Origin of the sequence: Streptococcus oralis (assembly GCF_024399415.1) — a bacterium.
Taxonomy (GTDB): domain Bacteria; phylum Bacillota; class Bacilli; order Lactobacillales; family Streptococcaceae; genus Streptococcus; species Streptococcus oralis_CS.
The window spans coordinates 1,358,215-1,588,900 of record NZ_CP029257.1; the positions used below are offsets into that span (position 1 = coordinate 1,358,215).

A 230,686-nucleotide genomic window follows, 5' to 3' on the forward strand; every position below is an offset into this window, starting at 1 on the left:
TTGAAGGATCCTCCTTCATTGGAGCATCTGTCAACAATACGACAAACTTTTTATTTTTAGGTGACTTAGACCAGTCGTAGGTTGAAACAATTTGTGTAAGAGTAGGTGTAGATGTTTCAGGGAAGTCTCCACCATGTGCAAGCTTAATGCCTGCTAAGGCTTTTTCAAGCTCAGCTGGGTCAGAGGTAAAATAAGATTCATTAAATTTTGTTAAAATTGTACCCTCATCTGCTAATCCACCTATACGTCCATATACTTCATCACTAAAGGTAGCTAATCCAAAACGTGCTGCTACTCCATCTTTAGCAAGATTTCTTGCAAACTCATTGATATTGTTACGGACAGTGTCAATAGTTCGAGACATAGATGCTGAACGGTCAACAACAAAAACGATATCGGCAGAGTTAGATTTTGAAATCGTTCTTGTCGCTTTCTTGATTTCGACTGTAGTTGTTTTATCAACACGTTCATATTGGGTATAAGAATTTCCATCTTCATCTTTCCCACTCACTGTACTCTCAGTTGTTTCAGTCTTTGGAGCAGGAAGTTCTTCACTTTTTACAGGTGCCACTTCTGTCTTTGTGACTTCGACTGTTGCAGTTTCTTCATGAATCTTTTGATCACCTTCTTGGCGTTCTTTCACGTCAATAGGTGAAACCTTCTTAGAAACATCAACAAGTTCTCCAGGTTTTGCATCTGATTGGTTAACGACTGGTTTCGCCTCATCAGCTTTAATTTCTGCTACAGCAGCTTCGACTGCCGATTTATTTGCTTCGGTTTTCTTTACTGTTTCAGCTGAAGTAGATGCCGGTTGTGTTGTTTCATCTGCAGACACTTGTCCGACCTGAGCAAAAGCAAACAAAATTGCTACAGAAGCCAACCCAACTTTCATTTTACGGAATGAAAAACGTTGTTGTTTCATAAATGATTTATCCATAGAAGTCCCCTTTTCTTTTCACGGATCAAATGATATAATCCGATTGTTTTATAGTATGATAACACAATTTTGTATAGTTTTCAATTTTTTTCCTTACGATTTCAATAAAATATTGCTCTAAAGAATGTTTTAAAGCAATTACTGTTTTATAAATCAAATTATTTAAAATATATAATTATTATCTCCTTTGAATATTTCCGGAAATAAAAACTCAGTAGAATCAGGTGATTCTACTGAGTTCTTAAAATGTTTGGCGTTTGGCTTTTCGCTCTGCACGGCCACGTGCACGATTTTCAGCACGCTTGGTTTTGCGACGTTTTTCATCCACCGCCCATTGAATCTTCTTCTTATAGCCTGGTTTGACTTTTTTCTTTTTCTTTTTGACCAAGCCAATCATTTCGATATCAAGCTTATCCTGCTTCTTTTCACGATTGGCACGACGATCACGGTCATAGGTATCTTGAAACTCTCCGTCTTTGACCATCTTAGGAGTAAACTTGATTCCTAATTTCTCCAACTCACGGATATCCGAGTCATCACTAGGCTGGTAAAGGGTAATCGCTGTACCAGGCAGTCCGTTGCGTCCAGTACGTCCAACACGGTGAACAAAGAAAGACAAGTCTTGCGGAATGGCATCATTGATAACATGGCTGACCCCTTCAATGTCAATTCCACGCGCTGCCAAGTCTGTTGCAACAATGTACTCAAAATCCAGATTTTTCACCTGATTCATGATCCGTTTGCGTTCACGAGGAGCAATATCTCCATGAATCTTTGCCACCTTCAAGCCTTGAGCAGTCAAGTAAGAATGCAATTCATCAGCACGCGTTTTTGTGTTAACAAAAATCATAGCTAAATAAGGCTGCATCAACTGAGTCAGTTGGTAAATCTGAGCATTCTTATCACGGCCCTTGGTCGAAATCAACCAGTTATCAATGGTATCTGAGATGACTGTCTTAGTCTTAATTTTTTCCATGACAGGATTTGACAAGTATTTCTTCAAGAACGGTTGCAATTTTTGTGGAATAGTTGCTGAAAAGACCATGAATTGCAAGTCTTTTGGAAGGCTTCCTGCAATCTTATCAACGGTTTCCAAGAATCCCATATCCAAGGTCATATCGGCTTCATCAATTACAAAGGTCTTGGCCTTGTGAATAGCCAAATCACCAGATTTGACCAAGTCATAGATACGACCTGGCGTTCCGATAACGATATGAGGCTGGTTGCTGGCAAGTTTTTCAATCTGACGCGCCTTATCCGTACCACCCACATAATTCACCACACGAACTTCGACATCTGAGTGAGCTGCAATCTGACGAGCTGCTTGGTAGATTTGAGTGGCCAACTCACGACTTGGTGCAGTAATGACCGCTTGCACACTATCGCTAGTTTCATCTAATTGTTGGAAAATTGGTAATAAGAAAGTATGAGTCTTTCCTGAACCTGTTTTCGACTCGCCCACCAAGTCACGACCTGCCAGTACAATAGGGATTAATTTTTCTTGCACCTCTGTAGGAGTTGCAAATTTCAACTCCTCCAAGGCTTCTACTATATAATTTTTAAATTGAAATTTCTTAAATGACATACTATCCTCGATTCTATCCTTTCAATTATACCACATTTTGTCCTATTGCAGTAGTCCCATTTGAGTCTCAGTCCTGTAGTAAAGATCCAAGTAACTTAAAAGGTTGGAACCTCTGATTCCAACCTCTTTCATTATTTCCAGGTCAATACAGCATTCAAACCATAATGATCACTGACTTGTGGACTATTCTGCCCATCAAAAACTACTTGTAAACTCTCTACTTCTAACTCTTTGGTCGTAAAGACGTAGTCGATTCGTAGTGGTTCAGTATTGCCTTTCCAACCATCAATTTCTGGTGGTACTGTATAGCTACCACTTCTTTCTTTTGCAACTTCAAACGCGTCTTGTAATCCTAATGGGCTAGCTAAAATCGCTTGATAGCCTTCCTGACCAGCTGGATTATTAAAATCACCCGCTAAAATTAGAGGTTTCTTCAACTCTTTTAGTACAGCCTCAAATCGTGCCCATTCTTCTTGGAAACCTTTATCCCACCAAGAGAGATGAACACTTGCAAGAGCAAGTTCCTTGCCTTCAACCTCTGTCTCAGCCAAGGCAACACGGCGAGTATGATAGTCTGTTGGATCATCTACATCCGAAACTAAAATTTCTCTGGCTTTAATCGGTGTCTTAGATAAGATAGCTACTCCTTCATGGTAGCGGTCATAGCCAATATGATTGTAAGCCCAAGTCCAGTAGTAGTTTTTCCCTTTCTCAGACAATTTTTCAACCAAAAGTCTAACATAGTGATCCTGATGAATGGGTTCTGCTGATGGTAAAGCTTGATAGTGATTGTTAACCTCTACCTCCGGCGAAGTCATTTCTTGATTAATTTCTTGAAAACAAATCAAATCATAATCTTTGTCAAGAATATCTTGGAGCAAGATTTGGAATTTTTCCTCTGCTTCCTTCTCCATCCAACTGTGGGTATTGAGTGTTAGAAATTTCATGCATTTCTCCTAAAACAAGAGGTTGGAAAACAGCTTCCAACCCCAAGTATATTACAATTCTACTTTAGCAACTGCTGTTTTGGCTGCAAGAGAACCTGTTTGTTCTAATTTAACTGATTTGAGGACATCACCATTTGTGAAGACAACCACTGTTGATGTTTTGCGTCCTGCTTCTCGAATAGCATCCAAGTCAGCTGTGACAAGAAGATCACCAGCAGCTACTTTTTGTCCTTCAGAGACATGAACAGTAAATGGTTTTCCTTCAAGACTTACTGTATCCAAACCAATATGAACAAGCACTTCAAGACCTGAGTCAGTGACAAGACCAAGAGCGTGTTTTGTTGGGAAGATACTTGATACAGTACCAGTAACTGGAGATACAATGTTACCATTTGCTGGTTCTACTGCAAATCCATCACCCATCATTTTTTGAGCAAAAACTGGATCTTCCACTTGTTCCAAAGCAACAACTTGACCGTCAGCTACTGAGTAAACTTCTTCAGTTACACCTTTGTAGTGTACAGTATTTTGTTGGTTTTCTGTCATTTGGCTTGGAAGAGTTTCAGGAATAATTTCACCTGAGTCAAGAATATCTTGGATATCAGATTTCAATACGTCAGCTTTTGGTCCGTAGATAGCTTGGACACCTTGTCCTTTCATGACAAGACCCATAGCTCCTTCTGCTTTCCATTGTTCCTCAGTACCAACGCGATCTGCATCTTTAACAGTTACACGAAGACGAGTCATACATGCATCCACATCTACGATATTTGCACGACCACCAAGAAGGTTAATGATATTTACGGCTTGAGAAGCTGCTGCAACTTTTGGAGTTCCAGGAGTTGCTTCTTCTGATGCTCCTTCAGATGTTTCGTAGTTTCCGTTACGTCCTGGAGTTGCGTAGTTGAATTTCTTAATCATGAAGTTGGCAATGAAGTACATGATAACCGCAAAGAGAACAGTTACCCAGATAAAGTTAACGATATCCATACCAATACCAGCATTAATTGCCAATGGTGTACGAGTCAAGAATTCAATTGAACCGAATGAGTGGACACGAAGGTGAACAATATCTGCCATAGCAAAGGCAGCACCTTGAACTAGTGAGTATACAAGGTAAAGAGGTGTTGCGATGAACATGAACATGTACTCGATTGGTTCAGTAACCCCTGTCAAGAATGTTGCAAGAGCTGTCGCAATCATCATACCCTTGTATTGGTGTTTCTTGTCAGCATCAACATTGCGGTAGATAGCAACGATGACACCCATCAAGATACCAAATGAACCGATCATTTGTCCAACTTTGAAACGAGCTGGAGTGACTGTTGTAAGAAGGTGTTGGTATTGGTCAGCATTTGAACCTTTAAGGTTAACAAGGTCAGTTACCCATGCAAGCCAAAGTGGATCTTGACCAAATACTTGTGTTCCTTTTGCTGCACCAGTTAACACTTCGTATGTTCCACCAAGAGCTGTGTAGTTCATTGGGATTGTCAACATGTGGTGAAGACCGAATGGCAAGAGCAAACGTTCCAAAGTACCATACAAGAATGGTGCAAGGACTGGAGCAGTTTCTTGTGAGTTGGCAATCCAAATACCAAAGTTGTTGATACCTGTTTGAACTACTGGCCAAAAGGCAGCAAGTAGAATTGCAGCAATAGTTGAACGAAGAATAACGACGAATGGTACGAAACGTTTACCATTGAAGAATGAAAGGGCATCAGGAAGTTTACGGAAGTTGTAGTATTTGTTATAAGCTGTTGCCCCAACAAAACCAGAGATAATCCCTACGAAAACCCCCATGTTAAGCGCTGGTGCCTCAAGAACGCTGATAAAGTAGTCAGCAACCTTGATTGAACCACCAAAGAAGGTAGTAACCATTGCTTCAGGGTTTTTCAACATATCACCTGTAACACCGAAGATAGTACCTGTAATACGGTTAATCAAGATAAAGGCAAGTCCGGCTGCAAATGCACCACCTGCACGTTCTTTTGCCCAGCTTCCCCCAATAGCAAGGGCGAACAAGATATGAAGGTTACCGATAACCCCCCAACCAATTTGCTCAAGGATTCCACCTGTAATCACTAGAGGAGCAAGGTTTGGGTCGATCATCACGATTGATTTACCGATTGAGATCATCAATCCCGCCGCTGGCATAACGGCGATAACCACCATTAAAGCCTTACCGAATTTTTGCCAAAATTCGAAAGACAAGACATTTTTGAATGTAGCTTTCATCATTCAAATCTCCTTTATTTTATTTAGGCAAACGTTTTACGAAAACGTTTGCATTTGGTTATGTATTAATTATACCACTTTTATTTTTTTTGTAAAGGCTTTTATAAAAAAATTGTCTATTTTTTTTAATTTTTAAAAAGGAAAAAGAGAAGTTTACGAAAACTTCTCTTTTAAAAATGTATTATTTTTCTGATTTGTTCTGCAATTTGCATTTAAATCCAACTAGATCTTCAAGAATCGACGCATCGAAATCCCTGAACCAATTGAACCAATGAAAATTCCAATTATAAATAATAGGACTGTCATCAGAGGAATAAACACATCTGGTGTAATCATTGACAAGTTTTGACCTACCAAGGATTTATTGACAGATTGATAAACCATATTGTAAACAAAGAATACAAGGACTGAAGGAATCGCTGCACCAAGCAAGCCAATAAAAGCACCTTCTAGCAAGAATGGACCACGGATATAGCCATTTTTCGCTCCTACAAGACGCATGATCTGAATCTCACGACTACGTGAAATAATAGTGATACGAATGGTATTGGAAATGAGGAAGACTGCGATAAAAATCAAGAGCCCTGCAATAACCAATCCCCAAACACGGATAAAGGAAGCTAGTTCAAAAAGTCTTTGAGTGTTGGCTCCACCATCTTGAACCTCTGATACTCCCTCAATTTTTTTAGCTTCTTCAGCTACCGTTTTAACATCACTCGGAGAATTTGTATCAACGACATAAGCATCATAGAGAGGGTTTGCATCCCCTTCAAAGACCTTCCAATCGTCACCCATTGTTTCCGTTAGTTTTTCGTACTGTTCTTCTTTACTTGAGAAGGTAACACTTTTAACAGCAGGCATAGCTTTCAAAGCATCATAGACCTTGTGGTAGTCATTATTGGTAACTGTCTGACCTTCTTTTTCAATCGTTTCACTGTTATCAGCTACATCCTTACGAATGTAAACCATGACCCGAACGTTGTTTTCAATGTCGGTAGCCAGTTTTGCTGTATTAAAAATTACAGATGCAAACAGGGCAACGAGTGTTAAGGTAATCATAACCGAACTCACTGCTGCTACTGTCATCCAGCCATTTCGTTTTAAACTTTTTAATGATTCAAATAAATGGCGAAAAAATCTACTAATCATCGTATCCATATTCTCCTTTAGCTTCGTCACGAACGACACGGCCATTTTCAATGGCAATGACACGGTGGCGCAAGGTATTTACAATCTGGCTATTGTGAGTTGCCATCAAGACAGTAGTACCTTGGAGATTGATGCGTTCCAACAGATTCATAATTTCCCATGAATTATCTGGGTCCAAGTTTCCCGTTGGTTCATCGGCAATCAATACTTTAGGATTGTTGACAATCGCACGCGCAATCGCAATCCGTTGCTGCTCTCCACCTGAGAGTTCATTAGGGAAAGAGCGAACCTTATGTTTCAAACCAACCAGGTCCAATACTTCCATAACACGTTTTTTGATGTTGCGACGGCTCTCACCGATTACTTCCATTGCATAGGCAATATTCTCATAAACAGTCTTCTTAGGCAAGAGTTTGTAATCCTGAAAGACTACCCCAACACTACGACGTAGCAGTGGGACATCTTTCTTCTTAATTTTAACTAAATTAAAGCCTGCAACTGTTAGGCTTCCTTTTTCGATCTTTACTTCTCGGTATAAAGCTCGAATAAAGGTTGACTTACCTGCCCCAGAAGGTCCTACGATATAGGCAAACTCTCCTGGTTCAATGGTAACAGATACTCCACGCAGGGCAGTCGTTCCATTGTCATACTTTTTGACAACATCTCTCATTTCAATGATTGACATATGAGTTCCTTTCTATCTTAGCTGATTCGCCACTTGAGGTAGGCATCGATAAAACCATCAAGGTCTCCATCCATCACCTTATCTACCTGAGCAACTTCAAAGCTTGTACGGTGATCTTTTACCATAGTATAAGGCGTGAAAACATATGAACGGATTTGACTTCCCCATGTGATTTCTTTTTTCTCACCTTTAAGGGAATCGACTTCCGCAGCTTTCTTTTCTTGCTCCATTTGATAGAGCTTAGCCTGCAACATCTTCATGGCACGATCTCTATTTCCATACTGGGTACGATCGACCGTTGATTGGACGACAGTTCCCGTAGGAATGTGTGTCAAACGCACACCTGTTGACACCTTATTGACGTTTTGTCCTCCAGCACCACCTGAACGGAAGGTATCCATTTTGATATCATCTTCACGAATCTCCACTTCGATGGTATCATCCAACTCAGGCATAACCTCTACGGATGTAAATGATGTATGGCGACGTTTGGCAGAATCAAATGGCGAAATACGGACCAAACGGTGAACACCCATTTCCGACTTGAGGAGACCATAAGCATTGGGTCCTTCAAAAGACAAGGTCACAGACTTGATACCTGCTTCATCCCCAGCCTGGTAGTCCAAGACTTCTACTTTAAAGCCTTTGGCATTTCCATAACGAGTATACATACGAAGCAACATATCCCCCCAGTCCTGAGCCTCAGTACCACCAGATCCTGGATGGATTTCCAAGATTGCATTATTATGGTCATAAGGTTCTGACAAGAGAAGGGTCATCTCGTAGCTGGTCATCATCTTATCCAGTTCTGTCAACTGTTCAACAAGTTCATCATGGACTGACTCGTCTTCTGCTAAAAAGTCCAATAAAATCTCAACTTCATCCTGCAACTCTTCCATTTTACGGAAGGTGTTGTAGGTGTTTTTTAATTCATTTAATTCTTGCGACGTTTTTTGGGCCGCGATATTATCGTTCCAAAAATCAGGTTCTGTCATCTTGTTTTCCAAAATGGCAATCTCTTCCTCTAAGCCTTCGAGGTCAAAGAGACCCCCTAAAAGAAGCTAATTTTTCACGATTTGCGTCAATTTTTTGACGAATTTCTGAAATGTCCATAGATACTCCTTTTCATATCGTTTTATTATACCATAATCTCTTATTTCTTTCCATATTTTGCTTTTCACCGCTTTTGATAGCAGAAGAAAAGAGGCTCTAAAGCCTCTTGTTTAAAGGACTTTGGCAGAGGTATGAGTAATCTCCTCCACTTGAATTCCTTCTTTTTCAAACTTATCCTTTAACGAAATCAAATCGATTTTTCCATCAATTTGAACTTCGATGACGACCTTGCCATCCTTACGTGGAATGTTAACAGTATGGGAAATATTTAAATCCTCTTCTACAATTAAAGCTACAATTTTTCCCAGTACTCCGACTTCATTTTCTGTAATGAAACGAACACGAATCCCCTCTTCTCCGTACCCAGCGATTTCCAAGAAAGCCTGAAAAACATCGCGGTCTGTAATGACGCCGTAGACCTGATGATTGTCTACGACTGGTAATATCCCAATTTTATTTTTCAGCATCAGGTAGGTCGCATCTTCTAAACTAGCATAGCCAGAAACCGTCACGACATCTCGAATCATTACATCTTTTACTTTGGTTTTATTCAGAAGATAATTCATCTCATAGATAGAGAGACTGGTCGCTTTAGATGGGCTGGCTTCCGCAATGGTTCCTTCTGTTACCAATCCGACTAATTGATCGTTTTCGATAACAGGTAAACGGTGCAAACCTTGCTCGCGCATCAAATCTGCTGCGTGTGCTACAGTCGTATCTGGACTGATATAAACTACCTTACGGGTCATGAAATCTTTAACTACCATGAGACTTCTCCTTCAATATTGCTACTTTTATTATACACTTTCTTAGAAAATCTATCAAACGCTTTCATCTCTTTTTCAAGATTTTGAATAATCTGAGAAGTTTGCATAAAATGCCAGTATAAATTAAAAGGGAACCGAAGTCCCCTCTCTTCTTAAATCGTAATAGTGTCTCGATCTTTTATCATATAACGTTTCAATGGGCTAAGACTAGCTAGCCAGTATAGTAGACCACCGAATAGCGCAGTAAAACCACTACCCGTTGTGATTAAAAAGATTGGACTTTGAATTTGTGCAGTTACAGGGTTGTAAACAAATAGTACCGCTACCAATAAGGAGATAAATACGCAAGACAAGCCAACTAAGTTAAATCCTTTAGTAAATTCGTAGGCGTCATGCCCTTCAAGGAAATAGGCTGAACGCAAGTCGAGTTTTCGTTTTCTTAAGATAAAATAATCGACAACAATCATACCAATAATTGGCCCCTGAATATAGGCGGCTAGGGAGATGAAGGATCCGAAATACTCTTCTACTCCTCCCCAGATAGTGAGTAGACTCACGTAAACCATGGCAATCCAAACCATTAGTTTATAGCTTACTTTGGGCATCCCACTTTTGACAATCATACAGTTCACGTATGATCCTGTCCCCTGGGTTCCAATATTGGCAAAGGCTACTAGTAGTAGACTTAAGAGGGCAAAGGCCGGGGTGCTTAGAGTTGATAGCATGGTTGTTGGATCACTTTCATAAACACCTGTTTTGACAAACATGGCTAGAGCCATGACTCCACCTGTCGCAACGAAGAATGGAGCCACAACTCCGTATGATAAGGCTGTAGCCCAATAACCACTGCGTTCTGATTTTGCTAAACGCGGTAACACCAATGCCTGTGTAGACCAAGAAAAGGCAAAGGCAACATTTCCTTCTCCAGAGAGCATGAAGCGTTCTAATGGCGTCAAATCTCCTTGAGTGGCTGGTTGGATATTCATAATATCCGTTATAGGAACGGCGACAAAGCAGATTCCAACGATAATCAGACCGACAATCAATAAGGCGATAACCAAAAAGCGATTGGTCCATTTAATCACTTCCGGGCCTCCAAGAGCAATGAGAGTCCCAAGAAGAACACAGAGGGTACCAAGAATAGGCGCCCATATTCCCTTGTCCAAACCAAGACCAAAATTATTTGCCAAATGGATCATGGAACTGGCAAAAAGATTGGCCGCAACAGCATACCATCCAAAGTTAGCCAAGCTAATAATGGTTGATAACAGGGCTACACCTCTTTTTCCTAGAACAGCTCTCAACCAAATCCACAAATCAATTCCATACTTAACCGCAAACAAAATAGGGAGACATTCAATAAAAACCCAGATAATGTTAAAGCTAAAAATATTTATCAACATTTGATTAAAGGTCAAATATTGAGCTACATAAGCCCCTTGGGTATAACACCAAGTAGCAATGGCAAAACCACTTGTCGATAGAAAGAGATCCCAGAAAGAATACTGACGATCCTTATTGGTCATGGGAACAATTCCGGTTATGGTTTCTTGTTGGATATAGTCATTCATTTTAGACATGTTATTGAATTCCTCCCGTCATTGCTAAGATAATCAAAATAAGGTTGATTAGGACTATGGAGATGATTAAAATGAAATCACTTTTTAGGAAGGGTTGAACAAACTCGTAGTTTGGCGACTCCATTTCTTCCAATCTTCTCTTTGTTTCAGTTGCTACTAATTCTTCAATTTCAGATGTCGTTTTCATCTTAGTTTTCCTCCAAATACAAATCAAGAGCTAGTTGTCCATATTGTTTGGTATAGCGATACCAGATGTAGAGAAATTCACCAACTGGTTTTCCGACACTCTCCTGGAACAAAGCCCATAAGAACCAATAATATGAGGTTACTGCTACATAAGCCAAATAGTGACGTTTGGTTTTCTTATCTGGTACTTCTTGCAAATACAATTCCAGTACTTTTTCAGCATCCTCTACGGTATAATTGGAACACGCGATAAAGGTGCCCAAATCTCCTGCTGGCTCTCCCATTCCAGAATATTCCCAATCAATCAAGCTCATTTCGCCTGCTTCATTCAACAAGAAATTAGGACTATAGGAATCTCCATGACAAAGGACAACCTGTTTGAGATCATTCTGTAAATAACTTTTGAGAAGTGAAACAGTTTCATCCAATTCCTCGAGGCCATCAAATTCAAATCGATTTCTAGCCTTCAATTTTTCTCTAAAATCATCGATTCCTTCAAATTGGTCAAAGGAATGTTCCGTTTTTTCTCCAGATTGGTGTAACCGTCTCAAGAGGTCCATTGCTTGTGCCACATCATCCCAATTATCATAATCCAGTTGCTTAGCATTGGGAATAAATTCTGAAATTTTCCAGCCCTCATCCTTGTTCATGGCTACGAAGGTACGGTCAATCTTTAATTTTGCAGCAATTTCCATAGAAGCTGCTTCACTAGCTCGGTCGATATAATTTTCCGTTCCCCTGCCCGGATGACGGTAAACATATCTTTTTCCTAGACAGTCAAATGAAAATGATGTGTTGGTTAACCCATCTTTTAGAGGTTTGATATTGACAATATCTGAAGCCACACACTTTAATGTCTTACAGATATTATCGATAATAGCTGAGTCTGCATTTACCAAATAACGTTCATCAAATTGACGGAGTTCATCTAGTGAATCAAATTCTTTAACAATATCCGCTGAATAGTGACGAGCTTCTAAAAGGAGTTCCTTGACATGCCGACTATAATAATCCTCCCAAAGCTGTTCCCGATAAGGTTCGTGCTTAAACTCGGTTTCTAAAATTTCCTTGAATTTCTCGCTAAATGCACGGTCAAAATAAACGTGCCCCACCATGGCCCAAGTATTTTCTCCACCAATTTGGATATCAATGATGGTGTGATTCGAATCCTCTATAGCACAATATTCGTCCGTTTGACCTTCTGCAAATATCGTCGAGTAGTAACCTCTATAAATATATTGCTCAAAAGGATTTTCCACAAAATAATTATCTGATGAACAAATATACGTGTTGGAAAGTTGATCTTTAACCAACATAAGAGACGAACAGTTATTGTATTTGTAGTAATCATTATTCACTACAATTTTTACACCAAACTTCTCTGCAAGATAGAACATTTTTTCTTGAAGATAGCCTACAATAACGGTTATATCTTCTATTCCTGCTTCTTGCAGCTGTCTGATTTCCCTCTCTATCAAGCGTTCCCCCTTGACTTGAAGTAATCCTTTGGGAATCTCATAAGACAAAGGAGCAAAACGACTACTCATGCCAGCAGCCATTATAATGGCATTTTTTACTCGATAGGGTTCTAAAACTTTCTGGCCTAGTTCAGTTAAGTGAAGTTCCTCATCAACCCACTTCTCTTCTTTCAGTTTTTTCAATAATGTGTTAACTGTCCCTAAAGATAGGTCTAACTCTTCAGCTAACTGTCTCTGAGTAAAGGTCTTTTCTTTATGTATCAACATAAAACGCAAAAGTTTAAATTGTTTTTCTGTTAGCATTCTTAGTCCTCCTGTTCAATTTTTTCTTACTCATATTATAATATGAACAAAAAGGACTGTCAATTCAAATAGGGAAACAATGAGTAAAAATTAAGGCCTTCTTCCCTTTCCTCAAAAACATATAAATAAAAGAGCTCCTTATTCTGGAGCCCTGAAATATTTTATATTTTTGATAAGTAGTCGTATTAGGTGTCGCTTGGCTGCAATCCTTATCCGCCGACTAAAAAGGTCTCCCAGACCTTTTTAGCCACCTAGATATGCTTTTCTGACTTCATCTGATGCTGCGAGTTCTTTTCCTGTTCCTGATAGGACAATCTTTCCTGTTTCAAGTACATAACCACGGTCAGAAATAGCAAGGGCCTTGTTAGCGTTCTGTTCAATTAGGAGAACCGTTGTTCCTTGCTTCTGAATATCTTGAATGATATCAAAAATTTCTTGGATAAAGATTGGGGCAAGTCCCATTGACGGCTCATCCAAGAGAAGGAGCTTAGGTGTAGACATGAGAGCGCGTCCCATAGCCAGCATCTGCTGTTCACCACCTGAAAGAGTTGCCGCATCTTGGTTTTTGCGTTCTTCCAGACGAGGGAAACGTGAAAAGACTTTTTTCAAGTTGGCTTGATTTTCTTCACGATTTTTCTTTAAAAAGGCTCCCATTTCCAAGTTTTCCATAACAGTCAAGCCTGGGAAAACATGGCGTCCCTCAGGAACTTGTGAAAGGCCACCTGCCACGATTTTTTGAGCTGGCAACTTTTGAATTTCTTTTCCTAAAAACTGAATTTTACCAGCACTTGGACGAACCAAACCTGAAAGGGTACGAAGAATGGTTGTTTTACCAGCACCATTGGCACCGATAAGAGAAACAACTTCACCTTCATTAACCTCGAAACTTACATCACGAACTGCTTGGATCATACCGTAATGCACAGAGAGGTTTTCAACTTTTAACATAGACATTAGGCTTCACCTCCTAGATAAGCTTCAATAACGCGTTTGTTGTTCTTGATCTCATCCGGAGTCCCATGAGCAATCAACCGACCATATTCAAGAACATAGATACGCTCAGTGACTTCCATAACCAAATTCATATCATGTTCGATAAGCATGATGGTAATTTTAAATTCATCTTTGATACGACGGATCAATTCTGTCAATTCAGCTGTTTCTTGTGGATTCATACCAGCTGCAGGTTCATCCAAAAAGAGAATTTTGGGTTCAGTTGCCAGAGCACGAACGATTTCTAATCGACGTTGTTGACCATAGGCCAGATTCTTGGCAAGAGTATTTGCGTCACCATCCAAATCAAAAATCTTCAGCAAGTCCAAAGCTTTGCTTTTTAATTCTTCCTCATTCTTATAAAAAGCTGGTAGGCGTAGGAAGCTCGCAAGGACATGTTGTTTATGATGATTGCTAAATGCAATCAAAACATTTTCCAAAACTGTCAAGTCCTTGAACAAACGAATATTTTGGAAAGTACGACTGAGACCAAGTGAGGCAATCTTATAGGGAGTTTTCCCATTTAGGAGGTGACCATCTAGTGTCACAGTACCTTCGCTCGGTTCATAAACACCGGTCAAGAGATTGAAAAGGGTCGTTTTACCAGCCCCGTTTGGTCCAATCAGACCAACCAATTCTCCCTCATTCAATTCAAGAGTGACATCTCCAACAGCTGTTAGACCGCCAAAATGTTTGGTTAACTGTTTAACTTCAAGTAGTGCCATTAGTTTTGTCCCTCCTTCTTCGATTTTTTAAAGAAACGTGATAGACTTAATTCCCATGTCCCAAGAAGTCCACCTGGTCTGAAAATCATGACCAATACAAGAGCCAAAGCGTAGATAATCATACGTACGCTTGCTACATCCTGAAGGAGCATATTTAAAATTCCTAAAACAATCGCTGAAACGATGGTACCAGTAATGGATCCAAGTCCACCAAATACAACGATAATCAACACGTTGATGGAATTAATAAAGGTGTAATCTTTTGGGACAACAGATCCGATAAAACCAGCCTGAAGTGAACCAGCAATACTTGCTGTAATGGCTCCAAAGACAAAAGCGATAATCTTGATCTTTGTGGTGTTTACCCCAACAGACTCTGCAGCAATCTCATCCTCACGAACAGATAGAGTAGAGCGTCCAATTGGACTACGTAAGAAATTGAGAGTTGCAATAGTTGTAATCACTACAAAAAGATAAACCATTTGCCAGTTGGTAAAGTTTGGAATACCCAAGATACCAGCAGCACCGTTGGTCAAACTGCCACCATTAATGATAAAGATACGAATGATTTCTGAAACACCTAGTGTCGCAACAGCCAGGTAGTCACCCTTTAAACGAAGCGTTGGAATCCCAACGAGCAAAGCGACTGCACCAGAAATCAAGGCACCCAAGACCATTGCTCCAAAGAAGGCACCATAGGTTGGTGATTTTGAACCAATAATCGCTGCTGCATAAGCCCCAATCGCCATAAAACCTGCATGACCAAGTGAGAATTGTCCTGAAAAACCAACGATTAAGTTCAAACCTACTGCAAGGATGATATTAATCCCAATTTGTTCTAAAATTTGGACATGGAATAGATTGAGAACACCAGCAGAAACCAGTACAGTAATCAATCCATAACCCGCTAACAGAAGGAATAACCAGAGAGTATTTACTTTAAGATTTGTCTTCATTGTTTACACCTTCTCTTTCACATTCTTACCAAGGATACCTGCAGGTCGAACAATCAGAATCAAAAGCAAGATTCCATACACGATAGCATCACGGAAATCAGACATACCAAAGGCAGTAGCAAATGTTTCCAACAAGCCAATCACAAATCCTCCTAGAGCTGCACCAGGAATAATCCCGATACCACCGAGTACGGCCGCAACGAATGATTTTAGACCTGGAGTCACACCCATCAAAGGTTCAAGAGAGTTGTAGTAAAGGGCAATGAGGACTCCTGCTGCACCAGCAAGGGCTGAACCCAAAGCAAAGGTAAAGCTGATTGTACGATTTACATTAATTCCCATCAATTGAGCTGCGTCACTATCAACTGATACCGCACGCATGGCTTTCCCCATTTTTGTTTTTTGGACGATCAATTGCAATAAAACCATCAAGAGTACAGAAACTGCTAAAATCATCAATTGAACATTTGTCAAGCTAATTGGTCCCAAGTCAAAGCGAACTGTTTCAATTGCTTGAGGGAAGGCACGAGTATTGGCGCCTACTAGATAAACCATTCCGTATTCCAGTAGGAAAGACACTCCGATGGCAGTAATCAATACAGCAATACGTGTAGAGTGTCGTAAAGGACGGTAGGCAAGAAACTCAATCACAACACCAAGTAGTGCGGTCCCTGCCATTGAAATAATTAAAGCTAAAAAGAAATCCATTTGGAAAGAATTAATCAAAAAGTAACCAATAAAGGCACCCATCATGTATATATCGCCATGGGCGAAGTTGATGAGTTTGATAATTCCATAAACCATGGTATAACCCAGAGCCAAAAGTGCATAAACACTACCCAGAATTAGACCATTCACAAGTTGTTGGAGCATAGCATTCACTCTTTTCTATCGTTATTTTTTAGAAAATTTCATTATTTTCACAAGTTCATAAACACCGAAACAGGGAGTGAGTCAAAGGCTCATTCCCCATTTCAATTACTATTCTAATGTTATGGTTTTACAACTTCTGCTTCTTCAACTTTACCATTGTTCATGGTCATCATGTAAGCAGTTTTCACTGTATTGTGGTCAGCATCAAAGCTTGTTTGACCAGTGACACCATCAAAATCTTTGGTTTTAGCAAGGTTGTCCTTGATCTCACCTGAGTTTTTAGCACCTTTTGCAGCATTTGCTACTAAGTAAACTGAGTCATAGGCCAAAGCTGAGAATGTTGAAGGCTCTTCGTTGTATTTAGCACGGTATGCTTCAAGGAAAGCTTTAGCTTTTGCAGAAACATCAACAGTAGTTGAGAATCCAGAGATGAAGTAAATGTTTGATGCTCTTTCAGCAGTTGCTTGTTGAACAAATTCTTCACCGTTAAATCCATCACCACCAATGATTGGTTTATCAATTCCCATACCACGAGCTTGGTTTACAATTTTACCAGCTTCTGTGTAGTAACCTGGAACTACGATAGCGTCAAACTCTTTCCCTTTCATTTTAGTAAGGGCTGCTTGGAAGTCAGTATCACCTGCTACAAACGTTTCATCTGCTACAATCTCACCCTTGTAGGCTTCGCGGAATGATTTAGCAATACCTTTTGCATAGTCACTAGCGTTGTCAGTATAAAGAACAACCTTCTTAGCATTCAATTTGTTTGTTACATAGTTAGAAATAATCTTCCCTTGGAAGCTATCTTGAAATGTTCCGATAAATAGGTAATCTTGACCTTTAGTCAAACCGTCTTGAGTAGCACTTGGTGAAATCAATGGCACTCCAGCTTTAGTAGCGTTAGCTACAGCTGCAGCAGTTGCACCAGATGTCGCAGGTCCTACAATAGCTGCTACTTTTGATTGGGTAACAAGGTTTGTTGTAACAGAAGCTGATTCAGCAGTTTCAGACTTGTTGTCTTTGTCTACAACTTCGATTTGTTTTCCATCAATTCCACCTGCAGCGTTGATTTCGTCTACAGCAAGTTGGGCACCTTTTTGTTCAGCTGTACCGTAAGCTGCCACAGCACCTGTCTCTTCAAAGTTAAAACCGATTTTAATTGTTTTTTCGTCTACTGGATTTCCAGTTGTGTTTGACGCTCCTGACTTGACCTCTCCACATGCAGCAAGAAGAGCCACACTAGCAAGAGCCACAAAAGATAGGGCAAATTTTTTCTTCATTTTTAATCTCCTTATAGTTGTTTCAAAAATTGTATGTTAAGAATATACCGAATTATCAGAAAATTGTCAATGTATTTGTTTAACTTTTTTAAATGATAACGTTTTCTTCGGTTCGATAGAGATTCCCAACGAAGGGAGTTTCTAGCTCTTGAATATGGCAACGTCTAATTTTCTTGATATATCTTTCCTTACCTAATCTCTCAACTAAGTCATCTAACTCCTCAGTTGGAACATAGAGCTGCAAGTAACGATGTTTTTTGGAATGGTAACAGATATCACCGTATTCCTGAAGTTTTTTTGCATCTCGATTATAGTAGAGATAGATGATTAATCCTGATCGATTTGTTTTTTCAAACATGAGGAATCCTCTTTCTAAGAAATCTTCTCCTATTATATCAAAAAAAGCAAACTCCGTCGAGTTTGCTTTCTAGGTTGCTTAGCTTAACGAATTATTGGCCATGATTTCATCAATAAAGCCATATTCAAGTGTTTCTTGGGCACTCATCCAGTAATCACGTTCCGCATCTGCATGAATTTGCTCGACTGATTTACCAGAGTTATCTGCAAGGATTTGCTCCAAAGTCTTACGAGTTTTGAGCAAGTGCTCTGCAGCGATTGCCATATCGGTTTGTTGGGTACCACCACCTGTTCCACCCATTGGTTGGTGAATCATGTACTCTGCATTTGGAAGCATGAAACGTTTGCCTTTTGCACCACTTGATGCGATGACAGTACCCATAGATGCAGCCATCCCCATAACGATAGTTTGGACATCTGCCTTGATAAAGTTCATGGTATCAACGATTGCCAAACCAGCTGAAACAGAGCCCCCAGGTGTATTGACATAAAGGTAAATATCTTTTGTGCTGTCTTGGGCATCCAAGAAAAGTAATTGGGCGATAACGGAGTTGGCCATGTTGTCTTCAACTGGACCTGTTAGCATGATGATGCGGTCTTTCAGAAGACGAGAGTAAATATCATAGGAACGTTCTCCACGGCTTGTTTGTTCAATAACTACAGGAATCATTCATTTCTCCTTTTATGTTTTATGTTGAATTTTCTTAGTCTTACGACTCAATACAGAATTATTATATCTTTTTGGTCAAAAAAGGTCAAATTTTTGCTCTATTCTCTAAACAGAAACAAAAACTCAACCTCCTTTCAAGTCAAAAACGAACTTCTAATTTCAGTATTTACTTGCTATCTTATTTGGTACCGAACAAGCGGTCTCCAGCATCTCCAAGACCTGGAACGATATAACCGTGTTCGTTCAAGCGTTCATCCAAGGCTGCTGTAAAAATTTCTACATCTGGGTGAGCTTCTTGAAGAGCTTTCACTCCTTCTGGAGCAGATACTAGGCAGACAAACTTGATATTTGATGCGCCACGTTTTTTAAGGGAGTCAACAGCCAAGATAGCTGAACCACCCGTTGCCAACATTGGATCCACTACAAAGATTTGACGTTGGTCAATATCCTCAGGCAATTTCACCAAGTATTCAACTGGTTGAAGGGTTTCTTCATCACGGTACATACCGATATGACCAACTTTGGCTGCTGGAACCAAGCTCAAGAGGCCATCTACCATCCCGATACCTGCGCGCAAGATTGGGACAATCGCCAATTTTTTCCCAGCCAATTGTTTTTGAACGGTCTTTGTGATAGGTGTTTCGATTTCCACATCTTCAAGTGGAAGATCACGAAGTACTTCATATCCCATCAACATTGCAATCTCATCAACTAGCTCACGAAAAGCTTTTGTAGAAGTATCTGTACGTCGCAAGATTGACAATTTGTGTTGAATGAGTGGATGATTAATGACTTCAATTTTTCCCATTTTCTGAGTTCCTTCTTTCAATTTATTCTTCTTATTATATCAAAAAACGGTTTAAAAAGCTTTCTAAACCATTTATTTTTATTAATTTTTAAATCAAATCTGCCTCTTGAAGAGCTGTCTGAACAGTCTCTAATGGTAAATGGGTTAACTCGGTGCCTTTTTCTTGATAAAGGTACTGGGCATAGTCATCCATTCGGTACTGGTTGATATAAACCACGCGCTTGCAACCAACTTGTAGCAGTTGTTTGGTGCAGTTCAGACACGGGAAATGGGTCACATAGGCTGTAAATCCTCTGGGAACCCCTCGTTCGGCTCCTTGCAAGATAGCATTAACCTCGGCGTGGAGGGTTCGAACACAGTGACCTTCAATGACCAGACATTCGTGGTCAATACAGTGCTCCGTTCCTGATACGGAACCATTGTAGCCTGTTGAAATGACCTTATTGTCCTTGACTAGGACAGCTCCCACCTTGGCACGTTTACAGGTCGAACGATTGGCAATCAGTAAAGCCTGGGCTGCAAAGTACTCATCCCAAGCCAGTCTTTTTTCTGTCATAAGTCTTCTCCTTTTCCTCTATTTTTTGAAAAATGGCAAGCGTAAATCTGCAATCTTTTCAGCCGGAACCTTCATGCCATCTTTGATCCATTTGAGCAGAACCGATACGATGGCAGAACTCCAAAAGGAATGAAGGTAGCTGCTAACGCCTTTTGACTTTCCGTGGTATTTTTCTAGAAATTCCTGCATGGCTTGGACAAAAATCTTTTCCAAATGGTAGTCCAGAGCAAGTTGGATAACTTTGGCTTCTTTCTTGGCTGCGCGGAAAAGGTGTACCCAGACTAGATAAAGGTCTGTTTTAACATCGTAGTGGCTCAACTGTTCCATAATGTTATGGACACTGCGTTTAAAGACGCTTTCCAAAATCTCTTCTTTGGAGTCATAGTTACGATAGAAGGCGGCACGAGAGACGCCCGCCCGTTTGACCAGCTCCGAAATGCTGATCTTAGCCAAGTCTTTTTTCTCTAGAAGTTGCAAAAGAGCCGTCTCGATTGCTTCTCTGGTTAAAAAATTGGATTCTTGATTTGATTTTCTGAGATTTTCAAGAGATTTTTCAGATATTTTACGTTCAGACATAACAATTTCTTTCTACTTGTGACAACAGAGAGGTGGTACTTTTGTTTCAAGGGCTTTCATGATATAATTGTAAAAAAAGACAGAACCTTTGTCAATGTATAAGTGACAAAGATGGAGAATTTCTATGACTTGGAAGATTGTAGCTGACTCTGGTTGTGATTATCGTCAACTAGCAACTCCTGCTATTGATACGGAATTTGTTAGTGTTCCTTTAACCATTCAAGTAGCTGATCAGGTCTTTATCGATGATGCCAATCTTGACATTGACCACATGATGGAAACCATGTATGCGACTTCTGAGGCTTCAAAATCAGCTTGTCCTAGCCCTGATGATTACTTGCGTGCATTTGAAGGTGCTAAGCATATCTTTGTCGTTACCATCACTGGTGCTCTTTCTGGTAGCCATAACAGTGCACAGCTCGCTAAAAATATCTACCTTGAAGAACATCCTGACACTCAGATTCATGTGATTGATACATTGTCTGCAGGTGGGGAAGTTGACTTGATTGTCGAGAAAATCAATAGTTTGATTGATCAAGGACTTTCTTATGAGGAAATTGTTGAAGCTATCACAGCCTACCAAGAAAAAACGAAGTTGCTCTTTGTCCTTGCTAAAGTCGATAACTTGGTCAAAAATGGTCGTTTGAGTAAGCTTATCGGTACTGTCGTTGGCCTTCTCAACATCCGTATGGTTGGGGAAGCAAGTGAAACTGGAACCCTAGAACTGCTCCAAAAAGCTCGTGGACCCAAAAAATCCCTTCAAGCAGCCTATGAAGAACTCATCAAGGCTGGTTATGCTGGTGGCCGTATCGTCATGGCTCATCGCAGCAATGATAAATTCTGTCAGCAATTGTCAGAACGCTTGCTGGAAACCTTCCCGCAAGCTGAAATTAAGATTCTTCCAACATCTGGTCTCTGCAGTTTCTATGCAGAAGATGGCGGTTTGTTGATGGGATATGAAATTAACTAAGATTATGAGCAACAAGAGATGCCAAGCATCTCTTGTTTTTTTGTGGTACAATAGAGCTATGAAACATTTTGATACTATTGTCATCGGTGGGGGACCTGCTGGTATGATGGCTACCATTTCCAGTAGTTTTTATGGACAGAAAACCCTCCTCATCGAAAAAAATCGGAAACTTGGAAAAAAATTAGCTGGGACTGGTGGGGGACGTTGCAATGTGACTAACAACGGAACTCTAGATGACCTACTAGCTGGAATCCCTGGGAACGGACGCTTTCTTTACAGTGTCTTTTCCCAGTTTGATAACCACGATATCATCAACTTTTTCACGGAAAACGGTGTTAAACTAAAGGTTGAGGACCACGGCCGTGTCTTTCCTTCTAGCGACAAATCTCGGACCATTATCGAAGCCTTGGAGAAGAAAATCATTGAACTTGGCGGGCAAATTGCTACTCAAACAGAGATTGTTTCGGTTAAAAAGATAGACGACCAGTTCGTCCTCAAGTCCGCAGACCAAAGCTTCACTTGTGATAAACTCATTGTCACAACTGGTGGAAAATCCTATCCTTCGACTGGTTCGACTGGTTTTGGACATGAGATCGCCCGTCATTTTAAACACTCCATTACTGAGCTTGAGGCTGCTGAGAGTCCTTTGTTGACTGATTTTCCACACAAAGCGCTTCAAGGGATTTCACTAGACGATGTGACCTTAAGATATGGTAAGCATGTCATCACTCATGATCTACTCTTTACCCACTTTGGTTTGTCCGGCCCTGCTGCCCTACGTATGTCCAGCTTTGTCAAGGGCGGCGAAGTTCTCTCACTGGATGTCTTACCTCAACTTTCTGAGAAGGACTTGGCTGCATTTCTAGAAGAAAATCGGGAAAAATCCTTGAAAAATGCTTTAAAAACTTTACTTCCAGAACGCTTGGCAGAATTTTTGGTGCAAGGCTATCCTGACAAAGTCAAACAACTGACTGAAAAGGAACGCGAACAACTTCTCCAGTCCATCAAAACCCTCAAAATCCCTGTGACTGGCAAAATGTCTCTTGCCAAGTCCTTTGTCACCAAAGGCGGTGTCAGTCTTAAGGAAATCAATCCTAAAACCCTGGAAAGTAAGCTCGTTCCTGGTCTCCACTTTGCTGGCGAAGTCATGGATATAAATGCCCACACGGGTGGCTTTAACATCACTTCTGCCCTCTGCACCGGCTGGGTGGCAGGAAGTCTGCATTATGATTAAATATTAAAGGATGGAAAAAATGAACAGATGGGAGTCAGTCGAATTTGTCAACATGTGTATGATTCAAAACGGAGACAAGGTTCTGGTTCAAGATCGAGTTAATCCTGACTGGCCTGGTATTACTTTTCCTGGCGGTCATGTTGAACGTGGCGAATCCTTTGTCGATGCTGTCATTCGTGAAGTGAAAGAAGAAACTGGTCTGACCATTTCCAAATCCCAACTCTGTGGTATCAAAAACTGGTACGATGACAAGGATTATCGTTATGTAGTCCTCTTTTACAAAACAGAACACTTTACTGGTGAACTCCAGTCTTCAGACGAAGGGAAAGTTTGGTGGGAGAACTTTGAAAATCTTTCTCATCTAAAACTTGCTACTGATGATATGTCTGATATGCTTCGTGTTTTTTTAGAAGAGAATCTCAGTGAATTCTTTTACTATAAAGACGGTGACGACTGGCTTTATGATTTGAAGTAAAAAATAGGCTAGGAAATTCCTAGCCTATTTATTCTGCATTTGTCTGGACGTAAGCCGATATGACATCTGATGTGTATTGAGCTGTACCAGATCCAAACTTGTCAATGTTTTCCTTAAACTCTGGGTTGTAGACGTAGCCTTTGCCGATATGACCGAATACCTCAATAGAGCAGTCAAATCCATAAGTACGAATAGCTTGCAAGAGTTTAGCTGCTTCTTCTTGGTTTTCGACCGCTGTTGCAGCTAGCCCATTTTTAAGATTATGAGCCAAAACTTGAAAAACTTGGTTAAAGGCAGCCGTAGCCTCATCTTCTCTACCACTTTGGCGCTCGAGAGCCTGGCCCATGACTTCTTGACCATATTTCTCTACCGCTTCTTGGTGGTATTTTTGATTGTCTTGATAGCTAAATCCAGTGAATTTTTCCTCAATGGTCATTTTTCTTTCTCCTTTTTGTTCTTGAATGGTTTTTTGCAAGGTGGAAATCAAGGTATCCAGATGTTGCCTTTCTCGAGTTAGATAATCCAACTGCCTAGTCAAATGGGGCAATAAATCTGTTCTTTCTTCCTTTAACAGCTCTGCTATTTTTTCTAAAGAAAAGCCTAGATATTTGTAGTACAGAATGACCTGAAGTCGTTCCAAATCCTCCTGACTATAGGTTCGATAGCCGTTTTCCGACTTTAAGGGAACCAAGAGCCCTATCTTATCGTAGTGATGCAGAGTCTTAACAGAGACACCTGAAAGCTGCGCAGCTTCTTTTATATGGTACATGATTTCCTCCTTACAAGGATAGTATAACCCCTCCCCTTAGGTCAGAGTCAAGCGTTTTTGCGAAAAATTTTTAACTTTTTGAGAAAGGTGTGAAAACTTGAAAATGGTTTTCTTGACAGACCTTTGAAAACATGATAGGATAGTCAAGTCTATCAATCAAACAGAAGGCTCATAGAGAGCCATTGAGAGAGGGCTATTTGACAACTCAAGTAGCCTTTTCTTATTTTAAAAAAGAGATTGGAGTTTCAACTATGTCAGAAAAATCGCAATGGGGCTCGAAACTAGGCTTTATCCTAGCATCTGCTGGTTCAGCTATCGGACTTGGAGCCGTTTGGAAGTTCCCCTACATGACTGCTGCTAATGGCGGTGGGGGCTTTTTACTAGTCTTTCTCATTTCCACTATTTTAATCGGTTTCCCGCTCCTGCTGGCTGAGTTTGCCCTTGGCCGTAGCGCTGGCGTTTCCGCTATCAAAACCTTTGGAAAACTAGGCAAGAATAACAAGTACAACTTTATCGGTTGGATTGGTGCCTTTGCCCTCTTTATCCTCCTCTCCTTTTACAGTGTCATCGGAGGATGGATTCTAGTCTATCTGAGTATTGAGTTTGGGAAATTGTTCCAACTTGGCGGAACGGGTGATTATGCTCAGTTATTTACTTCAATCATTTCAAATCCAGCCATTGCCCTTGGCGCACAAGCTGCCTTTATCTTGTTGAATATCTTTATTGTATCACGTGGAGTTCAAAAAGGGATTGAAAGAGCCTCAAAGGTCATGATGCCCCTGCTCTTTATCATTTTTGTCGTGATCATCGGGCGCTCGCTCAGCTTGCCAAATGCCATGGAAGGGGGTCTCTACTTTCTCAAACCAGACTTTTCAAAACTAACTAGCGCTGGTCTCCTATATGCTCTGGGACAATCTTTCTTTGCCCTCTCACTAGGGGTGACAGCCATGCTGACCTATGCTTCCTACTTGGACAAGAAAACCAATCTGGTCCAGTCAGGTATTTCCATCGTAGCCATGAACATCTCTGTATCCATCATGGCGGGACTAGCCATTTTCCCAGCCATGTCGGCCTTCAATATTCAGTCTGAAGGGGGACCAAGCCTGCTCTTTATCGTCTTACCTCAACTCTTTGACAAGATGCCTTTTGGAACCATTTTCTACATCCTTTTCCTCTTGCTCTTCCTCTTTGCGACGGTCACTTCTTCTGTCGTGATGCTGGAAATCAATGTGGGCAATATCACCAACCAGGACAACAGCAAACGTGCTAAATGGAGCGCTATTTTAGGAATCTTGACCTTTATCTTTGGAATTCCTTCAGCCCTTTCTTACGGTATTATGGCGGATGTTCACATCTTTGGGAAGACCTTCTTTGACGCTATGGACTTCTTGGTTTCCAATCTCCTCATGCCATTTGGAGCCCTCTGCCTTTCTCTCTTTACAGGCTACATCTTTAAGAAGGCTCTTGCTAAGGAGGAACTCCATCTTGATGAAAGAGCATGGAAACAAGGACTTTTCCAAGTCTGGCTCTTCCTTCTTCGTTTCATCATTCCTATTATCATCATTGTGGTTTTTATCGCCCAATTTATGTAATCAAAAAGGACTTGAGTAGTAAACTCAGGCCCTTTCTTTTTTTATGGATGGCTAACAATCAATTCCAAACCTTGCCCTTCCAAGGTCCAAGCTTCAACATCACTTGGTAGGATAAAGTGGCTGCCTTTTTGGATTGGATAGTTTTTCCCATCAACATTCAGTTGACCCTGACCAGCTAAGACGCTCAACAGGCTGTAGTCAGCTGTCTTTTCGAAGTCAACTTTGCCAGTGATTTCCCACTTGTAAACTGCGAAGAAATCATTGGATACAAGGAGAGTGGAACGTAGATCATCTGCTTTGATAGTTACAGGACGGCTATTGGCAGGCTCTCCAATGTTTAAAACATCGATGGATTTTTCAAGGTGAAGTTCACGCAAGTTGCCCTTGTCGTCCTTGCGGTCAAAGTCATAAACACGGTAGGTGGTATCGCTAGACTGCTGGGTTTCAAGAATCAAGATACCCGCCCCGATAGCGTGCATGGTTCCGCTTGGTACATAGAAGAAATCTCCAGCTTTAACTGGAACTTTTGTCAGCAAGGTATCCCAGTTCTTGTCCTCGATTTGCTGGCGGAGTTCTTCTTTTGATTTGGCATTGTGGCCATAGATAATCTCTGAACCTTCGTCTGCTGCGATGATGTACCAACACTCTGTTTTCCCTAACTCGCCTTCGTGCTCTAGTCCATAGGTATCGTCTGGGTGAACTTGGACACTGAGCCAGTCGTTGGCATCGAGAATCTTGGTCAACAGTGGAAACACAGGTTCTGGACGGTTACCAAACAATTCACGGTGTTCCGCATACAAAGTAGCTAGGTCTGTTCCCTCAAAACGCCCATTAGCGACCTTTGAAACTCCATTTGGGTGGGCTGAAATAGCCCAGTATTCTCCGATTTTTTCACTTGGAATGTCGTAGCCAAACTCATCACGTAGCTTGGTTCCACCCCAGATTTTTTCTTGCATAACTGATTGTAAAAATAATGGTTCTGACATCTTGATCTCCTGTCTATTTTTCTCACTTCATTATAGCAAAAAGCCAGGTCTAATTGAACTCTTTTTCACATCTTATAAAGTAGGGAGAAGATTTTATAAAAATAGTGAACAAATGTGCTCTACTTAATACTTGCACCATTGCTGGCAATGACATCCTTGTACCAGTAGAAGGATTTCTTCTTGCTCCGTTTGAGACTTCCTTGACCTGCATTATCACGATCCACATAGATAAAACCATAACGCTTGTTCATTTCGCCTGTTCCAGCAGAAACCAGATCTATACAACCCCAAGTCGTATAACCAAGCAATTCAACGCCATCTTGGTAAATAGCATCTCGCATAGCCTTGATGTGGGCTTCTAGATAAGCAATCCGATAGTCATCTGCTACGTATCCATTTTCATCTGGCGTGTCCATAGCACCGAGGCCATTTTCTACGATGAACATAGGCTTTTGATAACGATCCCAGATAGCATTGAGGGTGATACGAAGCCCCAGTGGGTCAATCTGCCAACCCCATTCAGAGGATTCTAGATAAGGATTTTTGATAGAGGCAAAGACATTTCCAGCGGTCAGATTCGTCACTTCTGGATCGCCTGAGGCCACTCGACTCGCATAGTAAGAGAAGGAAACAAAATCAACAGTGTGATTCTTCAACAAATCCAAATCCTCTGCCGTCATTTCAATTTCTATCCCCTCACGCTCCCACTGTTTCTTGGCATAGTTTGGGTATTCCCCACGCGCTTGGACGTCAATGAAGAAGTAACTCTTACGGTCTTCCTCCATAGCTGCCCAGTAGTCTCTCGGATGGGCAGTGTTGGGATAGTATTGTCCTGCTGCCAACATACATCCCACCTTGTTTTCTGGATCAATTTCGTGAGCAATTTTAGTCGCCATAGCCGAGGCTACCAGCTCATGGTGGGCTGCTTGGTATTTGATCTGTTCTTGATTTTCTCCTTCTTCAAAACAAATCCCAGCTCCTAAAAAGGGGGCATGCAGAATCATATTGATTTCGTTGAAGGTGAGCCAGTACTTGACCAAGCCCTTGTAACGGGTAAAGAGGGTGTGACAGAGATTTGCGTAAAAGTCCAACATACGACGATTGCGCCAACCACCGTACTCCCTAATTAAGTGCATGGGGCAATCGAAATGCGTGATGGTCACCAGTGGTTCAATTCCATACTTGTGGCATTCCTTAAATAAATCCTCATAAAAAGCTAGACCAACTTCATTTGGCTCTGCTTCGTCACCTTGAGGAAAAATCCGAGTCCAAGCAATGGAAAGTCGATAGGTTTTAAATCCCATTTCTGCAAAAAGCGCAATATCTTCCTTGTAATGATGGTACATATCAATGGCTTCCTTTGCTGGGTAAAAATAGCCCTCCTCAAACGAAAACATCTTTTTCTGACCTGTAATAATAGCCTCACGGTCTGGACCAATCGGTACCACATCCACATTAGCAAGACCACGGCCATCTTGATTATAAGCACCCTCACATTGATTAGCTGCCGTAGCACCACCCCAGAGGAATCCTTCTGGAAATTGTAGTATTTCTGTCATCACTTTACCTCGATTGATTTATTACTTCTATTATACTAAAAAGGAGGCAAAAAGTTTGGAACCCTCTGGATAATAATAGCACTAAACTTACTTTTATATATACGAAAAAAAGACTGAAACCAGTCTTCTTTTTAAATCAAAGCTGTGATAGCCGTTACTAGGCCAAAAACGATACCTGGTGCATTAGCAGCCGCAAGTGGAATATCTCTTTCTTTCTTGAAAAGACCGTAGTAAACCCAGAGACTACAGTTGATGGCTGCAACCAAGGGCTGGATAAAGTTCCCTTTTTGACCAGCCAGGTTGTTCATAATTTGTGGGAAGTAAGACACATACATCATAACAGACATAAAGGTCGCTACCCAACCTAAAATTTTCATTTGTTTTTCAGACATTTTCAAAACCTCTTTCATTTTTACTGAATCTTATTTTAAAATATTCTTTCAAAACAATCAAGTCTTTAAAACTTTTGTTATAAAGATATAAACTATCACAATCTTGTTATAAGAAAGAGGGAACAGAAAAAAGACCGAATTGCTCCGTTCTGTTTACTCAATCAAATATTAGAAAATGAATACTCCTTTTCAATGAATCGATTGATTGATGGTAAATAAGCCGTTAGAAATTATTGACAGTATCGAAATTTTCTAGTAAAATGAATTTTGTTAATACCTAAATGGTGTGTAGTTTTCTATCAACATAGTCAGGAGAAAAGGAACTTATGCTAAAAAAATTTAATGAATTGTCACTGAAAGATAAGGCTTATCTAATTGGCGGTTTGAGCTTATTAGTCATTGTGATCTCATTTGGTCTACTCAATCGTCAAACAGTAACTGTCAGTCTTGTCTTTACACAACTATCTGCTCCCTTGATTTTGGTGATTTTTACTTGTCTAGTAATCGGGATCATTGCTGGTAGTGCTATTGGTATTAGCTATCACCATAACAAGACTCAAGATCTGAGAAGCCGCATTGCTGAAGCAGAAGCGACTATCAATATAAAAGACAGGGAGCTTGTCCAGTACGAGGAACAGGTGCAACAATTAAAACAGGAAGCCAAACAATAAGTGTAGAAATCATAACCACCCGTGAAAACGGGTGGTTTTTTGTCTCGCACCTAACGGAGCGAGACGGACTGAAAGTCGCATAAATACAAAAAAGATCGAATTGCTCCGATCTTTTTAAGTTTCACTCCAAGAATGTTTAGATAAAAAATTTGATAATAGAATTACCTACTTCATACGATAAAAATCAATCACTAGACCAGCAGGCCCTTTAACTAATAAGGACTCTGTTCCCCAATCCGTTTCACAAAGACCGTGTAAAATCTCGACACCGATCTCTTTTAACCGTTGGTAATTCTGATTTAGATCCTCAATCTCAATATGAAGAATGATTCCTGACTGAAAATCTTCCAAAGGAATCAAATGATTTTGGGACAACATCAGACAGTGACTGCCAATCGTAAACTGAGCAAAACTGTCATCAACATAATCGGACTTTTTATCCAAAATACGCTCCAAGTCAGCACAGACTTGTGGAACATCTGAAACGATAATATCTAATTGATTTAAATTCATTTACTATACTCCATAAAAAGACCGGATTGCTCCGATCTTTTTAAGTTCCACGAAGGAATTATTTAATTGCGCGTGATTGCAAACCTTCTTCTTCCAAGAAGAGACGGAATGGTACGAGTTCTTCTGCTTCGTATTTTTCCTTGAAGGCTTTGATTGCTTCTTCTGAGTGAAGTTTTGGATCCAATTCAAGTACTTCTACTGGAAGTGGACGGTGTTGAGAGATGCGAGCATCGATAACAACAGTTTTACCTTCTTTGCTCAATTTAACAGCTTCTGCAACAACTGCATCGATGTCTTCGATACGGTCAACTGTAAATCCAACAGCTCCTTGAGCTTCAGCGATTTTCGCATAGTCAGCATTAGGGAAGTCACAACCAAACAAGTGTTTGTTTGTGTCTTCGTATTTGTCCTTGATGAAGGCATATTTACCATTTGAGAAGACAACGTTGATAACTGGAAGGTCGTATTGAACGTTTGTGATAACGTCTGGGTAGCACATGTTGAATGCACCGTCACCCATGATGTTCCATACTTGGCGATCAGGATTGTCTTTCTTAGCAGCGATACCACCAGGAAGGGCAATACCCATTGTCGCAAAGAGTGGAGATGTACGCCACATGTTCTTAGGTGTCATGTGAAGGTGACGAGTAGATGTTTGAGTAGTGTCACCTACGTCGATTGAGTAGATAGCGTCTTGGTCAGCATGTTTGTTGATTGCATTGTAAACTTGATACAATTGCAATTCACCCTCGGTTTTACCTTCGAGTTTGTTCATGTAATCACGCCAGTTTTGGTTGTTCTTCACGTTTGCACGCCACCATGGAGTAGACTCAACTGGGTTTACTTTATCAAGGATAGCTTTCGCTGCTTGACCTGCGTCACCAAGGATAGAAGCGTCAAGGGCATGACGTTTACCAAGTTTGTAAGGGTCGATATCGACTTGGATGAATTTTTCAGTGTTCTTGAAGGCTTCGTAAACTTCAGCAAATGGGAAGTTTGAACCAAGGAAAAGAACTGTGTCTGCTTCAAAGACTACTTCGTTGGCTGGTTTCCAACCAACACGGTAAGCAGAACCTGTCAAACCTTCGTAGTTCCATTCAAAGGCTTCAAAGTTTTTACCAGTTGTGATGATTGGTGCTTTGATTTTACGTGACAATTCAGTAATGACTTCACCAGCTTTAACACCACCGTAACCAGCGTAGATAACTGGGCGTTCAGCATTGTTCAAGATTTCAACTGCTTTGTCAATTTCAACTTCGTTCAAAGCAGGAGCGATGAATGAACGTTCGTATGAACCTGAACCATAGTATGAGTTTTCGTCGATTTCTTGGAAACCGAAGTTTACTGGAATTTCAACAACAGCTGGACCTTTTTTAGAAACTGCAGCACGGCAAGCTTCGTCAATTACTTTTGGTAATTGCTCAGCGTAAGCGACACGTTTGTTGTAGACAGCGATACCGTTGTACATTGGGTTTTGGTTCAATTCTTGGAAGGCATCCATGTTGAGTTCGTTAACAGGACGTGATCCAAGGATAGCAAGGAATGGAGTGTTATCCATAGCTGCATCGTAAACACCGTTAATCAAGTGAGTCGCACCTGGACCACCTGAACCTACTGCAACCCCGATTGAGCCGCCGAATTTAGCTTGCATGACCGCAGCAAGAGCACCTGTTTCTTCGTGGCGAACTTGCAAGAAGCGGATATCTTTGTCTTCAGCCAAAGCGTCCATCAATGAGCTGAGTGTTCCTGATGGGATACCGTAGATTGTGTCTACGCCCCATGTTTTCAATACGTTGAGCATTGCTGCAGATGCAGTAATTTTCCCTTGAGTCATAATGATAACTCTCCTTCAAATATTTTTAAAACTTGATAAATCCGTTTTCATATACTAATTGGAAACGTTTCAGCAAATTTTTACTCTACTACTTTACCACATTTGTTTTGGGTCTCCTAAGAATGTGCTCAGAAGTTTTTATTCTCTATTACAGTACAGTTTGAAAACGTTTTATGTAACTGTTTTATAATAATATTCAATAAAAATCAAAGAGCGAACTAGGAAGCTAGCCGCAGGGTACTCAATACACTGTTTTGAGGTTGCAGATAGAGCTGACGTGGTTTGAAGAGATTTTCGAAGAGTATAAAAAGCGAGCAAGCTCGCTTTTAGTCTATTTTACTAAAGTTTAGCATGAGTGAACTGGTTAAAACAGATACAGAACTAAAGGCCATAGCTAGACCTGCCAGTTCTGGATTGAGAACGAGACCAATTCCTGAAAAGACTCCTGCTGCAATCGGAATTCCGGCGACATTGTAGATAAAGGCCCAGAAAAGATTGAGCAGAATTCGATTAAAGGTTTTCTTACTCATATCAAGGGCACGAACAACTCCTAAGAGGTTATTAGTTGTCAACACCAAATCTGCTGACTCGATGGCAATATCTGTTCCAGCTCCCATAGCAATTCCCACATCCGCTACACTGAGGGCAGGAGCGTCATTGATACCATCCCCAACAAAGGCTACTTTTCCAGCTGATTGTAGTTTATGGATTTCATGGGCTTTTTCTTCTGGCAATACACCTGAAATGACCTCTTCAATGCCAATCTGATCTGCAATGGCACGCGCCACACCAGCATTATCCCCTGTCAGCATGACTGTTTTAAGACCTCGTTTTTTCAACTGACTGATGGCAAGTTTAGCATTTTCCTTAGGAATATCTTGTAGTGCAAGCAAGCCTTTGATTTCATTGTCAACAGCCAAGAACACAACTGTCTTAGCTTCTTTTTCCAGTTCTTCAAGTTTTTCCTGATAAGCATTAGAAATATCCATGCCATCTAGCATTTTAGCATTTCCAAGTAAGACTTGTTTCCCATTGATTTGCCCTGAGACACCTTTTCCGTGCAAGGCTTGGAAATTTTCAACAGTTTGAATCTCAAGTCCAGCTTCACTCGCTCGCTTGACAATGGCCTCAGCCAGTGGGTGTTGGGAAGCTTCTTCCAAGGAGGCTGCCAATCCAAGCACTTCTACTTCGTCGCCGATAATATCTGTTACCACAGGTTTCCCTTCTGTCAAAGTCCCTGTTTTATCAAAGACGAGAGTTTGGACTTTCTGGATTTCCTGTAAGACTGTTCCATTTTTTAGGAGAACCCCCATCTTGGCACTGCGACCTGTCCCCACCATAAGGGCCGTTGGTGTTGCAAGTCCCAAGGCACAAGGGCAGGCGATAATCAACACTGCCACCCCATAAAGGAGAGAGGTCACAAAGCTAGCCTCAAGCAAGACAAACCAAACCCAAAAAGTCAGAATCGCTAAAATGACAACTGCAGGAACAAAAATCCCTGAAATTTTATCCGTCAAATCCTGAATCGGTGCACGGCTGGTTTGAGCTTTCTTCACAAAGTCCACAATCTGTGCCAAGACAGTCTCTGAACCAACTTTTTCTGCTTTAAAAATAAGAGTGCCACTATTATTGATGGTAGAGCCAATCACAGTATCTCCAACTGTTTTGTCTACTGGCAGACTCTCACCTGTCACCATGGATTCGTCAATACTGGAGACGCCTTCGACTACAACACCATCAACCGCAATCTTTTCACCGGGACGCACTCGAATCAGGTCACCTACCTTGACTTGTTCCAAAGGAACTTGAACATAGCGATCATCACGCAAGACTTCTGCTGTTTTAGCTTGCAAATCAAGTAATTTCTCCACAGCTTGGGAAGTGTTTTTTCGCATTTTCTCCTCAAAAACTGCCCCTAAAAGAACGAAGAAGAGGATAAATCCAGCACTTTCAAAGTAAACAGGGAGCCCAGCAAAGAGAGCAACCAGACTATAAAGATAGGCTACCAGAGTTCCCAGTGCCACTAAGGTATCCATGTTGGCATTATGTTTTTTAAAGCTGGCCCAAGCACTCTGAATATAAGGACCACCTGCTACCAGCATAATAGGCGTTGTGGCTAAAAAGGTGCCCCAATGCATGACTGGATGACTAATAGTCCCTGTCAACATCCCGATCATGAGGAAAACAAGAGGCAGGGTAAAGATACTAGTAATCCAAAAACGCTGTAAAAGGGATAGAGATTTTCGCGTCTTCTCAACTACGGTATAGCTCCCCTTTTGCATCTTCATGCCACATGAAAATTCATGTTGACCTAATTCTTGAGGTGTAAAACGAATTGTCTTCTCCTCGTCTACACCGATTGGTTCTAGAATCCCTTCTTCTTCAAAAAGAATTTCCTTATAACAGTTTGAAGGGGTGGCACGATGAAAGGTAATCTCAGCGGGAATCCCTTTTTGAAGCTGAATGTGGGCTGGATGATAGCCTTTTTCAGCTCGGATACGGATTTTTTGAATGCCATTTTCTAGGCTTGCTTTCACAATTTCTGTCATAGTCTCCTCCTACTCTACAATCATCTTGCCGTGCATCATGTTCATACCACATGCAAAGCCAAACTCTCCAGTCTGCTCAGGTGTGATTTCCACTACATACTCTTCACCCATAGGAAGATCCGCATGCACACCAAAATCTGGAAAGACGATCTGATCTAGACAGGGTGAAGGGTCCTTGCGGTCAAAGACAATGCGGGCTGGCACTGATTTTTTAAGAATAATCAACTCAGGCGTATAGCCCCCCATGACTTCCACTCGGATCTCTTGGTAACCCTTTTTTTGCTGGGCCTTTTGTCCAGATTTTTCAGGCTTTTTGAAAAACCAAAACAAGATAAACGCGATAAGGGCAATACAAATAATGGTTACAATACTATTTAACATGACGTCTCCTTTACATACAATTACATCTTACTTCTGTTACAGCGCTTGATTTCTTCTTAGAAATCACAGCTTCTAAGTCTTCCAAGTCAGCCAAAGTGAAATCACATTCCACAATCAAATCAGCCAACAAGTTCTTAATCCTACGAGAACAAACCTTGTCTTTGATATCTTGGACAAGCAAGTCTCGACTCTGGTCCAGAGTTAAAAGGGCTGAATAGACAAAGAACTTGCCTTCTTTTTTCCTTGACAGACACTCTTTCTCAACCAAACGAGCCAAAAGAGTTTGAATGGTCGACTTGGACCAGTCGAACCGCTCCGCCAGAACCCTGATCAAATCCGTACTGGTCTGCTCTCCTTGCATCCAAATAATCTTCATGACCTGCCATTCTGCATCTGAAATCTGCATAATCACACCTCCTAAATCTACATTTGTCGATTACAGTTATTAGTATACTCTCAAAATCTACATTTGTCAACTATAATTTTTATTATTTTTTCGAAAAATAAAATTCTAATCCTGTAACGAGAGATTTGCAGTCAAATTTCACTATATAAACTATAAAAATATGCTATACTGTAGAAAAAAGAAAACAACCACTAGGGGTGCGTAAAGCTGAGATTAACGACTGTTATATCCCTTTGACTCAATCTAGGTAATGCTAGCTGATGGAAGTGGAAATGATAATGAGGACTAGCTAGTCTTCTATTGCTTTCCTCAAACAGACTAGCTTGTTCTTGAGAATACAAACTTCAGTTGGTTGGGAGGTTTTAGATGACTTATTTACCCGTTGCTCTAACCATTGCAGGAACTGACCCTAGTGGCGGTGCTGGCATTATGGCTGATTTGAAGTCATTCCAAGCGAGAGATGTCTATGGAATGGCCGTTGTCACCAGCCTTGTCGCTCAAAATACCAGAGGTGTTCAATTAATCGAGCACGTCTCCAACCAAATGCTGGAAGCTCAATTGGAGAGTGTCTTTTCGGATATCAAACCTCAGGCTGTGAAAACTGGTATGTTGGCAACTACTGAGATCATGGAGATCATCCAACCCTACCTTAAAAAGCTGGACTGTCCCTATGTGCTGGACCCTGTTATGGTCGCTACGAGTGGGGACACCCTGATTGATACCAGTGCGAGAAGCTTCCTAAAAACAAACCTACTTCCCCTTGCAACCATTATCACTCCCAATCTTCCTGAAGCAGAAGAGATTGTTGGTTTTTTAATCCATGATCCAGAAGACATGCAGCGTGCTGGTCGCCTGATTTTAAAAGAATTTGGTCCTCAGTCTGTAGTTATCAAAGGTGGTCATCTTGAAGGTGGTGCCAAGGATTTCCTCTTTACCAAGGAGGAACAATTTGTCTGGGAAAGTCCACGAATTCAAACCTGTCACACCCATGGTACTGGATGTACTTTTGCTGCAGTGATTACGGCTGAACTAGCCAAGGGGAAGACCCTTTATCAGGCAGTCGATAAGGCCAAGGCCTTTATCACAAAAGCCATCCAAGACGCCCCTCAACTCGGTCATGGTTCTGGCCCAGTCAACCATACAAGTTTTAAAGATTAAGAAAAACTCTCTAGTTCCCACTTTAAGGGAATTAGAGAGTTTTTGATTAGGAAATCATGTCATCCAGCTTTGTTAAAAATGCTTGCGTTTTTGCCTCTATATCTTCTGCCTGCATCAAATCACGAACAACGGCTACTCCAGCTATACCTGTTTCAGCAAGTTGGTCAATATTCTCTGACGTCAAGCCTCCAATAGCAACTACTGGAATGGCGACCATTTGGCAAATGGTTTTCAAGGTTGAAATCAAGGTGATAGGTGCATTTTCTTTGGTAGTTGTCGGGAAAATAGCTCCTGTCCCCAAGTAATCTGCACCCGATGTTTCTGCTTCAAGAGCTCTTTTTACTGTTTTAGCAGTGACACCGAGGATTTTTTCAGGACCCAATACTTGGCGGGCAACCGAAACTGGTAGTTCATCGTCGCCAATATGCAAACCTGCAGCATCGACTGCAAGACAGATATCCAACCGATCATCGATAATCAAGGGCACCTGATAGGCGTCTGTTATTTCCTTGACTTGTTTTGCCAGCTGATAGTATTGGTTGGTGGTGAGATTTTTTTCTCGTAATTGAATGATGGTAACACCTGAACGGCAGGCCGTCTCAACTTTTTCAAGAAAGCTTTCCAAGGAATCTTGGTAGCGATTGGTTACTAGATACAGTCTAAATGCTTCTCTATTCATAAAAGTCTCCTTTGATGGCTTTTAGCCAGTTTTCATCTCTTTTTAGGAGAGAGAGTTGATTGAGAACTTGGTAACGAAAACCTTCCAATCCCATTCCTTGAACAAGAATTCTCTCAGCAGCGATATTGAGATAAGAAACTGCTAGGCAGGAAGCTTCAAAGGCAGTCTTTCCTTGGCTGAGAAAAACGGTTGTCAAGGCTCCAATCAGGTCTCCTGTCCCTGTTATCCAGTCCAATTCTGCACAGCCATTCCTCAATACAGCAACTTGATTTTCTGAAACGATGAGGTCCTTGGGGCCAGTGACTAAAAATGACATACCAGGATAAAGCTGACACCAGTCTTTCAAGACTTGGAGCAAATCCTCAGTTTCTTGATCTTTAGCACTCGCATCGACCCCAACTCCGTGGTGTTTTAAACCAACAAGACTTCGGATTTCCGACATATTTCCTTTAAGGACCGTGGGATTGTATTCTAAAAGATCTGTGACTAGGTCCTTACGAATGGATGAAGCTGCTACGCCAACCGCATCTACTACCATTGGGAGGCCAGCTTGAGCTGCATAAGTAGCTGCCATGCGGATTGCTTTCTCCTTCTCAGCTGACAAATGCCCCAGATTGATAAAGAGAGCTTGGCTTTGTTTGGTAAAATCAAGAACCTCACGGGGATCATCTGCCATGACAGGTTTAGATCCCAGAGCCAAAATTCCATTGGCCAGCATCTCACAGGAAATCTCATTGGTGATGCAGTGAATTAAGGAGCTGGAGGTTAGAGGAAAGGGATTTGTAAATTCCTGCATCAGTCTATCCTTTCTCCAAAGAAATATCCCTGCACTTTTTTAAAGAATTCCTGCTTGATTAAAAATCGAAAGGCAAGAAAAGCTATGGCTGTACCAATCAAGGTTGCTCCAAAAAATCTAGGAGTGTAGATAAACCAGCTAAGCTTGGCCGCAGATCCTGTAAAGAGAACCATGACAGGATAGGAAACAATGGAACCGATAATCCCTGTTCCCAAGATTTCTCCTAGAGCAGAATAGCGAAATTTCCGACCATACTTATAAAAGAGACCTGCAAGGAGGGCTCCAAAAGTAGCTCCTGTTAGGGCCAAAGGGGGAATACCTTGAGTCGTCATACGGATAAAGGCTGTGACTGTAGCCATGACCAAGGCATAAACAGGTCCCATCAAAATCCCTGCAAGAATGTTGACTACACTGGACATTGGTGCCATTCCTTCAATTCGAAAGATGGGTGTAAGTACTACGTCAAGAGCAATCATCATGGATAAAATGGTTAATTTGTGAACTTGTAGTTGGTGGTTTCTCATTTTCTATTTCTTCTCTTTTTCTAAGGATTGCAAATCACTCGTCCAGGTTTGATGTTGGTAAGCCATCTCCCAAAACTTAGCTTCCATGTGGACACTTCGGTGGAAGGCCTCTAGCATTTTTTGTTTGTCTGTCTCGTCACTTTCGCGATAGAGCTGATTGACCAGGGCTTCTTCCTCTTTAATCTGCTGTTCTAACTCATCGGTGATATAGGTTTCAATCCACTGTTGATAAAGAGGATTCGGGGATGGTTTGCGATTAAGTGCCTTGCCCAAATCATGGTATAACCAAGGACATGGAAGCAAACTAGCAAAAGCAATGCCCAAGTTTGGCTCTGCAAACTGGCGATAAATATGAGAAATGTAATGATAACAGGTTGGAGCGATTGGATGTTGCTCCATTTCCTGGTCGCTGATTCCTAATTCCATGAAAAATTGTTGGCGGATAAACAACTCACCCTCCACTAGACTCTGGGCATTTTGTTTCAAGAGTCTTTTCATCTCTTGGTTTGAAGTCTTATCAGCCAAGAGGTGATAGGCTTCTGAAAAAGACTTCAGGTAGTAGGCATCCTGAATCAGGTAATAGCGGAAAATAGAAGGTTCTAAATTCCCCTCTTGTAACTGTAAAACAAAGGGGTGATGAAAGGAAGCCTGCCAAGCTTCCTTGGATAATTCCATCGCAATATCTGTAAATTCCATAATAACTCCTTTATAGAAATAGGCTGGTTTGAAGCAATAAAAAGAAAAGTAGGTAGATCAATTTTGTCCTCTGAGAAATATAAAAAGTCCGATAACTATTCTCCACCTGTGCATGCTCGTCATATCCATGCGCAGATAGAGCTCTCAGGTAAAGATGGCGCCACCTAAAGACTGTCATCAGAACCTTACTGTAAATCAGGGGAGACCAAACATGCAATTTTTGACCACGCAATAAGCAAGCTTCCTTGAGGGACTTGATTTCTTGTTGAATGAGGGGAAAGGCATTGAATACCACAATTAAGGCATAGGCCCAAGACCGTGATAACCCCTTTTGAGCCAAGTACAAGAGAAGCTCTTTTAAGGAAATACTGGAAACAAAGACAAGACCGATACAAACCGTCACAAAGGCCCTCGTTCCAAGTATCACTGCCTGCGAAGCATCCCCATGTAACTGTACTGCCCAGTAATTGGCAAAAGATGGTAAAATGGCGAGCACAAGCATCCAAGCCAACAATTTAAATCGACGGTAGTAGAGCATGAAGAGAATGCAAAATGCGACTACTGAAAGATTAAGAGCAATCGAAGGAATGAAAGATGTTTCCAAGGATAAAATTAGAAAGAAGAGACCGATTATCGGTGTCTGGGTTGCTACTTTGACCATACTACTTCACCTCCCCTTGAGTATTGATACTCCGAGATGTGAGAGGTTTGCTGATGGTCACGTCTTTAATATGACGGAGACCCTCACTAGTCATCTCAATCCAATAATCGACCACAGAAATCAAGGGATCTAAACGATGGCTAATGATCAAAAAACTTCTCCCTTGATTTCTGTCCTCCAGAATCCACTGACAAAAATAGGCGCAGGCTCTATTATCTAAACCAGCAAAAGGTTCATCTAGTAAAATCACAGAAGCCTTGCTGGTCAAGATGGTCAAGAGCTGAAGAATCTTTTGTTGGCCACCACTTAATTGATAGGGACTCTTATCAAGCGCCTGCTCCAGATCAAAATATCGTAAAGCTTGTAGAATCCGCTGATTTCTTTCCGAGTCTGAGCTATCTAATTGAAGTTCCTCTCTCAGACTGACTCGGATAAATTGCTTCTCAGATTCCTGAACGACACCCGTCAGGTCACGATACAGACTCTTTTTCTTTTTTAGGACCGAACCCTTCCAAGTAATGCGCCCTCTATACTTTTGAAATTGAAGAATGGAACGAAAGAGGGTTGATTTCCCAACACCATTATCACCTAGGATACAGGAAATTCCTTGGTAAAACGTGAAATCAGCAATCGAAAAGAGGGGACGATTACCCAGCTCACAAGTCACACGATCCATATGGAATAGTTCTAGGCTAGAAGCAACTTCCTTTGAAGCAACCTGTGTCATCTCAGAGGTAGGGATTTGAAACACTTCCCTCAGTTGCCCGTCTCTTAGCTCCACCATATGGTCAATGTAGGCTCCATAGTCTGATAAATCATGGTCACACAGGATGACTGTCTTCCCATTAGAGGCCAATTCCTTTAGAATCTCTAGGATCTCTATCCTACTTTTGCGGTCAATAGAAGCAAAGGGCTCATCCAAGAGATAGACCCTAGGATTCATGGCAAATAGAACAGCCAGCGCAGCCTTTTGCTTTTCCCCACCTGATAAGTGATGGATGGGACGGTGCAAGATTGCCTCGCAGCGACATTGCTGGACCACCTCGGCTATTTTAGAATCAATCTCCTGAACGGGATGGCCGATATTCTCCAAAGTAAAAATCAGCTCCTCAAACAAGTTCTCCATGGTAAATTGATGATTGGGATTTTGAAAGAGAATGCCAACCGTCTGGACACGTTCGACGATAGAAAGCTGACTGACCTGGTTTCCATCTATCAGGACTTGACCACTATAGGGCAAGGAAGTGACCTGGGCAATGATTTGAAAGAGACTGGATTTTCCTGAACCACTGCTCCCAACTAACAAGGTAAAAGCTTGCGCGTGAAAAGTAAAATCAATCGGCTCCGAAAAGATTGGGGACTGAATCTCCCGTAGTTCCAGCCCCATCTACGCCTTGCCTCCAGCCGCAAACTGATGATAGAGTTTGACAATGGCACGAACCAAGATGGCACAGAAGAAAAAGACGGAAATAAAACGCACCACAAGCAAGGAAAGGACAAAAGGAAGGGAAAAGGCGTAGTAACCTAACTTAATGTATTCATAGACAAAGCTAAAAAGCGTAATCCCAATACTATTAGCAGTTAGAGAGAGCCAACTTTCATAGCGATTCTTGGTTACGAGAAAACCAAATTCACTTCCCAAGCCTTGAACCAAGCCAGACAAAAGAGCGCCTAGGCCGAATTGGCTACCATAAAGGACTTCAGCAAGCGCAGCGAGCACTTCTCCAATCGTTGCACTTCCGATTCTTGGAACAAAGATAGCCGCAATGGGCGCAGCCATACACCAGAGACCAAAGAGGATTTCATTGGCAAAGGCCTGCAAACCAAGAGGGGCCAAGATTAGGGTGAGGATATCAAATAGATAACCCGAACCCACAAAAACGCCACCAAAAAAGATAGACAAGAAAGCAAGCAAGATAACATCTTTTAACTGCCATTTTTTCAACATAAAAAACTCCTTTTTTAAAGAAAAGTGGGGCATTCAAGGAGAGCTACCGAAAGGCTCGTCGTCAGGCCTATCCTCTTTTGATAAACAAAAAAACTCCAATTACAAACGAGAATTAGAGTTTAGCTTACAAGATTAGACAGTTCTTTTCGACATACGAAAAAAACCTTTTCACATTTCCCTTCGCCAGTATTAACTGTATCAGGTTCAATGGGTATCATCTCAGCCTAAAGCACCCCAAATGTCTTTATTATTTAATTACTGGACCAGTATAGCAAAAAATGAAAGCCCTAGCAAGATATTTGACTGGAAAATATATTTATATAGTTTGTTTGTTCATTCTTTTAATTTACATAAAAGTATTGAATCTGTCCTATAATTCATAACCGATATCAAAAAAGGCTAATTCCAAAGCAACTGCTTGATTCCAGCGTTGCTGAAGTTCTGTCAAATCTTCTCGATTTTTCCCGACACGATTAAGTTCATCAACTAGAAATTGAACCCACTCTGCAAAGAAAGGACCTCTATGTAGATTAATCCATTCCGAATGAATATAGGCTTCAGGTAGTGCCAAATCTTTAGAACCCCAGTCTAAATAGAGACCTTCTGCAATGACCAGCATGACCAAAAGATGAGCATAGTCTGATGAAGCCACAGCAGAATACATTAGCTCCTGAAACGCTTTTGTTACAGGGTGCAAGTTCACTTCTAGATAGTCATTCTCTGCTACCTTTAACTCTTTGAAAGCCTTTTGGAAATAACCATCTTCATCTGCTTCAAGAAAGCCTAGTTGCTTGGCAAAACGAAGTTTGGATTCAAGCTGGTCTGCGTGAGCTACACAGGCACCCAGCATGGATAAGAAGGCATCAAAGAAATGATAATCTTGAATCAGGTAGTCTTTTAAGACCTTATTCTCAATTGTCCCCGCAAAAAGTTCCTTAACAAAACGATGATTGATTGCAGCCTGCCAATCCTTCTGACTGCTTTTTAATAATTCTCCAACGGTCAAACCCGGCTGAAATGCATAGTCTTGTGTTTCCATATTTATTTTTCCTCTCTTTACTCGTTCGTAATCAATAAAATATCAAGAGATACCAAGCAAAATCGTAATTCCACTTGATACTTTTAAAGAACATCGAGGGCATTTGCAGAGAGCTACCTAAAAAAGCCTATCCTCTTTTGATAAACAAAAAAACTCCAATTACAAACGAGAATTAGAGTTCACCTTACAAGATTAGACAGTCCATTTCGACATACGAAAAAAACCTTTTCACATTTCCCTTCGCCAGTATTAACTGTATCAGGTTCAATGGGTATCATCTCAGCCTAAGGCACCCCAAATGTCTTTATTATTTTATTACTGGACCAGTATAGCAAAAAATGAAAGCCCTAGCAAGATATTTGACCGAAAAATATATTTATATAGTTTCTAATAACGATTTAATCTTTCTATACACGAAGAAAAACCTCCACATAAGGTGGAGGCCGTCTTCTTTATCAATACAATTTTAAGTCACGAGGGTCAACTGGGAAGGTTGGATTGTATGGGTTGTGACGGAGTTTGAAGTGTTTGACATCCTCAATAGTCTGAGTTCCAGATAACTGCATGACTGTCTTCAATTCTGCATTCAAGTGCTCAAAGACTTGACGCACACCAACACTACCGCCGAGAGCCAAGCCATAGATAACAGGGCGCCCAATAGCTACCAAGTCTGCTCCTGAAGCCAAGGCTTTAAAGACGTGCTGACCACGACGAACACCAGAGTCAAAGACAATTGGCACACGTTTATCAACTGCTTCAGCCACTTCTTGAAGTGAGTCAAAGGATGCTGGTCCACCGTCGACTTGGCGACCACCGTGGTTGGTTACCCAGATACCTGAAGCTCCCGCAGCAAGCGAACGTTCAACGTCCTCACGGCATTGTGGTCCCTTGACATACACAGGAAGTCCTGAGTATGTAGCGATAAATTCGACATCGCGTGGAGACAAGCGTTGTTTAGCTGACTTGTAAACAAAGTCCATTGATTTTCCAGCACCTTCTGGCAGGTATTCCTCAACAATTGGCATACCAACGGGGAAGACAAAACCATTGCGCTTGTCGACCTCACGATTGCCCCCTACAGTTGCATCTGCCGTCAAGACAATCGCTTTGTAGCCTTCAGCCTTCACACGGTCCATGATATGGCGGTTGATACCGTCATCCTTACTAAAGTAAAATTGGAACCAATGAGGTGTCCCTTGAAGAGCTTCCGTAATTTCTGGAAGGTCAACGGTAGAGTAAGAGCTGGTTGTATAAAGAGAACCAAATTCATGCACACCACGCGCAGTAGCTACTTCCCCCTGCTCATTTGCCAATTTATGAGCCGCAACAGGCGCCATAATAATTGGTGAAGATAATTTTTCACCTGCAAATTCAATCTCTGTACTTGGATTTTCAACATCACAAAGCGTATGAGGAACGATCAGTTTGTGGTTAAAGGCACGGATGTTCTCGCGTAAAGTGAAAGTATCCTCTGCTCCACTAGCGATATAACCAAAGGCAGCTTTAGGAATGACTTGTTGCGCCATTGGCTCCAAATCATAAGTGTTAATAAAATCTACAGGTCCTTCTGCATTGCTTGTTTTATATGACATAAAGTGTCCTCCTTATTAAGTAAGCGTTTACTTTAACTTACATAAACTATCTTACCTCTTTTTCAGAATCCTTTCAAAAATTTTGTCTGGAAATTTCAAATCACAGACATGATAAATATTTTCTATCATTGTGATAAAAAATTCATATTATCCAAACATGTCCTTTAGTGCTACAATAGCTATATTATTCCTAGATGGGAGGTTCTATTTTGGATTGGTCCATTGTTGAACAATATTTACCACTCTATCAAAAGGCATTCTTTCTGACCTTACATATCGCAGTTTGGGGAATTTTGGGTTCTTTTCTTGTAGGTCTAATCGTTAGTGTCATTCGTCATTATCGCGTTCCTATCTTTTCACAGTTAGCAACAGCCTACATCGAATTGTCACGAAACACGCCCCTTTTGATTCAGCTCTTCTTCCTCTACTTCGGGCTTCCCCGAATAGGGATTGTTCTTTCTTCAGAAGTCTGTGCAACAGTTGGGCTCATCTTTTTAGGTGGCTCCTACATGGCTGAATCTTTCAGAAGCGGACTGGAAGCAGTCAGTCAAACCCAGCACGAGATTGGTCTAGCCATTGGTCTAACGCCTGTACAGGTCTTTCGCTATGTGGTTCTTCCGCAAGCGACTGCGGTAGCCCTACCGTCCTTTAGTGCCAATGTCATTTTCCTCATCAAGGAAACCTCTGTTTTCTCTGCAGTAGCCTTAGCCGATCTCATGTACGTCGCCAAGGACTTGATTGGACTCTATTATGAGACAGACATTGCACTGGCCATGTTGGTAGTTGCTTACCTGATCATGCTGTTACCCATCTCTCTAGTCTTTAGCTGGATAGAAAGGAGGCTCCGCCATGCAGGATTCGGGAATGCAAGTACTCTTTCAGGGAAATAATCTCCTGCGAATCTTACAAGGGCTGGGTGTCACGATTGGAATTTCCATTCTCTCCGTCCTTCTATCAATGATTTTCGGAACAGTCATGGGAATCATCATGACCTCCCATTCTAGAGTTATTCGTTTTTTAACACGCTTTTATCTGGAATTTATCCGTATCATGCCCCAGCTGGTACTACTTTTCATCGTTTATTTCGGCTTAGCTCGAAACTTTAATATCAACATCTCAGGCGAGACTTCGGCCATTATCGTTTTTACTCTCTGGGGAACAGCTGAAATGGGGGACTTGGTTCGTGGGGCAATCACTTCTCTCCCTAAACATCAGTTTGAAAGCGGACAGGCTCTGGGCTTAACTAACTTGCAACTTTACTATCACATTATCATTCCACAGGTCTTGAGAAGACTACTACCACAAGCCATCAACCTTGTCACTCGGATGATCAAAACGACTTCCTTAGTTGTCTTGATTGGGGTTGTGGAAGTGACCAAGGTTGGGCAACAAATCATCGATAGCAATCGCTTGACCATCCCAACCGCTTCCTTTTGGATTTATGGAACCATTCTGGTCCTGTATTTCGCAGTCTGTTTTCCTATTTCCAAACTATCCACTCACTTAGAAAAACATTGGAGGGACTAAATGTCTGAAACTATTTTAGAAATCAAGGACTTAAAAAAATCCTTTGGAGACAATCCCATCCTCCAAGGCCTTTCTCTAGATATCAAAAAGGGGGAAGTCGTCGTCATTCTAGGACCATCTGGTTGCGGGAAAAGTACACTTCTCCGCTGCCTCAATGGCTTAGAAACCATACAGGCTGGGGATATTCTTCTGGACGGCCAGTCCATTATTAGCAACCAGAAAAACTTTCATCTGGTTCGCCAAAAGATTGGCATGGTCTTTCAAAGTTATGAACTCTTTCCTCACCTAGATGTCCTTCAAAACCTCATCCTAGGCCCTATCAAAGCTCAGGGACGAGACAAGAAAGAAGTAACAGCGGAAGCTTTGCAACTACTGGAACGTGTGGGTTTGCTTGATAAAAAAGACAGTTTTGCTCGCCAATTATCTGGTGGACAGAAACAACGAGTGGCGATTGTCCGTGCCCTTCTCATGCATCCAGAAATTATCCTCTTTGACGAAGTGACGGCTTCGCTGGATCCTGAAATGGTGCGTGAAGTTCTGGAACTCATCAATGACTTGGCTCAAGAAGGGCGCACCATGATTCTGGTAACCCACGAAATGCAGTTTGCCCAAGCTATTGCAGATCGGATAATCTTTCTCGACCAAGGGAAAATTGCTGAAGAAGGAACGGCTCAGGAATTCTTCACCAATCCACAAACCAAACGAGCACAGGAATTTTTAAACGTCTTTGACTTTAGCCAGTTCGGCTCATATCTATAAAGGAGATTTTTATGAAACTACTCAAACCAATTCTAACTGTTTTTGCTCTAGCATTTGCGCTTATCTTTGTCACAGCTTGTAGCTCAGGTGGAAGCTCTGATGCTTCATCAGGAAAAACAACTGCCAAGGCCCGCACTATCGACGAAATCAAAAAAAGCGGTGAGCTTCGAATCGCCGTATTTGGAGACAAAAAGCCATTTGGTTATGTTGACAACGACGGTTCCTACCAAGGCTACGATATTGAACTTGGGAACCAACTGGCACAAGACCTTGGTGTGAAAGTTAAATACGTTTCCGTCGATGCTGCCAACCGTGCTGAATACTTGATTTCAAACAAGGTGGATATCACCCTTGCCAACTTCACAGTTACTGACGAACGTAAGAAACAAGTTGACTTTGCCCTTCCTTACATGAAAGTATCACTCGGTGTTGTGTCACCAAAAGATAAAGTCATCAAAGACGTTAAAGAATTAGAAGGCAAAACCTTGATTGTTACGAAAGGAACGACTGCTGAAACTTATTTTGAGAAAAATCACCCAGAAGTAAAACTCCAAAAATACGACCAATATAGCGACGCCTACCAAGCCCTTCTTGACGGACGTGGTGATGCCTTCTCTACTGACAATACGGAAGTCCTAGCGTGGGCTCTCGAAAATAAAGGATTTGAAGTAGGAATTACTTCCCTCGGTGACCCAGATACCATCGCACCAGCAGTTCAAAAGGGTAATCAAGAACTTCTTGACTACATCAACCAAGAAATCGAAAAACTTGGTAAAGAAAACTTCTTCCACAAGGCTTATGAAAAGACACTTCACCCAACCTACGGTGATGCTGCTAATGCAGATGATCTAGTTGTTGAAGGTGGAAAAGTCGACTAATACTCTTCGAAAATAAACAGAAATCAGGTAATCCTAGTGACTACCTGATTTTCTATGTTTTAAGCGTTTTGCCAATTTTCTTGGTCTTCTTTAAAGCGTTTTAGGAGAGCAAGTCCTTCTGGCGTAATGTAACCTTCTTCTTGGGCTAGGTGGATGAGTTCGCTGTAGTTAGAAAGCGTCACAAGTTTGACACCAGCATCCGCAAAATTCTTATCAGCTTTTGGCAATTGATAACTGAAAATCGCTACAACTCCAAGCACATCTGCTCCTTCGCGTTTAGCTGCTGCTACGGCTTCAAGAACAGACCCACCCGTTGAAATGAGATCTTCAACAATAACCATCTTTTGCCCCTGAGCTATGCGACCTTCGATTTGGTTGCCTGCTCCATGGTCTTTTGGTTTGCTGCGGATGTAGGCAAAAGGCAAGTTCATCTTGTCAGCGATGATAGCTCCGTGTGGAATTCCTGCTGTCGCAGTTCCTGCAATCACTTCTACCTCTGGAAAGGCTGTCTTGATAGCATCTACAAAACCATTTTCAATCAAGGTTCTAGTTTCTGGGTAAGCCAGAGTCACGCGGTTGTCAGTATAAATCGGCGATTTGATACCAGATGCCCAAGTAAAAGGCTCTTCTGGTTTAAGGTAAACTGCCTGAATTTTCAAGAGGTGGCTAGCAATATCTTTAGCAAGTGTCATAGTATTCTCCTTTTATTTTTATAATCTATTTCTTTAATTTCTGTCTTGGTTCCATTCATCCTTGATAGCATGATAAGCTGCAACAGGATTCTCAGCTTGGGTAATAGGACGTCCCACTACGATATAGTCACTACCGATTTTATAAGCATCCGCTGGCGTCATGACACGTTTTTGGTCTCCAACCGCAGCTCCAGCTGGACGAATTCCTGGTGTCAAACAGATAAAATCTGGATTGGTAGCCTGCTTGATGAGTTGCACTTCCTGAGCCGAGCAAACGACACCATCCAAGCCTGCTTCAGCTGTCTTTTTAGCATAGTGAATCACAGACTCTTGCAGGCTGGTTTGGATATTTTGAAAATCCTGCATCTGGCTTTCCGACGTTGATGTAAGCTGGGTCACAGCAATCAATTTGGCTTGTGTCCCAAGACCTTCACGTGCAGCCTTCATCATCTCCACACCACCAGCAGCATGAACATTGGTCATGTCTACACCAAGCTGAGATAAGACCTTCATGGCAGATTTAACTGTATTGGGAATGTCATGTAGCTTGAGGTCCAAAAAGACACTATGCCCCAGTGACTTCAAATAACGGACAACTTCTGGACCTTCCGCATAATAAAGCTCCATCCCTACTTTTAGATAAAGACTTTCTTCTGCCGGGAAAAGAGATAAAAATTCCTTGACCGCCTCAAAACTAGGAAAATCAAGAGCAATAACTGGACGATATTCGCGCATACCTTTCTCCTTTTACCTTTAAGAGCAAGAGAGTATGGTCAAAAATAAACCACGAAAAAAGGAACCTGCCAACAGCAAGGTTCCACGAAAAATGGGTAGAGTCCACCCTTTCACCGTCTAACCTTAGCTGCCTCTCTGGACTGCTTTAAAGGTTTTTTTCTATTCTATTATTTATAGTAGGACTTGTCAAGCAAAAACTCGAAACTGGACTTCTATACCATTCAAAATCAAGAGGAAAAGTTAGTCTAACGACTCTGTGATTGCTGGCTCGTTTGGCTTTGATTTCCCTGTTCTTCTTGTTTTTCCTTTTCTTCTTCCTGTTTTTTCTTCTCAGCTTCCTTGGCCTCTTGTTTGGCTTTTTCCTCAGCTTCTTCTATCAATTTATCCGCTATGGTATAGCTGTATACTCCAGCTTCCATATCGACTACACTCGGTTCTGTCAATTGTGGCTTGATTTTGCTGTAATAAGGCAATTTTTTGCTCAATTCTGATAGGGGAACCAAAATCTCATCTGTATCCAGCATGGTAATTTTTAAAAGATCTGCTGTTGCCTTGCTCGGCGCTAATTCGATTTTCTGGATTTGACTCTTGATATCCTCACTGATAGTAGATAATCCTGTGATCAGCTCTTTCACCTGCTGCTCATCGTTAAAGGTAACTGTCAGATAAGTCTCAGGCAAGTTTAAGCGATCAACAGGAGTTGACTCTACTGTACCACTAGAAAGAATAGGATAATGTTCTTCACCAGACACATAATAACCGACAATATCAAATTCCTTAACCTCAATCGTAAAGTTAGCCGGAAATTGATAGTCAATCTTCGCTGATTCTATCCAATGATTGGACTTGATTCGCTCAGCGTATGTTTCCTTATCCAACAATAGAGCTAAGGTATAGTCGCTATCTTGAATTCCAGAAGCCTGTTTGATGTCATCCGCCTGCGTGTTACTATTTCCCTTAACCTCGATATTTTTGATGGTCGAAAGTGGAGTCAATAGATAGACTGAAAGAAGGAGGACCAGAACACTGGGAACCAAGATACTCACAGCTCGCCAAATATGAACAGGTGCAATTTTAGGCTTGGCTGGTTTCTCTGGTTTCTCTGGTTTTTCTTTTTTCTTCTTCTCTTTTTCCTCTTTGACTTTCCGGTCATCCTTTTGAGATTTTTCTTCTTTTTCGGATGGTTCCTTGCTTGGACTTGAGGCTTCCTCATCTGACTCACTCGATGATTTCTTGGATTCCTCCAATAGTTTCGAGTTGGCTTCCTTACGAGCTTGTTTTTCCTTTTCCTTCTCTTCAGCTAGGGCAGCTTCTTCCTCAGCCTTCTTCTTCAGGTATTCCTGGTTTCGTTTCTGCCATTCAGACAATTCTTGCTTCTGGTTTGATTCTTTTTTCTTATCCTTTGACATTGATATTCCTTATGATAGGTCTTTTCTTAGTAGATCGTAAAAATCTGCAAGAGATTTCAATTCAGTCGAAGCTTTCATGCTAGCTTGGTACTGATCCTTATGACTAAGCAAGTGACTGAGTTTCTCCTCCAAGCTTTTCAAGGTCAAGTCACTTTCTTGAAGTTCTTCTGCATAGCCTTTCTTAACAAAGTAGGCAGCATTTTCAATCTGGTCTCCTCGACTTGCTTCACGACCCAATGGTACGATGAGATGGAGTTTCGCCATGGCCAAGAGCTCGAAAATCGTATTGGCACCGCCACGCGTCACTACCACATCTGCCATCTCCATCATGGGTTGATAGAGATCTGTCACATAATCAACACGAAAGAGATTTTGACTCAACTCATTGAGGCTGGAATCTCCAGTGAGATTGATAATATTGTAGCGTTCGGTCAGTTCTTGCTTATGATCTGTCACTAATTGGTTAAAAACACGAGCTCCTGCAGAACCACCAACAAATAATACCGTTGGCAATTTAGGATTAAAGTGGGTTTGGATATCCACCAATTCATCTGGTTCAGGAGTTTTTTGGTCTGAAACCTTGGTCACAGCACCCACATGCTCGACTTTTGCGAGACCAGCAGCTTGCTCAAAGGTTGAATACATCTTGGTCGCAAATTTATAGGCAATTTTATTGGCCAAGCCCATAGACAGGTCCGATTCGTGAATAAAGACAGGCACTCCTGACACTCGCGCTGCGATAACCGGCGGTACAGAGACAAATCCCCCCTTTGAAAAAAGAGCCTGTGGACGCAGTCGTAACATGATAAAGAGGGATTGGACAATTCCCCAGCCAACTTTGAAGACGTCCAGCATATTTTGCCAAGAGAAATAGCGACGCAACTTCCCAGTCGCAATAGAGTGGAAGGTCACATTCAAACCTGACTTGAGGATTTCTTGGTGTTCGATCCCGTGTTTATCACCAATATAGTGAACTTCCCAGCCGTCTTCGATGAACTTGGGCATTAACAAAAGGTTGAGGGTGACATGTCCAACCGTCCCCCCACCTGTAAAGACAATTTTCTTCATATTATTCCTTTAACTCCGCTACTGTGTCGATGAAAAGATCTCCACGTACTTCAAAGTTAGCATACATATCCCAGCTAGCATTGGCAGGACTGAGGAGAACCACATCTCCTTGAGTCGCGAGCTCATAAGCCTTGTGGGTCGCATCAGCAATATCTGTCGCATCTACATAAGCCACACTAGCCTTATCCGCTGCCCGTTTGACACGTTCTGCAGACTGACCGAGGATAACCATCTTCTTGAGCCCAGTAATATCTGGCACCAATTCGTCAAACTCATTGCCACGGTCCAAACCACCTGCAATTAAGATAACCTTACTATTGTCAAATCCTGACAAGGCTTTTTGAGTAGCCAAGATATTGGTTGACTTGCTATCGTTATAGAATTTGACACCCTGAATTTCATCCACAAATTGGAGACGGTGTTTGACACCACCAAAGGCTGAAAGAGTTTCCCTGATGGTTTGGTTGTCTACACCACGAAGCTTGGCTACAGCAATGGTCGCAAGGGCATTTTCTACATTGTGGCTACCTGGAACACCGATTTCACTAGCTAGCATCACCACTTCTCCACGGAAGTAGAGTTGACCATCTTCCAAATAAGCTCCATCAACCTTTTCCTGTGTTGAAAATGGTACAACGGTAGCTTGTGTTTTGGTAGCCAATTCTTTTGCCAAATCTTGGTTAAAGTTCAATACAAGGAAATCATCCACTGTCATCTTGTTCTGGATATTCCACTTAGCTGCCACATACTCTTCAAAAGAACCATGATAGTCGATATGAGTTGGCATGAGGTTGGTAATAACCGCAATCTCAGGATGGAATTCTTGGACACCCATCAGTTGGAAAGAAGAAAGTTCCATGACGAGCGTGTCCTTGGCTGTCGCAGTTTGAGCCACTTGACTAGCAGGATAGCCGATGTTCCCTGACAAAAGACCATGTTGACCAGCAGCAGTTAAAACTTCCCCAATCATGGTCGTTGTGGTTGTTTTCCCATTTGAACCAGTGATACCGATAATTGGAGCATCTGAAATCAAATAAGCCAATTCCACCTCAGTCAAAACTGGAATCCCTTTTGCCAATGCCTTTTCAATCATGGGATTGCTATACGGGATACCTGGATTTTTCACCATCAGAGCGAAATCTTCATCCAATAATTCCAAAGGATGCCCACCAGTGACAACCTTGATTCCCTCTTCCAGCAAGCTTTGAGCAGCAGGATTTTCCTCAAAAGGCTTGCCGTCATTTACTGTCACAATAGCACCCAGCTTGTCCAACAAACGGGCCGCAGACTCACCAGACTTGGCCAAACCTAAAACAAGGACTTTCTTATTTTTAAATTGATCGATTACTTTCATGTCTCAAACTCCATTTCTACTCCTACTATTTTACCATTTTTATGGAAATAATACTAAACGAAAATGCTCTAGCCCTCATTCTGACATTGAAAAAGAGAGCCGCAGCTCTCTTTCTTTTATCTTCTTTTACCCTTTTTTTCAGGCATGAGCGTAATGTCCCTCAAGCTAAAGTAGGCAAGGGCAAGCATGGCTATTGTGACAAAGAATTCTGTCGGTAGTTGGAAGATTTGCAAGATGGACAACATCAGCAAAATCAAGAGTGCAACAACTACAAAGACCAAGATAACGATGTTGACTGTTCCTTTGATACTTTGGGGTGTCGCAAATACATAGAGTAGTAATAAGAGTATCCCTATGATTAAATAGACCATCTTTATCTCTTTCTAGCTCTTATTCAGCTGATTTTTTCTTCTTGTTGGCTTTCTCACGCTCTGCCTTGTTAAGGATTTGTTTACGCAAACGGATAGACTCAGGCGTTACTTCCATGTACTCATCGTCATTCAAGAATTCAAGAGACTCTTCAAGGGTCAAGATACGAGGTGTCTTGATAACAGCTGTTTGATCCTTAGTAGCTGAACGAACGTTGGTCATTTGTTTGGCCTTAGTGATGTTAACTGTCAAGTCGTTTTCACGAGAGTTTTCGCCAATGATCATTCCTTCGTAAACCTCAGTACCTGGGTTGACAAAGATGGTTCCACGTTCTTCGATAGACATGATTGAGTAAGTTGTAGCCTTACCAGCATCGATGGAAACAAGGGCACCACGGTGACGTCCACCAATTTCTCCTGGAATCAATGGTAAGTATTGGTCGAAGGTATGGTTCATGATACCGTAACCACGAGTCATTGACAAGAACTCCGTTGAGTATCCGATCAAACCACGCGCTGGAACAAGGAAGACCAAACGAGTTTGACCATTACCAGTTGAAATCATATCCAACATTTCACCCTTACGTTCAGAAAGGCTTTGGATAACAGAACCTTGGTATTCTTCTGGAGTATCGATTTGAACACGTTCAAATGGCTCACATTTAACACCGTCGATTTCTTTTACAATAACCTCTGGACGAGATACTTGAAGTTCATAACCCTCACGACGCATAGTTTCGATAAGGATTGACAAGTGCAATTCTCCACGACCTGAGACAGTCCATTTATCTGGTGAGTCCGTTGGGTCAACTCGTAGGGAAACGTCTGTTTGCAATTCTGCTTGCAAGCGTTCTTCCACCTTACGAGAAGTCACCCATTTTCCTTCACGACCTGCAAATGGTGAGTTGTTGACCAAGAAAGTCATTTGAAGAGTTGGCTCATCGATGTGTAGGATTGGAAGAGGTTCAATGGCATCTGTCGGAGTAATGGTTTCACCAACAAAGATATCTTCCATACCAGAAACAGCAATCAAGTCACCTGCTTTGGCTTCTTGGATTTCACGACGTTCCAAACCAAAGAAACCGAAAAGTTTTGTAACACGGAAGTTCTTCGTTGTACCATCTAGTTTAGAAAGGGTAACTTGGTCTCCAACTTTCACACTACCACGGAAGACACGACCGATACCGATACGACCTACGAAGTCATTGTAGTCCAAAAGTGAGACTTGGAACTGCAAAGGTTCATCTGAGTTGTCCACTGGAGCAGGGATATGGTCGATAATGGTATCAAAGATTGGTGCCATTGTTTTTTCTTGATCAGCTGGATCATCTGACAATGAAGAAGTCCCGTTGATAGCTGAAGCATACACCACTGGGAAATCAAGCTGGTCATCGTCTGCACCAAGCTCAATGAAGAGCTCCAATACTTCGTCTACTACTTCTGCTGGACGAGCTGATGGTTTGTCGATTTTGTTAACAACCACGATTGGGACAAGGTCTTGTTCCAAGGCTTTTTTCAATACGAAACGAGTCTGTGGCATGGTTCCTTCGTAGGCATCTACGACCAAGACAACACCGTCAACCATTTTCATGATACGCTCAACTTCTCCACCGAAGTCCGCGTGTCCTGGTGTGTCCATGATATTGATACGAGTTCCGTTGTAGGCAACGGCTGTATTTTTAGCAAGAATTGTAATTCCACGCTCTTTCTCGATATCGTTTGAGTCCATAGCGCGCTCTGCCAATTCAGTACGTGCATCAAGAGTTTCAGACTGCTTCAATAATTCGTCAACGAGAGTTGTCTTACCGTGGTCAACGTGGGCGATAATCGCAATGTTACGGATATCTTCTCTTAATTTTGTCATGATTTCCTCTAATATTTAAATTTTTATTTCTAACTGAACAATTATACCACAGTCTCATTCAAAAATCACAGTTCAGCTAAGTGTAAATGTTTTCACTCTGCTTTTCTAGTCAAGGCAACTCTTTTCAAAGTCAGAGACTTATGATAAGATAAGCTGGTATGCGTTTAGATAGATTATTAGCCCAAGAAAAGGTCAGTCGCAAGGCTATGAAACAGGCTCTATTAAAAAAAGAAATCCTAGTAGATGATTGTCCAGCCAGCTCACTCGCTCAAAATGTCGACACTTGGTTGCAGAAATTAGTCTTTCAAGGACGGCAGATTCAAGGATACAAGCACACCTACCTCATGCTTCATAAGCCAAACGGAGTCGTTACAGCTAGCAAGGATAAGAAACTTCCAACCGTCATGGACCTCCTTCCACCTGACATCCAGTCTGACCAGCTCTATGCTGTCGGCAGATTAGACCGCGATACGACGGGACTGCTCCTTTTGACAGACAATGGACCTCTTGGTTTTCAACTCCTTCATCCCCAGTACCATGTTGATAAATCTTATCAAGTGGAAGTCAACGGACCGCTCACGTCAGACCATATCCAAAAATTCAAAGACGGAATTGTCTTTTTAGACGGGACCACTTGTAAACCAGCAAAGCTAGAGATTCTAGCCGCAAGCCCAACAGAGAGCCGGGCCTCCATCACTATCTCTGAGGGCAAGTTTCATCAAGTCAAGAAGATGTTTCTATCAGTTGGTGTCAAGGTGACTGCCCTAAAACGAGTCCAGTTCGGCTATTTTACATTAGACCTAGAACTAGCAGAAGGGCAATACCGTCCCTTGAATCCAGAGGAATTGGAAATCATTAAAAACTATTTAGAGATGAGTCGATAAAACAAAAAAGCTTTAAATTTAAAGCTTTTTTGTTTTTGCTTATCTAAAAAAGATTGCAATGGCTAGAATCCAATTAAGAACAGAAACTACAAGTCCTACGATATTGAGAATCTTTTCTGTTTTATAGTCCAGTCCAGATTCTTTTTGGTATGAAAAAGCCAAGACCAATCCTATAATCCCCAAAATCAGACCCACTATTGGAGATAGCAAACCAAGGACGATAGATAAGATACCTAAAATAAGTGAAGGTTTTTTCTTTTGTTGTGAATTCATATTACAAAATCTCCTTAAATTTAATATAAATGATGATACCATAAAATGCTAGCTTTATCACTCATTCGACAGTTTTTACAGAATGTTAGCTTGTCTTGATCTTCCCTTTCCAAGAATCCAATCCATAAGAAAGGATATAAATCTCAGAAAAACCTTGTTTTTTCAAATAAAGTGCGGCATTGGTCACTCGTTGTCCGCGTTGGTTTTCGTAGAGAAGGACAGGTTTATCCTTACGAAGGGCTGCAAGGCTTGACTTCAACTGATTTGAAGGAATATTGCGAGCTCCGAGGATATGTTTTCTGTGAAATTCTGCTGGTTCACGGACGTCAATCAATTGCCCTTTCCGAATCAAGTCTTCAAATTCCGCATTATCCACAATCTTAGCCGCACGACGAATACGAAGGTAGTTATACCCCATCCATGCCACCATCGCTAATACGATTCCCCAAACAATCCAAATTGTCATAAGTTCTTATCTCCATTTTTCTCTATGTAGTCTAATTCTATCTTGTGCTCTCTACGAAGAACAGCTTCCGCCTCTAGATAGTCTAGCTTGTCCATCAGACCTGCATCATAGATCCGAGAGAGTTCGAGCTTCATCAGTTCAATATCATACAAACGCTTCCCCATGTAAACAATAATGCCAAATTGTTTGAGAAATTGCTGCACATCATAGAATGTTTTCATAGCTTCCATTTTAGCAGATTCTAGACTTTTTTTCAATACTGGACCAGCTCTTTCCCCCTATTTTCTTCGTCTTCATTGCCCATTCTTCCGCAAGTATGGTACAATAAAAACATGAGAATTCAACAACTACACTATATTATCAAAATCGTCGAAACTGGCTCTATGAATGAGGCAGCTAAGCAGCTCTTTATCACCCAACCCAGTCTCTCTAATGCTGTTCGAGACTTGGAAAATGAAATGGGCATTGAAATCTTTATCCGCAATCCCAAGGGCATTACCTTAACCCGTGATGGGATGGAGTTTCTCTCCTACGCTCGCCAAGTTGTCGAGCAAACGCAGCTTCTGGAGGAACGCTATAAAAATCCTGTCGCCCACCGCGAGCTTTTCAGCGTTTCCTCTCAGCACTATGCCTTTGTAGTCAATGCCTTTGTCTCTCTGCTCAAAAAAAGTGATATGGAGAAATACGAGCTCTTCCTTCGTGAAACTCGGACTTGGGAGATTATCGATGACGTCAAGAACTTCCGTAGCGAGGTCGGTGTCCTCTTTTTAAACAGCTACAACCGCGATGTTTTAACGAAAATGCTAGATGACAATCACCTCTTAGCCCACCACCTCTTTACCGCTCAACCCCATATCTTTGTTAGCAAGACCAATCCTCTAGCTAAAAAAGACAAGGTCAAACTGGCTGATTTAGAAGATTTTCCTTACCTCAGTTACGACCAGGGGACGCACAACTCCTTCTACTTTTCAGAGGAGATTCTTTCACAAGAGCACCACAAGAAATCCATCGTAGTCAGTGACCGTGCCACCCTCTTTAATCTTTTGATTGGTTTGGATGGTTACACCATTGCAACAGGGATATTGAACAGCAACCTCAACGGAGACAATATCGTTTCCATTCCACTGGACATTGACGACCCGATTGAACTAGTCTATATCCAGCATGAAAAAACCAGCCTGTCTAAGATGGGCGAACGCTTTATCGAATACTTACTAGAAGAAGTTCAATTCGATAATTAATAGGAAAAATGAAAAAGAGAAAAGAAAAAGTTAGGAAATAAAAAGTGAAAAAGATACTACTGACCAGTGCTTTAATCCTTTCAATCGCAGGATTAGCACCCGCATCCGTCTTAGGAGAAGAAAACACTACTCAATCCACATCTGCTGTCAAGGAAGCAATTGCCAAAGAAGAAAAGAAGGAATCGAGTGTTGAGGAAAACTCTAAATCAGAAGTTCTTCCGAAAGTAAATGTGCAAGAAGACAAGCCCAAAAAAGAAGGATGGTACCAAGAAAATCACCACTGGCGTTTTTACCAAGATGATAAACCTGCTTTGAACTGGAAACAAATCCAAGGCAAATGGTACTACTTCGATCAAGATGGTAATCGTCTTCATTCTACTATCTACAAAGGTTATGCCTTTGACCAAGATGGTGTCATGATAGAAAATAGCTGGACCAAACTGGACAATCAATGGTACTATGCTGATCCTTCTGGACGACTAGCTCTGAACACTTGGAAAAAAATCAATGGTTCTTGGTACTATTTTGACCAAACTGGAAGCATGCTCAGCAACACTGCCGTTGACGGCTATCTGCTCACAAAAAGCGGGGCTATGGCGGAAAAGGGCTGGACAAAATTAGATCAAATTTGGTACTATGTCGCTCCTTCTGGAAAGATCTCGCAGGATAAATGGGAGAAAGTCAACGGTTCTTGGTATTACTTTGACAAAGACGGTGGAATGCTGAGTGCGACAACCTTCAAGGGCTACCTCTTCAACCAGAGTGGAGCTATGGCAGAAAACAACTGGGTCAAAATCAAGGATACTTGGTTCTATGCGAACGGGTCAGGGAGATATATCCAAGACAACTGGCAAAAGATTCAAGGTTCCTGGTACTCATTTGACCAGAATGGTGGAATGCTAGCAGACAAATGGAAAGAAAGCTACTACCTTAAAACCAGTGGAGCCATGGCGGAGAATGAGTGGATCTTCGATAAAGCCTACAAGAGCTGGTTCTATCTAAAAGCGGATGGCCGTTATGCAAATCAGGAGTGGATTGGAGCATACTACCTCAAGTCAGGTGGTTACATGGCAAAGAGCGAATGGATTTACGATAACTCTGACAAAGCACGCTACTACCTAGATGATAATGGGCATTATGTTTCAGGAACTTACAAGATAGACGGTAAGGAACACCTGTTCCAAAAATACGGCCAATGGATTTCTGAAGTTTCAACTGAAGGTGGATTTACAAAAGGACTATACAGCAATACCATCTTCCTAGATCCTGGACACGGTGGTCGAGATTCAGGTGCCTTTTACTACAATGTAGCTGAAAAAGATCTCAACATGCAGATTTACCGTAAGCTTCGTACTAAGTTAGAAGAACTAGGCTACAAGGTCCTCACTTCTCGTGATAGTGATATTGACGTTGATTTTGTTACCGAACGTTCTCGTATGGTTAATAAGACCAACTCTGATATTTTTATCAGTATTCACTTCAACGCTACTGGTAATACCTACTCAAAAGCGAGCGGTATTCAAACCTACTCCTATAGCGATGAACCTGATTATCCAAGTAAGATTAATAAATACTGGCACAATCACCCTGATCGTATGAGTGAAAGCAAACGCCTCGCCGCTGCCATCCACTCCTCTCTTCTAGCAGAAACAGGAGCCAAGGATGCTGGCCTGTTGGAGAGCAGCTATGCCGTACTACGCGAAACCGCCAAACCAGCCGTTCTCCTAGAGCTTGGATATATGGATAATTTCTCCGAAAACCAACAAATCAGAGATAGCCACTACCAAGACAAACTGGTCGCAGGCATCGTAAAGGGGATCCAAAAATATTACGCTGGTCGATAAAAAAAGTCTCGAGAAATCTCGAGACTTTTTATTTATCTTCTTTTTTATCCTTATCAGGAAAGAGGTAGCCAATTCCTACACAAGCTAGCACACCAGCACCAATCACCAAACCACTTGAAATTGGCAAAAGATCAAAAATAGCATTTGCGATGATAAAGGCAATGATCAAGCACATCAGACTAGCCTTGTAATCTTTTTTCAAAAAGTTTTCTAGTGTGAAATAGAGGAACAATCCTACCGGAATGAGTGACCAGAGGTTGACATCCAAACTTGGCCATCCAACAGAACCGAAATACAATACTAGCGCTGCTGCTACTAAAAATACAAGTCCTAATAATTTTTTCATTTTTTTGTCTCCATTTTCTTTTTTAGGTTCTTGAGTTGTCTGATACTGACCCCTCACGCCCCTTACATGAACCATTATAGCAGAGGAATTTTTCAAGAACAAGCCCTTTTGCCTATCTGGTCAATATCTCTGTCTAAGTGGTTGAATATTTGTAACAAAAGAAAAAGAAGCACTAATGGGCTTCTTGATTCTGCCGATTGTAACAGTATTTTTGAACGAATACCATCTAGTTTTTCTTTTCCTTTGGCTCTAGAGAAGATTTGATTGATTCACGGTCTGCTTGTAGTTGAGCTAAGTTCTTTTCTGCTTCCTCAAGTTTACTGGTATCTGGTTTCACACGATAATAAACATTTTCTGGTTTCATTAACATAGACCCATAATCTTGTCCTGAAAGTAGTCTTTCCTCAGTATGATTGCTTTTATCCGTAATCTTTCCGTCATCAGCAGGTTGCATAACGACTCCACTTGGCACAGCTACTATTACAAATCCTCCAGCAACAGAATCTTTTACCCATGCACTGATAGACGCTGTCTCAGGGTTACGATTATCTTGTCCTTTTGATACCTTTAATCCAACTACAGATTCGTACTTTTGATCATTTGTAAACCAAGTCGCACGTACTTCTCCAGAATCATTAATAATGTATTCATTACCAGATTGACTACGCCAAGTACCTTCTAAACTAGACAAGTCATTGTTCTTAATTGCTTCAATATCTAATTTTGGAACAGCAGTTTCTTTCTTGAACTTGCTAACAAATGCTTCTGCTTCCGTAATTTTGGTATCTAAAGCAGTCAGTTGATCCTTGAGTTTCTGAATTTCCTCTTGTTTATCCTTATCAGTCTCATCTGTCTTTCCTTGGCTTGTAGACGATTGACTTGTTGACTCTGTAGTTGAAACAGCAGACGATGCTTGATTTGACTCTTTCTTTACAATCAGAAAATATGAGAAAATACTTACCAAGATAAGAGTGACTAAAACAGCGAGTGCTATGCCAATATAGATTTTTATTTTTTTATTTGGAGTCAACTTTGATTCTGACCGCTTACGTCCGTTAATCTCTTCAAATTGTCTTTCCCGTTCTTTCTTATTCATAATTTTCTCCTTTTTGATTTATATTCAGCCAAGTTTGCGAGACTTCATTCGTTACTATCCATGAACTTTTATGACTTTTTAAAAAAATCAAAGCAAAAATTTCTAGAATAATTAACAGCCTATAGTCCTCTAAAACGGAACGAAAACAAGTGCTTATTAAAATATATTATACCACAAAATATAAATTTTAGTTTTAATTTATAAGTAGGAGTTTCTGACGTTAAATAGAACCTATCTCAAACGTTCCACCTTTCCTATATTTACAAAAAAAGAAGCCCGTTTGGACTTCTTGATTCTGCCGATTGCAGGGCTTGAACCTGTGACCTACGCGTTACGAGTGCGTTGCTCTACCAACTGAGCTAAATCGGCGATTACCCTTTTAGTATAGCACTCTGAGAATAGATGTCAAGAAATTTTTATCTCCATTAGAAAAAGCCTGTCCTGAGACAAGGCTTTTACATATATCTCTATTAAATCTCCCATTTTCATAGAAATCTAAATAATATATTTATAAATCAATACTTTCACAAAACTATGTCATCACCTCACTATCTAATCTCAGTACATAAACCATTTTTTCTATAGCTTTTGTCTTAATCTTTATTTTTTCTCTTCAATCCAAGAAAAGCTCCTACTATAAACATGATTCCGGCAGCTAATAGTGTCTGGGCTCCGCTTGCTGTTCCGGTTTTTGGCAACTCATTAGGATTGTTACTAGTTGATTTACTATTGATGTTGATATTTTTATTAGTTAAGTTTCCTTGTTCATTTAGATAAATGTTCTTGTTAATTTCAAAGTTTTTATCATTTTCATCAGAAACAATACTGTTGACATCATTAGTTGAATTAGATTGTGTTTTTTCTTTCTTTTTCGATACATCAAAAGTAGGTTTATTTTCCTCCTCCTTTTTCTCCTCTATTTTCTTGAATACAGGTTTTATAAAGGTATCTTTTGATAGATTAAGAACATAGCCAGCGTCTTTTTTCCCTTCGAAACCAGAAATTTCCCAACCATCAAATTGGTATCCTTTTTCTAATTCACCCATATAGACAGGTAACATAAAATCTTCTTCCGACACTATCGTTGAACTCATTTCTTTTCCATTTTGAATTGTCACAGTCACCGTATGAGGTTTTAATTCGCTTACCTCTCCCGTATCTTTGTTTAAAATGAATTCTTTTACGGTTGTATTTCTTGCGAAATCTTTTACAACAATCTTAATGTTTAGTGTCTTATCTGTTAGTTGTTTAATATCATCAAATGATTTGTATTCTTTTCCATTAACATAAATATGTTGTTCTTGAATCTCACCATCGAATCCATTATTTCTTTTATCATTGATGTTAAAGACTACAGATTTTCCATTAGCATATTCGATACTAGTATTTCCTTTTGGATCAATCTTTACTTCTGGTTTGACATTATCATATAAAAATTGATAATGTACTCCAACCGCTTTCGCATTCAAATCGCTATAGCCAGTTTGAAGATAAACATTTCCATCCATATCTGTTACCTTATCTGGGAATCCGTTTGCTTTATAGTCTTTCATCCCCCAGTCCATGATGTCACCGTCTTTAACATTAAGCTTAATGTTAAAATCTCTAGTGTTATCAATGTGTAAATCTCCGTAGATTAAATAATTATCTACAACCGATTCATTAACTCTCAACTCCCAGTTAAAACTACCCTTATCAGAAATCTTACCTCTTAAATAAAATTCTGGATTTCGTACATAAATTTTATTAGTTTTAGATGGATTAAAGTAGTTCTTGTCCATTGAAAGATTTACTGGTTTTGCATCAATAAATAACGTAGAGCCATCTTCTTTTATAGCTTCTACATTGGACTTATCCTCTCCTGTGTACTCTTTACCATCCTTACCAAATAATACAAGTTTAGAAGGATCTGTCACAAGATTTCCATCGTTATCGATTGCCTCCCCTTTATCATTCATTTTAAATGTAAACACTTGATACCTTACAATGTTAAAGCCGTCCAAAGCCGACATTAATACTGATTGAGTACTTCTTCCATCTTCAACATTTCTACTATCAGCATAAATTGTTGTTTCTGATAAAACTCTTAGATTAGGATTGGCCTTTTGGATTTTTGCTATATCTTCCTTGTTATAGACTCCATTCCCTTCTAACATATCCGTTTTTCCAGGATTATAGGTAGTCACTTTTAGTGCATAGCCTTTTCTCAGAATGATGTTATCCTTTAATAGATATTGTTGTTTTTCTGAATCAGAATAGATTTTACCAGATTCCATGTCCGTTAAATTATTTGGTTTATTTTTTGAAAGATCTCCTTCTCCTAATTCTATTACATTCCCATAACTTGATGCATACGGATATTCTGCTTTAGTTTCCTTATTTTTTTCAGGCATTCTAATTTTAGTTTCAGCTTTTATCTGACCATCATCTTTGACAAAAAACCTCATATCTCCTGCAAAAGCTAATCCATCCACAATATCATTAATATTAGCGTATAAATCAAATGTCATCGTTTTTGAATGGGAATCATACTTGGTCGTTTTGATTTCTATCGATTTATAGTTATTTCCATAGTATACCTTGGCATTTTTAGAAACATTACTGATCTTTCCAAGAATTTCAAAGTGTCCATCTTTAGATGGGTTTAGAATGCCATAAATTTTTGATTTGATTTCATCAAGTTTTTCAGTTTCATATTCTAAGGCACTACCATCGTCATAAGCAATGATATTTCCCTTATCATCGTATTTATAATCGTATTCCTCTATTCTCTTACCAGTTTCACTTGTAAAGTCATCAACTTCTCTAAATTTCTTTTTAATGAGTTTCTTTAAATCTTTGCTTTCAAAGTCTCTAATTGTTGAAATTGTTTTATGAATAGTCAAGCTAGATTTTTCTTCGGTAGCCTCTTCATTTTCTTGATGATGTTCTACTTCAGTTGTATCTTTTTTAAGACTATCCTCTTTTCTATTTTCTAAATTTTTAAATTTAGATTCGGAAATCTCGCCAAGCTTTTGGTATTTAGATGAATCTTGATCAGGATCTACTAGATAATAGGAAATCATCCCATTTTTATCAGCATGATCAGCAAATTTAATTCTATGAATCTTTGTGAAATTGCTAGAACCGTCTAATGCAATCACTTCAATGATTTTTCCTCTTAAATCTCCTGCACCTTTAATTTCATAAATGGTATTTCCGTCTTTGTCAAGTTTTCTATTTCGTCCTTGACCCTCACCTGCATAAGTGACTTCAAGATTTTTCTCAACCTCTCCATCTTCATTAACAAGAGCGGCCCCAGCATACCAAACTTCGTTGGCAATCTCGTCAAATTTTTCAGGATGTTCTTTTTGATCTCTCGCAAATAGCGTTTCATTCTTATATTGCTCTTTGACCTTGTGATAAGTATCCTTTGTAATTAACTTAATTTTTCCAGGGTTTGAAAAATCAATTGAAACAATCTTTGGAGGGGTGTTATCAATTTTTACAGGAATATAGGAAACCTGCCATGGGTAATCCTTGGTTAATCTATATTTAAATTTATAGAAATATTGGCCTTCCGCAATCGGTTCAAATTGTCCTCGTATCTTAGTAGCAGGATCTTTTTTGTCATTACTTTCTGGGGCATTTTCTTCTCTACCTCTAGGGTTATAAATGAGTCCATCCCATTTCAAGTCACCCCAAACTTTTAGCTTAGAAGATTTAATGCCCTTTGCATCATTTCTTTTAGAGTTTAAAATTCCTTTAATAAAGTGTTCTCTCGAAATGACTTTTAAGTCTTTTTGATTTTCTCCTTCTTTATTTGTATTTACTATTGAAATCACCCCTTCTTCTGCACTTCTTAATACAAGTGGAGAAGGCGTTAATCCTCTCTCAAGTTGAGCATCTTGAGGATTTCCATTTGAATCTAAAGGATAGATTTTAGCAATATTAGAGCCACTTGATGAAGGTGCGTTGATTCCTTCGTTATTGAAAGCAAATAATTCTGGATTTTGATCTAGGGATGTTGTATTTTTATCTTTTCTATTTTGGATAACTCCTGCTGGATTAAATTTATCTATACCATGTTCTCCACCAATCCCCTTATTTAAGGTACCTGGAATTTTTGGTTTACCATCATCATCATAACCTTCCATTGCTTTTGATTTTGATCCTTCTTCCCAGGCCCATTTATCAAGGATTGGTTCGTGGTTCCAATTCCCAGCAAATCCCATTAGAGGCATCGACAAAGAAGGTTGGAAGTTTCTTTTCTTACCGTTGGAGTTTAGAGCTTCCATTTCTTCCACTGACTCAAAATGAATAAATGATTCTACAAATTTATTTTTGTTTTTAGCTTCTCCAACATTTATAACCGCATTTAAATCAAAGCTGGAATTTGGACCTATAGTGAAAGTATCATGCTCAAATGTGATATTTGCTCCTTTGACTTTTTCTGGGTGAATTTCTGGAACAATTTGCTTCCCGTCCGGAGATTTTTCATCTTTATATGTTTCATCGAGTTTTAGCCTATCAGTTAGAGCATCTGTAGTTACAGTTGATGCAGAAACTTTAAAGGTTAAAGGTCTGTTTGAGGTATTGTGAAGCTTAATTGTAAAGTATTTTTTATCACCTTTTATTTCTTTAAGAGAAATGGAACCATATGAATTTACCAAACCTTTAGAATCTGTATTTTTGAAAGTTGCTACAACTTCATTTCTCAAAGCGTTGGCAACATTAATTAGCCCCGCTCCCTGCTGTCTAGGTGATGCAAAGTATTGACTCTTTTCTTTCCAAGAGGTTGCATCCATCATAGGTCTTGCAGTATTTTGTAGAGCTATTTTTGTAAGACTTGTAAGGTCTATTTTGTCATCTCCCTTAAGATTTTTCAAGACAGGTCTTTCAAGCAATTCCTTTAATTTTGGTCGAATCAAAACAGTAGAAGCTGCTACGATTGGAGTTGCCATACTAGTTCCTGACATATAACCATAAGTGGATTTACCATTGATAACATTTAGAGTGGATTTAATATTTTTACCAGGTGCTGAAACATCCGGTTTTAAAAGCAAGTCTGTTCTTGGCCCCCAAGATGTAGACCCTGCTGGGACTATAATATCTTCTTTATAAAGTTCTTTGTCTGTGTCAGCTGCAAATTTAAAGTCAATTTCTTTTTCATCACCTACATTCGGTTTATTAGAATTATAGCTTTCCATATCAATTGGATAGTATTGTTCTAAGTTATCTTTAAAATCTTCCTTATTATTTCTTTTGACTTCAGTTTTTTTATCAGGGTTAATCATGTTCCATAATTTTACACCATCATCTCCTGAAATTGAAAATACTTGACTAGTAGTCCCTTCATCCGCTTCATATCCCATAGCTGGAAGGTCTGTCCAATTATCTCTATTGTAGTAATTTACAGTATTTACAACCATAATGGCACGTGCGCCTTTATCCGTTGCTCTTTTAAAAGCATCTTTTAAATCCTTGGTATAAATTCTATCCATTACTGCAATTTTGCCCTTAAGATCCAAGCCTATCAAATCTTTGTCTTGACCTTTGCCTATATATACAAATTTTAATTTATTTGGAGTTTTTGACCCATCCTCATTTGTTAGGATTTTATTTTTATCGAAAAAAGCTCCTATATTTCTGTATTTAAAACTTTGTCCTCCAATGTTAACCTTATCAAACTCAATGGTTTGATTTTTAGCAGAAGCGACCGCTATCGCATCTTCATGTGCGGCAGTTCGTGTTACATTTCCAGTATCTGTCATTTTCAGATTATTATTGGCTACTAAATCCCAAGAAGAACTTGAAGCAGAAGTCGCAAAATTACCTGTAGCAACAACCATTGGGATTCCAGCTTTTCTTAATGCTCTAATAGCCTCCCAATATTTCTCGCCTACAAGACCTGTTCCCGTAAAGCCAGATGATACCGAAACAACATCGACATTGTGTTTGATCGAATCTTCAATAGCATGAAACATTGTTTCATCACCCGCGAACCCAGATCCTGCGTCAGAGTACATTTTATAAGAGAAAATTTGTGCATTAGGCGCAATTCCATCTATGCCATTAAAGTTCTTGATATCTTTTTCAGTATCATTTCCAGCAAGAATCCCTGCAATATGCATCCCATGTGGGTCAAAATAATCCCTACCATCATCATATTTTTCTACAGTGATTTTACCACCATTATAATAATTGAACGCATGAGGGATTTTATCACTCAACCAATAATTTTTATCAGTGCCTTTTAAATCTTCTTTTTTAAATTTCATTGAGTCTTTGGCATCATCATCGATCCTCATAGCCTTATGCCTATAATCTGTTCCAGTATCGATATTTGAAATGACCATACCTCTACCATCAAAATTTTTCCCAAATGGAGCATTAATAGACTTTAGGTAATCAATAGCTTCCTCAACTCCAATTTCCTTTCTGGCATGATTCATCATTGGTTGGACTTTTTGTGATCGTTCAACCGACGAAACACCTTCCATTTGTTTAATTTTGTCCAAATTATCTGGAGTTGTTTCAATGGCAGCGCCATTAAAAATCGTATTATAGGTATATAAAACTTTTGTATCCTCAAGATTGGATAGTTCCTTAATTACTTTTTCTCCAGATTCTTTATCTTTAAATTCAGCAATATAGACAAGTTTATCTTCTTTTTTAGGATTTTCTGTATCTTTATTTACAAATGAGTTCGCATCATCTCCTTTGGATTGATTGGAGTCTTCTTTGATACTTGCTCCTTCGTTACTAGTTTTTTTGTCTATCTTAGGCTTTCTACTAACAACTTCTTTTTCCTCAATAACTGTTGTCTTCTTCTCCTCAGTATCCTTTGAAGTTTCTATAACATTATGAAGTTCTTCAGATTGTTCATTTTTTTCTGTTTCTTTATCTGCTACTACTTTTTCTTTACCAGAAATTTTTAAAGCATCTTCAGAACTAGGTGCATCTGCTACTACTTTTTCTTTATCAGAAATTCTTAAAGCATCTTCAGAACTAGGTGCATCTGCTAAAATTACCTCATTGGGGGCATATGCTGCTAAAATAACTGCAGCAGTAGTTAATGACAATACCGTACTTTTTTTCATTATAATTCCTTCATTTTTTATTTTAAACCCAATAGATAGAAAACTTTAACCTTGCTAGCCTTTGTTATAAAAAGTTTTATGACGTATTATCTAGTGGGATAGAGTAGTACATTTATATATAATTGTTAGCTCTCTGAAAAATAGTATATCAATTAAAAAATTTTAAGTCAAGAAAAATTAACACGCATTAATTTTTTTTTTAATGTACATTAAAAAATATAAACCCAAAACTTTCGTAGTTAACTGGGATACATTATCAGCACATTCACACCATCAAAAATAGTAGCAATTAACTGGAATAACTACCAAAATCGCAAAAAGGGGTATGGATAGAATTTATGCCTTAATAAACATGCAAAAACAACCGCTATAATTTTCAACGGTTGTTTGTAACATATTTAATTTTTAACTCTCATCCTATCTTATCTCTTACGAACCCGCACTTTCGTAGGCATCCAAGCCCCTATCCCAGAGTTTTAAAGAAATAACAAAGAAAACAAGGGAAATCAACATCAACCCACCAATGTTAAAGAGCCCGTCTTTGTCCTGCAAGAAATAGCTGGCAGGATAGTAGGCCGTAAAGGCGAAAGGCACGATAAAGCTAATCAACCAACGAAGAAGCGAATTATAAATGGAAATCGGATACTTGGCAAAGTCATTAAACATATAAAAAATGTAAATCATGGCGCCTGACTGCTTGGTCCAAAAAGCGATACTGGCAGTCGCGATTTTCAAGGAAGTATAGATTAAGGTCGCAAAAGGAATGCAGACTAGAAAAATCAGGAATTTTGGAAGAGTCCAAGCAATGCTTGATACTGTTGTCGCTAGTAAAATTCCACCGACCAATAGTTCGCCCAAGGCATCAATCTGAAAGGTCTCAACCAAGATGTGAAAGAGAGGATTGATAGGACGCGTCAGGTACTTGTCAAACTCTCCTTTTCGCACCAAACGTTGCCCCAGAGCCCAGAGATTGTCAAAAAAGAGATGATCTAGTCCCTTGGGAATTAAGGAAAATCCATAGATAAAGGCGATTTCTTGAAAAGTCCAGCCTTCTAAGGAAGGAATGTGTTGAAAGAGCACATTGAGAAACAAGAGGTTCAGGCCTTGAGTCAGAAAAACTCCTAACACGCCCACCACAAAATCGACCTTGTATTCCATGATTTGCTTGATGTATTGTCTGATAAAAATCAAATGCATGCGTTGATATTTTTTCATACTAACCTCCTTGAATAGTGATAAAGGACTGGACTCGTTTCCATATCAACTGAGACAAGCCCACCATCACTATGAGCCAGAAGAACTGTAGCAAAAGCGCCTGAAGAATCTGACTGGCATCGTATTTCCCAACAATGATCATAACTGGAGTATAAATCAAAGATGAAAAAGGCAAGAAGGACAAAATATCAGAAACAATCTTTGGAAAGAAAGCCAAGGGAATCAGACTTCCAGACATAAAGGCCACTATAGAAGTCTTGAGTAGATTGGAACCCCATAGATTTTTAAAGACAAAGGCTGAAAATCCAAAGCAGATATTAAAGAAAAAATTGATCAGGTAGGCTAGGGTTAAGCTAAAGAGATAAAGGATGGTTAATCCCAGTACTTCTACAATTCCTTGCCCAGATAAAATTTTCATCAAGACAATGACACTTAAAAATGGCAGTCCAACAGAGATAAAAATCAACCACTTGGATCCAAGCTCTGTAAAGAGGTAAGAAGCCGCAAAATGCACTGGTCGCAACAAACGCATGATAATGGAACCATCCTTGACCTCCTCCCCAATCATAAAGGAGCTATCTGACCTGGTCAAAAGATTAGTCACAAAACTCATGATGATGTAAAGGGTGATATCTGCCATGCTAAAGCCCTGAATCAAAGACTCTTGCGAGGAATCAAAGACCGCCTTCCAGAGATAGAAAGCCACAAAAGCTCCCATGACATCACCAATCCGATAGAGAATAAAGTTGACTCGATAGCTAATCAACTCCTGAATCCCTGCATTGATAAAGGGTTTATAACGTCTCCACAATTTGACCATCTTAGAGCTCCTTTCGATAGAAGCGACGGATAATATCCTCAATATCCGTATCCACCATCTTCAAATCGCGGATTTCAAAATCAGACAGGGTTTGCTTGATAATATCAGCCGACTGGTAGCGGGAACTGTCGAATTCAATATTGAGGCTGTTTCCTTGTCTATCAATGGTCATATCCGAAGAGCCTTCATAGTGAGAGACAAGATGACTTTGCCCTGGTAGCAGTTCAAAGGAAAGAGTCTTCATCTTGCCAAAGGTTTCCTTGAGCTGGCTAACCGTTCCATCAAAAATCTCTTGCCCCTTATCAATCATAAAAATTCGATCACAGAGTTGCTCAATGTCGCTCAGGTCGTGAGTGGTCAAGAGAATGGTTGTTTCTTCCTCTTGATTGATCTGAGTAATTGCCCGACGAATATTGTCCTTGACCGAAACATCCAAACCAATGGTCGGCTCATCTAAAAAGAGAACCTTGGGATTGTGAAGCAAGGAAGCCGCAATGTCCGCCCTCATCCGTTGCCCCAGTGAAAGAGTTCGCACGGGATCCTTGATAAATTCCTTCAAATCCAAGACTTCATTCAAAAAATCCATGCGTTTATGAAAGAGCGAGTCTGGCACATCGTATATCTCTTTCAAGACCGTATAGGTCTCTTGCAGTGCCAAATCCCACCATAGCTGGGTGCGTTGTCCAAAGACAACCCCGATATCCTTGACATAGTCTTGACGATTGTCCTGTGGAATCTTGCCGTTAATCCGACAAAAACCAGATGTCGGTTTTAAAATTCCTGTCAGCATTTTGATGGTTGTCGACTTCCCAGCACCATTGGCCCCGATAAAGCCTAAAATCTGCCCCTTGGGAACCTCAAAGGTCAAATCCTTGACCGCTTCAAAGGTCTGCTTTTCAGGATGAATAAAGGAGCGCAAAGCTCCCTTTAACCCCGGCTCCTTCACTGTCTTCACAAAATTTTTCTGAAGATGTTCCACTTCTATCATTGCCATAAATCTCTCCCTATCGCAAGGAATAGCAACATTGTATTTTTGACTACAAATATCTAAATCCTTACTTTCTACAACTTCTACATTTTATTACTACAGAAGGCTTTATACCAACCTATTATAGTCCAATAAAAACTAGAATGCAAGCGTTTGCCTATAGATTATGAAATTAGAGATTTCTCTCTTAAAATAATACTTTTGAATCAAAATTCTGGTTTGATAATTTCCTAGAACACTAAAAAAACCCTGCCCACTGGGCAGGTTACGAACTGTAAAAAGAAAACTATTTTGATCAATATAATTCACTATTTAATCAAAGAACTAATCTTTCATAATTCTTTTCACAATCCCATTTCTATCAATTAGAAAACAATCTGGAAAGGTCATTTGCTCCCATTTTTCATAATCAAAACTGGAATCAAAGTGATTTAGTAGTATTCCTATCAAATTCCCGTGTGAACTAAGTAAAATCGTTTTTTCTGAGTATCTCTCTTCCAATTCCATTAAAAAATTTAGTACTCTAGCTAGTGCGTCTTGATTTGATTCCCCTTCTGAAAGAGATTCACTAGGATTTTGCCATAAATATTTAATACTGTCTTCAAACTCAGAATCTTTTATAAAGGTTGAAGATAATTTTCGCTCTCGTAACCGATTATCAAGAACTATTTTATCAAATTGAATTGGCGAGCTATTAATCGTTTCAAATGCTCGTTTATAAGGACTAGAAAAATAATAATCAATATTAAAAAAATTCAAAAACTCTAACTGGTCAAGAGATAAAAATCCTTTTTCTGACAAAGTTCTATTAAAATCATCACTTGAAAATTTTGAATGAGCATGTCTAAGTAAAATATAAGAATTATTCATAAGTCATTACCTTTCAATTATTGTCATCAGTCTAAAATTAAAATGATCTCTAAACCATCAATTACTCTTTAAAAAATCTTCAATCTGAGAAACTATTTCATGACTTTTATAATGATAGAGGTCATGAGGCGCATCCATATAGACGACTTGAACATTAGACTGGTCGCTTGCAAATCTCTCTGCATAACGTTGCCACTCAGATTGGCTAAAACTAGTACCTTCACCGTTAGACACTAGTAGTAAGGTGGGAATTTTCGGATTGATGCTAGAAGTAACTTTCTTGGCATTTTCCTTTACCGTTTGGGATTCATGAAGCATGGCTTGTGACATCAACTGCTTATAAGCTAGAAGTTTATATTGTTTTCGTTCATTTTCGGTCAAAGTTTGATTTTTTATATAAAAGGACTCAGGGAAGTAGCGTAATAAGCCAATATTGCTGCTCCAATATGCTACAGTGAGTAAGGTCTGATTTTGCTTTAAATTCTCATAACTTGATGGCAATGCCCAATCTAAACCAATCAAAGCTTTCACTTCATCAGGAAACTTCTCCCGCCAAGCCAGACTCTCTAAACTAGCCATGGAATGAGACAGAATGATAAACGGCCCTGTGATATTTGCTTGGGAAAGAGCTTGGCGAGTCTCAGACAAAACATCCATCACATCTCTTGAATGATTGCTATCATCACTATAACCATATCCCGCTCGCTCCACGATGACTACCTTATATCGTTTCGATAAGGATTCCGATACATTTTTAAAGTCCAATATGGGAGAAGCAATACCAGCACCTGAGAGAACTACTATAGTCTCAGGTCCATCCCCTTCAACGTAAATATTTATTTGATGTCCATTGACAAGAACTTGTTGTCCCATAGGTGATAGTGAGGCTTCTTCCTTTTCCAAACTGATACGGTGAAAGATGAATGTAGCGAGTAAAAACAAAAGAATGAAACTAAGAATGCCAAGAAACCATTTTTTCAGTATTTTCATAGCATTATTGTACAAAAAATAGAACCTTTTAGCAACTTAAGATTGGTTCTTCTACAGTATATTCGCTATATATCCAGACACAAAAAACCCACCCAATGGGCAGGTTTCATCTGTATTGTTCAGCTAGATTATGCTTTACCTTCTGAACCGAATACGTCGATACGTTCTTCAACTGATGCTTGGATAGCTTTTACACCGTCAGCCAAGAATTTACGTGGGTCGAAGAGTTTTTTCTTGTCGTATTCTGCTTCGTTTGCTTCGTAGTCACGAGCAAATTTACGAGTTGCGTTAGCGAATGCGATTTGGCATTCAGTGTTAACGTTAACTTTCGCAACACCAAGTTTGATAGCTGCTTGGATTTGGTCATCAGGAATACCTGAACCACCGTGCAATACGATTGGGAAGCCTGGAAGAGCTTCTGTCAATTTCTTCAAGTGGTCAAGGTCAAGACCTTCCCAGTTTGCTGGGTAAGGACCGTGGATGTTACCGATACCAGCTGCCAAGAAGTCGATACCAGTTGCAACCATTGCTTTAGCGTCTTCGATTGGAGCCAATTCACCTTTACCGATGATACCGTCTTCTTCACCACCGATAGTACCAACTTCAGCTTCTACTGAGATACCTTTAGCGTGTGCTTTTTCAACAACGTCTTTAGCCAATTTAAGGTTTTCTTCAACTGGAAGGTGTGAACCGTCAAACATGATTGAAGTGTAACCAACTTCGATACACTCAAGTGCATCTTCGTAGTGACCGTGGTCAAGGTGGATAGCTACTGGTACAGTGATACCCATTGACTCAACAAGGTTAGCGATCAAGTTGCGAGCAACTTTGTAACCACCCATGTATTTAGCAGCACCCATTGAAGTTTGGATCAAAACTGGAGCTTTTTTAGCTTCTGCTGCGCGCAAGATAGCTTGAGTCCACTCAAGGTTGTTTGTGTTAAATCCACCAACTGCATAACCGTTGTCACGAGCTGCTTGGACAAATTTTTCTGCTGAAACGATTGCCATTTGTCAGGCCTCCTATATATTTTTTGGGACATCCCATTTACATTGTTCATTTTATCACTTTTTGATAAAAAAAGCTAGTTTTTCCCATACTTTAGATTGAATTTCTTCCAACTCAATCAATGTAACCCCTTTCTTCTCCTTAGTCCTGAGTGACTTTGGGATAACGCATGAAGAAGGTTAATCGATCATCTTGCATCTCAAAATGATAAGGTAATTTCTCGTGTTCTAATAAACTTTTGACCACAAAGAGTCCCATCCCCGAACCCTTGGCCTTGCGACTAGCATTGCCAGAAAAAGACTGGGCCAATTTTTCTTGTTCTTCAGGACTACAGCTATTCTCGATAAAGAGTTCTCCTTCTCTCTCGCCAATGCGGACCAGGCCACCTAGAGTGGAGTGCTTGATAGCATTGCTGATGAGATTCGATAGGATTAGTCTCATGACAGATGGGTTTATGTAAGCCTGCTGATGGGTTAGGCTAATGTCTACATGAAGTTCTCTCTCCTTAGCTAGCAAGGCATAATCCTTAACCAGACTTTGCGTCATCTGAAGGAGATCAACCTCTTCTTTCTCCTCTCGAATTTCCTGCACAGAAGAGAGAGAAAGTATCTGGAGAACGTGGTGACTGAGGTCGTCCACAATCCCCAAGGCAACTCCCAGATAGTGGTCTCTATCCTTATAACGACCGATATTTTCTTTCATATTTTCGATTAGGATTTTGAGACTAGCCAGAGGGGTTTTCAGCTCATGAGAGGCCCCTCGTAGGAACTCGACTTTCATCTTCTCCAGCTGGAGAATGGCTTCATTCTTCTCATGCAAGTCCGCAATGACAGTCAAGAGATGCTGGTAAAGGCTATTGATTTGTTCCTTGAGATCACCAATCTCATCCTTAGAATCCACGCGCAATCGCACTTGGGCATCCAAATCCATCATCCGACGGGTCACCCGCTTGATTTCCAAAATCGGGGCAACAATGGTACGAGCATAGATGTAGGCCACCAAGAGGGAAATCAGAAAGGATGCTAGCAAGGTATAGGGAAGAAACTGGAGACTGATCTGCTCTGCTTCTTTTTGCAAGTCCATTGAAGCTAGAAACTGGAGAGTCATGGTGCTACCATCTTGCGTTTTCACCTCACGCTCCTCGATAAAGAGAGAAGTGGTCTGGCGATCCGTGTCCAGAGGAAGATTGTCCTTGACTTCTAACTTGTCCTCGGTCATCTCTCCCTTGACAGCTCCTTTGATATCACTGGTCTGGGAATACAAATCTAATACTTGTTCAATATTTTGTCTATCTTTTCCGTCTAGGGATTGGGCAATAGCAGTCGCTTTTTGGCCAATGGTTTCCTGACGATGGCTCAGATAAGTAGAGGGAAAGAGAAAATAAATGGCTAAATGAAGACAAATAACCAGAACACTAAAAATCGAGAAGGTATAGATAAATATCTTTGTAAATAAACCTGTTCGTTTCATTTTCGCTCCAATTTATAACCAACATTGCGCACAGTGAGGATACAATCCAAGTCTAGCTTTTTCCGCAGTTCCTTGATATAGACATCAATGACACGATCAAAGGGAACCTCATCTGTCGCCTTCCAGACAGCATCGATTATCTGAGAACGGGTCAAGGCACGACCTTCATTTTTCACCAGATAATCCAGAATTTCCAACTCTTTGGCATTGATAGCCACTTCTTGACCTGCGAGGCTTGCACTGTAACTCTCAAAGTCCACCTTGGTATCCTTATAGGAGAAGACTCGTCCTGTATCGTAGTAGCGCTTGAAAATCGCGTCTACCCTCACTTTTAAGAGGGAGAGGGAGAAGGGTTTTTCCAGATAGCCGTCTGCCAGAGATGCAAAGGCGCCCATCTTATATTCCTCATCCTGAAAGGCGGTCAACATCAGGACAGGAACCTGACTGGTCTTACGAATCTCCGCTAGGACTTCTAGGCCATTAAGCTTGGGCATCTGGATATCCAGTAAAACTAGGGCTACTTCATAGCTGGAAAATTTTTCCAGAGCTTCCTGACCGTCTGCTGCCTCAATGGTTTCATAACCACAATCCGTCAAATAGTCACTGATCCCCTCACGGATCATCTCTTCATCTTCTACAATTAAAATTTTCATAGAAAAAACGTTTCACATTCCTTTAAATTTCTTGTAAATTATCTCAGTTTCATCCTGAAAGGAAGAGGCCTTATCAAGACAAAACAGATAAAAATGCTACCTATATTATACCCCATTTAGGGGAGAATAGGTAGCAAGTTTTTTATTCGCTATCGAGCAAGAGCTCTTTTGGTTGTTTTCTGAGGAGATTGCTTGAGGCAAGCGCCATAACGAGAACCACTAGAACCAAGGCAAGGACAAAGACGATGATAAAGTCTGATGTCTGAATGGAAATGTCTAGGCTCGACAAGGTCTTGCTAAAGCCGTCTACTTCTGCACCACCACCAAGGTTAGAGGCTTGAGCAGCCTTGCTGGCTTGCTTGGCAACACCTGAAGTGACATTGGCAAGAACAGTATTTCCGATGGCACGAGCTGTGTAGTTGGCTAGGAAGTAAGCCGAAACAAGAGCAGGAATGGCAATCAAGATCGATTCGGTAATGAATTGCCCCAAGATACTTGCCTGCTTGAGACCGATAGAGAGGAGAATCCCCACTTCCTTGCGGCGGGCGTTGATCCAAAGACTAAGCAAGAGTGCAAGAAGAAGAACTGAGAAGCTCAAGCTACCCCAGAAGAGGAGGTTGGCCATCTTGTACATACCAGAGATGGATTGCTCAAGAGCTGGGTAGTTAGAGGAGCTCTTCACAAGTGTGTAGCTCTTCCAGTTGATACCACTGATACCATTCAACTCTTTCATGACATCATCCAAGTTCTTGTCTGCTGTTACAAAGAAGGTTGCGTCCCCATAAATAGCTGTGTCTTCTGTGTATCCATAAAGTTTTGCAGCAGTGTGAATGTCTGTAATAGCTGTGTTTTCGTAGAGTTCTTGTGAGTAGGTTACTGCCGACTTATTGTGACCATCAAAAAGTCCCTTGATTGTCACTTCGACTGTTTCCTTGGCACCTTTTTCATTGTCTGCGTCATAGACATTGGAGTCCAGTTTAACCTTGTCCCCTACTTTCCAACCGTGTTTAGCTGCCAAGTCCTTGTGCATGAGGATCTTGTCTTTGTCGTCGTTGGTTAGGTGCTCACCTTCAACCAGCTTATATGAGCCAGAGACAAACTTATCTTCTTTAGAGGAGTCATTGACACCTGTAATCATCAAACTGCTGCCAAACCGTTTAGCACGGTCTGCAGTGAGATTTTTCTTGGTTTCTGGCGTTTCAATGAGCTCATATCCAGTCAAATCTCCAATGGCGTTGATACGTTTCACATAAGACTCGATGGCCTTGTTTTCAGTGATTTTTTTGATGTCCTCACCCTTGATATTCCCAGCACCACGAGGCGTTCCTTGATTGACGCGACGATTGATTTGCATGGAGAAGCTGTTGGTGATATTTTTAAATGTCTCCTGAGAAGCCTTGGCAGTAGCTCCCTTGATCGACAAGCCGACCAAACTCAAGCTCGCCATGAGGAGAATAATCAGGAAGATAACAATCGATTTGAAAAACTTCCTTGTAACATAAGCAAATGCGTTGTGTAACATAGGTTCCCTTTCTAGATTTGATTTCATAATTCTATCAAAACAAGCTCATATTATTTAGTAGTATTGCGAGTTTCAGTCAGTTTCTTGTCCTTCAACTCAAGTGTAATATCTGACGCTTGCGCCACTTCTTTACTGTGCGTAACGACGATGACACATTTACCTGTTTTCTCAGCAAGTGATTTGAGCAGTTCGATAATATCTCCAGCAGTTTTAGGGTCCAGATTTCCTGTTGGCTCATCAGCTAGAATAACTGGAGCTTCTGATACCAAACTGCGAGCAATAGCTACACGTTGTTGTTGACCACCTGATAACTGGAGAACGTTCCGCTTGATCTGACTTTCATCCAAACCAAGCTCAAGAAGTGTATCCTTGCTTGCTTTTTTGTTGACCAAGCGGATATTTTCCAGCGGAGAAAGATAATCTATCAAGTTATAATTTTGAAAGACCAGGGAAATATGGTGCATGCGATGGTAAGAATACCCCTTATTCCGAATGTCCTCTCCTTGGAAAAGGATAGAACCTTCAACAGGACTATCTAGACCAGCCAGGAGGGACAAGAGAGTGGATTTTCCTGCTCCTGACTCACCAATGATACTATAAAATTTTCCGGGTTCAAAATTATACTTGATCTGATATAAAACTGCCTCAGCAGTGTTCTTATAACGGTAGGTAACATCTTGCAATTGTAATAAAGTCATGATTTCTCCTTCTTAACTAATAGATGATAAAATTTCCTTAGGCGATTTTCTAAATAAGAATAGGAAACAAAGGGCTACAGACAAGCAACCAATCAGGAGCAGAAAGACATAGGATTCTGCAAAGGATAGGAGACTAGTTGATAGACCACTTGCTTTGGCCAGCGTGTCCTGTAAGCTTGTCTGATCTCCACTGGCTAGTACAGTTTGGAGCAGATAGGATGTAATGGCATTCCCAGCGATAAAGGATGGAAGCAAAGCTCCGAGAGATACCAAAACTACCTCTAAACAGAATTGTAGGAAAATCGAACTCTTGCCTTTTCCAAGTGCCAGAAGAATCCCTACTTCGTAGACCCTTTCTCTCAACCAGAGAGACAAGACCAAGATTAAGGCTCCTGCTCCTGCTATCAACATCCCATAAAGGAAGATGGTCAGGAAGGTTTGGAAAGTTGCAACTGAGTCTTTGATTTGTTCAAAGGCCTTGTTTTCCTTCTCGACTTGGTAGCCTTGACTTTCTAAAGCCAGGTTTTCTACCTGCTTCATGAGTCCGTCCATTTCCTTAGGATTTTCTACATAGAAGCGCGCTGCACTGACTTGCGGTTCACTATTTCCCAGAAGCGTTTGGCTACTTTCATAGTCTGTAAAGACCTGGTTTTCACTGAAGTCAGAAGATAAGCCTGTGAACTTTTCTTGCTTTTTACCAGAAAAGATGCCAACAATCTCAAACTCAACTGTCTGTCCTTTTCCAGATTCTGACTGTCCGGCATCCAAGCGAATCTTGTCATGAAGCGAAAGACCGTTCTTCTTAGCCAACTCTTCGTGGATCAGGATTTTCTTGGAATCCCCTTTTTGAAGGTGTCGGCCTTCCTTTAGATTGAAAGCCGAACTGGTAAAGGTGACATCCTTGGATGAATCCTCAAGAGCTGTTAAGCTAACCAAATTCTTGTCTGATGCTGACAAATCATCACGTTCTACGCTCTGCTCGCCACTCACTGCTTCCTTGTCTTTCAGTTTTGCGACCGTCTCGAGTTCAGGAGAGACATTTTCCAGTCCCTTAATCTTGCTAACTGATGCTAGGTCCGATAACTTGAAGGTCTGACCATTCTCTATCTTCTTAATAGAAAAAGAGGTATTAAGAGATTTGTAAAGATTGCTTTCTACTGTTTTGTTGGACTTCATCAGCGTCAAACAGGCTGAAATTCCTGCTAAAAGAACAAATAAAATCAGAAATAAAATAAAACTTCTCAGTCGTTTTCTGCTGACATAAGCCCAAGCTCTTTGGATTGGATTCATTTGTCACCTCCATATTTGTAAGACTATTATAAAATCCAAATATGAAATGTTTATGAAATCGAAAAAAATTTTGATTTATTTTTTGAAAAAAAGCTGGTATTTCTACCAGCTCCATTTTTATAACTGCATCCACTCAAAGCAAAGAAAATGCAGAAACTAAACCAGAGAGGATGTTGGCTGTGGCATGCATTAGCCAACTTGGTAAAATTGATCCTCCTGCTATCTTTTCATTAACAAAGCCAAGATAAGCTGCTATTGCTCCAGTAAAAAATACAATGAAAAAAGTGACTTCCAAACTCACTACTGAAGCAAACAATACTCCATGAAGCAATCCAAAAGCGAAGGCCTGTATGGTATTTGCAAAGACAAACGGCATGTGATTTGCCATTCGTTTCAGTAGAAAACCTCTAAATAATAGTTCCTCTGGTAAAGATGTTTGCAAAATACTGTAAATTAGAATACTTGGTAAAGCCTTATATTCCATAGCAGAAAAAGCCGAAGTAGCTGTTTCTAGACCACGAGTAAGAGGAAAGATAAGGATAGAAAAAATAGTAAATAAAGAAAATCCCCCCACCATCCATAAAATCAGATGCAAAGTTTTTACTCTTTTAATAGCTTTTAGTCCGATCCATTCCATAAATGGAACTTTCCCCCTCATAGTCATAAACCACCAGATAGAAGGTAGTAAAATAATAAAGAGAATTTGAATAAAGGCGCTCATTATTCGTTGAAGTTCATTAACCATCGTAATCCTCCTTTACACTTTTGAAATACTCATTTCAAATACCAAACGACTATCTACTCCTCCTTTCCTACCTTATATATCCGTTTTAACCAAGCCTATTAGTATCCATTACTCGATGATCTTTCATATAAGACTTTTTGCAGTTACTTTCTATCTATATTATAGCACTATTTAAAAAAAGAAAAAAACAAGAAAGGTAGACCTCTCTTGTTGAATAATCACTATGCGTGCTAACAAAAAAAGAGCTAGCCAAAGCTAACTCTTACCCTATGCGGAGAGAGGGACTTGAACCCTCACGACCTAAAGCGGTCACAGGATCCTTAGTCCTGCGCGTCTGCCAATTCCGCCATCCCCGCGTCGATTACTTTACTAGTATATCAACTTTCAAAATCTTTGTCAACACTTTTTTCAGATTTTTTTCATTTTTCCAACAGGCTTATAGTTCAATTTCAGCAAGGTTTTCATCCAGTAATTTTGCTCCCAATGTGTTCTTAAAATGCCCAAGAGCAAACTGATGATTTTCTGGCCAAATAGAGGCAACTGCAGGCTTAACAATCTCAATTTGATAACCTAAATTATAAGCATCAATAGCCGTATGAAGGACGCAAATGTCCGTCAAAACACCTGTTAAGATAACAGTGTCAACCCGACGTTCTCGCAAACGGATATCTAAGTTCGTTCCTGAAAAAGCTGAATAGTGACGCTTATCCATCCAAAAGACACGACTATCCGCCTCATGCTCAGCATAAAAATCAGCTAGGGAGCCATAAAGGTTACGCCCACTAGTTCCGATGATGTTGTGCGGTGGAAAGAGCTTGCTTTCTGGGTGGAATGTATCCTTCTCTTCATGAGCATCAATGGTAAAAAAGACATAGTCTCCACGATCAAAAGCTAATCTAGTTACCTGATCAATGGCTTTTGATATCGCTTGAGCAGGTGCGCCAGCAGTTAGCTTTCCATGGTCTGCTACGAAATCCTCTGTATAGTCAATCGAGATTAAAGCCTTTGCCATTAGTAGTCCCTCTTTTTCACTTCCTCAAAAATATCTGAAATCAATACCTTGAGATAGGTCCCCTTCATTCCTAGTGAACGACTCTCAATAATTCCCGCAGACTCCAATTTACGAAGCGCATTGACAATCACTGAGCGTGTAATGCCAATACGGTCTGCAATAACAGACGCAGTCAACTGCCCTTCATTTCCATCCAATTCAGCTAAAATAGCTGATACGGCACGAAGTTCTGAATAGGAAAGGGTGTTGACCGCCATAGTAACAGCTGTACGACGGCGAATATTTTTCTCATCTTCTTCACGTTGGAAGTTCAATAGTTGAATTCCCACAACCGTGCTCGCAATCTCGACAAGGATCAAATCTTCATCTTCAAATTTCTTATCATTGCGCCAAATGATCAACGAACCTAGGCGAATCCCTGATACATGAATCGGAGCGATGGTTGTCAACCCATCTGGAAAGTCCGCACGGCTCTCCACAGGGAAAATGGTCAAATCATGTTCAACAGGAAGATTGGCTTCCGTATCATAAATCATGTTTGCCCCTTGTACATAGACCTCAGGGAAGGTTTTGGTTTGGAAGAACTGTTCTACACGGTCATTATTTGTCTTATAACGCATAAAGTAGCCCAAGAGACGTCCCTTGTTATTCACAATACAAGCGTTACAGTCAATAATATCAGCTAACTGGCGTGTGATCGCATTGTAAGGAAGTTCATCTTGGAGTTGCTCTTCTGAGCGCTTTAGAATAGACGTGATTTTTCTTGTTTTTTCTAATAAATGTGCCATTTTTTACCTCGCATATAATCGCTTCCATTATAACATAGAAAAGTCTTTATTTCAATAATTATCTGAAAATTGCTTATTTAATTGCAATTTTGAACAGCAAAAATATTTTAGAAAAAAAGCGATTTTTTTATTGACATCCTATTTTATTTTTGATATCATAACATCATAAGAAGATGACATGATAAATCCCTTTCCGTTTCACCTATCCTTTACTATCACCATCTTCTTTTACTATCGGTCTCCTTATATATAAAAGCGATTCACAGTGTGAATCGCTTTTTTCTATTTGTCTCCTTTGTTACGAATAACAAAGCCGGTCTTCTTTTCGCTTGAAGTGTTGCGAGGTTTTTTATTGTCTTTATTACGGTAACGTCTGTCTTTATCAAAACGATCGTTTCCACGACTGCCTTTTTTGAAATCATCACGGCGACCATTGCCGCGGCGATCACGGTCTCGACGGTCGTCCCTACGACGGCCTCCACGACCTCCCTTACCTTTGCCACCGAATCCATTACCTGATGGTTTAAATGGCAGTGGTTTTTCACGCGCAATCTCCACTTCAGGAAGGCTGTCTGGATCTTGGACTGTCAGACTCAAGATATACATAGCCAATTCTTCTGGACTAAATTCTGCAGCTAACTTACGAGCATCTTTAGTAAATTTTTCAAAGTTCCCACGAATGGCTTCGTCTGCGAAGTCTCGTTCGATTTTCTTGAGCGCTACTTGTTTCTTAGCTTGGAAGGCTTCCTCTGCACTTGCAGGTTTAAGACCTTTCATGCGCTTCTTGGTCAAGTTTTCGATGATTTGGAGATAGCCCATTTCATTTGGAGCTACGAAAGTAATGGATTGACCTGACTTACCAGCACGACCTGTACGACCGATACGGTGAACATAGCTTTCAGGATCTTGTGGAATATCGTAGTTGTAGACATGGGTCACACCTGAGATATCCAAACCACGCGCTGCAACGTCTGTCGCAACGAGAACATCTAGATTGCCATTTTTAAAATCCCGAAGGACACGAAGACGTTTGTTTTGGTCCAAATCACCATGAATCCCTTCTGCACGGAAGCCACGAATTTTAAGTCCACGAGTCAATTCATCTACACGGCGTTTGGTACGACCAAATACGATAGCAAGCTCTGGTTGTTCCACATCCATAAGACGTGTCATGGTATCAAATTTCTCTTGTTCTTTGACACGGATATAGTACTGGTCCACCAGCTCTGTTGTCAATTCCTTTGCAGCAATCTTGACATGCTCAGGGTCCTTCATAAACTGAACACCAATACGTTTGATAGCATCTGGCATGGTTGCTGAAAAGAGCAAGGTTTGACGATTTTCAGGGACACGGGAAATGATGGCTTCGATGTCTTCAAGGAAGCCCATATTGAGCATTTCATCCGCTTCGTCAAGGATGAGGGTTTCAATGTCTTGTAATTTCAAGGCCTTGCGTTTAATCAAGTCCAAGAGACGGCCTGGTGTTCCTACCACGATATGGGCACCAGATTTAAGGGCCTTGATTTGTTTTTCAATGCTGGAACCACCGTAAACTGAGCGAACTTTCACTCCCTTGCTACGGCCAAATCGGAAGAGTTCTTCTTGGCTTTGAACAGCGAGTTCACGAGTTGGAGCGATGACCAAGGCTTGGATGGTCGCTTCTTCTGTACGGATTTTTTCAAGGGTTGGCAAGCCAAAAGCTGCAGTTTTTCCTGTACCAGTCTGAGCTTGACCGATAACGTCTTTTCCTTCGAGAGCCAAGGGAATGGTCTGTTCTTGGATGGGACTGGCTTCTACAAATCCAGCTTTTTCAATCTCTGCTAGCAATTCAGCAGACAAGTTAAATTCATTAAATTTCACGTTATTCTTCTTTCTAAAGGTGGTGCGAAGCCACCCTATAGGGCTTTAGTTTATACTTTTCTTTTCATGACGTATCTTCAACAAAAATGAGATACCGTGTTGCTTCTTTTCCACGAAAGAAAAGTACTAGTTTCTTTGCAACCTATCTAGTATAACACAAGAGCGGGGCAAAAGATAGTAGAATCCTTAAGGAAAATCATGTAAGCGGTTTTTGGATTTCCTTTTTGATTGAACGACCTAGATAATAAGACAAAGCCAAGGCTATACTATATAAAATGAGAAAAACGAACAAGGTTTGTGTGTAAGAATGAGCTATTTTATAAGTCTCTGCTAATAAAATAGGCCCTGCTAAACCAGCCATTGCCCAAGCTGTTAAAATATATCCATGCAGAGCGGCCAATTCCTTGGTTCCAAAAATATCACTGAGATAAGCCGGAATCAATGAAAAACCAGCTCCATAGCAAGTCATCAAAATAGACATAGCGACTACAAATAAAACGGATTCTGTAAAGAGCCAAAGTGAGAGAGAAAAGAAAAGATTGACAAGCAGTAATATACTAAAGGTTAGAGGGCGACCGATATAGTCAGATAAACTCGCCCAGAGCAAACGACCAAACCCATTGAAAATCCCTAAAACGCCCACCATTACTGCTGCATGACTTGTAGACAAGCCAGCCATCTCCTGTGCCATTGGCGATGCCGCTGATATTAAGCCTAAACCACAAGCTATGTTGATAAAGAAAATAATCCAAAGTATATAAAACCGATTGCTTTTCAGGGCCTGATTCGCAGCCATTCCTTGCGTCAAAGAGACTGTTTTTTCTTTCCCTGAAACAGATAAAATTGCAAGCTCTTGCTCATTTGGACGCTTAATGAATTGTGAAGCTAGGAGCATGATAATAAAGTAACTTGCACCTAAAATATAAAAAGTTTCTACAAGCCCTACCCCTGCGATGAGATGTTGCGCTATGGGACTAGTCAATAAAGAAGCAAAACCAAACCCCATAATCGCTAAACCTGTTGCGAGACCACGTTTATCAGGAAACCATTTTATAATCGTTGACACAGGGGTAATATAGCCTGCTCCCAAACCAAGCCCACCTAAAATACCATAAGCGAGATACAACAACCACAGCTCCTGACGGTCTATTGCAAATCCTGTTAAGATATTTCCACCTGCGTATAGAAAAGCAGATAGACTCCCCATGACTCTCGGACCAAATTTTTCTACCAAACGCCCCATAAATGCAGCCGATAATCCCAAACAAAAGATTGCTAGACTAAAGGCAAAGGCAACAGAAGCCTGATCCCATCCCGTTTTTTCAATAATAGGGTTGCGATAAACACTCCAAGCATAAGTCGAACCCAGCATTAAGTGTAAAATGACCCCAGCAAAGGCAATAATATAACGATTCGATTTCATAAAACCTCCTATTTTCGAACATTTATTCTATTTTATATAAAAATAGATAGGATTTTAGTTTATCAAGCTTGTCAAAAAATTACTAGTTTTTTGTTTGGAAAGCGTTTTTATCTTTTTCTGTCTTTCCCGTAGCAGATTTGTGCAAAAAGTTTTTTCTTATGCTAGAATGAAAATCGAATAGGAGGACTATAAATGTTAACATATGATTTAATTGTTATTGGATTTGGTAAAGCTGGGAAGACACTGGCTGGTAAACTAGCTTCAGCTGGCAAAAAAGTTGCCCTCGTTGAACGTAGCAAAGCTATGTACGGTGGAACTTGTATCAACATCGGATGTATCCCAACTAAAACCTTGCTAGTTGCTGCTGAGAAAGATTTGTCTTTTGAAGATGTCATTGCTACCAAAAATACTATCACTAGTCGCCTCAATGGTAAAAACTATGCTACTGTTGCTGGTACAGGTGTGGATATCTTTGATGCGGAAGCTCACTTCCTTTCAAATAAAGTCATCGAAATCCAAGCAGGTGATGAAAAACAAGAACTGACTGCTGAAATTATCGTTATCAATACCGGTGCCGTTTCAAACGTCTTGCCAATCCCTGGACTTGCTACAAGTAAGAATGTCTTTGACTCAACAGGTATCCAAAACTTGGATAAATTGCCTGAAAAACTTGGTGTCCTTGGTGGCGGAAATATCGGTCTTGAATTTGCAGGCCTTTACAACAAACTTGGAAGCAAGGTTACAGTCCTAGATGCCTTGGATACTTTCCTACCTCGTGCAGAACCTTCCATCGCAGCTCTTGCTAAGCAATACATGGAAGAAGACGGTATTGAATTGCTTCAAAACATCCGTACCACTGAAATCAAAAACGACGGTGACCAAGTCCTTGTCGTAACTGAAAACGAAACTTACCGCTTCGATGCCCTTCTCTACGCAACTGGACGTAAACCGAATGTAGAACCACTTCAACTTGAATATACAGATATCGAACTTACTGAACGTGGTGCTATCAAAGTAGACAAACATTGTCAAACAAACGTTCCTGGTGTCTTTGCAGTCGGAGACGTCAACGGTGGACCACAATTTACCTACATCTCACTTGATGACTTCCGTGTTGTCTATAGTTACCTTGCTGGAGATGGTAGCTACACACTTGAAGACCGTCTCAATGTACCAAACACCATGTTCATCACACCTGCACTTTCACAAGTTGGTTTGACGGAAAGCCAAGCAGCTGATTTGAAACTCCCATACGCTGTCAAGGAAATCCCTGTTGCTGCCATGCCTCGTGGTCACGTAAACGGAGACCTTCGCGGAGCTTTCAAAGCTGTTGTCAATACTGAAACTAAAGAGATTCTTGGTGCAAGCATCTTCTCAGAAGGTTCTCAAGAAATCATCAACATCATCACTGTTGCAATGGACAACAAGATTCCTTACACTTACTTCACAAAACAGATCTTCACTCACCCAACCTTGGCTGAGAACTTGAATGACTTGTTTGCGATTTAAGTTGAGACTGATTTGTTAGCTAACAGCCCTCTTCGGGCTGTTTTTGTTTCTGCGAAATCTCATACTCTTCGAAAATCAAATTCAAACTACGTCAGCTTCACCTTGCCGTACTCAAGTACAGCCTGCGGCTAGCTTCCTAGTTTGCTCTTTGATTTTCATTGAGTATCAAATCTGTCTTTTCCCTCTTTTATGATATAATAGAAACATGAAATTAAAAACTACTTTGGGCCTTCTTGCTGGGCGTTCTTCTCACTTCATCTTGAACCGTCTTGGTCGTGGAAGTACGCTCCCAGGAAAACTTGCCCTCCAATTTGATAAAGATATTTTACAAAATCTAGCTAAGAACTACGAGATTGTCGTGGTCACTGGAACCAACGGGAAAACCCTGACAACTGCTCTCACTGTCGGCATTTTAAAAGAAGTCTATGGTCAGGTTCTGACCAATCCTAGCGGTGCCAATATGATTACAGGGATTACAACAACCTTCTTGACCGCCAAATCTTCTAAAACTGGAAAAAACATTGCCGTCCTCGAAATTGATGAGGCCAGCCTATCTCGTATCTGTGACTACATCCATCCTAGCCTTTTTGTCATCACTAATATCTTCCGCGATCAGATGGACCGATACGGTGAGATCTATACGACCTACAACATGATTTTGGATGCCATTCGTAAGGTGCCTACGGCTACTGTTCTCCTCAATGGTGACAGTCCGCTTTTCTACAAGCCAGCTATTCCAAATCCTGTTCAGTATTTTGGTTTTGACTTGGAGAAAGGGCCAGCCCAACTTGCTCACTACAATACTGAAGGTATTCTCTGCCCTGACTGTCAAGGCATCCTCAAATATGAGCACAATACCTATGCCAACTTGGGGGCCTATATCTGCGAAAATTGTGGCTGCAAACGTCCTGACTTGGACTACCGTCTGACAGAACTGGTTGAGTTGACCAACAATCGCTCTCGCTTTGTCATTGACGGCCAAGAATACGGCATCCAAATCGGTGGACTCTATAATATCTACAATGCCCTTGCTGCGGTTGCTATTGCCCGTTTCCTCGGTGCTGATTCACAACTGATCAAGCAAGGATTTGACAAGAGCCGTGCTGTCTTTGGACGCCAGGAGACCTTCCATATCGGTGATAAGGAATGTACTCTTGTCTTGATTAAGAATCCAGTCGGTGCTACCCAAGCTATCGAGATGATCAAACTAGCTCCTTATCCATTTAGCCTATCTGTCCTTCTCAACGCCAACTATGCTGATGGGATTGATACTAGCTGGATTTGGGATGCTGACTTTGAACAAATCACTGACATGGACATTCCTGAAATCAACGCTGGCGGTGTTCGTCATTCTGAAATCGCTCGTCGTCTACGGGTAACGGGCTACCCAGCTGATAAAATCACTGAGACAAGTAGTCTGGAACAAGTTCTCAAGACCATTGAGAACCAAGATTGTAAGCATGCCTATATCCTAGCAACCTATACTGCTATGCTTGAATTCCGCGAACTGCTGGCTAGTCGTCAGATTGTTAGAAAGGAGATGAACTGATGGTTTATACTTCACTTTCCTCAAAAGCTGGCAACTACCCTTATCAGCTCAACATCGCCCACCTCTATGGAAACCTTATGAATACCTACGGGGATAATGGAAACATCCTCATGCTCAAGTATGTGGCTGAAAAACTAGGGGCCCATGTGACGGTTGACATCGTTTCACTTCATGATGACTTTGATGAAAATCACTACGACATCGCCTTTTTCGGTGGTGGTCAAGACTTTGAACAAAGTATTATCGCTGGAGACCTTCCTGCTAAAAAAGAGAGCATTGACAACTACATCCAAAACGACGGCGTAGTTCTAGCCATCTGCGGTGGTTTCCAACTATTGGGCCAATATTATGTTGAGGCTTCAGGTAAACGCATCGAAGGGCTCGGTGTCATGGGACATTATACCCTCAACCAAACCAACAACCGCTTTATCGGTGACATCAAGATTCACAATGAAGACTTCGATGAAACCTACTATGGCTTTGAAAATCATCAAGGTCGCACCTTCCTCTCAGATGACCAAAAACCACTGGGACAGGTGGTCTATGGAAATGGAAACAACGAAGAAAAGGTCGGCGAAGGGGTTCATTATAAGAACGTCTTTGGTTCCTACTTCCACGGACCTATCCTCTCTCGTAATGCCAATCTGGCTTATCGCCTCGTCACTACTGCTCTCAAGAAGAAATACGGTCAGGATATCCAACTCCCTGCCTATGAGAACATCCTCAGTCAAGAAATCGCTGAAGAATACAGCGACGTCAAAAGCAAGGCTGACTTTTCTTAAACTAAGGAAAATTATATCAAAGAACTCCCCTATCTTGTCGGAGTTCTTTTTGCCTGTTCTTTTACCCTTCTCCCTTGCATTTTCTCTCTTTTTTTGCCAAAATAGAGGGGTAGAAAGAAGGTAGCATATGTCTAAATTACAACAAATCCTAACATATCTTGAATCAGAAAAACTAGACGTCGCTGTCGTATCTGACCCCGTCACTATCAATTACCTCACTGGCTTTTACAGTGATCCCCATGAACGCCAAATGTTCCTCTTTGTCCTAGCAAATCAGGAACCGCTTCTCTTCGTTCCAGCCCTTGAAGTAGAGCGTGCAACAAGCACTGTTTCCTTCCCAGTTATGGGCTATGTGGACTCTGAAAACCCTTGGAAGAAAATCCAAAATGCCTTGCCACAGTTAGACTTCAGACGTGTGGCAGTCGAGTTTGACAATCTCATCTTAACCAAATACCATGGTTTGAAAACAGTTTTTGAAACTGCTGAGTTTGAAAACCTCACTCCTCGCATCCAACGCATGCGCCTCATCAAATCAGCTGATGAAGTGCAAAAAATGATGGTTGCTGGTCTCTATGCTGATAAGGCGGTTAAAGTTGGTTTTGACAATATTTCTCTTGATAAGACTGAGACAGATATCATTGCACAAATCGACTTTGCCATGAAGCATGAAGGCTATGAAATGAGCTTTGATACCATGGTCTTGACTGGTGATAACGCTGCAAATCCACACGGTATCCCTGGAGCAAACAAGGTCGAAAAGGATGCCCTTCTCCTCTTTGACCTCGGTGTCATGGTCAATGGCTACGCCTCAGATATGACTCGTACGATCGCTGTCGGCAAACCAGACCAATTCAAAAAAGATATTTACAACTTGACCCTTGAAGCCCAACAAGCTGCCCTTGACTTTATCAATCCAGGTGTGACTGCCCATGAAGTGGACCGCGCCGCCCGTGAAGTCATCGAAAAAGCGGGCTACGGTGAGTACTTCAACCACCGTCTCGGTCACGGTATCGGTATGGATGTCCACGAATTTCCATCTATCATGGAAGGAAACGACATGGTCATCGAAGAAGGCATGTGCTTCTCTGTTGAACCAGGTATCTATATCCCTGGAAAAGTCGGTGTCCGTATCGAAGACTGCGGTGTCGTCACTAAGGATGGCTTTGACCTCTTCACCAGCACCAGCAAAGACTTGCTTTATTTTGATTAATGGTATTATTTTATGTTAAATGATTTCTTTAAATTAGTTGACAACGTTACTAACGAAACTTCTAAGGTTGTAAATGGTATCGTTAATGAATCCTCGAAGGTTGTTAATGATATTGCTAATGAGACTTCAAAAGCCGTAAAAATAGTTGTCGATGAAACTTCAAAAATAACTGGCAATACTGTAGATGGAGCTGTGAATATAGTCAATAATACTATGACAGGAATTTCTAATGTTATAAGTATTCCAGGTAAAGTTGTAAATATTATTCTTGAAGTACACTCATGGAATAGTCAAGAGCGTCTTGAAAAGAAACAAGATGAGGAGCTTAGACAATCTTTATCCATTCAATTTCCAGAATTCTTAAATCAAGAAGAGTTCAATAGAATAATTCACGAAGAAACCGATAAAATTATTCGAATAAAAAAAGTAGAAATTAGCCAAGCTTTAATTAATTTGGAGGTATATTCAAATAGTCGAATTTCAACTTGGTGTTTTACTTTAGATTATAATGATTATGGAATTTTAACAGGAAAAGTTAGAATCTCAAGTGAAAACACTGACTCAAGTATGCCTAAAAATGTTAGTTTACGAATTTCGGAGCGGCTTAATGATATTTTAAAGAATCAGTATATTCTTCCACCTGATGATTATGAGATTTTACTTGCAAAAGAACCTTTCGAAGTAAAAGAGCTTTTTGAGAATATTGGATTTCATAATGTAACATTACTTGAAGAAAAATATGAAAAATTACCTCATTTTATTAAAAATTACAAAATACATAGTATTACAATAGAAAATTGCAAATATTTTGATAAAGATTCCTATTTTGATAGTAATTCTTCTGTTGTAATTTCCTATTATCTACAGGAAGACTGAGAGTCAAAATAATAAAACGCATAGTATCAAGTTTATTCAACACCTGATACTATGCGTTTTTTGATTTTAAAGACTTTTGACTCAACCTCTCTACTTAATCTTCTTAACACTCTGAAAGACTACAAATCCCACAATCATCCCCAAGGTATTTTGCAGGAAGTTTGGAAGAATTTCTGGTAAGGCTGCTGACCAGCCATTCATTAGAGTCGAGCCCAGAGCGTAGCCACTTACCATGACGATAGTAGCTAAGACTAGGCCCAGCCATTGCCATTTGCCTTTAAAACCTGCAAAATAACCTTGCAAGCCATGATTTATCAAGCTAAAAAACATCCACTGTGGATAGCCTGATAGAAGGTCAATTAGGAATCCTGCTAGTCCTCCAACGACAGCTCCTTCTTTACTGCCAAAGTAAAAAGCAGTAAAGAAAATACCTGCGTCCAAGAGAGTCAATATTCCTGTTGGCGTTCCAATTTTCAAGTAATAACCTAGAACTACTGAAAGGGCGGTTAAAAGAGATACAAGGGCGATTTTAGTTGTTTTGGTTTGCTTCATATTGTCTTACTCCATATTGATCTGCTTGTGCAATAGCACGGTAAACGAAAGCTTTCGAGCTCTCTACTGCTGGTAAAAGTTCATCACCTTTAACCAAGTGACTGGCAATGCTTGAGGCAAAGGTACATCCTGCACCAGCATTCTGCCCTTGGATAACGGGATTTTCTAGGACAGTGAAAGTTTGTCCATCATAAAAGACATCCACAGCCTTGTCCTGACTAAGGCGATTGCCACCCTTGATAATAACTGCCGGCGCTCCTAAATCATACAATTTCTGCGCTGCAGCTTTCATATCTTCCAAGGTTTTGATCTCCTGATCAGCTAGCAATTCTGCTTCTGGGAGATTAGGTGTAATCACGCTAACATGAGGAAAAAAACGAATCAACTCTTGACAGAGTTGGCTGACCGCTACATCATGCGTTTCCTTGCAGACCAAGACGGGATCCAATACCACAGGCACTCCCGGACGTTGCTTGATAAAGTCTAAGGCTTTCTCAGCCACACTGACAGTAGGAAGAAGGCCAATCTTAATCCCTGCAAAGTCCACATCACGCAAGCTATCCAACTCATGTTGGAAAATAGTATCATCCGTAGGAAAGACTTCAAACCCCTTTTCTGTCAAAGCTGTCAAACAAGTCACTGCTACGAAACCATGCAAGCCGTTCAAGGTATAGGTAGCCAAATCAGCTGACAGACCTCCACCACTAAAAATATCATTCCCAGAAAGTGCTAAAATACGATTATTCTTCATAACGAATCTCCTTTAAATACAAGCCATTTGGTGCCGCCGTTGGACCTGCTAGCTGCCTGTCCTTCTTCTCTAAGATGAGGTCAATCTGCTCAACTGGCATCCGATTATTTCCGATTTTGAGCAGCGTCCCCACCATATTGCGAATCTGCTTATACAAGAAACCATTTCCTGAAAAGGTAAAAGTCAAAAACTGCCCTGTCTCATCAATCCTAAGACTGGCTTCTGTAATGGTCCGAACCTTGTCCTCTACACTGGTTCCAGATGCTGTAAAACCGGTAAAATCGTGGGTTCCTTCTAATTTCTTGGCAGCTATCTGCATTCGCTCCACATCGAGGGGATAGGGAAAGTGAGTAGCATAGTGACGGCGCATCGGATTTTTAGGACGCCCCCTATCCACGATAAACTCATATGTCTTGCTATGTTTTGCATAACGACAATGAAAATCATCCGCCACAAGCTCAATTGAAATCACATCGATATCTTCTGGTGACTGGGTATCCAGAGCAAAACGGAGTTTTTCCTCATCCATCTGATAGGGCAGGTCAAAATGAATAACCTGACCAAGAGCATGGACCCCACTATCCGTCCTACCAGCACCGTGTACAGTGATGGCTTGCCCCTTATTGAGTCTCGTTAAGGTTTTCTCAATTTCCTCTTGAACGCTCCGCGCATGAGGCTGGCGCTGAAAACCAGCAAAGGCAAAACCATCATAAGAAATAGTTGCTTTATATCTTGTCATAACTTCTATTTTATCAGGAAATAAAAGTGTAAACAAGTTTAAAAATCAAAAATTGTCTGGGTACAAAATTCCTAAAAAGAAAAACTTAGGAAACCAATCCTAAGCTCTCTTTTGAAGTGCGTACATAACAAAGATAGAAGTGACAATCAACCAACATCCTAAAATGGTGAAGACCAACATACCGTTTTGAGTCACCAAACCAATCGCCCCAAGAATAAACGGTGTCGTAAAGGCTCCAAAGCTACATCCTAGCACTGCAAAAGATGTTGCCTGATTAAGGAGCTTGGCTGGGATTCTTTCAGAAAGAAGCTGAAAGACAGTGGTCAAGGCCACACTGTAAGAAAAACCTGCCACAACACTTCCAACTACCATCACACCCAATGACGGAGACAAAGCAATCACAATTTGCCCCAATCCAAAGGTGATGCCTGACCAAAGGAGCAATCTTTCTTTAAACAGAGAGATAAAGAAAGAAAAACTCACACCTGCCAAGATACCAATCAACTGCATGATACTTAAAACCAAGCTCGATAACTGGGCATCCCCTAGACCTCTTTCCACCATCAGACTAGGAATACGAATGGTGATAGCTGTGTTGGTGCAGACAACAACTGCTGCTTCGACAGCTAATAGAAAAATCAAGCCTTTCATCTGTCCTGTCAAACGAATTGTTTCGGCCTCTTTTTTCTTTGTTTCTTTCTTTTCTTTCCCATAAGGGACAAAGAGCAGATAAAGGATCAATACTAAAAATCCTGCACTGTAGGCCAAGAAGGTCACTGTCCATCCCAAGGATAAGAGTTGACCTACCACTAGAGTCAAAATCGATGCCCCGACAACTTCTGCTGATCCGCGAAGACCCAACATCTGGATCCGTGTCTTTCCATGATAGCGTTCGCTAATGATGGAAATGGCCTTGGCATTAATCATTCCAACACCCAAGCCAAATAAAATCCGCATCGCAAAGACAAAGTTGTACTCCTGATACCAGAAAGGGGCAGTTCCACCGATAGAAAGGATGAGAAGTCCTAGACTAATCTGAAGTCGCTCAGGAAATAACCGCTCCAAAAACCCATTTAAAACCAGCATAATCATAATTCCAAAAGAAGGAAGACTGACCAGGAGCTCGATTTGTTCTTTGGGATAGCCTTGATAGTAGTCAAACATGGCTGGCAGAGCACTTGAGATGGAGAAGGAGGTAATCAAAACGAGGGAGAGGGCCAAAATACTAGCCCGTTCTAAATATTGTTTCATGAATTTTCTTTCTGTATATTTCTCACTGTTGATCCTTTTAAAAGGAAGATGGCAAGAAAAGAAGGAGCCCGATTGAACTAGAGACTCCGTCCTAACTTTCCTAATAGGAAGACTATTTTCGCTTGATTTGCTTGATCAGATAGAAGATGAAGCCTGCAACCATATAGGCCGCAAAAATGATCAAACACCATTTGATAACCACGTCCCAACCCTTGTTCACATTTAAAAAGAAATAAGGGAAGGGATTGTCCTTGGAATTCGGAATATTGAGTTTTAAGACCAAGCCATTAAACAAGGCAAAAATCATATAAATCAAGGGCAAGATGGTCCACAAGACTGGATCCCAGATCTTGTATTGACCACGTTTATCGAAGAAGAGGGTGTCGGCTAAAAACCAGAGTGGAACGATATAGTGGCAAAGGAAATTTTCCACACGGTAAAAGTCTGTCGCGATCGGAGCAAGCATAAAATGGTAAATCACACAGGTAATCATGATACTCATGGTAACACCACCCTTGAGACGAAGCAAGGTCGGACTTTGCCAATTTTCACCTGAACGGCTCATCACACGGAGCAGATAACCCGTGAAAATCGTTACCAAAAGATTGGACAACACTGTGTAGTAAAGGAGCATACCAAAGCCACCGTGCTTGGTAATCTCCAAATAAACTCCTGTAAATGCCGCTAAGAACAAGAGCACACGACTATAAAAGATAAATTTATAATTCAGTTTCATGGCTAGATTTTCTTAACAAATTCTGACTTGAGTTTCATAGCTCCAAAACCATCAATCTTACAGTCGATGTTGTGGTCACCTTCTACGATACGGATATTTTTAACGCGAGTTCCTTGTTTCAAATCCTTTGGCGCACCTTTTACTTTCAAGTCTTTGATAAGGGTTACAGTATCGCCGTCAGCCAATTTATTTCCATTGGCATCGATAGCAACAACACCTTCTTCTACTTCTGCAACTTCTGCAGGGTTCCATTCATAGGCACACTCTGGGCAGACCAAGAGACTTCCGTCTTCGTAGACATATTCTGAATTACATTTTGGGCAATTTGGTAAGTTGTTCATAAGTCCTCCTTAAACTAACAATTATTCTTTAAAATTCATATGTTATTGAACAGCAACTATTATACCGTAAAATCCTACTTTTGACAATGTGTCCTAAGTCTAGCAGACAAAAAAATCATGCAACTGTTTACAGTTACATGACTTTTTAAAAGATGATTGGTCATGGGCACTTATCAAGCACCTCATGATAAAAGGGGTAGCAACTATATTTTACAAACCAGGAGCTTGTCCAAGTTCTGCTGCAAGCATCCAAACTGTTTTTTCAAGTTCAGCCTTAGCACCAACAAAGATATCGTTTGTAACATCATCGCCTTCTTCATCAGTCACATCCAAAGCTTTTTGGAAAAGAGTGATGAGGTAGCGATAAATCGCTAGAACACGTTCCAAGCTTTCTTCAACGTTACGGAATTCTCCTTCTTCTTCTTCGATTTCACTGTGTTGAAGGAATTCTGTCAAAGTTGAGTAAGGTTTGCCACCAAGAGTGATCAAACGTTCGCTGATTTCGTCAAGATAGCCATCAAGGCTGTCCATGTATTCATCCATTTTTGGATGCCATACGAGGAAACCACGACCACGCATATACCAGTGAACTTGGTGAAGAGCAATGTGAGCCACATACAAGTCCGCTACTGCTTGGTTCAAAACTTCCTTTGTTTTTGCCAATGCTACTGGCGCTGTTTTAGATAATGTTGTTACGTCTTTTACTGCTTCTTTTTTCAATTCAACCATATTGATCACCTCATAATATTATTTTTGCAACCATATTTATTGATTACTATCTCAGTATACTACTCCTAGTAGACAAAAGCAAGAAAATTAACCCATATTAAAAAAGTTGTAATTGACTGATAATTTAAGAAAAATATACAGTCTTTAAAAAAAAGACAGTCTTAGCAGACTGTCTGGAATAACTGAGATTATTTTACAAAATCAAGCAATGCCAAGAAGCTTTCAGCTTCAAGTGACGCACCACCAACAAGGGCACCGTCAACGTCTGGGCAAGCCATGTATGAAGCAACGTTTTCAGGTTTAACAGAACCACCGTATTGAACACGAACTTTGTCCGCAACTTCTTGACCAAAGTCTGCAGCTACAACGTCACGAACGACTTTACACATTTTTTGTGCATCGTCTTGTGAAGCTGATTTACCAGTACCGATAGCCCAGATTGGCTCATAAGCGATAACTGATGCAGCAACTTGTTCTGCAGTCAATCCACCCAATGCAGCAGATACTTGAGCACCTACGAATTCAGCAGCTTTACCAGCTTCGTAAGTTTCAAGTGACTCACCACAACAGATGATTGGAAGCATACCGTTTGCAAAGATTGCTTTTGCTTTTTTGTTGATATCTTCGTCAGTTTCATGGAAGTAGTCACGACGTTCTGAGTGACCGATAACAACGTAGTCAGTACCGATTTCTTTCAAAACTTGTGGGCTAGTTTCACCAGTGAAAGCACCTGCATTTTCAAAGTAGCAGTTTTGAGCAGCAACTTTAAGGTTTGAACCTTTAGCAGCAGCAAGAACAGCTGTCAAATCAAGAGCTGGAGCTGCGATACCTGCTTCAACAAGGTCTGATGAAGGAAGTTTTGATGCAACGGCTTCAACGAATGCTTTTGCTTCTTCTGGATTTTTGTTCATTTTCCAGTTACCAGCGATAAATGGTTTACGTGACATTTCACATACCTCTTTTTTCATTTTATTCACTATTATTCTATCATATTTATAAGGAGCTTGCAAACCTTACTCTAATTTTCAAGATTTTTCAAGCGGCTAATCTTGCCACAAATTCATGGCATCGAGGAAATCAGCCGAAGCCTGAACTTGTTTGGGATTGTTGGCTTCTCGCTCTGCTCGTTTGGCCTCTACTTGGGCAACAGACTGGATGCCTTCATGGCGCCAGTTTCGTAGGATTGCCTGAATATATTTCCAGTTTGGCTTGCCATTGAGAACAGCCTCTCGGAGAGCTTCCTTGATCAAATCCGCCTTAACTCCGTCTTCTTTGACAGTCTTAGAAAGGTCTTCGATTTCAAATGGTGTTAATAAGCGTCCCAATTCCTGCTGAAAAGTTTCAACCAGATCCTTCAACTGATTCTGCGGGTTTGGGGCTGTTGTAGCTGGAGTTTGGCTATCTAGTAAGCTATCCAAGCGTTCAAAAGCCAAACTAGCATCAAAAATCAGCTCAATTTCCCCGTTTAGTTCAATAGTTCGATATTGTAGCAAACCATTTTCAGTCAAATTCGAAATGGATTGGTTGACATCTGCCACCTCTTTCCCAATGATTTCAGCAATCTGACTAGGTGAAACATCTCCTAAGGCTGTGGTATTTTGTAAATAGAAAAATTGCCAGACCAGAAAATCTTCGCTGGAAGGAAAGAGTTCCTTAAAATGCAAGAGCAGGGCACTTGGCAAAACCAAGTTCCCTGATTTAAAAGCGTCAAAATATGTCATAATTCCTCTTATAAATATCCAAATGAAGCTGCATCGTCCTCTACCTTTTTCCAGTCAAATGGAGTTTCCTGATAAACAGCATAATTAACCCAGTTACTGAAAAAGAGGGCAGCTGATGAAGACCAACAGAGACACGGTGTCTCATTCACATCATCATTTTTGAAGTAATTTTCCGGAATGTTAGGATTAAGTCCTGCCTCACAATCACGAAAATACTCTTTTGCTAGAGTATCACGGTCATATTCTAAATGACCAAAACTATAAATCTCACGAAGATCCCGACTGGCTAAAATTGAAACGCCGACTTGTTCTCCCTCAGAGAGGATTTCCAGATTGGTTTTTCCCAATATCTCTTCCTTATAGATTTCTGTATGACGAGAATGGGGAGCTACATAGCTATCATCAAAACCACGAAAGAGAAGATGGCCCTCTTTCAAGGTATCCTGAGGGTAAATACCTGACAGTTTTTGCTCCATTTGGTGTTTTTCAACGCCATAGCGAGCATAAAGACCTGCTTGGGCACCCCAACAGATATGCAGGGTAGAAAAAACATGCGTCTTGGACCATTCGATGACCTGTTTAAACTCCTCCCAGTAGTCCACCTCCTCAAAAGGTAAGTGCTCCACTGGAGCTCCCGTGATAATCATTCCATCAAAAAAGTCATTCTTGACTTCCGAGAAGGTCTTATAGAAAGTTTCCATATGTTCGGCACGGGTTGTCTTGGAACGATGTGTTTCCATATATAAGAAATCAATATCTAGTTGCAAAGGGGTATTAGCCAAATGCCGTAAGAGTTGCGTTTCTGTTACCATTTTTTGAGGCATGAGATTTAAAATCAAAATCTTCAAGGGGCGAATATCCTGATGAGCGGCCCGTTGGTCGTCCATAACAAAGATATTTTCAGTCCTTAAAATCTCCACAGCTGGTAATTTTTTATCAATTCGAATCGGCATAATACCCTCCTAACAGTTCTCTATTTCGGGAATGATCTTGTCTGTTTGAAAGTAAAAACCTCCAAATACTTCTTCCCTTTATTATACTGTATGAAGATATAGTTTTCAATTATAGTTTTTCTCTAACTAGCTATAGTTAATTTATATAGCAGATGAAGAGAAAACAGCCCCAAGGACTGTTTTTCATTAATAATGCATAAGTACCTTGTAATCGTAATCTCCGATTTTTTCACGGCCTTTAAGCTCATCCAACTCAATCAAGAAAGCACAACCGGCTACAACTCCACCAAGTCTTTCAATCATCTCAATCGTTGCCTTAACAGTTCCGCCTGTTGCCAAAAGATCATCTACGATGAGAACACGTTGGCCTGGCTTGATCGCATCAGCATGCATGGTCAAGGTATCAATACCGTACTCTTTCTCATAATCAGCAGAAATGACTTCACGTGGCAATTTTCCTGGCTTACGAACAGGTGCAAAACCAATTCCCAACTCAAAAGCAACTGGGCAGCCAACAATAAATCCGCGAGCCTCTGGACCCACGATCATGTCGATTTTCTTGTCAGTTGCATACTGAACGATTTCACGAACAGCATAGCTATAGGCATTGCCATCTGCCATCAATGGGCTGATATCACGGAAGGTGATGCCTTCCTTGGGATAATTTTCAATCGTTGCGATATAATCTTTTAAATTCATCTTTTTCTTTCTTTCAAAGTTTTTTACTCTCTATTATAGCATATTTTTTAAGAAAGAAAAAAGGAAAAGTTAACTTCAATAATTATCTAACGATTTGACGATTTATAACTAGCCATAGCAATAAAGCCCAATTTCTGTTTATTCTTAGCAAACATTTTATACATAGTTAAAAACTGCTTTCTATTCTCCTTTTTACAAGCATTTACGCAAATTTTCAAAGTTCCTAGCCAACCTTCGTCATAAATCATACCTGATAATTTCATTAATGTCATTTCACCAGTCAATACTTTCACATCACGATAACCTGATTCTATCATCACCTGTTCCCAAGCATCTTGAGTTAAAGGACCTACATTTACATGAATTGCTTGTGACAATTCCTGTCTGACAGACTCTTTAGCTTCCTTAAGAAGCACATCATGTGTCAAAAGAAGACCTTCAGGTTTTAAAACCCTTAGATACTCCATTACACATTTTTTCTTAGCTTGATCGGCTTGCATAGTCAGCATAGCTTCATTTATAACAATATCAAAACTAGCATCTTCATAAGGAAGTTTCATTGCATTTGCTCTTTCAAATCTGATCAAATGACCAACACCTGCCGTTTCAGCAGATTTTTTAGCCACTTCTAAGGCTTGTCCATCCATATCAACAGCAGTTATCTTACAACCAAAACGCTGTGCCAACTCAATTGCTGTAGTTCCCCTATTGCACGCAACTTCTAGTATTCTCTTTTCTTTTGAAACTCCTCCTTCCGCAATTAACCAATCTGTAGCACGTTTTCCACCTGGACGTAAGCGTTTTTTTCCCAGTTTTGCTAAAAACTTATGACCTGCTTCTGACATTTGAACACCTCTATTTTTTCTTCATTATAACATAAAATTATATTATCTGACAATTCTAATCTATTATTTGATAAACTAGAATCAAAAGCATACAAGCTGCCATGACTATAGCATAAATCTATTAATCACCTCTCTAGTTCGAATTCAATTGCTCACGTAGTTTATGCATATAGGTTACGACTACATATTTGTACTTTAGAGTTGCTGGCCTCCTTATCCGCTATATGCGCTTTACTATCACGTGCCTATTCGTATAGCCAAGATTTCTCTATATCTTTCTCTGCCGATTCTTATTTCCAACGACAGACTTAAACAGTCTATCCTAATGCCGTTCGATCAGCTACTCACAATAGTCAGGCTTGGGAATCACTTTTGGGTTTACTAGTATATGGTACCCACAGAGGACCTACACCTCAGATGAACGGAATGCCCGTCGTACCTAAAAAACGAGCACTTTCGTACTCGTTTTTAAAAATCTGTTAATTAAAGTGAGTTTACGTCAACCTTGATACCAACACCTTGAGTAGTTGTGATTGTCAAGTTTGTTACGTAAGTTCCTTTAGCTGTAGCTGGTTTTGCTTTTTGGATTGTTTCGTTGAAAGCTTTAAAGTTTTCAACCAATTTTTCAGCTTCAAATGATACTTTACCGATGATTGCTTGAACGTTACCTGCACGGTCAGCACGGTAAGTGATTTTACCACCTTTAGACTCTTCAACTGCTTTAGCAACATCCATTGTTACAGTACCAGTTTTAGGGTTTGGCATCAAGTTACGTGGTCCAAGGACACGTCCAAGACGTCCAACAAGAGCCATCATGTCAGGTGTAGCGATAACTACGTCGAAGTCCAACCAACCGTCGTTGATTTTCGCAACAAGGTCATCTTCACCAACAAAGTCTGCACCAGCAGCTTTTGCTTCTTCAGCTTTTGCACCACGTGCGAAAACAAGAACGCGTGAAGTTTTACCAGTACCGTTTGGCAATACCATTGCTCCACGGATTTGTTGGTCAGCTTTTTTAACGTCAATGTTCAAGTTGTAAGCAACTTCTACAGTTGCGTCAAATTTTGCAAAGTTAGTTTCTTTTGCAAGTGCTACAGCTTCTTCTACACTGTATGCTTTTGTGCTGTCGATTTTCTCAAGAGCAGCACGAAGTTGTTTGCTTTTTTTAGCCATTTTCTATTCTCCTTGTAAGTGGTTCAATCGATTTTCATCTCCCACGTCACTTCTCGAAATGATGAAGTCTTGCGGGTATTCAGTCTATTGATTTTCTTTTCCTACTTCCTTAAGTTCCTTTGCTGTACCCAAGTACAAGCATCAGTCACTTGCCTAGTATGAAAAGTAACTAATAGACTGCTGTGAGATTTTCTACTGTGTTATTGATTAGTCAACAACAGTGAATCCCATAGAACGAGCAGTACCTTCGATCATACGCATTGCAGACTCAATGTTTGCTGCGTTCAAATCTGGCATCTTAGTTTCTGCAATTTCTTGTACTTGTGCACGAGTAACTGTAGCAACTTTAGTTTTGTTAGGTGTACCTGATCCTTTTTCAACACCTGCAGCTTTTTTCAAAAGAACAGCAGCTGGTGGTGTTTTTGTAACGAAAGTAAATGATTTGTCTTCGTATACTGAGATAACAACTGGAATGATCATACCAGCTTGGTCAGCTGTACGAGCGTTGAACTCTTTTGTGAATCCCATGATGTTGATACCAGCTTGACCAAGAGCAGGTCCAACCGGTGGAGCTGGTGTAGCTTTACCAGCAGGGATTTGCAATTTTACAAGTTTTTCGACTTTTTTAGCCATTTTTAAATCCTCCTTTGTGGTTTTGGCGGTAATTAGAGATTTTTACCTCCCACAAGTATGCTTTACACATACCTTTCCATTATACACTATTTATCTAAAAATGCAAGAAAAAAATTTCATTTTTAATCGACGTAATCGCCGCCTTCAAAGCCATAGTACTCTTCCAAACTGAGGCCACTTGCAGCAATTTCTTTGGCTTCTTTTCCAACGTAGCGGAGATGCCATTCTTCTGCCATGTAGCCAGTCTCTTTTTCCTTACCTTTGAGATAGCGAACGACAAAGCCATAGTCAGCCGCATGGTCCAAGAGCCACTGGGCTGCCTTTTCTTCAGTGACTAAATCACCATCTGTCCCAATAAGGTCAAAAGCAAGACCCGTCTGGTGTTCACTGTAACCTGGGCGTGCTGAGTAGCGATCTGCTGCTTCCTTACCGTCTTGATTCACATAGTCTTGATAAAGTTTGGTTTGAGTTTCATAACTTCTAAAACCACTGTAGTGATCGCTGATTGGGTAGCCAGCTGCTTGCATTGCTGCAATGAGTTTGACCAACTCTGCTTTAGCTGTTGGATTTTCTCCTGGATTATAGTCTTTTGACAAAGGATAGTGCTTATTAGCTATGACGATTTCATCGTATTTCCCTTGAATACTATAGTAGTCTCCCTTGTTCACAACCTCTGCCTTCTTCTGACTAGAAGCTTGGGATTTGCTCCCTACAGTTCCTTCAGGTTGACTAGTTTGTTCTGTTTTTTGAGTGTTTTCTTCATTTTTAGGTTTTTCTTGAGAACATGCTGCTAGGGTTACTGCCAGCAAACCAGATAAAACAATGTATCTTTTTTTCATTTTTTCTTCCTCTCTTAGACCAAGTGCTTCTCTAATTCATCGGATAAGGCTTTAATCATTTGTTCCAACTCTGGCGATTGTACTTGGCAATCTTCTGCCGCCATTTCTTCCCAGGGCACCCACCAGACTGGACCACGGCCATTCAATCCATGACCCCTCATATCACCTGATCGTCTTGGAAATAGGTGCCAGTGAGCGTGGGCATCTCCATTTCCTAGAAGTTCAATGTTCATCTTTTCAGCTTTAAACGTTTTGGCAACAGCTTCTTGGACCAAACTCATTTCCTCTAGAAAACGAAGTTTTACAGAAGTCTCCATATGGTGGAGTTCTGTGACATGCTCTTTTGCTAGAAATAAGGTATAGCCCTTAAAGTATTGGTGGTCTCCAATAACTACATATCCTGTTTCTAGTTCTTTTACAAAGTAGGGATTTTCCCCTTCCTTGATCCATTCAATTCTTTGACAAATCAAGCACATATTAGTCTACCAATGCACTCTTGAGATAGGCATCAACCATACGCTCAGTCGCTACGACCGAATCAATGTGTGTTCGTTCGTAAGAGTGACTGGATTCAATACCAGCTCCAAGGAGGGCGTGTTTGACCTCTGCTCCTGCTGACATAGCTGCTGAAGCGTCCGATCCATAAAATGGATAGATATCCAGCTTAAATGGAATATCTTGCTCTTTCGCCAAAGCTACTAAGTGTTGACGGAAGTCATAGTGATAAGGTCCTGAAGCATCCTTTACACAGATAGATACTGTGTACTCATCCGTCTGTTGGTCATCGCCCATAGCTCCCATATCCACAGCCAGATATTCTACTACCTGACTTGGAATATTGGAGTTAGCACCATGGCCCACCTCTTCAAAGACTGAAAAAGCAAAGTGTGTCGTCATCGGCAAGTCAATTCCTTCTTCTTTATAAACTCGAAGGAGATTGAGCAAAATTGCTGCGCTGACCTTGTCATCCAAGTGGCGAGACTTGATAAAACCAGTTTCCGTCACAACAGTTCGCGGATCGAAACTAATAAAGTCACCAACCTCAATACCCAAGGCACGTGTTTCTTTTTCATTGGTCACTTTTTCGTCCAAACGCACTTCCATATTGTCCTGAGTACGTTCAGCAGTTCCTGCATCTTTGTAGACATGGCAAGATGTCTGGTGGATAAGGATCGTTCCAGATACCGTTTTACCTGTACTAGCCACATGAACGGTACAGTTTTCTCCCTCAATCATGTTCCAAGGAAAACCACCGATCCGGTCCAATTTGAGACGTCCATCAGGTTTAACAGCACGTACAATGGCTCCGAGTGTGTCCACATGGGCAGTTACATAGCGATGTTGTTCGTCGTTTTGACCTTTGATTGTTACATTGACACCACCCTTAGCAGTTCGAACAGGCTGGTAACCAAGCTCTTCTAAAGTATGGACTAGATAATCTGAGATCTCACGAGTAAAGCCTGTTGGAGATGCAATAGCAGTTAGTTCTTTGATATAGTTTATAGTCTGATTCATTTCTTCACCTCTTTCCTACCATTATAACATTTTTCTAGTCAGACTCCTTCTCAAAAGGAGAAAAACTGTGTTTAGTTGCTTTCACTATAGATCCATGTTATAATACAAATACTTTGATTATGAAAGGAAAGTAACAAATATGAAATCATACTTTAAAGTATCACTAGCCCTTGTGGCTTCACTTGTTCTCCTGCTCGGATGTTCCAAACAAGCGTCAACACCTACCAACAGCAGTTCTAAAGAAGACACAACAACTCAGTCAAGTGAGAGCAAACAAAGCAGCAAACAATCATCTGAAAAGAAAGAAACAACTAAGACACATACTTTTGTCAACAAAAGCAATTCTGGAATCACTTCTACCTTGGTTTATACTGTAGACGGCGACAATGTTATCAAGCAATCAGCTCATAACATTGCTGATCCTGAAATCCTTGGTGCAACTCCAGAAGATGTCAAGAGTTTTATCGAAGAAAAGTACAAAGGTTATAATGGACTCAAAGGTGTTAAACAAACGATTGAAATCAAAGATGGAAAAGTTGTTCAAGATCTAGAAGTTGACTTCTCAGTTGCAAGCATTAGCGAACTTAGAAAAGCACTTCCTGAAGAATATTCTGGTATCGGTAATCGTGTCAGTTTCTCAAATTCTAAAAAAGCACTGGAAAAAATGGGATTCACAGAGAAGACGAACTAATCTCCCAAAATTTCATATAGACTAGTGTAGGTCCACCCCAAAAGTTAGACACAACTCTGACTCTTGGGGTATTTTGTTACATCCCTAACCGATGAGTTCAATAGATTCCTCCAAATCCCATAAAAAGTGCATTTAAAACTTCACACCCTTATAAAGCCATATGATAAAAGATTTTTGAAACAAATAGAGACAAAACTTTAATCGTCAGACTAGTTTCTGTTCATTGTCATGTCAAGTCAGATGAGAGGGGAGGTCTAGTTGATTTTGTAGTAGAATCATGTTATAATACAAAATACTTTGATTATGAAAGGAAATTCTATGAAAACTTATGTTAAAACTTCACTAGCCCTAGTGACTTCACTTGTCCTCCTGCTTGGATGTTCCAAACAAGCTTCTACACCTGCTAGCAGCAGTACCAAAGAAGACACAACAACTCAGTCAAGCGAGACCAAACAAAGCAGTCAACAATCATCTGAAAAGAAAGATGAGACAAAAAACTACATTTTTGTTCACAATAGCAATCCCGGAAGAACTTCTACCTTGACATACACTGTTAAGGGGGATGATGTTGTAAAACAAACTGCTCATAATGTATTTGACCCTGAGAAACTTAATAATACCGCGGAAGGTATTAAGCAAATTGTTGACGATACTAATAAAGGTTATGAAGGGGTCAAAGGGGTTACACAAAAAGTTGAAATTCAAGACGAAAAAGTTATCCAAAACATCGAGGTTGACATGACTGTCGCGAGTCTTGACGAATTGAAAAAAGCAATGCCGAATGAATATTATGGTATTGGAAACCGTGTAAGCTTTGCTGCTTCGAAAAAAAAGCTTAAAGAGGCTGGTTATACCGAACAAACCAACTAATGAGTCGTGCTCATACAAAAAATTCTTGGTCGATGACCAAGAATTTTTTTATTCCATCTCAAAAACATCACTCTCTTGTTTGTTTGGTAGAACCAATGAAAGCAAGATTCCGATAATAGCTGGCACTAGCCATGGAAGAGAGGCGGACGCAAACGGAAGGGCATTAATCAGATTTTCAAGAAACTCAATCTTAAAGGAACTTCCAAGAACGCTTGCAAGAGCAATAGCTGTAACAAGGCTAATGGTTAACTGCATGCCCGGTTTTGATAAGGGTACAAACTTATTAACAATCACGATCATCACAATGGAGATGGTGATTGGGTACAAGATTACAAGTACTGGCACTGAGTACTTAATGATTGCATCAAGGCCAAGATTAGCAATAGCAAACCCAATCAAGGTAAAGGCAGTTGCATAGACCTTGTAACTGATTTGTGGGAAACGTCCGTTAAAGAACTCTGCTGTCGACACAATCAAGCCAACTGTCGTTGTGAAACAGGTTACAGTTACCATAACAGCAAGAAAGAGCTGAGCTGTTGAACCAAAGATTTCCTGAGTTGCTTGTGACAAGATATAAACGCCTGGTGTTCCACCCTTCATCACTTCTGCTGGTACTGGGAAGTGATTTCCAAGGAATCCTAAACCAATGTAAAGAGCGCTAAAGGCAAGAGCTACAACGATACCAACCACCCAAATAGTTGAAATGTATTCTTTCTTACTGGAAAATCCAAGTTGTTTCAAGGTTTGAACAGCAATTACACTGAAGGCCACTGAGGCAAGGGCATCCAAAGTGTTATAACCTTCTAGGAAACCTGTCCCAAAAGCAGAAGCTTGATAAGCAGCTGACGCAGTTTGAGTACTTGTTCCACCGTATTTGAAGGCACCTAGTACAACCAAGATAACGATCAACAAAGCAAAGACTGGCGTTAAGATACGTCCGATTCGATCCAAAATCTTTGATGGATTAAGTGAAATCAAATAAGCCGCTGCAAAATACAGTACGGTAAAGACAATCAATCCAAGTCCTTTATTCGCATCTGATAAAAGGGGGCTAATCCCGACTTCGTAAGCTGTTGTGGCTGTACGTGGAATGGCAAAGAAAGGGCCAATCGATAGATAGAGGACTGCAAGATAAAGAGTCGCAAACCAAGGTGAGATTTTCTTAGAAATCTCGTGAATATATCCTTTAGGGTTTAGAGTTCCAATAATAAGTGTCAAGACGGCAATACCGACACCTGAAAAGACAAAACCTGCGATGGCAGGAAGAAATTGTTCTCCAGATAAAGCACCTAGAGAAGGTGGAAAAATCAAGTTTCCCGCACCAAAAAATATTCCAAACAGGAGCAAGCCTGTTAGGGCACCTTTTTTAGCCATAAAAATCTCCTTCATATTTCTAAAATACTGACCTAGTATACCATGATTAAGACTCTGAAAAAAGTATCCAAAATTAATCATTGAATGTTTTCAATATTTTTAAAAATAAGAATTATCTAAAAACAGAATCCCTCACTCAGTTGAAACCGAGCAAGGGAAGATTAGGATCTATCGCCATATAGGGTTAAAGATTTTCAAAGGCCGTCATTCCACCTTGAACATTAATGGTCTTGTATCCATGTTCCTCTAAGAATTGGCAAGCACGAGCTGAACGAATGCCCGACTTACAGATGACATAATGCAACTGGTCCTTGTCCAACTGATCATAAGTATCCGCTAGTTGACTGAGAGGGAAATTCTGAGCACCTTCTAAATGAAGCGGCTCGAACTCTTCTACTTCTCTCACATCTAAGACTGAAAGGGACTCTTTCTGATAGAGCTGGTAAAATGCGCCGAAGGCTATTTCTTTCATTCTTTTTCTCCTAAAATGGTTTTAATTCTTTTTTTCAAATCGGGCACCACTTCTGACTCAAACCAAGGATTCTTAGCCATCCAGATTTGATTTCGTGGTGACGGGTGCACCAGAGGGAAATAGGTTGGTAAGTAGTTCTGGTAATTTTTTACTCTCTCTGTCACCTTGCCACTAACTTTCTCCTGTAAATAATAGGCTTGGGCATACTGGCCAATCAAGAGAGTTAATTGGATATCGGGCAACTCTTGCAAGAGTTGTGGATGCCATTTTTCTGCGAAACCTGTACGAGGTGGAAGGTCGCCTGACTTGCCATGCCCTGGAAAGTAAAAATCCATGGGCAGAACTGCAAAATAACCTGAATTGTAAAAGGTGTCCTCATCCACACCTAACCAGTCCCGCAAGCGATCGCCACTCTTATCCTTCCAATAAATCCCAGCTTCTTGGGTTTTAAGCCCAGGAGCCTGACCGACAATATTGATGCGGGCAGTTTTTGGCGCCGCAAAGAGAGGTTCGATTCCGCGTTCTGTATAGCTGGTATTCTGTGGATCCGCCATAATAGCTTTCTTGATTCTTTCAATTTGAGACATCTTTTTTCCCTCCAAAAAGAAGTCCAAGCATAACATCTCAGACTTCTATTGTTTTATTTGATCAATTCATAGATAGCTTCTGCATAGATTGCTGCTGCTCGGAAGAGATCGTCCAAGGCGATAAATTCATTAGCTTGGTGCATGGTGTCAATAGAGTCTGGGAACATGGCACCGTAGGCAACTCCACGTTCCAGCAAGCGACCAAAGGTACCACCACCGATGACTTGCTCGTGACCTTGGAGACCAGTTTGTTTTTCATAAACATTCAACAAGGTTTGAACGAGTGGATCTTCCATTGGTACATAGTGAGGGGTATGACCGTGTTCAGAAAGGCTAACAGCAGCAACTGGTAAGTTTTCAAGAACTGACTGGATTTGCTCTGGACTTGTTCCTTTTGGATAACGGAAGTTGAGGGCAATGGTATTGTCAGCACTTGTTTCATCAAAGCGGAAGACACCGGCATTCATAGAAAGGGCACCCATCTTTTCATCTACATGAGCAACCTTGAGATTTGTACCCTCATGGTCGTTCAAGAGAATCTTACCAGCGATGTTAAGGTAGTCTTTTGCAGGTCCTGCAAAGTCAAACTGGCTGAGGAAAAGGGCAAGATAGGTCGCACCATTGACACCTGATGCAGGCATAGCACCATGGGCTGATTTACCAATGATGGTGACCTTGTATTTGCCAGCATCTTCTTGAATTTCTCCTCTGAGTTTGTATTCTGCAACAAAGGTATCTAGTTTAGCTTGCAAGTCAGCCAGGTCGCCTGAAACGACTGCTGTTGCTGATTCAGGTACCATGTTTTCACGCAATCCACCTCTGAAGCTGTGAAGACGGGCTGCACCTGTATTTTCACCTGCAAAGTGAAGATATTCCGTGATGTTCCCTTTTTCACCATTGATGATAGGGAATTCAGCGTCTGGAGAGAAACCGAAGTCTGGTTTCGCAAGTCCTACATGTTCAAAGTAGTAGTCCATGTCTGCCCAACCTGATTCTTCGTCTGTTCCAACGATGAAACGAACTTTCTTAGAAGTTGGAAGTCCCAATTCTTTGATGATTTTCAAACCATAGTAACAAGCAGTTGTAGGTCCCTTATCATCTGAAGCACCACGCGCATAAAGGCGACCGTCTTTGATAGTTGGTGTATAAGGGTCCGTGTCCCAACCGCTACCAGCTGGCACCACGTCCATGTGAGCAAAAATTCCGAGAACTTCTTCTCCTTCACCAAACTCAAAATGTCCTGCGTAGTTATCGACATTCTTTGTTGGATAGCCATCGCGGTCTGCGATTTCAAGGAATTTTTCCAAAGCTTTTACTGGACCAGGTCCAAATGGATGCTCAGCATCGGCCTTGCTGTCATCACGTTCTGAGTTGATTTCCAAAAGGCTAAACAAGTCAGCCAAGAGGTCTTCTTTGCGTTTTTCTACTTCTGCTGTAAAATCAATTGCTGTCATTTTTTCTTCTTTCTATCTTTTCTCGATGATTTCATCCACTGGCAAGCGGTAGCTTGGTTCCAATTTTTCATCTGTGTAACCCACTGTAATCAAGAGTTCTGGGCGGAATCGGTCTTCAATATCCAAAACTTCGTTGGCTTTTGATTTGTCAAATCCAAGGATAATGTTAGAACCGATTCCTTGGTCTGTAAGAGCCAAAACCAAATTCATGGCAACCAAACCTGCATTGAGGGCTAGATAGTCGCTAATCTGTTGCTCACTGTAACGTGCAAATTCAGCTGGCAGATTCTTCATAAAATATTGAAGTTGCTCTTCAGAAAAGTTATTAGCGCCGCCAACTCGGGCAATCTTACGAGCACGTTTAGCCAAATCTGTGTCTGTAAACAAGGCAATGGTTACAGGAGCTGAAGAAACCTGCTCAAAGTTCGAACCGTATGCCAATTTTGCCAATTCAGCATTTTTCTCACGAACAACCACAAATTTCCAAGGCTGGCTGTTGTGGGCACTTGGTGCCAAGGTTGCGATTTCGATAGCCGTACGCACATCTTTGGGATCCACCGGCTTATCAGTGAAATGCTTAGTCGCATGACGTTTTTTATTTAATTCAAGAAATTTCATAATCGATTTCCTTTTCTAATTCTACTGCTTCCATTCTACCATATTTTGAAAGAGCTTGCAGAGATTTTTCATAGAAAGAAATTGGAACACGGATGAAGCCATGGATTTAAATTTATCATTAAAACCAGTTTTTTCCCCATCCAATTTCAACTAATTTTCAGGGGTTTAAAGAAACTAGTCTATCTTATATTTTGACTTTATAGCCTCCAAGAAATCTTTCACATCCTCTACATATCCATGCTTTTCAATTAAACTAGCTAAGAGTTCCAGATTGTGCCCCCGATAGTTGTCATCTCGGCGTAGTTCTTCATACATTTCGATAAAAGGAAGCCCCTTGGACTTGGCCAATTCTAACTCTGCTTCATAATCATAAGAAACTTTTCGGAATAAAATGTTTACCAATTCTCCATCTTCCACTTCTATCACGGCATACTGGGCACGGTGATTTTTTAACGCCTCCCAATTAAAATAGGGCATGCCAATCGACCCTGGATTGATGATTTGTTGCCCTTGACTGCCATAACGAAGCAACTGCTTGTGGACATGACCATAGACTGCCACGTCAACTTCATCATCTAGGAGTTGGTCAAATTTCTCTGTATCATTCTCAACTAGCAAGTCACCACCATAGTTCTTATTTGGCAAATTATGAGAAAGAGAAAAGCGCAGTCCGTCAACTTCTTTCTTTTCTAGCATAGGTAAACTTCGTAGCCAGTCAATCGTTGCAGGATCCATTCGCTCCATCAAAAACTGAGTCAATCGCATGAGCTGGATTTCTTGTGGATCTTCCAAACCATATTCACCATCCAAGGCCTCAAGGACACAATCATCCCAATTACCTCGAACACTTGCTGCAATAGGAAGTCCCTTCAACAGAGCGACCAGATCATTTGCACCTGGACCAGGAAGAAAAATATCTCCCAGAAGCCAGTATTCACTGACTCCTTGAGTTTTAGCATCTGCAATCACTGCTTCTAAGGCAGTCGCATTGCCATGAATATCTGATAAAATTGCAATTTTATGATTCATTGTGTTCTCCTTCTATTTGATAATCTACTCTCTCTTCCGCTACTTGAGCCAACTCCACTTCTTCCTGAGGGTTCAACTTTCTCTGAACAGCTTCTGCGACTGCTTTTGGCACCCCAACTTCGACAATCTCATCCACACTAGCTTCCTTGATTTTAGTGAGAGATTTAAAATGCTTCATGAGATTCTGTTTGCGTTTAGGTCCCAGACCGTCAATCCCATCCAGTTGTGAAGAAAAGGAATTTTTTGAGCGCAGTTGGCGGTGGAAGGTGATAGCAAAGCGGTGCACCTCATCCTGGATGCGTTGGAGGAGAAAGAATTCTTGAGAATTGCGAGACAACTCCACCACTTCCAGTGGATCTCCAAAGAGCAGTTCATGGGTTTGGTGCTTGTCATTCTTTTGCAGACCTGCAATTGGGATATCCAAACCTAGCTCTTCTTGGATGACTTGCTTTGCGATATTGACTTGACCTTGTCCCCCATCAATCACAATCAAATCTGGCGGGGTTAAACCATCACGTTGAACTCGGCCATAACGTCTGCGAATAACCTCTCGCATACTAGCATAGTCATCTGGGCCAACAACCGTTTTTATCTTGTACTTTCGGTAGTCTTTTTTACTCGGTTTGCCATTGACAAAGACCACCATAGCTGAAACAGGACTGGTTCCCATGATATTAGAGTTATCAAAGGACTCGATACGGACTGGGGTCGGGATTTGGAGCAAGCGTCCCAGATTTTCAATAGCTCCTTGGGTCTTTTCGACTGATTTTTCTAGCAGATTGAACTTCTGCTCCAGACTAACACGGGCATTTTTGATGGCTAGATTGACCAGTTGTTTTTTCTCTCCACGTTGGGGCTTGAAAATCTTGGTATCCACCAAAGCCTTAACGGCTTCTTCATCGATATCCTGCGGAATCAGCACCTCATTGGGAACCAGGTGAGATTTTTCTTGATAGAATTGTCCCACATAGGTCAAGAAGTCCTCATCCGGATCATTGTAGTAGGGGAAGAGATTGACATCCCGCTCAATGAGCTTGCCTTGACGAACAAAGAAAACCTGAACACACATCCAGCCCTTATCCACATAGTAACCAAAGACGTCCCGATTTTGCAAATCTTTCGCCATGACCCGTTGCTTGGTCCGAAGCGTTCCAATGGCCTGAATCAGGTCACGGTATTCCGCCGCACGTTCAAACTCCATACTTTGAGCTGCGGATGCCATCTTCCCCTTGAGGTCATCAATGATTTTATCATCCTGCCCTTTTAGGAAATCAGAAACCTCCTGAGCCATGGACTTGAAATAAGCCTCATCTTTTTTACAGATAGTATGGGCCATACATTGGCCGATATGGTAGTAAAAACAGACCTTAGAGGGTGGGTTGGTACATTTCCGAAAAGGGAAAATCCGGTCCAGTAGACGCTTGATTTCATTTGCTGCCCCTACATCTGGATAGGGACCAAAGTAGAGACCACCGTCCTTTTTGACCTGACGGGTGATAATAAGCCGCGGATAGCGCTCATTGGTGATTTTGATAAAGGGATAGGACTTATCATCCTTGAGCATGATATTGTACTTGGGCTGATTTTCCTTGATGAGGTTGATTTCTAGAAGAAGTGCCTCAATATTGGACTCAGTGACGATAAATTCAAAATCTACAATTTCAGACACCAGTGCCTCCGTCTTGGTATCGTGACTCCCACGGAAATAGGAGCGCACACGGTTGCGCAGATTTTTAGCCTTTCCTACATAAATGATAGTGCCATTTTTATCTTTGTGAATGTAACAACCAGGGCTGGTCGGCAAGAGCTCTAGTTTTGATTTGATCAAGTTATTCATAGTTCCATTATAGCAAAAAGGCCGTAACAGGACGAACAAAAAGCCCCACCAATCACTTGTTGGAGGAGCTTTGATTTCATTTCAGATTGCACCGACTTCATCTAGTCGCTACTGGTATAGAGTTCTTGAACAGCTGTCACATCCTGAGGCTGAATCCCATAATAGGAACCTGCTGGCTGCATGACAGAAGTTTCGTTGGTATGATCCAAACCGATGGCATGCCCCAGTTCGTGCTCCGCCGTGTGCACGATTCGTTCATAAGAATAACCATAGTTTGGATTGGATAGATAATAGTGATTCAGGCGAACCGTTACAGATATAAATTGATTGGTTAACAAATTGGTTTGACTCTCGGCTTGACCTGCTACAGCGGTCGATCCATCATTCATCTCACTTGCCACAATATCTGCCTGGCTAGGATCCGCAACCACCTCAAAGGTAAAGGCTCCCGTTTGATTCCAGTTTTTTATGGCTTCCGCATAGGCACCTTGGAAGGTTTCATCCATTTGAGGCTCAATATAGATGCGAGCTGAGGCTTGAGCCCACTTGCCTTCTGCATGTTGGTGACTGTCTGTCTGAGACAAGACTTCCAGCGTTCCCGTCTCCTTCCATTGATTCCAGCCACCTTGACCAATCTTGCTCATTTTTTCAACCTGATTGACCGCAGAATGAAAATCACCTGTCAGATACCAAACCACTCCAAAGGCAATGAGCAGTAGAATGACCACAGTCCAAACCAGACGCCAGAAGAAACGCCAAATTCCCAAAAGAAATCGGAAGAATAATCGAATAATCCAGAACATGACGCTCCACCTTTCATAAAAATAAGAACCTATCTTGAAATCACGTTCTCCTTGATCAAGATAGATTCTCTATTTTACTGAAGAAAGCTGAAAGAAACCTAAAACTAAGATAAGCGCTCTTCCAAAACAAAGTCAATTGGTAGAGTAGCCAAAAAACGTTCCAATTGTTTTTCCCAGTAGTACCACTCGTGCTTACCTGGACTATGACTATAGGTCACCTCAAAACCAAGCTTTTTGAGGTTTTTCACTGCGAGGTTATTGGCAGAGTAGAGATAGTCTTGCTCCCCACACCAAGCCCATAGTTTGGTCTTTTGATCGGACTCTGCAGCCATGCTTTCAAGCGAATGAGGACTAGCTGTCCAGTCTTTAATCTCTCCAAAAACTCCTCTCCAGTAGGCAAGCGATCCCAGATCCTGACTTTCAGGAGAAAATTCCTGAAAACTAAGCGCACCAGAAAAACTAGCCGCATGGGAAAAACGATTGGTTGCGAGAGCTAGTTTGAAGGAACCATATCCACCCATGGATAGGCCTGCTATGAAAGTTTTTTCTCGCTTGCTGGTCATATTGGGGAAGAAACGTTTCATGACCTGAGGTAACTCTTCTGCTAGAGCAGTATAGTAGTTATAGCCATACTGAGTATCTGTGTACCAGCCATTGCTAGTATTGGGCATGATAACAATGAGATTGGTTCCACGCAACAAGCGCTCGACATTGGTACGTTTGAGCCAGCTATTTTGGTTTCCTGACATTCCGTGCAAAAGATAAAGAACAGGAATATCTGTGCAATCTGGTTCAGTCACCCGACTAGCATCTGGATAGAGTACGGTAACGCCCCACTCCATATCCAAAACTTCTGAGTAATACTCAATATTCATAACTGCCATGGTTGTCTCCTTTTACTATTCTATAAGAAAAAGCCGAATTTCGACTTTTTCTGTAGGTATTCTGCTTATTATTTTGCTTCCATCACGACTGGCAAGATTGCCGGGCGACGCTTGGTTTGATCAAAGAGGTACTTGGTCAGATTATCGCGAACCTTGCCTTTGAGATCTGCCCAATCAAAGTCATCACCTTGAAGATACTCTTCTACCGTTTGGTTAATCAATTCTGAACTTTCACGGAGAATATCACGGCTCTTCTTGAGGTAAACAAATCCACGCGTATGAACACGGGCCTTGGCCACAATTTTTTTCTCACGACGGTTGACAGTGATTGCCACGATAAAGATCCCATCCTCTGACAAGACCTTACGGTCACGAAGGACGACATTTCCAACATCCCCGATGGCATTTCCGTCAATCAAGACATCCCCTGCAGAAACTGCTCCAGCTGGAACAAAGTCTCCATGTTCATAAGACATGGTCGTTCCCTTTTTAGGGATGAAAACGCGTTCCGGCAACATCCCAACTGCCATGGCAGCCTTGGCATGCGCATCCAACTCACGGTACTCCCCTTGGATAGGGAAGAGGTAGTTTGGTTGCAGAAGATTGATCATCAACTGCAAATCACGCGCATTCCCGTGTCCGGATACTCGCAAGCTTTGGGTAATGAGTTTCACCACACCACCAGCTTGGTAGATCATGTTTTCAACACGCGCCATGACAGCTTCTTTGGCGATAGATGGAGTCGTTACGATATAAACTAAGTCTCCGTCTTTGATTTCCACATAGCGGTGGCGACCGATGGACATCTTACGAAGTCCATTAATAGGCTCACCCATACGGCCCGTCTCAAGGATAATCAACTCATGGTCTTCAAAACGAGACATTTCTTTAGGTTTAATCAAGAGACTTTCGTTGGCTAGAGATAATTTTTTGAGACGAATCGCAGTGCGGACGATATTTTCAATATCAAATCCAGTCAAAACAACTCTGCGACCTGTATCTGCTGCAGCATCAAAAACCTGCTGGATACGAGAAAGGTTGCTGGCAACTGCGGCAACGATGATACGACCTTCCCAGTCTGCAATGGTCTGGGTAATTTCATCCCCAACTTCACTCTCGCTCGACACCTGGATATTGCTATCAGCATTGGCTGAATCACTGAGGAGCGCCAAGACACCATCACGACCGATTTCTGCCAAACGAGCAAAATCCGTCGCATAGGATTCACTAGCTGTTTGGTCAAACTTGAAGTCCCCTGTATAAACGATGCTACCTTCAGCTGTTTTCAGGACTATTCCCAAACTTTCTGGGATGGAGTGAGTTGTACGGAAGAAGGAAACCACAGTCCCTCCAAAGTCGATCTCTGTATCTTCATCAATCACATGGAAGTCATTGAATTTCTTAACCGTATCATTTCCTTTGACAAAGAGTTTGGCCAACTCAATGGTCAACTCAGAACCAAACACAGGCACCTTAGCCTCTGCCAAAAGATAAGGCAGGGCACCAATGGCATCCGCATGTCCGTGGGTCAAAAAGACCCCTGCGATACGATCGCTATTTTCAAAAAGGTAGTCCATATTTGGAATGACGACATCAACACCTAGTTGTTCATTTTCAGGGTATTTAAGCCCCGCATCCAAAACAAAAATTGAATTGTCAATTTCAGCGATGTACATATTTTTCCCATTTTCTCGTACACCACCTAGTGTTGTTAAACTAATATTACTCATTTTTCCTCCGAAACTTCATTTATCTTGATTATAGGGTGAGTTCACCATTTTATTCTAAAAGTTCTAAAACTTCCAGCCGAATCTTTTCCTACCATTATACCATTTTTTTGATTATTTTCAAAACGAAGATAGGTTTTTAACTAGAGATTAGTCACTACTGTGAATCGAATTCTTTTACTTTGACTTCTCTTTTGGAGGCTTCATCGAAGATAATAGAACGATTGTACCATCAAAATTATGGACTTTCTGAATCAATTTGATTTCAGATACCTTTCTCGAACTCTAAATTTCTCTTTTAGTTCAAAAAAACTTGCTTTTACCTCTCGACTTGAGAACTATTTTCTACAAAGACATGGTTTATCTGCATCTAAAAGCGAGAATTTCCTGTTCGCTACAAAATCTAAAAATTTTTCAGCAATTATCCACTAAGATAGAGGATAACGTTAGGAAATTTTTTCAAAAAGAAAAAAGACTTAGAAACTCTAAATCTTTTTATCATCTTTAGTTTGGATAGATATAAGTGACGTTACCTAAAAATTCATGAGGATTAAAGAAGCCACGGTAATTTGCAATCTGCTTTTGACGTCTGTAGTTTGCTTCCAATACCTGGATAGAGTTTTCACTTTGAACATCTGTGACATAAGCAACGTGTCCATATTCACCACCATCCCAAACGGCGATTGCTCCTACTACTGGAACACTTCCTGTCCTATAACCTTGAGCGCTCGCGTAGATTGCCCACGTGTTGGCATTTCCCCACCAGTTGCTAGCCCAAGGCGCCAATTCTTTCACGCCCCATGTACACTGACCAACAGGATAAGAGTTTCCATAGTTTGTCGGAGTCTTTTCGACAACATCTTCTGTATCTGATACTTCATTGACAGTTGCGGCTGGAGCGCTGTAGGTAGAGCTAGCCTGAGCTGAACCACTCACTTGGAGAACATCTCCTGGGTGAATGGTATCAAAGATGGTTTTTCCATTCAAAGCTGCCAACTCATGCGGATCCATGCCGTTTGCAGTTGCGATGGCATAAAATGAATCACCGTCTTGGACAACGTAAGAGTTCGCATGAACCGTTTGAGCCCCAACTGTAGCTAAAATAGCGGTAGAAGTCAAACCAAGAGTCAGTTTCGTAACTGTTTTTTTCATAACTGGATTCCCCTTATATTTTCTTGATAAGAAAATCATACTTGATTTACATGTCAGTTCGTTTAGAGTTATATTTTAGTCCTGTTACAAAAATTTATACTTTTACTACATAAGGTTTAAAAGCAGACATCATATAAAGTGATAGAAGAGAATAAAAAATGAATCATTTCCCCAATTTTTACATCAGTGAACCACTCAAAAGACCGTCTTATCAACCACTCCCACATCAAGCATCTATCCGACAAAAAGAGACCGAGATCGGTCATCTCAGTCCCTTTCTATCTATTACTCCATTAAAAAATCATACATTTCTTGCACGGTACCCAGCGCCATCATTTCTTGATTTTTTACAGTTTGCTTGAGATTTTGGTAAATCTGACTATCAGCTATTTCCCTTTTCGGCGCTTCTTTATTGACTGTCATGACACCATCTTTGATCGTTACAAAGCCCAGTTCCTCAAATACTTGGATCATCTTGACCAGCAAGATTTGTTGGATATTGAGATAAACCGCCAAATCTTTGAGCTTGTAGCGAATATCAAACTCTGGGAACTGGTAAATGGTCTTGTACAATTTTGCAAACTGCTCTCTAGTTCCATAACCTGTCAGATAGTAGGCCTTGTCAATGTCATTTTTGAAATAGACAGCAGAGAAATGCTGTTCCTGAAAAATGGCCTTCAGCAAGGTAATATCCTCAGGAATGTTTTTCACAACAACCGCGTCGCTGGTCGCTAGATCTGGCACCTCTCCAGAGAAATCCAAGACTGGAATTCCCTCTGGCAAGACTGCATTCTTCCCACGAATGTTAAAGAGTTGAACGCCTTCCACACGCGCATCCACCATCATCAACTGGAGGGCAGTTTGGCCATTCCATTGATTGACAGACAGGGTGACTGCCAATTCTAAGTTTTTGGTTTGAGCAAACTCTGTTGCCCATCTACCTTGTCCAAAGGCCACCACTTCAAAGCTCGCCTCACCCTTGGAAATTTTTAGTTTGAGGTGGGCATTGCCTGCTCCCATAGTACGGGCACTTTCGACATGAAAATCCTTGATATAAAAGACAGGTTTCTGATTATCCATCCCAAAGGGTGCCAAGCGTTCAAAGCTTTTAACCGTTTCTAAACTAAGAGTCTCCAAATCCAACTCTTCATCTAGATTTAACTTATTCTTGCCACCAGCATCTGCACCCTTTTCACGGACATAGTCTTCTAAAACCTGAGATAAATCTGAAAGTTTCTCAACTTCCAGCGTCATTCCAGCTGCACCAGCATGGCCGCCAAAGGCGATAAAGAGGTCTCGATGGGGATCCAGAGCTTCAAAAATATCGACCGCTTCCACACTACGAGCACTACCCTTGGCGCGACCTTCTTCTATATTAAGAACGATGACTGTCTGCCCTAGTTCTTCCAACAAACGACCAGCAACGATACCCAGAACGCCAGGATTCCAGCCTTCCTTGGCCAAAACCTGGACCTTCTTCTCAGGATCCACCATGGTCTTAGCTTCTTCGTAGATTGACTGAACGATTTCCTTGCGCTCTTCGTTTTTCTGGTGAATCATGAGGGCAATCTCATGCGCTTCCTCATCGTCAAATCCAGTCAACAAATCAATGGCGGGATTAGGATCGTCCAAGCGCCCCAAGGCATTTAAACGAGGGGCAATCTGAAATCCAACCGTTTCTTCTGTCACTTCATTCGCAGCAATCCCAGCCATGTCTAGCATTTCTTGTAGACCGATGCGCTGAGTATGTCCCAACATTTCCAGACCATATTGAACCAAAATACGGTTTTCATCCGTCAAACTTACCATATCCGCAATGGTACCGATAGCGACCAAATCAAGCAATTCCACTTGCACTTCTTCTAAAAGAGCGCAAGCCAGCTTGAAAGCCACTCCGCAACCAGCCAACTGTTTAAAAGGATAGTCCGCATCTGGATGCTCGGGATGAACAATCGCATAAGCATCTGGCAAGGTTTCCGGCATGGAATGGTGGTCGGTCACAATGACATCTACTCCCATAGACTGAGCTAGTTCAATAGCCTCGTGACCTGCAACCCCATTGTCCACTGTCACAATCAAGGAAATTCCCTCTTGCTCGATAAAGTATTTATAGACACTGGCATTAGGGCCATAGCCATCTGTAAAGCGATTGGGCAGGTAAACACGGCACTCGGCGCCAAGCTGTTCCAAACTTTCCTTAACAATAGAGGCCGAAGTCATACCATCCGCATCATAGTCTCCATAGATGAGGATGTTTTCCCCTTCTTCAATGGCCTGACGAATCCGCTCCACTGCCTTGTCCATATCATGGAGCAGATAGGGATCGTGCAAGTCTTCCAAAGAAGGTTCTAAGAACTTCTTTAGACTTTCTTCGTTCTGAATCCCTCTTTCAAATAATAACCGAGCCACCTCAGGACCCAGTCCAGCCTTCTTGGCTATCTTTGTAAAATCCGCATCTTCAACCTGCGGGGCAAACTGCCATTCATAAGTAGGAGTTATCAAAAAAACATCCACTCTTTCTAAGAATTCTATCGTTTCATTATAACATGATTTAGGCATTTTCTCTATCCAGATTGCTTTTTTATAATATTTTAGTGAATTTTTTTCAGATATGATTTGACAAGAACATTCTTTTGTTGTAGAATCATGTTATAAAATCTAACACAAAGGAGATCTCTCATGGCTTTAGTAGAATTTAAAAACGTCGAAAAATATTACGGAGACTACCACGCACTCCGCGACATCAATCTCCGTTTTGAAAAAGGACAAGTTGTTGTCCTGCTTGGACCTTCCGGTTCTGGGAAGTCCACTCTTATCCGAACGATTAATGGTTTAGAGGCTGTTGACAAAGGAAGTCTCCTAGTCAATGGACATCAAGTAGCAGGTGCCAGTCAGAAAGATCTAGTTCCTCTCCGTAAGGAAGTGGGCATGGTTTTTCAACATTTTAACCTTTATCCACACAAAACAGTGTTAGAAAATGTAACACTTGCACCCATTAAAGTTCTAGGAATTGATAAAAAAGAAGCTGAAAAAACAGCCCAAAAATATCTGGAATTTGTAAATATGTGGGACAAGAAAGATTCCTATCCGGCCATGCTATCTGGTGGACAAAAACAGCGGATCGCCATTGCTCGTGGTCTTGCCATGCATCCGGAGCTCCTCCTCTTTGATGAGCCAACATCTGCCCTTGACCCTGAAACCATCGGCGATGTACTTGCAGTTATGCAAAAACTGGCACATGACGGGATGAATATGATCATCGTTACCCACGAAATGGGATTTGCCCGAGAAGTTGCGGACCGCATTATCTTTATGGCCGACGGAGAGGTTTTAGTAGACACGACAGATGTCGATGACTTTTTTGACAATCCAAGCGAACCTCGTGCCCAACAATTCCTCAGCAAAATTATCAACCACGAAAGTGACAAAGTCAAATAAGGAGGCGCCTATGAAAAAGAAACTCTTTTTATCAGCATTATTGATTAGCCTTTTCGGTCTTGCTGCTGCTAAACCAGTTCAGGCTGATACCAGTGTCGCAGACATTCAAAAAAGAGGCGAACTAGTTGTCGGTGTCAAACAAGACGTTCCTAATTTTGGCTACAAAGACCCCAAGACAGGGACTTATTCTGGTATCGAAACAGACCTGGCCAAGATGATTGCAGATGAACTCAAGGTCAAGATTCGCTATGTGCCTGTTACCGCTCAAACCCGCGGTCCACTACTAGACAACGAACAGGTCGACATGGATATCGCAACCTTCACCATCACAGACGAACGTAAAAAACTCTATAACTTTACCAGTCCCTACTATACGGACGCTTCTGGCTTTTTGGTCAACAAATCTGCCAACATTAAAAGCATTGAAGATCTAAACGGCAAAACCATCGGAGTTGCCCAAGGTTCCATTACCCAACGCTTGATTACTGAACTAGGTAAAAAGAAAGGCCTAACCTTTAAATTCGTCGAACTTGGTTCCTACCCAGAATTGATTACTTCCCTTCATGCTCACCGTATTGATGCCTTTTCCGTGGACCGCTCTATCCTATCTGGCTATATCAGCAAACGGACAGAACTACTAGATGATAGTTTCAAGCCATCTGACTACGGTATCGTTACGAAAAAGTCAAACACTGAGCTAAACGACTATCTTGATACCTTGGTCACTAAATGGAGCAAGGATGGTAGTTTGCAGAAGCTCTATGACCGATACAAGCTCAAACCATCAAGCCATACCGCAGATTAAGGAGGACACACCATGACAGATTTATCATCTTGGACATCCTATTTTCAGGATTTTGGACAATTTTTCAATGGTTTCCTCTTCACCCTTGCCCTAGCAATCGGATCCTTTATCCTCGCCATGGTTTTAGGCATCTTCTTTGGAGCCATGTCAACCAGCAAACGCCCATTCTTGCGTGTTTTGGCTCGTATCTTTGTCGAATTTTACCAAAATACTCCCCTCTTGGTGCAGTTTGTCATCGTCTTCTATGGTTTGCCTCTTATCAGTGAACACACCATCATGATTCCGATTTATTGGACAGCTGTACTTTGTGTGGGACTCTATCACGGCGCTTATATTGCTGAGGTTATTCGTTCAGGGATTCAGTCTATTCCTAGCGGTCAGATGGAGGCCGCCTTGTCCCAAGGTTTTACCTATATCAGTGCCATGCGCTTGATTATCTTGCCTCAGGCCTTCCGTATCATTCTCCCTCCATTGACCAACCAAATCGTTAACCTCATCAAGAACACCTCTACCGTAGCTATCATCTCTGGAGTAGACTTGATGTTTGTGACTAAGTCTTGGTCGGCTCTCAACGGAAACTATATCCCAGCCTTTTTAGGCGCTGCTCTTCTCTACTTTGCCCTATGCTTCCCTGTTGCCCAGTTTGGTCGCAAGATGGAGCAAGCCAACAAAAAAGCCTATTCACTTTAGGAGGTTACTATGGAATCTATTTTAGAAGTTTTGACCCCAGATAACCTAGTCTTTATCTTTAAAGGATTTGGCTTAACTCTCTACATTTCTCTGATTGCTATCGTCCTCTCGACCCTTATCGGAACAGTACTAGCCGTCATGAGAAATGGGAAAAATCCTGTCTTACGGATCATCTCCAGCATTTATATCGAGTTTGTACGTAACGTTCCCAACCTCCTCTGGATTTTCACCATCTTTTTGGTGTTTAAGATGAAGTCCACACCAGCTGGTATTACAGCCTTTACTCTTTTTACCTCAGCAGCCCTAGCTGAGATTATCCGAGGCGGTCTCAATGCCGTGGACAAGGGCCAGTACGAAGCAGGAATGTCACAAGGATTCACCTCTACGCAAATCCTCTACTACATCATTCTCCCACAAGCGATCCGCAAAATGTTGCCAGCTATCATTTCTCAGTTTGTAACTGTAATTAAGGATACCAGCCTTCTCTACTCTGTTATCGCTCTACAAGAACTCTTTGGCGCTAGCCAAATCCTCATGGGACGCTATTTCGAACCAGAGCAGGTCTTCAGTCTTTATATCCTGATTGCCTTGATTTACTTTATCTTTAACTTTGCCATTTCTAGCCTGTCTCATAAGCTAGCAAAACGTTGGCAACAAGCTGCAGAATAAAAAAGAAATGTGAACTCAAAACAAGGGTTCACATTTTTTGCTATAAATGAAAAAGAGTAACTCAATGCTATGCAAACGTTTTACTTTTTGGTGAAATGACTTTAAAACCATAAAGCAAGGAGAAAAATCATGATCCACGAACTTTGCAAAGAATTCTCTCAACTGGAACAAGTAGAAGCTATCGCTCTTGGTGGCTCTCGTGCAGGACAAAACTATGATCAAAATTCTGACTATGACGTTTATGTCTATCTCAACTCTTCTATTGATGAGGCGACTCGCCTCAAAATTTTGAGTAAATACTGCTCCTATATGGAAATTGGAAACCAGTTTTGGGAGTTAGAGGACGACTGTGTACTAAACAACGGTATCGAAATCGAGTTGATTTATCGTTCGCTGGAGTCGTTTGAACAGGAATTGAACTCAACCGTTTTTCAACACAAAGCTCAAAATGCTTATACAACTTGCATGTGGCATAATCTACTCCACAGCAAGATTTTATACGACCCGAATGGACACTATGCTTCTCTCCAAAAGACTTACCAGATTCCCTATCCACAGGAACTCAAAAAGCATATCATTGAAAGGCAACTCCTTTTGCTAGAACAAGCCATGCCTGCCTTCTCTCACCAAATAGAAAAAGCTATCAAACGCCAAGATCTTCTCAGTATGAATCATCGTACGAGTGAGTTTTTTGCTTCCTACTTTGACTTGTTATTTGCGCTCAATGAGCAAACCCATCCTGGTGAAAAACGAATGTTGGAGTACGCAAAGACCCATTGTACACTCCTCCCTAAGCAATTTGAAGAAACTATTAGCAAGTATTTCCAACTACTCTACCAACCGCAACAAGGAGAACAAGCGGTCGTGACCTTGCAAACTATCCTGAAGGAACTAAAAGCCATTTTGCCATAGACCAAAAAGAAAATGTGAACCTCTGTTGCTGTTCACATTTTTATTTGTCGTTGACTGTAAAATTCTAGTCTACTCATATTCAGTTGCCTATTTTTGACTCTCTCTGAAAATCTGCAACTAAGTTAGAAATTGTTCAATTGATTGACGAGCAATCATGAAACCGTTCCAAAAACCGCACTCACAATCACTTACCCTGCTCTTTCATTACTAGTGACAATTTTTCCCTTAGGGTTATACAAGATTTTTTAGAGATTCTAACAAGAATTACAATATGAATTTTACATATTACCATAGAACACCTCTATAGGAGAAAATCAGAGCTAAAATTAATAAAATATAGAAGGCGAGAAAAAGCCATCTCATCTTCACACATAGAGCAATGTATTCTCTGATAAAGGCCGATGGGATATAGTAGGCGGCTGTACGGCAACCAAGACCATCTCCCTTCATCCCAATACGGCGAGCATAGGTACTGGTACGAAAAACATGGTAATCATTGGTCACAAAAAGAAAACGTGGACTGACCACCAGCTTCTCTCCCATTTCTTTTGAGAAGAGAAGATTCTCATAGGTCGTCGTTGAGTCTTCCTCTAGGAGAATCGCTTCTCTCGGAACATCCGTCTCTTCCAGCAAATAATTACAAATTGCCTGAGCCTCGGAAATCTTCTCATCCCCACCTTGACCACCACTTGCGATGATTTTAACATTGGGATTGAGAGACTGGTGATAAGCTTCTACTGCCTTGTCAATGCGACTCTTCAGTAAGGGAGTGACTTTTTCTCCATTCAACAATCCTGCTCCGTGAATGATGATAAAATCATAATATTTTTTCTTAGGAATGAAAAGATACAGAATGGAATAAAGCAGAAATCCTGCAAAGGCAAAACCAAAAATCAAGTACGAATAAATCAAAAAGAAAAAGATAATATTCACTAGATGATTGGTGTAAAACAAGCCCTTGGTATCGCTCACTCGAATCGCCATGATCACAAAAAAGAATAGAATCACGCAGCCTAATCCTAGAGACAAATAATTTGCCTTGGATTTTCCTTCTTTTTTCAATAACACAAATCCATTATAAATAAGGAAAAAACCACTTAGAAAAACTAAAAGAGGCAGCAGGAGAAAAATCCCTGCAAAGAAAACCATGTGCACTTCTTTCTGCCCAGCTTCGTAAAAAAGATTGGCAATGGACATATAAGAAAAGAGCAGAGACAAAAGCAAGAGAGCTGGATTCCAGAGACTACGATTGTCCCTTAAAAACGAAACGAGAAAAAGTAGGACAAAAAATCCTGTGATAAAGTACATAGTCTCCTCCTTTAATGACTACATTGTACCATAATTATGGCAATAGAAAAAGAGAACCTTAGTCCTCTTACTTAGACAGTTTATTCTGAGCATCTGCCACAACCTGAGCCAGACTTGTCTGACGCAGTTGGTTTTCCATAGCTGCTTGAACATCGAACAGTTTTTGGTCCAAAACTGCATGGATATTCGCACCAATTGGGCAATTAGGATTTGGATTGTCATGGAAACTAAAGAGCTTACCGGATTTTCCTAAACACTCCACAGCTTGGTAGACATCCAACAAACTGATATCCTGAAGGTCTTTTATTATCTCAGTTCCTCCCGTACCACGAGCAACTGAAATCAATCCTGCTTTTTTGAGTTGCGATAAAGTCTTACGGATAATGACTGGATTGACTCCGACACTAGCCGCAAGAAAATCACTGGTTACCTTGCTGTCTGTATCCTGCATTGCAATAATAATCATCATATGAGTCGCAATTGTAAATCGGCTTGAAATTTGCATCTTCTTCTCCTTTCATTGATATTTTATTCATCTTTTCCCGTATAAACATTATACCGTTTTTGGTTTTCCTGTCAAATATTATCGACTGATTACCTTTTCCATGCAAAAAGTCCTGTATCCCTCTTGGCAACCAGAGCGGTAGAGGGCATACAAAGACTTATTTTTTATGCAATTTTACGGACAATCCCTTTTGTTTTATGACTTGACCAAACCGAGCTGATAGACGCCCCAGCACCAACTAAGGTAAACACAGCTAACATAGCTAGATTATAAAAATAATTTTTTGGGAAATCACCGTTAAAGATTAATTCATTCACCGCTCGGAAAGCAAAGGCAAACTCAACCCCTAGTTTGGAAACGACTTCCATCGCCAAATCAATTTGATTCACTAGAAAGACAGTAATCACCATCCAAATAGAGGAAATTACAATCCCCTTTCGAGATATCTTTCTTCCAAGGATTTCATATCCTTTAATGGTACAAATCCCCAGAACAATCCCCGCTACCATAGCTACATAACCTAGACGAGCGATAAATAGAGCAACTGCTCCACCAATCAAGGCTCCAAGCAAGGCACCAACTGCTCCAAGAAGAACATTTTCCTTTTGATTTTGATAAGAATCCACCTCAATCTGAAGATTGCTCTTCAGCAATTGATAGCTTTCCTCGTTGATAAGGAAAATTGAATCACCTAATTGATAGAGACCAACAGGGCCTTCCTGACCACTGTAGGCACAGACTTGGACGAAATGATGGGTTTCAAGGAAGGCAACGAGGTCTGTTATGAGCGTCTGTAACTTTTCAATTGTTTTTGATTTGCGCATGGCACCTTTTACGACAAAAGAAACAAGGTACTGGTTGATGGACAAGGTCGACAAGTTTGGAAGAGATTCACTCTTAAATTCATCCCAAACCATTTCGTTTTCTTCTGAATCCGCAGGATTACCATTCAAACTCACACTGACGCAAAGTCGAAACTGATTTTTCACGTCAGTTTCTTGCAGGAAAAGTAAATAGCCTGACTGCGTGCCATAAATACTACGCGAATCTTCGTCAAATTGCAAGCCCAACTCCGAGGCAATAGCGTGTAACTCTTCTGGTTTCATTATCTGTCTCCTCTTATTTTGAATATCAATTAGTATGAGATTCAAATTAGTTATATTCCGTTATTCTAACATAAATTTGAGAAGCCGTCAATTCGTATCCAGTTCGACTTATCGCGAAACAGCAGCAGTCACTAGACTATCTGATTTCTAGCTAGAAGTCCTCTTAAAACCAATCTTTCTTGTCTCTTTCCATCCAGAGTTCAACATCCTGATCATAACCTTCTTGTTCACTAATCTGACCTAACAATTCATGGTTATGAGTGTGGTGAATTCCATTTATCAAACTTTCATAGTAGACCTGGAAATAGGGGAGCTTCAAATCTTTAGCCAACTGCAATTCAGTTTCCACATCATAATCCACACGACGAAAATCAACATCAGACAAACCTGCCTCATCAAACTCTAAGATCATATACTGGGCCCGCAGGTCCTTACGCAACTTCGCATCTAGAAAGAAAGGTTGTCCAATGGAACCTGGATTAAGAATCAACTGTCCATCACTTCCATAACGAAGCAACTGTTGATGAATATGGCCATATACTGCGATAGAGGCGTGTGGATTCGTGACCAATCTATCAAAATCTTCTTGTTTTCCCGTATGAATCAACTCTCTACCCCAGTTTTTATCAGGGAGATGGTGAGTGATTCCCACCATCAAATCACCAAACTGACGATGAACTTGCATGGGTTGATTATTGAGGTCTTCGATTTCTTCTGGGCTGACCTCCTCTAAGATGTACTGACTTTGACGCAGGAGATAACGATGGCTCGCTTTTGTAGGATCTAACTTGCGATGCAAGCCTCTCCAGAGACTATTCTCCCAATTTCCCAGAACTCTTACTGTAATAGGCAAGCTAGCTAAGAGGTCCAAGATCCTTCTACGTCCTGTTCCTGGCATCAGAATATCTCCTAAAAGCCAGTATTGGTCTACCTCTGCCGCTTTAGCATCAGCCAGTACAGCTTCCAAAGCTGTCGTATTTCCATGTATGTCTGAAAGAACTGCTATTTTGGTCATTCTTTCTCCTTACTCTCTTACTTCTTTTGTTAGTATTATAACAGAAAACACTCGAAAAGATCACTATCACTGATCACTGGATTAAATTGTAAGAGCCTCCAAATCGTGCTATAATATAAGTAGAAACTTCCCCTTCATTTAGGATTATGTGGTCCACAATATCTCTCAATTTTTCCAGATTGGAGGACTATTGCCATGCGGAATTATCTTAAGTATATCCCATTCTACCTTGTCATTTTCTTTTTTTACTGGCCACTCTATGAACTCCTCTCTCTACTCATCTCTGACCCATATACACTGAAGGGACTGTACATTTACAACATCATCCTCTTTTCACCTCTGGTAACCTTTATCGTATCACTACTTTATAGCTATCGATTTCATTTCTCACTTTGGTGGCTACTCGGTATTGGTCTGCTCTATTGCTTTACCATCATCACCTTTGGTGAGTTCATCCTACTTTACTTCCTAGCCTATGAGCTCTTTGCCCTACTTGGCTTGGTTTCTGGTATAGGTATCAAGCATCTCCTCCAAAGAGAGAAAAACAAAAAAATTATACAAAAACCTTGAAAATTCTCGCAATCATGCTATAATAATGCATAGAGACAAGTCACTTAGTCCCTTTCTACTAGAGAGTGCGTGGTTGCTGGAAACGCATAGAAAGCCTAAACTGATACTACTCTACTGACTTTTATGCAAACATAAAACGGTGGCTACGTTAGAGCCAATCAGAGGTGTCCCTCTTTTTTGAGGAACATAAATGAAGGTGGAACCACGTTGCGACGTCCTTTTATGGATGTCGTTTTTTGTTTTGTCAGAAGGAGGAAGAACGATGCTTTATATGATTGGCGGATCGCCTTGTAGTGGAAAGTCAACAATTGCCTCACTTCTTGCTAGACAGTATCAACTACTTCATATCAAACTGGATGATTTGGTAGAAGAGATGATGAGTCAAGCAAGTGCAGACTCACAGCCAATTTGCCTTCTTAGGAAGGATAGAAATCCAGAACAAATCTGGATGAGAAAGCCAGAAGAGATGGCAGATGAAGAATGGTGCTTTTATGAAGAGATTTTTCCTTATGTAAAATCTTACTTGATAAAAAATCAAAACAGACCTCTCTTGGTGGAGGGAGCAGGACTTTTGCCTCACTTGGTAAAGGAGCTTGAATGTCAAGTATCATCCTATCTATGCTTGACTCCGACAGCTGATTTTCAAAAAAAGCATTATATACAGAGAGAATGGGTTCCTTATGTCTTAGAGGGTACAACCAACCCTGATCAAGCTTTTAAAAACTGGATGCAACGAGACATTCTTTTTGCTCAAATGGTTCGTAAGGAAGCGGTGAAATTAGGCTATCCTAGCCTCGTAACAGATGGTAGTCAATCAGAGAATCAGACTGCGGAAGAAGTTGCTCGGCTCTTAAAATTGTCCAACAAAAATAGAATAAATATTTAAGGAGAAAACCATGATTAAGATTACTTTCCCAGATGGCGCTGTTCGTGAATTCGAATCTGGCGTGACAACTTTTGAAATTGCCCAATCTATCAGCAATTCCCTCGCTAAAAAAGCCTTGGCTGGTAAATTCAACGGCAAACTCATCGACACGACTCGTGCTATCACTGAAGATGGAAGCATCGAAATCGTGACACCTGATCACGAAGATGCCCTTCCAATCTTGCGTCACTCAGCTGCCCACTTGTTCGCCCAAGCAGCTCGTCGCCTCTTCCCAGACATTCACTTGGGAGTTGGTCCAGCTATTGAAGATGGCTTCTACTACGATACAGACAATCAAGCTGGTCAAATCTCCAACGAAGACCTTCCTCGTATCGAAGAAGAAATGAAAAAAATCGTTAAAGAAAACTTCCCATCAATCCGTGAAGAAGTGACGAAAGACGAGGCACGTGAAATCTTTAAAAACGACCCTTACAAGTTGGAATTGATTGAAGAACACTCTGAGGACGAAGGCGGTTTGACTATCTACCGTCAGGGTGAATATGTAGACCTTTGCCGTGGCCCACACGTTCCGTCAACAGGCCGCATCCAAATCTTCCACCTTCTCCATGTAGCTGGTGCTTACTGGCGTGGAAATAGCGACAACGCGATGATGCAACGGATCTACGGTACAGCTTGGTTTGACAAGAAAGACTTGAAAAACTACCTTCAAATGCGTGAAGAAGCTAAAGAACGTGACCACCGTAAACTTGGTAAAGAGCTTGACCTCTTCATGATTTCACAAGAAGTTGGTCAAGGTTTGCCATTCTGGTTGCCAAACGGTGCGACTATCCGTCGTGAATTGGAGCGTTACATTGTCGACAAAGAGTTGGCTTCAGGCTACCAACACGTCTATACTCCACCACTTGCTTCTGTGGAGCTTTACAAGACTTCTGGTCACTGGGATCATTACCAAGAAGACATGTTCCCAACCATGGACATGGGTGACGGGGAAGAATTTGTTCTTCGTCCAATGAACTGTCCACACCACATCCAAGTCTTCAAACACCATGTTCACTCCTACCGTGAATTGCCAATCCGTATCGCTGAAATCGGTATGATGCACCGCTACGAGAAATCTGGTGCCCTCACTGGTCTTCAACGTGTGCGTGAAATGTCACTCAACGACGGTCACCTCTTCGTTACTCCAGAACAAATCCAAGAAGAATTCCAACGTGCCCTTCAGTTGATTATCGATGTTTATGAAGACTTCAACTTGACTGAATACCGCTTCCGTCTCTCTCTTCGTGACCCTCAAGATACTCACAAGTACTTTGACAACGATGAGATGTGGGAAAATGCCCAAACCATGCTTCGTGCAGCCCTTGATGAAATGGGCGTTGACTACTTTGAAGCTGAAGGTGAGGCAGCCTTCTACGGACCAAAATTGGATATCCAAGTTAAGACTGCTCTCGGAAAAGAAGAAACCCTTTCTACTATCCAGCTTGACTTCTTGCTTCCAGAACGTTTCGACCTCAAATACATCGGGGCTGATGGTGAAGAACACCGTCCAGTTATGATCCACCGTGGAGTTATTTCAACTATGGAACGCTTCACAGCTATCTTGATTGAGAACTACAAGGGTGCCTTCCCAACATGGCTTGCCCCACACCAAGTAACTCTCATCCCCGTTTCTAACGAAAAACACGTAGACTACGCATGGGAAGTGGCTAAGAAACTCCGTGACCGTGGTGTCCGTGCCGACGTAGATGAGCGCAATGAAAAAATGCAGTTCAAGATTCGTGCTTCTCAAACCAGCAAGATTCCTTACCAATTGATCGTTGGTGATAAGGAAATGGAAGACGGAACTGTCAACGTTCGTCGCTATGGACAAAAAGAAACCAACACTGTCCCAGTTGATGACTTTGTTCAAGCTATCCTAGCTGATATCGCCAACAAATCACGCGTTGAGAAATAAAACGATCACTGTATGAGAAACATTTTTCAGTAAGAAAAAGCAACAACCGAAATAGTTGTTGCTTTTTTTATTTTATTTAACCTGAGCTAGTAGTGATTGGTTAAACCACCACACAAAATTTGCTTTCATGAGTTGGATAAGGTCAATATCCTCATTCCTTGTCTGCTTCCTTTTCTTTTACGAGATCTTTTTGTGAATCCTTTTCAGAGAGTTTTTGATCGATATACTTGTTAATGGTTTCATAAAATTCCTTGGTCGTATCACTGTCTAATTTTGTCGAATTATGGACTTGATTGACTTTCAATTCAACAGATTGAATACCGTAAGAGGCTTGTTTTTGGTGGAGCGTTTCTAATTCTTCGTCTGAAATCGGATCTCCAACAACCGTCAAGACCAATTCATTATTCCTTGACTTGTAGACTTGATTAATGACCGTGTGATTGGCGAACTCTTTTGCTATAAACTGTTTGATTCCTTCTTTTCGGGCTTGTTCTATCGACAGAGTGACTGCTGAATAACTGGCTGGAAGAACCAATAATACAATCAAGGATGTCAAGCCAATTTTCATTTCAATGTTTAGCTCTTTAAATGAACTTAAGGGAGATTTTCTCATCAAAATTCTTGTTCCAACAATGTTGGCTAGCATGATAAAGACACAGTTGATCAAGAAAAGATAGAGAGCCCCAAATAAAAATCGTACATTTCCATTAGATAAACCATAGCCCGCAGTACAGATAGGTGGCATCAGAGCTGTTGCAATGGCTACTCCTGGCACGATATTGTTTGCTTCTTTTTTCCTTGACCCAATTACACCTGCTATCCCACCAGCAATAGCAATGAGAACATCCCAAATGGTTGGAGAGGTTCGTGCAATCAGTTCGCTACTTGCATAAGATAAGGGAGAAATCCAGAAATATAGAGTCGAGACAAGCAAACTGACCAATACTTGAGTAAATAAAACCTCTAGAGATTGTTTGATTAAACGGGTATCAAAAATAGCTAAACCAAAACCCAGTCCAACAATCGGTGTCATAAGAGGGGAAATCAGCATGGCTCCAATAATGACAGCTGTTGAATTCATATTTAGACCTATAGAGGCAATAAAAATCGCACACATCAAAATCACTATATCTCTTAATCGAACATGAAGATCATCATATAATTTTTCACGGTATTCACGTGTTGAATAATTTCCGGTCATTGGTTACTCCTTTTATTTCATATACTCTTATTTCTGCTTGGATGATGGCAGAGAGACTTCTTTTCAATCTTACATATTTTTCTTCTCACCTGTTATGTTTTTGAAAATTATCCTTTAAGCATCCGTCAGTCTATCCTTAACATTATATCAAAAATTTTACAGTCTTTCTCCAAAGAAATCTATCAATTGAACAGATAGAAAAAGGAAGAAATTTTTGCTTCCTTATACGAAAAAGAAAAAAACGGTATCTCCTCTGAAAGAAGATGCCGTTTTAATCTTTAAACATGATTGGTGTGTTCGACAATCCATTGCTTCATTTTTATTTTCAATCAGAAGCCATAGATCCCAAACGTGATGATGGTTAGAAGAAACCCCTTGATCCAGTTGCCGAATAGTTGTGTTCCAGTCCCGTCAAAGTATAGACGTTACCCATCCACTACCGTGTGTTTGGTTTTCAATTTTTCATCATGCAAACCGCCCAAGGTGTTGCGATCCCAAGGTAAGCCCGAAAATTATGGCTACTAAGATAGAGTATCCAATATAATCTAGGATTTCTCCGTCAAAATAACTTTCTTTCATTTTTGCATCCTTTATTTTTTGACTATATTCTAGTCGTTTCCTAGTGTAACATTTTTTACATCTGGACAATCTTACAGTGACTCCTAAACGTTATCACGAAAATAGAGATATCGACTAAAACAAAAATTCCACAGATGGATAAGGTTATCATCAACTATGCTCACTCAATCATCAGATTCATATTGGAAAATTTAATGCAAACAGTTGTTCCTGTCCCAACCTCAGACTCGATACGAATCTGGTGACCCAGTTCTTCAGAAATTTTCTTAGATAGATAAAGTCCAAGTCCAGATGACTGCTGGGTCAAACGCCCATTGTAGCCTGAAAAGCCACGTTCAAAGACTCGGAGAACATCACTATTTTTTATCCCAATTCCCGTATCCTTGATACAGAGCTCCTGACCTTCCATATAAATCTCTAGTCCACCTTCCTTGGTGTATTTGAGACTGTTTGAGAGGATTTGTTCAATGACAACCAACAGCCACTTCTTATCGGTCACGATGATTTTGTCAAGGTCATGGAGATTGAGCGTCAGTCCTCTTTGGATAAAGAAAAGGGCATACTTGCGAACCACTTCCTTCACCAGATCCTCCACTTGAACCTGTTCAAATACCAAGTCATCATGGAAGCTCTCTAAACGTAAGTACTGCAAAACCAGATTGGTATAGGAGTCAATCTTGAAAATTTCCTGTTCCAGTTGCTGCTTAACCTCCCGATCAGAGACTTCTGCTACTAAAAGTCGACTAGCCGCAATGGGCGTCTTTATTTGGTGAACCCACAAGGTGTAGTAGTCCAGCAAATCCGTCAGCTTGCTCTGCGCTTCAGACTTTTTTTGGTACAATTCGGACTCACGCTCTTCGAGCTTTTCTGCTAGCGCACATTCCAGAGGAGACTTGGGGTCTCGCTCAGCATAGAGTACTTCCTGCCGGTAAACCTGAGCTTCTGCAAAAATATCCCAAGCCAAAAATAAGAAGGTCAAAAAACTACTGAGCAGAAAGAAATAAAGAAAATAAGTTCCTAGACTAGCAAATAAAAACTGAAAGAGAAGGACGAGAAAGCCTAATGAAAAAATATAGGTAAAAACGCGACTGCGAGAACGCAGATAGGCTAGACAAAATGATTTCCAATCAAGCATGTTTCAGTCCGTATCCTATCCCTTTCTTGGTTTCGATAAAGCCTACTAAACCTTGCTCCTCCAACTTTTTACGCAAGCGAGCAACATTGACAGACAAGGTATTGTCATCGATGAAAAAGTCGCTATTCCAGAGTTCCCGCATCAAGTCATCACGCGCCACGATATTGCCAGCATGTTCAAACAGCACTCGCAAAATTTGAAATTCATTCTTGGTCAAACTCAGGACCTCCCCCTGATAGTGCAGGTCCATAGACTTGGTATTGAGGATTACACCTGCATACTCTAGCAAACTTTCATCCCGCCCAAACTCATAGGAACGGCGCAACAAGCCCTGAACCTTAGCAAGGAGGACCTGCTGGTCAAAAGGCTTAGTTACAAAGTCATCCGCTCCCATATTGATTGCCATGACGATATCCATAGCCTGATCTCTCGAAGACAGAAACATGATAGGTACCTTGGAAATCTTACGAATTTCCTGGCACCAGTGGTAACCATTAAAGAGTGGCAGGCCAATATCCATGAGGACCAAATGAGGTTCTGACTGGACAAAAAGGCTCAATACTTCCATAAAATCTTCTACCAAAACGACCTCAAAACCCCACTCAGAGAGCAGTTTCCCAACTTGTTGCCGAATAACTTGGTCATCTTCTACTAGTAAAATCTTGTGCATGCGCTCCTCCTTTGCTATTTTTCAAAGTATCAAAACCCTTCATATCAGATTTACGGATCAGTATCTCATACTGTTTAGCAGCTATTTCCCAAATTCAGATCAGAAAACAGATGCTAAATAGAGAACATTCCCACTGATATCATACCTTATTTTTAATTATAGTTCCAGCCTTATCCTATATTTTACTTTTTGTGCTCATTTAGTTAGCGTTTCTTTAACTTATTTAATAGATCTAGCCTTCTTATTGACAAGCTAGCCATGATTTGTTAGAATATGAATGAACAAATCAATTTATTCATTCATAAAACAAAGGAGGTCAAATCATATTGGACAAAAAACAAGCTCTAAAAACAGCAGCCTATGAAGTTTTTTCGAAAAAAGGTTACAAGGCAACAGGAATTTCAGAAATTGCTAGGCAAGCTGGTGTTGCAGTTGGTTCTTTTTATAACTATTACGAGAGTAAAGAAGCCATTTTTCTAGACATCTATATAGATGAAAACAACCGTGTTCGCCAAGCTATGATCGAAGAACTGGATTGGGAAATTGACATGATCGACCTCATTGGTCAACTATTTGCTCAGTCCAGAACTCTCGTTTCTTCCAATAAAATCCTTGCAGAATGGTACAATCCTGCCATCGCAGATGAGTTGCACAGCTACTATTCCTCGGAAGTAGGCAAAGTCGCAAATCCATTTCATCAGTTTTTAGTTAAAACTTTTACAAATCGTATGCAGGCTGAAGGGTACTCGCCAGAAAAGATTCAAGATATTTTACAGGTTTATAATCTGTTTTACTATATGGATATGCATATCACGGAAAAAGATTTTCCAGATATTGGCAAAACTGTTGAAATACTTGCAACCAACTTCATTAAAGGAGTTCTAAAATAAAGAATGGATTTCTTTATTTTTTGAAAAGATATGAATGAATTATTTTATAGTTCATTCATAAAATTAAGAACAGGAGTCATAAAAAATGAAAAGAGGTAAAAAAATGTTTATTATCATTCTATCAACACTTGGAGCTCTATGTATTATAACTTGGGGTGCCATCGCTTATCTTGGACGAAGCCAGACATTATCGATAAAATCCATTGAAAACCCCAGCGGAGATCTATATTTAATTCATATCACAAAACCGAGTCATCAAATCTGGAAAGCTGGGGCTTATGCTAAGTTTACACTCCCTGATACCTCGTCTACTGCTAGTAAATATGAAGCTAAGGGAGAGCAAACCAGTCGATGGCTAACCATTGCCTCCACACCTGATGAAGATGAAATTCTCATTTTGACTCATAATAGTGGTAGCCACTTTAAGAACACCTTGACACATTTACCGGCTGGCAGTGAGATTGAGATGAGTTGGTTGGATTCCTCTTTAACCATTAAAGATACGAATCAGCCACTAGTTTGCTTTGCATCTGATGTCGGCATTTCTGCTCTACGCCCCCTTATCAAAGAATGGGCTAGTAAATGTCCGATTATTCTCAACCATTTTGACAAAGGAGTTACTATTTTCGATAATGAGATGAAAGAACTGGCTCAAAAAACACCGAATTTTACTTATAAAACTAGCGATGATTTTTCTCAAAGTCAAGAATTTTTAAAAAGTGCTATTGATGAATACGGCAATCAAGCTAGCTATCTCATCACAGGACAGCCTGATGATGTTAAAGAGATGAAAAATTTTTTAAAGGAAAATGGGATTGATAGCAATAACATACAAGTAAGCTCGTTTAGAGGTTTGAAATAGGAGCAATCTATCTTCTATGTATTTCAATCAAACCCTACTAGGTCATTCGAACAAGCCCACTAGCTAATTCTAGGTAAATGTGGTAGGATAAACATAGAGAAAGGAGCTTTTATGGCCAATATTTTTGACTACTTGAATGATGTAGCTTACGATTCCTTTTATGACCTTCCCGTGAACGAGTTAGATGTTCTTGCCTTGACCGAATTAACCTATCTTCCTTTTGATGATGTAGTTACCCAAGAACCAAAGCGTCTCATAGATTTAGCACCTCAAATCCCTAGAGAAAAGACTATGCTGACCAATAAGAACCGCCTCCAGTTGTTGGACCAACTCTCTCAACACAAACGCTTTAAAAATTGCAAACTCTCAAACTTTATCAATGATATCAATCCTGAATTGCAAAAACAGTTTGCGGCTATGACTTATCGTATCAGTCTCGATACTTATTTGCTTGTTTTTCGTGGGACGGATGACAGTATCATCGGTTGGAAAGAAGATTTCCATATGACCTATATGAAGGAAATTCCAGCTCAAAAACATGCCCTCCAGTATTTACAGGACTTTTTTGCTCAACATCCTAACCAAAAGGTTGTCCTAGCAGGACACTCAAAAGGGGGCAATTTAGCTGTCTATGCTGCCAGTCAACTTGATCCAAACTTGCAGAAAAACATTATCTCTGTCTATACTTTTGATGCACCTGGACTTCACAAGGAACTAACCGAAACACCAGGCTATCAAAACATGATGGAAAGAACGAAAGTGTTTATCCCGCAAGGGTCTATCATCGGAATGATGTTGGAAATTCCGGACAAAAAAATCGTCGTTCGAAGCATCGCTCTAGGTGGCCTTGCTCAGCATGACACTTTTAGTTGGCAGGTTGAAGATAAGAACTTTGTCCAACTAGACGAGACCAATAGTGACAGCCAGCAAGTCGATACCACCTTCAAGGAATGGGTGGAGACGGTCCCTGATACTGAACTGCAGCTCTACTTTGACCTATTTTTTGGAATCATTCTCGATGCAGGCATCTCTTCTATCAACGACCTTTCTTCCTTCAAGGTCATTGAACACATTCACCATCTCTTTGTCCAAGCCCAATCCCTCACTCCCGAAGAAAGAGAAACCATGGGACGCTTAACCCAACTCTTGATTGACACTCGCTACCAAGCTTGGAAAAATCGAGAATAGACAAAAACCAACTAACCTAATGATTAGTTGGTTTTTTGTTTAAGAAACTAATGGATACTACTTAGAATCTCGAGTATAGAATTAGTCTTCTTTTTTCTTGCGAGACACAAGTCCAAATCCGCTCATCAAACCAAGTACTCCTAGAGCTGCCAAAGCTGCATGATCTTCCGTACCAGTATTAGGTAATTCTTTGGTTGCTTTAGTAGTTGGAGATTGCTCAGTCGGTTTTTGTTGAGGGGCAGTAACAACTTTTTCGTAGACATGTTCTGTGTCGCCATTTGGAAGTTTCTTAGTCTCTACGAAACGGTAGCCTGGAATATCTTTCTTAGGTTGTTCACCTTCTTCGGTTGGATGGCCTGGAATCTCATTGCCTTCCTTATCCTTGTGACTGGTCTTAACCTTCTCATAAACATGTTCTGTGTCGCCGTTTGGAAGTTTCTTAGTCTCTACGAAGCGGTAGCCTGGAATATCTTTCTTAGGTTGTTCACCGTCTTCGGTTGGGTGGCCTGGAATTTCGTTCCCTTCCTTGTCCTTGTGACTGGTCTTCACTTTTTCGTAGACATGTTCTGTGTCGCCGTTTGGAAGTTTCTTAGTCTCTACGAAGCGGTAACCTGGAATATCTTTCTTAGGTTGTTGGCCGTCTTCGGTTGGGTGGCCTGGAATTTCATTGCCTTCCTTATCCTTGTGACTGGTCTTCACTTTTTCGTAGACATGTTCTGTGTCCCCGTTTGGAAGTTTCTTAGTCTCTACGAAGCGATAGCCTGGAATATCTTTCTTCGGTTGTTCACCGTCTTCGGTTGGGTGGCCTGGAATCTCATTGCCTTCCTTATCCTTATGACTGGTCTTAACCTTCTCATAAACATGTTCTGTGTCACCGTTTGGAAGTTTCTTAGTCTCTACGAAGCGGTAACCTGGAATATCTTTCTTAGGTTGTTCACCGTCTTCGCTTGGATAACCTGGAATTTCATTGCCTTCCTTATCCTTATGACTAGTCTTAACCTTCTCATAAACGTGTTCTGTGTCGCCGTTTGGAAGTTTCTTAGTCTCTACGAAGCGGTAACCTGGAATATCTTTCTTAGGTTGTTCACCGTCTTCGCTTGGATAACCTGGAATTTCATTGCCTTCCTTATCCTTATGACTGGTCTTAACCTTCTCATAAACATGTTCTGTGTCACCGTTTGGAAGTTTCTTAGTCTCTACGAAGCGATAGCCTGGAATATCTTTCTTAGGTTGTTCACCGTCTTCGGTTGGATAACCTGGAATTTCATTGCCTTCCTTATCCTTGTGACTAGTCTTCACTTTTTCGTAGACATGTTCTGTGTCACCGTTTGGAAGTTTCTTAGTCTCTACGAAGCGGTAGCCTGGAATATCCTTCTTAGGTTGTTCACCGTCTTCGGTTGGATAACCTGGAATGTCATTCCCTTCCTTATCCTTGTGGCTGGTCTTAACCTTCTCATAAACGTGTTCTGTGTCACCGTTTGGAAGTTTCTTAGTCTCTACGAAGCGGTAACCTGGAATATCTTTCTTCGGTTGTTCACCGTCTTCGGTTGGATGTCCTGGAATTTCATTGCCTTCCTTATCCTTATGACTGGTCTTAACTTTTTCGTAGACATGTTCTGTGTCGCCATTTGGAAGTTTCTTAGTCTCTACGAAGCGGTATCCTGGGATATCTTTCTTAGGTTGCGAACCATCTTCACTTGGTGCTAGGATATTTCCTTTAGTATCAACAAATGAAGTATTCGGACGTACAGTAGGGATGTATTTAGCTGTAATTGGGGTTCCATTCTTATCAACACGTTTAACTGTTACTCCAGTTGCTCGACCTACAAATTCTGGCTCTGGTGTGAAAGTAACTTTTCCAGCTTCATCAATAGTATATGTACCCTCACCTGGTACCTTCTTCTCTGTTGTACCATCGTCAAAGGTCGGCTTAACTGTTTCATCAATTTCCACCGGAATTTCTTTACCATTGATTGTTACTTTTCCGCCTTCAAATGTTGGTGTTCCTGATTGAGGTTGTCCTTTCGGACCTTCTGATTCAGAATCTTTTGAAGTAGGTGTAACTGGGATAACAACTGGGGTATACTTAGCTGTAATTGGAGTTCCATTCTTATCAACACGCTTAACAGTCACACCTGTTGCTTGACCTGTAAATGTCTTCTCGGGAGTAAAGGTTACTTTTCCAGTTTCATCAATAGTATATGTACCTTCACCTGGAATTGTCTTCTCTGTTGTACCATCATCAAACGTTGGTTTGACTGTTTCATCAATTTCAACAGTTTTCTCAATACCATTAACTTTGACTTTTCCACCTTCAAATGTTGGTGTTCCTGATTGAGTTGCACCCTGAACATCTGTTGTAATAACATCCGAACTTGTTGGAGTTGCTGGTTTAACAACTGGAGTGTATTTAGCTTTTACAGGAGTTCCATTCTCATCTAAACGTTGAACTTCTACACCTGTTCCTTTTCCAGTAAATTGTGGTTCTGGCTTAAATTCTACCATACCATTATTTACAGTATAAGTTCCTTCGCCTGGAATGACAATTGGTTGATCTGTTGGTTTTCCTGTTTTTGGATCAATAAGTTCAAGACCCTTGGTTTCATCAATAGGAACAATTTTTTCCACTCCATTAACAGTAACCCTACCACCTAGGAATGTAGGCACTCCTTTTTGAGTTGCACCTTGAATGTCTTCTGTAACAGCATCAGTAGCTGTTGGAATTGCTGCCTTAACAACTGGAGTGTAGCTTGCTGTAACGGGGGTTCCATTCTTGTCTTCACGTAAAACTTCAACACCTGATGCTTGACCTGTAAAGGTTTTTTCAGGAACAAAGGTTACTGTTCCGTCCGGTGCTACAGTATAAGTACCTTCACCCGGAATAGTGATAGAATCCACAACATTTCCAGTTTTAGAATCAATCAATTTAGCTGGAACAGTGTCATTCATCTCAACAGTAACTTCTTTTCCATTGACAACTGCAGTTCCGCCTTGGAATTCTGGTTTTCCAGTTTGAGTTGCACCTTGAACATCTTCAGAAGTCGCAGGAACTCCAATAGGATTTACTGGGATAATTTGTGGCGTGTAAGTTGTCGTCACTTTAGTTCCATTTTCATCTTCTGCTCGCACAGTTGCTGGAGTAACCTTACCAGAATACAATTTATCCGTTGGACTAAAGGTTACCTTTCCAGTTGTTGGATCAATAGAAAATGTACCAATTTCAGTAGTCCCATCTTCAGCATAAGCTGGAGTTGTCTGACCTGCAGGAACTTCATTTCCTTCTTTATCAAGAAGTTTTACTGAACCTTGTTTAATTGGTGCAATTGCATCACCTTGAACAAACGTAGGAGTGCCTGTTTGTGTTGCTCCTTGAATATTTTCAGAAGTTGCTGGAGTTGCTGTTGGTGTAACTGGCGTAATCAATGGTGTGTAAGTTGTTTCAACCGAAATACCATTTTTATCTTTAGCCTGTACACGCACAGGTTGAACTTCACCACTATAAGTCTTATCAGTTGGGGTAAAGACTGCAACGGCTTGTTCACCAACTGTTTTCAGAGTATATGTACCAATAACATTTCCACTAGGGTCTTTAGCTGGAACAGATGTTGCTGGAGTTCCGGTTTCATCTAAAAGAGTGAAAGTAGCTGGGTCAATATCTACAGTCACCTGTTTACCATCCAGTGTAGTCGTACCACCATTGAATGTTACTGTACTTTCTTGAGTTGCTCCTTGGACATCAACTGACTTAGCAGGTTCTGCTGTTGGAGTAACACCTACAATATGTGGAGTATAAGTTGTCTTAACTTTTGTACCATTCTCATCTTCAGCCTGAACTGTTGCAGGTTGGACTTTGCCTTTGTAAGTCTTATCGGTTGGACTGAATGTTACAGTATTTGAAGTTGGGTCAATTGTATATTCCCCTACTTTGTTACCATTCTCATCCAAAGCATCTACTGAAGCTCCAGGTGCTACCGGAGTACCATTCTTATCAAGAAGAACAGCTGAGTTCGGCTTGATTGGAGCAACAGAGTGTCCTTCTTTGAATGCTACCGTTCCTGTTTGAGTAGCGCCTTGGATACCAGTTGATTCTGCAGGAGTTGCTGTTGGAGTAACTGGTGTAACAGTTGGAGTATAAGTTGCTGTCGCTGTAGCGGTAATAGGTCTTCCATCTTTATCTTGACCAAGAGTTGCTGTTAATGATACAGTCACTGGGGTTGCTGTACCTGTGAATGTTTTCAACGGAACAAATGTCACAACACCAGTTTCATTATTAATTGTGTATGTTCCTTGACCATCAATTGTTACTTGGTCAACTAACTTACCAGTGGTAGGATCTACCAACTTAGCAGGTGAAGTAGCACTTGGTGCCACAGGTGAGCCATCACCAACAGATGTAAAGGTTGGAGTACCTGTTTGAGTCGCTCCTTGAACATCTATGGATGTTACATTATGACCTTCAATCGTGTCTGTTACTGTGATGTGGTAAGTTGTTGTAGCGGTTGATGAGCCAGCCCCATGATCCACACCAGATTCAGTTCCACCTATTGTAGCATCTGTTGTGTAATTGCCATTACTATCAATAACGTCAACTGTTACTGTATAGACTCCCACTTCACTCAGTGTATAACCACTAGCAAGATTATAGTTGTTTGCATCTTGTTTAGTGTCATAAACCTTCTGAACTCCTGAGGGAGATGTTACTGTAATACGAGTAATGTAAGTTGTTTTTCCGTACTTAGTATCTTCTGCATCAGAGATTGTCACTGCAGCTTTTGCTTCATTACGAAGATCTACCGCAGTTCCTTTAGTAGAAGTATAATCTTGTGAGCTTGCAATTGGTTTCGTATTGACAACAGTCGCAACATCTGAGTTAGTTGCGATTGTTCCTCTAATGATTCCACCAAAACCTGATTTAGTATGAACTTCCCATGAATCATCACCCAACTTTTTAGCAGTAACTTCTGTTCCATCTGATGATGTCCATGTGTTTGAATGTTTGTCAAAAGTAATAGTTACTGACATACCATCGCCAGCTTGGTTAGTATTTTGAGAAACATATTCCGTCATTGGACGATCAGGAGTACTTACACTTGTTACATTTCCATCTTTATCAAGTTGACGAGTATATTCGTAAATGAAGAATTTCATACCGCCATCTAGTTTCGTTTCAGTGTATACTTGGCGTTTCGTCCAAGTTGTAGTCCCATCTCCATTTGCTGTTTTCACTTCGGCATAGTCAGCAGGAAGCTCCCAGTGACCAGATGTACTATTTAAAACTGCAGTGTGTTTTTGCCCATCAGTTCCATTCAATTCAACTCGATCACGTAAGAAAGTTCCCTTAACATTTTCAGCTGATGCTTCTACTTTGATATTATCAACACCAACTTTTGCAGTTGCCTCTGACGTGACTGGAATATTAAAGACGGTATTTGAATCTACAGCACCTAGTTCTTGATTTTCAGTAACCGCTGTATTGGTTGAACCACTATCTACAAGCCATTTACCATTAACGGCTTTCAAGTTTGTTACAGTTCCATCTGGCATTGTAACCTTAGCACTTGTAGCACCTTTCGAGATTTTAACAGGAACTGTTGTTGAATAGGTTTCAACGTTTTGAACTTCAACTTTAGGCTTAACAACTACAGTAATAGAACCGTGCGCCTCTTGACCTGACTGATTCCATGTCGTATTATTAGATAACTTATCATAATCTTTAGCAAATACTGAAACGGTATAGATACCTGCCTCTGTCACCTTACCTCCAATGACAGCATTACCCATGTTGGTTCCAGCAGCTTTTTGCTCTTCAGCAGTACTGTTTGTTACAGTATAGTTGGTGCCAGGAATCAACACTTTAGAATCATCTAATTCTGCTCCTATAGTATTGTAGCCTGAGACACCTGTGACTGCTTTAGAAGAATTTTGACGAACTTTAACTACTTTACCTTCAGCAGTTGTATAGTCATAGTTTCCTGCTGAATTGCCAGGTATCGCACTAGCTCCCGAAGAATCATGAAAACGAAGATTGATATTCGCATCATCACCAACAGTTCTATCATAACGAGCTGAATCTGACTGAATTGCAGGAGGTGTGCTATCTTGCCAACCTACCCAACCAGCACGTAGATTCTGAATTTGGAAGGTAACAGTCCGCCCATCTGTATTCGTTGCAGTAATATTGAATCGTAAGTCATACACTCCATTTTCAATACCAGCAATTACTTTACCTTGAATGGTATCTGTCGCCTCATCATAAGTAACACCTGGTACAAGGTTAGTTGGTGTTACAGAGGTAAGACTCCAACCAGCTTGCTTAGCTTTTTCTGTAACTGCAATACGTTCTTTCAAACCTTTAATATAAACTCTGTCAACTCCTTGTTCATACCCATAGCCATAGATTTCTGTAGCTAGATATTCATAACCACCGTTAGCAGAGTATATTGACGTCGCAGCGTTTGAAATTCTTGACCCATCCGCACGGAGTTTGTTTCTCCAAAGAGAGGCTTCTTCTGCTAATTTTTTAGCGGCATCAGGGGTTAATGGATAGTCTACACGTCCTTTGTTGTTATGACCAGTTTTTCCACCCTGTTCTGTATGCATCCCATTTCCAGCATTGGTATCTTCACCAGTCCGCTGATTAGAATAGACTTCTATCTCTAACCCTGTAGCATCAGTACCCGTAATTAATTTAATTTCTTGTACTGGAATTGTATAGGTATCTTTACCAGTATGATTTGCAGCGTTTGTTTCCGATGCATGAGTTGTGTTAGAACCCTCTTCGGCATAGAAATCTTGAGCAGCCAAAGCGACTCCAAAGTTTCCATCTTTTCCGATTCCTGCTTTCTTCAAATCATTGTAGACAGCAATAATGGAATCATTTAAGCGTGACAATTGATCATTGATTTGTTTAGCTGTAACGCTATCCGTAACTAACACTTTTTTAGCTTCCGCAATAACTTCTTTATTATTAGCTATCGCCGCCTCAATTGCCGCTTTGTTTTCAGCCTCAAGCTTATTTTTCCGGACTGCTTCAGTTGCTAAAACATTGGTTACCTCAGCTTCAGAGGTAACTTGTTCTAAGACTTTTTTAGCTTCTTGGACTGGTTTGACAGTTTCTTCTGCTTCTTTTGTTTCTTTTGTTTCTTCTGCTTTTTCTGTAGCAGTGGTCGCCACTGGTTTGACTGCTGTAGTTGCTGCTGTTTCCTCAACTTGTTTCCCAGCTTCGTCTGACTCAACTACAACTGTAATCAAAGCTTCAACTTTAGCATGCTCTGCATCGATATCAGCCTGTTTTGCAGTTTCGTTTGCAAGAACTGCCTTTGCCGCAGTCAATACTTCATTTGCAGTAGCTATCGCTGTTGCATCAGCTTTCTTTGCAGATGCAATCTTCGCTTCTAACTCAACTACTTTTTTAGTCAGAGCAGTCTTATCAACTTTTTTAGTCTCTACTACTTTTTCTGACGCCTTAGCTTCAGATTTCTCTGCCGTTATAGTTGACTTCGACTCCTTTGTTGCTACTGGTGTTGTCGTTGCCACTGTTGCATCTGCACCTTGTACTTCCGCTGCCGATACCGCACCATTACCTAGGAACATCATCAAACCGGTCGCAATTGCCACCGACGCTGCCCCAAAGCTGTACTTCCGAATGCCATAACGAATGTATTTCTCCGTTCTAAACCCCTGTTGCTTACTCTTCATAAGATACACAACCTCCCTATTTTTATTATGTTGATATTGAAATATAGAAAAACAAAATTTCTTTCTCTCCTTAAAAAGGCTTTTAAATTTTGATATTTCAAAAGGATTATATCCTCGTATTCAATATGCATATTCATACTAACACTTTTCCCTATCTTTTTCAACAACTTTTATAATTTTATTTTAGAAAAATACAAAAATAATTTAATGGTAAATGCTTTAAAAAACCAATATTCATGAAGGTTTACAGCGTGTAAACTCCCGTAATCATTTATCTTATAATTAAATAAAATACACTTTAATGTATCAATTTATTTTTTAGAGTCTTGTAGAAGTTAAATTTTCCCAAGCCTTACATTGTTATAACAAAAAATTTTCTATAAGAAGTGCACAAATTTAACAGTATATTTCTTAGCCATTATTTATAGATTATCATGAAGATTTGACTTAGAGGTCTAGAACCTAAACCTTGACTAGAGATTCTTTTTTTGTTAAAATGTAACAAATGTTATTACATCAAATATAAGATAAATCTATGAAAGGACTTCTACTATGAAATCATTAAAAGGTATTTTATTTATCGGACTTAGTATGCTTCTGACCATTCTAGCTTGGCTCAGTTCAGGCGCTAGTCAGTTTCTAGTCCCTGGTTTAGCTCTCACTACTCTCTCACTTACTTTTATACTAGCTAGCCGTTCACTCCTGCTTGAGGCTTGGTTCAACGGACTTGAAAAGATATATCTAGCTCATAAATTCACCGCTTTTCTATCCATTCTCCTACTAACCCTACACAACTTTAGCATGGGCGGTCTCTGGGGTTCGCATTTGGCCGCACAGTTTGGAAATATCGCTATCTATATCTTTATCAGCATTGTTCTGGTTGCCTATCTGGGACAATATATCCAGTATGAAGCATGGAGATGGATTCATCGATTGGTTTATCTAGCCTATATCTTTGGTCTCTTTCATGTTTTGATGATCATGGGAAATCGTCTCCTCTCCTTTAGTTTCCTAGGTCTTATCTTTGGAATCTATGCTCTTTTAGGCTTGCTTGCAGGTTTTTATATTATTTTCCTTTATCAAAAGGTCGGTTTCACCTATCTTGGAAAAATCGTAGGAATCAAACGCCTCAACCACGATACAACTGAAATTGAAATCGAACTTAGTCATCCTTTCTCCTACGAATATGGACAATTTGCCTTTCTAAAAATTTTCCAAAAGGGTTTTGAGACTGCTCCACACCCTTTCTCCATCTCAGGAGGACAAGGACGAACTCTTTATTTTACGATAAAAAACTCTGGTGACCACACCAAGAATATCTATGACAATCTTCAAGTTGGTAGCAAGGTTGCAGTTGATCGCGCCTATGGGCATATGACTATGAAACACGGTCCAAAACAGCAAATCTGGATCGCAGGTGGAATTGGAATGACACCTTTCATCTCTTATATCCGGGAGCATCCTATCCTAGACAGGAACGTTCGTTTCTACTATAGTTTCCGTGGAGAGGAAAATGCTGTCTACCTAGATCTACTTCGTGACTACGCCCGTCAAAATGCTAACTTTGACCTGCAGCTAGTCGATAGCAATGAAAAAGGATACCTGACTTTGGATCAAGAAGAAATCCCTGACCAGACTACAGTCTATATGTGTGGACCTCTTCCTATGATGAAGGCCCTTGCCAAGCAAATTAAGAAAAAGAATCCCAAAGCAAAACTCATTTACGAAGGTTTCAAGTTTAAATAAGATCATTGTCCCTCTAACACAAAAGAGGGACTTTCTTTTCACTTTATTTCCCTCTTCTGTGCTATACTTAGTTTAGTACATTCTTTGAGATTGGAGCCAGTATGAAAATCCATAAAACCGTGAATCCCGTTGCTTATGAAAACACTTATTATCTGGAAGGAGACCAACACCTGATTGTGGTTGACCCAGGTAGCTATTGGGAAGCTATTCGCAAGACTATTGAAAAAATCAACAAACCCATCTGCGCGATTTTCCTGACCCACACCCACTACGACCATATTATGAGTCTGGACTTGGTCAGAGATACTTTTGGAAATCCCCCTGTTTATGTAGCAGAGAGCGAAGCTAGCTGGCTTTACACTCCAGTTGATAATCTCTCTGGTCTCCCTCGTCATGATGATATGGCAGATGTGGTCGCAAAACCAGCAGAGCACACCTTTGTCTTTCATGAGGAATACCAGCTTGAGGAATTTCGTTTTACAGTTCTACCGACCCCAGGGCACTCTATTGGCGGTGTTTCTATCGTCTTTCCTGATACTCATCTAGTCTTGACGGGAGATGCCCTATTCCGCGAAACCATCGGACGGACCGATCTTCCTACAGGTAACACGGAACAACTTCTCCATAGCATTCAGACGCAACTCTTTACTCTTCCTAACTACGATGTCTATCCTGGACATGGTCCAGCTACGACCATCGCTCACGAAAAGACCTTTAATCCCTTTTTCTAGCAAGCAAAAAACCAAGGATAACATCCTTGGTTTTTGTGTAGCTTCTATTTCTATGTCAATATTTGCTCAGAAGAATCAATATTGACTAGAAAAGCAATTCAAAACTAATTAGCCTGATTCAATTCTTTCCAACCAATGTTAGACAAATCAAGCTTTTCAGAAGAGATATCTAAAACTTGCTCTGCTTTTTCATTGCCACCGATTTGAATAGTTGCTTCTTTAATCTTCTGCACTCCATTTTTATCAAACGAATATAGAGCCAGATTCATTTCTGGACGAGTTGACTGCCAGTCTGCATAAGAGACTTGACCGTTTTCATAAATATCAAATCCTGAGCGAAAACCACCTGCAGAAGCTACATAGGCTGTATGAAGTAAGCTAGGTTTTTGATTTTCCAAATAATAAATGGCTGAAACAAATTTTTCATCGCCAATAAGCAACTCGTCTTGACCATCCTTATTCAAATCAACAATTGCGTATTTCCAATCGGGTGCATTTTGATAATCCATTCGAGAGAAAACCAGGCCATATTCTTCTGAAGTAATCTTATCTTGTTTATTTTCCTTGTATAAATCTTCTCTATTACCTTGTTTTAAAAGGTCTGTAAAGTGATTATAGCGTTCAATCACTTCTTTATATAAATCTTGTCTAGTTTCTTTCTTATTTTCAGCTGTCGATTGCGATTCTTTGGTTGACGAGTCACTAGTATTTTCAGCCTTTGCTTCTGTTGATACACTAGTCTTATCGTCTTTAGAGACAGATGATAGTGCAGATGAAGGTTCTGTATTGTTCCTATTTTTATTGAGAGCACAAGATGCTAGAACTGAAATCGAAAGAATAGCTGATAGCATCATTAAAAATTTCTTCATGTTAACCTCGATAGCATTGTATTTTCAGATTGATAAACTTCAAAAATGAACCATTAATTCCAAGATGATACTTGGTTAGGGTCTTACTTTACCAAATAATCACACGGTCCTCTGGTGAACGCCACATGCCGTCGCCTTCTTTGACATCGTATGTTGTAAAGAAGTCATCGAAGTTTGGCACTTGAACGTTGACACGGAGTTTGGCAGGCGCGTGCACATCGACACTGGCCATAAGTTTCATCAATTCTGGACGGCCTTTCATGCGCCAGATACGAGCAAAGTTGTGGAAAAATTCTTCAGCTGAGAAGTCTGGTTCTCTCTTGGCTGCTTCAAGGGCTGCAGCAATTCCTCCCAAGTCAGCAACGTTTTCAGACACGGTTAGTTTCCCATTAATCGTTGCACCGTAAGATTCTTGTCCATCAAACTGGTCGATAACTTTCTGCGTTTTTTCTTTGAAAGCAGTATAGTCACTCTCTGTCCACCAATCCTTGAGACTACCATTTTCATCAAAGGACGCACCATTTGTGTCAAAGGCGTGAGAAATCTCGTGAGCAATAACTGCACCAATACCACCGTAGTTGGCAGAAGATGACTGGTGCAAATCATAGAATGGAGCCTGTAAAATGGCAGCTGGGAAGACAATCAAGTTCTTCTGAGGATTGTAGTAGGCATTGACCATGTGAGCTGGCATACCCCACTCCTTGTAGTCAACCGGTTGGTTCCACTTGCTCCAGCTGTGCTTGATTTCCACACGCGCAAAGGCTAGGGCATTCTCAAAGAGACTGGCAGTTTCATCCACTACTTTGTCCTTGTAGCGTTCTGGCAATTCCTCTGGATAACCGATATAAGGCTTGATGACATTGAGTTTGACAATGGCTTTATCACGCGTTTCAGGAGTGAGCCAGTCGTTCTTAGCCAAACGTTCCTTATAAACATCGATCATAGTCGCCACTTTTTTCTCTACATCAGCCTTAGCTTCTGGGGAAAATTTTTCATACGCATACCAGAGACCAAGAGCCTGCTTGAAAGGACCTTGAGCCAAGTGATAAGCTGCCTTGACCTTATCCTGAGCTTCTGGAACACCTGAAAGGGCACGTCCGTAGGCACCTGACAAAACACGAATCTCGTCAGTTAGATAGCTGGTTGAAAGATTCACCACAGCTAAAATCAAGGTTGCCTTAAGCAAAGGCCAAGCTTCTTCACTATAAAATTGGTCTGCTGCTTGCCAGAAACGCTCTTCATCTACGATAACCTTGTCAGGCACTTGCCCAAGAATAGCTTGGAAGAAATCATCCAAAGGTATGGCAGGAGCGAATTTCTTGAAATCTTCATAAGCGTATGGATGATAGAGTTTGGCATATTCTGAACTTTCTTCATTTGAAAGGACAACTGCAGCGATACGACGGTCCAATTCCAATCTCTTCTCTAGCAAATCTGCAATTTCCTCATCTGAAAAATCGTAGGCTTTGAGAAGATTTGCGCTACTTTCCTTCCAAAGCGTCAAGAGTTCCTCACGCTGAGGATGGTCTTCAGCATAGTAGGTTGTATCTGGCAAGATAGTTCCTGGTGCACTTGCCCAGAGAACATTGGTTCTGGCATCCATAAAGTCTGGTGATACTCCAAATGGAAGGAAGTTTGGTTTCCCTGCTAGTTCAAACTCTGCCAGTTTGCTAGTAAAATCTGCAAAGCTCTCCAAATCTTGGTATTCCTTGAGCATTGGCAAAACAGGCTTGATCCCATCAGCTTCTCTCTTGTCAAAATCACGTACCATACGATGGTACTTAACAAAGTTTGCGAGGATAGCGTCCTCTGGAACATCTTCGCCTTCCAACCACTTGTCCGTAGTTGCCAGCATTAACTCTTCAATTTCCTCATCAAGGTCAATAAAGCCACCTGTTCGAGATTTATCAGCTGGAATAACAGCTGTTTTTTCCCATTCTCCATTGATTGCATCATAAAAATCGTCTTGATAACGTGTCATCTTGTTCTCGCTTTCATTTTTTCACTTATTCTTAGCTTAGCAAAAAACACTTGGGAATGCAATTAAAAATGGTCTCTCTTTTTTCTTCATTTTTCAGTTATTATTTTAAATTTTTTAAAAATTAACTTGACTTAATTTTTTTTTTAATGTATATTAAAAGACAGGAGGAAAATAACTGTATGATACGTATCGAAAACCTCAGTGTCTCCTACAAAGAAACGTTGGCACTAAAGGATATTTCACTAGTGCTCCACGGACCAACTATTACCGGAATTATTGGTCCAAACGGTGCTGGAAAATCAACTTTATTAAAAAGTATGTTGGGAATTATCCCACACGAAGGTCAGGCCTTTCTCGATGACAAAGAAGTCAAGAAATCTTTACATCGAGTTGCCTATGTCGAGCAAAAAATCCATATCGACTACAATTTCCCTATCAAGGTCAAGGAATGTGTCTCACTGGGACTCTATCCATCTATCCCGCTCTTCCACACTTTAAAGGCCAGCCACTGGAAAAAAGTGGCGGATGCACTTGAAATCGTTGGACTCTCAGACTATGCTGATCGCCAAATCAGTCAGCTCTCTGGAGGACAATTCCAACGTGTTTTGATTGCCCGCTGCTTAGTGCAGGAAGCTGACTACATCTTTTTAGATGAGCCTTTTGTCGGGATTGACTCGATCAGTGAAGAGATTATCATGAATACACTGAGAGACCTTAAAAAAGCTGGTAAAACAGTTCTCATCGTCCATCATGACCTCAGCAAAGTCCCTCATTATTTCGACCAAGTTATGCTTCTCAATCGAGAATTGGTTGCTATTGGTTCAACTGAAGAAACCTTTACCGAAGTCAATCTCAAAAAAGCTTATGGTAGTAAGCTCTTCTTTAATGGAGGTGACCTATGATAGTAGAATTTATCGATGGATTGCAACATTTCCATTTCCTACAAAATGCCTTGATAACAGCTATAGTCATCGGAGTGGTTGCTGGAGCTGTGGGATGTTTTATCATCCTACGTGGAATGTCTCTCATGGGGGATGCTATCTCTCACGCAGTTTTGCCCGGCGTAGCCCTTTCCTTTATCCTGGGAATTGATTTCTTTATTGGAGCAATCATCTTTGGCTTGATGGCTTCCATCATCATTACCTACATCAAGGGAAACTCTATCATCAAGAGTGACACTGCCATTGGTATTACCTTTTCATCTTTCTTAGCCTTAGGTGTCATCTTGATTAGTGTTGCCAAGAGTTCGACAGACCTCTTCCATATCCTTTTTGGGAATATCCTCGCTGTCCAAGATACGGACATGTGGATCACCATTGGTGTGGGTGCAGTCATTCTCTTGATTATCGGGATTTTCTTTAAACAACTATTGATTACATCCTTTGACGAACTCCTGGCTAAAGCCATGGGAATGCCCGTCAATTTCTACCACTATCTGCTCATGGTGCTCTTGACCCTTGTGTCAGTCACTGCCATGCAAAGTGTTGGAACGATTCTTATCGTGGCCATGTTGATCACCCCAGCTGCGACGGCTTACCTGTATGCTAATAGCCTAAAGAGCATGATTTTTCTTTCATCAACCCTAGGGGCAACCGCTTCTGTTTTGGGACTCTTTATCGGCTATAGCTTCAACCTCGCAGCAGGATCCAGCATCGTGCTCACATCCGCCAGCTTCTTCTTAATCAGTTTCTTTATCTCTCCAAAGCAACGATACTTGAAACTAAAAAATAAAAAAATCAATAAATAAGGGGAAACCCTTCTGGAGGAATCTAATGAAAAAATTAGGTACATTGCTCGTTCTTTTTCTTTCTATCATTGGATTAGCTGCCTGTGCTAGTGGGAAAAAAGATACAGCATCTACAAACCAAAAACTAAAGGTTGTAGCGACTAACTCTATCATTGCTGATATTACTAAAAATATCGCTGGTGACAAGATTGATCTTCACAGTATCGTTCCTGTTGGTCAAGACCCACACGAGTACGAACCACTTCCTGAAGACGTAAAGAAAACTTCTGAGGCTGACCTCATTTTCTATAACGGTATCAACCTTGAAACAGGTGGCAATGCTTGGTTTACCAAATTGGTCGAAAATGCCAAGAAAACTGAAAACAAAGACTACTATGCAGTTAGTGACGGCGTAGATATCATCTACCTTGAAGGTCAAAACGAGAAAGGCAAAGAAGACCCACACGCTTGGCTCAACCTTGAAAATGGGATAATTTATGCTAAAAATATCGCTAAACAGTTGATTGCAAAAGACCCTAGCAACAAGGAATTCTACGAAAAAAATCTCAAAGACTATACTGAAAAGCTAGACAAACTGGACAAGGAAGCTAAAGAGAAATTTAACAATATCCCTGCTGAGAAAAAACTCATTGTAACCAGCGAAGGATGCTTCAAATACTTCTCTAAAGCTTACGAAGTTCCAAGTGCCTACATCTGGGAAATCAACACAGAAGAAGAAGGAACACCTGAACAAATCAAGACCTTGGTTGAAAAACTTCGCCAAACAAAAGTTCCATCACTCTTTGTTGAATCAAGTGTCGATGACCGTCCAATGAAGACTGTTTCACAAGACACAAATATCCCAATTTACGCACAAATCTTTACTGACTCAATCGCTGAAGAAGGTAAAGAAGGTGACAGCTACTACAACATGATGAAATACAACCTTGACAAGATTGCTGAAGGTTTGTCAAAATAATCCATTAAAAACGTCATTCTCACCGAATTGGCGTTTTTTCAATTTCCGGTCAAATCATTGGAAAAATCTGACAATTCTCGGTAAAATAAAAGAAAAAAGAATGGAGTAGTTTCATGACCACTTTTCTCGGAAATCCTGTAACTTTTACAGGTAAACAACTGCAAGTCGGAGACAAGGCACTTGACTTTTCTCTTACGACAACCGATCTCTCTAAAAAAACGCTAGCTGACTTTGATGGAAAGAAAAAAGTCTTGAGTGTTGTCCCTTCTATCGATACTGGTGTCTGCTCAACGCAAACACGTCGATTCAACCAAGAACTTGCCAACATTGACAATACTGTCGTTCTTACTGTTTCTATGGACCTACCATTTGCCCAAGGACGCTGGTGTGGGGCTGAAGGTCTTGACAATGCCATCATGCTTTCAGACTACTTCGACCATTCTTTCGGACGCGATTATGCCCTTTTGATCAACGAATGGCATCTCCTTGCACGTGCCGTCTTTGTTCTCGATACTGACAATGTCATCCGTTACGTAGAATACGTTGACAACATCAACACGGAACCAGACTTTGAAGCTGCCATTGCTGCAGTTAAAGAACTAGACTAAAATCACAAGCATTATGACAGAAAGCTAGAGAAATCTAGCTTTTTTTGGTATACTAGATGGAGAGAATGAACAAGAGGAAACGAATGACTCCAAATAAAGAAGATTATTTAAAATGTATTTATGAAATCGGTACGGACATGCAAAAAATCACCAACAAAGAGATTGCTGCCCGTATGCAGGTCTCTCCGCCTGCTGTAACAGAGATGATCAAACGCATGAAAAGTGAAAATCTCATCCTCAAGGATAAGGAGAACGGCTATCTATTGACAGATATTGGCCTCAAACTGGTCTCTGAGCTCTATCGTAAACACCGGTTGATTGAAGTCTTTCTAGTTCACCATCTAGACTATACTAGCGATCAAATCCACGAAGAAGCTGAGGTCCTAGAACACACAGTCTCTGACCTATTTGTAAAGAGACTGGATAAACTGCTTGGTTTCCCTCAAACTTGCCCCCACGGTGGAACCATACCAGCCGAGGGAGAACTCTTGGTTGAAATCAATAACCTTCCACTAGCAGCTGTCCAGGAAGCTGGAACCTATCTCCTGACTCGCGTTCATGATAGTTTTGAACTACTCAAGTATCTAGAAAAGCATGAAATCCATATCGGTGACCAAGTCAAAGTCAAGCAGTTTGATAATTTTTCCAATACCTTTACACTGGTCAACAAAGACGAAGACCTCCAAGTTAGTATGGATATCGCCAAACAACTCTATGTCGAAAAAATCAACTAAGCCCTTATTCCTGAAAGAAATTCTTTTCAGGGATTTTTTATTATTTTGCTTGTAACTCCCATTTGTTTGGTGTAGAATGAAGCTAGATAAAAGAGGGAGGTCTTCCTATGAAAAAGCTCTTTAGAATCCATTTTGCAGCCATTGTAGTCAGCGATTTGCTACTGTTGGTAACTTTCAGACCCCGATACGAACTTTCTTTGGAGAGAGGTCTGATTTTTTGCTTCATTTTCATCCTTGCTCAAGGACTACTGCTATTTCGCTTGGTCAATCGACTCAAAAAACATTTCTCTGAGATTTATCCTCAGATGAACAAAAAAATTCGCCTCTACTACTTAACGATTCTCTCCGTTGACCTTCTATTATTTGTCTTTTTAGCCTTCACTAGTTCTCAACGATTTTCCTCTCTTATGCCAATCGTCACTGGTTGTCATTCTACTTTATATTATATGACGGCTGCCCACCTAAGAGAAAACTATCCAGACTTTTACAACAAACACATCTCCTTCTGGGAGTGTCTATAAACAAAAACCAAGCCAGCTGGCTTGGTTTTCTTATCTATTTTTAGTATCAAGAATGATGGTAACTGGCCCATCATTGACTAGCTCCACCTGCATATCCGCTCCAAAGATACCTGTCTGAACGGGCACTTCCTGAGCTAGCTTTTGGTTGAAAGCCTCATAAAAGGCAGTTGCCATATCAGGCTTGGCTGCACCTGTAAAAGCTGGACGATTGCCTTTCTTGGTATCTGCAAAGAGGGTAAACTGAGAAATAGAAAGGATTTCTCCTTCAATATCTTTGACAGACAGGTTCATCTTGCCTTCCACATCTGAAAAAATCCGCATGTTGACGAGCTTTCTCACAGCATAGTCCAAATCTTCCTCTTGGTCCTCTGGACCAACACCGACCAGCAATAAGAGTCCCTGATTGATCTTTCCATGAACCTGACCTTCGATACTGACTTGAGCTTTTTTAACCCGTTGAATAATGATTTTCATAATAGCCTTTCTAGTAACTGAAGGGAGAATTAGCCGTTGGTCCGTTTGACAGAGTAGACCTCTGGCACACTCTTAATCTTGTCCACGACTGTGGTCAGTGTAGAGAGGTTTGAAATTCCAAAGGAGACATGGATATTAGCAAATTTCATATCCTTAGTTGGTTGAGCATTAACGGTTGAGATATTCTTGGTCGTGTTTGAGAGAACTTGTAAAACATCATTTAAGAGCCCTGTACGGTTGAGACCATAGATATCGATGTGGGCAGTGTATTCCTTGCTTGAGAATTGATCTTCCCACTCCACATCAAGGAGACGTTGCTCGTAGTTTTCTTGGGCACGGAGATTCATACAGTCCACACGGTGAATAGCCACACCGCGTCCCTTAGTAATGTAACCGACAATGTCGTCACCCGGAACTGGATTGCAACACTTGGCAATCCGCACTAAGAGACCTGAGGCACCTTCAATGACCACACCACCCTCATGCTTAACCTTGAGGGTTTCTTTGTTTTCGACCTTAACTTCGCCACCTTTGACAAGCTCTTCTGCTTCCGCCTTGGCCTTAGCGCGTTCTTCCTCACGACGTTCCTTTTCGGTCAAACGGTTAAAGACGGTAATAGCGCCAATTTCTCCAAAACCAATGGCTGCGTAGAGAGCCTCCTCTGTCTTGTAGCTGGTCTTTTGAAGAACCTCATCCATATGGCGCTTGTCCATGAATTTATTGGCTACATAGCCGTTTTCTTGGAACTGGGCCATCAACATTTCACGGCCCTTGTTAACGGATAATTCCTTGTCTTGATTTTTAAAGAACTGACGAATCTTGTTGCGCGCCTTACTGGTCTTGACCATGTTGAGCCAGTCACGACTCGAACCAAAGGAGTTGGGATTGGTGATAATTTCAACCTGATCCCCTGTCTTGAGCTTGGTTGTCAGCGGAACCATACGGCCATTGACCTTGGCGCCAGTCGCTTTTTCACCGACTTTGGTATGGATTTCATAGGCAAAGTCAATCGGTCCTGAATCTTTTGGAAGGGAGCGAACTGCACCATCAGGAGTAAAGACGTAAATCTCCTCCGCCAGATAGTTTTCCTTAACAGAGTCCACAAATTCCTTGGCATCATCAGCCTGGTCTTGGAGCTCCATCATCTCCTTGATCCAGTTCATCCCAATAGCAGATTCCTTGCTGTTGACCTGCCCTTTAATGCCTTTCTTATAAGCCCAGTGAGCCGCTACCCCGTACTCAGCCACTTCGTGCATTTCTTTAGTACGAATCTGGAATTCAATCGGCCCTTTTGGCCCATAAACAGTTGTATGGATAGACTGGTAACCATTGGCCTTACGATTGGCGATATAGTCTTTGAAGCGGCCTGGCATAGGTTTCCAAAGTTCATGCACATAACCCAGCATAGCATAGACATCACTCTGGGTATCTAAGATACAGCGAATGGCAATCAGGTCATAAATTTCCTCAAAGCGTTTCTTCTTATCCTGCATCTTGCGGTAGATCGAATAGATATGCTTAGGACGACCATAGATTTTCCCTTTGAGATTTCGTTCGGTAGCGTACTCTTCCAACTTGGTTACGACTTCGTCGACCAAAGCCTCACGTTCTCTGCGTTTTTCCTTCATCATGTGGGTAATCTTGTAAAACTCAGTTGGATTGAGGTAACGGAAAGATAGATCTTCCAACTCCCACTTGACACTGGAAATCCCTAGACGATGAGCAAGTGGTGCGTAAATTTCCATGGTTTCTCTGGAAATCCGTTCTTGCTTGTCCTTTCGCAGGTGTTTAAGAGTCCGCATATTGTGCAAACGGTCCGATAATTTAACCAAGATAACGCGGATATCCTCAGACATGGCCATAAGCATCTTGCGGTGATTTTCAGCCAATTGTTCCTCGAGTGATTTGTACTCAACCTTACCAAGCTTGGTCACCCCATCAACGATAATCCGAACATCATGACCGAACTCTCTTTCCAGATCATCCAGTGTCGCATCTGTGTCTTCAACTACGTCATGCAAAAAACCACAGGCAACGGTTACGGCATCCAGCTTGAGCTTAGCTAGAATGCCTGCAACCTGAATGGGATGGATAATATAGGGCTCACCTGATTTCCGAAACTGCCCACTATGACAATCAACTGCGTAAATCAATGCTTTTTGTACAAAAGTAACGTCTTCCTTTGTTAAATATTCTTTCGTTAAAGCGACTACCTGATCGCCCGTCAAATTCACTTCTTTCGGCATCTATACTCTCCAATTCTTCCTACCATTTTATCACTTTTTTAAGGATATGAAAACTAGAAAAGCCTGTTTTTATGCCAATACCAATCATTAAAAAAACACTACCAGATTTCTCTAGTAGTGTTTTGACATTTCATTTGCTTAGTAGACAGTTTTTTCAGTTTCTACGTCGAAGAAGTGTGCTTTGTTCAAGTCAAATCCAAGTTCAACTGTTGCACCTGTTTGCAAGTAGTCACGAGCATCCACTTTTGCAACAAATTCGTCTTTACCAACTTGGCAGTAAAGGTGAGATTCTGAACCAAGCAATTCTGATACGGAGATAGTAGCTTTGACAACTGACTCTGGGAATGTTTCAAGGAAAGCAGGTTCTGCGTTCACATCTTCTGGACGGATACCGAAGATCAATTCTTTTCCTTCGTAGCCTTTGTCACGAAGAACTTTCAAAGCACCTTCTGGCACTTTCAAGCGGAAACCGTCAGAAACAATTTCGCTACCATCCAATTTTACATTGATGAAGTTCATAGCTGGGCTTCCGATGAATCCTGCTACAAATTTGTTAACTGGGTTTTTGTAAACTTCTTGAGGAGTACCGATTTGTTCAACACGTCCGATAGTACCTGTACCAGCTGGGTTCTTAGTTGCTGACATGATAACGATACGGTCTGCAAGTGTCATCGCTTCTGTTTGGTCGTGGGTTACGTAGATAGTTGTAGCACCGATACGACGGTGAATCTTCGCAATTTCAGCACGCATCGATACACGAAGTTTGGCATCCAAGTTTGACAAAGGTTCATCCATCAAGAACACTTTTGCATCACGGACGATGGCACGACCCATGGCAACACGTTGACGTTGACCACCTGAAAGGTCAGCTGGTTTACGATCCAAGAATTCTTTCAAACCAAGGATTGCTGCTGCTTCTTGTACACGTTTGTCGATGTCTTCTTTGCTGTACTTACGCAATTTCAAACCGAAAGCCATGTTGTCATATACAGTCATGTGTGGGTAAAGAGCGTAGTTTTGGAATACCATGGCAATGTCACGGTCTTTTGGAGCCACGTCGTTGACAACCACGCCATCGATAGATGCAGTACCTTCTGTAATGTCTTCAAGACCAGCAATCATACGAAGAGTTGTTGATTTACCACATCCTGAAGGCCCTACGAAAACGATAAATTCTTTGTCTTTGATGTCCAAGTTGAAGTCTTCAACTGAGTAGTGTTCGCTGTTTGGATATTTTTTGTAAATATTTTTAAGATTTAATTCTACCATCGAGGTAAACTCCTTTTGTCTTTTGATAGTTTTATTATAGATGAAAACGCTTTACTTTTCTATGGCAAGATGACCAAAAAAATAAAAAAGTTCTGTGCAACTTGCACAAAACTTTAAAGAATATCTGGTAAAATCAACTGATAACACAAGGTAAGATCCGTTAACTCCTTCAACTGAAGCCCTGTCAATTCTTCCCATCTATCAATCTTGTATTGGAGAGAGTTGCGGTGCAGATAGAGTTGCTGGGCTGTTTTAGTTAGGACAGCACTGTTTTCCCAAAGAGAAAGAATGATTTCCTGAATCTGGTCCTGATCCAAGATCATCTGGTGCAGGCATTCCTTGGTTACCTTCAGGTCCACAATCCTTTCTCCCATACTCCAAAGATAGAGTTGTGAAAAGGTGTGTACACCTTGGTGACCCTGACGCCACCAAGTCTTAAACAAATCTCGCTCCGCTTTGATTAAGTCTGATAGGGTTTGATGGCCTGTCTGAGACCACACCTGCCCCAACATGATCGACAGACGAAGGCCAAAGTCATACTCAACCGCTTCAATCGTATCAGATAAAATCGAGCGAACAGAGGTATACTTATCTTGTTGAAGAACAAATACATAATCCTGAGCACCGACCTGCAATACTGTCTGACAGTTAGGAAAAAGAGTCCGCATCATATCCAGCCAAGAGGCTAGATTTTCCTGTTGGAAGTAGGAAAGATGGCAATAAACCAGCTGAATCTTTTTGAAAGTTTGCGGCGCCTGCCCCTTCCCCTCAATCAGATAGGGATACCAAGGATTGAGCGAACGAGCCTGCTCCTGCTGGGTCAAAAGGGCAACCAACTGCTTTTCACGTTCGCTGAGCCCAGCTTCCTCCAGTAGAATCCACTGCTGAGAAGCTAAAGGGAGAGTAAGATAGCCTGGTTTCTCTACTGGCTGATCTGAAATCTGAGCTTCAGGGAACCAGTCTTGTAATTCCTTTGCAATCATATTCTAGCCCTCCACTTTTTGGATGCACCAAGAAATTATGGTCTCTAGACGCTCCAGATTTTCAGTCAGATGGAGATAGCCCATGACCGCTTCAAAGCCTGTAGACATACGGTAAGTAACAATATCTGTATTCTTAGCCTTGGTGTGGCTGTTGGCATTGCGGCCGCGTTTATAGATTTCTTCTTCTTTTTCCGTCAGGACTTGCTCCTCCAACATGAGGGCAATCAAGTGAGCCTGAGCCTTGGCAGATACATACTTGGTCGCCTCTTGGTGGAGTTTATTGGGCTTGGTCATGCCTTTAAGGATGAGATGGCGACGGATATACATGGAATAAACTGCATCTCCCTCAAAAGCTAGCGCAATCCCGTTAATGAGATTGACATCAATCACGAGTCCACCTCACTCCATCCTTGGTGTCAAGGAGCTTAATCCCTTGAGCAGCCAATTGATCACGGATTTGGTCTGCTGTCGCAAAGTCACGATTAGCACGCGCTTCTTGGCGTTTTTGGATCAAGGCTTCAATGTCTGCATCCAAAACTTCCTCAACAAAGACAATCCCAAAGACCTCCAACATATCCGCAAGAGCTTGCTTAACACTTGCATCATAGTTGCCAGAGTTAATCCACTTGGCCATTTCAAAGACAACTGTGATACCATTTGCGGAGTTGAAATCCTCATCCATAGCGGCAACAAACTTATCTTTAAAAGCCTGTAACTCTTGAGCATCTACAGTCCCAGAAAATGGTTGCTCGTAGGTGTTCTTCAGATACTTGAGATTGGTCTCTGCGTCTCGCACTGCTTTTTCCGTAAAGTTGATAGGCTTACGGTAATGCTGAGTCGCAAAGAAGAAACGCAACACTTGCCCATCGAGGGTTTTGAGGGCATCATGTACGGTTATAAAGTTGCCCAAGGACTTAGACATCTTAACATTGTCGATATTGACAAAGCCATTGTGCATCCAGTAGTTAGCAAAAGTCTTGCCTGTTTTTGCTTCTGACTGGGCAATTTCGTTGGTATGGTGAGGAAACTCCAAATCAGCTCCACCACCGTGGATATCAATGGTATCTCCCAAAATCTCTGTCGACATGACCGAACACTCGATATGCCAACCCGGACGACCAGGTCCCCAAGGACTGTTCCAAGAAATCTCGCCTGGTTTTGCAGCTTTCCAAAGAGCAAAGTCTACAGGATTTTCCTTGCGAGCCGTTTCTTCATCGGTACGACCTGAAGCACCCAGCTCCAAATCTTCCAAGGTTTTATTGGCCAACTTAGCATAGTTGTGAGATTTTTCCACGCGGAAGTAAACATCTCCTTGACTCTCGTAAGCATAACCTTTTTCAATCAAATCTTCCACAAAGCGGATAATGTTCGCCATAAACTCCACTACACGCGGATGGCGAGTCGCAGGTTTCACGCCCAAGGACGTCACATCCTCACGAAAGGCAGCAATGTACTTGTCCGCAACCTCTTGCGGCGTGATGCCTTCTTCCTTGGCACGGTTGATAATCTTATCATCCACATCCGTAAAATTGGAAATATAGGCAACTTCGTAGCCACGGTATTCAAAATAACGACGAATGGTATCAAAAGCCACCGTCGAACGGGCATTCCCCACGTGGATATAGTTGTAGACCGTAGGCCCACAGACATACATGCGAACCTTTCCTTCTTCGATTGGGACAAATTCTCGCAAATCACGAGACATGGTGTCATAAATTTTAATCATGCGGTCCACTCCCTTCTCTATTTCTGACTTTTTCGGCTGAAAACCAGCTCTGCAAAAGGACCAAATTGTCTGAGGCTATCCAGTTGGTAAAAGCGCTGCCCTTCCTCTTGGGTAAAGAGGGGAACCCCCTTTCCTAGGATAAGGGGCGCTATCTGAATAATGAGGTGGTCGAAAAGATCCGCATCCAAGAGCGGTCCTACCAAGGAATTACCACCAATCACAAAGACATTTTTGCCTTTGTCAATCTGCTGAACAAAGTCCACCACATCCCCAGCTACTGGCTGGTAATTGCTGACAGGCAGGTGCCTATCATGCGTAAAGACATAGTTTTCCGTAGCTTGATAAAAACTTTCTACATCTTGTAAATCTTGGATTTCCTCAAAGGTCCGCTTGCCCATGATGGTGATATCCATTTGCCTGTAAAAGTCATCATAGCCTGTATCCTCTACAGAACCAAGCTGATGCAGCCAGTCTATCCTGTGCTGACTGTCTGCCAAGTAGCCATCCATGGTGATACAGCCGTAAAAATATACTGCCATTCTTGTAGTTACCTTTCTAGTTCCTTGGCTATTATCAAAGCGATAGTGAAAAAAGTCATGGCATCAGCTGTCCGCTCTTCATGGCGGGCATCCCAGGCTCGGTTATGATGATCCTCATAGTCAGCTGTGTAGAAGAACTGATAGACTTTACTTTTACGAAATTGACTCCAAGCCATGATAGCTGAAGCTTCCATGTCCACCACTTGTGCACCAGCAGCCAAGCGACGCTTGACCTTATCAGGCGTTTCTCGATAAAAGGCATTACTACTCTCTACAACCCCGACGATCTGTGACTGGCTTCTCTAGCCTGCTCTAGTTTATTGACGTAGTACTCTCGTTTTTCTTCGACTTCGTGGATCGTTGGTTCATCCTTCTGTCCATGAACGCGAACAATCTTAGCTGGAATACCGACAACTGTTACATCACTAGGTACGTCTGCCACAACTACTGCAGCAGCACCGACTTTGGCATTTTCACCGATTTCCACTGGTCCGATGACTTGGGCATGGGCTGATATGAGAGCTCCTTTACGCACAGTCGGGTGACGTTTGCCAACATCCTTACCAGTCCCACCAAGAGTCACTCCGTGATAGAGAAGAACGCCTTTTTCAACAATCGCCGTCTCTCCAATCACCAAGCCAGAACCATGGTCGATAAAGACACCTGATTCTATCTGAGCACCCGGATGAATCTCGATTTGGGTCCAAAAGCGCCAAAACTGACTATGCATCCGAGCCAGGAGTTTGAAGCCGTGCTTCCAGAGAAAATGCGAGAGACGGTGGGCCGCTAAGGCCTTGACACCTGGATAAGTCAGCAAAACTTCCAAACTGTTGCGTGCCGCTGGATCATTTTCTTTTACAATATCAATGGTTTCGCGCCACCATCCCATACATTTCTCCTTTTCTTATTCTGAATCTTTTGGTGTTTCTGTAAATTCTTTCTTAGGTTTGTGGTCCTTGTGATGACGTGGACGGTGAGGTCGCTCAGACTTTTCGCCTTTTTCATCATGATCAGGTTTTGGAGGACGAGGAAGAAGAGCCTTCATAGAGGCATCGATACGGCCTTTTTCATCAATCTTGATAACCTTAACGTCAACTTCATCACCGATAGCTACCAAGTCCTCGACACGGTTGGTACGAGTCCAAGCCATTTCAGAAATGTGCACAAGTGCATCTGTCTTATCAAAGAGGTTGACAAAGGCACCAAATTTCTCGATACGAACAACCTTAGCATGGTAAACTTCATCCACTTTGGCTTCACGAACCAAGCCAGCGATGATTTCTTTGGTTCGGTTAATGGCATCTTGGTCGCTAGAGTAGATGGATACATTACCTTCTTCGTCAATATCAATCTTAACGCCTGTTTCAGCGATAATCTTGTCGATGGTTTCTCCACCTTTACCGATGACAATCTTGATTTTGTCCACATCAATCTTGATAGTATCAATTTTCGGAGCAGTTGGAGCCAATTCTGGACGAACTTCTGGAATAGTTGCTTCAATCACATCAAGGATTTCAAAACGCGCTTTCTTGGCTTGAGCCAAAGCTTCAGTCAAGATTTCAGAAGTAATCCCTTGGATCTTGATATCCATTTGAAGGGCTGTAATCCCCTCACGAGTTCCGGCAACCTTAAAGTCCATGTCTCCAAAGTGATCTTCTAATCCTTGGATATCTGTCAATACTGTATAGTTATTTCCATCTGAGATGAGACCCATGGCAATACCAGCTACTGGCGCCTTGATTGGCACACCACCAGCCATAAGGGCAAGCGTTCCCGCACAGATAGAGGCTTGAGAGGAAGAACCGTTTGATTCCAAGACTTCTGCTACCAGACGGATAGCGTATGGGAATTCTTCCAAGCTTGGCAAAACTTGAGCAAGAGCACGCTCACCGAGAGCACCGTGACCAATTTCACGACGACCTGGTGCACCGTAACGACCAGTTTCCCCTACGGAGTATTGTGGGAAGTTATAGTGGTGCATAAAGCGTTTCTTATACTCTGGGTCCAAACCATCGATGATTTGCGTTTCTCCCATCGGAGCCAAGGTCAAAACTGAAAGAGCCTGAGTTTGTCCACGAGTGAAGAGACCGGAACCATGCACACGAGGAAGGAAGTCAACAACCGCATCCAAAGGACGGATTTCATCGACCTTACGACCGTCAGGACGAACCTTGTCTTCTGTGATCAAACGGCGCACTTCAGCATGTTCCATTTGTTCCAAGATTTCAGCTACATCACGCATGATACGGTCAAATTCTTCGTGGTCTGCATACTTTTCTTCGTAAACTGCTGTGACTTGGTCTTTCACTGCTTGAGTTGCAGATTCACGAGCCAATTTTTCTTCTACTTGAACCGCTTTTTGAAGGTCACTGTTGTAGGCTTCGATGATTTCAGCTTGTAATTCAGCATCCACATGAAGCAATTCCACTTCTGCTTTTTCCTTACCAACTGCGGCAACGATTTCTTCTTGGAAGGCAATCAATTCTTTGACTGCTTCGTGCCCTTTGAGAAGAGCTTCCAACATGATTTCTTCTGACAATTCTTTGGCACCAGACTCCACCATATTGATAGCGTGTTTGGTACCAGCTACTGTCAATTCAAGAAGCGATTGCTCAGCTTGTTCTTGAGTAGGGTTGATGATGATTTGGCCATCGACATAACCCACTTGTACCCCAGCGATCGGACCGTCAAACGGAATGTCTGAAATAGAAAGTGCCAAGGATGAACCAAACATAGCTGCCATTGGTGCAGATGCATTATCATCGTAAGAAAGGACCGTGTTTATGACTTGCACTTCATTACGGAAACCTTCCGCAAACATAGGACGGATTGGACGGTCAATCAAACGCGCTGTCAAAGTCGCATCTGTTGAAGGACGTCCTTCACGTTTCATAAAGCCACCAGGAAACTTCCCAGCCGCATACATTTTTTCTTCGTAGTTGACTTGAAGTGGGAAGAAATCCCCAGTTGCCATTTTCTTAGACATAACGGCCGCAGTCAAGACAGTTGACTCACCGTAACGGATGACAACAGAGCCATTTGCTTGCTTAGCAACCTGACCAGTCTCTACGATTAACTCACGACCCGCAAAAGTCGTTTGAAACACTTGTTTTGTCATTTTAATCCCCTTTGGATTGATGAAATTATACGCCTTGCTTACAAAGATCAAGATACTAAGCCGTTAAGCAACTCAAAGGAAAATAGGAAATCGAACGACGGAGCGACTGCTCCTAGGTAGATTTATTTTTTTCCACAGAGTTGTAGGCGTGTTCAATTAATCAAGATATTTTGGACGGTTCGGTTTGCCGAACATTTCTATAGAAAAATAGGAAGGTGACGCCACACTCGATGAGTGCTAGGAAGCTTATCTTTTTTCCTAAGAAATGAGACCAAAATTCAATTAAGAATTTTTTTGATATTTCACTGACACAGTGCGGACGGAAGGTAAAATTATCCAGTGGATGATTTTAGAAATCCAGGGAATTTCATCCCTAATTTTTGAGCCAAATGTCTCAAAAATCCCGTCTTAGATAATAACATTGTTATCATCTAAGATACCACTATAGCGTGAAATATCTTTTTATAGACACCTATTATCATGTTTTAATAAAAACTTCTATAACGAAAATACCCTCATCTTTGTATCAAGTACGTACAGAGTCTATTTTATCATATTTTTCTTAAAAAGTGCGGGCTTTTCTATTAAAAAGGAACCATTCCCCTCACCTGAGAAGAATGGTTTGCTTTTTATTATCCTAAAGACTGATGGTTAAACAAGGCATGGGTTGCTTGGTGGATGTATTTTGCTGTTTCAGCATTGTTCATGGTGTAAAGATGCACACCTGCGACATCCTGAGTGACCAAGTCCACGATTTGGTCCACTGCATAGGCAAGTCCTGCTGCTCTGAGCGACTCAGGGTCATGCTCATACTTGTCTAAGATGGCCTTAAATTTACGTGGAAGGTGGATATTCTCACAAGTCTTCAAGAGACGAAGCGCTTGGTTACGGTTAAGAATAGGCATGATTCCCGCATGAATAGGAACATCAATCCCTGCCAAGGTACACTTGTCTTGGAAATCGTAGAAGCGCTCATTGTCAAAGAAAAGTTGCGTTACAAGACTTGAACAGCCTGCATCCACTTTTTTCTTGAGATTTTGAATATCCGAGATTTGGTTTGGAGAGTCAGGGTGCCCCTCTGGGTAGCAAGCACCAACAATATCAAAGTGAGGAGCTTGTTCCTTGATGAACTCGATCAAATCCGTTGCGTAGCGGAAATCCTTTTGTGGTTCCACATCAGGGATAATGTCCCCACGCAAGGCCAAGATTTTCTGTACCCCAACCTTATCCAAGTCTGCAATGGTTTCAGCAACTTTGTCCTTGGTCAGATAGATAGCTGGCAAGTGGGCAATGGTTGGAATCGCCAAGTCATTCTGGATAAAGTCAGCCAAACGAACCGTTGTTTCCTTGATATTAAATTTATTATTACTGGCGGTCACACTGATAAAGTGCGGTGTCAGCTCCCGCATATCCTGCAAGGCTGAAATAATTTTATCATTACCCACAGCTGGGTTTGGAGGGAACACTTCAAATGAAAGTGACGGAGTTTGGCGTGACATAGTCATTATCCTTTTCTTTTTGATTTCATGATTGCTGAGCCAGCTAGGGCCAAGCAGTTCCTTGATCAGTCAGGGTCAAGAGAGAAATCTTATCTTACAATTTCTCACGCGCAGCTTTTGCTGCTTCGACAAGGCGGATCAAGCTTTCTTTTGTTTCTGGAATACCGCGTGTTTTCAAACCACAGTCAGGGTTGATCCAAACTTTCTTGCTTGGTACTTTGGCAAGAATAGCATCGATTGTGTGGTCGATTTCGCCTTCATTTGGCACACGAGGTGAGTGGATATCGTAAACCCCAGGCCCCACTTCTGTTTGGAAGTTTTTCGCTTTGAGCTCGTCCAAGATTTCAAGGTTTGAACGGCTTGCTTCAAAGGAAATAACGTCCGCATCCATGTTGTCGATAGCTGGGATGATATCTGTAAATTCTGAGTAACACATGTGGGTGTGGATTTGTGTGTCTGGCGCTACTGTAGAGTGTACCAAGCGGAAGGCTGGAATAGCCCAGTCAAGGTAGTCTTCGTACCAGTCGCTACGACGGAGTGGCAATTTCTCACGAAGAGCAGCCTCGTCAATTTGGATGATTTTCACACCTGCAGCTTCAAGGTCAAGAACTTCATCCTTGATGGCAAGAGCGATTTGAAGAGTTGAATCCTTGATAGAAATGTCTTCACGTGGGAATGACCAGTTAAGGATGGTAACAGGTCCAGTCAACATACCTTTGACAGGCTTGTCTGTACGGCTTTGTGCGTAGCTAGACCATTTGACAGTGATTGGGTTGAGACGAGTGACATCACCCCAGATGATTGGTGGTTTCACCCCACGCATACCGTAAGATTGTACCCAACCATTCTTAGAGAAGAGGTAACCTGACAAGTTTTGACCGAAGTACTCAACCATGTCGTTACGCTCGAATTCACCGTGTACAAGCACGTCAAATCCAACTTCTTCTTGCCATTTGATCCATTCGTCGATAGTTTCAGCAAGGAAGGCGTCGTATTCTTCTTGTGACAATTCACCCTTACGGAAGGCCAAACGTTTGGCACGGACTTCCTTAGTTTGAGGGAATGAACCGATGGTTGTTGTTGGAAGAGCTGGAAGTTTAAAGGCTTCTTCTTGGATGGCTTCACGTTCTGCAAAGGCTGGCAAACGAGTGTAGTCAGCGTCTGTCAATCCAGCGATACGTGCACGAAGTTCTGCATTTTCACCCACACGCTCCGTCGCAAAGAGTTCTTTATTAGCAGCAAGAGCCTCTGCACCTTGACCATTGCGGATAGCATCCAAGTCACGAAGTTCTTCCAATTTTTCAACTGCAAAAGCAAAGTGGTTCAAGATTGCTGGTTCAAATTCTTCGTTAGCTGTTGTAAATGGCACATGAAGAAGTGAGCATGAGCTAGTCAAAACGATGTTTTCAGCTGGAATTTGCTCAAGAACAGCCAAGCTCTTTTCGTAGTTGTTGCGCCAAATGTTTTTACCATTGACGATACCAGCATAGAGAGTCTTGTCAGCTGGGAAACCACCTTTAACGAGTTCAAGAGTTTTCTTACCTTCAACGAAGTCAAGACCGATCGCATCTACTGGCAAGTTCACAAGATCAGAGTAGACGTCACGAACGTCACCGAAGTAAGTTTGAAGCAAGACTTCAAGACCTTTTTTGTCAGCCAAGAGTTTGTTGTAGAGGTTCAAGAAGAGAGCTTTTTCTTCAGCTGTCAAATCTTTGACAAGAGCCGCTTCGTCGAGTTGGATGCGAGTCGCACCAAGCTCCGCCAATTTAGCAAAAACTTCTTGGTATGCAGCTACTAAGCTGTCTACGAAGTCTTCTGCTTTCACGCCTTCTTCAAAGTCTGACAATTGAAGGAAAGTGAATGGTCCTACAAGGACTGGACGAGTGTTCAATCCAAGTTCTTTTGCTTCTTGGAACTCATCAAAGATCTTGTGACCAGCCAATTTAACTTGAGTGTCTTTTTCAAATTTAGGCACGATGTAGTGGTAGTTGGTGTTGAACCATTTCTTCATCGGAAGGGCACGCACGTCCCCTTTTTCTCCTTGGTAACCACGACCCAAAGCAAAGTAGCGCTCAAGGTCAGACAAGTCCAAGTTTTGAACGGATGCAGGTACCACGTTAAAGAGGAAAGCCGCATCTAAGAAGTTGTCATAGTGAGAAAAGTCATTTGATGGAATTTCAGTGATGCCTTTTTCTTTGACAATGTTCCAGTGTTTCGCACGCAATTCTTTTGCTGCTGCCAAGAGTTCTTCTTCTGAGATTTCTTTTCTAAAGTATTTTTCAGTTGTAAATTTTAATTCGCGGAATTCGCCCAAACGAGGGAAACCGATGATCGTAGTTGACATGATGTGTCCTCCAAAATTTGTTGTTGAAACTATCTTAACAGAAAAGAAACTGTCTGTATAATTGTAAATAATTAGGCTTTGATATAGTTTGAAACTATATCACTCTTTTGGACAAAAGAAAAAGACTTGAGACCAGTGTCTCAAATCCTTTGTATTGCTTGTTTTATTGCTGTATTTTAGTTAGAATGCTCAAACGAGCTATTGATGATTCTCATCAGTGACTATGACTTGCTATTAGAAAAGACTATAGGTTGGTTTTCTTTTGTAATTCTGATATTTCCCTGAAAAAGTGCGGACGGGAGGTAAAATTGTTCTGTGGATGATTTTAGCCAACCAAGTAATCTCTTCTCTATCAACCTTTTTCCTGTTCAAGTGGAACGACTGCTAGTGTCTTTCCTAAACTGGCTAAAACTTTTAAGACCGTATCCAACTGAGGACTGGTCTTTCCTGTCTCCATCCTAGCTATAACAGGCTGGCTTACTCCACTGAGTTCCTCTAGCTTTTTCTGACTGATACCTTGCTCATGTCTAGCCTCAATCAACTCACTCATAATAGCCACTCGCATATCACTTTCAAGAATTTCTTCCTTGGTAAAGAGTTCTGTTCGGACATCCTTCCAATTACTTCCAATGGCACTATTCTTCATCACTTAACCCTCTTTCTTTTATGTCCTTTAGTTCACGCTTGGCTTTTTTAAAATTATAACTTAAAAGTTATTAAAAGTAAATTCTAATACCCATAAAAAGAAGACCTTTGAATCATTCTAAAGGTCTCATCTTTATTATTCGAAAAAAACGAAAAGAGTTATAATGTGAAGCTAATCCTGACTCTTACTCCAGCTCAATGCCTTTCTCTCGGAGATTAGCCAGGCACTCCTCATAGTATTCTGCATCATGCTCACTATAGATGGGATTGTCCAACTTTTCCTCAGGCAAGTCTTCATAAGCTGGGCAAATTTTGCCACGGTAGTTCTTGTCCAGCCATTCTGGACTGACATTGTAGCCACGGCCAACCATTTCCTCCATAATCAAGCGATGATAAGCATAGAGATGATAGGGCGAGTGAGTAAAGACATAGTCCACCGTCGCATGTTTTTTGCCCCAACCATTGCCACGCAGGGCGCAGCACTCTCGATGTTGCCCCAAAAGCTGCGGACGGGGAAGTTGTGAAATCAAAGCCTCATGCCAAAGTCTCATGGGAGTCTCCTTTCAGTAAGGTCGAATGTTGCAAGTAGGTATTTGGATAGCGATCAAGCAAGTCTCGAGTCTTAACGATCAAGTCTTCCTTAGAAACCTGACCAAAGCGGTAGCGATCCAGCAAGAGCATGTAGTCCTTACGCTCAGCATCAGTCGCTTTCTTTTTGAAATAGCCCCAAATATGCTGAAAGGCATTGCAAACCTGACCCCTGTGTTCTGGAATCTGGCAAGCACGGTCAATGAGGTTTTGAACATGGCTGACCTCCACCTGTTCATTCTTCAAGTATTGGCGAATCCCATTGTAAATATTACTGGAATGGCTCAAAACGAGGTATTTGTTTCTAGCCCAGAGTTGCTGGCACTGGGATTTTTGATTAGTTTGTTCCATCTTTCTCCTTGCTTTTTATCAGTTTCCAGGAAATATGGAAACAAAGTTGTATCCTAAAAATGAGCGAATTATCAGCGGAATATGAGCGAATAAATAGTGTTTTTTGTAGTTCCTGATTTTTCTAATAAGCCTTGATTTAGAAATCATCAAATACCTGAATAAGTCTCTACTAACAATTGAATCTTACGTAAAACTTCTTGCTTTTTCCGTTCTCGTGCTCCCTGTCTACGAGAAGTTGGTGGAATAATCGAATCCAAATCAGTCCCACTATTTTCAGCATAACCTCGTTGAATTGATTTGTCGATAAACAATTGATAGTCATCTACAAGTTTCTCAGCCTCAGCTAGGTCTTGAATCGCGATTTTCTTGCGCTCCTTGCCATATTCGTAGAAAGCATGGATAATCCCATCATGGTCTTTCAATTTTTGCAAATCGGTGTCATTGATAAATCCAATAACCAACTCTTCTTTGGCACGGATATCAATACTAGAACGAATCACACGACTAACTTCTGCTTTCATTACTTCTTTAGACTCAGAATTCTTCGATTTTTCAACAATCAATGCCAAGATATAGTCTAGGTTAATCTCATCAGTTTTTAGTAATTCAATTTCAAATTCAACATCTGAAAGGTCAATCTCTAAATCTTTAGTCTTTTCATAGTTTTTAAGGTTCAAAAACTCATCTCGAATTTCCACATAGGCACTTCTTAAATCCTGAAGATAACCTTCTGAAATAGGTTTGTCGATTTCTTGGAATTCATCATAATTTCGAAGAACATTATCAAGTTTCAACAACTCACCAAATAACTTAACAAACTCTTTTTTCTCATGCTCTGTCTCAATTTCTTGCGGGTTCGGGAATCTTTCCAAAATTTCCTGACAGACTGTAGTATATCCTTTGACCTCAATACCTGTTACTTGGTCAACGAAACCATCCATGTATTCACTAAAACTTTTTTCTAAGATGATTTCAAGCTTATTTGTATCTCCAAAAGTCTTAATAGCTTCTTGCGTAGCCTTTTCTAAATCACGGAAACAAACGATATTGCCAAAAGGTTTAACCTCGTTAAAAATTCGATTAGTTCTAGAGAATGCCTGAATCAATCCATGATAACGAAGATTTTTATCGACAAAGAGAGTATTCATCGTTGGAGCATCAAATCCCGTCAAGAACATTCCCACTACAATCAGTAAATCCACTTCCTTAGATTTAACTCGTTTTGAAAGGTCTCGATAATAATTTTGAAACTCTTTCCCATCAGTCGAAAAGTTTGTCTTGAACATTTGATTATAGTCATAGATTGCTTTAGAAAGAAACTCTTTAGATGAAAGAGACATGGCTGTATCTTGAGGGTCTAGCTCTTCATCTTGAATCTCTCCATAAGCTGACTGTTCTTCGTTAGGCGCAAAGCTAAAGATAGTAGCGACCTTCAAACGCTTAACTTCTGGTAGAGTTGCCTGTTGCTGCTGGAGTTCTTCATAGTATAGTTTTGCTGCTTCAATACTTTGTACAGCCAACATAGCATTAAAACCTTGCATCTTTTTTTGTTTATGAGTGTAATATTTACTCCGATGCGTCTTGTCATTATAAACTCTCAACAGATACTCTGTAATGGTTGCTATCCGTTCTGGATGCAATAGGAGCTCCTTCTCCATTTTTTTGAGTTTCTTCTCATCAATCTCTTGACCAACTGCTTTTTCAGCTTCTCTATACTTGTTTATTTCAGGCTTGATATAGTTATAGTCGACTTTGAACTTCAACACTTTTTTATCTCGAATAGCATCTGTTATAACGTAGTTATGAAGTTGCTCTCCAAAAACCTCTTGTGTTGTTTCTCCTGTTAAGCTATTTTCTGGGAAAATCGGAGTACCTGTAAATCCAAATAAAGCATACTGTTTAAAAGCTTTTTTGATACGCTTTTGCGCCTTTCCAAACTGGGAGCGATGGCACTCGTCAAAAATCAAGACACATTTCTTACTGTAGATTTCATGATTTGGATTTGCTGTTATAAATTTATTTAACTTCTGAATAGTTGTGACAACGATTTTACCATCATTTTCTTCAATATTACGTTGGAGTTCTTTTGTATTGTTGCTACCATTGACTGAATTAGGTTGAAATTTTTGATATTCCTTCATGGTTTGATAGTCCAGGTCTTTTCTATCCACCACAAAAATCACTTTGTCAATATAGTCCAACTCTGTTGCTAAACGAGCAGTTTTAAAACTAGTCAAAGTTTTCCCAGAACCAGTCGTATGCCAGATATAGCCACAAGCATTGATCGTACCGAAATTCTTCATTTCATTTGTGGAATGAATCTTTCGTAAAATACTCTCTGTTGCAGCTATCTGATAAGGGCGCATGATGAGTAAGGTATTATCAGCATCAAAGACACAATACTTGGTCAAGACTTCCAAGAGGACTCGCTTACTCAAGAAAGTGACAGTAAAGTCTTCTAAATCGTGAATGGTTTTATTTTTACGGTCTGCCCATTCACAGGTGAACTCATAATGATTTTTATTTTGAGCTGTCGTATTTGCAAAGTAGCGCGTATAAGTCCCATTAGAAATAACAAAAATCTGAATGTACTTGTATAAGGAATTTTCACTATTGAAGCTTTCCTTACTATATCTATGGATTTGTTCAAAAGCCTCTTTAAGACTAACACCACGTCTTTTCAATTCAATCTGAACTAACGGAAGACCATTCACTAAAATCGTGACATCATAACGGTTGGTATGGCTACCCACTTGGGTCACTTGGTTGATGACCTGCATACTATTGTTGTGAATATTTTTCTTATCAATGATAAAAATATTCTTAATTCGTCCATCGTCAAAGACAAAGTCATAAATATAATTTTCTTGAATTTTTCGAGTTTTTTCAATTAATCCTTCATTGGGGCAGTCTAAATACTCTACTACAAAGCGATCCCACTCATCATTAGTAAACGTTATCTTATTGAGTTTTTCTATTTGCACCTTAGCATTTGCTAAGAGCTCTTCAGGTGTATGAATATTTAAGCGTTCATAGTTGAGATGATTCACCAAATCAGAAATCAACTGATTTTCTAAATCAGCCTCTGACTGATATTCTCTATCCGTGCGATACTCTGGTTGATACTCAGCCAAGAGAATCCCTTCATTGGTTTCCGCAATAACTTCATGTATTTTTGAATAATCAACCATTTTCATTTTCCTCTTTTGGGTTAAATTTATATTTTTTCTCAAAACTATTGAATAAATCTATTAAGGTATTTTTTTCTCTTTCTAGCAATTCTCTATACTCCAAGTCCGATTGACGATTATGAGTGAATAAATCAAACCTTTGAGCATATGGTTCTAAATTTTCTTTGGTAATCTCCTCACCTGCCACCTCTAATCCTAATAAAACATCTTCCCATCTACTATAGCCTAAAAATGTGGCTGTTTTCTCTGACAGATTTCTAAACAAAGCATAATGAAATTTTTCTACTTGTCCACTGTCTACAGCTTTACGTAGCACTTCTCTCACCTTTAGGTGGTATCCGAAGGGAGAATCTTTCTCAACGTCAGTTAAAATATATCTGACTTTGTCCTCCTTATCAACTTCTTTTTTCATAACATAAAAGGACTTTTTTTTATTTGGTATTTTTCTGTCAAACCGTATTTCATTGTACAAAACATTATAAAAAAGTGGTTGGTGAGAAGAAATAATAAACTTTAAATCAGTGTGTTTAGATTTAGCAATAATTTCCTTTAAAAAAATAGCGGAATCAATAGTATTGTTATCATCTAACGAAGAAATTGGATCGTCAATATAAATATACTTAAAGTCCTGAAAATCAGAGTCAATATCTGGATCGCTTAACTCCTCAATAATAAGTTCCAAAAGAGTTAGGAATATAGACCAAACAAATATCCTCTCCTCACCTCTAGAAATTTTGACTGAATCACCATCTAAAGTAAAGCGAATTCCCTTAAAATCACTTATCAATCTTGGAACACGCTGGTCTCCAATAATATCAAAAATTGGGAATCCCGAACTATCATTAGCCTGTCTCTCAATATCTTCAAAATTTGGAACTATGAGGTTATGGACATACTTCTGAAAGTTGATAATGACTTGTTCAAATTGTTGCTGTTCTTCTAAAAACTTACCAAAAAAAGTACGCTTATCATATTTGAGGTAACGATCTTCATCATTTTCTAAATCATTTTCCCAAGTAAAAAGATCTTCTGTAAAAGCGTTAAAATAAAGTATTTTCTTTACTTTTGACTCTCCATCATTTTCCGAGATATTTAATTTATCCTTTAAAATTGTAGATAGCCTCGTTTTCCCTGTAGCATTAAAAGCATAAATTAAATGTACCTTCTTATTACTTGAGATTAGTTCGTCTGCAATATCTTCCAATGTATTAAATACTTTATCATCCGCCATAATTCACTTTTCCTTATTCATTAAAATTGAGTAATTGATTTCTCCAGTATTCATACTGCTTCTGTCTTAGTTCGATTTCTTTTGGAAGTCCCTCAGAAAGAGAGTTGGTTAGGGTGTTAAAATTGTCAAGAACAGAAACGATTCTTTTTTGTTCAGTAAGAGATGGTAAGTAGAACGTTACTTTATCAATAGCATCTTTAGATAATCTAGGAATACTAGCCTTTCGAACCTGTGATTTGAGTCTATCTTGCTTACTTAATAAGACATAGTACATAAATTTGTCAGCAATATTATCTAATGTCTCTAATGTGTAGACATCATCTGCTGCCCAAAAATCCCTATCGCTATATCCAATTTCACCAGCTGCTCCTGCACATATAACAAAGTTGGTTTCTTTTCCCCTATTTGAATGTGTAAAATATCCCAAGGGTGTCAAACTGTTCTGATAAACTGGAAAACTTCCTGAAGTAGTTAGCTGATTTCTAACAAGACGTTTCCCACGTTGTAAATTGACAACTTGTCCCACTTCCACTCGAATTGGCCCAAATACCCACTGTAAAAGCTTGATAATAGCAGAGTTGTCCCACTCCTCTACTCTACTCTACTCTACTCTCAGTGTACTCGCCTTCGGCGACGAATGTCAAGAGTTTTTCTCTAAAATATTCATACTGTTTTTGACGTAGTTCAATCTCCCTGGGCAGTCCAATATTTAAATCGTTACATACCGTATCAAAGTTGTCTAGAACTTGAACAATACGAGATTGAATTTCGAGGGAGGGAACTGGGATTTTGAATTTTTCAGTATCATTACTAGAAATTTGTGGCATCTGCATATTATTAGCGATGTTTTGAAAATATTCTTTATTATGAACTAAGTAATGATAAATATATCTTAAGTTGATATTTTCATTGTCTGAACTGTATGACCAAAATTCATTTTTAAAACTAAATGGTTCTGTGCAGTATTCAAAATCAATAATTCCACGAGATTTTACAACAATTGCCTCTTCTGTATGAATATCTTTATCGGGAATATCTCCATAGTTCACATCAGCGTAAGTCTTTCCTCCTGCAAAGATACGGATTGGCGCACCTTCTTTGTGAAGTAATTTCATCTGACTAGCTGTAATTTTAGTTCCTTTTCCTTTTTTAAGGCATTCGTTCAACGTCTTCCACTCAACCTGATAAACCTCATCCTCAAAAGATAACAATTTATCTCGATAAAAAGAATATTGCTTTTTACGTGAGGTCAATTCTGAGGTCAATTCTGTAACATACTCAGTGAATTTGTCAAGTATTTGCACGATTTTTTCTTGAATTTTTAAAGGAGGAATGGGGATTTTAAAACTCCTCATTTTTGATAAAGAAACTATTGGAAAGCTCCCCTCATTTATCCCTTTCTTCATGTCACTACTTAGAATTTGTAAGTAGTAAAACAAAAACTTAATATCTAAATCTTTCTCATATTTCTGTTTTATCATAACAGCAGTTATCTGTTGATTACATAAAAAAGGAACTGTAATTAACGCAACTTCTCCTATAGTAGCAGTGGTAGAAACAATTAAAGAGTTAGCAGTAAAAACTTTACCACCTTTAATTGCATTTCTAGAGACATGCTGTAGCGAATTAGATAATACTCGTCCGTTTTTACGTATATCTTCTAATCTAAACCATGGTATAGTTCCATTTTCCCAAAATTCTTTATTAGTTTTCGATGGTGTATATCCATTTTTTAATTCACACACTTCCCCCAACTCTTTCCATTCAACAGGACAGTTTTGGATTTCTTCTAGGATGTTCATCACTTACCTCCTTCCTTGGCTAGATTTTCAATGCTTTTAATTTCTTTGAGGTAATCTTTTTCAACTTGACTAAGGGTCTTGGCTTGGTAGCTCTTATACTCCTTATCTACCTTCTGCTTCATCTGTTCACGAGAGATCGAACCACTGTTATCCAGTAAGTCTTCTCCAGTAGCTAGAAGGATACGATCTACATGTGTCACCCAGTCCGCCATAGTCATGACTTCTTCACGCTCTGCCTGTCTTTCAGCAAAGTCTAGATATCCTGATACAAGCTGATTGAGCCCACGGAGTTCCTTCTCTGTCAGATAGTTCTTGGCAACTTTTGCTTCGGATAAGGTAGGAAGGTCTCCCTTAAAAGTGGTCAAGCCCATAAATTCCTTTTCACTATCGACACGGTTATAGATAAGTTCACTCGCAGTATTGTGGTGAATAGCATAATGCATCTTGTTTTGCACCGTCGCAAAGAATTTCTTTGCCTCTGGTGAATTTGCATTGTAGTCACTTGATGTCGCAAAAAGATCCAAGACCTGACGGTAAAAGACTTTTTCACTCGAGCGAATGTCTCGGATTCTTTCCAGGAGTTCTTTAAAGTAAGAACCTCCACCCAAGTTTTTCAAGCGCTCATCATCCATAGCAAAGCCCTTAATCAGATACTCTTTCAAGACTGTCGAAGCATAGTGTCTGAACTGGATTCCACGAGGGGAGCGCACACGATAGCCAATCGCTAAAATCATATCGAGATTATAGTAGGCGACTTTTTTTGACTGAGTTTTACCAGCTATTGCACCGTGACGAGTGGTTGTCAACTGATAGTTGACAACCACTGTTTCATCCAACTCACCATCTTCAAATATCGCCTTGATATGTTTACTAATGTTTTGCTTGGAAGTTTGAAAGAGTTCAGCTAGTTCTTGTTGAGTCAGCCAGACCGTTCCATTATCCAAGTGAAGTTCAATAGCGGACTCACCGTCATCAGTTCTATAGAGAATCACATCATTAGCCATGGCTCAATTCCTCTACAATCTTATCTATCTCTGCACGCAAGTGGTCAATGTTGGCAACAGTCTCAGCGATTTCTTTATTGAGCACATCTATATCAATCTTCTCACGTGTGTCTTCTTGTTCGACATAAGTTGACACAGATAGATTGTAATCCTGCTCTGAACCAATCACATCATTATCAACAAGAGCTGCTTTATAGTCTACACTTTGATAATTAGCGAACAATTCAACAATATGCTCAATATTGCTATCTGTTAAAACATTGTTATTTGTCTCTTTTTTGAACTCTTTACTCGCATCAATAAAGAGTGTTTTATTTTCAAGTTTATTCTTCGCCAGAACTAAAATCGTAGTTGCGATAGAAGTGCCAAAGAAGAGATTATCTGGAAGGGCAATGACTGCTTCAACAAAGTTGTTATCTACCAGATACTGACGAATGGTCTTTTCAGCACCACCACGATAGAAAATACCTGGAAAACAAACAATAGCTGCTCGACCTTTATTGGACAAATGATTGAGACTATGCATAATAAAGGCAAAGTCAGCTTTTGACTTGGGTGCTAACTTACCAGCTGGCGCAAAACGGTCATCGTTTATCAGAGTTGGATCTCCATCTCCCACCCATTTAACAGAATACGGAGGGTTAGAAACGATAGCATCAAATGGCTTTTCTTCCAGATGCTGAGGATTTAAGAGGGTATCTCCTCGCTTAATATCAAAGTTATTGTAGTTGATATTGTGCAAGAACATATTCATACGAGCCAAGTTATAGTTGGTCATATTGATTTCCTGACCAAAGAAACCATCCTCTAGGATATGATCTTCGTATTGTTTTTTCATTTGAAGAAGGAGAGAGCCTGAACCACATGTCGGGTCATAGACCTTGTTAATCTTATCTTTTCCAACCATCACTAGCCGAGCCAATAGTTTAGAGACTGTCTGAGGTGTAAAAAATTCACCACCACTTTTCCCTGCATTACTGGCATAGTTGGAAATCAAGAACTCATAGGCATCTCCAAAGGCATCAATGTCATTTTCCTCAAAGTTTCCAAAGTTAATGCTATTGATACCATTAAGAATGTCAGAAAGGCGTTTATTTTTTTCTGGAACAGTTCCACCAAGGATGTTGCTTCGGGTATCCAAGTTATCAAACAAACCTTTGATATCATCTTCTGATTTGAAGCCAATCGCTGACTTCTCAATATCTTGGAAAATATTGGCCAATTCTTCGTTTAGATTTTCATTTTGCGAGGCGTTCTTGACGACATTTTCAAATAATTGACTTGGAAGGATAAAGAAACCCTTATCCTCAACTGTCCCTGGTTTGAAATCTTGCTCAGCTTCTTGATCACTTAAGTCAGCATAACGGAATTCTAAATCCCCAGCCTCATGCTCAGCACGGTCAAAATAGTCTGCCATATGCTCTGAAATAAAACGATAGAACAGAATTCCTAGGATATATTGCTTAAAATCCCAACCATCTACAGCTCCACGCACATCGTCTGCAATCGCCCAAATTTTACGATGCAGCTCCTTGCGTTCTGCATTTTCTTTACTTGCCATTTTTACTTTCCTTAATTAATGTATTATCTTTTCTATTTTATCATATTTCAAGAAAAACCACTCGACCTGACTAGAGCGAGTGGGGTATAAACTATTTTTAAAATATGATTTTATAATTGTACTCTATGATTTCAATTATTTTTTTGATTTTATTAAGGCAGTAGTACTTCTTTCATACTATCCTTATCATCACTCTTTATAAATACAACATTCTGTTTACCTGTTAATTCTATCAGTTTTTCCTTCCCAAGGATGATTGCGAGATTCTTAATAATTGAACGTTTAGCTAAATCATTAAAATAAGTGAAAATAAATCTATAATCATACTTTCCATTTTCTGCTAATGCAAAACATTTTTGAAATATTTCTTTATCCAAAGGGTCAACCGAGTGTCCAAAAACAATGATATTCTTTGAATTTGGAAGTTGACTTCCGAATTCGTCATCTATATCATAGAAAGTTCGTTTAAAAAATTTTTCAAAATCATTTCCCGTTTCTTTTACTACTCTTTGATAATATTTCTGGTAGGGAATTAAATCACTGTTAACATCATTTTCTTTATCCTCAATTCCAAAAACCATCGTATTAATTCGACTGAAGGTTCTAATTAAGTCAATTCGCCCATGTATGAAATGAGTTCTCTTCTCAGAAGTTCCAAATAAATATCGTGAAGTGTTTGTATAATTAAAGTTTAGGACAGAGGAATTTGACAAATCTGATATTGCATCTAGAGCTGTTGGCTTGGATTTTATCTCGATAACTTTAAAATCAAGAAAGTCTCTATAAGATAAATATATTTCTAACAATTCAATCAATAGATCAAGTTGATTGATAAATTCATTATTCAACTTTTCCATTGCAACTTCTCTTTCTAAAGAACCCCAGACTTTTTTATGAAAGAGTAAAAAAAACAAATCTGAAATATATAATTTTGACCTATAATTTTTTTCTTTTGATAATTTCTCATCCAGTAACCCAGTTTGTCCTGTAATAGTAACTTTGAATATTAAATCATTATTTTCTTTGAAATACATTATTGCATCTGCAAGTTGCGAAATCATTATTTCAAGATTAGACCAATTATATCCCAGAGTAGCTTTATTCTCATTGATAAATTTTAAATATAAATTATCCTTGTATTTCTCAATCCTTATATTTTTAACTTTTAGGAACTCCAGTAAGTCCTCATTTGGATTAGAGAATAATTGTTTTTCAAAGTCAATAAAATCTGTATACTTTGTTTTTCGCCCCATTGCAATATCAAATCCATTACCTAAAATTAAAATTGTATCTGCCATATTTTCTCCCTTTGCTTTTTTATTTTCTAGCGGGGTATATTTTACCTCCCCTACTCCAACTGACTTTTAACCTTCTTCTTAGTCAAGGTACGGTCGTTTTTGTTAGAGAGAGCTTTGATACGAGCTTCGAGAAGGGTTTTCCGTCCGGTCTCTGTTCGTGTGTAGACGAGGTGATAGCGTCCGATAGTTGGTGTCAGAAAGTCGAGGAATTTCTGCGCTTCTTCCTTGCGCTTGTCAAAAAGACTAGGCACGACATAGTAAGGTGACTGACCTTGTCGGACTTTCTCTGTCTTCAAGAGATAGCGCTGGTTGTCCACTGGAGCAAAGAATTCTCCCACAGTCTGCGCAAACAATTCCTTATCTCTCATACTACCTCCCTTGAGATAGGCGAAAACCAAATAATTTTCCTTATCCTCCTCTACCTGAACACGCGATTGGTTATCTGTTAGATGCCCCGAATCTAGCAGAGCCTTTCGGATCTGCTCACCCAGAGACTGCAAGCGTTTATAGGGACTCTTATAGCGGAGGTAGCGCCAAGATGCAAAGGCCAAAAAGAGGAAACAGGCTGCTGTAAGCCACCAAACACCGATCAGTCTCAGTCTAAATAGCAAGACCAACAAATCCACTGCCAACAAGAGTAATGACAGGCGAACCCATTTTAATGCATCAAGAAAGAGCATGACTGGGATTTTCTGTTTTTGAGTTGCGACTTCTGTAACTATCTCGAACTGATCCGCTACGACAAGAGCATCTTGCCATTTTTGTCTCAAGCCTGCTCGATCCTTGGAGAGACTCTTAACTCGCTCATTATACTCACTAATTTGCTTTTTCTTAAAAGGGGGCTTTGGAAAATCCAAACGATCCAAGCCGGTCTCAATACTCTCCTGATTATAAGCCAATCCAAGAAAATGCTCCATCCGTCGCGACAAGGTCTGCAGATCCTGATTGCTCTCTGGTCTAGGCTCCTCACCAGGAAGAGTGATGAGTGCTTGCGCTTGAACGGCTACCAGATGCCAAATGTTACTGGTCTTTTCTGGATGCCCCGGCCAGATACGAATGGCACGCCCGCGCATCTGGTTACTCAGCATAAAGCTCCCCACAAAGCTTCCGAGGATTAGGGAATTAACACAAGGAGCATCCCAACCCTCTCCGAGGAGAGATTTGGTTCCGACTAGGACTTGAATCCGCCCTCGTTGAAAAAGCTCCGTCACTGCCGCTACGATTCCCTTAGCTGAGCTAGGAAAACCAACCTGCACATAATCTTTTGGATCCAAGTGACCAATAGATGAGAAACTAAGAGGAACCTGAGGCAAGAGTTCCTTCAACTCTGCTGCCACATAGGTAGGCAAAATAACAACACTACCTGACAAGACAGCTAAAGATACAGGGATCTCTTGCTCCTGAGCTTTTCGACGAATGCTTTCAAAATAAGGAAGAACCCCCAACTGAGAAATGGTTGCCTGATTATCTCCCAGATAGGTGGCAAAATCCTTGCGAATATAGTCAGCTAGTACTAACTGTCTTAGTTCCTGACCTAGACTCTCATACTCTGTCCAGAAGATATCAGCGATGGCAGACAATTTCCCCAGAGATTGAGTTAAAAGCTGATCAGAAACCTTAGACTTAACCAGATAAACCTGACGTTTTTCCACCAACCCACGAGCCTTCAAGTCAGCCTCTATCTTTTTCCTATATCCATCTAGATCCTCATACCAATCTGGTGTCTGATAGAGCATGCTCTGCAACAGTGTCTCCAGCCAGTAGGAGGTCAATGCTGGAAGCTTCTGGGTTCCCAGTAAATTTTGTAAAGAGGGAGGAATCGTTAACCCCTGAGAATGCATATAAATCAACATAGCAGACAAGTACTTGGGATCTTCTAAAAGCAAATCAGATGAAATCTCCCCTTTGAGGACCTTAGACCCTGCGACAAATGTTTGAAAATCAGGATCGACTATAAGGTGGTGAATATAGTCCCACTTAGTCTCCTCAAAGCGTTTGAGACGTTCCGCCTCTTCAGCTGTTGGTGAACACATATAGACAAAATCCTGATGAGGGCAAAGAGTGTCTTCCCTGACTAGTTCAGGTACCGTGATTTCTTGGTCGATTTCCCCACACATACGGATATAGCGTTCCCAGAGTTCAGGATCGCTGTCATAAGGTGGTGTCGCTGTCAGGGAGATGAGTTTCAGCGGTCCATACTGCTTGCGAAAGGCTTCCAGACTTTTCCACCATTCATTGCGCAGGTGGTGGCATTCGTCCAAACAAAGAGTCGCAACTTTCTGAGCTCTTAGGCTTGCAAGCAAATCAAACCCCACAAAATCCTCTGCTTCTCCATCTTCTTGTGATTGCAGTTGGTTCATGGCACTATGAAAAGCCTGATAGGTCACAATCGTTAAGGGCCTCATCTCCTTTAAGTTTTGGGAAACGAGGTCTGAAATCTTCTGTTCGTTCTCTAAAAAGGCTGTTTGAATCCTCTCCACCCATTGTTCACGAATGGTGACAGTCGGAACTAAGATGAGGGCTGGGTTGCCAATACGAGCGATTAGCTCGATACCAATGGTTGTCTTTCCAGACCCTGGAGCGGCCACTAGATGAACATGACCGTCTGCTTGATAGTCCTGAAAACGATCCAAGACCTGTTTTTGGTATTGGCGCCAGCTTCCTTTAAAGTTTAAACCTAACATGATACTCCTCATTCTATACCATCATTTTCTTATTCTCATTTTACCACACTTATTTCTCCAGTCAGATAATCCAGATAGTTTTTCTCCTCAAAATATGGTATAGTAGAATCATACTATCTATGAGGAGTTTACATGTCACAGGATAAGCAAATGAAAGCTGTTTCTCCCCTTCTGCAGCAAGTCATCAATATCTCATCTATCGTCGGGGGAGTCGGCACCTTGATTTTCTGTATTTGGGCCTATCAGGCGGGTGTTTTACAGTCCAAGGAAACCCTATCGGCCTTTATCCAGCAAGCTGGGGTTTGGGGGCCACCACTCTTTATCTTTTTACAGATCCTACAAACCGTCGTTCCGATCATTCCGGGAGCTTTGACCTCAGTGGCTGGGGTCTTTATTTACGGCCACATCATCGGGACTATCTATAACTATATCGGCATCGTGATTGGCTGTGCCATTATCTTTTACCTCGTGCGCCTCTACGGTGCTGCCTTTGTCCAGTCCGTCGTCAGCAAGCGCACCTATGACAAATACATTGGCTGGCTAGATAAGGGCAATCGCTTCGAGCGGTTCTTTATCTTTATGATGATCTGGCCTGTCAGTCCAGCTGACTTTCTCTGTATGCTAGCTGCCCTTACCAAGATGACCTTCAAGCGCTATATGATTATTATCATTTTGACCAAGCCCTTTACCCTAGTGGTTTACACTTATGGTTTGACTTATATCATTGATTTCTTCTGGCAGATGTTTTGAGAATAGAAAAATCCGTTTGGTTTCCCAAGCGGATTTTTAGAGCATAGATAGAATATAGCCTGATACTAAATATACTTTGGTATGGAAATCATGCCTATTTGTCAATAGTGAAGCGAGGATTTACCTAGCCTTTCCGCCGTGATAAAAACACCTGAAATCTAATGGTTTCAGGTGTTCGGAAACTTTGAGACATTAGGCTCAAAGTTAAGGTATGGAATTTCGAAGAAAGTCGCTACCGTCCGTCATCACTTAAGGAAAGGCTCAAAAACATTGTCTTCAATCTAAACATCCGCTTGGTTGCCCAAACGGATGCTCTTTTTTTATTTTGCGACACTTTTGGCGAGGACAAAGTTTCCAAGTGTTGCGGAGCCATTTCCTGCGACTGCTGGAGTTACGATGTAGTCACGCACGTCTGGCACTGGTAGATAGCCGTTGAGCAGAGCTGTGAATTTCTCACGTACACGTTCCAGCATGTGTTGTTGGGCCATGACTCCACCACCAAAGACGATGACATCTGGTCGGAAAGTCACTGTAGCATTGACCGCAGCCTGAGCGATGTAGTAGGCTTGAACATCCCAGACAGAACTGTTGAGTTCGATGTTTTCACCACGAATACCTGTACGGGCTTCGAGACTTGGACCAGCCGCAAAGCCTTCCAAACAGCCTTTGTGGAATGGACAAACACCGTTGAATTCTTTTTCTACATCCATTGGGTGTTTGGCTACATAGTAGTGACCCATCTCAGGGTGACCGACACCACCGATAAACTCACCGCGTTGGATAACACCTGCACCGATCCCTGTACCGATCGTGTAGTATACCAAGTTTTCGATACGGCCACCTGCATTGTTGCGAGCAACCACTTCACCATAGGCAGAGCTATTTACGTCCGTTGTGAAATACATAGGTACGTTGAGGGCGCGACGTAGGGCACCAAGTAGGTCTACATTTGCCCAGTGAGGTTTTGGAGTCGTTGTGATAAAACCATAGGTTTTTGAGTTTTTATCGATATCAATAGGACCAAAGGAACCGATGGCAAGACCTGCAAGATTATCGAATTTTGAAAAGAATTCGATGGTTTTATCGATGGTCTCGATAGGAGTTGTTGTAGGAAACTGTGTTTTTTCTACAACGTTAAAATTTTCATCTCCGACAGCACAGACAAACTTTGTACCGCCCGCTTCTAAGCTTCCATATAATTTTGTCATGATAAACCTCTTATCTTTGTTTTCTCTATTATAGCACATTTTAAAGGGCTAGATTTCTCAATATTTTAGATTTTCCTCTGTAAATCTTACCATCCAAGTAAAAACGAACAAACATAATATTTGTTCGTTTTGTTTTTAGATTTGATTTTCGAAGAGGACTAGGCTTTCACTTCGATGATAGCGTCACCCTTGACAACTGAACCGCTTGCGACTGGTGTCACAGAAGCGTAGTCTGCTGTGTTGGTTACGATAACCATTGTTGTGTCGTCAAGACCTGCAGCGGCGATTTTGTTTGAGTCAAAGGTTCCGAGAACATCACCAGCTTTGACCTTGTCGCCTTGAGCAACTTTTTGTTCAAAGCCTTCACCGTTCATAGTCACCGTATCAATACCAACATGGATCAAGATTTCAGCTCCATTAGCTGTCTTCAAACCGTAAGCATGTCCTGTGGCAAAAGCAATCGATACTTCCGCATCAGCTGGTGCATAAACCACACCTTGGCTTGGTTTTACTGCGATACCTTGTCCCATTGCACCACTTGAAAAGACTGGATCATCAACATTCTCAAGGGCAACTACGTCCCCAACGATTGGAGTTTGGATTGTTTCATTTTGAGGAGCTACTGGAATGTTACCAGTTGTTTCTTCTTGAACCAAGCGTTCTGTCGCCACTTCACTAGCAACTTCTTCTTCGTCCTCGTAACCAAACATGTAGGTAAGGGCAAAACCAAGAACAAATGATACAGCTACCATAAGAAGGTATTGGAACAATTGACCATTCCCAACGTAAAGCATAGTACCAGGGATGATGGTGATACCATTACCAGTACCAGCAAGTCCAAGGATAGAAGCCAATCCACCACCGATAGCACCAGCGATCAATGAAAGGAAGAATGGTTTACGGAAGCGCAAGTTTACCCCGAAGATAGCTGGTTCTGTAATACCGAGGAAGGCAGAAAGAGCAGCTGGGAAAGCAAGTGTTTTCAGTTTAGGATTTTTAGTTTTAACACCAACGGCAACTGTCGCAGCCCCTTGAGCTGTCATTGCTGCAGTGATGATAGCGTTGAATGGGTTGACATGGTCAGCAGCAAGCAACTGAACTTCAAGCAAGTTGAAGATGTGGTGCACACCTGATACGACAATCAATTGGTGAACCCCACCGATGACCAAACCACCGAGACCAAATGGCAAACCAAGAATCGCTTTTGTTCCGAGAAGGATGTAGTTTTCAACAACGTGGAAGACTGGTCCGATGACAAAGAGTCCAAGGATAGACATAACCAAAAGTGTCACGAATGGTGTCACCAAGAGATCCAAGACATCTGGAACCACTTTTCGGAGAGCTTTTTCAAACTTGGCTCCGACCACCCCGATGATGAAGGCCGGAAGAACAGAACCTTGCAAACCAACAACAGGAATGAAGCCAAAGAAGTTCATAGCTGTTACTTCACCACCTGATGCTACTGCCCAAGCGTTTGGAAGCGAACCAGAAACCAGCATCATACCAAGGACGATACCAACGGCTGGATTTCCACCGAATACGCGGAAGGTTGACCATACAACTAAACCTGGTAAGATGATGAAGGCTGTATCTGTGAGGATTTGGCTGTAAATGGTAACATCTTCTGGAAGTGTGATTCCAAGAGCGTTCAAGAGACCACGAAGACCCATGAAGAGACCTGTCGCTACGATAACTGGAATGATTGGTACAAAGACGTCACCGAAAGTACGGATAGCACGTTGGAACCAGTTTCCTTGTTTAGCAGCTTCTGCTTTCATGTCTTCTTTAGAAGAGGTTGGCAAACCAAGTGCAACCACTTCGTCGTACATCTTGTTTACTGTACCAGTCCCAAAGATGATTTGGTATTGGCCTGAGTTAAAGAAAGCTCCTTGAACTTTATCCAAGTTCTCAATCACTTCCTTATTGATTTTCCCTTCATCTTTGACCATGACACGTAGACGAGTCGCACAGTGAGCTACACTGTTGACATTTTCACGTCCACCAAGGGCTTCGATGACCTTTTTTGCAATATCCTGATTGTTCATTTGCAAAAATCTCCTTATATAAAATTTTGTAAAGTGTTTGAAAGCGATTTTATCCGCCCTACGACTATTATTTTATCATGTTTCTAAAATATGTCAAGCGTTTTGCAGAAATTTTTATTCCCTTTCTTTTTCCTCTGATTATTTTTGCTCGTTTTTGAGGGAAATTCTCTTTTTCCTCAAAAAAATATCTTTAAACTTGAGGAATAAAGGTTTTTATTTACATTTTCTTTCATTTTTTCGTGAAAATTTGTTAGATTTCCTTTACTTGATTTATGGCAACCGTTTGACATATTTTTCTCTTTTTTAACATAAAAGGCTTGCTTTTTTTGCCGAAAACGTTTACTATTAATAATAGAATAGAACTTATGGAGGAAAGATAAAATGGAATGGACAACTGAGCGCCGTTATAGACGCTATGAAGACTGGTCTAATGATGAAATCAAGCAAATCAAGGAAAAGATGGCACAATCTCCATGGCATACTCATTACCATGTCGAGCCTAAAATGGGGCTTCTCAATGACCCAAATGGCTTTTCCTATTTTGATGGTAAATGGATTCTCTTTTACCAAAACTTCCCCTTTGGTGCAGCTCATGGTTTGAAATCTTGGGTGCAGCTTGAAAGTGATGATTTAGTGCACTTTACAGAAACTGGAGTCAAAGTTTTGCCTGATACTCCATTAGATAGCCACGGGGCCTACTCTGGATCTGCCATGCAGTTTGGCGATCAGTTGTTCCTATTCTATACTGGAAATGTCCGTGATGAAAACTGGATTCGTCACCCTTACCAGGTTGGTGCTCTTTTGGGAAAAGATGGCAAGATCTCGAAGATTGACAAGGTCTTGATTGACCAGCCAGCAGACTCTACCGACCACTTCCGCGACCCACAAATTTTCAACTTTAAGGGGCAATATTATGCTATCGTGGGTGGACAGGACTTGGAGAAAAAAGGCTTTGTTCGTCTCTACAAGGCTATAGATAATGATTACACCAACTGGCAAGCAGTTGGTGACCTAGACTTTGCCAACGACCGTACTGCCTATATGATGGAATGTCCAAATCTGGTCTTTATCGGTGAACAACCTGTACTTCTCTACTGCCCGCAAGGATTGGATAAGAGTGTTCTAGACTATGATAATATCTATCCAAACATGTACAAAATCGGGGCTTCTTTTGATCCTGAAAATGCTAAAATGGTAGATGTCTCTCCATTGCAAAATCTAGACTATGGTTTCGAAGCCTATGCAACGCAAGCCTTCAACGCTCCAGATGGACGTGCATTGTCTGTCAGCTGGCTTGGGCTACCAGATGTAGCCTACCCATCTGATCGTTTTGACCACCAAGGGACCTTCTCCTTGGTCAAAGAACTCACTATCAAAGATGGCAAACTCTACCAATATCCTGTCTCAGCCGTCAAAGAACTTCGTTCTTCTGAAGAGGTCTTCTCAAATCGTACTCAAACCAATAACACCTATGAACTGGAGCTCAACTTGGAGGCCAATAGCCAAAGCGAGATTGTCTTGCTCGCTGATAAAGAAGGCAAGGGGCTTTCAATCAACTTTGACCTTGTCAATGGACAGGTGACAGTGGATCGTAGTCAGGCTGGTGAACAGTATGCTCAAGAATTTGGTACGACTCGTTCTTGCCCTATTCATAACCAAGCTACTACTGCCACTATCTTCATCGACAAGTCGGTCTTTGAAATTTTCATCAATAAAGGAGAAAAAGTATTTTCTGGTCGTGTCTTCCCACATGCGGACCAAAATGGTATCCTCATCAAGTCTGGAAACCCAACTGGAACTTACTATGAATTAGATTATGGTCGCAAAACTAACTGATGTCGCAAAACTTGCTGGTGTCAGCCCTACTACCGTTTCTCGGGTTATCAATAAAAAAGGTTATCTGTCTGAAAAAACCATTCTCAAGGTCAATGAAGCCATGAGAGAATTGGGCTATAAGCCCAACAATTTAGCTCGTAGCCTCCAAGGAAAATCAGCTAAGTTGATTGGCTTAATTTTCCCAAATATTTCCAATGTTTTCTATGCAGAATTGATTGATAAGTTGGAACACCAACTCTTTAAAAATGGATACAAGACCATCATCTGTAACAGCGAGCACGACTCTAAGAAGGAACGGGAGTACATCGAAATGCTAGAGGCCAATCAGGTCGACGGTATCATTTCTGGTAGTCATAACTTGGGAATTGAAGACTACAATCGTGTAACAGCGCCAATCATTTCCTTTGACCGAAACTTGTCTCCAGACATTCCTGTTGTCTCCTCTGACAACTACGGTGGCGGGGTTCTCGCTGCCCAAACCTTGGTCAAGACAGGTGCCCAGTCTATTATCATGATTACAGGGAATGACAATTCCAATTCGCCTACTGGACTGCGTCATGCTGGTTTTGCCTCTGTACTCCCAAAAGCGCCTATTATCAATGTTTCGAGTGACTTTTCTCCCGTCAGAAAGGAAATGGAAATCAAGAATATCTTGACTCATCAGAAACCAGATGCTATCTTTGCTTCAGATGATCTGACAGCCATCTTGGTTATCAAAATAGCTCAGGAACTGGGAATCTCTGTTCCTGAAGAGCTCAAAGTCATCGGCTATGATGGGACCTACTTTATCGAGAACTACTACCCTCACCTGACAACGATTAAGCAACCTATGAAAGAGATTGCCCACCTCACTGTCGATCTTCTCTTACAGAAGATTGAAGGCAAAGAGGTCGCGACAACCGGTTACTTTTTACCAGTCACCCTATTACCAGGAAAAAGTATTTAATACTCTTCGAAAATCTCTTCAAACCACGTCAGCTTCCATCTGCAACCTCAAAACAGTGTTTTGAGCAGCCTGCAGCTAGCTTCCTAGTTTGCTTTTTGATTTTCATTGACTATAAACACAAGAAAACTCAGACTGATTCGTCTGAGTTTTTTATGATCTTAAGTTTTCGAGATAGCGCTGGGCTGTCTCTAAGTTAAAGGTTTTATCTGCGATGAGGCGCTCAACAAGGGGAGCAACCTCTGTCTCACTAGCACCAGCTAGGAGAGCTAAGGATTTGGCTTGCAATTTCATGTGACCTTGCTGGATGCCCGTACTGACCAAGGCTTTGAGGGCCGCAAAGTTTTGGGCAAGACCGATAGACACGACAATCTGGGCCAATTCCTTGGCAGAAGGATTCCCTAGTAGTTCATGACTGAGGGCTACACGAGGGTTGAGACCGATAGAGCCGCCCTTGGTCGCTACCGGCATGGGCAGGGTCATCTCACCGACCAATTCTTCTCTTTCCATGTCCAGCGTCCATTGACTAAGACCTTGATAGCGTCCATCTCGACTGGCAAAGGCATGGGCACCAGCTTCGATGGCACGCCAGTCATTACCAGTAGCAATCAAAATGGCATCGATACCGTTAAAAATCCCTTTATTATGAGTAGCTGCTCGGTAAGGATCAGCCTGCGCAAACTGACTAGCCAAGGATATTTTCTCCGCAATTTCTCGTCCTTGGTCCCTTTGGGGACTCAAGTAGCGAAAGGCAATACGACAGCTTGCTGTCACCAGAGAATCGGTCGCGTAGTTGGACAAAATTCCCATAAGACTCTGTCCTTGACTGAGTTCTTCTAAGACTGGTTTCAAAGCTTCCAGCATGGTGTTGAGAATATTGGCTCCCATGGCTTCCTGAGTATCGACATGGAGATAAACAACGAGAAAGTCTGTTTCTCCTTTGATCTGCTCTACATGCAAATCACTCGCTCCGCCACCACGTTTGACGATAGAAGGATAGGCTTGATTGGCAAGTTCCAAGAGTTCGGCTTTCTTGCTGGCAATCTTCTCTTGCGCTTGTTCAGGATCAGCAACTTGATAAAGGGCTACCTGACCAATCATCTGGCGCTGATGAACCTGAGCATTAAAGCCACCTGACCGTTTGATGATTTTACTAGCATAGCTGGCCGCAGCAACCACAGACGGTTCTTCTGTCACATAGGGAACTGTGTAGTCCTGACCGTTCACCAAAAGCTCTGGAATGATGGAATAAGGCAGAGAAAAAGTTCCTACCACATTCTCACTCAGCTGGTCTGCAACTGCCAAGCTGACTTGTTCATCCTGCTCCAGACTGGTTTGCTTTTCAGGACTAAGGAGCGCCTGAGCTTTCAGTAACTCAAGGCGCTCATGGTATGATTTTTTAGAAAATCCATTCCAACTTATCTTCATTATTTTTCAACCTTGCTATATCGGCGTTGGTGGTCGACAATTTCAACCAAGGCATAGTCTTGATGTTCATAGCCTGCAAATTGGGCTGAGCCAGACTCATCCAACTGCACCTCTTCGAAGAAGACTTTTTCATAGTCTACAACAGACAATGCTGTACGTTGTTTGAGTTTACTCAAGCGATCCTTATCAAGGTAAGTTTCATAACCTTCGACCAATTCGCCACTAAAGAACTCTGAAACCGCGCCACTTCCGTAACTGTAGAGGGCAATTTTATCTCCAGCCTTCAAAGTCTCTGCATTTTCCAAAAGGGAGAGAAGGCCGAGGAAGAGGGAACCTGTATAGATATTCCCAATCATCTGACTGTAGAGAATGGACTTATCAAAGTTTTCTTGCAAACTATCCTGTTTTTCTTTAGACAAAGTTTTGTCTATCATCTTGCGCAAACCTTTTAGGGCTAACTTAGGATAAGGCAAGTGGAAGCAGATAGCCGCAAAGTCATCCATAGTCCAATCATAGCGTTTCTTATATTCATCCCAAGTCGTTGTCAGGCAATCAAGATACTGTTGGGTCGAGTACATGCCGTTTACATAAGGAGTGCTTGAGTAGTTCGGACGCCAGAAATCCATGATGTCACGCGTTTGAGCAACGTTATCATTGTTAAAGGCCATGATGCGCGGATTTTGGGTGATCAACATCGCCACACTTCCAGCACCCTGAGTTGGTTCGCCCGGAGTTCCCACACCATACTTGGCAATATCACTGGCAATGACCAAAACCTTAGACTCTGGAGAATTTTCTACATGCAACTTGGCATAATGAAGGGCAGCTGTCGCTCCATAGCAGGCTTCTTTGATTTCAAAGCTACGGGCGAAAGGCTGAATGCCTAATAGACCATGAACAAAGACTGCCGCTGCCTTACTCTGGTCAATCCCTGACTCAGTCGCCACGATGACCATATCGATTTCTTCTTTTTCTTTGTCTGTTAGAATAGAGTTGCTTGCACTAGCTGCCAAGGTAACAATGTCCTCAGTCAGTGGCGCAATACTAATTTCATTTAACAAGAGTCCCTTGCTAAATTTTTCGGGGTCAACTCCCCTCGCTTCTGCTAAGTCTTGTAATTTCAAGACATATTGACTGGTCGCAAAACCAATCTTATCAATACCGATTGTCATATTTACCTCTGTTTTTTCATTCATTGTAAAAAATCGTTTCATTCTATTTTATCACAAATAGGAACAAAAGAGAGAAAAAAGACTTGATTCAACAAATCAAGTCTTTGCTTTGACTGCATTAGGAAGAGATTCCTCGTTGTTTGCGGATGTAGTAATAAAGCTTTAGAATTACCGTTCCACTTGCCATTCCAATAGAAATAACAAGGGCTAACATAACCACCAAAGTCGCGCTGGCAATAGCATGGCTGTAATCGCCTGTCACAAAGAAGGCTGTCGTCCGATAGGATAAATAACCTGGCACCAAGGGGGCAAGAATAGCCAAGACAAAAACCACCGCTGGTGTCTTATAGACAATACTTAAAATCTGACTGATGCAAGAGCCAATTACTGCTGCGATAAAGGTCGCGATAATAACATTGGTTGGCTCTTTGAGGACGAGATAGAGGAGCCAAACGCCCATTCCCAAAATACCACCAGGTAGAAGCATGGAGCGTTGAACATTCAGTACGATTAAAAAGGTGATAATAGCGAGTAAACTCGCCACTGCTTGGAGCAAAATACTTGTTAGAGTCATCTTATGTCATCAAAACCAGGGCGACTGAAGTGCCGGCCCCTAAAGCGAGGGTAATGAGCAGAGATTCAAACATCTTGCTCATACCAGAGTTGATATGGTTGGTCATGATATCCCGTACCGCATTTGTCAGAGCAATCCCTGGAACAAAGGGCATGACCGCTCCTGCTATAATCAGGTCTGCTGTCGAAGGAAATCCTGTATAGCGGGCCCAGAACTGGGCGATCAATCCGAAAACAAAGGCACCCGCAAAGGCCGTTACAAAAGGAATGCGGACAAACTTCTCGACGTAGAGAGAGAAGGCAAATCCAAATAAAGTCGCAATAGCCGCACCAAAAGCGTCATAAACATTGCCCCCAAACATAATCGAGAAGAAAGGGGCACTGAGGGTCGCTGCTACAGTCACTTGGAACTTGGTATAAGGAAGGGGTTGATTGCCGATTTCTTTCAGCTTTTTAAAGGCTGTCGAGAGATCAATCTGCCCGCCCACAAGCTCCCGTGATACTTGGTTTACATCGCAAACTTTTTCAATGTTATAAGAGGATGAGGTCACCCGTTTCATCCGAGAAATATTGGTATTTTCAATAGAGAAGAAAATAGCTGCGGGCATGGCAAGAACATTGCAATCCATTATTCCTTGCGAATGGGCAATACGGATCATCGTATCCTCAACCCGATGAATCTCTGATCCACTTTTCAGGAGAATGGTTCCTGCTAGCATAATCACATCAATGACGGCATTCAACTCTCTCGATTCGTCCATTTTCTCCTCCTTTTTCTACTCCCTATATTTTATCACAAAATCTTGTGAAAAAAAATCTTTGTCATGAAATCATGACAAAGATTCGTCTAATCTCGAGAACTCTCGTGAGTTCCTTCACTATTGGATGAACTGCTAGAAGGAGTATTCCCTTGTTGATTTCCTTGTTGGTTCCCCTGGTTTGGACTTGTAGGAGAACCTTGGTTCCCACGTTGGGCAGGATTAGAGGATGAAGTTGATGGTGGTGTTTTTGGTTTGTAGATGGAAAGTTTGATACGCGTACTTGCAAGATCAACCTGTTCTCCTGCTCTTGGCGTTTGACTGACAACAGTTCCTTCTGCCGTTCCTTCAGGAGCAGTCGATACTTCAACAACCTCAATATTTGCTTCCTTCACACCGACAATCTGAGTCAAGTTATTCTTTGTAAACTCGAGACTTGAACCGATGTAGTTCGGCATGCTGACACTAGTCACCTTCTTAGCTACTGTTAAGGTAATCGTAGTGGCTTTTGAGAGATCATAGGTCGAACCCGAAGCAGGGGTCTGTCTGAGGACGATTCCAGGTTCGCTTTCATTGGATTCTTCCTCTTCCATCTTGATTAGATTTTCAGGAACCTTCTTCTCCTTGAGTTCAGCTACAACTTCCGTATACTTACGTCCGACATAATTGCTCAATTGGAAGGATTGCTTACCAGAAGAAACAATCAAATTGACCTTGGTTCCTTCTTTTCGGCCGCTACCAGCTTCTGGATCCGTTCGAATAACTCGTCCTTCTGCTACTGTATCGCTGGCCTCTGACTTTTCTTCACCGGCTTCAAACTTGGATTTTTTAAGAGCTTCCTTAGCCTCTGCAACAGTTTGTCCGGCTACGTCAGGAATAGGAATCGTTGCTGGTGTTCTTGACAAAATCCAGACCAAAGAGGCTGCAACCAATAGAAGACTGGCCAAAAGAATCATATAGCGAGCCTTAAACTTCCGTTTCTTGGCAGGCTTTGGCGCTGGAGCTGGCTCTGCGACTGGTTGAGTTGATTTCTTTGGTTGAGGGCGTTCTTCTTGCGCCGGAGCTTTAGGAATCGATGTCAGTGTACTTTGTGGAACTTTAGGTAAAGTCTTAGTGTCTGCCTTACTCGCATCGTCAAAGACCAATTTCGGTTCATTCCGACGATTATAAGACAAGCTAGTTGACAAGTCCACATACATTTCTGAAACAGACTGATAACGATCTGACAGCTTCTTAGCAGTTGCCTTGATGACAACATTTTCTAAAGCCTGAGGGACAGATGGATTTTCAGCTATGACGGACGGAAGTGGCTTCTGGAAATGCTGGAGAGCAATCGTAACTGCACTATCCCCATCGTAAGGAATATGACCAGTCAGCATTTCATAGAAGATAATCCCCATTGCATAGATATCACTCTGGAAGGTCGCTTTAGATCCACGTGCTTGCTCAGGTGACAAATAATGAACAGAGCCTAACATTGAGTTGGTCTGGGTCAGACTAGTCTCCGCAAAGGCTACAGCAATCCCAAAGTCCGTGACCTTAGCTGTGCCGTCAGGTGTCAAGAGGATATTTTGAGGTTTCAAATCCCGGTGAACAATTCCTCGAGTATGGGCTAAGCGCATGGCCAAGAGGATTTGCCCCATGATCCGAACTGCTTCTTCATTTGAAAGAGGATAGTGTTCTTTGATATAACGCTTGAGGTCAAGGCCTGCTACGTATTCCATAGCTAGGTACTGTTGACCATCTTCCTCACCAATATCTGTTATCCGAACGATATGAGGATGGTCCAGATCCGCCATGGCTCTCGCTTCACGCTGGAAACGTGCCACAGCAATCGGGTCCGTCTGGTAGTTGGTCCTCAGGACCTTCACTGCAACTTCTTCCCCGTCTAGGATCAAATCCTTGGCCAAGTATACATCTGCCATGCCTCCTCGACCAATCTGCTTGACAATCCGATACCGCCCGGCAAAAATCTTGCCGATTTGGATCATTCTGCTGCCTCCTCGTTCATGTAAACAAGGGCAACCGTAATGTTGTCTAAACCTCCTGCATTGTTAGCGAAGCGAATGAGGGTTGCCGCCTTGTCTGCTAGGGAAATATCGCTGGTTACGATATCATAAATCTCGCTTGCCGAAATCATATTGGTCAAACCATCACTATTGAGCAAGAGATAATCTCCTGACTCCAGTGTAATCATCCCAAAATCTGGCTGGATTTCATCTTTTTGTCCGATAGACTGGGTGATGATATTCTTTTGAGGGTGAGTTTCTGCTTCTTCTGGAGTCAATTGACCAGCCTTGAGCAATTCATTAACCAAGGAATGGTCACTCGTCAACTGGTGGTATTCTTCTCCACGAATCAAACCGATACGAGAATCTCCAATATGAGCATAGATGGCTTGGTTGTCAATAAACGCAACAGCTTCTAGCGTTGTTCCCATACCTCTGTAGGCTTCGTCCTGACCTAGTTGATGAATTTTTTGATTTTCAATCTCCAGGTAGTGGGCAAACCACTCACGAACTTCATTGACTGAGTCAATTTGGGTATCCACCCAAGCCACACCAAGGTCTGTTACCGCCATCTCACTAGCGATATTTCCTGCACGGTGCCCTCCCATCCCGTCAGCCAAGATGATCATAGTGCGTCCTGCTCGGTTGACAAAGTGATTGACATAGTCCTGATTATTTGTCCGTTTCTGACCAACATCTGTTAATAATGCTATTTCCATTGTGTCAGTTCCTTCCTATTCTGATATCTTGCGAAATTGGCTGATAAAGAATCCATCACTTCCATACAATTCAGGAGTGATCAGGATGCAGCCATCTTTCAGGATATCCTTGCATTCGTGTTCTAGTTTAACCTGCTCGAACTCGGGATGACTTTCTAAAAACGCCTCAACGACTTGAAAGTTCTCCTCAGAGACAATAGTACAGGTACTATAAGTTATTATACCACCTTTTCGTAGCGTTTGACAAACACTACCTAATATTTCCAGCTGAATTTCCTGTAAGGACGTGAAATCTGCCGTTTCTTTATTGTATTTGATGTCTGGTTTGCGGCGTAAAAGTCCAATTCCAGAACAGGGAGCATCTACTAAAATCTTATCAAAAGAGTCCCGACCGAAAAACTCATGCACTTTTCTGGCATCCAATTTTTGCGTTTGCACTTGATCTGCTACTCCTAAACGCTCCGCATTTTCTTGGATCAAGTCCAACTTATGATCATAAAGATCCAAAGCCGTCACCTTACCGGATGTGAGGTAAGAGGCCATATGGGCTGTTTTCCCACCCGGAGCAGCACAGGCATCCAGGACCTGTTCATGGCCTTGTAGATCAAGAGTCGGAGCAACCAGTTGACTGGACTCGTCTTGGATGGTTATAGCCCCTTCTGCGAACAAATCATGTCCTGCAAAGTGGCCTTGCTCCTTGACCAGACCAGTGGCCGCCAAAGGGGAATCGGTCGCTTCTAACAAAGCTTTGATTTCCTCTTTTCGGCTCAAATCAGCTACACGGATACTGGCTTTGTTGCGCACCAAGAGACTTTTAAAGATGGCTTGTGCTCGCTCTTCACCGTATTCTTCCTTGAGTTTAGACACGAGCCAAACTGGGAGAGAATAAGCAATGGAATCACGCTTGTTTTTGCGTTTGATACTGTCAATGTCTGGCCAGCCTTCTCGCAAGATACGACGAAGGACGGCGTTGACTAATTTCTCACTGCCTTTTTTACGGGCTTTTGCTAGCTCTACCGCTTCATTGACTACAGCGTGACTAGGAATCTTATCCAGATACCGAAGTTGGTAGGCGCTCAGGAGGAGCAGAATATAGAGCCAGTTATCTAGCTTATCTCGGTCTTCGATAAAGTGGGACAGGTACCATTCCAGAGTGAGTTTTCGGGCTACCGTTCCGTAAACAATCTCTGTCACCAAGCCCTTGTCTGCTGCTGAGAGTTGACTCCCTTTGAGGTGTTTATTTAAAGCAATATTGGAGTATGCTTGATTGACAAAAACATCCTCTAACACTGCTAGAGCTAGATTTCTAGCCGTTTCTACTTTAGTCACCAAATCGTTCTCCTACAGTCAGTGTCCGTCCAACTCCGTTGAGGAAGGAAGCAATGTCCATCTTGGGCTTCCCAGCTGGCTGCACTTGCTTGAGAGATAGAGCTCCTTCAGCCGCTGCAACGATTAATTGTTTCTTGCCAATAGAGAGGATCTCACCTGGAGCTCCCTGACCTTCTACTGGCAGGGCTTCATAAATCTTAAAGCGATCGCCTTTAAGGAAAGTGTGGGCAACAGGCCATGGATTCATCCCTCTGATTTGGTTAAAGAGTTGACGGTTAGTCTTATTCCAGTCCAACTTTTCTTCCTCTGGCTTGATATTTGGCGAGAAAGTGACCTGGCTTTGGTCCTGAGGCACAGGCTTAATCTCCCCAGCAATATAGGCAGGCAGGGTGTCCAAAAGCAAGTCACGACCAACAATGGCTAATTTCTCAAACAAGGTGCCGACATTGTCCTCATCAGTGATAGGAATACTGCGACGAGAAATCATATCTCCTGCATCCATTTCCTTAACCATCTCCATAATGGTCACACCAGCTTCTTCATCCCCTTGAATCAAGGCATAATGAATGGGTGCACCACCACGGTGTTTTGGAAGGAGGGAAGCGTGAACATTGACCGCAAAATCCATGCTATCAAGGAGTTTACTTGGGAGAAATTGTCCAAAAGCAGCGGTCACAATCCCATCCGCTCCTAGCTTCATAATGGCTTCCATCTCTGGACTTCCAGATAATTTTTCAGGCTGGTAGATAGGAAGGCCTGCTTCTTTGGCAGCCTGCTTGACTGGGGTTTCTTGGATGACTTTTTTACGTCCGACAGCGCGGTCTGGCTGGGTCACAACAGCTAGAATCTCGTAACTATCATCTGTCAAAAGTCCTTTTAAGACTGTCGCTGAAAAGTCGGGTGTCCCCATAAAGATTAGTTTTGTCATTTCTTCTCCTTCTTATAAAAATTGCTGCGGTTCGTGGTCAATACTGAGACGAAGCTCGCTATTTTCCCGTTCTTGAGTCAAGGCCAAGACCTGATTGAGAGTTGGTCCCAGCTCAACTTCTAAACGGTATTTAATCAAAATCTGGTAATGATAAAGGTTGTGGGTACGGGCAATGGGTTTTGGCGTTGGTCCAAGGATTTTACTAGTTTCCGACAAACCTGAGCGCAAAATTCCCATGACTTCATAGGCACGCTTGACAACCTCTTCTTCTTTCTTGTGAGAGAGGGTAATCCCAATTGTAAAATAATAAGGCGGATAGCCGAGTTGGCGCCTGATGCCCATTTCATAAGTGTAAAAGCCTTCATAGTCCTGATTCTTAGCAAAACGAATGGCATAGTGCTCCGGATTGTAAGACTGGATCAAGACCTGCCCAGCTTTTTCCGCACGGCCTGCACGGCCTGCCACCTGAGTTAAGAGTTGGAAGGTTCTCTCGGAAGAACGAAAATCAGGTAGATTCAAGGCCGTATCCGCATTGAGCACTCCAACCAAAGTCACATTTGGAAAATCCAAGCCCTTGGCAATCATCTGAGTTCCCAACAAGATATCTGCTTCCCCTTGACCAAACTGGTCAAGAAGAGCTTGGTGACTGCCTTTCCTACGGGTTGTATCCACATCCATTCGCAGAATGCAGGCCTGAGGAAAGAGTTCTGCCAGCTCATCGTAGGCTTTCTGAGTCCCCGTCCCGTAGTAGCGAATGCTGCGGCTCTGACAGTTGGGACAGACATGAGGAATACCCTTAGAAAAACCACAGTAATGGCAGTTCATGGTCTTGGTATCCATGTGGAGAGTCAGAGAAATGTCACAGTTGGGACAAGTATCCACCGTCCCACACTCCCGACACATAACAAAGCTAGAATAACCCCGACGGTTGAGCATGAGGACTACCTGCTCTTTTTTATCCAAGCGGTCTTGGATGGCTTCTAGCAAAGGGGGCGTAAAGTTTGACGTCTCATTCTGCCCGATATAGTCCCGAAAGTCAATCACTTGAACCTCAGGAATAGTGGCTAAAGGATTGGCCCGTTGGGTCAGACGTAAGTGTTGATAGACACCTTTTCCAGCACGCGCACGGCTCTCTAAGCTCGGTGTCGCTGAGCCAAGGACTAGGGCTGCTTGATTGTACTGGGCCCGTAGAATGGCGACCTCTCTAGCATGATAACGGGGATTGCTGTCTTGTTTGTAGCTAGCTTCATGTTCTTCATCGATAATCATGACACCTAGATTTTTAAGCGGAGCAAAGATAGCTGATCGAGCGCCAACGACAACTTGGGCATCGCCACGCTCGACCTTGCGCCATTCGTCGTACTTTTCACCATTAGACAGGCCTGAGTGGAGAATAGCTACTTTCTCGCCGAAACGAGCAATGAAACGCTCTGTCATCTGCGGAGTCAAAGAAATCTCAGGTACCAGCAAAATGGCCGTCTTACCCTTATCCAAGGCTCCTTGGATGATCTGTAAGTAAACCTCCGTTTTCCCACTTCCTGTAATCCCTTGAAGGAGGAATGGAGGCTGTTGACTGCCAATAGCACTGACAACGGCATCACGCGCCTGTCTTTGTTCTGGATTCAATTCCAAAGGTATACTTGCTTCAATGCCTTCAAAATAAGCGGCTGAGCGTTGCACTTCCTTTTGGACTAGGGTTAGAGCGCCTTGCTCCACAAAGAAGTTGACTTGCTCGCGTGAGTAGGACTCTAACAAACGAGCCAGAGGAGCACTCTTAGGATGAGACAGCAAATAGTCTCTCAGCTCTGCTTTTTTCTTAGCACGCGCAGAAATCTCAATCTGCTCTAGTCGAGTAGCATCAACCTCATACCAAGACTGGGTCTTGACCTTCTTTTGATCGACTGCCTGGTATTCTAAACGGAGCAAACCTTTCCTGGTCAAGCGCATCATTTCTGCCTGTTTGGCCAAATCTAGAGAAGAAAAGGCTAGCGACTCTTCTGAACCAAACAGACGCTCTCGGTCTGCCTGACTCAGACCTTCCAGAGGATAGAGAATCTTATCATAACTGGAGTTTAAAAATCCAGGCAACATGGCTTTTAGGATGGAGATTTTGTAAGAAAAGACGGACTTGCGTAACTCCTCAGCCAGCCAGAGTTGCTCCTGAGTCAAGACAGGAGAAAAATCTAGCACTTCTGCAATCTCCTTCAAGTCCTGATCAGCCACTTCTTCATCCAACTGGGACTCCAGGCCTAGCACAATTCCTTGGATCAAACGATTGCCCTTACCGAAGGGGACATGGACCCGCATACCGACTTCCAGCATCTCTACAAATTCCTCTGGAACCTTATAACTATAGGGCTGGTCCGTCTGCATCAGGGGAACATCCACAATAATCTTTGCGATTGCCATCTTCTCACCTCCTTCTTGTCAGTAAATTCTTGCAATAGAAAAAATAAGATTGAGTCCCCCCAACCTTAAATTTTTTCACCATCTTCTTTTTCTTTAGCGATTTGCTCTTTGATTTTCTTTTCTTCTTCTTCTTTGCGGCGTTTTTCTTCTTCGATACGGAGACGAACCGCTTCACGTTTTCCTTCTGGATCTGGGTGAATGGTTACATTTCCTGACTCGATTTCTTCCAAAGCGCGAAGAGTTGATTTTTCAGACTTAAACTCTTGAGTAGCTGGCGCACCTGCTTCTAGTTCGTGGGCACGCTTTGCTTCCAAGATTACGAGTGAATATTTTGATGGCACCTTGTCTAGCAAGGTATCAATAGAGGGTTTTAACATCATTTGCTTGTACCTGTTTCCTATAGTTTATCGAGTAGTTGGAGATTTTGGCAACATCTCCTGGTAGTGACCAATGACACGGTCCACACGGAAGTGTTCTGCTTCGATCACACGCTTGACACGTTCAGCAGCGAGGGGCACCTGATCGTTGACAATGGCATAATCATACTCACGCATGAGAGCAATTTCTTCCTTGGCTTTTTCGATTCGTTGGGCAATCACTTCAGCGCTATCTGTTCCACGACCTACCAAACGATCTTGCAATTCATCCAAATCTGGTGGCGTTAGAAAGATAAAGACAGCATCTGGAACCTTTTTCTTAACCTGAAGGGCTCCTTGGACTTCAATCTCAAGAAAGACATCGATTCCCTTGTCCAAAGTTTCATTGACATAGGTTAGAGGAGTTCCATAGTAGTTACCAACATATTCTGCATATTCCAACATCTGACCTTGGCGAATCAACTCTTCAAACTCTTCACGAGTACGGAAGAAATAGTCCACCCCGTCCACTTCACCAGGACGTTGCGCACGTGTCGTCATCGATACAGAGTATTGAAATTGATTCTCAGAACTCTCAAAAATCTCTCTTCTAACCGTTCCTTTCCCAACTCCTGAAGGACCAGAAAAAACGATTAGCAAGCCTCGGTCTGCCATTATGTCTCCTTTAGTTAGTCTGTGAAATAAAGTGAAATTTCTCTCGGATACTGATGATTGCGTCAGTTATCCTTCTACAGTCTTTCTATCTAGTGTAACAAAAAAGCAGTAATATTTCAACTGCTCTTTCTTATTTATTTAGCATAAAATAGCATTAAAAAAAGGAATAACATATAAAAAGACTTGCTATTTTATTCTATTTAAGAGATAATTGTAATAATAATATTAAAAAGGAGATTTTTATGGGAGTTTATAAAGGAAAGTCTGTTGACGAGGCAATTGAAAATGGTTTATTAGATTTAAACCTCAAAAAAGAAGATGTTCATATACATGTTATCGAAAAAGGCCAAAATGGAATCTTTGGTTTTTTTGAAAAAGAAGCTGAGGTAGAAATAACACCTTTAACTGAGAAGGAACTCAAATTAAAGAAATTAGCTCCATATTTGAGTGCCGGAGGTTTTGTTATTTTAATTTTATTTTTTATCTTAATTGGAGTAATCCAAAATAACAAATCTAATTCGTCTACTTCTTTGCCTTCGTCTACAAATCCTAGTTCGGTTACAGAAAAATCTACTGAAATATCAAGTAAACCTTCATCTACCTCTAAAGAATCCTCAACAAGTTCAAGTAGCCAATCTAGTTCAACTAGTTCATCATCTGGCTCAGTTGAAAATTCATCAAGTACAACTACTTCATCTCAATCTACAGTTATTACAGTAGAAAATAATTCTGAGTTTAAAGAACTTCTACAAACCGAAAACACAGACAAAATAACAGAATTTATACAAAAATATAAAGGTCAGACAATTGAATTTGATGGGAATTTTGCTGATTTGGCTAAGGTGAAGTCAAAGTATGATATTCTTATTCATTCTGGAGATTATCATCCTGATGAAGCAACTGGACCTAATTTTAAGTTTATTGAAATTAGCCTTATTTCTAACCCTGTTTTCAAACCATTCAATGGTGAAAATATCAGAAAAGGACAAAATGTTCATATAAAGGCCAAAGTTGGAGCCTATAACGCCACACAAGATTTAATTTACCTATCTCCAATTGAGGTCTCACCTAGATAAATAATTAATATCTCTTGTTTAGTTAATAATTAAAAAACTGAAATCAGATAAAAATCTGACTTCAGTTTTTTATTTAGCATAATCTACTGCACGAAGTTCGCGGATCACGGTTACCTTGATATTTCCTGGGTAATCGAGATTATTTTCAATTTTCTCACGAACTTTGTGAGCCAAGATTGTGACTTTGTCGTCTTTGATTTGTCCTGGATTTACCATGATACGGATTTCACGTCCTGCTTGAAGGGCAAAGCTATTTTGCACCCCTTCAAAGCCATTGGCGATTTCTTCCAAATCATGGAGGCGCTTGATATAGCTTTCAAGAGATTCACTACGAGCACCTGGACGCGCTGCACTCAAGGCATCTGCTGCAGCAACGATCACTGCAATAACGCTTTCAGCTTCCACATCACCGTGGTGGCTAGCAATGGTATTCACCACAACTGGGTGTTCCTTGTACTTACGAGCCAACTCCGTACCAATCTCAACGTGGCTACCTTCAACCTCGCGGTCAATAGCTTTCCCGATGTCATGAAGGAATCCAGCACGACGGGCAAGAGCTGCATTTTCACCAAGTTCACTAGCGATGATACCAGATAACTTAGCAACCTCAATCGAATGACGCAAGACATTTTGTCCATAAGAAGTACGGAACTGCAAACGTCCCATGATCTTCATCAAGTCTGGATGGAGGTTTGGCGCACCAATCTCATAGGCAGCAGCCTCCCCGTATTCACGGATTTTATTGTCAATCTCTTGACGGTTCTTCTCCACCAACTCCTCAATACGAGCTGGGTGGATGCGGCCATCCTTGAGCAACATTTCCATGGTCATACGAGCAATTTCACGACGAATCGGATCAAATCCTGACAAGGTTACCACTTCCGGTGTATCGTCGATAATCACATCAACCCCTGTCAAACTTTCAAAGGTACGAATATTGCGACCTTCACGACCGATAATGCGTCCTTTCATGGTATCATCTGGTAGGTGAACTGTCGAGTTTGTTGACTCTGCTACATAGTCACCAGCGATACGCTGCATAGCCTGAACCAAGATATCTTTCGCAATCTTGTCTGAACGTTCCTTGACTTCTTGCTCTGCCTCACGAATGCGGCTAGCAATTTCCTTGGTCAAGTTTTCCTCTGTCTGAGCCAAGATAATATCTCGAGCCTCAGTTTGGGAAAGCGAGCCGATACGTTCAAGTTCAGCTTCTTTTTGTCTTTCGACTTCCTCTAATTGCTCTTCACGTGCATCAAGGTTTTTTGCTCTATCAGAAATACTTTGTTCTTTTTGTTCAAGTGTTTTTTCTTTGTTCGTCAAATTGTCGTCCTTACGGTCAAGGCTCGTAGCTCTCTCCGTCAAACGACTTTCAATTTGCTTGAGCTCCTGACGTTCTGACTTAAATTCAGCGTCCACTTCTTCACGGTATTTTCTGGCTTCCTCTTTGGCCTCCAATAGTGCTTCTTTTTTAAGAGACTTGCTTTCGCTCTTGGCTTCATTTAGTAATAAATCCGCTTCGCGCTCAGCTTGTCCTCGTAAATTAGTTGCTTCTTGTTCAGCATTTAGAAGCATCAACTCTGCAGCCTCTTGAGATGATTTCATCTTAGCTGAGATGCTGACATATCCAATGACTAAACCAATGATGACGGCAAAAACAGCAATCGCAAGTGTCATGATTTCCATGTTTTTACCTCATTAAATTTGTTTATCGAATGACATACATTCCTTAATATTCTATCATAAAAAACCGATTTTCACAAACCCAAATTGAAGAGTTTTGTGTGAATTTTAGAAGAAAGTTCTGAAATCACCAAACAAACTTTCTAGCTCTTAAAAATGACATTTTCATTAAAACATACAATAGAAAAAGCCTACCTTTCAGTAGACTTAGTTTGATTCTATTCTAATCGGCACTCTTCCAAAATTCTGCTCTGCAATACTTGGCTGTCCTAGTTGGTAAATCTGGTCTGCCTTTTGAGTCATAGCATCCCAGGGTTCTTTACCAATTCGGCTGACTAGATGGACCTGTTCTTTCAGAGACTTGAGGTGTTGTCTGCCTTTTTCGGTAAAACCAAGAACACGGATACCTTCTGGCAAGTCGCTTTCTCTGGCCTGTACCAAAATATAGGTCAAGAGGCGTCTGACACGCGCCTTGGTATAACGCTTGGTCGCAACTACCTCAATCAATTCATCCAGAAACTGGGCTGTTTTGATAGCTTCCTTGATGCGCACCGCCATTTCTTGATTGACCTGATAGATCGTTGTTAGGTCTGGATTTGACAAGATTTGATAGCGGAGCAAGGGAAAATAGTCATCCCAACTCACCTTACTGGCCTGCTCAAAGAGAGCAACAGAAGGCATAAAGCGTTCTAAGAAATCTTGGTCTGATTGATGCTGACGGAGAGCTGTTGCCGAGGCAAAGTCAACATCCTTATCCACAGAATGATAACCAGCCCCCTGACGCTGAATCGGATGGAGTTTGATTCTACGTCCCGCAACCGCCTTGGCATAGGCCAAAGCTAGAACATGATTGGGTGTATTGCCTGAAAAATCAAGACCTGCAAATTCCTTCCACATGGCTTGGGTTTTCTGAGGATAGGAAAGGGAATCAGGCAGATTTTCCACAAATTTCTCCATCTCAGTACCTTGCTCTGTGTATAAGTCAGATATCTTTTGATAATCCAGAACTTCCTCTGTCCCGAAAGCTAGGGTATCAATGCCTAAGCGAGCCAAGATATCCACAGCTCCTTGGCCAAAGAAATCTGCCGCCTGAACACTAACTAAAAAGGGCAATTCCACTACCAGATCCGCTCCATTTTCCAGCGCCATCTGAGCCCGTGTCCACTTGTCCACGATAGCAGGCTCCCCTCTCTGCATGAAATTCCCAGACATGGCAATGATTTTCAGTCCCTTCGCCTGCTCAAGCAAGTATTTGTGCCCATTATGGAAAGGATTGAACTCCGCGATAATACCTGTGATGGTCATGATGTTCTCCTACTTCTGCGCGACAAAAAACCAACGGGTAGTGGTTTCTGTTGGTTCCTTGTCCTCAAAGTCCGCATAGAGTTTGAAGGACTTGAAACCGGCCTGTTCCAGCAAAATATCATAGGTCAAGACCTCATAGGTCCGCTCCTCATGCACTTCATCGTGGCGACTAAAGGAACCGTCAGCCTCCTTGATAAAGAAAGTCAACTCATGCACGATGGAGTGAGGCGCCACATCCTCATAGGTGTCCCAAAGCATGGCAAAATCTTCCGCATTTTCATGGTAAGAATAGCCTGGAAAAACTTCATCTGTCTGGTAGGTCGAATGCACATCAAAGATAAATACTCCATCTTCGTTGAGGGTATTATACACTTCCTTAAAGACATCCCCTACTTCCACCTCATCCTGCATGTAGCAAATAGAGTCCGAATAGCAGGTCACGAAGTCGTATTTACCTGCCTTGGACAAATCTAGCATATTGCCTTCAATAAAATCAATCTTTTGCTTGGCTGAAGCCGCTCTCTTCTCCGCAATCTTCAGCATATCCGCACTTAAGTCCAGTCCAGTTACCTCAAAACCAGCCTGAGAAAAGCGAACGGACTGGATGCCAGTCCCACAAGCCAGCTCCAAAAGTTTCTTTCTCTCCTTAGTCTTAGGCAAATGACGGAGAGAAAAATCCATCCATTTATCGTATAAACTATCATCCATCACAGCATCATAAACAGCCGCAAAGGTTTCGTATGTAGCCATAAATCAAGATACAAAGAGCTCCGTGGCAAACACCACTAGCTCTCACCTTTCCATCAATTTCTTTTAAAATAAGCAAAGAAACCCAGTTGACTGCAACTGAGTTCATCTCCTATGCCAAGGCTTCTGAAATGTCTACTGAATCCGCCTCATGCCATAGTTTTTCTAAGTTATAGTGGGCACGCATTTCTTCTGAGAAGATATGCACGACGACACCACCGAGGTCTAGCAAGACCCAGCCTCCAGCTGCATCACCTTCGACATGGCTACCTTTAACACCAGCTTCGGCTACTTTTTCACGAATGTTATCAGCGATTGCCTCCAACTGACGGCTATTCATCGAGCTAGTGATGACAAAGTAGTCGGTCACGCTGGTCAAATTCTGTACATCAAGTGCGAGGATATCCTCCGCACGTTTCTCATCAGCCGCTTTCACGACTAGTTCTAGTAATTCTTTTTCGTTCATTTAGTCCTCTTTCAAATAGTGCACAAAGGCGTTATAGGTTTCCAGGGTTTGGGGATAGATGGGGAATCCCTGATGAGCTAAATGCTCCACAGTTCGTGCCGTTTCGTAAGCCACTGCCTTATTAAGTGACAAACTTGCAATTTCACGCGCCTGGTCCACTCCTGGAAAGGCACGATTGTGCTCGATGTAGTCTGCTACATAGATGACCTTGTCTAGATCGGTCATCTGACCAGCTCCGACTGTATGGATTTCAATAGCTCGCAGGATTTCTGGATCATGCAAATCCAAATCTTCCTGAATCTTATAGATGCCAACCATGCCATGCCAGACATTATTGCCCCAATTTTTGAGGTCAGGATCTAGCCGGTAACGGTCAATCAAGTCTAGAAATTCCTGATCTGACAGCTTTTTAGCATAATCATGAAGAAGGCCTGCTAGACCCGCTTTCTCGGTATCGACTCCAAATCTCTCCGCTAACTCTATGGCTGCACGCTCCACCCCCAAACAATGGGTTAACCGTTTTTCAGGTAGAAGCTCTGCCATTTTTTCCAACAAAGCCTCTCGGGAGCAGTTGATATAGTCTTGGTAGGCCATCAGTAGAGCCCCTCCTTCTCGATGTAGTCTAACACTGGCTGAGGTAGGAGAAAGTTAGGTTTCCGACCTTGGGCAATGAAGTCACGCACCATGCTGGACGAGATGTCCATGAGAGGCACATCCACCCAGATAACTGGATAGGAAGTCCCTGCCTTGTAGCGTGGGCGCTGAACCCCAACAAACTGAACCATGTCGACCAGCTCATCAATTCGGTACCATTTAGGCAGATAGTCCACCATATCAGCCCCGATAATGAAGTAATAATCCGTATCTGGATGTTGCTCTGTCAAAATCTTCATAGTGTCGTAGGTGTAAGAAATGCCCTTGCGCTCCAGCTCAATAGTTTCAATGGCTAAGCCTTCAATCCCCTCAATCGCCAACTCAAGCATCTTGAGCCGATGGTGCTCGGGAATGGTTTCCTTTTTATCTACATGAGGTGGTTGGTATTCAGGCATAAGCAGGACCTGGTCCAGTCCTAACTGTTGTCGTACTTGGTCCGCCACAACAAGATGGGCATGGTGAACAGGGTTAAAATTTCCCCCTAAAATCCCGACTTGTTTGCGTTTTTTCTCCTTGATTTCTGGCTCCAACTCTACCTTGGTAAAGGGAGTCAATAATTCAATTGCCATAGGCTCGTCTTCCTTTAATTCTCTGTAAAAACAGTTTCTTGGAGTAGGGTTTTAGATTTCTTTAACTTTTTTAGAAATCTTGCGATTTTCTTTCTTGCTTGATTGTTTAAACAAAATCAAGATGCGTCCGATTTTTTGGACAGTATCCACACCGATTTCTTCTTCCAAGATTTCAGCTACTTCGTGGATGTTTTCATCTGTGTTTTGTAAGAGCGTGACTTTAATCAATTCACGGGCATCAAGAGCTTGGCGAACGCTGGTTTTGATTTGGTCGTTAAGTCCATTTTTCCCGATTTGGATGATGGGTTTGAGGGTGTGTGCCTGACTGTTGAGGAAGGCACGTTGTTTTGATGTTAATGACATAATTTCTTAAAAAGAGTTTCTTTTAATACTTTTCTGAAGTGGTGACGGACGTCAGCAAAGTCCTTCGGACTTTCATGACTAAAATTTGAGCCTAAGGTCTCAAATTTTCCGCAGTTGGTACAACTCCTTGTACCAACTGACACCACGGCGAAAAGTATTCGTTATGGGCTCGCAGAGCTCGCCCTAATCCAGACAACTCTTTCCTTTCTGTGTTTAAATGATTGCTTTGCGTGTGACGACGGCGACGCCTTCTGGTGCCCAGACGGCGACTTTGGCGGTGCCTGTTACGCGGATCCAGCCGAGTCCTGAGATGACCAGGTCAGTCTTGTCCTTGATGGTAAATACATGCTGGACTAGTTTTGGAAAATCTTCTTTTTCCTTGCTATTTGGTGGTGTGAGAAGGGTTCCGAGGTGCTTGTCGTAGAAAGCACTAGCGCCTTCAAGCTTGGTACGGTGGAGTTTGAGTTCATTGTCAAAGAAAGCAGTGAATCCTTGTTTTTCTCCTGCAATGAAGTCAAAGCGTCCGAGACCACCTAAAAATAGAGTTTGCTCAGGGTTAAGCTGATAGGTTTTGGGCTTGATTTCCTTTTTAGGGCTGACATACTTGAGGTTTTTAGCCGTCAAGTAGTGGGCCATCTGGTGGCGGTGGATAATTCCCGGCGTATCGTAGATATAAGATCCATCGTCAAGCGGAATCTCAATCTTGTCCAAGGTTGTTCCTGGGAAACGCGAAGTCGTGATGACATTTTGGTCACCCGTGATTTCTTGGATAATGGCGTTGATGAGAGTTGACTTTCCAACGTTAGTCACCCCAACTACGTAGACATCACGGCCCTTACGGTAGTGTTCAATCTTGTAAATGACTTCCTTAATGGCATGTTTGTTTTGTGCCGAAGTCAGGACGACATCCACTGGACGAAGTCCTTCTTCATGAGCACGCTCCATGAGCCACTGGCTAATCTTGCCCGGTTTAACTGACTTGGGCAGAATATCTTTTTTATTTCCGACCAAGAGAACATCATTACCCGATACAAAGCGTGGCAAGCCTGGGATGACAGAGCCATTAAAGTCAAAGATATCAATGACATTGACCACCAAGGCATCACTGTCTCCAACCTCGTGCAAGAGTTTGAGGAAATCATCGTCCGTCAACTGAACATCTGTGATTTCATTGTAATGACGGAGACGGAAACAGCGTTGACAATAGACTTCGCCTGTCTCCAAACCTTTTTCGAGTGCCGACTGGGGCGTAAATCCAAGACCAGCCTTGTCTGTCGTCTGAATGGTTGCTCCACAACCAATACAGAGAATTTCTTCCATAGTTAGATTCCTTTTTTATATGTAATCGGTCCGTACTTTTCAGTAATTTGCTTCATGACACGGCGCTCGCGAGCTCGGTTGATCTGCGTTTTGATAGAGTCGTGTTGGACCAAGGGTTTGACTAAGATTGAGCGAATACCTGCACGGTGAGCTGCTCGTATATCTGTCATGAGCTGGTCACCAACCATGACCACTTCATTTTTCTCATAGTGAAATTTCTTCATGGCACGGTCAATCCCAAATGTGAAAGGCTTCAAGGCCCAATAAACGTAATCAATCCCAAACTTTTCAACTGCTCGTTGAACTCGTTTTTTGGTGTTATTTGAGACCACGATGATGCGGATACCCGCGTCACGGAGGTCATGTAGCCATTGCTTCATTTCTGGCGTCCCATCAGGGTTGTTCCAAGCAATGAGGGTATTATCCAGATCAACCAAAACAGCCTTGATACCCTGCGCTTGCAGGCTTGGGACTGTCAGATCATATACTGCTTCCACAGCAAAATCTGGCATATAATTTTCAATCGCCATTCTGGCTCCTTTTCTTTTTAATTTCTAGCAATATTCTTTAAATATTGGGCTAAGACTACCCATAAAATGAGACTAGCTATCAAAATATAAATCCAAGCATTTGGTTCATCTGCAAACGGTAAGGGAACATTCATTCCGAAGAATCCTGTAATAACTGCAAGGATAGCTAGCAAGACTGAGATAATGGTCAAAGTTGTCAAATTATCATTTAGATTATTATTTAGGATGTTGTTGTAAGAGGCTGAGAGTTGTTGCAAAACTTGAGAAATCAAGTCTGTCATCGAAACCAACTGATGCGCTTCAATCATGGCATCGTCAAACTGCTCTCTTTCTACCTCATTAAAATTGCGATAAAGAGCATGCCCTTGGATGTGTTCCAAGAGGAGACGATTTTGTTTGGCAGCTGCTGTCAGGTAAACCATACCAGTTTCCAAGTCAGAGAGGGCAAAAAGATTTTTTTTAGTTGTTTTTTGACGAAGAAGTGCACTGATTTCATCCTTACTTTTATCCATTTCTTCAATAACTGGATAATAAGCATTGCTAATAATCTCTAAACTGGCAAAAAGAAATTTGTAGATTGAAACAACTTCATGGCTTTCAAGGTAGGTTGCCATACGTTTAATCACATAACTATTCTTGTGATTGCTAATTGTGATCAGCCGTTGTTTTTCAACGATAAAGGTCATCGGAATCGCTTCATAATATTCTTTGTCTTTTTCTAAGTCAAGAACATTATAAATGAAGGTGACCGTTCCCGTTTCACGGTGATAGTCCATGTGGGCACGCTCATTTCTATCCAGAGCATACTCGATGGTTTCCTTGTCCAATCCATAGACATCCGAAAGGTCTTCCATGTTTTTAATCTTGTCCACATCGAGGTCTATCCATGTACAATCGTGACCTAATTTTTTCTCTACAAATAGCATACTCTCTCCTTTACCAAACTCCTTCTATTGTACCACAAATCTGCTAAAATAGCCGGCCTATTCAGTACGAGATAGATTGCTGACGACGGTGATATTACGATTGGGAACAAAGTGAAGGGCTTGATCGTCACCTCGCAGTTGCGTTGTACGGATCCCTACGCTAACGACCTTTCCAGAAACGGTAATCGGTCCATTTGTGAGAACCACTTCATCACCCACATCAAGTTGGCGTTCAAAAAGGATGAAAAAGCCATTAATGACATCGGATAGAAAGCCTTGCGCCCCCATACCAATGGCCACCCCAGCAATCCCCGCACCAGCAAGGAGGCTCGAAACTGGCAAACCTAAAATAGACAGGATGCAATAGAGCAAGAAGAAATAAAGAATGTAGTTAAAGACATTCTCCAGCAAACGCGAGATGGTTTTTTGTCTTCCTGCATCCCGATTTGAAAATTTAAGTGAGGGCTTGACAATCTTTCGTACAGTCGCATGAAGCATCTTTTTAGCTATATAAAATAGTAAAAACAAAATCAAAAGAGAAATCACCTTGGTTAAGAGATTCTCTAACATGGTTGTTAAATCAAGTTTATCAAAATAGCGTTGAAAAAAATCTTGCATATAAAACTCCTTTTTCCTATTATACCATAAAATCGCCCTTCTCTTTTCTTTCATAATTATTCAATTATCGTTCCTATTTTCAAAACATCACTTGCCTCTATAGCATATTTATACTATAATTATAAACAATACATTTGAAGGAGACTGCTATGAAACGAATCATTAGAGCCTGGACCAAGGCAAGCCTCATCAAACGAATCCTTATTGGAATGATTTTGGGTGCTACATTAGGGATGCTCTTTCCAAACCTTACAGGAATTGGCCTGCTTGGAGATCTCTTTGTAGGCGGACTGAAAGCCATCGCTCCTATTTTGGTTTTTGCCCTTGTTGCCAATGCCCTTTCCCAACACCAAAAGGGACAAAACACCAATATGAAGACTGTTATTTTCCTATACTTGCTCGGAACCTTTGCTGCTGCATTGGTAGCCGTTCTAGCTAGTTTCTTACTGCCTGTGCAAATCACCCTGACCAGCGCAAATACAGAAGTTGCTGCTCCTGACGGTATCGGTCAAGTCCTCAGCAACCTCTTGCTCAAACTAGTGGACAATCCCTTGAATGCCATTGTTGAAGCCAACTATATCGGAATTCTCTCTTGGGCAGTCATCTTTGGCCTGGCTATGAGAGAGGCAAGTAAACACAGCAAAGAATTACTGAAAACCATGGCAGATGTCACCTCTAAAATCGTGGAATGGATTATCAATCTAGCACCCTTTGGGATTTTAGGCTTGGTTTTCAAGACTATCTCTGACAAGGGCATTGCCAGTTTGGCTAACTACGGTGTCCTCCTAGGACTTTTGATTGCTACTATGGCCTTTGTCGCTCTCATCATCAACCCGCTCATCGCCTTTCTCTTTATGAGGAAAAACCCCTATCCCCTTGTTTTGAAATGCCTACGTGTCAGTGGTATTACAGCCTTTTTCACTCGTAGCTCTGCTGCAAATATCCCTGTCAATATGAAACTCTGCCAAGACTTGGGACTGAATCCTGACACCTACTCTGTCTCCATCCCGCTTGGTTCGACTATCAATATGGCTGGCGCTGCTGTTACCATAAATATCCTGACCCTGGCTGCCGTCAACACACTCGGAATCTCGGTAGACTTTGGGACAGCATTTGTGCTCAGTGTCGTGGCTGCCATTTCTGCCTGCGGTGCCTCTGGAATCGCTGGGGGATCCCTTCTCCTCATTCCTGTAGCTTGTAGCCTCTTTGGGATTTCCAACGACTTGGCTATGCAGGTTGTCGGAGTCGGTTTTGTGATCGGAGTCGTGCAAGACTCCTGCGAAACAGCTCTGAACTCTTCAACAGATGTCCTCTTTACAGCGGTTGCCGAGTATGCTACAAACCGAAAACTTCGCCCCTAGTCTCTGACTCCTCGTTAAACACTTGATTCTATTAGTTTAGGAAATTTTCATGTCTCTCACTCAACGTACGACAAAACTGATCTTAGCGACCTGTCTCGCTTGTTTTCTCGCTTATTTTTTAGATTTATCATCAGCAGTTTCAGCTGGAATCATCGCTCTCTTAAGCCTCTCCGACACGCGCAGAAGCACGCTGAAATTAGCACGCAACCGCCTCTTTTCCATGCTCCTAGCGCTCGCTATCGGTGTTCTAGCCTTTCAGCTGACGGGCTTTCACATCTGGAGTCTGGGCCTCTACCTGGCTCTCTATGTCCCTCTTGCTTACAAAATGGGCTGGGAAATCGGCATCACCCCTAGCAGTGTCTTGGTCGGTCATCTCTTGGTACAGGAGTCTACTTCCCCAGATCTCTTGCTTAATGAAGTGCTCCTCTTTCTCATCGGGACAAGCTTTGCACTATTGGTCAACCTTTATATGCCCTCTCGCGAGAAAGCCATCCAAAGCTACCACCTTCAGGTCGAAGAAAAGTTAAAAGACATCCTGCTTCGCTTTAAATACTATCTGTCAAGAGGAGATGGACGCAATCAAGCCCAACTCGTTGACCAATTAGACAAGCTCCTCGATGAAGCTCTCAAACTGGTCTACCTGGATCACTCGGACCACCTCTTTCACCAGACGGACTACCACATCCACTACTTTGAGATGAGACAGCGACAAAGTCGTATCCTGCGAAATATGGCCCAGCAGATCAATACCTGTCATCTGGCCGCAAGTGAGAGTTTGATCTTGGCCCAGCTCTTTTCTAAGATTGCTGCCCAGCTAAGCCAGACCAATCCTGCTCATGACCTACTTGATGACATCGAACGCTATCTGCAAGTCTTCCGCAATCGGAGTCTCCCGAAAACACGTGAGGAGTTTGAAACCCGTGCCACTCTCCTGCAACTACTACGTGAAGCCGAAACCTTTATCCAGGTTAAGGTCGATTTTTACCAGAAATATGGAAACTAGAACGCAAAGAACCTCAGAGAATTCCTCTGAGGTTCTTTTGTTTTGGATTTGGGAGGACAGCTTGTTTGACCATTCTCCTTTGAATCATCAAGATAGGGATATTTTCTGGAAAACATGAATCCCTAACACGGCTAGCCATACTTAAAAAATCACATACTATTTCATCAGTAAGATTAACTTTCGTAACAATCCAAGCTAGAAGACTTTATACTTTTCTCCCGCATAACCGCAAGGGATATAGCCTGCTTGATATAAAGCATACAAATCATCATAAAATGTTGACTCAGCTTGGGGAACCTCTTTTTTAATGGTCAGGTACCTAGCTATGCCAATGATATCAAATAGAATCTGATCTTTCATGGATGCTACCAGTTTACCTTCCCCGATCAAGTTATCTAATCGTGCTTCAATTTCAGGAATTATTTCCTCTTTTGCGCTAATTCCCAGTGAGTTCCAGTGCTTATAAATGTCACTCTGGTTTTTAAAAAGATAGACACTAAAATCACCATCTTTCTCTAATACAAAATTCTCCCATTTTAAACTATTAATATTCTTCTCCGCTTCTTGCAGTTTCTTTATCTGTTTGATGGGAACAGTCGTTTCTCTGCTTTTCTTTAAAAAGGGGAGTGAAATCAAACTTTTAATAACGTCATCATTTATTTTCATAAATAACCTCTATTTTATATAGGAAAACCGATTTCCTCACATTGTCTCTTCCTGCAACTGTCCACTTTCAACTAGCTTTTTATAGTATCGTTTGCTATACCATTCTCGGTCTGATATCTTTAAATAAACCTTATACTCTTCTGGGTATTTGTGGATATAGTAGGCTTGAAAGATATGGACATTGAACATAAAGGCGATAAAATGAGCTCCAATAACAAACCAAATCGGCAAAAACAAGCCTAAAATATAGAAATACCACTGAAGAGGGACTTGATACAGCAGATGATAGACCAGCGAAACTGGAAAGAGAACTGCCGTGGTTCCAGCGAGAATTCTGACTAGCTGCTTGAGGATTGACTTTTCCTCTTGATCATTTAGTCTGCGCTTGAGATTCTGGATACTATTGAGAATAATCCAGAAAAAGAGAGCCATACCTATCCCAAGCTCAAGCCAGAAGCCCAGCCATGTATAAGCATCATAGGCCACTGCACTGGCAAAGTACAGTCCTGATATGAAAGCGCAAATGGACATGGCAAAGTAGAAGGGAAAGTAGGTCCAAAGCTGGCTAGTCAAACGTTTTTTGGGCCAAAAAACAAGCACCATTCCTAGATAGGATATCACATATACCGTCAGATTAAAGGGCTTTAGAAAGCTACTCATGTTATGAATCAGCAGTCCTGCTTCCAGAGAAATGATATGAACATCGCTATCTACACTGATAAACTCTGGTATCCCGATTAATACGCCATAGATCAGAATCCCTGAAAAGCAAAATCCAAGAATAATCACTGTAAAGAGGCGGTTGATGATGCCCATATGAATGGGGTTGGGCATCCCTGCGGTCAGAGCAAAATCCCCCTGGGTCACAATTCGCTTACTTCTTTCAAAGTCTGCACCGAAAATACGGATGTCTTTCATTTTTCATCTCCAAATTTCATCTGGCAAAACGCCGTATATCCTTGATAATCTTCCATTTGAGGAGGCCATCACATAGCAACTATCGTAGCAGCTACACCTCGCTTCGTTAAAGATACAGCACTCACTTTCTGGGATTTGACTGTTCCCTAACACCTAGTTACACGTTTCGCTCTCCGGTTCTTTCTTGAACAAGATTTTCCCTTGGCTGTAGAGCTTCATAATCTTTACAAAACGAACGGGATTGTTTTGGTTGTACAACAAAAAGAGCACGAAAAACATTATACCTGCTCCCCAAAAATCATAGCCGCGTTCGATCAGTTGCCCAAATTTTTGAGTACAGTCGTAAAAAACATACAAAAGATAGATAACAAAGGCAAGTATGATGTAACGAGTGATTCGATAGATCGTAGCAGATGCCTCAGCTGGATCAAAGTGTTCGTCCCTTACCATCAAATTATGTGACACTGCATAGTAAAAGACCTTCTCCGTTGTTGGCTGAGCCTTGCGCACATTTTTATAAAGTCCTCGCTCAAGAATTGCGGTAAACAATAGAAACTCAGCCAGCCACAATAGTAACACATAGCTCAAACTGGTCCAATTATAGACACCAATATCCAAGGCTGAAAGGAGGCCATAGAGACCAGGTCCACCTGCCATCAGAAAAATAACCATTTCAGGAATGTAAGCATTGGTCTTATAAGCACCTTCCGTATTGAGTAAAACACTCTTTGGAGCAGCCAAGGCCTCCCCAGTCTTTTGGTCATAGTAAACCGCCTGACCATCGCATTCTCCGATAAAAACCCGACGACGTCTCAGAAAAAACATACTCTACCTCTTTCTATCTCATTCTTTCAAAAAAAGATCTTAGTCCTTCTGCACTTCCTTGATAACAAATTCTTCATCCGTCCCCATACTCACTTCCAGATAGACATCTGGATTGTCATCCGCTCGGCAGATGAGGCTCAGTTTTCTAGCATAAAAGCGGTCCAGGATATCAAATATTCTGGGTAAATTGTTTTGGTTATAAAGAACAAATGTCAAGCCTAATAAAAGTCCTGTTAGGATAATCTTGATAATCTCTCCTCCGATGGGAGTGCCCAACCTCTCTTGGTAATTCCAAATAAAATTATAGGCATAGAAAAATCCAACCAAGGGAACCAGAGAGAGCAATGCTCTTATCCAGCGAGTAGCATTGCGACTATCTTTTTCACTCATCTCCGCCTCAGCTTCCTTTGTTTCCTCTGACTTTTCCATAAGCGCCAGACAGATAGTCTTAGTAGTCACCTGAGCTCTGTTGACATTTCGATACAAGGCGCGTTCAACAAGGATAGTGATGAAAGCAAACTGCCCTAGCCAAATGAGAAGAACACTCCAGAAGGTAGACATGGTATAGGTTCCTTGTATAAACAAGCGGGAGAAGGAAATCAACCCACTACCACTTGATAACAAGAGGACAACTAATAGGGGGATATGGCGATTCATCTTGCTAGACTTTTCTGTATCCAAGAGCTTGCTCTTTGGTGCCTCCAAAAGTTCGTGGGTTTTGCGATCATAATAAATCGCCTTGTCATAGTATTGGTTAAAAAATATCCGACGTCTTCCTAAAAACATCTCTTTCTCTTTCTAGTTTCTTTCAGGAAAAGGTGCACATTTCTGACCTTTCCCTTTTGACTTGTATAAAAACAGTCTCTCATCCCATAGATAAACTGTTCTACTAGTATACCATAAACCCTATGGACTAGCGTTTGGAAAACAATAAAAGACCACCTCGAGGGTGGCCGTTTATCAGTTCAAACTATTTCCATTATGTTCCTTCTGGATGGATTCCATATCTACCGTTGGAAAATTATTTATCATATTTTACCTATCTTTTTAAGAGGCATATTCAAGAGCATCTGAAAGAAAACTTTCAAGTAAATCATCTAAAGAATTAAATTTTGCAACTACATCCGCAGATGGCATATCCAATTCTAAATATTCATCATTACTAGGATTATATACAAACCAACTAATATTGTTCTCTCCAATAAAAACAAACTGTTTATTTTCTTCGACTTCATGCCAAATTTTATTATACTCAAAGAAATCATAAATATCTGAAGAACAACTATCATCTGCTTTTAAACCATAAAGAACGCACCCATTAAAATCAAGACCATTTACTTTTGTTATAAATCGTGAATATTCTTGCACCATGAATGTCTCAACTTCGTTTGTTTCATTTTGACTAAGAAATTTAATTTTCTCTAAATCAATTGGAGAATTTAGCTTTTCCCCATAACCAGATTCAATCCTATCTACTCTTCTTAAAAGTTCAAGCCACATTTATTTACCTCACTAATTATATCTGTCCTTTCCAACAATTACCACAAAACTTCCTTACTATCCTTTATTTTCATTGTTCTACAAAATACTCTTTTGATAACTGGTAATAACTTTATTGTAAGATTTATTATCTTTAAAAATATGATTTCCATCACTTTCTCATATTCTCATAAATCTGTTTTTCCAACGCATCCTCCAATTTAGGTTCAAATGGGTCTTCTGTCTTAGCAACTCTACAATCCCAGTATACCATAAACCCCATGTACTAGCGTTTGAAAAACAATAAAAGACCACCATGAAGGTAGTCCTTTGTTATCAATCGTCCATTTCATTATTTTACAAGTTCTTCAACTGGATGGCCGTAAAAATATTTCATACCTTCCGTCCAGTCTTTGTCTGATAAGTCATCAATATAACGAACCATCAAATCAATTTCATTTTTTGAAATAAGAGTATTGGTATCCACTGGGACCTGCTTGCCTGTGTAAATAGACAGAAGGGATGCCTGAGGATAAAGATGGTATTTCTGTTCCTTTTGAGCAGCGATGTATAGAGCAGTCATAATTTCTTGTGTAAATAAACCAGGAAAAACCTGAAGAGTTTTGTAATAATAGTAATCTAAGTTCTTGTTCTTTATTACATCAAAATATAAACTTCCAACTTCTTCTAATCTTGCATTTTCCTCTATAATTGAACGATAGTTGAGAAAGCTATCCAAAGCATCTTGAATAGCGTACTCCACTTCGGTTTCTGTATCTTCCCACTCCTCCCACAGAGTAAGAAGGTAAGGAACGACTTCATAGGACATTGTTTCCACAGCGCCAGCGACAAAAGTAAATACCGCAAATTCTGAAGCCGAACTTAAAAAATGAAAATTTTCAACCTTTTTTAAATCATTATGTGTACAAACTGAACAAAACAATCGAATACAAAGATTGAGTACGGCTTCATCTTTTGTCTGGTTCATCAAGTCAATCAGCAAGTTTTTTACTGTAAAATCTCCCTTTTTTAAGATTTCAGCAATCAGCAATACACATTCTCTCTCATCATTTACTGAAAGTAAGCCCCTTTTTAAATCTTCCAGCGCTACTGAACTAACGTGACCGAACGACATTCCTGTCATTAACAGTTTGTTTCCCATACCCATTCTCCTTTTATCTCAATACTTTTTTTGGAAATTTCTTGCTTGCTTTTTGACCGATGCTAAGTTATCACCAAATTTACTGACTCTACACTCCCAGTATACCATAAAAGACCACCTCGAGGGTGGCCGTTTATCCATGAAACTAGTTCTCATTATATTTTTGTTGAAAGGCTTCCATAGCTTTGAACTGTTCAAACTCTTTTTCATCTCGAGGCTCAAAACCAAGGTATTTATACTTGAAATATTTTAAAAGAGCACTTGGTCCAAAGCCACTTTCATTCCATGGTGCATAGTCAAACTCAGCAGATAATTTCGTGCCAAGAACCTTTACCGTACAAGAAGTCCACAAAGGTTGTTCTTCTTTCTTAAAAATTTCTCTCAACTCCCAAGCCAGTCTAAAGATACGTCTTTCGTTTTCTTTAAATTCTGAAATAGGAATACTATATTGCTTTGGTATATAGAGATTGTAGATATACTCATTTTTCCCTTCTTCATTAAAGAAATAATAAACTCCTCCTCCATCAGAAGCAAGATTTATACCAATATAAAGATTATCCCAGGCTACTGGTATTGCTTCATTGACGCTCTGTGCGATTTCACGAATTTTTTCTTTAATTTGTTTTTCCATATGTTCCTCCGATTTAGATGTATTTTCCCCGTCTCTAGTATCCTTTATCTGTGAATGGTACCGCTTCTTACTGATAGGTTACCATCATAAAAACGAGAAGCAAGACAAACAAGGCTAGGCTAATCAAGAGGGTTACCATTTTTACCAAGCGCTTGTTCTGCCAGTAGCCTGGTTTTCCGATATTGCTGGTCGCATCCATGGAAAAGAGTTGGCTTTGGCGAGGTTGAATGAGAACCAGGACAATCAAGGCGACGGCTAGGATTATTCCTATAATCATCAAAACTTCCATCATTTTCACCTCAAGATTCCTAATAATGTAAAGATCAGGGTAAGAAGGATGAGCAAACCGAGTAAAATGGAGAAGGTTTTACTGATTTTTTCTCCTCGGGTAGGCTTTTCTTTCTTAAGCGCTCCTTGCTTTAACTCTTCCATGCGTCCTTCGACATCCTTGTAAAATAAATCTTTTTTAGTCATGTCCTTCCCCTATTATCCTTTTCATCCTCTCTTGGTAAGTAGCCAAGTCCACATAGTTAGCATGACGACCTTGATGTCCAAGGGCATGGCCCATCTTATCAAGACTGCTGAGAGCTTCTTGAATCTTCGCAATCATGTCTCCAACAGCCTGCACATCAAAGAGGTGTTCTGGAGCTGTGTAAGGTCTGTTATGAACTGTCTGGTCAAAGGCTAGGATGAGCATATTGTGCTCGAAGGCTTGACGGACAGCATCCAAAAGCTCGTTTCTGTAATTGATATCTAGATAGAGATCGGACAGCTGGTAGAGTTCTCGAATCTTTTGCGGACTGGCGTTTTGATAGAGAACGACATTGGGATAGGAAAGCAAGGTCAGCAACTTGGACGACATTTCAGTCACTGCCGCGATTCGGACGGTCACCATTGGCAAGGACTCAATCAGGGTTTCGATATGTTCGATCTGATCCGAGTTGGTAACGATCAAGGCATCTGGTCGAACGAAGTTTTCTCTTTTGAACTGATAATGATAACCTAGATGGACAAACTTGTCATGATAGGCTGGATTGGCCAAGGCCAAGGCTTGTTCATAGGTAGCCTTATCTGGTATGAGGATCTGCTTGGCTCTCAGCCCCTCTTGCTCCAGTAGCAACTGCATATTCCCAGGAAGACAATCACCTAGCGGTTCTTGCCAGACTAAGATATCCTGTCCAGTCTTGTCTGGATAATGGTATGAGACCAAGAAAGAAGTAGCTAGAGTGTTAAAGAGAAGATGGCTAGTGTCGATTCCCAAGTCTTGCAAAAAGAAAATCGTGAATTCCACTCGATTTTTAAAATGGCGCAGGGCTTGTCCGGCCAAGGTTAGGAGGATATCACCTGTCACATAATTTTCCAGGACAATTTCCTGTCCCTTTGCATCCTGGTACTTGGTCAAGATAGCCTGTCCATCTGCACTATAAGTGGTCTTGGCAAAGCAGGCTCCGCATCGGTTATAGTGGTCTGCTTGGTAGATGCGACCGGATAGGTCCTTCCAGTCGACCTGCTTGACCAGACGGGCCTGAGGAGCATCCATATAGTGAATCACGCCCCTCTCCCGAGAATCCTCTAGGATATGCGCCGACTGGTTATTGCCCGCAATCTCCCAAAATTCAGGTACGGCTACTTGGTTGAAATAAAGAGCTTTTCCCGACTCGTAACCTAGATAGTAGGTAAAGGGAGAAAGAATCCCATCTGGGAGAAAGCCATCTGGCTCGATCACAACTGTAACATGAGACAGACCAGCAGCTTCTAGACTTTCATGCAAATCTCGGCTTTCCTGGCCATAACGATCAAATAGTTGAATCATGCAGGACCTCCTCTATCGTTTTCTTCCACTTGTCCCTCACTTTGTCTGTTAAAAATCCTCTAGCTAGGTCATAAGATGCTGTTCGCATAGCTGGCAAATGATTTTCCTGATAGAGCTGGCAGATCTTTTCCGCAAAGGCACTTTTAATCGCCGTTTCAACATGGTCATCCGAACTTGGGATTAAGTAGCCATTTTGACCGTTCTTGATAAAGGTTTGATTCCCATAAGGAACATCAAAGCCAATCAGGGGCAAGCCTGAACCAACTGCTTCCATCAAGGTCAGACCAAAGCCTTCGCTGGTTGAGGCTGTCAGATAGACCTCATACTGGGGATAGATCTGAGCTAGATCTGCATGCCCCTTGAGCTGGATATAGTTCTCCGCTTGGTGAGATGTGATGATTTCCCTTAAAAGGGACTCCTCACCCCCACTGCCATAAATGTCAAAGGTAAGCTCTGGAAGGACTTGATGCGCCTGGATAACCGCCTTGACGAGCCAGTCGATGTGTTTTTCCTTAGCCAGACGCGAAGCGGTAATGAGAGAAAAGGGCTTGCGTTCCCTAGCAGGCTCCGTCAGCTGATCAATGCTCCCAACTGGAATCGTGACGATTCGTGGACGATGCTGACTGTACTGGGCAAATTGACCTTCGAGAACTTCCTTCTGCCGATCCGTAGACACGATAAAGCAATCGACCTTGTCCGCATTTGTAAACTGATACTCATAATAGTTATTCCAGAGGAGATAGTCTTCGTTGCTAGCATTTTCACTATAGTGCTCCGCGTGAACGACAACTGCTAGATGAGCCTTTTGTGCTTCTTCAAAAACAGCCTGACCAATCCCTGTTTCCCTATCCAAGATGACAAAATCAGACTTGCTCAAGTTCAAACGTTGCATAAAATAGCGCATAAGGGCTGGCTTTCCGTACAGAATCCGGTCCTTAAATCGATAGACCTCTTCCTGGCCTTCAGTCAGCAAGATATCGTAAGCAGTGCTGCCATCTTCATTGAAAAAGGTTCGTTGATAGAGCCTAGCCACCTGGTCTTTAGGTGCGAAATATTCTGTACAGTAACGCGTGTAGGAGAAATAATCCTTGCGAATCAAGTTCCCCCCAAACACATACTCTGCATGCTGTACCAGATTCTTAGCCGAGTCTACCAAGTAGCAGGTCACAAACTTGTCCTCATCTGAAAAGTAGACGCGCAAGATCTTGCCATCCTGCTCCCTATGACTCTCAAGGCCACCAAAAGAGGCCAAGACCTCGTCAACTGTAACACTGGTCGGTGCTAGCTTGATATCTGTAAAATGATTGTAAAGCCAGATTACCTGATTATCCGCAAAGCCGATATTGGCCGTTAAGTGCTGGATATTGTCTGCTAAAATCAAGTCGGTAAAGATAAACTTAGATGCTAGGTCTAAGCTTCTAAAAATCCCTGCTCGGTAGACCTGGGCATACTCGACACCACTACTCGCCCAACCGATTCCTAGATTTATATTGTAAATTGTCATATGATCCTCTTTTTATGGAAAATGGGTGAGAATCTCACCTTTGGGCGTTACTTCCACAATCCCCATGAGAAGATTGCGTACCATATCTGTACGGATTTGTTGCTTCATGGTTTCAAATCCTGCATAGGCCTCCTGATAGTACTCCACGATAGGGTTCTTTTGAGAAGCAGACTGGCTCCCGATTGCTAGACTGAGCTGTTGCAGGTAGTCGACTTGCTCAACCCAGTTGTCATCAATAGCCTTGAGCATGGATATTCTCAGAAAGGAGTCATAGAGCTGGTGAGGTTGGAGGACTTCTTTTTTAGCTGCGATTTCCTTGGCTATTATTTTCTCTAGTAACTCCCGAATCTGATCTGCATCAGCTAAATCCAGATCAGCCGGTAATTCTCTCATCCCAAAGCTAATATTTGTTACGATGAAGTGAAAGAGCTCTTGGGGACTGCTATAGGTTTTTTCTGAGATTTGTTTGGTATAGTCTGCCAGTATATCCTCAAGAATATGCTCCAGGTCACGACTTCCATCCAGCAAACGATCTCTTTCTTTGTAGACCATCTGACGCTGAATATTGACACTTTCCGCATACTCTAAGGTTTGTCTGCGTGCAGAGCGACTGGCACTATCACTAGCCTCTTGAGCTTTTCTGACGAGATTGCGGTACTTGCGAGCCTTGAGTAGGATGGGTTTGCTGATATCTTCCACTTGATAGTCTTGGTACAGGTCGTGAACCCAAGACGGTCCGAACTTTTTGATCACATCATCTTCAAGCGACACGAAAAATTGAGACATGCCTGGATCACCCTGGCGGCCAGAACGACCTCTGATTTGCAGGTCAATCCGTCGGCTCTCCATCCGCTCAGTACCAATCACAACCAAACCGCCTAACTCTGCTACCCCCGGACCGAGTTTGATATCTGTCCCTCGACCTGCCATAGAAGTCGCAACGGTCACTGCCCCCATCTGTCCAGACTCTGCGATGATCTGGGCTTCACGCGCCGCATGATTGGCATTAAGGACATTGTGGGAAATCCCCTCTCGCAAGAGCAAGGACGAGTAAAGTTGGGACATTTCAACAGATCCGACAAAGATCAGGAGTGGATTGCCTTTGGCGTGATAGGTCTTTATAGCTTCGAGAGAAGCATACACTTTCTCAGGGAGTGTCACATAGAGATTGTCCGAATGGTCCATTCGCCTAAGTGGGCGATTGGTTGGGATGCGAATGACAGACATATTGTAGGTTTCGAAAAATTCTTTTTCTGCCACCTTTCCCGTTCCTGTCATACCAGAGATTTTACGAAACATCTTAAAGAGACTCTGGTAGGTGATTGAAGCCATGGCTCTGGTTTCAGGAGAGAGCTTCACATGTTCCTTGGCTTCGATGGCTTGATGGAGACCACCTTGAAGTTTGGTCATTTCCATCAGGCGACCTGTTCCCTTGTCTAACAAGACCATTTCTTGCCCTCGAACCAGGTAGTCCTTGTCCTTAGTAAAGAGCGTATGGGCTCTGAGAGCATAGACCAGATGCCGAACATAACTAGCATACTCTTCCTTGTAGAGATGGTCGATTGCTAGGAATCCCTCAACCGTCTGAGCCCCCTTTCGGGTCAACCAAACTTGGTCTTTTTCTTCCTTGTAGATGTAGTCTTCTCCCTCAACCAAGGTCGTCACTAGGGTATCAATCATCCCATAATAGTTAGACTGGACACGGGGAGAACCTGCGATAATCAAGGGAGTTTGGGCACTATCGAGTAGAATGTCATCGATCTCATCAATGATGACATAGTTAAAGGGAGGCAGGAATTTCCCCTCACGAGTGGATGCAAGATTGTCATTGAGATAGTCAAAGCCCAGGACACTATTGGTCGTGTAGACGATATCTGAAGTGTAGATCTTTCTTTTCTCTTCCGCAGCCAAGTCCTCTTTTGGATCCTCTGAAAAAGGCAGACCGACAGTTAGACCTAAAAATTGGTAGACTGGGCCCATTTCACCTGCGTCCCGTTTAGCCAGATAGTCATTGGTCGTGACCAGCATGCTACCTTTTCCCGTTAGGGCATTGAGATAGAGAGGCATAGTTGCAGTCAAGGTCTTGCCTTCACCCGTATTCATCTCAGCCACATTTCCTTGGTGGATCACAATGGCACCCATGACTTGCACATCATATGGAAAGAGACCCAAGACACGTTTATCTGCCTCACGAACAAGGGCATAGGCTTCTACCAATAGCTCATCCAAGGTTTCTCCCTGGGCAAGACGCTGGCGAAACTCCTCTGTCTTGGCAGCCATTTCCTCATCACGGAGAGCTGCCATCTCTTCTTTGAGGGCGTTGATTTGGCTTAGAAGCCTCTTGACCTTTCTCAGTTGTCTTTCCTGATACAAATGATTAAACACCAGCATCCCCCTCAATAGAAAACGAAACAAAGTCCAGAGCCTCAAAACCTGCACTAATCAAGGAAAGTCGATAGGTGTAGGCCGTTTCAGGATAGGTGAAGCTAAAGGAAAATTGTCTTTCAATCTTCTCCTCGATAATTTCCTCATAACGGTTTAAAAAGGTCAGTTTGAGATAGAGGCCATTGGCCGGTTGAACCTGCATCTTCATAGATAGACGGTAGGTATGATTTTTCTTAAGAAGAGGGAGGCTGGGTTGGCTTCTGGTAGCCTGGTAGTTGACACTAGAAAACCAGGTTTTCAGAGTCTCACCTGAAGCCAGTAAAGGGTTTTTCAGGGTAACGTGACCATCTGCATGATAGGTGATCTGGCTACCATAAAGATAAGTGGCTCCCATCTCACCCCACCTAATATCCTCTCTCTTGATGATAATCATGTCTCACCTCTTCCGTATTCTTCTAGTATCATCTTGTAAAAATGAATAAACCAGGAAACGTTTGTACCTGTGTCATCATTGTGTCGACCTGCGGTTCCTTTGGACAAAATCTTGGCTCCTGTCTGGCAAAGAGTCTCCACTAGCTGGTCATAGGCACCACTATCCATATCCTCGTCCTTCATGTAAGAAAGGCCAAAGGTCGTCTGGGAAAAATCAGCTTGTTTAAATCGGGTCCAAAAACGTTGGTCCAAGTCCTTCATGTCTTTCTGGCTCACTCCTCCTGTCTGAAGGTGCAAGACATCAAAGCTAGTTGGAAAGACTCCTGGCGCCTCTAGTCGGCCCCGCTGTGCGATGGTTCCTAGATTGGTCAAGGGTTTTCCGACTACGACACCCTTGGGTTCAAAGTGGGATCCATAGTAGAGGGCAGGGAAGGTTCCCATTGACAGGCCAGATAGGATCAAGTCACTTCTATCCAAGCCTAGATAGTCTAGATAGTGTTGGATGGTTGCTTGAATTTTATCTTCTAATTCCTCAGTTCCTAGGTAAAAGGCTCCTCCTTCTAATCGAGGGTCCGAAAAGAGGAGAAAGGGGCATCTGAGATTCTTCATCATCCAGTAACCCTCAAAACCTTCCGCCGGACGGTAACCTGAGAAATAGACTGCTAGAGGAGGCTTGAAATCCCCCGGGTGAAAGAAATAGTTGATTTCCTCGCGTTTTTTGTCATGTAGGATATTGCCTCCGAGAACAAACTTTCCAAACTGTTTCCGGCTCCAGCGTTGGTGGAGATTGCCGATCTTGACCTTTCCCTGACCACGCGCTTCAAGAGAAATGCTCAGATAAGCATCATAGTCTTGCTCCACTATGATTGCTGAGGCAAAGTCTGCTTCCTCAAGGAGAATATCCTGTTTTATCTCTGAGATGGATCCTGCTGGGATCTTTCGCAAACGCAAGCGCAATTCCACTGGTCCACTCTTTTCATATTCGAGCCAGAGTTCGATTGGCGAGTGGGCTTGGACGGTCTGATTATAGGCCCAAGAGGCTAGCTGGGTATAGGTTTTCCCAAAATCACCTTCTAATTCCAGATGCTCAAATCCTTGATAGGAGACAGAGCCTTGGAAACTCGGGTGAATCCGTATCGTAACTGGACTCAGCTTGTCTCCATAACCACCTTCAAAGAGGGAGGTGGAGAGGTCTCGAACAAAGCCCTGTCGGTCTGACAGGTCCATCGCTTGCATGCAGTGCTGTTTGATGAGGTTCTGAATGTTTTTATCCTGACTTGCAAACTGTTCGGGATAGAAAACCGTATAGGGTTCCAAGCTAGATGCAAAAGGCAACAAATCTACTAAATAAGCTCCATCCGTGAGAATGACAGCATGAAAGTGCTCTAGGTCATTCTCATCCATGATTTTCTGGATAGCAGACGGTTTGTTGGGAGGAACATGATACCAGTCTAGTTGAGCTGGTAGGGCAAGCGTATCTCGCCAATCCTCTGGACCGATTTGCAAGATCTTATACTTCTTTTCCATGAGTCACCTCCTCCAACCACTTTTCTAGCTTGATTAGGAATTGCTCGCCAGTGTGTTCCTTTATCTTTTCAATGGAATGGATTAAAGCATCATTCCACACCTGCAGGCTATCGAGATAGTAATGGGCAGCTTGCGCAAAATCCGCAATATTTTCCAACAGATAGCCATTCTTCTGATGGCTGACATACTCTGTTTTGACCCTATTGATTTGAGGGATACCAGCACTAATCCCCGCAATTTGGGTATAGAGGAGAGGCTGGCTGTTCAGATCGACAATCAAACGAACAAATTCCAGCTGCTTGATTAACTCCGATTCATCCTTCATATTGACAAACGAATAACGCATAGCCTGATGGCGATTGTCCTCAAGCGGATTTTCAGCTCCTTGGTAATCAACTTCCTTCTCCAATTCCTGATCTTGAAACCTCTCTGCGACCATCTTAGCAACTCGTGTTTCCAGCTGTTTCATTTCTTCTTGACTAGCAGCAAAGGCTCCAAAAACCAGCTCCGTATCCTTGTTTTCAGAAAGGAAATGCAAGACCTGATAGAGAGCTTGGTCCTCTATCCCCTGCTCAAAGTCCAGTTGATAGTAGAGGATTGACTCCTTCCGAGTCTGACTCTTTCCCAGCTCCAAGCGGGTATCAAAAGGCGATAAATGTCGGAACTTCTCGGCTTGTTCTGGAAAGCCAGATTGAGCCAAGCGCAAGGTGTCCTCCCTGTCAACCAGAACTAGGTCC

The 230,686-nt window shown here is 41.3% G+C and carries 213 protein-coding genes, 2 tRNA genes, 3 pseudogenes and 3 riboswitches (2 of these 221 running past the window's edge); of the genes and pseudogenes, 46 read left to right on the plus strand and 172 right to left on the minus strand.

Features of this window, described 5'->3' with window-relative positions; genetic code table 11:
* The 21 genes from DG474_RS06645 to DG474_RS06745 form a co-directional block, all read right to left on the minus strand.
* Window positions 1–937, minus strand: partial view of a VWA domain-containing protein gene (locus tag DG474_RS06645; RefSeq protein ID WP_000361432.1) — the 5' portion only. It extends 443 nt beyond the left edge of the window; the window shows 937 of its 1,380 coding nt (coding positions 1–937); its start codon is at window positions 935–937; its stop codon lies beyond the left edge, outside the window.
* A gap of 241 nt (window positions 938–1,178) precedes the next feature.
* Entirely contained in the window at window positions 1,179–2,522 is a 1,344-nt protein-coding gene (locus DG474_RS06650) for a DEAD/DEAH box helicase (protein ID WP_070569022.1), read from the minus strand.
* Window positions 2,523–2,653: 131 nt separating this feature from the next.
* Entirely contained in the window at window positions 2,654–3,469 is an 816-nt protein-coding gene (locus DG474_RS06655) for an endonuclease/exonuclease/phosphatase family protein (protein WP_247942725.1), read from the minus strand.
* Window positions 3,470–3,520: 51 nt separating this feature from the next.
* Window positions 3,521–5,707, minus strand: a complete 2,187-nt coding sequence (locus DG474_RS06660) for a PTS transporter subunit IIBC (protein WP_255777738.1) — start codon at window positions 5,705–5,707, stop codon at window positions 3,521–3,523.
* A 219-nt stretch (window positions 5,708–5,926) separates the two neighbouring features.
* The gene (gene ftsX, locus DG474_RS06665) at window positions 5,927–6,853 is read right to left on the minus strand and encodes a permease-like cell division protein FtsX (protein WP_000625558.1); all 927 of its coding nucleotides are present in this window, start codon (window positions 6,851–6,853) and stop codon (window positions 5,927–5,929) included.
* Entirely contained in the window at window positions 6,846–7,538 is a 693-nt protein-coding gene (gene ftsE / locus DG474_RS06670) for a cell division ATP-binding protein FtsE (RefSeq protein ID WP_000022275.1), read from the minus strand. Before ftsE ends, ftsX begins: the two co-directional genes overlap by 8 nt.
* Window positions 7,539–7,555: 17 nt before the next feature.
* Window positions 7,556–8,651, minus strand: a protein-coding gene (prfB, locus tag DG474_RS06675; protein ID WP_096753628.1) for a peptide chain release factor 2 whose coding sequence is annotated in 2 segments (ribosomal slippage) — window positions 7,556–8,578 and window positions 8,580–8,651 — 1,095 coding nt in all. Because the reading frame shifts where the segments join, the coding sequence is not laid out codon by codon here.
* 110 nt (window positions 8,652–8,761) lie between these two features.
* Window positions 8,762–9,418 (minus strand): CBS domain-containing protein, encoded by a 657-nt coding sequence (locus DG474_RS06680; RefSeq protein ID WP_255777739.1) that lies wholly within the window; start codon window positions 9,416–9,418, stop codon window positions 8,762–8,764.
* A 152-nt stretch (window positions 9,419–9,570) separates the two neighbouring features.
* Complete coding sequence (locus tag DG474_RS06685; RefSeq protein ID WP_084943775.1) at window positions 9,571–10,998, minus strand: cytosine permease; 1,428 nt, start codon at window positions 10,996–10,998, stop codon at window positions 9,571–9,573.
* A 1-nt stretch (window position 10,999) separates the two neighbouring features.
* Window positions 11,000–11,185: a hypothetical protein gene (locus DG474_RS06690; protein ID WP_000859102.1), complete on the minus strand. Its 186-nt coding sequence runs from the start codon at window positions 11,183–11,185 to the stop codon at window positions 11,000–11,002.
* 1 nt (window position 11,186) lies between these two features.
* Complete coding sequence (locus tag DG474_RS06695) at window positions 11,187–12,965, minus strand: phosphotransferase (RefSeq protein ID WP_255777743.1); 1,779 nt, start codon at window positions 12,963–12,965, stop codon at window positions 11,187–11,189.
* A gap of 243 nt (window positions 12,966–13,208) precedes the next feature.
* Window positions 13,209–13,919: an ABC transporter ATP-binding protein gene (locus DG474_RS06700; protein WP_000062207.1), complete on the minus strand. Its 711-nt coding sequence runs from the start codon at window positions 13,917–13,919 to the stop codon at window positions 13,209–13,211.
* Entirely contained in the window at window positions 13,919–14,683 is a 765-nt protein-coding gene (locus tag DG474_RS06705; RefSeq protein WP_042902524.1) for an ABC transporter ATP-binding protein, read from the minus strand. Before DG474_RS06705 ends, DG474_RS06700 begins: the two co-directional genes overlap by 1 nt.
* The gene (locus tag DG474_RS06710; RefSeq protein ID WP_125398113.1) at window positions 14,683–15,639 is read right to left on the minus strand and encodes a branched-chain amino acid ABC transporter permease; all 957 of its coding nucleotides are present in this window, start codon (window positions 15,637–15,639) and stop codon (window positions 14,683–14,685) included. The genes DG474_RS06705 and DG474_RS06710 overlap by 1 nt, the downstream gene beginning before the upstream one ends.
* A 3-nt stretch (window positions 15,640–15,642) precedes the next feature.
* Entirely contained in the window at window positions 15,643–16,512 is an 870-nt protein-coding gene (locus tag DG474_RS06715; RefSeq protein ID WP_000941413.1) for a branched-chain amino acid ABC transporter permease, read from the minus strand.
* Window positions 16,513–16,631: 119 nt separating this feature from the next.
* Window positions 16,632–17,792 (minus strand): ABC transporter substrate-binding protein, encoded by a 1,161-nt coding sequence (locus DG474_RS06720; RefSeq protein WP_255777747.1) that lies wholly within the window; start codon window positions 17,790–17,792, stop codon window positions 16,632–16,634.
* Between the two features lie 88 nt (window positions 17,793–17,880).
* Window positions 17,881–18,150: a YlbG family protein gene (locus DG474_RS06725; RefSeq protein WP_042902526.1), complete on the minus strand. Its 270-nt coding sequence runs from the start codon at window positions 18,148–18,150 to the stop codon at window positions 17,881–17,883.
* Between the two features lie 78 nt (window positions 18,151–18,228).
* Window positions 18,229–18,819: an ATP-dependent Clp protease proteolytic subunit ClpP gene (clpP, locus tag DG474_RS06730; protein WP_000613467.1), complete on the minus strand. Its 591-nt coding sequence runs from the start codon at window positions 18,817–18,819 to the stop codon at window positions 18,229–18,231.
* Between the two features lie 178 nt (window positions 18,820–18,997).
* Window positions 18,998–19,627, minus strand: coding sequence for a uracil phosphoribosyltransferase (upp, locus tag DG474_RS06735; protein ID WP_000515974.1), 630 nt, complete (start codon window positions 19,625–19,627; stop codon window positions 18,998–19,000).
* A gap of 88 nt (window positions 19,628–19,715) precedes the next feature.
* Window positions 19,716–20,183, minus strand: coding sequence for a deoxycytidylate deaminase (locus DG474_RS06740; protein WP_000136994.1), 468 nt, complete (start codon window positions 20,181–20,183; stop codon window positions 19,716–19,718).
* Between the two features lie 18 nt (window positions 20,184–20,201).
* On the minus strand, window positions 20,202–20,759 hold the full coding sequence (locus tag DG474_RS06745; RefSeq protein WP_000003897.1) for a TetR/AcrR family transcriptional regulator: 558 nt from the start codon (window positions 20,757–20,759) through the stop codon (window positions 20,202–20,204).
* A gap of 124 nt (window positions 20,760–20,883) precedes the next feature.
* On the opposite strand from DG474_RS06745, the gene DG474_RS06750 reads away from it, so the two are divergent.
* Genes DG474_RS06750 through DG474_RS06760 form a run of 3 tightly spaced genes read left to right on the plus strand, consistent with a single transcriptional unit; the run spans window position 20,884 to window position 23,438 of the window.
* Entirely contained in the window at window positions 20,884–21,729 is an 846-nt protein-coding gene (locus DG474_RS06750; RefSeq protein WP_255777757.1) for a DegV family protein, read from the plus strand.
* A 58-nt stretch (window positions 21,730–21,787) separates the two neighbouring features.
* A complete protein-coding gene (gene aao / locus DG474_RS06755) occupies window positions 21,788–22,963 on the plus strand; it encodes an aminoacetone oxidase (RefSeq protein ID WP_255777758.1) in 1,176 nt (391 codons plus the stop codon).
* Window positions 22,964–22,982: 19 nt separating this feature from the next.
* The gene (locus tag DG474_RS06760) at window positions 22,983–23,438 is read left to right on the plus strand and encodes an 8-oxo-dGTP diphosphatase (RefSeq protein ID WP_255777760.1); all 456 of its coding nucleotides are present in this window, start codon (window positions 22,983–22,985) and stop codon (window positions 23,436–23,438) included.
* A 28-nt stretch (window positions 23,439–23,466) separates the two neighbouring features.
* On the opposite strand, the gene DG474_RS06765 is transcribed toward DG474_RS06760, so the two are convergent.
* A complete protein-coding gene (locus DG474_RS06765; protein WP_255777761.1) occupies window positions 23,467–24,207 on the minus strand; it encodes a MerR family transcriptional regulator in 741 nt (246 codons plus the stop codon).
* A 251-nt stretch (window positions 24,208–24,458) separates the two neighbouring features.
* Between DG474_RS06765 and DG474_RS06770 the strand changes: the two genes are divergently transcribed.
* Window positions 24,459–25,799: a sodium-dependent transporter gene (locus tag DG474_RS06770; RefSeq protein ID WP_255777762.1), complete on the plus strand. Its 1,341-nt coding sequence runs from the start codon at window positions 24,459–24,461 to the stop codon at window positions 25,797–25,799.
* A 41-nt stretch (window positions 25,800–25,840) separates the two neighbouring features.
* Here DG474_RS06770 and manA read toward each other — a convergent pair whose 3' ends face one another.
* The 3 genes from manA to DG474_RS06785 form a co-directional block, all read right to left on the minus strand.
* Window positions 25,841–26,785, minus strand: coding sequence for a mannose-6-phosphate isomerase, class I (gene manA, locus DG474_RS06775; protein WP_070656975.1), 945 nt, complete (start codon window positions 26,783–26,785; stop codon window positions 25,841–25,843).
* A 119-nt stretch (window positions 26,786–26,904) separates the two neighbouring features.
* A complete protein-coding gene (locus DG474_RS06780) occupies window positions 26,905–28,344 on the minus strand; it encodes a 6-phospho-beta-glucosidase (RefSeq protein WP_000136073.1) in 1,440 nt (479 codons plus the stop codon).
* A 131-nt stretch (window positions 28,345–28,475) separates the two neighbouring features.
* Window positions 28,476–28,736, minus strand: coding sequence for a SemiSWEET family transporter (locus tag DG474_RS06785; protein WP_001291473.1), 261 nt, complete (start codon window positions 28,734–28,736; stop codon window positions 28,476–28,478).
* Between the two features lie 326 nt (window positions 28,737–29,062).
* Here DG474_RS06785 and DG474_RS06790 point away from each other — a divergent pair, with 326 nt between their 5' ends.
* Window positions 29,063–29,407, plus strand: coding sequence for a lipopolysaccharide assembly protein LapA domain-containing protein (locus tag DG474_RS06790; protein ID WP_000913393.1), 345 nt, complete (start codon window positions 29,063–29,065; stop codon window positions 29,405–29,407).
* Window positions 29,408–29,572: 165 nt separating this feature from the next.
* Here DG474_RS06790 and DG474_RS06795 read toward each other — a convergent pair whose 3' ends face one another.
* The 5 genes from DG474_RS06795 to DG474_RS06815 all read right to left on the minus strand — a co-directional run bounded on the left by DG474_RS06795 (window position 29,573) and on the right by DG474_RS06815 (window position 35,090).
* Entirely contained in the window at window positions 29,573–29,920 is a 348-nt protein-coding gene (locus tag DG474_RS06795; protein WP_001052641.1) for a VOC family protein, read from the minus strand.
* A gap of 58 nt (window positions 29,921–29,978) precedes the next feature.
* Window positions 29,979–31,754 (minus strand): pyruvate oxidase, encoded by a 1,776-nt coding sequence (gene spxB / locus DG474_RS06800; protein ID WP_255777766.1) that lies wholly within the window; start codon window positions 31,752–31,754, stop codon window positions 29,979–29,981.
* 326 nt (window positions 31,755–32,080) lie between these two features.
* The gene (locus DG474_RS06805; protein ID WP_255777768.1) at window positions 32,081–34,303 is read right to left on the minus strand and encodes a heavy metal translocating P-type ATPase; all 2,223 of its coding nucleotides are present in this window, start codon (window positions 34,301–34,303) and stop codon (window positions 32,081–32,083) included.
* Between the two features lie 9 nt (window positions 34,304–34,312).
* Entirely contained in the window at window positions 34,313–34,684 is a 372-nt protein-coding gene (locus tag DG474_RS06810) for a cupredoxin domain-containing protein (protein ID WP_000935056.1), read from the minus strand.
* Window positions 34,685–34,694: 10 nt separating this feature from the next.
* Complete coding sequence (locus tag DG474_RS06815) at window positions 34,695–35,090, minus strand: CopY/TcrY family copper transport repressor (RefSeq protein ID WP_255777769.1); 396 nt, start codon at window positions 35,088–35,090, stop codon at window positions 34,695–34,697.
* 183 nt (window positions 35,091–35,273) lie between these two features.
* A riboswitch (TPP riboswitch) is annotated at window positions 35,274–35,372 on the plus strand.
* A gap of 84 nt (window positions 35,373–35,456) precedes the next feature.
* Here DG474_RS06815 and thiD point away from each other — a divergent pair.
* Entirely contained in the window at window positions 35,457–36,248 is a 792-nt protein-coding gene (gene thiD / locus DG474_RS06820; RefSeq protein WP_255777770.1) for a bifunctional hydroxymethylpyrimidine kinase/phosphomethylpyrimidine kinase, read from the plus strand.
* Between the two features lie 46 nt (window positions 36,249–36,294).
* Here the strand turns inward: thiD and thiE are convergent, their stop codons facing one another.
* The 9 genes from thiE to lctO form a co-directional block, all read right to left on the minus strand.
* Window positions 36,295–36,927 carry a thiamine phosphate synthase gene (gene thiE / locus DG474_RS06825; RefSeq protein ID WP_049518954.1) on the minus strand — a complete coding sequence of 211 codons (633 nt, stop codon included), beginning with the start codon at window positions 36,925–36,927 and terminating at the stop codon, window positions 36,295–36,297.
* Window positions 36,920–37,723: a hydroxyethylthiazole kinase gene (gene thiM, locus DG474_RS06830; protein ID WP_255777771.1), complete on the minus strand. Its 804-nt coding sequence runs from the start codon at window positions 37,721–37,723 to the stop codon at window positions 36,920–36,922. Before thiM ends, thiE begins: the two co-directional genes overlap by 8 nt.
* Window positions 37,723–38,247 (minus strand): energy coupling factor transporter S component ThiW, encoded by a 525-nt coding sequence (gene thiW / locus DG474_RS06835; RefSeq protein ID WP_001244058.1) that lies wholly within the window; start codon window positions 38,245–38,247, stop codon window positions 37,723–37,725. Before thiW ends, thiM begins: the two co-directional genes overlap by 1 nt.
* Window positions 38,248–38,250: 3 nt before the next feature.
* Window positions 38,251–38,943 carry a thiaminase II gene (gene tenA, locus DG474_RS06840; RefSeq protein WP_255777773.1) on the minus strand — a complete coding sequence of 231 codons (693 nt, stop codon included), beginning with the start codon at window positions 38,941–38,943 and terminating at the stop codon, window positions 38,251–38,253.
* A 10-nt stretch (window positions 38,944–38,953) separates the two neighbouring features.
* Entirely contained in the window at window positions 38,954–39,604 is a 651-nt protein-coding gene (locus tag DG474_RS06845; RefSeq protein ID WP_255777774.1) for an energy-coupling factor transporter transmembrane component T, read from the minus strand.
* Window position 39,605: 1 nt separating this feature from the next.
* Window positions 39,606–40,991 carry an ATP-binding cassette domain-containing protein gene (locus DG474_RS06850; RefSeq protein WP_255777775.1) on the minus strand — a complete coding sequence of 462 codons (1,386 nt, stop codon included), beginning with the start codon at window positions 40,989–40,991 and terminating at the stop codon, window positions 39,606–39,608.
* Window positions 40,992–41,552, minus strand: coding sequence for an ECF transporter S component (locus DG474_RS06855; RefSeq protein ID WP_000915264.1), 561 nt, complete (start codon window positions 41,550–41,552; stop codon window positions 40,992–40,994).
* A gap of 158 nt (window positions 41,553–41,710) precedes the next feature.
* A riboswitch (TPP riboswitch) is annotated at window positions 41,711–41,799 on the minus strand.
* A gap of 123 nt (window positions 41,800–41,922) precedes the next feature.
* Window positions 41,923–42,591, minus strand: a complete 669-nt coding sequence (locus DG474_RS06860) for a TenA family protein (RefSeq protein WP_255777777.1) — start codon at window positions 42,589–42,591, stop codon at window positions 41,923–41,925.
* 218 nt (window positions 42,592–42,809) lie between these two features.
* Window positions 42,810–42,898: riboswitch (TPP riboswitch) on the minus strand.
* 148 nt (window positions 42,899–43,046) lie between these two features.
* Entirely contained in the window at window positions 43,047–44,183 is a 1,137-nt protein-coding gene (gene lctO / locus DG474_RS06865) for an L-lactate oxidase (RefSeq protein ID WP_255777778.1), read from the minus strand.
* A gap of 209 nt (window positions 44,184–44,392) precedes the next feature.
* On the opposite strand from lctO, the gene DG474_RS06870 reads away from it, so the two are divergent.
* Genes DG474_RS06870 through DG474_RS06885 form a run of 4 tightly spaced genes read left to right on the plus strand, consistent with a single transcriptional unit; the run spans window position 44,393 to window position 47,347 of the window.
* Window positions 44,393–45,073, plus strand: a complete 681-nt coding sequence (locus DG474_RS06870) for an amino acid ABC transporter permease (protein WP_000384102.1) — start codon at window positions 44,393–44,395, stop codon at window positions 45,071–45,073.
* Window positions 45,033–45,710, plus strand: a complete 678-nt coding sequence (locus DG474_RS06875; RefSeq protein ID WP_255777779.1) for an amino acid ABC transporter permease — start codon at window positions 45,033–45,035, stop codon at window positions 45,708–45,710. Before DG474_RS06870 ends, DG474_RS06875 begins: the two co-directional genes overlap by 41 nt.
* Window positions 45,711–46,469, plus strand: a complete 759-nt coding sequence (locus DG474_RS06880; RefSeq protein WP_255777781.1) for an amino acid ABC transporter ATP-binding protein — start codon at window positions 45,711–45,713, stop codon at window positions 46,467–46,469.
* An 11-nt stretch (window positions 46,470–46,480) separates the two neighbouring features.
* Window positions 46,481–47,347, plus strand: a complete 867-nt coding sequence (locus tag DG474_RS06885; protein WP_044021106.1) for a cysteine ABC transporter substrate-binding protein — start codon at window positions 46,481–46,483, stop codon at window positions 47,345–47,347.
* A gap of 59 nt (window positions 47,348–47,406) precedes the next feature.
* On the opposite strand, the gene pyrE is transcribed toward DG474_RS06885, so the two are convergent.
* The 7 genes from pyrE to typA all read right to left on the minus strand — a co-directional run bounded on the left by pyrE (window position 47,407) and on the right by typA (window position 54,837).
* The gene (pyrE, locus tag DG474_RS06890) at window positions 47,407–48,039 is read right to left on the minus strand and encodes an orotate phosphoribosyltransferase (protein ID WP_255777782.1); all 633 of its coding nucleotides are present in this window, start codon (window positions 48,037–48,039) and stop codon (window positions 47,407–47,409) included.
* A 33-nt stretch (window positions 48,040–48,072) separates the two neighbouring features.
* The gene (gene pyrF / locus DG474_RS06895) at window positions 48,073–48,774 is read right to left on the minus strand and encodes an orotidine-5'-phosphate decarboxylase (protein WP_049477923.1); all 702 of its coding nucleotides are present in this window, start codon (window positions 48,772–48,774) and stop codon (window positions 48,073–48,075) included.
* Between the two features lie 245 nt (window positions 48,775–49,019).
* Window positions 49,020–50,183, minus strand: coding sequence for a cell division protein FtsQ/DivIB (locus DG474_RS06900; protein WP_255777784.1), 1,164 nt, complete (start codon window positions 50,181–50,183; stop codon window positions 49,020–49,022).
* 9 nt (window positions 50,184–50,192) lie between these two features.
* Complete coding sequence (locus DG474_RS06905) at window positions 50,193–51,251, minus strand: UDP-N-acetylglucosamine--N-acetylmuramyl-(pentapeptide) pyrophosphoryl-undecaprenol N-acetylglucosamine transferase (RefSeq protein ID WP_255777786.1); 1,059 nt, start codon at window positions 51,249–51,251, stop codon at window positions 50,193–50,195.
* A 1-nt stretch (window position 51,252) separates the two neighbouring features.
* Window positions 51,253–52,605, minus strand: coding sequence for a UDP-N-acetylmuramoyl-L-alanine--D-glutamate ligase (gene murD, locus DG474_RS06910; RefSeq protein WP_255777787.1), 1,353 nt, complete (start codon window positions 52,603–52,605; stop codon window positions 51,253–51,255).
* A 116-nt stretch (window positions 52,606–52,721) separates the two neighbouring features.
* The gene (locus tag DG474_RS06915; RefSeq protein WP_045590746.1) at window positions 52,722–52,976 is read right to left on the minus strand and encodes a DUF3165 family protein; all 255 of its coding nucleotides are present in this window, start codon (window positions 52,974–52,976) and stop codon (window positions 52,722–52,724) included.
* A 19-nt stretch (window positions 52,977–52,995) separates the two neighbouring features.
* A complete protein-coding gene (gene typA, locus DG474_RS06920; RefSeq protein WP_000164116.1) occupies window positions 52,996–54,837 on the minus strand; it encodes a translational GTPase TypA in 1,842 nt (613 codons plus the stop codon).
* 158 nt (window positions 54,838–54,995) lie between these two features.
* On the opposite strand from typA, the gene DG474_RS06925 reads away from it, so the two are divergent.
* Window positions 54,996–55,721, plus strand: a complete 726-nt coding sequence (locus DG474_RS06925) for a 16S rRNA pseudouridine(516) synthase (protein WP_255777798.1) — start codon at window positions 54,996–54,998, stop codon at window positions 55,719–55,721.
* Between the two features lie 39 nt (window positions 55,722–55,760).
* Here the strand turns inward: DG474_RS06925 and DG474_RS06930 are convergent, their stop codons facing one another.
* The 3 genes from DG474_RS06930 to DG474_RS06940 all read right to left on the minus strand — a co-directional run bounded on the left by DG474_RS06930 (window position 55,761) and on the right by DG474_RS06940 (window position 56,690).
* Window positions 55,761–55,994 (minus strand): hypothetical protein, encoded by a 234-nt coding sequence (locus DG474_RS06930; protein ID WP_049504694.1) that lies wholly within the window; start codon window positions 55,992–55,994, stop codon window positions 55,761–55,763.
* 85 nt (window positions 55,995–56,079) lie between these two features.
* Window positions 56,080–56,460, minus strand: coding sequence for a rhodanese-like domain-containing protein (locus DG474_RS06935; protein WP_000158124.1), 381 nt, complete (start codon window positions 56,458–56,460; stop codon window positions 56,080–56,082).
* Window positions 56,457–56,690 carry a YqgQ family protein gene (locus tag DG474_RS06940; protein ID WP_044135604.1) on the minus strand — a complete coding sequence of 78 codons (234 nt, stop codon included), beginning with the start codon at window positions 56,688–56,690 and terminating at the stop codon, window positions 56,457–56,459. The genes DG474_RS06935 and DG474_RS06940 overlap by 4 nt, the downstream gene beginning before the upstream one ends.
* 102 nt (window positions 56,691–56,792) lie before the next feature.
* Between DG474_RS06940 and DG474_RS06945 the strand changes: the two genes are divergently transcribed.
* Window positions 56,793–57,701, plus strand: coding sequence for a LysR family transcriptional regulator (locus tag DG474_RS06945; RefSeq protein ID WP_001222584.1), 909 nt, complete (start codon window positions 56,793–56,795; stop codon window positions 57,699–57,701).
* Window positions 57,702–57,745: 44 nt separating this feature from the next.
* Window positions 57,746–59,545 carry an N-acetylmuramoyl-L-alanine amidase gene (locus DG474_RS06950; RefSeq protein WP_049518941.1) on the plus strand — a complete coding sequence of 600 codons (1,800 nt, stop codon included), beginning with the start codon at window positions 57,746–57,748 and terminating at the stop codon, window positions 59,543–59,545.
* A 28-nt stretch (window positions 59,546–59,573) separates the two neighbouring features.
* On the opposite strand, the gene DG474_RS06955 is transcribed toward DG474_RS06950, so the two are convergent.
* The 21 genes from DG474_RS06955 to DG474_RS07055 form a co-directional block, all read right to left on the minus strand.
* On the minus strand, window positions 59,574–59,891 hold the full coding sequence (locus tag DG474_RS06955; RefSeq protein WP_042902605.1) for a hypothetical protein: 318 nt from the start codon (window positions 59,889–59,891) through the stop codon (window positions 59,574–59,576).
* 226 nt (window positions 59,892–60,117) lie between these two features.
* On the minus strand, window positions 60,118–60,987 hold the full coding sequence (locus DG474_RS06960; protein ID WP_049518940.1) for a DUF6287 domain-containing protein: 870 nt from the start codon (window positions 60,985–60,987) through the stop codon (window positions 60,118–60,120).
* A gap of 296 nt (window positions 60,988–61,283) precedes the next feature.
* Window positions 61,284–61,356 (minus strand) — tRNA-Thr (locus tag DG474_RS06965).
* Window positions 61,357–61,580: 224 nt separating this feature from the next.
* Window positions 61,581–68,069, minus strand: coding sequence for a S8 family peptidase (locus DG474_RS06970; protein WP_255777802.1), 6,489 nt, complete (start codon window positions 68,067–68,069; stop codon window positions 61,581–61,583).
* A 429-nt stretch (window positions 68,070–68,498) separates the two neighbouring features.
* Entirely contained in the window at window positions 68,499–69,284 is a 786-nt protein-coding gene (locus tag DG474_RS06975; protein ID WP_049520929.1) for an ABC transporter permease, read from the minus strand.
* Between the two features lies 1 nt (window position 69,285).
* Entirely contained in the window at window positions 69,286–70,104 is an 819-nt protein-coding gene (locus DG474_RS06980) for an ABC transporter permease (RefSeq protein ID WP_070569106.1), read from the minus strand.
* A 1-nt stretch (window position 70,105) separates the two neighbouring features.
* Window positions 70,106–71,098 carry an ABC transporter ATP-binding protein gene (locus DG474_RS06985; RefSeq protein WP_070569110.1) on the minus strand — a complete coding sequence of 331 codons (993 nt, stop codon included), beginning with the start codon at window positions 71,096–71,098 and terminating at the stop codon, window positions 70,106–70,108.
* Between the two features lie 318 nt (window positions 71,099–71,416).
* Entirely contained in the window at window positions 71,417–71,962 is a 546-nt protein-coding gene (locus DG474_RS06990) for a histidine phosphatase family protein (RefSeq protein ID WP_247925570.1), read from the minus strand.
* A 57-nt stretch (window positions 71,963–72,019) separates the two neighbouring features.
* A complete protein-coding gene (locus DG474_RS06995; protein ID WP_255777806.1) occupies window positions 72,020–72,952 on the minus strand; it encodes an alpha/beta fold hydrolase in 933 nt (310 codons plus the stop codon).
* A gap of 128 nt (window positions 72,953–73,080) precedes the next feature.
* On the minus strand, window positions 73,081–73,962 hold the full coding sequence (locus DG474_RS07000) for a class II fructose-bisphosphate aldolase (RefSeq protein ID WP_001018995.1): 882 nt from the start codon (window positions 73,960–73,962) through the stop codon (window positions 73,081–73,083).
* A 139-nt stretch (window positions 73,963–74,101) separates the two neighbouring features.
* Window positions 74,102–75,430: a sensor histidine kinase VncS gene (gene vncS / locus DG474_RS07005; protein ID WP_255777809.1), complete on the minus strand. Its 1,329-nt coding sequence runs from the start codon at window positions 75,428–75,430 to the stop codon at window positions 74,102–74,104.
* The gene (gene vncR / locus DG474_RS07010; protein WP_247920372.1) at window positions 75,427–76,083 is read right to left on the minus strand and encodes a response regulator transcription factor; all 657 of its coding nucleotides are present in this window, start codon (window positions 76,081–76,083) and stop codon (window positions 75,427–75,429) included. The genes vncS and vncR overlap by 4 nt, the downstream gene beginning before the upstream one ends.
* Before the next feature lie 142 nt (window positions 76,084–76,225).
* Entirely contained in the window at window positions 76,226–77,605 is a 1,380-nt protein-coding gene (gene vex3 / locus DG474_RS07015; protein WP_255777814.1) for an ABC transporter permease subunit Vex3, read from the minus strand.
* A gap of 50 nt (window positions 77,606–77,655) precedes the next feature.
* Window positions 77,656–78,303, minus strand: a complete 648-nt coding sequence (gene vex2, locus DG474_RS07020) for an ABC transporter ATP-binding subunit Vex2 (RefSeq protein ID WP_000173735.1) — start codon at window positions 78,301–78,303, stop codon at window positions 77,656–77,658.
* 12 nt (window positions 78,304–78,315) lie between these two features.
* Window positions 78,316–79,593 carry an ABC transporter permease gene (locus DG474_RS07025; protein ID WP_125391129.1) on the minus strand — a complete coding sequence of 426 codons (1,278 nt, stop codon included), beginning with the start codon at window positions 79,591–79,593 and terminating at the stop codon, window positions 78,316–78,318.
* Window positions 79,594–79,726: 133 nt separating this feature from the next.
* Window positions 79,727–80,338, minus strand: a complete 612-nt coding sequence (locus tag DG474_RS07030; RefSeq protein WP_084860171.1) for a CPBP family intramembrane glutamic endopeptidase — start codon at window positions 80,336–80,338, stop codon at window positions 79,727–79,729.
* Between the two features lie 270 nt (window positions 80,339–80,608).
* Window positions 80,609–80,694: transfer RNA gene (locus tag DG474_RS07035), tRNA-Leu, on the minus strand.
* A gap of 80 nt (window positions 80,695–80,774) precedes the next feature.
* Complete coding sequence (locus DG474_RS07040) at window positions 80,775–81,350, minus strand: cysteine hydrolase family protein (protein WP_255777819.1); 576 nt, start codon at window positions 81,348–81,350, stop codon at window positions 80,775–80,777.
* Window positions 81,350–82,138: a GTP-sensing pleiotropic transcriptional regulator CodY gene (gene codY, locus DG474_RS07045; protein ID WP_000940726.1), complete on the minus strand. Its 789-nt coding sequence runs from the start codon at window positions 82,136–82,138 to the stop codon at window positions 81,350–81,352. Before codY ends, DG474_RS07040 begins: the two co-directional genes overlap by 1 nt.
* A 282-nt stretch (window positions 82,139–82,420) precedes the next feature.
* Entirely contained in the window at window positions 82,421–83,998 is a 1,578-nt protein-coding gene (gene cshA, locus DG474_RS07050) for a degradosome RNA helicase CshA (protein ID WP_255777821.1), read from the minus strand.
* 196 nt (window positions 83,999–84,194) lie between these two features.
* Window positions 84,195–85,421: an L-lactate MFS transporter gene (locus tag DG474_RS07055; RefSeq protein ID WP_255777822.1), complete on the minus strand. Its 1,227-nt coding sequence runs from the start codon at window positions 85,419–85,421 to the stop codon at window positions 84,195–84,197.
* Between the two features lie 192 nt (window positions 85,422–85,613).
* On the opposite strand from DG474_RS07055, the gene DG474_RS07060 reads away from it, so the two are divergent.
* The 5 genes from DG474_RS07060 to DG474_RS07080 all read left to right on the plus strand — a co-directional run bounded on the left by DG474_RS07060 (window position 85,614) and on the right by DG474_RS07080 (window position 91,347).
* Window positions 85,614–86,930 (plus strand): FAD-containing oxidoreductase, encoded by a 1,317-nt coding sequence (locus DG474_RS07060; protein ID WP_255777824.1) that lies wholly within the window; start codon window positions 85,614–85,616, stop codon window positions 86,928–86,930.
* 205 nt (window positions 86,931–87,135) lie between these two features.
* Window positions 87,136–88,479 (plus strand): lipid II isoglutaminyl synthase subunit MurT, encoded by a 1,344-nt coding sequence (gene murT, locus DG474_RS07065; RefSeq protein WP_255777827.1) that lies wholly within the window; start codon window positions 87,136–87,138, stop codon window positions 88,477–88,479.
* Complete coding sequence (gene gatD / locus DG474_RS07070; RefSeq protein ID WP_132973656.1) at window positions 88,479–89,261, plus strand: lipid II isoglutaminyl synthase subunit GatD; 783 nt, start codon at window positions 88,479–88,481, stop codon at window positions 89,259–89,261. Before murT ends, gatD begins: the two co-directional genes overlap by 1 nt.
* Before the next feature lie 127 nt (window positions 89,262–89,388).
* Window positions 89,389–90,471, plus strand: a complete 1,083-nt coding sequence (locus DG474_RS07075) for a M24 family metallopeptidase (RefSeq protein WP_132973654.1) — start codon at window positions 89,389–89,391, stop codon at window positions 90,469–90,471.
* Window positions 90,472–90,483: 12 nt separating this feature from the next.
* Complete coding sequence (locus DG474_RS07080; protein WP_061408616.1) at window positions 90,484–91,347, plus strand: hypothetical protein; 864 nt, start codon at window positions 90,484–90,486, stop codon at window positions 91,345–91,347.
* A 90-nt stretch (window positions 91,348–91,437) separates the two neighbouring features.
* Here the strand turns inward: DG474_RS07080 and DG474_RS07085 are convergent, their stop codons facing one another.
* The 17 genes from DG474_RS07085 to DG474_RS07165 form a co-directional block, all read right to left on the minus strand.
* Entirely contained in the window at window positions 91,438–91,899 is a 462-nt protein-coding gene (locus DG474_RS07085; RefSeq protein WP_049518925.1) for an ECF transporter S component, read from the minus strand.
* Window positions 91,877–92,650 (minus strand): bifunctional hydroxymethylpyrimidine kinase/phosphomethylpyrimidine kinase, encoded by a 774-nt coding sequence (locus DG474_RS07090; RefSeq protein ID WP_255777831.1) that lies wholly within the window; start codon window positions 92,648–92,650, stop codon window positions 91,877–91,879. The genes DG474_RS07085 and DG474_RS07090 overlap by 23 nt, the downstream gene beginning before the upstream one ends.
* A complete protein-coding gene (truA, locus tag DG474_RS07095) occupies window positions 92,640–93,389 on the minus strand; it encodes a tRNA pseudouridine(38-40) synthase TruA (RefSeq protein WP_129312463.1) in 750 nt (249 codons plus the stop codon). The genes DG474_RS07090 and truA overlap by 11 nt, the downstream gene beginning before the upstream one ends.
* A gap of 99 nt (window positions 93,390–93,488) precedes the next feature.
* Window positions 93,489–94,640 carry an MFS transporter gene (locus DG474_RS07100; protein ID WP_084875646.1) on the minus strand — a complete coding sequence of 384 codons (1,152 nt, stop codon included), beginning with the start codon at window positions 94,638–94,640 and terminating at the stop codon, window positions 93,489–93,491.
* A gap of 112 nt (window positions 94,641–94,752) precedes the next feature.
* Window positions 94,753–95,376, minus strand: a complete 624-nt coding sequence (locus tag DG474_RS07105; RefSeq protein WP_095726192.1) for a Pr6Pr family membrane protein — start codon at window positions 95,374–95,376, stop codon at window positions 94,753–94,755.
* A gap of 2 nt (window positions 95,377–95,378) precedes the next feature.
* Window positions 95,379–95,717, minus strand: a complete 339-nt coding sequence (locus DG474_RS07110; RefSeq protein WP_001061600.1) for a zinc ribbon domain-containing protein YjdM — start codon at window positions 95,715–95,717, stop codon at window positions 95,379–95,381.
* Between the two features lie 210 nt (window positions 95,718–95,927).
* Complete coding sequence (locus tag DG474_RS07115; RefSeq protein ID WP_000229893.1) at window positions 95,928–96,446, minus strand: Dps family protein; 519 nt, start codon at window positions 96,444–96,446, stop codon at window positions 95,928–95,930.
* 188 nt (window positions 96,447–96,634) lie between these two features.
* Window positions 96,635–97,393 (minus strand): triose-phosphate isomerase, encoded by a 759-nt coding sequence (tpiA, locus tag DG474_RS07120; protein WP_255777841.1) that lies wholly within the window; start codon window positions 97,391–97,393, stop codon window positions 96,635–96,637.
* 96 nt (window positions 97,394–97,489) lie between these two features.
* Window positions 97,490–98,167, minus strand: a complete 678-nt coding sequence (locus tag DG474_RS07125; protein ID WP_049505240.1) for a DnaD domain-containing protein — start codon at window positions 98,165–98,167, stop codon at window positions 97,490–97,492.
* Window positions 98,168–98,175: 8 nt separating this feature from the next.
* A complete protein-coding gene (metA, locus tag DG474_RS07130; protein WP_255777843.1) occupies window positions 98,176–99,120 on the minus strand; it encodes a homoserine O-acetyltransferase MetA in 945 nt (314 codons plus the stop codon).
* A gap of 186 nt (window positions 99,121–99,306) precedes the next feature.
* Entirely contained in the window at window positions 99,307–99,819 is a 513-nt protein-coding gene (locus DG474_RS07135; protein WP_001049316.1) for an adenine phosphoribosyltransferase, read from the minus strand.
* An 86-nt stretch (window positions 99,820–99,905) separates the two neighbouring features.
* Complete coding sequence (locus tag DG474_RS07140) at window positions 99,906–100,664, minus strand: class I SAM-dependent methyltransferase (protein ID WP_255777849.1); 759 nt, start codon at window positions 100,662–100,664, stop codon at window positions 99,906–99,908.
* A 483-nt stretch (window positions 100,665–101,147) separates the two neighbouring features.
* The gene (gene rplA, locus DG474_RS07145) at window positions 101,148–101,837 is read right to left on the minus strand and encodes a 50S ribosomal protein L1 (RefSeq protein ID WP_001085675.1); all 690 of its coding nucleotides are present in this window, start codon (window positions 101,835–101,837) and stop codon (window positions 101,148–101,150) included.
* A gap of 207 nt (window positions 101,838–102,044) precedes the next feature.
* Complete coding sequence (rplK, locus tag DG474_RS07150) at window positions 102,045–102,470, minus strand: 50S ribosomal protein L11 (protein WP_001085808.1); 426 nt, start codon at window positions 102,468–102,470, stop codon at window positions 102,045–102,047.
* Between the two features lie 122 nt (window positions 102,471–102,592).
* A complete protein-coding gene (ldcB, locus tag DG474_RS07155) occupies window positions 102,593–103,309 on the minus strand; it encodes an LD-carboxypeptidase LdcB/DacB (RefSeq protein WP_255777852.1) in 717 nt (238 codons plus the stop codon).
* 14 nt (window positions 103,310–103,323) lie between these two features.
* Window positions 103,324–103,785, minus strand: coding sequence for an HIT family protein (locus DG474_RS07160; RefSeq protein WP_084944383.1), 462 nt, complete (start codon window positions 103,783–103,785; stop codon window positions 103,324–103,326).
* A 1-nt stretch (window position 103,786) separates the two neighbouring features.
* On the minus strand, window positions 103,787–104,824 hold the full coding sequence (locus DG474_RS07165) for a M42 family metallopeptidase (protein WP_255777861.1): 1,038 nt from the start codon (window positions 104,822–104,824) through the stop codon (window positions 103,787–103,789).
* 139 nt (window positions 104,825–104,963) lie between these two features.
* Here DG474_RS07165 and DG474_RS07170 point away from each other — a divergent pair, with 139 nt between their 5' ends.
* On the plus strand, window positions 104,964–105,515 hold the full coding sequence (locus tag DG474_RS07170; RefSeq protein ID WP_000844332.1) for a DUF1307 domain-containing protein: 552 nt from the start codon (window positions 104,964–104,966) through the stop codon (window positions 105,513–105,515).
* A 318-nt stretch (window positions 105,516–105,833) separates the two neighbouring features.
* On the plus strand, window positions 105,834–106,385 hold the full coding sequence (locus tag DG474_RS07175) for a DUF1307 domain-containing protein (RefSeq protein WP_255777864.1): 552 nt from the start codon (window positions 105,834–105,836) through the stop codon (window positions 106,383–106,385).
* 48 nt (window positions 106,386–106,433) lie between these two features.
* Here the strand turns inward: DG474_RS07175 and brnQ are convergent, their stop codons facing one another.
* The 12 genes from brnQ to recJ form a co-directional block, all read right to left on the minus strand.
* The gene (brnQ, locus tag DG474_RS07180; RefSeq protein WP_255777865.1) at window positions 106,434–107,759 is read right to left on the minus strand and encodes a branched-chain amino acid transport system II carrier protein; all 1,326 of its coding nucleotides are present in this window, start codon (window positions 107,757–107,759) and stop codon (window positions 106,434–106,436) included.
* A gap of 184 nt (window positions 107,760–107,943) precedes the next feature.
* Entirely contained in the window at window positions 107,944–108,231 is a 288-nt protein-coding gene (locus tag DG474_RS07185) for a rhodanese-like domain-containing protein (RefSeq protein ID WP_255777867.1), read from the minus strand.
* Window positions 108,228–108,818 carry a uracil-DNA glycosylase family protein gene (locus DG474_RS07190; RefSeq protein WP_255777869.1) on the minus strand — a complete coding sequence of 197 codons (591 nt, stop codon included), beginning with the start codon at window positions 108,816–108,818 and terminating at the stop codon, window positions 108,228–108,230. Before DG474_RS07190 ends, DG474_RS07185 begins: the two co-directional genes overlap by 4 nt.
* A gap of 53 nt (window positions 108,819–108,871) precedes the next feature.
* Window positions 108,872–110,272 (minus strand): dipeptidase PepV, encoded by a 1,401-nt coding sequence (gene pepV / locus DG474_RS07195; protein ID WP_255777870.1) that lies wholly within the window; start codon window positions 110,270–110,272, stop codon window positions 108,872–108,874.
* Window positions 110,273–110,284: 12 nt separating this feature from the next.
* Window positions 110,285–110,890 (minus strand): nitroreductase family protein, encoded by a 606-nt coding sequence (locus DG474_RS07200; RefSeq protein ID WP_254725095.1) that lies wholly within the window; start codon window positions 110,888–110,890, stop codon window positions 110,285–110,287.
* A gap of 174 nt (window positions 110,891–111,064) precedes the next feature.
* On the minus strand, window positions 111,065–111,919 hold the full coding sequence (locus tag DG474_RS07205; protein WP_001015757.1) for a metallophosphoesterase family protein: 855 nt from the start codon (window positions 111,917–111,919) through the stop codon (window positions 111,065–111,067).
* Window positions 111,909–113,756 (minus strand): excinuclease ABC subunit UvrC, encoded by a 1,848-nt coding sequence (uvrC, locus tag DG474_RS07210; protein WP_255777874.1) that lies wholly within the window; start codon window positions 113,754–113,756, stop codon window positions 111,909–111,911. The genes DG474_RS07205 and uvrC overlap by 11 nt, the downstream gene beginning before the upstream one ends.
* Window positions 113,757–113,857: 101 nt before the next feature.
* Window positions 113,858–114,559, minus strand: coding sequence for a M57 family metalloprotease (locus tag DG474_RS07215; RefSeq protein WP_061415075.1), 702 nt, complete (start codon window positions 114,557–114,559; stop codon window positions 113,858–113,860).
* A 104-nt stretch (window positions 114,560–114,663) separates the two neighbouring features.
* A complete protein-coding gene (locus DG474_RS07220) occupies window positions 114,664–115,443 on the minus strand; it encodes an alpha/beta hydrolase (RefSeq protein ID WP_255777877.1) in 780 nt (259 codons plus the stop codon).
* A 68-nt stretch (window positions 115,444–115,511) separates the two neighbouring features.
* Entirely contained in the window at window positions 115,512–117,173 is a 1,662-nt protein-coding gene (locus DG474_RS07225) for a ribonuclease J (RefSeq protein ID WP_255777878.1), read from the minus strand.
* Window positions 117,174–117,674: 501 nt separating this feature from the next.
* Window positions 117,675–118,322 carry a COG3942 and LysM peptidoglycan-binding domain-containing protein gene (locus DG474_RS07230; protein ID WP_255777879.1) on the minus strand — a complete coding sequence of 216 codons (648 nt, stop codon included), beginning with the start codon at window positions 118,320–118,322 and terminating at the stop codon, window positions 117,675–117,677.
* Window positions 118,323–118,607: 285 nt separating this feature from the next.
* Window positions 118,608–120,824 (minus strand): single-stranded-DNA-specific exonuclease RecJ, encoded by a 2,217-nt coding sequence (gene recJ / locus DG474_RS07235; RefSeq protein WP_255778966.1) that lies wholly within the window; start codon window positions 120,822–120,824, stop codon window positions 118,608–118,610.
* 177 nt (window positions 120,825–121,001) lie between these two features.
* Between recJ and DG474_RS07240 the strand changes: the two genes are divergently transcribed.
* The 5 genes from DG474_RS07240 (at window position 121,002) to DG474_RS07260 (ending at window position 124,836) form a co-directional block, all read left to right on the plus strand.
* A complete protein-coding gene (locus DG474_RS07240) occupies window positions 121,002–121,760 on the plus strand; it encodes an amino acid ABC transporter ATP-binding protein (protein ID WP_001229587.1) in 759 nt (252 codons plus the stop codon).
* A 10-nt stretch (window positions 121,761–121,770) separates the two neighbouring features.
* Window positions 121,771–122,565: a transporter substrate-binding domain-containing protein gene (locus DG474_RS07245; protein ID WP_125391104.1), complete on the plus strand. Its 795-nt coding sequence runs from the start codon at window positions 121,771–121,773 to the stop codon at window positions 122,563–122,565.
* Window positions 122,566–122,577: 12 nt separating this feature from the next.
* A complete protein-coding gene (locus tag DG474_RS07250; RefSeq protein WP_042902756.1) occupies window positions 122,578–123,255 on the plus strand; it encodes an amino acid ABC transporter permease in 678 nt (225 codons plus the stop codon).
* Window positions 123,256–123,264: 9 nt separating this feature from the next.
* The gene (locus tag DG474_RS07255) at window positions 123,265–123,924 is read left to right on the plus strand and encodes an amino acid ABC transporter permease (protein WP_049518904.1); all 660 of its coding nucleotides are present in this window, start codon (window positions 123,265–123,267) and stop codon (window positions 123,922–123,924) included.
* A 129-nt stretch (window positions 123,925–124,053) separates the two neighbouring features.
* The gene (locus DG474_RS07260) at window positions 124,054–124,836 is read left to right on the plus strand and encodes a DUF4037 domain-containing protein (RefSeq protein WP_084868397.1); all 783 of its coding nucleotides are present in this window, start codon (window positions 124,054–124,056) and stop codon (window positions 124,834–124,836) included.
* Window positions 124,837–125,121: 285 nt separating this feature from the next.
* Here the strand turns inward: DG474_RS07260 and DG474_RS07265 are convergent, their stop codons facing one another.
* The 4 genes from DG474_RS07265 to DG474_RS07280 form a co-directional block, all read right to left on the minus strand.
* The gene (locus DG474_RS07265) at window positions 125,122–126,144 is read right to left on the minus strand and encodes a YdcF family protein (RefSeq protein WP_084868396.1); all 1,023 of its coding nucleotides are present in this window, start codon (window positions 126,142–126,144) and stop codon (window positions 125,122–125,124) included.
* Between the two features lie 67 nt (window positions 126,145–126,211).
* Window positions 126,212–126,649, minus strand: a complete 438-nt coding sequence (locus DG474_RS07270) for an Rrf2 family transcriptional regulator (protein ID WP_049490302.1) — start codon at window positions 126,647–126,649, stop codon at window positions 126,212–126,214.
* A 164-nt stretch (window positions 126,650–126,813) separates the two neighbouring features.
* Window positions 126,814–127,755, minus strand: a complete 942-nt coding sequence (locus tag DG474_RS07275) for a hypothetical protein (protein WP_255777889.1) — start codon at window positions 127,753–127,755, stop codon at window positions 126,814–126,816.
* Window positions 127,756–127,918: 163 nt separating this feature from the next.
* A complete protein-coding gene (locus DG474_RS07280) occupies window positions 127,919–128,770 on the minus strand; it encodes a metallophosphoesterase family protein (protein ID WP_125397646.1) in 852 nt (283 codons plus the stop codon).
* 195 nt (window positions 128,771–128,965) lie between these two features.
* On the opposite strand from DG474_RS07280, the gene DG474_RS07285 reads away from it, so the two are divergent.
* The 3 genes from DG474_RS07285 (at window position 128,966) to thrS (ending at window position 132,180) form a co-directional block, all read left to right on the plus strand.
* Complete coding sequence (locus DG474_RS07285) at window positions 128,966–129,340, plus strand: hypothetical protein (RefSeq protein WP_255777891.1); 375 nt, start codon at window positions 128,966–128,968, stop codon at window positions 129,338–129,340.
* 262 nt (window positions 129,341–129,602) lie between these two features.
* The gene (locus tag DG474_RS07290; protein ID WP_255778967.1) at window positions 129,603–130,226 is read left to right on the plus strand and encodes an adenylate kinase family protein; all 624 of its coding nucleotides are present in this window, start codon (window positions 129,603–129,605) and stop codon (window positions 130,224–130,226) included.
* A gap of 10 nt (window positions 130,227–130,236) precedes the next feature.
* Complete coding sequence (gene thrS, locus DG474_RS07295; protein ID WP_255777892.1) at window positions 130,237–132,180, plus strand: threonine--tRNA ligase; 1,944 nt, start codon at window positions 130,237–130,239, stop codon at window positions 132,178–132,180.
* 151 nt (window positions 132,181–132,331) lie between these two features.
* Here thrS and DG474_RS07300 read toward each other — a convergent pair whose 3' ends face one another.
* From DG474_RS07300 to DG474_RS07315, 4 genes and pseudogenes are all read right to left on the minus strand, one after another.
* Entirely contained in the window at window positions 132,332–133,381 is a 1,050-nt protein-coding gene (locus DG474_RS07300) for a DUF389 domain-containing protein (RefSeq protein WP_125391097.1), read from the minus strand.
* 329 nt (window positions 133,382–133,710) lie between these two features.
* Window positions 133,711–133,960 (minus strand): annotated as a pseudogene (locus DG474_RS07305) (hypothetical protein).
* Window positions 133,961–134,120: 160 nt separating this feature from the next.
* Window positions 134,121–135,095: a sensor histidine kinase gene (locus DG474_RS07310; protein ID WP_125391096.1), complete on the minus strand. Its 975-nt coding sequence runs from the start codon at window positions 135,093–135,095 to the stop codon at window positions 134,121–134,123.
* Window positions 135,088–135,765, minus strand: a complete 678-nt coding sequence (locus DG474_RS07315) for a response regulator transcription factor (RefSeq protein ID WP_000548982.1) — start codon at window positions 135,763–135,765, stop codon at window positions 135,088–135,090. Before DG474_RS07315 ends, DG474_RS07310 begins: the two co-directional genes overlap by 8 nt.
* A 326-nt stretch (window positions 135,766–136,091) precedes the next feature.
* On the opposite strand from DG474_RS07315, the gene DG474_RS07320 reads away from it, so the two are divergent.
* The 3 genes from DG474_RS07320 (at window position 136,092) to DG474_RS07330 (ending at window position 138,705) form a co-directional block, all read left to right on the plus strand.
* Window positions 136,092–136,655, plus strand: coding sequence for a TetR/AcrR family transcriptional regulator (locus DG474_RS07320; protein ID WP_185761457.1), 564 nt, complete (start codon window positions 136,092–136,094; stop codon window positions 136,653–136,655).
* Between the two features lie 85 nt (window positions 136,656–136,740).
* Complete coding sequence (locus tag DG474_RS07325) at window positions 136,741–137,517, plus strand: ferredoxin reductase domain-containing protein (RefSeq protein ID WP_255777894.1); 777 nt, start codon at window positions 136,741–136,743, stop codon at window positions 137,515–137,517.
* Between the two features lie 111 nt (window positions 137,518–137,628).
* Window positions 137,629–138,705, plus strand: a complete 1,077-nt coding sequence (locus DG474_RS07330) for a DUF2974 domain-containing protein (protein WP_255777897.1) — start codon at window positions 137,629–137,631, stop codon at window positions 138,703–138,705.
* Between the two features lie 81 nt (window positions 138,706–138,786).
* Here the strand turns inward: DG474_RS07330 and DG474_RS07335 are convergent, their stop codons facing one another.
* Window positions 138,787–146,403 carry a YSIRK-type signal peptide-containing protein gene (locus DG474_RS07335; protein ID WP_255777898.1) on the minus strand — a complete coding sequence of 2,539 codons (7,617 nt, stop codon included), beginning with the start codon at window positions 146,401–146,403 and terminating at the stop codon, window positions 138,787–138,789.
* 552 nt (window positions 146,404–146,955) lie between these two features.
* Here DG474_RS07335 and DG474_RS07340 point away from each other — a divergent pair.
* Together DG474_RS07340 and DG474_RS07345 are read left to right on the plus strand one after the other, a co-directional pair.
* Window positions 146,956–148,149, plus strand: coding sequence for a ferredoxin reductase family protein (locus tag DG474_RS07340; protein WP_255777900.1), 1,194 nt, complete (start codon window positions 146,956–146,958; stop codon window positions 148,147–148,149).
* Window positions 148,150–148,250: 101 nt separating this feature from the next.
* The gene (locus DG474_RS07345; RefSeq protein WP_255777902.1) at window positions 148,251–148,880 is read left to right on the plus strand and encodes an MBL fold metallo-hydrolase; all 630 of its coding nucleotides are present in this window, start codon (window positions 148,251–148,253) and stop codon (window positions 148,878–148,880) included.
* 104 nt (window positions 148,881–148,984) lie between these two features.
* Here DG474_RS07345 and DG474_RS07350 read toward each other — a convergent pair whose 3' ends face one another.
* On the minus strand, window positions 148,985–149,749 hold the full coding sequence (locus tag DG474_RS07350; RefSeq protein ID WP_255777903.1) for a hypothetical protein: 765 nt from the start codon (window positions 149,747–149,749) through the stop codon (window positions 148,985–148,987).
* Window positions 149,750–149,837: 88 nt separating this feature from the next.
* Window positions 149,838–151,730 carry a M13 family metallopeptidase gene (locus DG474_RS07355; RefSeq protein ID WP_255777904.1) on the minus strand — a complete coding sequence of 631 codons (1,893 nt, stop codon included), beginning with the start codon at window positions 151,728–151,730 and terminating at the stop codon, window positions 149,838–149,840.
* Between the two features lie 179 nt (window positions 151,731–151,909).
* Here DG474_RS07355 and DG474_RS07360 point away from each other — a divergent pair, with 179 nt between their 5' ends.
* The 6 genes from DG474_RS07360 to DG474_RS07385 all read left to right on the plus strand — a co-directional run bounded on the left by DG474_RS07360 (window position 151,910) and on the right by DG474_RS07385 (window position 156,298).
* Window positions 151,910–152,632: a metal ABC transporter ATP-binding protein gene (locus DG474_RS07360; protein ID WP_000619158.1), complete on the plus strand. Its 723-nt coding sequence runs from the start codon at window positions 151,910–151,912 to the stop codon at window positions 152,630–152,632.
* Window positions 152,629–153,477, plus strand: a complete 849-nt coding sequence (locus tag DG474_RS07365) for a metal ABC transporter permease (protein WP_084943830.1) — start codon at window positions 152,629–152,631, stop codon at window positions 153,475–153,477. Before DG474_RS07360 ends, DG474_RS07365 begins: the two co-directional genes overlap by 4 nt.
* Window positions 153,478–153,502: 25 nt before the next feature.
* The gene (locus tag DG474_RS07370) at window positions 153,503–154,435 is read left to right on the plus strand and encodes a metal ABC transporter substrate-binding protein (RefSeq protein ID WP_000733063.1); all 933 of its coding nucleotides are present in this window, start codon (window positions 153,503–153,505) and stop codon (window positions 154,433–154,435) included.
* Window positions 154,436–154,548: 113 nt separating this feature from the next.
* Entirely contained in the window at window positions 154,549–155,043 is a 495-nt protein-coding gene (tpx, locus tag DG474_RS07375) for a thiol peroxidase (protein WP_255777906.1), read from the plus strand.
* 83 nt (window positions 155,044–155,126) lie between these two features.
* Entirely contained in the window at window positions 155,127–155,777 is a 651-nt protein-coding gene (locus DG474_RS07380; protein WP_255777907.1) for a metal-dependent transcriptional regulator, read from the plus strand.
* 107 nt (window positions 155,778–155,884) lie between these two features.
* On the plus strand, window positions 155,885–156,298 hold the full coding sequence (locus DG474_RS07385; RefSeq protein WP_255777908.1) for a hypothetical protein: 414 nt from the start codon (window positions 155,885–155,887) through the stop codon (window positions 156,296–156,298).
* A gap of 30 nt (window positions 156,299–156,328) precedes the next feature.
* Here the strand turns inward: DG474_RS07385 and dtd are convergent, their stop codons facing one another.
* The 10 genes and pseudogenes from dtd to pnp form a co-directional block, all read right to left on the minus strand.
* A complete protein-coding gene (dtd, locus tag DG474_RS07390; RefSeq protein WP_255777912.1) occupies window positions 156,329–156,772 on the minus strand; it encodes a D-aminoacyl-tRNA deacylase in 444 nt (147 codons plus the stop codon).
* A 29-nt stretch (window positions 156,773–156,801) separates the two neighbouring features.
* Window positions 156,802–159,018, minus strand: a complete 2,217-nt coding sequence (locus tag DG474_RS07395) for a RelA/SpoT family protein (protein ID WP_255777913.1) — start codon at window positions 159,016–159,018, stop codon at window positions 156,802–156,804.
* Between the two features lie 138 nt (window positions 159,019–159,156).
* Entirely contained in the window at window positions 159,157–160,287 is a 1,131-nt protein-coding gene (locus tag DG474_RS07400; RefSeq protein ID WP_247940644.1) for an ABC transporter ATP-binding protein, read from the minus strand.
* A 113-nt stretch (window positions 160,288–160,400) separates the two neighbouring features.
* Entirely contained in the window at window positions 160,401–161,270 is an 870-nt protein-coding gene (locus tag DG474_RS07405) for a helix-turn-helix domain-containing protein (protein WP_247940643.1), read from the minus strand.
* 3 nt (window positions 161,271–161,273) lie between these two features.
* Window positions 161,274–161,660, minus strand: coding sequence for a Mini-ribonuclease 3 (locus DG474_RS07410; RefSeq protein WP_247940642.1), 387 nt, complete (start codon window positions 161,658–161,660; stop codon window positions 161,274–161,276).
* Window positions 161,653–162,996: a cysteine--tRNA ligase gene (cysS, locus tag DG474_RS07415; protein WP_247940641.1), complete on the minus strand. Its 1,344-nt coding sequence runs from the start codon at window positions 162,994–162,996 to the stop codon at window positions 161,653–161,655. Before cysS ends, DG474_RS07410 begins: the two co-directional genes overlap by 8 nt.
* A gap of 17 nt (window positions 162,997–163,013) precedes the next feature.
* Window positions 163,014–163,535 (minus strand): dihydrofolate reductase family protein, encoded by a 522-nt coding sequence (locus DG474_RS07420; protein WP_000301980.1) that lies wholly within the window; start codon window positions 163,533–163,535, stop codon window positions 163,014–163,016.
* Between the two features lie 8 nt (window positions 163,536–163,543).
* A pseudogene (locus DG474_RS07425) lies at window positions 163,544–163,804 on the minus strand (phosphorylase family protein); the annotation flags it as partial.
* 2 nt (window positions 163,805–163,806) lie between these two features.
* Window positions 163,807–164,424: a serine O-acetyltransferase gene (gene cysE, locus DG474_RS07430; RefSeq protein ID WP_000539964.1), complete on the minus strand. Its 618-nt coding sequence runs from the start codon at window positions 164,422–164,424 to the stop codon at window positions 163,807–163,809.
* A gap of 15 nt (window positions 164,425–164,439) precedes the next feature.
* On the minus strand, window positions 164,440–166,653 hold the full coding sequence (pnp, locus tag DG474_RS07435) for a polyribonucleotide nucleotidyltransferase (protein ID WP_255777917.1): 2,214 nt from the start codon (window positions 166,651–166,653) through the stop codon (window positions 164,440–164,442).
* A 67-nt stretch (window positions 166,654–166,720) separates the two neighbouring features.
* Between pnp and DG474_RS09635 the strand changes: the two are divergent.
* Window positions 166,721–166,810: pseudogene (locus tag DG474_RS09635) on the plus strand (5-methyltetrahydropteroyltriglutamate--homocysteine methyltransferase); the annotation flags it as partial.
* A 475-nt stretch (window positions 166,811–167,285) separates the two neighbouring features.
* Here DG474_RS09635 and metF read toward each other — a convergent pair.
* The 13 genes from metF to DG474_RS07500 all read right to left on the minus strand — a co-directional run bounded on the left by metF (window position 167,286) and on the right by DG474_RS07500 (window position 184,851).
* The gene (gene metF / locus DG474_RS07440; protein WP_002882688.1) at window positions 167,286–168,152 is read right to left on the minus strand and encodes a methylenetetrahydrofolate reductase [NAD(P)H]; all 867 of its coding nucleotides are present in this window, start codon (window positions 168,150–168,152) and stop codon (window positions 167,286–167,288) included.
* A gap of 94 nt (window positions 168,153–168,246) precedes the next feature.
* Complete coding sequence (metE, locus tag DG474_RS07445) at window positions 168,247–170,496, minus strand: 5-methyltetrahydropteroyltriglutamate--homocysteine S-methyltransferase (protein ID WP_049519303.1); 2,250 nt, start codon at window positions 170,494–170,496, stop codon at window positions 168,247–168,249.
* A 352-nt stretch (window positions 170,497–170,848) separates the two neighbouring features.
* Window positions 170,849–171,142: a helix-turn-helix domain-containing protein gene (locus DG474_RS07450; protein WP_049519305.1), complete on the minus strand. Its 294-nt coding sequence runs from the start codon at window positions 171,140–171,142 to the stop codon at window positions 170,849–170,851.
* Window positions 171,143–171,326: 184 nt separating this feature from the next.
* Window positions 171,327–171,692 (minus strand): TIGR02328 family protein, encoded by a 366-nt coding sequence (locus tag DG474_RS07455; RefSeq protein ID WP_255777924.1) that lies wholly within the window; start codon window positions 171,690–171,692, stop codon window positions 171,327–171,329.
* Window positions 171,676–172,080, minus strand: a complete 405-nt coding sequence (locus DG474_RS07460; RefSeq protein ID WP_049519308.1) for a YbgA family protein — start codon at window positions 172,078–172,080, stop codon at window positions 171,676–171,678. Before DG474_RS07460 ends, DG474_RS07455 begins: the two co-directional genes overlap by 17 nt.
* Window positions 172,081–172,226: 146 nt before the next feature.
* Window positions 172,227–175,271 carry a type I restriction endonuclease subunit R gene (locus DG474_RS07465; protein WP_049550331.1) on the minus strand — a complete coding sequence of 1,015 codons (3,045 nt, stop codon included), beginning with the start codon at window positions 175,269–175,271 and terminating at the stop codon, window positions 172,227–172,229.
* Window positions 175,264–176,502 carry an AAA family ATPase gene (locus tag DG474_RS07470; protein WP_049501083.1) on the minus strand — a complete coding sequence of 413 codons (1,239 nt, stop codon included), beginning with the start codon at window positions 176,500–176,502 and terminating at the stop codon, window positions 175,264–175,266. The genes DG474_RS07465 and DG474_RS07470 overlap by 8 nt, the downstream gene beginning before the upstream one ends.
* Window positions 176,503–176,515: 13 nt before the next feature.
* Window positions 176,516–177,028, minus strand: a complete 513-nt coding sequence (locus DG474_RS07475; RefSeq protein ID WP_255777929.1) for a restriction endonuclease subunit S — start codon at window positions 177,026–177,028, stop codon at window positions 176,516–176,518.
* Window positions 177,029–177,098: 70 nt separating this feature from the next.
* The gene (locus DG474_RS07480) at window positions 177,099–178,304 is read right to left on the minus strand and encodes a restriction endonuclease subunit S (protein ID WP_125853977.1); all 1,206 of its coding nucleotides are present in this window, start codon (window positions 178,302–178,304) and stop codon (window positions 177,099–177,101) included.
* Complete coding sequence (locus tag DG474_RS07485; RefSeq protein ID WP_049501086.1) at window positions 178,304–179,308, minus strand: virulence RhuM family protein; 1,005 nt, start codon at window positions 179,306–179,308, stop codon at window positions 178,304–178,306. The genes DG474_RS07480 and DG474_RS07485 overlap by 1 nt, the downstream gene beginning before the upstream one ends.
* A complete protein-coding gene (locus DG474_RS07490; protein WP_049519313.1) occupies window positions 179,301–180,869 on the minus strand; it encodes a type I restriction-modification system subunit M in 1,569 nt (522 codons plus the stop codon). Before DG474_RS07490 ends, DG474_RS07485 begins: the two co-directional genes overlap by 8 nt.
* 152 nt (window positions 180,870–181,021) lie before the next feature.
* A complete protein-coding gene (locus tag DG474_RS07495) occupies window positions 181,022–182,167 on the minus strand; it encodes an AbiH family protein (RefSeq protein WP_049519314.1) in 1,146 nt (381 codons plus the stop codon).
* A gap of 50 nt (window positions 182,168–182,217) precedes the next feature.
* The gene (locus DG474_RS07500) at window positions 182,218–184,851 is read right to left on the minus strand and encodes a DEAD/DEAH box helicase family protein (protein ID WP_255777934.1); all 2,634 of its coding nucleotides are present in this window, start codon (window positions 184,849–184,851) and stop codon (window positions 182,218–182,220) included.
* A 132-nt stretch (window positions 184,852–184,983) separates the two neighbouring features.
* On the opposite strand from DG474_RS07500, the gene DG474_RS07505 reads away from it, so the two are divergent.
* A complete protein-coding gene (locus DG474_RS07505; RefSeq protein WP_000076176.1) occupies window positions 184,984–185,601 on the plus strand; it encodes a TVP38/TMEM64 family protein in 618 nt (205 codons plus the stop codon).
* A 320-nt stretch (window positions 185,602–185,921) separates the two neighbouring features.
* Here the strand turns inward: DG474_RS07505 and scrK are convergent, their stop codons facing one another.
* Together scrK and DG474_RS07515 are read right to left on the minus strand one after the other, a co-directional pair.
* Window positions 185,922–186,809: a fructokinase ScrK gene (gene scrK / locus DG474_RS07510; protein WP_255777937.1), complete on the minus strand. Its 888-nt coding sequence runs from the start codon at window positions 186,807–186,809 to the stop codon at window positions 185,922–185,924.
* A 158-nt stretch (window positions 186,810–186,967) separates the two neighbouring features.
* On the minus strand, window positions 186,968–188,854 hold the full coding sequence (locus DG474_RS07515; protein WP_255777940.1) for a sucrose-specific PTS transporter subunit IIBC: 1,887 nt from the start codon (window positions 188,852–188,854) through the stop codon (window positions 186,968–186,970).
* Window positions 188,855–189,235: 381 nt separating this feature from the next.
* On the opposite strand from DG474_RS07515, the gene DG474_RS07520 reads away from it, so the two are divergent.
* On the plus strand, window positions 189,236–190,690 hold the full coding sequence (locus tag DG474_RS07520) for a sucrose-6-phosphate hydrolase (RefSeq protein WP_255777945.1): 1,455 nt from the start codon (window positions 189,236–189,238) through the stop codon (window positions 190,688–190,690).
* On the plus strand, window positions 190,671–191,636 hold the full coding sequence (locus DG474_RS07525) for a LacI family DNA-binding transcriptional regulator (protein ID WP_255777946.1): 966 nt from the start codon (window positions 190,671–190,673) through the stop codon (window positions 191,634–191,636). Before DG474_RS07520 ends, DG474_RS07525 begins: the two co-directional genes overlap by 20 nt.
* Window positions 191,637–191,786: 150 nt before the next feature.
* On the opposite strand, the gene DG474_RS07530 is transcribed toward DG474_RS07525, so the two are convergent.
* The 11 genes from DG474_RS07530 to gmk form a co-directional block, all read right to left on the minus strand.
* A complete protein-coding gene (locus DG474_RS07530; RefSeq protein WP_255777952.1) occupies window positions 191,787–193,061 on the minus strand; it encodes a hydroxymethylglutaryl-CoA reductase, degradative in 1,275 nt (424 codons plus the stop codon).
* Window positions 193,061–194,233, minus strand: a complete 1,173-nt coding sequence (locus tag DG474_RS07535) for a hydroxymethylglutaryl-CoA synthase (protein ID WP_255778968.1) — start codon at window positions 194,231–194,233, stop codon at window positions 193,061–193,063. The genes DG474_RS07530 and DG474_RS07535 overlap by 1 nt, the downstream gene beginning before the upstream one ends.
* A 118-nt stretch (window positions 194,234–194,351) precedes the next feature.
* Window positions 194,352–194,807: a threonine/serine exporter family protein gene (locus DG474_RS07540; protein WP_000176902.1), complete on the minus strand. Its 456-nt coding sequence runs from the start codon at window positions 194,805–194,807 to the stop codon at window positions 194,352–194,354.
* Window position 194,808: 1 nt separating this feature from the next.
* Window positions 194,809–195,567, minus strand: a complete 759-nt coding sequence (locus DG474_RS07545; RefSeq protein ID WP_255777955.1) for a threonine/serine exporter family protein — start codon at window positions 195,565–195,567, stop codon at window positions 194,809–194,811.
* A gap of 86 nt (window positions 195,568–195,653) precedes the next feature.
* Window positions 195,654–197,555: a Stk1 family PASTA domain-containing Ser/Thr kinase gene (gene pknB / locus DG474_RS07550; protein ID WP_070683772.1), complete on the minus strand. Its 1,902-nt coding sequence runs from the start codon at window positions 197,553–197,555 to the stop codon at window positions 195,654–195,656.
* Window positions 197,552–198,292, minus strand: a complete 741-nt coding sequence (locus DG474_RS07555; protein ID WP_000401527.1) for a Stp1/IreP family PP2C-type Ser/Thr phosphatase — start codon at window positions 198,290–198,292, stop codon at window positions 197,552–197,554. Before DG474_RS07555 ends, pknB begins: the two co-directional genes overlap by 4 nt.
* A gap of 15 nt (window positions 198,293–198,307) precedes the next feature.
* Window positions 198,308–199,621, minus strand: coding sequence for a 16S rRNA (cytosine(967)-C(5))-methyltransferase RsmB (rsmB, locus tag DG474_RS07560; protein WP_255777959.1), 1,314 nt, complete (start codon window positions 199,619–199,621; stop codon window positions 198,308–198,310).
* Window positions 199,614–200,549 (minus strand): methionyl-tRNA formyltransferase, encoded by a 936-nt coding sequence (gene fmt / locus DG474_RS07565; protein WP_255777960.1) that lies wholly within the window; start codon window positions 200,547–200,549, stop codon window positions 199,614–199,616. Before fmt ends, rsmB begins: the two co-directional genes overlap by 8 nt.
* Window positions 200,550–200,561: 12 nt before the next feature.
* Complete coding sequence (locus DG474_RS07570; protein WP_255777962.1) at window positions 200,562–202,958, minus strand: primosomal protein N'; 2,397 nt, start codon at window positions 202,956–202,958, stop codon at window positions 200,562–200,564.
* 65 nt (window positions 202,959–203,023) lie between these two features.
* Window positions 203,024–203,338, minus strand: a complete 315-nt coding sequence (gene rpoZ / locus DG474_RS07575) for a DNA-directed RNA polymerase subunit omega (protein ID WP_002874282.1) — start codon at window positions 203,336–203,338, stop codon at window positions 203,024–203,026.
* Between the two features lie 24 nt (window positions 203,339–203,362).
* Entirely contained in the window at window positions 203,363–203,989 is a 627-nt protein-coding gene (gene gmk / locus DG474_RS07580; protein WP_000775041.1) for a guanylate kinase, read from the minus strand.
* A 242-nt stretch (window positions 203,990–204,231) separates the two neighbouring features.
* On the opposite strand from gmk, the gene DG474_RS07585 reads away from it, so the two are divergent.
* Entirely contained in the window at window positions 204,232–205,065 is an 834-nt protein-coding gene (locus DG474_RS07585; protein WP_084860227.1) for a DUF4839 domain-containing protein, read from the plus strand.
* 69 nt (window positions 205,066–205,134) lie between these two features.
* Here DG474_RS07585 and DG474_RS07590 read toward each other — a convergent pair whose 3' ends face one another.
* The 11 genes from DG474_RS07590 to DG474_RS07640 all read right to left on the minus strand — a co-directional run bounded on the left by DG474_RS07590 (window position 205,135) and on the right by DG474_RS07640 (window position 214,243).
* Window positions 205,135–206,748: a ribonuclease Y gene (locus DG474_RS07590; protein WP_000404959.1), complete on the minus strand. Its 1,614-nt coding sequence runs from the start codon at window positions 206,746–206,748 to the stop codon at window positions 205,135–205,137.
* A gap of 204 nt (window positions 206,749–206,952) precedes the next feature.
* Entirely contained in the window at window positions 206,953–208,050 is a 1,098-nt protein-coding gene (locus DG474_RS07595; RefSeq protein ID WP_000156384.1) for a nucleotidyltransferase, read from the minus strand.
* A gap of 9 nt (window positions 208,051–208,059) precedes the next feature.
* The gene (locus tag DG474_RS07600) at window positions 208,060–208,800 is read right to left on the minus strand and encodes a class I SAM-dependent DNA methyltransferase (protein WP_255777971.1); all 741 of its coding nucleotides are present in this window, start codon (window positions 208,798–208,800) and stop codon (window positions 208,060–208,062) included.
* A 109-nt stretch (window positions 208,801–208,909) separates the two neighbouring features.
* On the minus strand, window positions 208,910–209,263 hold the full coding sequence (rsfS, locus tag DG474_RS07605; protein WP_255777972.1) for a ribosome silencing factor: 354 nt from the start codon (window positions 209,261–209,263) through the stop codon (window positions 208,910–208,912).
* Entirely contained in the window at window positions 209,264–209,857 is a 594-nt protein-coding gene (gene yqeK / locus DG474_RS07610; protein ID WP_255777973.1) for a bis(5'-nucleosyl)-tetraphosphatase (symmetrical) YqeK, read from the minus strand.
* Window positions 209,857–210,486 (minus strand): nicotinate-nucleotide adenylyltransferase, encoded by a 630-nt coding sequence (locus DG474_RS07615; RefSeq protein WP_000963695.1) that lies wholly within the window; start codon window positions 210,484–210,486, stop codon window positions 209,857–209,859. The genes yqeK and DG474_RS07615 overlap by 1 nt, the downstream gene beginning before the upstream one ends.
* Before the next feature lie 51 nt (window positions 210,487–210,537).
* The gene (gene yhbY / locus DG474_RS07620) at window positions 210,538–210,849 is read right to left on the minus strand and encodes a ribosome assembly RNA-binding protein YhbY (RefSeq protein WP_000060169.1); all 312 of its coding nucleotides are present in this window, start codon (window positions 210,847–210,849) and stop codon (window positions 210,538–210,540) included.
* Between the two features lie 213 nt (window positions 210,850–211,062).
* Entirely contained in the window at window positions 211,063–212,169 is a 1,107-nt protein-coding gene (gene yqeH, locus DG474_RS07625) for a ribosome biogenesis GTPase YqeH (RefSeq protein WP_255777974.1), read from the minus strand.
* Between the two features lie 2 nt (window positions 212,170–212,171).
* Window positions 212,172–212,699, minus strand: coding sequence for a YqeG family HAD IIIA-type phosphatase (locus DG474_RS07630; protein ID WP_255777975.1), 528 nt, complete (start codon window positions 212,697–212,699; stop codon window positions 212,172–212,174).
* A 17-nt stretch (window positions 212,700–212,716) separates the two neighbouring features.
* Window positions 212,717–213,625, minus strand: coding sequence for a magnesium transporter CorA family protein (locus DG474_RS07635; protein WP_000899715.1), 909 nt, complete (start codon window positions 213,623–213,625; stop codon window positions 212,717–212,719).
* 57 nt (window positions 213,626–213,682) lie between these two features.
* The gene (locus DG474_RS07640; protein ID WP_001150572.1) at window positions 213,683–214,243 is read right to left on the minus strand and encodes a mechanosensitive ion channel family protein; all 561 of its coding nucleotides are present in this window, start codon (window positions 214,241–214,243) and stop codon (window positions 213,683–213,685) included.
* A 149-nt stretch (window positions 214,244–214,392) separates the two neighbouring features.
* Between DG474_RS07640 and sstT the strand changes: the two genes are divergently transcribed.
* Window positions 214,393–215,604, plus strand: coding sequence for a serine/threonine transporter SstT (gene sstT / locus DG474_RS07645; protein WP_084937355.1), 1,212 nt, complete (start codon window positions 214,393–214,395; stop codon window positions 215,602–215,604).
* 49 nt (window positions 215,605–215,653) lie between these two features.
* A complete protein-coding gene (locus DG474_RS07650) occupies window positions 215,654–216,607 on the plus strand; it encodes an aromatic acid exporter family protein (protein ID WP_255777976.1) in 954 nt (317 codons plus the stop codon).
* 195 nt (window positions 216,608–216,802) lie between these two features.
* Here the strand turns inward: DG474_RS07650 and DG474_RS07655 are convergent, their stop codons facing one another.
* From DG474_RS07655 to asp1, 15 genes are all read right to left on the minus strand, one after another.
* Entirely contained in the window at window positions 216,803–217,273 is a 471-nt protein-coding gene (locus DG474_RS07655; protein WP_070568037.1) for a hypothetical protein, read from the minus strand.
* 36 nt (window positions 217,274–217,309) lie between these two features.
* Complete coding sequence (locus DG474_RS07660; protein ID WP_070568040.1) at window positions 217,310–218,191, minus strand: beta-carotene 15,15'-monooxygenase; 882 nt, start codon at window positions 218,189–218,191, stop codon at window positions 217,310–217,312.
* Between the two features lie 153 nt (window positions 218,192–218,344).
* On the minus strand, window positions 218,345–219,016 hold the full coding sequence (locus DG474_RS07665) for a hypothetical protein (protein WP_070568043.1): 672 nt from the start codon (window positions 219,014–219,016) through the stop codon (window positions 218,345–218,347).
* A gap of 39 nt (window positions 219,017–219,055) precedes the next feature.
* Window positions 219,056–219,802, minus strand: coding sequence for a hypothetical protein (locus tag DG474_RS07670; protein WP_255777978.1), 747 nt, complete (start codon window positions 219,800–219,802; stop codon window positions 219,056–219,058).
* Between the two features lie 261 nt (window positions 219,803–220,063).
* Complete coding sequence (locus DG474_RS07675) at window positions 220,064–220,516, minus strand: YrhA family protein (RefSeq protein WP_255777979.1); 453 nt, start codon at window positions 220,514–220,516, stop codon at window positions 220,064–220,066.
* A gap of 331 nt (window positions 220,517–220,847) precedes the next feature.
* Complete coding sequence (imm47, locus tag DG474_RS07680) at window positions 220,848–221,657, minus strand: Imm47 family immunity protein (RefSeq protein WP_255777980.1); 810 nt, start codon at window positions 221,655–221,657, stop codon at window positions 220,848–220,850.
* 145 nt (window positions 221,658–221,802) lie between these two features.
* Window positions 221,803–222,288 carry an immunity protein YezG family protein gene (locus DG474_RS07685; RefSeq protein ID WP_255777981.1) on the minus strand — a complete coding sequence of 162 codons (486 nt, stop codon included), beginning with the start codon at window positions 222,286–222,288 and terminating at the stop codon, window positions 221,803–221,805.
* A 67-nt stretch (window positions 222,289–222,355) separates the two neighbouring features.
* Window positions 222,356–222,580: an accessory Sec system protein Asp5 gene (gene asp5, locus DG474_RS07690; RefSeq protein ID WP_255777982.1), complete on the minus strand. Its 225-nt coding sequence runs from the start codon at window positions 222,578–222,580 to the stop codon at window positions 222,356–222,358.
* Between the two features lie 2 nt (window positions 222,581–222,582).
* Window positions 222,583–222,762, minus strand: a complete 180-nt coding sequence (gene asp4 / locus DG474_RS07695; RefSeq protein ID WP_000161925.1) for an accessory Sec system protein Asp4 — start codon at window positions 222,760–222,762, stop codon at window positions 222,583–222,585.
* Window positions 222,755–224,101 carry an accessory Sec system glycosylation chaperone GtfB gene (gtfB, locus tag DG474_RS07700; RefSeq protein ID WP_255777983.1) on the minus strand — a complete coding sequence of 449 codons (1,347 nt, stop codon included), beginning with the start codon at window positions 224,099–224,101 and terminating at the stop codon, window positions 222,755–222,757. Before gtfB ends, asp4 begins: the two co-directional genes overlap by 8 nt.
* Window positions 224,085–225,605, minus strand: coding sequence for an accessory Sec system glycosyltransferase GtfA (gene gtfA, locus DG474_RS07705; protein WP_255777984.1), 1,521 nt, complete (start codon window positions 225,603–225,605; stop codon window positions 224,085–224,087). The genes gtfB and gtfA overlap by 17 nt, the downstream gene beginning before the upstream one ends.
* Before the next feature lie 12 nt (window positions 225,606–225,617).
* Entirely contained in the window at window positions 225,618–227,996 is a 2,379-nt protein-coding gene (gene secA2 / locus DG474_RS07710; protein WP_439794565.1) for an accessory Sec system translocase SecA2, read from the minus strand.
* Window positions 227,983–228,423, minus strand: a complete 441-nt coding sequence (gene asp3, locus DG474_RS07715; protein ID WP_255777987.1) for an accessory Sec system protein Asp3 — start codon at window positions 228,421–228,423, stop codon at window positions 227,983–227,985. The genes secA2 and asp3 overlap by 14 nt, the downstream gene beginning before the upstream one ends.
* The gene (asp2, locus tag DG474_RS07720; RefSeq protein ID WP_255777988.1) at window positions 228,420–229,949 is read right to left on the minus strand and encodes an accessory Sec system protein Asp2; all 1,530 of its coding nucleotides are present in this window, start codon (window positions 229,947–229,949) and stop codon (window positions 228,420–228,422) included. The genes asp3 and asp2 overlap by 4 nt, the downstream gene beginning before the upstream one ends.
* Window positions 229,933–230,686: the final stretch of an accessory Sec system protein Asp1 gene (asp1, locus tag DG474_RS07725; protein WP_255777989.1), read on the minus strand. 827 nt of this gene lie beyond the right edge of the window; 754 of the gene's 1,581 nt are visible here — the last part of the coding sequence; the start codon falls outside the window, past its right edge — the gene reads right to left on this strand; its stop codon occupies window positions 229,933–229,935. Before asp1 ends, asp2 begins: the two co-directional genes overlap by 17 nt.

Excerpts from the sequence above, each read along its gene's own strand:
- DG474_RS06650 (WP_070569022.1), bottom strand. The coding sequence starts at position 2,522 with ATGTCATTTAAGAAATTTCAATTTAAAAATTATATAGTAGAAGCCTTG.
- DG474_RS06655 (WP_247942725.1), bottom strand. The coding sequence starts at position 3,469 with ATGAAATTTCTAACACTCAATACCCACAGTTGGATGGAGAAGGAAGCA.
- DG474_RS06660 (WP_255777738.1), bottom strand. The coding sequence starts at position 5,707 with ATGATGAAAGCTACATTCAAAAATGTCTTGTCTTTCGAATTTTGGCAA.
- ftsX (WP_000625558.1), bottom strand. The coding sequence starts at position 6,853 with ATGATTAGTAGATTTTTTCGCCATTTATTTGAATCATTAAAAAGTTTA.
- ftsE (WP_000022275.1), bottom strand. The coding sequence starts at position 7,538 with ATGTCAATCATTGAAATGAGAGATGTTGTCAAAAAGTATGACAATGGA.
- DG474_RS06680 (WP_255777739.1), bottom strand. The coding sequence starts at position 9,418 with ATGGTAGTTAAAGATTTCATGACCCGTAAGGTAGTTTATATCAGTCCA.
- DG474_RS06685 (WP_084943775.1), bottom strand. The coding sequence starts at position 10,998 with ATGTCTAAAATGAATGACTATATCCAACAAGAAACCATAACCGGAATT.
- DG474_RS06690 (WP_000859102.1), bottom strand. The coding sequence starts at position 11,185 with ATGAAAACGACATCTGAAATTGAAGAATTAGTAGCAACTGAAACAAAG.
- DG474_RS06695 (WP_255777743.1), bottom strand. The coding sequence starts at position 12,965 with ATGCTAACAGAAAAACAATTTAAACTTTTGCGTTTTATGTTGATACAT.
- DG474_RS06700 (WP_000062207.1), bottom strand. The coding sequence starts at position 13,919 with ATGTCTATGTTAAAAGTTGAAAACCTCTCTGTGCATTACGGTATGATC.
- DG474_RS06705 (WP_042902524.1), bottom strand. The coding sequence starts at position 14,683 with ATGGCACTACTTGAAGTTAAACAGTTAACCAAACATTTTGGCGGTCTA.
- DG474_RS06710 (WP_125398113.1), bottom strand. The coding sequence starts at position 15,639 with ATGAAGACAAATCTTAAAGTAAATACTCTCTGGTTATTCCTTCTGTTA.
- DG474_RS06715 (WP_000941413.1), bottom strand. The coding sequence starts at position 16,512 with ATGCTCCAACAACTTGTGAATGGTCTAATTCTGGGTAGTGTTTATGCA.
- DG474_RS06720 (WP_255777747.1), bottom strand. The coding sequence starts at position 17,792 with ATGAAGAAAAAATTTGCCCTATCTTTTGTGGCTCTTGCTAGTGTGGCT.
- DG474_RS06725 (WP_042902526.1), bottom strand. The coding sequence starts at position 18,150 with ATGTTTGAAAAAACAAATCGATCAGGATTAATCATCTATCTCTACTAT.
- clpP (WP_000613467.1), bottom strand. The coding sequence starts at position 18,819 with ATGATTCCTGTAGTTATTGAACAAACAAGCCGTGGAGAACGTTCCTAT.
- upp (WP_000515974.1), bottom strand. The coding sequence starts at position 19,627 with ATGGGAAAAATTGAAGTCATTAATCATCCACTCATTCAACACAAATTG.
- DG474_RS06740 (WP_000136994.1), bottom strand. The coding sequence starts at position 20,183 with ATGACAGAAAAAAGACTGGCTTGGGATGAGTACTTTGCAGCCCAGGCT.
- DG474_RS06745 (WP_000003897.1), bottom strand. The coding sequence starts at position 20,759 with ATGTCTGAACGTAAAATATCTGAAAAATCTCTTGAAAATCTCAGAAAA.
- DG474_RS06750 (WP_255777757.1), top strand. The coding sequence starts at position 20,884 with ATGACTTGGAAGATTGTAGCTGACTCTGGTTGTGATTATCGTCAACTA.
- aao (WP_255777758.1), top strand. The coding sequence starts at position 21,788 with ATGAAACATTTTGATACTATTGTCATCGGTGGGGGACCTGCTGGTATG.
- DG474_RS06760 (WP_255777760.1), top strand. The coding sequence starts at position 22,983 with ATGAACAGATGGGAGTCAGTCGAATTTGTCAACATGTGTATGATTCAA.
- DG474_RS06765 (WP_255777761.1), bottom strand. The coding sequence starts at position 24,207 with ATGTACCATATAAAAGAAGCTGCGCAGCTTTCAGGTGTCTCTGTTAAG.
- DG474_RS06770 (WP_255777762.1), top strand. The coding sequence starts at position 24,459 with ATGTCAGAAAAATCGCAATGGGGCTCGAAACTAGGCTTTATCCTAGCA.
- manA (WP_070656975.1), bottom strand. The coding sequence starts at position 26,785 with ATGTCAGAACCATTATTTTTACAATCAGTTATGCAAGAAAAAATCTGG.
- DG474_RS06780 (WP_000136073.1), bottom strand. The coding sequence starts at position 28,344 with ATGACAGAAATACTACAATTTCCAGAAGGATTCCTCTGGGGTGGTGCT.
- DG474_RS06785 (WP_001291473.1), bottom strand. The coding sequence starts at position 28,736 with ATGTCTGAAAAACAAATGAAAATTTTAGGTTGGGTAGCGACCTTTATG.
- DG474_RS06790 (WP_000913393.1), top strand. The coding sequence starts at position 29,063 with ATGCTAAAAAAATTTAATGAATTGTCACTGAAAGATAAGGCTTATCTA.
- DG474_RS06795 (WP_001052641.1), bottom strand. The coding sequence starts at position 29,920 with ATGAATTTAAATCAATTAGATATTATCGTTTCAGATGTTCCACAAGTC.
- spxB (WP_255777766.1), bottom strand. The coding sequence starts at position 31,754 with ATGACTCAAGGGAAAATTACTGCATCTGCAGCAATGCTCAACGTATTG.
- DG474_RS06805 (WP_255777768.1), bottom strand. The coding sequence starts at position 34,303 with ATGACAGAAATTGTGAAAGCAAGCCTAGAAAATGGCATTCAAAAAATC.
- DG474_RS06810 (WP_000935056.1), bottom strand. The coding sequence starts at position 34,684 with ATGTTAAATAGTATTGTAACCATTATTTGTATTGCCCTTATCGCGTTT.
- DG474_RS06815 (WP_255777769.1), bottom strand. The coding sequence starts at position 35,090 with ATGCAGATTTCAGATGCAGAATGGCAGGTCATGAAGATTATTTGGATG.
- thiD (WP_255777770.1), top strand. The coding sequence starts at position 35,457 with ATGACTTATTTACCCGTTGCTCTAACCATTGCAGGAACTGACCCTAGT.
- thiE (WP_049518954.1), bottom strand. The coding sequence starts at position 36,927 with ATGAATAGAGAAGCATTTAGACTGTATCTAGTAACCAATCGCTACCAA.
- thiM (WP_255777771.1), bottom strand. The coding sequence starts at position 37,723 with ATGCAGGAATTTACAAATCCCTTTCCTCTAACCTCCAGCTCCTTAATT.
- thiW (WP_001244058.1), bottom strand. The coding sequence starts at position 38,247 with ATGAGAAACCACCAACTACAAGTTCACAAATTAACCATTTTATCCATG.
- tenA (WP_255777773.1), bottom strand. The coding sequence starts at position 38,943 with ATGGAATTTACAGATATTGCGATGGAATTATCCAAGGAAGCTTGGCAG.
- DG474_RS06845 (WP_255777774.1), bottom strand. The coding sequence starts at position 39,604 with ATGGTCAAAGTAGCAACCCAGACACCGATAATCGGTCTCTTCTTTCTA.
- DG474_RS06850 (WP_255777775.1), bottom strand. The coding sequence starts at position 40,991 with ATGGGGCTGGAACTACGGGAGATTCAGTCCCCAATCTTTTCGGAGCCG.
- DG474_RS06855 (WP_000915264.1), bottom strand. The coding sequence starts at position 41,552 with ATGTTGAAAAAATGGCAGTTAAAAGATGTTATCTTGCTTGCTTTCTTG.
- DG474_RS06860 (WP_255777777.1), bottom strand. The coding sequence starts at position 42,591 with ATGGAAACACAAGACTATGCATTTCAGCCGGGTTTGACCGTTGGAGAA.
- lctO (WP_255777778.1), bottom strand. The coding sequence starts at position 44,183 with ATGTCATATAAAACAAGCAATGCAGAAGGACCTGTAGATTTTATTAAC.
- DG474_RS06875 (WP_255777779.1), top strand. The coding sequence starts at position 45,033 with ATGCAGGATTCGGGAATGCAAGTACTCTTTCAGGGAAATAATCTCCTG.
- DG474_RS06880 (WP_255777781.1), top strand. The coding sequence starts at position 45,711 with ATGTCTGAAACTATTTTAGAAATCAAGGACTTAAAAAAATCCTTTGGA.
- DG474_RS06885 (WP_044021106.1), top strand. The coding sequence starts at position 46,481 with ATGAAACTACTCAAACCAATTCTAACTGTTTTTGCTCTAGCATTTGCG.
- pyrE (WP_255777782.1), bottom strand. The coding sequence starts at position 48,039 with ATGACACTTGCTAAAGATATTGCTAGCCACCTCTTGAAAATTCAGGCA.
- pyrF (WP_049477923.1), bottom strand. The coding sequence starts at position 48,774 with ATGCGCGAATATCGTCCAGTTATTGCTCTTGATTTTCCTAGTTTTGAG.
- DG474_RS06900 (WP_255777784.1), bottom strand. The coding sequence starts at position 50,183 with ATGTCAAAGGATAAGAAAAAAGAATCAAACCAGAAGCAAGAATTGTCT.
- DG474_RS06905 (WP_255777786.1), bottom strand. The coding sequence starts at position 51,251 with ATGAAGAAAATTGTCTTTACAGGTGGGGGGACGGTTGGACATGTCACC.
- murD (WP_255777787.1), bottom strand. The coding sequence starts at position 52,605 with ATGAAAGTAATCGATCAATTTAAAAATAAGAAAGTCCTTGTTTTAGGT.
- DG474_RS06915 (WP_045590746.1), bottom strand. The coding sequence starts at position 52,976 with ATGGTCTATTTAATCATAGGGATACTCTTATTACTACTCTATGTATTT.
- typA (WP_000164116.1), bottom strand. The coding sequence starts at position 54,837 with ATGACAAAATTAAGAGAAGATATCCGTAACATTGCGATTATCGCCCAC.
- DG474_RS06925 (WP_255777798.1), top strand. The coding sequence starts at position 54,996 with ATGCGTTTAGATAGATTATTAGCCCAAGAAAAGGTCAGTCGCAAGGCT.
- DG474_RS06930 (WP_049504694.1), bottom strand. The coding sequence starts at position 55,994 with ATGAATTCACAACAAAAGAAAAAACCTTCACTTATTTTAGGTATCTTA.
- DG474_RS06935 (WP_000158124.1), bottom strand. The coding sequence starts at position 56,460 with ATGACAATTTGGATTGTTTGGGGAATCGTATTAGCGATGGTGGCATGG.
- DG474_RS06940 (WP_044135604.1), bottom strand. The coding sequence starts at position 56,690 with ATGGAAGCTATGAAAACATTCTATGATGTGCAGCAATTTCTCAAACAA.
- DG474_RS06945 (WP_001222584.1), top strand. The coding sequence starts at position 56,793 with ATGAGAATTCAACAACTACACTATATTATCAAAATCGTCGAAACTGGC.
- DG474_RS06955 (WP_042902605.1), bottom strand. The coding sequence starts at position 59,891 with ATGAAAAAATTATTAGGACTTGTATTTTTAGTAGCAGCAGCGCTAGTA.
- DG474_RS06960 (WP_049518940.1), bottom strand. The coding sequence starts at position 60,987 with ATGAATAAGAAAGAACGGGAAAGACAATTTGAAGAGATTAACGGACGT.
- DG474_RS06970 (WP_255777802.1), bottom strand. The coding sequence starts at position 68,069 with ATGAAAAAAAGTACGGTATTGTCATTAACTACTGCTGCAGTTATTTTA.
- DG474_RS06975 (WP_049520929.1), bottom strand. The coding sequence starts at position 69,284 with ATGAAAAAATATCAACGCATGCATTTGATTTTTATCAGACAATACATC.
- DG474_RS06980 (WP_070569106.1), bottom strand. The coding sequence starts at position 70,104 with ATGGTCAAATTGTGGAGACGTTATAAACCCTTTATCAATGCAGGGATT.
- DG474_RS06985 (WP_070569110.1), bottom strand. The coding sequence starts at position 71,098 with ATGGCAATGATAGAAGTGGAACATCTTCAGAAAAATTTTGTGAAGACA.
- DG474_RS06990 (WP_247925570.1), bottom strand. The coding sequence starts at position 71,962 with ATGAATAATTCTTATATTTTACTTAGACATGCTCATTCAAAATTTTCA.
- DG474_RS06995 (WP_255777806.1), bottom strand. The coding sequence starts at position 72,952 with ATGAAAATACTGAAAAAATGGTTTCTTGGCATTCTTAGTTTCATTCTT.
- DG474_RS07000 (WP_001018995.1), bottom strand. The coding sequence starts at position 73,962 with ATGGCAATCGTTTCAGCAGAAAAATTTGTCCAAGCAGCTCGTGACAAC.
- vncS (WP_255777809.1), bottom strand. The coding sequence starts at position 75,430 with ATGAAACGAACAGGTTTATTTACAAAGATATTTATCTATACCTTCTCG.
- vncR (WP_247920372.1), bottom strand. The coding sequence starts at position 76,083 with ATGAAAATTTTAATTGTAGAAGATGAAGAGATGATCCGTGAGGGGATC.
- vex3 (WP_255777814.1), bottom strand. The coding sequence starts at position 77,605 with ATGTTACACAACGCATTTGCTTATGTTACAAGGAAGTTTTTCAAATCG.
- vex2 (WP_000173735.1), bottom strand. The coding sequence starts at position 78,303 with ATGACTTTATTACAATTGCAAGATGTTACCTACCGTTATAAGAACACT.
- DG474_RS07025 (WP_125391129.1), bottom strand. The coding sequence starts at position 79,593 with ATGAATCCAATCCAAAGAGCTTGGGCTTATGTCAGCAGAAAACGACTG.
- DG474_RS07030 (WP_084860171.1), bottom strand. The coding sequence starts at position 80,338 with ATGGTTAATGAACTTCAACGAATAATGAGCGCCTTTATTCAAATTCTC.
- DG474_RS07040 (WP_255777819.1), bottom strand. The coding sequence starts at position 81,350 with ATGGCAAAGGCTTTAATCTCGATTGACTATACAGAGGATTTCGTAGCA.
- codY (WP_000940726.1), bottom strand. The coding sequence starts at position 82,138 with ATGGCACATTTATTAGAAAAAACAAGAAAAATCACGTCTATTCTAAAG.
- DG474_RS07055 (WP_255777822.1), bottom strand. The coding sequence starts at position 85,421 with ATGAAATCGAATCGTTATATTATTGCCTTTGCTGGGGTCATTTTACAC.
- DG474_RS07060 (WP_255777824.1), top strand. The coding sequence starts at position 85,614 with ATGTTAACATATGATTTAATTGTTATTGGATTTGGTAAAGCTGGGAAG.
- murT (WP_255777827.1), top strand. The coding sequence starts at position 87,136 with ATGAAATTAAAAACTACTTTGGGCCTTCTTGCTGGGCGTTCTTCTCAC.
- gatD (WP_132973656.1), top strand. The coding sequence starts at position 88,479 with ATGGTTTATACTTCACTTTCCTCAAAAGCTGGCAACTACCCTTATCAG.
- DG474_RS07075 (WP_132973654.1), top strand. The coding sequence starts at position 89,389 with ATGTCTAAATTACAACAAATCCTAACATATCTTGAATCAGAAAAACTA.
- DG474_RS07080 (WP_061408616.1), top strand. The coding sequence starts at position 90,484 with ATGTTAAATGATTTCTTTAAATTAGTTGACAACGTTACTAACGAAACT.
- DG474_RS07085 (WP_049518925.1), bottom strand. The coding sequence starts at position 91,899 with ATGAAGCAAACCAAAACAACTAAAATCGCCCTTGTATCTCTTTTAACC.
- DG474_RS07090 (WP_255777831.1), bottom strand. The coding sequence starts at position 92,650 with ATGAAGAATAATCGTATTTTAGCACTTTCTGGGAATGATATTTTTAGT.
- truA (WP_129312463.1), bottom strand. The coding sequence starts at position 93,389 with ATGACAAGATATAAAGCAACTATTTCTTATGATGGTTTTGCCTTTGCT.
- DG474_RS07100 (WP_084875646.1), bottom strand. The coding sequence starts at position 94,640 with ATGAAACAATATTTAGAACGGGCTAGTATTTTGGCCCTCTCCCTCGTT.
- DG474_RS07105 (WP_095726192.1), bottom strand. The coding sequence starts at position 95,376 with ATGAAACTGAATTATAAATTTATCTTTTATAGTCGTGTGCTCTTGTTC.
- DG474_RS07110 (WP_001061600.1), bottom strand. The coding sequence starts at position 95,717 with ATGAACAACTTACCAAATTGCCCAAAATGTAATTCAGAATATGTCTAC.
- DG474_RS07115 (WP_000229893.1), bottom strand. The coding sequence starts at position 96,446 with ATGGTTGAATTGAAAAAAGAAGCAGTAAAAGACGTAACAACATTATCT.
- tpiA (WP_255777841.1), bottom strand. The coding sequence starts at position 97,393 with ATGTCACGTAAACCATTTATCGCTGGTAACTGGAAAATGAACAAAAAT.
- DG474_RS07125 (WP_049505240.1), bottom strand. The coding sequence starts at position 98,167 with ATGACATATTTTGACGCTTTTAAATCAGGGAACTTGGTTTTGCCAAGT.
- metA (WP_255777843.1), bottom strand. The coding sequence starts at position 99,120 with ATGCCGATTCGAATTGATAAAAAATTACCAGCTGTGGAGATTTTAAGG.
- DG474_RS07135 (WP_001049316.1), bottom strand. The coding sequence starts at position 99,819 with ATGAATTTAAAAGATTATATCGCAACGATTGAAAATTATCCCAAGGAA.
- DG474_RS07140 (WP_255777849.1), bottom strand. The coding sequence starts at position 100,664 with ATGTCAGAAGCAGGTCATAAGTTTTTAGCAAAACTGGGAAAAAAACGC.
- rplA (WP_001085675.1), bottom strand. The coding sequence starts at position 101,837 with ATGGCTAAAAAAAGCAAACAACTTCGTGCTGCTCTTGAGAAAATCGAC.
- rplK (WP_001085808.1), bottom strand. The coding sequence starts at position 102,470 with ATGGCTAAAAAAGTCGAAAAACTTGTAAAATTGCAAATCCCTGCTGGT.
- ldcB (WP_255777852.1), bottom strand. The coding sequence starts at position 103,309 with ATGAAAAAAAGATACATTGTTTTATCTGGTTTGCTGGCAGTAACCCTA.
- DG474_RS07160 (WP_084944383.1), bottom strand. The coding sequence starts at position 103,785 with ATGTGCTTGATTTGTCAAAGAATTGAATGGATCAAGGAAGGGGAAAAT.
- DG474_RS07165 (WP_255777861.1), bottom strand. The coding sequence starts at position 104,824 with ATGAATCAGACTATAAACTATATCAAAGAACTAACTGCTATTGCATCT.
- DG474_RS07170 (WP_000844332.1), top strand. The coding sequence starts at position 104,964 with ATGAAATCATACTTTAAAGTATCACTAGCCCTTGTGGCTTCACTTGTT.
- DG474_RS07175 (WP_255777864.1), top strand. The coding sequence starts at position 105,834 with ATGAAAACTTATGTTAAAACTTCACTAGCCCTAGTGACTTCACTTGTC.
- brnQ (WP_255777865.1), bottom strand. The coding sequence starts at position 107,759 with ATGGCTAAAAAAGGTGCCCTAACAGGCTTGCTCCTGTTTGGAATATTT.
- DG474_RS07185 (WP_255777867.1), bottom strand. The coding sequence starts at position 108,231 with ATGAAAGAAATAGCCTTCGGCGCATTTTACCAGCTCTATCAGAAAGAG.
- DG474_RS07190 (WP_255777869.1), bottom strand. The coding sequence starts at position 108,818 with ATGTCTCAAATTGAAAGAATCAAGAAAGCTATTATGGCGGATCCACAG.
- pepV (WP_255777870.1), bottom strand. The coding sequence starts at position 110,272 with ATGACAGCAATTGATTTTACAGCAGAAGTAGAAAAACGCAAAGAAGAC.
- DG474_RS07200 (WP_254725095.1), bottom strand. The coding sequence starts at position 110,890 with ATGAAATTTCTTGAATTAAATAAAAAACGTCATGCGACTAAGCATTTC.
- DG474_RS07205 (WP_001015757.1), bottom strand. The coding sequence starts at position 111,919 with ATGAATCATAAAATTGCAATTTTATCAGATATTCATGGCAATGCGACT.
- uvrC (WP_255777874.1), bottom strand. The coding sequence starts at position 113,756 with ATGAATAACTTGATCAAATCAAAACTAGAGCTCTTGCCGACCAGCCCT.
- DG474_RS07215 (WP_061415075.1), bottom strand. The coding sequence starts at position 114,559 with ATGTTCTGGATTATTCGATTATTCTTCCGATTTCTTTTGGGAATTTGG.
- DG474_RS07220 (WP_255777877.1), bottom strand. The coding sequence starts at position 115,443 with ATGGCAGTTATGAATATTGAGTATTACTCAGAAGTTTTGGATATGGAG.
- DG474_RS07225 (WP_255777878.1), bottom strand. The coding sequence starts at position 117,173 with ATGAGTAATATTAGTTTAACAACACTAGGTGGTGTACGAGAAAATGGG.
- DG474_RS07230 (WP_255777879.1), bottom strand. The coding sequence starts at position 118,322 with ATGAAAAAAACAGTTACGAAACTGACTCTTGGTTTGACTTCTACCGCT.
- DG474_RS07240 (WP_001229587.1), top strand. The coding sequence starts at position 121,002 with ATGGCTTTAGTAGAATTTAAAAACGTCGAAAAATATTACGGAGACTAC.
- DG474_RS07245 (WP_125391104.1), top strand. The coding sequence starts at position 121,771 with ATGAAAAAGAAACTCTTTTTATCAGCATTATTGATTAGCCTTTTCGGT.
- DG474_RS07250 (WP_042902756.1), top strand. The coding sequence starts at position 122,578 with ATGACAGATTTATCATCTTGGACATCCTATTTTCAGGATTTTGGACAA.
- DG474_RS07255 (WP_049518904.1), top strand. The coding sequence starts at position 123,265 with ATGGAATCTATTTTAGAAGTTTTGACCCCAGATAACCTAGTCTTTATC.
- DG474_RS07260 (WP_084868397.1), top strand. The coding sequence starts at position 124,054 with ATGATCCACGAACTTTGCAAAGAATTCTCTCAACTGGAACAAGTAGAA.
- DG474_RS07265 (WP_084868396.1), bottom strand. The coding sequence starts at position 126,144 with ATGTACTTTATCACAGGATTTTTTGTCCTACTTTTTCTCGTTTCGTTT.
- DG474_RS07270 (WP_049490302.1), bottom strand. The coding sequence starts at position 126,649 with ATGCAAATTTCAAGCCGATTTACAATTGCGACTCATATGATGATTATT.
- DG474_RS07275 (WP_255777889.1), bottom strand. The coding sequence starts at position 127,755 with ATGAAACCAGAAGAGTTACACGCTATTGCCTCGGAGTTGGGCTTGCAA.
- DG474_RS07280 (WP_125397646.1), bottom strand. The coding sequence starts at position 128,770 with ATGACCAAAATAGCAGTTCTTTCAGACATACATGGAAATACGACAGCT.
- DG474_RS07285 (WP_255777891.1), top strand. The coding sequence starts at position 128,966 with ATGCGGAATTATCTTAAGTATATCCCATTCTACCTTGTCATTTTCTTT.
- DG474_RS07290 (WP_255778967.1), top strand. The coding sequence starts at position 129,603 with ATGCTTTATATGATTGGCGGATCGCCTTGTAGTGGAAAGTCAACAATT.
- thrS (WP_255777892.1), top strand. The coding sequence starts at position 130,237 with ATGATTAAGATTACTTTCCCAGATGGCGCTGTTCGTGAATTCGAATCT.
- DG474_RS07300 (WP_125391097.1), bottom strand. The coding sequence starts at position 133,381 with ATGACCGGAAATTATTCAACACGTGAATACCGTGAAAAATTATATGAT.
- DG474_RS07310 (WP_125391096.1), bottom strand. The coding sequence starts at position 135,095 with ATGCTTGATTGGAAATCATTTTGTCTAGCCTATCTGCGTTCTCGCAGT.
- DG474_RS07315 (WP_000548982.1), bottom strand. The coding sequence starts at position 135,765 with ATGCACAAGATTTTACTAGTAGAAGATGACCAAGTTATTCGGCAACAA.
- DG474_RS07325 (WP_255777894.1), top strand. The coding sequence starts at position 136,741 with ATGAAAAGAGGTAAAAAAATGTTTATTATCATTCTATCAACACTTGGA.
- DG474_RS07330 (WP_255777897.1), top strand. The coding sequence starts at position 137,629 with ATGGCCAATATTTTTGACTACTTGAATGATGTAGCTTACGATTCCTTT.
- DG474_RS07335 (WP_255777898.1), bottom strand. The coding sequence starts at position 146,403 with ATGAAGAGTAAGCAACAGGGGTTTAGAACGGAGAAATACATTCGTTAT.
- DG474_RS07340 (WP_255777900.1), top strand. The coding sequence starts at position 146,956 with ATGAAATCATTAAAAGGTATTTTATTTATCGGACTTAGTATGCTTCTG.
- DG474_RS07345 (WP_255777902.1), top strand. The coding sequence starts at position 148,251 with ATGAAAATCCATAAAACCGTGAATCCCGTTGCTTATGAAAACACTTAT.
- DG474_RS07350 (WP_255777903.1), bottom strand. The coding sequence starts at position 149,749 with ATGAAGAAATTTTTAATGATGCTATCAGCTATTCTTTCGATTTCAGTT.
- DG474_RS07355 (WP_255777904.1), bottom strand. The coding sequence starts at position 151,730 with ATGACACGTTATCAAGACGATTTTTATGATGCAATCAATGGAGAATGG.
- DG474_RS07360 (WP_000619158.1), top strand. The coding sequence starts at position 151,910 with ATGATACGTATCGAAAACCTCAGTGTCTCCTACAAAGAAACGTTGGCA.
- DG474_RS07365 (WP_084943830.1), top strand. The coding sequence starts at position 152,629 with ATGATAGTAGAATTTATCGATGGATTGCAACATTTCCATTTCCTACAA.
- DG474_RS07370 (WP_000733063.1), top strand. The coding sequence starts at position 153,503 with ATGAAAAAATTAGGTACATTGCTCGTTCTTTTTCTTTCTATCATTGGA.
- tpx (WP_255777906.1), top strand. The coding sequence starts at position 154,549 with ATGACCACTTTTCTCGGAAATCCTGTAACTTTTACAGGTAAACAACTG.
- DG474_RS07380 (WP_255777907.1), top strand. The coding sequence starts at position 155,127 with ATGACTCCAAATAAAGAAGATTATTTAAAATGTATTTATGAAATCGGT.
- DG474_RS07385 (WP_255777908.1), top strand. The coding sequence starts at position 155,885 with ATGAAAAAGCTCTTTAGAATCCATTTTGCAGCCATTGTAGTCAGCGAT.
- dtd (WP_255777912.1), bottom strand. The coding sequence starts at position 156,772 with ATGAAAATCATTATTCAACGGGTTAAAAAAGCTCAAGTCAGTATCGAA.
- DG474_RS07395 (WP_255777913.1), bottom strand. The coding sequence starts at position 159,018 with ATGCCGAAAGAAGTGAATTTGACGGGCGATCAGGTAGTCGCTTTAACG.
- DG474_RS07400 (WP_247940644.1), bottom strand. The coding sequence starts at position 160,287 with ATGGTAGAATTAAATCTTAAAAATATTTACAAAAAATATCCAAACAGC.
- DG474_RS07405 (WP_247940643.1), bottom strand. The coding sequence starts at position 161,270 with ATGATTGCAAAGGAATTACAAGACTGGTTCCCTGAAGCTCAGATTTCA.
- cysS (WP_247940641.1), bottom strand. The coding sequence starts at position 162,996 with ATGATTAAAATTTATGACACCATGTCTCGTGATTTGCGAGAATTTGTC.
- DG474_RS07420 (WP_000301980.1), bottom strand. The coding sequence starts at position 163,535 with ATGGCAGTATATTTTTACGGCTGTATCACCATGGATGGCTACTTGGCA.
- cysE (WP_000539964.1), bottom strand. The coding sequence starts at position 164,424 with ATGGGATGGTGGCGCGAAACCATTGATATTGTAAAAGAAAATGATCCA.
- pnp (WP_255777917.1), bottom strand. The coding sequence starts at position 166,653 with ATGACAAAACAAGTGTTTCAAACGACTTTTGCGGGTCGTGAGTTAATC.
- metF (WP_002882688.1), bottom strand. The coding sequence starts at position 168,152 with ATGTCACGCCAAACTCCGTCACTTTCATTTGAAGTGTTCCCTCCAAAC.
- metE (WP_049519303.1), bottom strand. The coding sequence starts at position 170,496 with ATGTCAACTACGATCATCGGTTTCCCTCGTTTGGGCGAATTCCGCGAA.
- DG474_RS07450 (WP_049519305.1), bottom strand. The coding sequence starts at position 171,142 with ATGAAGAATAGTGCCATTGGAAGTAATTGGAAGGATGTCCGAACAGAA.
- DG474_RS07455 (WP_255777924.1), bottom strand. The coding sequence starts at position 171,692 with ATGAGACTTTGGCATGAGGCTTTGATTTCACAACTTCCCCGTCCGCAG.
- DG474_RS07460 (WP_049519308.1), bottom strand. The coding sequence starts at position 172,080 with ATGGAACAAACTAATCAAAAATCCCAGTGCCAGCAACTCTGGGCTAGA.
- DG474_RS07465 (WP_049550331.1), bottom strand. The coding sequence starts at position 175,271 with ATGGTTGATTATTCAAAAATACATGAAGTTATTGCGGAAACCAATGAA.
- DG474_RS07470 (WP_049501083.1), bottom strand. The coding sequence starts at position 176,502 with ATGGCGGATGATAAAGTATTTAATACATTGGAAGATATTGCAGACGAA.
- DG474_RS07480 (WP_125853977.1), bottom strand. The coding sequence starts at position 178,304 with ATGAACATCCTAGAAGAAATCCAAAACTGTCCTGTTGAATGGAAAGAG.
- DG474_RS07485 (WP_049501086.1), bottom strand. The coding sequence starts at position 179,308 with ATGGCTAATGATGTGATTCTCTATAGAACTGATGACGGTGAGTCCGCT.
- DG474_RS07490 (WP_049519313.1), bottom strand. The coding sequence starts at position 180,869 with ATGGCAAGTAAAGAAAATGCAGAACGCAAGGAGCTGCATCGTAAAATT.
- DG474_RS07495 (WP_049519314.1), bottom strand. The coding sequence starts at position 182,167 with ATGGCAGATACAATTTTAATTTTAGGTAATGGATTTGATATTGCAATG.
- DG474_RS07500 (WP_255777934.1), bottom strand. The coding sequence starts at position 184,851 with ATGTTAGGTTTAAACTTTAAAGGAAGCTGGCGCCAATACCAAAAACAG.
- DG474_RS07505 (WP_000076176.1), top strand. The coding sequence starts at position 184,984 with ATGTCACAGGATAAGCAAATGAAAGCTGTTTCTCCCCTTCTGCAGCAA.
- scrK (WP_255777937.1), bottom strand. The coding sequence starts at position 186,809 with ATGACAAAATTATATGGAAGCTTAGAAGCGGGCGGTACAAAGTTTGTC.
- DG474_RS07515 (WP_255777940.1), bottom strand. The coding sequence starts at position 188,854 with ATGAACAATCAGGATATTGCAAAAAAGGTCATCGAAGCCCTTGGTGGA.
- DG474_RS07520 (WP_255777945.1), top strand. The coding sequence starts at position 189,236 with ATGGAATGGACAACTGAGCGCCGTTATAGACGCTATGAAGACTGGTCT.
- DG474_RS07525 (WP_255777946.1), top strand. The coding sequence starts at position 190,671 with ATGGTCGCAAAACTAACTGATGTCGCAAAACTTGCTGGTGTCAGCCCT.
- DG474_RS07530 (WP_255777952.1), bottom strand. The coding sequence starts at position 193,061 with ATGAAGATAAGTTGGAATGGATTTTCTAAAAAATCATACCATGAGCGC.
- DG474_RS07535 (WP_255778968.1), bottom strand. The coding sequence starts at position 194,233 with ATGACAATCGGTATTGATAAGATTGGTTTTGCGACCAGTCAATATGTC.
- DG474_RS07540 (WP_000176902.1), bottom strand. The coding sequence starts at position 194,807 with ATGACTCTAACAAGTATTTTGCTCCAAGCAGTGGCGAGTTTACTCGCT.
- DG474_RS07545 (WP_255777955.1), bottom strand. The coding sequence starts at position 195,567 with ATGGACGAATCGAGAGAGTTGAATGCCGTCATTGATGTGATTATGCTA.
- pknB (WP_070683772.1), bottom strand. The coding sequence starts at position 197,555 with ATGATCCAAATCGGCAAGATTTTTGCCGGGCGGTATCGGATTGTCAAG.
- DG474_RS07555 (WP_000401527.1), bottom strand. The coding sequence starts at position 198,292 with ATGGAAATAGCATTATTAACAGATGTTGGTCAGAAACGGACAAATAAT.
- fmt (WP_255777960.1), bottom strand. The coding sequence starts at position 200,549 with ATGACAAAACTAATCTTTATGGGGACACCCGACTTTTCAGCGACAGTC.
- DG474_RS07570 (WP_255777962.1), bottom strand. The coding sequence starts at position 202,958 with ATGGCAATCGCAAAGATTATTGTGGATGTTCCCCTGATGCAGACGGAC.
- rpoZ (WP_002874282.1), bottom strand. The coding sequence starts at position 203,338 with ATGATGTTAAAACCCTCTATTGATACCTTGCTAGACAAGGTGCCATCA.
- gmk (WP_000775041.1), bottom strand. The coding sequence starts at position 203,989 with ATGGCAGACCGAGGCTTGCTAATCGTTTTTTCTGGTCCTTCAGGAGTT.
- DG474_RS07585 (WP_084860227.1), top strand. The coding sequence starts at position 204,232 with ATGGGAGTTTATAAAGGAAAGTCTGTTGACGAGGCAATTGAAAATGGT.
- DG474_RS07590 (WP_000404959.1), bottom strand. The coding sequence starts at position 206,748 with ATGGAAATCATGACACTTGCGATTGCTGTTTTTGCCGTCATCATTGGT.
- DG474_RS07595 (WP_000156384.1), bottom strand. The coding sequence starts at position 208,050 with ATGACCATCACAGGTATTATCGCGGAGTTCAATCCTTTCCATAATGGG.
- DG474_RS07600 (WP_255777971.1), bottom strand. The coding sequence starts at position 208,800 with ATGGCTACATACGAAACCTTTGCGGCTGTTTATGATGCTGTGATGGAT.
- rsfS (WP_255777972.1), bottom strand. The coding sequence starts at position 209,263 with ATGAACGAAAAAGAATTACTAGAACTAGTCGTGAAAGCGGCTGATGAG.
- yqeK (WP_255777973.1), bottom strand. The coding sequence starts at position 209,857 with ATGGCCTACCAAGACTATATCAACTGCTCCCGAGAGGCTTTGTTGGAA.
- DG474_RS07615 (WP_000963695.1), bottom strand. The coding sequence starts at position 210,486 with ATGGCAATTGAATTATTGACTCCCTTTACCAAGGTAGAGTTGGAGCCA.
- yhbY (WP_000060169.1), bottom strand. The coding sequence starts at position 210,849 with ATGTCATTAACATCAAAACAACGTGCCTTCCTCAACAGTCAGGCACAC.
- yqeH (WP_255777974.1), bottom strand. The coding sequence starts at position 212,169 with ATGGAAGAAATTCTCTGTATTGGTTGTGGAGCAACCATTCAGACGACA.
- DG474_RS07630 (WP_255777975.1), bottom strand. The coding sequence starts at position 212,699 with ATGGCGATTGAAAATTATATGCCAGATTTTGCTGTGGAAGCAGTATAT.
- DG474_RS07635 (WP_000899715.1), bottom strand. The coding sequence starts at position 213,625 with ATGCTATTTGTAGAGAAAAAATTAGGTCACGATTGTACATGGATAGAC.
- DG474_RS07640 (WP_001150572.1), bottom strand. The coding sequence starts at position 214,243 with ATGCAAGATTTTTTTCAACGCTATTTTGATAAACTTGATTTAACAACC.
- sstT (WP_084937355.1), top strand. The coding sequence starts at position 214,393 with ATGAAACGAATCATTAGAGCCTGGACCAAGGCAAGCCTCATCAAACGA.
- DG474_RS07650 (WP_255777976.1), top strand. The coding sequence starts at position 215,654 with ATGTCTCTCACTCAACGTACGACAAAACTGATCTTAGCGACCTGTCTC.
- DG474_RS07655 (WP_070568037.1), bottom strand. The coding sequence starts at position 217,273 with ATGAAAATAAATGATGACGTTATTAAAAGTTTGATTTCACTCCCCTTT.
- DG474_RS07660 (WP_070568040.1), bottom strand. The coding sequence starts at position 218,191 with ATGAAAGACATCCGTATTTTCGGTGCAGACTTTGAAAGAAGTAAGCGA.
- DG474_RS07665 (WP_070568043.1), bottom strand. The coding sequence starts at position 219,016 with ATGTTTTTTCTGAGACGTCGTCGGGTTTTTATCGGAGAATGCGATGGT.
- DG474_RS07670 (WP_255777978.1), bottom strand. The coding sequence starts at position 219,802 with ATGTTTTTAGGAAGACGTCGGATATTTTTTAACCAATACTATGACAAG.
- DG474_RS07675 (WP_255777979.1), bottom strand. The coding sequence starts at position 220,516 with ATGTGGCTTGAACTTTTAAGAAGAGTAGATAGGATTGAATCTGGTTAT.
- imm47 (WP_255777980.1), bottom strand. The coding sequence starts at position 221,657 with ATGGGAAACAAACTGTTAATGACAGGAATGTCGTTCGGTCACGTTAGT.
- DG474_RS07685 (WP_255777981.1), bottom strand. The coding sequence starts at position 222,288 with ATGGAAAAACAAATTAAAGAAAAAATTCGTGAAATCGCACAGAGCGTC.
- asp5 (WP_255777982.1), bottom strand. The coding sequence starts at position 222,580 with ATGATGGAAGTTTTGATGATTATAGGAATAATCCTAGCCGTCGCCTTG.
- asp4 (WP_000161925.1), bottom strand. The coding sequence starts at position 222,762 with ATGACTAAAAAAGATTTATTTTACAAGGATGTCGAAGGACGCATGGAA.
- gtfB (WP_255777983.1), bottom strand. The coding sequence starts at position 224,101 with ATGATTCAACTATTTGATCGTTATGGCCAGGAAAGCCGAGATTTGCAT.
- gtfA (WP_255777984.1), bottom strand. The coding sequence starts at position 225,605 with ATGACAATTTACAATATAAATCTAGGAATCGGTTGGGCGAGTAGTGGT.
- secA2 (WP_439794565.1), bottom strand. The coding sequence starts at position 227,996 with ATGCTGGTGTTTAATCATTTGTATCAGGAAAGACAACTGAGAAAGGTC.
- asp3 (WP_255777987.1), bottom strand. The coding sequence starts at position 228,423 with ATGATTATCATCAAGAGAGAGGATATTAGGTGGGGTGAGATGGGAGCC.
- asp2 (WP_255777988.1), bottom strand. The coding sequence starts at position 229,949 with ATGGAAAAGAAGTATAAGATCTTGCAAATCGGTCCAGAGGATTGGCGA.